General features: G+C 48.9%; 227 protein-coding genes and 2 tRNA genes (2 of these 229 running past the window's edge). 154 read left to right on the plus strand and 75 right to left on the minus strand.

Features of this window, described 5'->3' with window-relative positions; translation table 11 throughout:
- Positions 1-587, plus strand: partial view of a PepSY domain-containing protein gene (locus tag ASG24_RS07970; protein WP_055869914.1) — the 3' end only. It extends 754 nt beyond the left edge of the window; only the last 587 of its 1,341 coding nucleotides appear in the window; its start codon lies beyond the left edge, outside the window; its stop codon occupies positions 585-587.
- Here ASG24_RS07970 and ASG24_RS07975 read toward each other — a convergent pair.
- From ASG24_RS07975 to ASG24_RS08010, 8 genes are all read right to left on the minus strand, one after another.
- Positions 584-2,176: a sulfite reductase flavoprotein subunit alpha gene (locus ASG24_RS07975; protein ID WP_055869917.1), complete on the minus strand. Its 1,593-nt coding sequence runs from the start codon at positions 2,174-2,176 to the stop codon at positions 584-586. The two genes, ASG24_RS07970 and ASG24_RS07975, sit on opposite strands and share 4 nt — an antisense overlap.
- Positions 2,173-3,183 (minus strand): FAD:protein FMN transferase, encoded by a 1,011-nt coding sequence (locus ASG24_RS07980; protein WP_055869920.1) that lies wholly within the window; start codon positions 3,181-3,183, stop codon positions 2,173-2,175. Before ASG24_RS07980 ends, ASG24_RS07975 begins: the two co-directional genes overlap by 4 nt.
- A gap of 17 nt (positions 3,184-3,200) precedes the next feature.
- Positions 3,201-4,001 (minus strand): DUF4198 domain-containing protein, encoded by an 801-nt coding sequence (locus ASG24_RS07985; protein WP_055869924.1) that lies wholly within the window; start codon positions 3,999-4,001, stop codon positions 3,201-3,203.
- 29 nt (positions 4,002-4,030) lie between these two features.
- Positions 4,031-4,561 carry a DUF2271 domain-containing protein gene (locus tag ASG24_RS07990; protein WP_055869928.1) on the minus strand — a complete coding sequence of 177 codons (531 nt, stop codon included), beginning with the start codon at positions 4,559-4,561 and terminating at the stop codon, positions 4,031-4,033.
- Positions 4,562-4,581: 20 nt separating this feature from the next.
- A complete protein-coding gene (locus ASG24_RS07995) occupies positions 4,582-5,205 on the minus strand; it encodes a PepSY-associated TM helix domain-containing protein (protein ID WP_055869931.1) in 624 nt (207 codons plus the stop codon).
- Positions 5,206-5,391: 186 nt separating this feature from the next.
- Positions 5,392-6,489, minus strand: a complete 1,098-nt coding sequence (locus ASG24_RS08000) for an alpha-hydroxy acid oxidase (protein ID WP_055869936.1) — start codon at positions 6,487-6,489, stop codon at positions 5,392-5,394.
- Positions 6,489-7,166, minus strand: coding sequence for a Fe2+-dependent dioxygenase (locus ASG24_RS08005; RefSeq protein ID WP_055869938.1), 678 nt, complete (start codon positions 7,164-7,166; stop codon positions 6,489-6,491). Before ASG24_RS08005 ends, ASG24_RS08000 begins: the two co-directional genes overlap by 1 nt.
- Positions 7,167-7,232: 66 nt before the next feature.
- Positions 7,233-9,494, minus strand: a complete 2,262-nt coding sequence (locus tag ASG24_RS08010; RefSeq protein WP_055869941.1) for a catecholate siderophore receptor Fiu — start codon at positions 9,492-9,494, stop codon at positions 7,233-7,235.
- Positions 9,495-9,935: 441 nt separating this feature from the next.
- On the opposite strand from ASG24_RS08010, the gene ASG24_RS08015 reads away from it, so the two are divergent.
- From ASG24_RS08015 to ASG24_RS08030, 4 genes are all read left to right on the plus strand, one after another.
- Complete coding sequence (locus tag ASG24_RS08015) at positions 9,936-11,363, plus strand: TolC family protein (protein ID WP_055869944.1); 1,428 nt, start codon at positions 9,936-9,938, stop codon at positions 11,361-11,363.
- A 24-nt stretch (positions 11,364-11,387) separates the two neighbouring features.
- Positions 11,388-12,740 (plus strand): efflux RND transporter periplasmic adaptor subunit, encoded by a 1,353-nt coding sequence (locus ASG24_RS08020; RefSeq protein WP_055869947.1) that lies wholly within the window; start codon positions 11,388-11,390, stop codon positions 12,738-12,740.
- A gap of 11 nt (positions 12,741-12,751) precedes the next feature.
- The gene (locus ASG24_RS08025; RefSeq protein WP_055869949.1) at positions 12,752-13,477 is read left to right on the plus strand and encodes an ABC transporter ATP-binding protein; all 726 of its coding nucleotides are present in this window, start codon (positions 12,752-12,754) and stop codon (positions 13,475-13,477) included.
- A 107-nt stretch (positions 13,478-13,584) separates the two neighbouring features.
- Complete coding sequence (locus tag ASG24_RS08030) at positions 13,585-14,808, plus strand: ABC transporter permease (protein WP_055869952.1); 1,224 nt, start codon at positions 13,585-13,587, stop codon at positions 14,806-14,808.
- A 33-nt stretch (positions 14,809-14,841) separates the two neighbouring features.
- Here ASG24_RS08030 and ASG24_RS08035 read toward each other — a convergent pair whose 3' ends face one another.
- Positions 14,842-16,632 carry a GspE/PulE family protein gene (locus ASG24_RS08035; protein WP_055869955.1) on the minus strand — a complete coding sequence of 597 codons (1,791 nt, stop codon included), beginning with the start codon at positions 16,630-16,632 and terminating at the stop codon, positions 14,842-14,844.
- Between the two features lie 85 nt (positions 16,633-16,717).
- Positions 16,718-17,590: a carboxylating nicotinate-nucleotide diphosphorylase gene (gene nadC / locus ASG24_RS08040; RefSeq protein ID WP_055869958.1), complete on the minus strand. Its 873-nt coding sequence runs from the start codon at positions 17,588-17,590 to the stop codon at positions 16,718-16,720.
- Positions 17,591-17,733: 143 nt separating this feature from the next.
- Here nadC and ASG24_RS08045 point away from each other — a divergent pair, with 143 nt between their 5' ends.
- The 5 genes from ASG24_RS08045 (at position 17,734) to ASG24_RS08065 (ending at position 23,420) form a co-directional block, all read left to right on the plus strand.
- Positions 17,734-18,357, plus strand: a complete 624-nt coding sequence (locus tag ASG24_RS08045) for a glutathione S-transferase N-terminal domain-containing protein (protein WP_055869960.1) — start codon at positions 17,734-17,736, stop codon at positions 18,355-18,357.
- 248 nt (positions 18,358-18,605) lie between these two features.
- On the plus strand, positions 18,606-18,803 hold the full coding sequence (locus ASG24_RS08050; RefSeq protein ID WP_055869963.1) for a hypothetical protein: 198 nt from the start codon (positions 18,606-18,608) through the stop codon (positions 18,801-18,803).
- A gap of 375 nt (positions 18,804-19,178) precedes the next feature.
- Positions 19,179-20,108 (plus strand): PEP-CTERM sorting domain-containing protein, encoded by a 930-nt coding sequence (locus tag ASG24_RS14760; protein ID WP_235562355.1) that lies wholly within the window; start codon positions 19,179-19,181, stop codon positions 20,106-20,108.
- 241 nt (positions 20,109-20,349) lie between these two features.
- Positions 20,350-21,021 carry a PEP-CTERM sorting domain-containing protein gene (locus ASG24_RS08060; protein ID WP_055869968.1) on the plus strand — a complete coding sequence of 224 codons (672 nt, stop codon included), beginning with the start codon at positions 20,350-20,352 and terminating at the stop codon, positions 21,019-21,021.
- 77 nt (positions 21,022-21,098) lie between these two features.
- Complete coding sequence (locus ASG24_RS08065) at positions 21,099-23,420, plus strand: TonB-dependent receptor plug domain-containing protein (protein WP_235562356.1); 2,322 nt, start codon at positions 21,099-21,101, stop codon at positions 23,418-23,420.
- Between the two features lie 59 nt (positions 23,421-23,479).
- Here the strand turns inward: ASG24_RS08065 and ASG24_RS08070 are convergent, their stop codons facing one another.
- From ASG24_RS08070 to ASG24_RS08090, 5 genes are all read right to left on the minus strand, one after another.
- Complete coding sequence (locus ASG24_RS08070) at positions 23,480-23,812, minus strand: hypothetical protein (protein ID WP_055869971.1); 333 nt, start codon at positions 23,810-23,812, stop codon at positions 23,480-23,482.
- Positions 23,813-23,892: 80 nt separating this feature from the next.
- A complete protein-coding gene (mnmA, locus tag ASG24_RS08075) occupies positions 23,893-24,987 on the minus strand; it encodes a tRNA 2-thiouridine(34) synthase MnmA (protein WP_055827997.1) in 1,095 nt (364 codons plus the stop codon).
- Positions 24,984-25,415, minus strand: a complete 432-nt coding sequence (locus tag ASG24_RS08080; RefSeq protein WP_055869974.1) for an NUDIX hydrolase — start codon at positions 25,413-25,415, stop codon at positions 24,984-24,986. Before ASG24_RS08080 ends, mnmA begins: the two co-directional genes overlap by 4 nt.
- A 157-nt stretch (positions 25,416-25,572) precedes the next feature.
- Positions 25,573-26,208, minus strand: a complete 636-nt coding sequence (locus ASG24_RS08085; RefSeq protein ID WP_055869976.1) for a YchE family NAAT transporter — start codon at positions 26,206-26,208, stop codon at positions 25,573-25,575.
- A gap of 80 nt (positions 26,209-26,288) precedes the next feature.
- Entirely contained in the window at positions 26,289-28,223 is a 1,935-nt protein-coding gene (locus tag ASG24_RS08090) for a U32 family peptidase (RefSeq protein ID WP_055869979.1), read from the minus strand.
- Positions 28,224-28,309: 86 nt separating this feature from the next.
- Between ASG24_RS08090 and bioA the strand changes: the two genes are divergently transcribed.
- The 5 genes from bioA (at position 28,310) to ASG24_RS08115 (ending at position 32,558) form a co-directional block, all read left to right on the plus strand.
- On the plus strand, positions 28,310-29,635 hold the full coding sequence (bioA, locus tag ASG24_RS08095) for an adenosylmethionine--8-amino-7-oxononanoate transaminase (protein ID WP_082488033.1): 1,326 nt from the start codon (positions 28,310-28,312) through the stop codon (positions 29,633-29,635).
- Positions 29,626-31,047, plus strand: a complete 1,422-nt coding sequence (dacB, locus tag ASG24_RS08100; RefSeq protein ID WP_156376539.1) for a D-alanyl-D-alanine carboxypeptidase/D-alanyl-D-alanine-endopeptidase — start codon at positions 29,626-29,628, stop codon at positions 31,045-31,047. The genes bioA and dacB overlap by 10 nt, the downstream gene beginning before the upstream one ends.
- 78 nt (positions 31,048-31,125) lie before the next feature.
- Positions 31,126-31,578: an FKBP-type peptidyl-prolyl cis-trans isomerase gene (locus ASG24_RS08105; RefSeq protein ID WP_200936992.1), complete on the plus strand. Its 453-nt coding sequence runs from the start codon at positions 31,126-31,128 to the stop codon at positions 31,576-31,578.
- A gap of 137 nt (positions 31,579-31,715) precedes the next feature.
- The gene (locus ASG24_RS08110; RefSeq protein WP_055827981.1) at positions 31,716-32,141 is read left to right on the plus strand and encodes an OsmC family protein; all 426 of its coding nucleotides are present in this window, start codon (positions 31,716-31,718) and stop codon (positions 32,139-32,141) included.
- A gap of 3 nt (positions 32,142-32,144) precedes the next feature.
- On the plus strand, positions 32,145-32,558 hold the full coding sequence (locus ASG24_RS08115; protein WP_055829090.1) for a VOC family protein: 414 nt from the start codon (positions 32,145-32,147) through the stop codon (positions 32,556-32,558).
- A 73-nt stretch (positions 32,559-32,631) separates the two neighbouring features.
- Here ASG24_RS08115 and ASG24_RS08120 read toward each other — a convergent pair whose 3' ends face one another.
- The 3 genes from ASG24_RS08120 to ASG24_RS08130 form a co-directional block, all read right to left on the minus strand.
- A complete protein-coding gene (locus ASG24_RS08120) occupies positions 32,632-32,949 on the minus strand; it encodes a DUF2322 family protein (RefSeq protein ID WP_055869985.1) in 318 nt (105 codons plus the stop codon).
- A gap of 25 nt (positions 32,950-32,974) precedes the next feature.
- Complete coding sequence (gene coq7, locus ASG24_RS08125) at positions 32,975-33,616, minus strand: 2-polyprenyl-3-methyl-6-methoxy-1,4-benzoquinone monooxygenase (protein ID WP_055869988.1); 642 nt, start codon at positions 33,614-33,616, stop codon at positions 32,975-32,977.
- Between the two features lie 64 nt (positions 33,617-33,680).
- The gene (locus tag ASG24_RS08130) at positions 33,681-35,150 is read right to left on the minus strand and encodes a S41 family peptidase (protein ID WP_055869990.1); all 1,470 of its coding nucleotides are present in this window, start codon (positions 35,148-35,150) and stop codon (positions 33,681-33,683) included.
- Positions 35,151-35,337: 187 nt separating this feature from the next.
- On the opposite strand from ASG24_RS08130, the gene ASG24_RS08135 reads away from it, so the two are divergent.
- Positions 35,338-35,637, plus strand: a complete 300-nt coding sequence (locus tag ASG24_RS08135) for a SelT/SelW/SelH family protein (protein WP_055869993.1) — start codon at positions 35,338-35,340, stop codon at positions 35,635-35,637.
- A gap of 31 nt (positions 35,638-35,668) precedes the next feature.
- Here ASG24_RS08135 and ASG24_RS08140 read toward each other — a convergent pair whose 3' ends face one another.
- Positions 35,669-36,235, minus strand: coding sequence for a C40 family peptidase (locus ASG24_RS08140; protein ID WP_055827969.1), 567 nt, complete (start codon positions 36,233-36,235; stop codon positions 35,669-35,671).
- A gap of 172 nt (positions 36,236-36,407) precedes the next feature.
- Between ASG24_RS08140 and ASG24_RS08145 the strand changes: the two genes are divergently transcribed.
- A complete protein-coding gene (locus ASG24_RS08145) occupies positions 36,408-38,372 on the plus strand; it encodes an ATP-dependent DNA helicase (protein WP_055869995.1) in 1,965 nt (654 codons plus the stop codon).
- A gap of 5 nt (positions 38,373-38,377) precedes the next feature.
- Positions 38,378-38,779, plus strand: a complete 402-nt coding sequence (arfB, locus tag ASG24_RS08150; RefSeq protein WP_055869997.1) for an alternative ribosome rescue aminoacyl-tRNA hydrolase ArfB — start codon at positions 38,378-38,380, stop codon at positions 38,777-38,779.
- A 165-nt stretch (positions 38,780-38,944) separates the two neighbouring features.
- On the opposite strand, the gene argJ is transcribed toward arfB, so the two are convergent.
- Together argJ and cysS are read right to left on the minus strand one after the other, a co-directional pair.
- A complete protein-coding gene (gene argJ, locus ASG24_RS08155; RefSeq protein ID WP_055870001.1) occupies positions 38,945-40,171 on the minus strand; it encodes a bifunctional glutamate N-acetyltransferase/amino-acid acetyltransferase ArgJ in 1,227 nt (408 codons plus the stop codon).
- A gap of 38 nt (positions 40,172-40,209) precedes the next feature.
- Positions 40,210-41,571, minus strand: coding sequence for a cysteine--tRNA ligase (gene cysS, locus ASG24_RS08160; protein ID WP_082488034.1), 1,362 nt, complete (start codon positions 41,569-41,571; stop codon positions 40,210-40,212).
- Positions 41,572-41,830: 259 nt separating this feature from the next.
- Here cysS and ASG24_RS08165 point away from each other — a divergent pair, with 259 nt between their 5' ends.
- The 5 genes from ASG24_RS08165 to ASG24_RS08185 all read left to right on the plus strand — a co-directional run bounded on the left by ASG24_RS08165 (position 41,831) and on the right by ASG24_RS08185 (position 46,101).
- A complete protein-coding gene (locus ASG24_RS08165) occupies positions 41,831-42,919 on the plus strand; it encodes a tetratricopeptide repeat protein (RefSeq protein WP_055870007.1) in 1,089 nt (362 codons plus the stop codon).
- 83 nt (positions 42,920-43,002) lie between these two features.
- Complete coding sequence (locus ASG24_RS08170; protein WP_055870010.1) at positions 43,003-44,250, plus strand: murein L,D-transpeptidase family protein; 1,248 nt, start codon at positions 43,003-43,005, stop codon at positions 44,248-44,250.
- The gene (locus ASG24_RS08175; protein ID WP_055870012.1) at positions 44,250-44,819 is read left to right on the plus strand and encodes a peptidylprolyl isomerase; all 570 of its coding nucleotides are present in this window, start codon (positions 44,250-44,252) and stop codon (positions 44,817-44,819) included. The genes ASG24_RS08170 and ASG24_RS08175 overlap by 1 nt, the downstream gene beginning before the upstream one ends.
- 37 nt (positions 44,820-44,856) lie before the next feature.
- Positions 44,857-45,351: a peptidylprolyl isomerase gene (locus ASG24_RS08180; RefSeq protein WP_055827947.1), complete on the plus strand. Its 495-nt coding sequence runs from the start codon at positions 44,857-44,859 to the stop codon at positions 45,349-45,351.
- Positions 45,352-45,354: 3 nt separating this feature from the next.
- On the plus strand, positions 45,355-46,101 hold the full coding sequence (locus ASG24_RS08185; protein WP_055870014.1) for a UDP-2,3-diacylglucosamine diphosphatase: 747 nt from the start codon (positions 45,355-45,357) through the stop codon (positions 46,099-46,101).
- 95 nt (positions 46,102-46,196) lie between these two features.
- Here ASG24_RS08185 and nusB read toward each other — a convergent pair whose 3' ends face one another.
- From nusB to ASG24_RS08200, 3 genes are all read right to left on the minus strand, one after another.
- On the minus strand, positions 46,197-46,736 hold the full coding sequence (gene nusB, locus ASG24_RS08190) for a transcription antitermination factor NusB (RefSeq protein ID WP_055870032.1): 540 nt from the start codon (positions 46,734-46,736) through the stop codon (positions 46,197-46,199).
- Complete coding sequence (ribH, locus tag ASG24_RS08195) at positions 46,733-47,182, minus strand: 6,7-dimethyl-8-ribityllumazine synthase (protein ID WP_055870046.1); 450 nt, start codon at positions 47,180-47,182, stop codon at positions 46,733-46,735. Before ribH ends, nusB begins: the two co-directional genes overlap by 4 nt.
- A gap of 159 nt (positions 47,183-47,341) precedes the next feature.
- Positions 47,342-49,009, minus strand: a complete 1,668-nt coding sequence (locus ASG24_RS08200; protein WP_055870059.1) for an OFA family MFS transporter — start codon at positions 49,007-49,009, stop codon at positions 47,342-47,344.
- A 170-nt stretch (positions 49,010-49,179) separates the two neighbouring features.
- On the opposite strand from ASG24_RS08200, the gene phoB reads away from it, so the two are divergent.
- The 12 genes from phoB to ASG24_RS08260 all read left to right on the plus strand — a co-directional run bounded on the left by phoB (position 49,180) and on the right by ASG24_RS08260 (position 61,054).
- Complete coding sequence (gene phoB, locus ASG24_RS08205; protein ID WP_055827933.1) at positions 49,180-49,884, plus strand: phosphate regulon transcriptional regulator PhoB; 705 nt, start codon at positions 49,180-49,182, stop codon at positions 49,882-49,884.
- A 120-nt stretch (positions 49,885-50,004) separates the two neighbouring features.
- Positions 50,005-51,633, plus strand: a complete 1,629-nt coding sequence (locus ASG24_RS08210; protein ID WP_055870475.1) for a glycosyltransferase family 39 protein — start codon at positions 50,005-50,007, stop codon at positions 51,631-51,633.
- A 48-nt stretch (positions 51,634-51,681) separates the two neighbouring features.
- Positions 51,682-52,701 carry a glycosyltransferase family 2 protein gene (locus tag ASG24_RS08215; protein WP_055870062.1) on the plus strand — a complete coding sequence of 340 codons (1,020 nt, stop codon included), beginning with the start codon at positions 51,682-51,684 and terminating at the stop codon, positions 52,699-52,701.
- Between the two features lie 6 nt (positions 52,702-52,707).
- Positions 52,708-53,082 carry a GtrA family protein gene (locus ASG24_RS08220; RefSeq protein ID WP_055870065.1) on the plus strand — a complete coding sequence of 125 codons (375 nt, stop codon included), beginning with the start codon at positions 52,708-52,710 and terminating at the stop codon, positions 53,080-53,082.
- Complete coding sequence (locus ASG24_RS08225) at positions 53,075-53,914, plus strand: ChbG/HpnK family deacetylase (protein WP_055870068.1); 840 nt, start codon at positions 53,075-53,077, stop codon at positions 53,912-53,914. The genes ASG24_RS08220 and ASG24_RS08225 overlap by 8 nt, the downstream gene beginning before the upstream one ends.
- On the plus strand, positions 53,911-55,404 hold the full coding sequence (gene lnt / locus ASG24_RS08230; RefSeq protein ID WP_055870071.1) for an apolipoprotein N-acyltransferase: 1,494 nt from the start codon (positions 53,911-53,913) through the stop codon (positions 55,402-55,404). Before ASG24_RS08225 ends, lnt begins: the two co-directional genes overlap by 4 nt.
- Before the next feature lie 49 nt (positions 55,405-55,453).
- Positions 55,454-55,867 carry a hypothetical protein gene (locus tag ASG24_RS08235; protein ID WP_055870075.1) on the plus strand — a complete coding sequence of 138 codons (414 nt, stop codon included), beginning with the start codon at positions 55,454-55,456 and terminating at the stop codon, positions 55,865-55,867.
- A 125-nt stretch (positions 55,868-55,992) separates the two neighbouring features.
- Complete coding sequence (glyQ, locus tag ASG24_RS08240) at positions 55,993-56,934, plus strand: glycine--tRNA ligase subunit alpha (protein ID WP_200936999.1); 942 nt, start codon at positions 55,993-55,995, stop codon at positions 56,932-56,934.
- Positions 56,931-59,030, plus strand: a complete 2,100-nt coding sequence (gene glyS / locus ASG24_RS08245; protein ID WP_055870081.1) for a glycine--tRNA ligase subunit beta — start codon at positions 56,931-56,933, stop codon at positions 59,028-59,030. The genes glyQ and glyS overlap by 4 nt, the downstream gene beginning before the upstream one ends.
- 41 nt (positions 59,031-59,071) lie before the next feature.
- Entirely contained in the window at positions 59,072-59,614 is a 543-nt protein-coding gene (gmhB, locus tag ASG24_RS08250; protein ID WP_055827907.1) for a D-glycero-beta-D-manno-heptose 1,7-bisphosphate 7-phosphatase, read from the plus strand.
- Positions 59,614-60,330, plus strand: coding sequence for a 1-acyl-sn-glycerol-3-phosphate acyltransferase (locus ASG24_RS08255; protein WP_055870084.1), 717 nt, complete (start codon positions 59,614-59,616; stop codon positions 60,328-60,330). Before gmhB ends, ASG24_RS08255 begins: the two co-directional genes overlap by 1 nt.
- Positions 60,331-60,340: 10 nt before the next feature.
- Positions 60,341-61,054, plus strand: a complete 714-nt coding sequence (locus ASG24_RS08260; RefSeq protein ID WP_055870087.1) for a M48 family metallopeptidase — start codon at positions 60,341-60,343, stop codon at positions 61,052-61,054.
- Positions 61,055-61,079: 25 nt separating this feature from the next.
- Here the strand turns inward: ASG24_RS08260 and ASG24_RS08265 are convergent, their stop codons facing one another.
- From ASG24_RS08265 to ASG24_RS08290, 6 genes are all read right to left on the minus strand, one after another.
- Positions 61,080-61,586, minus strand: a complete 507-nt coding sequence (locus ASG24_RS08265) for an SRPBCC family protein (protein ID WP_055870091.1) — start codon at positions 61,584-61,586, stop codon at positions 61,080-61,082.
- 63 nt (positions 61,587-61,649) lie between these two features.
- Positions 61,650-62,510, minus strand: coding sequence for a DMT family transporter (locus tag ASG24_RS08270; RefSeq protein ID WP_235562357.1), 861 nt, complete (start codon positions 62,508-62,510; stop codon positions 61,650-61,652).
- 166 nt (positions 62,511-62,676) lie between these two features.
- The gene (locus ASG24_RS08275) at positions 62,677-62,904 is read right to left on the minus strand and encodes a bacterioferritin-associated ferredoxin (protein ID WP_055827890.1); all 228 of its coding nucleotides are present in this window, start codon (positions 62,902-62,904) and stop codon (positions 62,677-62,679) included.
- Between the two features lie 130 nt (positions 62,905-63,034).
- Positions 63,035-63,511, minus strand: coding sequence for a bacterioferritin (gene bfr, locus ASG24_RS08280; RefSeq protein WP_055827886.1), 477 nt, complete (start codon positions 63,509-63,511; stop codon positions 63,035-63,037).
- A gap of 9 nt (positions 63,512-63,520) precedes the next feature.
- Positions 63,521-64,012 carry a bacterioferritin gene (gene bfr / locus ASG24_RS08285; RefSeq protein ID WP_055870097.1) on the minus strand — a complete coding sequence of 164 codons (492 nt, stop codon included), beginning with the start codon at positions 64,010-64,012 and terminating at the stop codon, positions 63,521-63,523.
- A 171-nt stretch (positions 64,013-64,183) separates the two neighbouring features.
- On the minus strand, positions 64,184-64,774 hold the full coding sequence (locus ASG24_RS08290) for an SCO family protein (RefSeq protein WP_055870099.1): 591 nt from the start codon (positions 64,772-64,774) through the stop codon (positions 64,184-64,186).
- A 129-nt stretch (positions 64,775-64,903) separates the two neighbouring features.
- Between ASG24_RS08290 and ASG24_RS08295 the strand changes: the two genes are divergently transcribed.
- Complete coding sequence (locus ASG24_RS08295) at positions 64,904-65,821, plus strand: branched-chain amino acid transaminase (protein ID WP_055870102.1); 918 nt, start codon at positions 64,904-64,906, stop codon at positions 65,819-65,821.
- Positions 65,822-65,870: 49 nt separating this feature from the next.
- Positions 65,871-66,059, plus strand: coding sequence for a zinc-finger domain-containing protein (locus ASG24_RS08300; protein WP_055870107.1), 189 nt, complete (start codon positions 65,871-65,873; stop codon positions 66,057-66,059).
- A gap of 46 nt (positions 66,060-66,105) precedes the next feature.
- Here ASG24_RS08300 and murI read toward each other — a convergent pair whose 3' ends face one another.
- Positions 66,106-66,888 (minus strand): glutamate racemase, encoded by a 783-nt coding sequence (gene murI, locus ASG24_RS08305; RefSeq protein ID WP_055870110.1) that lies wholly within the window; start codon positions 66,886-66,888, stop codon positions 66,106-66,108.
- A gap of 62 nt (positions 66,889-66,950) precedes the next feature.
- Between murI and ASG24_RS08310 the strand changes: the two genes are divergently transcribed.
- The 14 genes from ASG24_RS08310 (at position 66,951) to ASG24_RS08375 (ending at position 78,108) form a co-directional block, all read left to right on the plus strand.
- A complete protein-coding gene (locus ASG24_RS08310; RefSeq protein ID WP_055827873.1) occupies positions 66,951-67,502 on the plus strand; it encodes a cob(I)yrinic acid a,c-diamide adenosyltransferase in 552 nt (183 codons plus the stop codon).
- A 30-nt stretch (positions 67,503-67,532) separates the two neighbouring features.
- Positions 67,533-68,915: a polynucleotide adenylyltransferase PcnB gene (gene pcnB, locus ASG24_RS08315; RefSeq protein WP_055870113.1), complete on the plus strand. Its 1,383-nt coding sequence runs from the start codon at positions 67,533-67,535 to the stop codon at positions 68,913-68,915.
- A complete protein-coding gene (gene folK, locus ASG24_RS08320; RefSeq protein WP_055870116.1) occupies positions 68,915-69,412 on the plus strand; it encodes a 2-amino-4-hydroxy-6-hydroxymethyldihydropteridine diphosphokinase in 498 nt (165 codons plus the stop codon). The genes pcnB and folK overlap by 1 nt, the downstream gene beginning before the upstream one ends.
- A 26-nt stretch (positions 69,413-69,438) precedes the next feature.
- Entirely contained in the window at positions 69,439-70,077 is a 639-nt protein-coding gene (locus ASG24_RS08325) for a deoxynucleoside kinase (protein WP_082488035.1), read from the plus strand.
- Positions 70,078-70,195: 118 nt separating this feature from the next.
- Positions 70,196-71,005 carry a 3-methyl-2-oxobutanoate hydroxymethyltransferase gene (panB, locus tag ASG24_RS08330; RefSeq protein ID WP_055870119.1) on the plus strand — a complete coding sequence of 270 codons (810 nt, stop codon included), beginning with the start codon at positions 70,196-70,198 and terminating at the stop codon, positions 71,003-71,005.
- Positions 71,006-71,062: 57 nt separating this feature from the next.
- Positions 71,063-71,764: a tRNA (adenosine(37)-N6)-threonylcarbamoyltransferase complex dimerization subunit type 1 TsaB gene (gene tsaB / locus ASG24_RS08335; RefSeq protein WP_055870122.1), complete on the plus strand. Its 702-nt coding sequence runs from the start codon at positions 71,063-71,065 to the stop codon at positions 71,762-71,764.
- A 9-nt stretch (positions 71,765-71,773) separates the two neighbouring features.
- Entirely contained in the window at positions 71,774-72,235 is a 462-nt protein-coding gene (rimI, locus tag ASG24_RS08340) for a ribosomal protein S18-alanine N-acetyltransferase (protein WP_229008457.1), read from the plus strand.
- 42 nt (positions 72,236-72,277) lie between these two features.
- The gene (locus ASG24_RS08345; RefSeq protein WP_055870129.1) at positions 72,278-72,898 is read left to right on the plus strand and encodes a hypothetical protein; all 621 of its coding nucleotides are present in this window, start codon (positions 72,278-72,280) and stop codon (positions 72,896-72,898) included.
- Positions 72,899-73,010: 112 nt separating this feature from the next.
- Complete coding sequence (locus ASG24_RS08350; RefSeq protein WP_156376540.1) at positions 73,011-73,604, plus strand: LemA family protein; 594 nt, start codon at positions 73,011-73,013, stop codon at positions 73,602-73,604.
- A gap of 6 nt (positions 73,605-73,610) precedes the next feature.
- Complete coding sequence (locus ASG24_RS08355; RefSeq protein WP_055870478.1) at positions 73,611-74,489, plus strand: YgcG family protein; 879 nt, start codon at positions 73,611-73,613, stop codon at positions 74,487-74,489.
- Positions 74,489-74,998 (plus strand): TPM domain-containing protein, encoded by a 510-nt coding sequence (locus ASG24_RS08360; RefSeq protein ID WP_055870135.1) that lies wholly within the window; start codon positions 74,489-74,491, stop codon positions 74,996-74,998. Before ASG24_RS08355 ends, ASG24_RS08360 begins: the two co-directional genes overlap by 1 nt.
- 4 nt (positions 74,999-75,002) lie before the next feature.
- Positions 75,003-75,608, plus strand: coding sequence for a hypothetical protein (locus tag ASG24_RS08365; RefSeq protein ID WP_235562358.1), 606 nt, complete (start codon positions 75,003-75,005; stop codon positions 75,606-75,608).
- A gap of 93 nt (positions 75,609-75,701) precedes the next feature.
- Complete coding sequence (locus ASG24_RS08370; protein WP_055870138.1) at positions 75,702-77,411, plus strand: proline--tRNA ligase; 1,710 nt, start codon at positions 75,702-75,704, stop codon at positions 77,409-77,411.
- A 94-nt stretch (positions 77,412-77,505) separates the two neighbouring features.
- Entirely contained in the window at positions 77,506-78,108 is a 603-nt protein-coding gene (locus tag ASG24_RS08375; RefSeq protein ID WP_235562368.1) for a lytic transglycosylase domain-containing protein, read from the plus strand.
- A gap of 59 nt (positions 78,109-78,167) precedes the next feature.
- On the opposite strand, the gene ASG24_RS08380 is transcribed toward ASG24_RS08375, so the two are convergent.
- Entirely contained in the window at positions 78,168-79,040 is an 873-nt protein-coding gene (locus tag ASG24_RS08380; protein WP_055870144.1) for a hypothetical protein, read from the minus strand.
- A gap of 69 nt (positions 79,041-79,109) precedes the next feature.
- Positions 79,110-80,156 carry a tRNA preQ1(34) S-adenosylmethionine ribosyltransferase-isomerase QueA gene (gene queA / locus ASG24_RS08385; RefSeq protein WP_055870147.1) on the minus strand — a complete coding sequence of 349 codons (1,047 nt, stop codon included), beginning with the start codon at positions 80,154-80,156 and terminating at the stop codon, positions 79,110-79,112.
- A gap of 53 nt (positions 80,157-80,209) precedes the next feature.
- Between queA and ASG24_RS08390 the strand changes: the two genes are divergently transcribed.
- Together ASG24_RS08390 and ASG24_RS14950 are read left to right on the plus strand one after the other, a co-directional pair.
- Positions 80,210-80,294: transfer RNA gene (locus tag ASG24_RS08390), tRNA-Leu, on the plus strand.
- Positions 80,295-80,416: 122 nt separating this feature from the next.
- Positions 80,417-80,659, plus strand: a complete 243-nt coding sequence (locus tag ASG24_RS14950; RefSeq protein ID WP_369814176.1) for an Arm DNA-binding domain-containing protein — start codon at positions 80,417-80,419, stop codon at positions 80,657-80,659.
- A 572-nt stretch (positions 80,660-81,231) separates the two neighbouring features.
- Here ASG24_RS14950 and ASG24_RS08400 read toward each other — a convergent pair.
- Both ASG24_RS08400 and ASG24_RS08405 read right to left on the minus strand, forming a co-directional pair.
- Positions 81,232-82,218, minus strand: coding sequence for a hypothetical protein (locus tag ASG24_RS08400; RefSeq protein WP_055870153.1), 987 nt, complete (start codon positions 82,216-82,218; stop codon positions 81,232-81,234).
- 75 nt (positions 82,219-82,293) lie between these two features.
- A complete protein-coding gene (locus tag ASG24_RS08405) occupies positions 82,294-83,808 on the minus strand; it encodes an MBOAT family protein (RefSeq protein WP_055870155.1) in 1,515 nt (504 codons plus the stop codon).
- 587 nt (positions 83,809-84,395) lie between these two features.
- On the opposite strand from ASG24_RS08405, the gene ASG24_RS08410 reads away from it, so the two are divergent.
- The 28 genes from ASG24_RS08410 to ASG24_RS08545 all read left to right on the plus strand — a co-directional run bounded on the left by ASG24_RS08410 (position 84,396) and on the right by ASG24_RS08545 (position 116,695).
- Complete coding sequence (locus ASG24_RS08410) at positions 84,396-84,899, plus strand: RNA polymerase sigma factor (RefSeq protein ID WP_055829076.1); 504 nt, start codon at positions 84,396-84,398, stop codon at positions 84,897-84,899.
- Between the two features lie 23 nt (positions 84,900-84,922).
- Positions 84,923-85,906: a FecR domain-containing protein gene (locus ASG24_RS08415; RefSeq protein ID WP_055870483.1), complete on the plus strand. Its 984-nt coding sequence runs from the start codon at positions 84,923-84,925 to the stop codon at positions 85,904-85,906.
- 312 nt (positions 85,907-86,218) lie between these two features.
- Positions 86,219-89,860 carry a TonB-dependent receptor domain-containing protein gene (locus ASG24_RS08420; protein ID WP_055870158.1) on the plus strand — a complete coding sequence of 1,214 codons (3,642 nt, stop codon included), beginning with the start codon at positions 86,219-86,221 and terminating at the stop codon, positions 89,858-89,860.
- A 229-nt stretch (positions 89,861-90,089) separates the two neighbouring features.
- Positions 90,090-91,094, plus strand: coding sequence for a hypothetical protein (locus ASG24_RS08425; RefSeq protein WP_055870161.1), 1,005 nt, complete (start codon positions 90,090-90,092; stop codon positions 91,092-91,094).
- A 62-nt stretch (positions 91,095-91,156) separates the two neighbouring features.
- Entirely contained in the window at positions 91,157-93,316 is a 2,160-nt protein-coding gene (locus ASG24_RS08430; RefSeq protein WP_055870163.1) for a calcium-binding protein, read from the plus strand.
- Positions 93,317-93,422: 106 nt separating this feature from the next.
- Positions 93,423-95,162 carry a type I secretion system permease/ATPase gene (locus ASG24_RS08435; RefSeq protein ID WP_235562359.1) on the plus strand — a complete coding sequence of 580 codons (1,740 nt, stop codon included), beginning with the start codon at positions 93,423-93,425 and terminating at the stop codon, positions 95,160-95,162.
- Positions 95,159-96,871, plus strand: a complete 1,713-nt coding sequence (locus ASG24_RS08440; RefSeq protein ID WP_055870169.1) for a type I secretion system permease/ATPase — start codon at positions 95,159-95,161, stop codon at positions 96,869-96,871. The genes ASG24_RS08435 and ASG24_RS08440 overlap by 4 nt, the downstream gene beginning before the upstream one ends.
- Before the next feature lie 60 nt (positions 96,872-96,931).
- Positions 96,932-98,281, plus strand: a complete 1,350-nt coding sequence (locus ASG24_RS08445) for an HlyD family type I secretion periplasmic adaptor subunit (RefSeq protein WP_229008437.1) — start codon at positions 96,932-96,934, stop codon at positions 98,279-98,281.
- A complete protein-coding gene (locus tag ASG24_RS08450) occupies positions 98,281-99,627 on the plus strand; it encodes a TolC family outer membrane protein (protein WP_082488037.1) in 1,347 nt (448 codons plus the stop codon). Before ASG24_RS08445 ends, ASG24_RS08450 begins: the two co-directional genes overlap by 1 nt.
- 21 nt (positions 99,628-99,648) lie before the next feature.
- Positions 99,649-100,065, plus strand: a complete 417-nt coding sequence (gene gspG, locus ASG24_RS08455) for a type II secretion system major pseudopilin GspG (RefSeq protein ID WP_055870172.1) — start codon at positions 99,649-99,651, stop codon at positions 100,063-100,065.
- A 102-nt stretch (positions 100,066-100,167) separates the two neighbouring features.
- Positions 100,168-101,361: a type II secretion system F family protein gene (locus ASG24_RS08460; RefSeq protein ID WP_055870176.1), complete on the plus strand. Its 1,194-nt coding sequence runs from the start codon at positions 100,168-100,170 to the stop codon at positions 101,359-101,361.
- A 61-nt stretch (positions 101,362-101,422) separates the two neighbouring features.
- Positions 101,423-103,141: a GspE/PulE family protein gene (locus ASG24_RS08465; protein WP_055870179.1), complete on the plus strand. Its 1,719-nt coding sequence runs from the start codon at positions 101,423-101,425 to the stop codon at positions 103,139-103,141.
- Complete coding sequence (locus ASG24_RS08470; protein ID WP_055870180.1) at positions 103,122-104,024, plus strand: hypothetical protein; 903 nt, start codon at positions 103,122-103,124, stop codon at positions 104,022-104,024. Before ASG24_RS08465 ends, ASG24_RS08470 begins: the two co-directional genes overlap by 20 nt.
- A complete protein-coding gene (locus tag ASG24_RS08475; RefSeq protein WP_055870184.1) occupies positions 104,024-104,545 on the plus strand; it encodes a hypothetical protein in 522 nt (173 codons plus the stop codon). Before ASG24_RS08470 ends, ASG24_RS08475 begins: the two co-directional genes overlap by 1 nt.
- Positions 104,533-105,096, plus strand: a complete 564-nt coding sequence (locus tag ASG24_RS08480) for a hypothetical protein (protein ID WP_055870187.1) — start codon at positions 104,533-104,535, stop codon at positions 105,094-105,096. Before ASG24_RS08475 ends, ASG24_RS08480 begins: the two co-directional genes overlap by 13 nt.
- Entirely contained in the window at positions 105,093-105,590 is a 498-nt protein-coding gene (locus tag ASG24_RS08485; protein WP_055870190.1) for a hypothetical protein, read from the plus strand. Before ASG24_RS08480 ends, ASG24_RS08485 begins: the two co-directional genes overlap by 4 nt.
- A 65-nt stretch (positions 105,591-105,655) precedes the next feature.
- Positions 105,656-107,566 carry a type II and III secretion system protein gene (locus tag ASG24_RS08490; protein ID WP_235562360.1) on the plus strand — a complete coding sequence of 637 codons (1,911 nt, stop codon included), beginning with the start codon at positions 105,656-105,658 and terminating at the stop codon, positions 107,564-107,566.
- Positions 107,567-107,582: 16 nt separating this feature from the next.
- Positions 107,583-108,062, plus strand: a complete 480-nt coding sequence (locus ASG24_RS08495) for a prepilin-type N-terminal cleavage/methylation domain-containing protein (protein WP_200934465.1) — start codon at positions 107,583-107,585, stop codon at positions 108,060-108,062.
- Between the two features lie 3 nt (positions 108,063-108,065).
- Positions 108,066-108,437 (plus strand): type II secretion system protein, encoded by a 372-nt coding sequence (locus tag ASG24_RS08500; RefSeq protein WP_055870193.1) that lies wholly within the window; start codon positions 108,066-108,068, stop codon positions 108,435-108,437.
- Positions 108,412-108,915: a type II secretion system protein gene (locus tag ASG24_RS08505; protein ID WP_235559673.1), complete on the plus strand. Its 504-nt coding sequence runs from the start codon at positions 108,412-108,414 to the stop codon at positions 108,913-108,915. The genes ASG24_RS08500 and ASG24_RS08505 overlap by 26 nt, the downstream gene beginning before the upstream one ends.
- Before the next feature lie 250 nt (positions 108,916-109,165).
- A complete protein-coding gene (locus tag ASG24_RS08510) occupies positions 109,166-109,804 on the plus strand; it encodes a MotA/TolQ/ExbB proton channel family protein (protein ID WP_156376541.1) in 639 nt (212 codons plus the stop codon).
- A gap of 3 nt (positions 109,805-109,807) precedes the next feature.
- The gene (locus tag ASG24_RS08515) at positions 109,808-110,230 is read left to right on the plus strand and encodes a biopolymer transporter ExbD (protein WP_055870198.1); all 423 of its coding nucleotides are present in this window, start codon (positions 109,808-109,810) and stop codon (positions 110,228-110,230) included.
- Position 110,231: 1 nt separating this feature from the next.
- A complete protein-coding gene (locus ASG24_RS08520) occupies positions 110,232-111,041 on the plus strand; it encodes an energy transducer TonB (RefSeq protein WP_055870202.1) in 810 nt (269 codons plus the stop codon).
- 624 nt (positions 111,042-111,665) lie between these two features.
- Complete coding sequence (locus ASG24_RS08525) at positions 111,666-112,124, plus strand: DUF2244 domain-containing protein (RefSeq protein ID WP_082488039.1); 459 nt, start codon at positions 111,666-111,668, stop codon at positions 112,122-112,124.
- A 25-nt stretch (positions 112,125-112,149) separates the two neighbouring features.
- The gene (gene coxB / locus ASG24_RS08530) at positions 112,150-113,316 is read left to right on the plus strand and encodes a cytochrome c oxidase subunit II (RefSeq protein ID WP_055870205.1); all 1,167 of its coding nucleotides are present in this window, start codon (positions 112,150-112,152) and stop codon (positions 113,314-113,316) included.
- 27 nt (positions 113,317-113,343) lie between these two features.
- Positions 113,344-114,936: a cytochrome c oxidase subunit I gene (ctaD, locus tag ASG24_RS08535; protein WP_055827726.1), complete on the plus strand. Its 1,593-nt coding sequence runs from the start codon at positions 113,344-113,346 to the stop codon at positions 114,934-114,936.
- 233 nt (positions 114,937-115,169) lie between these two features.
- A complete protein-coding gene (locus ASG24_RS08540; protein WP_055870208.1) occupies positions 115,170-115,703 on the plus strand; it encodes a cytochrome c oxidase assembly protein in 534 nt (177 codons plus the stop codon).
- 59 nt (positions 115,704-115,762) lie between these two features.
- Positions 115,763-116,695 (plus strand): cytochrome c oxidase subunit 3, encoded by a 933-nt coding sequence (locus ASG24_RS08545; protein ID WP_055870210.1) that lies wholly within the window; start codon positions 115,763-115,765, stop codon positions 116,693-116,695.
- A 46-nt stretch (positions 116,696-116,741) separates the two neighbouring features.
- On the opposite strand, the gene ASG24_RS08550 is transcribed toward ASG24_RS08545, so the two are convergent.
- A complete protein-coding gene (locus ASG24_RS08550) occupies positions 116,742-116,942 on the minus strand; it encodes a twin transmembrane helix small protein (protein WP_055827717.1) in 201 nt (66 codons plus the stop codon).
- Between the two features lie 129 nt (positions 116,943-117,071).
- On the opposite strand from ASG24_RS08550, the gene ASG24_RS08555 reads away from it, so the two are divergent.
- From ASG24_RS08555 to cyoE, 4 genes are read left to right on the plus strand one after another with little or no spacing between them, the layout of a single operon-like run.
- The gene (locus ASG24_RS08555) at positions 117,072-117,740 is read left to right on the plus strand and encodes an SURF1 family protein (protein ID WP_255352563.1); all 669 of its coding nucleotides are present in this window, start codon (positions 117,072-117,074) and stop codon (positions 117,738-117,740) included.
- 26 nt (positions 117,741-117,766) lie between these two features.
- Positions 117,767-118,384, plus strand: coding sequence for a hypothetical protein (locus tag ASG24_RS08560; RefSeq protein WP_055827712.1), 618 nt, complete (start codon positions 117,767-117,769; stop codon positions 118,382-118,384).
- Positions 118,385-118,386: 2 nt separating this feature from the next.
- On the plus strand, positions 118,387-119,361 hold the full coding sequence (locus ASG24_RS08565; protein ID WP_055870214.1) for a heme A synthase: 975 nt from the start codon (positions 118,387-118,389) through the stop codon (positions 119,359-119,361).
- Between the two features lie 19 nt (positions 119,362-119,380).
- A complete protein-coding gene (cyoE, locus tag ASG24_RS08570; RefSeq protein ID WP_055870217.1) occupies positions 119,381-120,277 on the plus strand; it encodes a heme o synthase in 897 nt (298 codons plus the stop codon).
- Positions 120,278-120,289: 12 nt separating this feature from the next.
- On the opposite strand, the gene ASG24_RS08575 is transcribed toward cyoE, so the two are convergent.
- From ASG24_RS08575 to ASG24_RS08585, 4 genes are all read right to left on the minus strand, one after another.
- Positions 120,290-121,555: a bifunctional diguanylate cyclase/phosphodiesterase gene (locus tag ASG24_RS08575; RefSeq protein ID WP_235562362.1), complete on the minus strand. Its 1,266-nt coding sequence runs from the start codon at positions 121,553-121,555 to the stop codon at positions 120,290-120,292.
- Positions 121,556-121,558: 3 nt separating this feature from the next.
- Positions 121,559-121,903 carry a GGDEF domain-containing protein gene (locus tag ASG24_RS14810; RefSeq protein ID WP_235562363.1) on the minus strand — a complete coding sequence of 115 codons (345 nt, stop codon included), beginning with the start codon at positions 121,901-121,903 and terminating at the stop codon, positions 121,559-121,561.
- 199 nt (positions 121,904-122,102) lie between these two features.
- On the minus strand, positions 122,103-122,390 hold the full coding sequence (locus tag ASG24_RS08580; RefSeq protein WP_055870220.1) for a PsiF family protein: 288 nt from the start codon (positions 122,388-122,390) through the stop codon (positions 122,103-122,105).
- A gap of 153 nt (positions 122,391-122,543) precedes the next feature.
- Positions 122,544-124,499: a PQQ-dependent sugar dehydrogenase gene (locus ASG24_RS08585; RefSeq protein WP_200936995.1), complete on the minus strand. Its 1,956-nt coding sequence runs from the start codon at positions 124,497-124,499 to the stop codon at positions 122,544-122,546.
- A 183-nt stretch (positions 124,500-124,682) separates the two neighbouring features.
- Here ASG24_RS08585 and ASG24_RS08590 point away from each other — a divergent pair, with 183 nt between their 5' ends.
- From ASG24_RS08590 to ASG24_RS08615, 6 genes are all read left to right on the plus strand, one after another.
- Complete coding sequence (locus ASG24_RS08590) at positions 124,683-125,636, plus strand: AraC family transcriptional regulator (RefSeq protein ID WP_055827703.1); 954 nt, start codon at positions 124,683-124,685, stop codon at positions 125,634-125,636.
- A 166-nt stretch (positions 125,637-125,802) separates the two neighbouring features.
- Complete coding sequence (locus tag ASG24_RS08595; RefSeq protein ID WP_055827700.1) at positions 125,803-126,870, plus strand: NAD(P)-dependent alcohol dehydrogenase; 1,068 nt, start codon at positions 125,803-125,805, stop codon at positions 126,868-126,870.
- 216 nt (positions 126,871-127,086) lie between these two features.
- On the plus strand, positions 127,087-128,181 hold the full coding sequence (locus ASG24_RS08600) for a calcium:proton antiporter (RefSeq protein ID WP_055827698.1): 1,095 nt from the start codon (positions 127,087-127,089) through the stop codon (positions 128,179-128,181).
- Between the two features lie 83 nt (positions 128,182-128,264).
- Entirely contained in the window at positions 128,265-129,212 is a 948-nt protein-coding gene (locus ASG24_RS08605) for a DedA family protein/thiosulfate sulfurtransferase GlpE (protein WP_055870228.1), read from the plus strand.
- A complete protein-coding gene (locus tag ASG24_RS08610; RefSeq protein WP_055870231.1) occupies positions 129,205-132,384 on the plus strand; it encodes an efflux RND transporter permease subunit in 3,180 nt (1,059 codons plus the stop codon). The genes ASG24_RS08605 and ASG24_RS08610 overlap by 8 nt, the downstream gene beginning before the upstream one ends.
- The gene (locus tag ASG24_RS08615; RefSeq protein WP_055870234.1) at positions 132,374-133,561 is read left to right on the plus strand and encodes an efflux RND transporter periplasmic adaptor subunit; all 1,188 of its coding nucleotides are present in this window, start codon (positions 132,374-132,376) and stop codon (positions 133,559-133,561) included. Before ASG24_RS08610 ends, ASG24_RS08615 begins: the two co-directional genes overlap by 11 nt.
- Positions 133,562-133,665: 104 nt before the next feature.
- Here the strand turns inward: ASG24_RS08615 and ASG24_RS08620 are convergent, their stop codons facing one another.
- The 3 genes from ASG24_RS08620 to ASG24_RS08625 form a co-directional block, all read right to left on the minus strand.
- Entirely contained in the window at positions 133,666-134,037 is a 372-nt protein-coding gene (locus ASG24_RS08620; RefSeq protein WP_055870237.1) for a YidH family protein, read from the minus strand.
- A gap of 131 nt (positions 134,038-134,168) precedes the next feature.
- Positions 134,169-134,342 (minus strand): DUF1328 domain-containing protein, encoded by a 174-nt coding sequence (locus tag ASG24_RS14420; protein WP_082488040.1) that lies wholly within the window; start codon positions 134,340-134,342, stop codon positions 134,169-134,171.
- A 785-nt stretch (positions 134,343-135,127) separates the two neighbouring features.
- Entirely contained in the window at positions 135,128-135,517 is a 390-nt protein-coding gene (locus tag ASG24_RS08625; RefSeq protein WP_055870240.1) for a hypothetical protein, read from the minus strand.
- Between the two features lie 274 nt (positions 135,518-135,791).
- Here ASG24_RS08625 and ASG24_RS08630 point away from each other — a divergent pair, with 274 nt between their 5' ends.
- The 4 genes from ASG24_RS08630 (at position 135,792) to ASG24_RS08645 (ending at position 140,761) form a co-directional block, all read left to right on the plus strand.
- Entirely contained in the window at positions 135,792-136,160 is a 369-nt protein-coding gene (locus ASG24_RS08630; RefSeq protein ID WP_055870243.1) for a DUF6232 family protein, read from the plus strand.
- 306 nt (positions 136,161-136,466) lie between these two features.
- Complete coding sequence (locus ASG24_RS08635; RefSeq protein ID WP_055870246.1) at positions 136,467-136,985, plus strand: response regulator; 519 nt, start codon at positions 136,467-136,469, stop codon at positions 136,983-136,985.
- Between the two features lie 321 nt (positions 136,986-137,306).
- Entirely contained in the window at positions 137,307-139,862 is a 2,556-nt protein-coding gene (locus ASG24_RS08640) for an EAL domain-containing protein (protein WP_055870249.1), read from the plus strand.
- 350 nt (positions 139,863-140,212) lie between these two features.
- Positions 140,213-140,761 carry a GAF domain-containing protein gene (locus tag ASG24_RS08645; RefSeq protein ID WP_055870252.1) on the plus strand — a complete coding sequence of 183 codons (549 nt, stop codon included), beginning with the start codon at positions 140,213-140,215 and terminating at the stop codon, positions 140,759-140,761.
- 59 nt (positions 140,762-140,820) lie between these two features.
- Here ASG24_RS08645 and pdeM read toward each other — a convergent pair whose 3' ends face one another.
- The 5 genes from pdeM to ASG24_RS08675 all read right to left on the minus strand — a co-directional run bounded on the left by pdeM (position 140,821) and on the right by ASG24_RS08675 (position 148,280).
- A complete protein-coding gene (pdeM, locus tag ASG24_RS08650) occupies positions 140,821-141,519 on the minus strand; it encodes a ligase-associated DNA damage response endonuclease PdeM (protein ID WP_235562364.1) in 699 nt (232 codons plus the stop codon).
- A 219-nt stretch (positions 141,520-141,738) separates the two neighbouring features.
- Positions 141,739-144,534, minus strand: coding sequence for a ligase-associated DNA damage response DEXH box helicase (locus ASG24_RS08660; protein ID WP_055870258.1), 2,796 nt, complete (start codon positions 144,532-144,534; stop codon positions 141,739-141,741).
- Positions 144,531-146,294, minus strand: coding sequence for an ATP-dependent DNA ligase (locus ASG24_RS08665; RefSeq protein ID WP_055870261.1), 1,764 nt, complete (start codon positions 146,292-146,294; stop codon positions 144,531-144,533). The genes ASG24_RS08660 and ASG24_RS08665 overlap by 4 nt, the downstream gene beginning before the upstream one ends.
- Positions 146,291-147,412: a ligase-associated DNA damage response exonuclease gene (locus ASG24_RS08670; protein WP_055870265.1), complete on the minus strand. Its 1,122-nt coding sequence runs from the start codon at positions 147,410-147,412 to the stop codon at positions 146,291-146,293. Before ASG24_RS08670 ends, ASG24_RS08665 begins: the two co-directional genes overlap by 4 nt.
- Positions 147,413-147,638: 226 nt before the next feature.
- Positions 147,639-148,280 carry a pyridoxamine 5'-phosphate oxidase family protein gene (locus tag ASG24_RS08675; protein WP_055870269.1) on the minus strand — a complete coding sequence of 214 codons (642 nt, stop codon included), beginning with the start codon at positions 148,278-148,280 and terminating at the stop codon, positions 147,639-147,641.
- Positions 148,281-148,459: 179 nt separating this feature from the next.
- On the opposite strand from ASG24_RS08675, the gene ASG24_RS08680 reads away from it, so the two are divergent.
- The 4 genes from ASG24_RS08680 (at position 148,460) to ASG24_RS08695 (ending at position 151,486) form a co-directional block, all read left to right on the plus strand.
- Entirely contained in the window at positions 148,460-149,344 is an 885-nt protein-coding gene (locus tag ASG24_RS08680; RefSeq protein ID WP_055870273.1) for a LysR family transcriptional regulator, read from the plus strand.
- A 114-nt stretch (positions 149,345-149,458) separates the two neighbouring features.
- A complete protein-coding gene (locus ASG24_RS08685) occupies positions 149,459-149,833 on the plus strand; it encodes a DsrE family protein (RefSeq protein ID WP_055870276.1) in 375 nt (124 codons plus the stop codon).
- A 151-nt stretch (positions 149,834-149,984) separates the two neighbouring features.
- Positions 149,985-150,605 carry a LexA family transcriptional regulator gene (locus tag ASG24_RS08690; RefSeq protein WP_055870279.1) on the plus strand — a complete coding sequence of 207 codons (621 nt, stop codon included), beginning with the start codon at positions 149,985-149,987 and terminating at the stop codon, positions 150,603-150,605.
- A 2-nt stretch (positions 150,606-150,607) separates the two neighbouring features.
- A complete protein-coding gene (locus tag ASG24_RS08695; protein ID WP_055870282.1) occupies positions 150,608-151,486 on the plus strand; it encodes an alpha/beta fold hydrolase in 879 nt (292 codons plus the stop codon).
- Between the two features lie 206 nt (positions 151,487-151,692).
- On the opposite strand, the gene ASG24_RS14425 is transcribed toward ASG24_RS08695, so the two are convergent.
- Positions 151,693-151,848, minus strand: coding sequence for a PEP-CTERM sorting domain-containing protein (locus tag ASG24_RS14425; RefSeq protein ID WP_156376542.1), 156 nt, complete (start codon positions 151,846-151,848; stop codon positions 151,693-151,695).
- A 170-nt stretch (positions 151,849-152,018) separates the two neighbouring features.
- Here ASG24_RS14425 and ASG24_RS08700 point away from each other — a divergent pair, with 170 nt between their 5' ends.
- The 5 genes from ASG24_RS08700 to ASG24_RS08720 all read left to right on the plus strand — a co-directional run bounded on the left by ASG24_RS08700 (position 152,019) and on the right by ASG24_RS08720 (position 156,477).
- Positions 152,019-152,402, plus strand: coding sequence for a DUF6232 family protein (locus ASG24_RS08700; RefSeq protein WP_055870284.1), 384 nt, complete (start codon positions 152,019-152,021; stop codon positions 152,400-152,402).
- Positions 152,403-152,637: 235 nt separating this feature from the next.
- Positions 152,638-153,654: a diacylglycerol kinase family protein gene (locus ASG24_RS08705; RefSeq protein WP_055870287.1), complete on the plus strand. Its 1,017-nt coding sequence runs from the start codon at positions 152,638-152,640 to the stop codon at positions 153,652-153,654.
- On the plus strand, positions 153,651-154,451 hold the full coding sequence (locus ASG24_RS08710) for a metallophosphoesterase (protein ID WP_055870291.1): 801 nt from the start codon (positions 153,651-153,653) through the stop codon (positions 154,449-154,451). Before ASG24_RS08705 ends, ASG24_RS08710 begins: the two co-directional genes overlap by 4 nt.
- Before the next feature lie 30 nt (positions 154,452-154,481).
- Complete coding sequence (locus ASG24_RS08715) at positions 154,482-155,228, plus strand: phosphatase PAP2 family protein (protein WP_082488042.1); 747 nt, start codon at positions 154,482-154,484, stop codon at positions 155,226-155,228.
- 148 nt (positions 155,229-155,376) lie between these two features.
- Positions 155,377-156,477 carry a mechanosensitive ion channel family protein gene (locus ASG24_RS08720; RefSeq protein WP_082488043.1) on the plus strand — a complete coding sequence of 367 codons (1,101 nt, stop codon included), beginning with the start codon at positions 155,377-155,379 and terminating at the stop codon, positions 156,475-156,477.
- Positions 156,478-156,507: 30 nt separating this feature from the next.
- Here ASG24_RS08720 and ASG24_RS08725 read toward each other — a convergent pair whose 3' ends face one another.
- The 4 genes from ASG24_RS08725 to ASG24_RS08740 all read right to left on the minus strand — a co-directional run bounded on the left by ASG24_RS08725 (position 156,508) and on the right by ASG24_RS08740 (position 159,983).
- Positions 156,508-157,815, minus strand: a complete 1,308-nt coding sequence (locus tag ASG24_RS08725; RefSeq protein ID WP_055870297.1) for a chloride channel protein — start codon at positions 157,813-157,815, stop codon at positions 156,508-156,510.
- A gap of 25 nt (positions 157,816-157,840) precedes the next feature.
- Positions 157,841-158,236, minus strand: a complete 396-nt coding sequence (locus tag ASG24_RS08730) for a YccF domain-containing protein (protein WP_055870301.1) — start codon at positions 158,234-158,236, stop codon at positions 157,841-157,843.
- A gap of 889 nt (positions 158,237-159,125) precedes the next feature.
- A complete protein-coding gene (locus ASG24_RS08735) occupies positions 159,126-159,701 on the minus strand; it encodes an MOSC domain-containing protein (protein ID WP_055870304.1) in 576 nt (191 codons plus the stop codon).
- A gap of 205 nt (positions 159,702-159,906) precedes the next feature.
- Positions 159,907-159,983, minus strand: a tRNA-Arg gene (locus tag ASG24_RS08740).
- 155 nt (positions 159,984-160,138) lie between these two features.
- Between ASG24_RS08740 and ASG24_RS08745 the strand changes: the two genes are divergently transcribed.
- From ASG24_RS08745 to ASG24_RS08765, 5 genes are all read left to right on the plus strand, one after another.
- Complete coding sequence (locus tag ASG24_RS08745; RefSeq protein WP_055870307.1) at positions 160,139-161,278, plus strand: sugar phosphate nucleotidyltransferase; 1,140 nt, start codon at positions 160,139-160,141, stop codon at positions 161,276-161,278.
- A 158-nt stretch (positions 161,279-161,436) separates the two neighbouring features.
- Entirely contained in the window at positions 161,437-162,921 is a 1,485-nt protein-coding gene (locus ASG24_RS08750; RefSeq protein WP_055870309.1) for a choice-of-anchor I family protein, read from the plus strand.
- 176 nt (positions 162,922-163,097) lie between these two features.
- Complete coding sequence (locus tag ASG24_RS08755; RefSeq protein ID WP_055827616.1) at positions 163,098-163,601, plus strand: cytochrome c5 family protein; 504 nt, start codon at positions 163,098-163,100, stop codon at positions 163,599-163,601.
- A gap of 118 nt (positions 163,602-163,719) precedes the next feature.
- Entirely contained in the window at positions 163,720-164,556 is an 837-nt protein-coding gene (locus ASG24_RS08760) for a symmetrical bis(5'-nucleosyl)-tetraphosphatase (protein ID WP_082488044.1), read from the plus strand.
- A 30-nt stretch (positions 164,557-164,586) separates the two neighbouring features.
- Positions 164,587-165,348: a TSUP family transporter gene (locus ASG24_RS08765; protein WP_235562365.1), complete on the plus strand. Its 762-nt coding sequence runs from the start codon at positions 164,587-164,589 to the stop codon at positions 165,346-165,348.
- Between the two features lie 17 nt (positions 165,349-165,365).
- Here the strand turns inward: ASG24_RS08765 and ASG24_RS08770 are convergent, their stop codons facing one another.
- The 8 genes from ASG24_RS08770 to ASG24_RS08805 all read right to left on the minus strand — a co-directional run bounded on the left by ASG24_RS08770 (position 165,366) and on the right by ASG24_RS08805 (position 171,019).
- A complete protein-coding gene (locus tag ASG24_RS08770; protein WP_235562366.1) occupies positions 165,366-166,070 on the minus strand; it encodes a 1-acyl-sn-glycerol-3-phosphate acyltransferase in 705 nt (234 codons plus the stop codon).
- 106 nt (positions 166,071-166,176) lie between these two features.
- A complete protein-coding gene (locus tag ASG24_RS08775; protein WP_055870312.1) occupies positions 166,177-166,962 on the minus strand; it encodes a GNAT family N-acetyltransferase in 786 nt (261 codons plus the stop codon).
- Between the two features lie 158 nt (positions 166,963-167,120).
- The gene (locus ASG24_RS08780) at positions 167,121-167,579 is read right to left on the minus strand and encodes a glycine zipper 2TM domain-containing protein (protein WP_055827609.1); all 459 of its coding nucleotides are present in this window, start codon (positions 167,577-167,579) and stop codon (positions 167,121-167,123) included.
- Positions 167,580-167,624: 45 nt separating this feature from the next.
- The gene (locus ASG24_RS08785) at positions 167,625-168,596 is read right to left on the minus strand and encodes a carbohydrate kinase family protein (RefSeq protein WP_055870314.1); all 972 of its coding nucleotides are present in this window, start codon (positions 168,594-168,596) and stop codon (positions 167,625-167,627) included.
- 115 nt (positions 168,597-168,711) lie between these two features.
- Positions 168,712-169,278 (minus strand): TetR/AcrR family transcriptional regulator, encoded by a 567-nt coding sequence (locus ASG24_RS08790; RefSeq protein ID WP_055827604.1) that lies wholly within the window; start codon positions 169,276-169,278, stop codon positions 168,712-168,714.
- 70 nt (positions 169,279-169,348) lie between these two features.
- The gene (locus ASG24_RS08795; protein WP_055870318.1) at positions 169,349-170,095 is read right to left on the minus strand and encodes a hypothetical protein; all 747 of its coding nucleotides are present in this window, start codon (positions 170,093-170,095) and stop codon (positions 169,349-169,351) included.
- A 3-nt stretch (positions 170,096-170,098) separates the two neighbouring features.
- Positions 170,099-170,509: a CopD family protein gene (locus ASG24_RS08800; RefSeq protein ID WP_055870320.1), complete on the minus strand. Its 411-nt coding sequence runs from the start codon at positions 170,507-170,509 to the stop codon at positions 170,099-170,101.
- 3 nt (positions 170,510-170,512) lie between these two features.
- Entirely contained in the window at positions 170,513-171,019 is a 507-nt protein-coding gene (locus ASG24_RS08805; protein WP_055827595.1) for a TlpA disulfide reductase family protein, read from the minus strand.
- A gap of 92 nt (positions 171,020-171,111) precedes the next feature.
- Between ASG24_RS08805 and ASG24_RS08810 the strand changes: the two genes are divergently transcribed.
- Complete coding sequence (locus ASG24_RS08810; protein ID WP_055870322.1) at positions 171,112-174,981, plus strand: DUF3683 domain-containing protein; 3,870 nt, start codon at positions 171,112-171,114, stop codon at positions 174,979-174,981.
- An 84-nt stretch (positions 174,982-175,065) separates the two neighbouring features.
- On the opposite strand, the gene ASG24_RS14430 is transcribed toward ASG24_RS08810, so the two are convergent.
- On the minus strand, positions 175,066-175,194 hold the full coding sequence (locus tag ASG24_RS14430) for a DUF3149 domain-containing protein (protein WP_082488045.1): 129 nt from the start codon (positions 175,192-175,194) through the stop codon (positions 175,066-175,068).
- A 149-nt stretch (positions 175,195-175,343) separates the two neighbouring features.
- Here ASG24_RS14430 and ASG24_RS08815 point away from each other — a divergent pair, with 149 nt between their 5' ends.
- Complete coding sequence (locus tag ASG24_RS08815) at positions 175,344-176,360, plus strand: quinone-dependent dihydroorotate dehydrogenase (RefSeq protein ID WP_055870324.1); 1,017 nt, start codon at positions 175,344-175,346, stop codon at positions 176,358-176,360.
- Complete coding sequence (locus ASG24_RS08820; RefSeq protein ID WP_082488046.1) at positions 176,360-176,974, plus strand: glutathione S-transferase; 615 nt, start codon at positions 176,360-176,362, stop codon at positions 176,972-176,974. The genes ASG24_RS08815 and ASG24_RS08820 overlap by 1 nt, the downstream gene beginning before the upstream one ends.
- Positions 176,975-177,263: 289 nt before the next feature.
- Here the strand turns inward: ASG24_RS08820 and ASG24_RS08825 are convergent, their stop codons facing one another.
- Together ASG24_RS08825 and miaB are read right to left on the minus strand one after the other, a co-directional pair.
- The gene (locus ASG24_RS08825) at positions 177,264-178,214 is read right to left on the minus strand and encodes a PhoH family protein (RefSeq protein ID WP_055870329.1); all 951 of its coding nucleotides are present in this window, start codon (positions 178,212-178,214) and stop codon (positions 177,264-177,266) included.
- 3 nt (positions 178,215-178,217) lie between these two features.
- Positions 178,218-179,555, minus strand: coding sequence for a tRNA (N6-isopentenyl adenosine(37)-C2)-methylthiotransferase MiaB (gene miaB, locus ASG24_RS08830; protein WP_055870331.1), 1,338 nt, complete (start codon positions 179,553-179,555; stop codon positions 178,218-178,220).
- A 119-nt stretch (positions 179,556-179,674) separates the two neighbouring features.
- Here miaB and cysG point away from each other — a divergent pair, with 119 nt between their 5' ends.
- Positions 179,675-181,063 (plus strand): siroheme synthase CysG, encoded by a 1,389-nt coding sequence (gene cysG / locus ASG24_RS08835; RefSeq protein WP_055870334.1) that lies wholly within the window; start codon positions 179,675-179,677, stop codon positions 181,061-181,063.
- Positions 181,064-181,076: 13 nt separating this feature from the next.
- On the opposite strand, the gene ASG24_RS08840 is transcribed toward cysG, so the two are convergent.
- Together ASG24_RS08840 and ompR are read right to left on the minus strand one after the other, a co-directional pair.
- A complete protein-coding gene (locus ASG24_RS08840; RefSeq protein WP_304437668.1) occupies positions 181,077-182,390 on the minus strand; it encodes an ATP-binding protein in 1,314 nt (437 codons plus the stop codon).
- A gap of 27 nt (positions 182,391-182,417) precedes the next feature.
- Positions 182,418-183,143, minus strand: coding sequence for a two-component system response regulator OmpR (gene ompR / locus ASG24_RS08845; protein ID WP_055827575.1), 726 nt, complete (start codon positions 183,141-183,143; stop codon positions 182,418-182,420).
- A 473-nt stretch (positions 183,144-183,616) separates the two neighbouring features.
- Between ompR and ASG24_RS08850 the strand changes: the two genes are divergently transcribed.
- Both ASG24_RS08850 and ASG24_RS08855 read left to right on the plus strand, forming a co-directional pair.
- On the plus strand, positions 183,617-184,183 hold the full coding sequence (locus ASG24_RS08850; RefSeq protein ID WP_229008825.1) for an EF-hand domain-containing protein: 567 nt from the start codon (positions 183,617-183,619) through the stop codon (positions 184,181-184,183).
- Positions 184,184-184,301: 118 nt separating this feature from the next.
- Positions 184,302-185,462 carry a GNAT family N-acetyltransferase gene (locus ASG24_RS08855; protein ID WP_055870344.1) on the plus strand — a complete coding sequence of 387 codons (1,161 nt, stop codon included), beginning with the start codon at positions 184,302-184,304 and terminating at the stop codon, positions 185,460-185,462.
- 25 nt (positions 185,463-185,487) lie between these two features.
- Here the strand turns inward: ASG24_RS08855 and ASG24_RS08860 are convergent, their stop codons facing one another.
- A complete protein-coding gene (locus tag ASG24_RS08860; RefSeq protein WP_055870347.1) occupies positions 185,488-186,183 on the minus strand; it encodes an SDR family oxidoreductase in 696 nt (231 codons plus the stop codon).
- 107 nt (positions 186,184-186,290) lie between these two features.
- Between ASG24_RS08860 and ASG24_RS08865 the strand changes: the two genes are divergently transcribed.
- From ASG24_RS08865 to ASG24_RS08885, 5 genes are all read left to right on the plus strand, one after another.
- Positions 186,291-187,379 carry a TIGR03790 family protein gene (locus ASG24_RS08865; RefSeq protein WP_055870509.1) on the plus strand — a complete coding sequence of 363 codons (1,089 nt, stop codon included), beginning with the start codon at positions 186,291-186,293 and terminating at the stop codon, positions 187,377-187,379.
- Between the two features lie 92 nt (positions 187,380-187,471).
- Positions 187,472-188,770 (plus strand): phosphate regulon sensor histidine kinase PhoR, encoded by a 1,299-nt coding sequence (gene phoR, locus ASG24_RS08870; RefSeq protein ID WP_082488063.1) that lies wholly within the window; start codon positions 187,472-187,474, stop codon positions 188,768-188,770.
- Positions 188,767-189,507 carry a hypothetical protein gene (locus ASG24_RS08875; RefSeq protein ID WP_055870349.1) on the plus strand — a complete coding sequence of 247 codons (741 nt, stop codon included), beginning with the start codon at positions 188,767-188,769 and terminating at the stop codon, positions 189,505-189,507. The genes phoR and ASG24_RS08875 overlap by 4 nt, the downstream gene beginning before the upstream one ends.
- Positions 189,508-189,522: 15 nt before the next feature.
- The gene (locus tag ASG24_RS08880; RefSeq protein ID WP_055870351.1) at positions 189,523-190,680 is read left to right on the plus strand and encodes a cupin domain-containing protein; all 1,158 of its coding nucleotides are present in this window, start codon (positions 189,523-189,525) and stop codon (positions 190,678-190,680) included.
- Between the two features lie 210 nt (positions 190,681-190,890).
- Positions 190,891-191,109, plus strand: a complete 219-nt coding sequence (locus ASG24_RS08885; protein ID WP_055827555.1) for a hypothetical protein — start codon at positions 190,891-190,893, stop codon at positions 191,107-191,109.
- An 83-nt stretch (positions 191,110-191,192) separates the two neighbouring features.
- Here the strand turns inward: ASG24_RS08885 and tpiA (ASG24_RS08890) are convergent, their stop codons facing one another.
- Entirely contained in the window at positions 191,193-191,975 is a 783-nt protein-coding gene (gene tpiA / locus ASG24_RS08890; RefSeq protein WP_055870354.1) for a triose-phosphate isomerase, read from the minus strand.
- Between the two features lie 63 nt (positions 191,976-192,038).
- Between tpiA (ASG24_RS08890) and ybeY the strand changes: the two genes are divergently transcribed.
- From ybeY to ASG24_RS08925, 7 genes are all read left to right on the plus strand, one after another.
- Positions 192,039-192,473, plus strand: coding sequence for an rRNA maturation RNase YbeY (gene ybeY / locus ASG24_RS08895; protein WP_055870356.1), 435 nt, complete (start codon positions 192,039-192,041; stop codon positions 192,471-192,473).
- A 37-nt stretch (positions 192,474-192,510) separates the two neighbouring features.
- Positions 192,511-193,296, plus strand: a complete 786-nt coding sequence (locus ASG24_RS08900) for a ScpA family protein (protein ID WP_055870357.1) — start codon at positions 192,511-192,513, stop codon at positions 193,294-193,296.
- 11 nt (positions 193,297-193,307) lie between these two features.
- Positions 193,308-193,856: an SMC-Scp complex subunit ScpB gene (scpB, locus tag ASG24_RS08905; protein ID WP_055870360.1), complete on the plus strand. Its 549-nt coding sequence runs from the start codon at positions 193,308-193,310 to the stop codon at positions 193,854-193,856.
- Between the two features lie 6 nt (positions 193,857-193,862).
- A complete protein-coding gene (locus ASG24_RS08910) occupies positions 193,863-194,210 on the plus strand; it encodes a winged helix-turn-helix domain-containing protein (RefSeq protein ID WP_055870362.1) in 348 nt (115 codons plus the stop codon).
- A 108-nt stretch (positions 194,211-194,318) separates the two neighbouring features.
- Complete coding sequence (gene modA, locus ASG24_RS08915) at positions 194,319-195,101, plus strand: molybdate ABC transporter substrate-binding protein (RefSeq protein WP_055870365.1); 783 nt, start codon at positions 194,319-194,321, stop codon at positions 195,099-195,101.
- An 18-nt stretch (positions 195,102-195,119) separates the two neighbouring features.
- Complete coding sequence (modB, locus tag ASG24_RS08920) at positions 195,120-195,809, plus strand: molybdate ABC transporter permease subunit (protein WP_055827534.1); 690 nt, start codon at positions 195,120-195,122, stop codon at positions 195,807-195,809.
- Positions 195,809-196,471 (plus strand): ATP-binding cassette domain-containing protein, encoded by a 663-nt coding sequence (locus ASG24_RS08925; protein ID WP_055870368.1) that lies wholly within the window; start codon positions 195,809-195,811, stop codon positions 196,469-196,471. Before modB ends, ASG24_RS08925 begins: the two co-directional genes overlap by 1 nt.
- Positions 196,472-196,482: 11 nt before the next feature.
- Here ASG24_RS08925 and ASG24_RS08930 read toward each other — a convergent pair whose 3' ends face one another.
- The 3 genes from ASG24_RS08930 to nadB all read right to left on the minus strand — a co-directional run bounded on the left by ASG24_RS08930 (position 196,483) and on the right by nadB (position 199,110).
- Positions 196,483-196,962: a peptidylprolyl isomerase gene (locus ASG24_RS08930; protein ID WP_055827529.1), complete on the minus strand. Its 480-nt coding sequence runs from the start codon at positions 196,960-196,962 to the stop codon at positions 196,483-196,485.
- Positions 196,963-197,024: 62 nt separating this feature from the next.
- Entirely contained in the window at positions 197,025-197,498 is a 474-nt protein-coding gene (locus ASG24_RS08935; protein ID WP_055870371.1) for a thermonuclease family protein, read from the minus strand.
- Position 197,499: 1 nt separating this feature from the next.
- On the minus strand, positions 197,500-199,110 hold the full coding sequence (nadB, locus tag ASG24_RS08940; protein WP_055870374.1) for an L-aspartate oxidase: 1,611 nt from the start codon (positions 199,108-199,110) through the stop codon (positions 197,500-197,502).
- A gap of 209 nt (positions 199,111-199,319) precedes the next feature.
- Between nadB and rpoE the strand changes: the two genes are divergently transcribed.
- The 20 genes from rpoE (at position 199,320) to ASG24_RS09035 (ending at position 218,440) form a co-directional block, all read left to right on the plus strand.
- Positions 199,320-199,949, plus strand: coding sequence for an RNA polymerase sigma factor RpoE (rpoE, locus tag ASG24_RS08945; protein WP_055827520.1), 630 nt, complete (start codon positions 199,320-199,322; stop codon positions 199,947-199,949).
- 112 nt (positions 199,950-200,061) lie between these two features.
- Positions 200,062-200,517: a sigma-E factor negative regulatory protein gene (locus ASG24_RS08950; protein WP_055870377.1), complete on the plus strand. Its 456-nt coding sequence runs from the start codon at positions 200,062-200,064 to the stop codon at positions 200,515-200,517.
- 17 nt (positions 200,518-200,534) lie between these two features.
- The gene (locus ASG24_RS08955) at positions 200,535-201,488 is read left to right on the plus strand and encodes a MucB/RseB C-terminal domain-containing protein (protein WP_055870381.1); all 954 of its coding nucleotides are present in this window, start codon (positions 200,535-200,537) and stop codon (positions 201,486-201,488) included.
- Between the two features lie 289 nt (positions 201,489-201,777).
- On the plus strand, positions 201,778-203,202 hold the full coding sequence (locus tag ASG24_RS08960; RefSeq protein ID WP_055870385.1) for a DegQ family serine endoprotease: 1,425 nt from the start codon (positions 201,778-201,780) through the stop codon (positions 203,200-203,202).
- A gap of 138 nt (positions 203,203-203,340) precedes the next feature.
- The gene (lepA, locus tag ASG24_RS08965) at positions 203,341-205,134 is read left to right on the plus strand and encodes a translation elongation factor 4 (RefSeq protein WP_055827510.1); all 1,794 of its coding nucleotides are present in this window, start codon (positions 203,341-203,343) and stop codon (positions 205,132-205,134) included.
- A gap of 32 nt (positions 205,135-205,166) precedes the next feature.
- Positions 205,167-205,982: a signal peptidase I gene (gene lepB / locus ASG24_RS08970; protein WP_055827507.1), complete on the plus strand. Its 816-nt coding sequence runs from the start codon at positions 205,167-205,169 to the stop codon at positions 205,980-205,982.
- A gap of 48 nt (positions 205,983-206,030) precedes the next feature.
- On the plus strand, positions 206,031-206,408 hold the full coding sequence (locus ASG24_RS08975) for a DUF4845 domain-containing protein (protein WP_055870387.1): 378 nt from the start codon (positions 206,031-206,033) through the stop codon (positions 206,406-206,408).
- A 5-nt stretch (positions 206,409-206,413) separates the two neighbouring features.
- Entirely contained in the window at positions 206,414-207,085 is a 672-nt protein-coding gene (rnc, locus tag ASG24_RS08980) for a ribonuclease III (protein WP_055870390.1), read from the plus strand.
- Positions 207,082-207,984, plus strand: coding sequence for a GTPase Era (gene era, locus ASG24_RS08985; protein ID WP_055870393.1), 903 nt, complete (start codon positions 207,082-207,084; stop codon positions 207,982-207,984). The genes rnc and era overlap by 4 nt, the downstream gene beginning before the upstream one ends.
- 23 nt (positions 207,985-208,007) lie before the next feature.
- The gene (gene recO, locus ASG24_RS08990) at positions 208,008-208,760 is read left to right on the plus strand and encodes a DNA repair protein RecO (protein ID WP_082488049.1); all 753 of its coding nucleotides are present in this window, start codon (positions 208,008-208,010) and stop codon (positions 208,758-208,760) included.
- Positions 208,761-208,874: 114 nt separating this feature from the next.
- A complete protein-coding gene (pdxJ, locus tag ASG24_RS08995; RefSeq protein ID WP_055827495.1) occupies positions 208,875-209,603 on the plus strand; it encodes a pyridoxine 5'-phosphate synthase in 729 nt (242 codons plus the stop codon).
- Between the two features lie 110 nt (positions 209,604-209,713).
- Positions 209,714-210,100 carry a holo-ACP synthase gene (gene acpS, locus ASG24_RS09000; RefSeq protein WP_055827493.1) on the plus strand — a complete coding sequence of 129 codons (387 nt, stop codon included), beginning with the start codon at positions 209,714-209,716 and terminating at the stop codon, positions 210,098-210,100.
- Positions 210,097-210,891: a ThiF family adenylyltransferase gene (locus ASG24_RS09005; RefSeq protein WP_055870396.1), complete on the plus strand. Its 795-nt coding sequence runs from the start codon at positions 210,097-210,099 to the stop codon at positions 210,889-210,891. The genes acpS and ASG24_RS09005 overlap by 4 nt, the downstream gene beginning before the upstream one ends.
- 266 nt (positions 210,892-211,157) lie before the next feature.
- Positions 211,158-212,135: a class 1 fructose-bisphosphatase gene (locus ASG24_RS09010; protein WP_055870399.1), complete on the plus strand. Its 978-nt coding sequence runs from the start codon at positions 211,158-211,160 to the stop codon at positions 212,133-212,135.
- Positions 212,136-212,146: 11 nt separating this feature from the next.
- Complete coding sequence (fba, locus tag ASG24_RS09015; protein ID WP_055827484.1) at positions 212,147-213,181, plus strand: class II fructose-bisphosphate aldolase; 1,035 nt, start codon at positions 212,147-212,149, stop codon at positions 213,179-213,181.
- Between the two features lie 141 nt (positions 213,182-213,322).
- Complete coding sequence (tpiA, locus tag ASG24_RS09020) at positions 213,323-214,153, plus strand: triose-phosphate isomerase (protein ID WP_055870402.1); 831 nt, start codon at positions 213,323-213,325, stop codon at positions 214,151-214,153.
- Positions 214,150-214,311, plus strand: coding sequence for a DUF2256 domain-containing protein (locus tag ASG24_RS14955; protein WP_082488050.1), 162 nt, complete (start codon positions 214,150-214,152; stop codon positions 214,309-214,311). The genes tpiA (ASG24_RS09020) and ASG24_RS14955 overlap by 4 nt, the downstream gene beginning before the upstream one ends.
- Entirely contained in the window at positions 214,308-215,846 is a 1,539-nt protein-coding gene (locus ASG24_RS09025; RefSeq protein ID WP_055870519.1) for a cryptochrome/photolyase family protein, read from the plus strand. Before ASG24_RS14955 ends, ASG24_RS09025 begins: the two co-directional genes overlap by 4 nt.
- 76 nt (positions 215,847-215,922) lie before the next feature.
- Positions 215,923-217,965 carry a polyphosphate kinase 1 gene (gene ppk1, locus ASG24_RS09030; RefSeq protein WP_055870405.1) on the plus strand — a complete coding sequence of 681 codons (2,043 nt, stop codon included), beginning with the start codon at positions 215,923-215,925 and terminating at the stop codon, positions 217,963-217,965.
- 10 nt (positions 217,966-217,975) lie between these two features.
- Positions 217,976-218,440 (plus strand): histidine phosphatase family protein, encoded by a 465-nt coding sequence (locus ASG24_RS09035; protein ID WP_055870408.1) that lies wholly within the window; start codon positions 217,976-217,978, stop codon positions 218,438-218,440.
- Positions 218,441-218,589: 149 nt separating this feature from the next.
- Here the strand turns inward: ASG24_RS09035 and ASG24_RS09040 are convergent, their stop codons facing one another.
- The gene (locus tag ASG24_RS09040) at positions 218,590-219,087 is read right to left on the minus strand and encodes a hypothetical protein (RefSeq protein WP_055870522.1); all 498 of its coding nucleotides are present in this window, start codon (positions 219,085-219,087) and stop codon (positions 218,590-218,592) included.
- 144 nt (positions 219,088-219,231) lie between these two features.
- Here ASG24_RS09040 and ASG24_RS09045 point away from each other — a divergent pair, with 144 nt between their 5' ends.
- Complete coding sequence (locus ASG24_RS09045) at positions 219,232-219,852, plus strand: ParA family protein (RefSeq protein WP_055827473.1); 621 nt, start codon at positions 219,232-219,234, stop codon at positions 219,850-219,852.
- A 74-nt stretch (positions 219,853-219,926) separates the two neighbouring features.
- Entirely contained in the window at positions 219,927-220,172 is a 246-nt protein-coding gene (locus ASG24_RS09050; RefSeq protein ID WP_055827457.1) for a hypothetical protein, read from the plus strand.
- A gap of 65 nt (positions 220,173-220,237) precedes the next feature.
- Here ASG24_RS09050 and ppx read toward each other — a convergent pair whose 3' ends face one another.
- Both ppx and ASG24_RS09060 read right to left on the minus strand, forming a co-directional pair.
- Positions 220,238-221,716 (minus strand): exopolyphosphatase, encoded by a 1,479-nt coding sequence (gene ppx / locus ASG24_RS09055; RefSeq protein ID WP_055870410.1) that lies wholly within the window; start codon positions 221,714-221,716, stop codon positions 220,238-220,240.
- An 18-nt stretch (positions 221,717-221,734) separates the two neighbouring features.
- Positions 221,735-222,022 carry a hypothetical protein gene (locus ASG24_RS09060; RefSeq protein WP_235561674.1) on the minus strand — a complete coding sequence of 96 codons (288 nt, stop codon included), beginning with the start codon at positions 222,020-222,022 and terminating at the stop codon, positions 221,735-221,737.
- A gap of 158 nt (positions 222,023-222,180) precedes the next feature.
- On the opposite strand from ASG24_RS09060, the gene ASG24_RS14820 reads away from it, so the two are divergent.
- The gene (locus tag ASG24_RS14820; protein ID WP_055870411.1) at positions 222,181-222,879 is read left to right on the plus strand and encodes a hypothetical protein; all 699 of its coding nucleotides are present in this window, start codon (positions 222,181-222,183) and stop codon (positions 222,877-222,879) included.
- Positions 222,880-223,073: 194 nt separating this feature from the next.
- Here the strand turns inward: ASG24_RS14820 and ASG24_RS09070 are convergent, their stop codons facing one another.
- On the minus strand, positions 223,074-223,706 hold the full coding sequence (locus tag ASG24_RS09070) for a hypothetical protein (RefSeq protein ID WP_055870413.1): 633 nt from the start codon (positions 223,704-223,706) through the stop codon (positions 223,074-223,076).
- A gap of 256 nt (positions 223,707-223,962) precedes the next feature.
- Between ASG24_RS09070 and htpG the strand changes: the two genes are divergently transcribed.
- From htpG to ASG24_RS09090, 4 genes are all read left to right on the plus strand, one after another.
- Positions 223,963-225,876 carry a molecular chaperone HtpG gene (gene htpG, locus ASG24_RS09075; protein ID WP_055870415.1) on the plus strand — a complete coding sequence of 638 codons (1,914 nt, stop codon included), beginning with the start codon at positions 223,963-223,965 and terminating at the stop codon, positions 225,874-225,876.
- Between the two features lie 153 nt (positions 225,877-226,029).
- A complete protein-coding gene (locus ASG24_RS09080; protein ID WP_055870418.1) occupies positions 226,030-227,292 on the plus strand; it encodes an OmpP1/FadL family transporter in 1,263 nt (420 codons plus the stop codon).
- 213 nt (positions 227,293-227,505) lie between these two features.
- A complete protein-coding gene (locus ASG24_RS09085) occupies positions 227,506-230,007 on the plus strand; it encodes a glycogen/starch/alpha-glucan phosphorylase (protein ID WP_055870421.1) in 2,502 nt (833 codons plus the stop codon).
- Between the two features lie 100 nt (positions 230,008-230,107).
- A protein-coding gene (locus ASG24_RS09090; RefSeq protein WP_055827425.1) for a DUF4197 domain-containing protein crosses the window boundary here: on the plus strand, positions 230,108-230,686 show its 5' portion. 168 nt of this gene lie beyond the right edge of the window; 579 of the gene's 747 nt are visible here — the first part of the coding sequence; it begins with the start codon at positions 230,108-230,110; the stop codon falls past the right edge of the window.

Below are 230,686 nucleotides of genomic sequence, written 5' to 3' on the forward strand. Positions count from 1 at the left end.
TGGCATTCTCTGCACTTGCATTAAATCTGCGTCGCGAAGTATTTATGCCGGTGATGAAGTCTGCATTCACATTAATGCCTACCCCTTCAGACTTGCGTCCGCGTTTACCGCCAGCGCAGCAACAACCGCCAAAAGTAGATTTTGAGCAGGTATTAGATTTGGCGCTAAAAGATGCACGTGCGCAAGGCTGGCAAGAGCCTGCGGGACGTATCTCATACAGTGCTGCTTATCAGTTATTTAACGTCGATTTTTATCGTCCGGATGCCGATCATGGCGTGGCCGGAGCTGGTCATAAGCGATTGTATTATGATGGGCTAGATGCACATTACGTCGGTAAACGTATTCCTTGGGAAGGTACTGCTGGAGACGTCATTGTGCAGGCGCAGTTTCCCTTACACTCAGGTCGCATTTTAGGTATTCCTGGCCGTATCTTGATCTCTGTAATGGGCCTGGTGGTAGCCATGCTTTCCGTTACCGGTGTGTACTTGTGGCTGAAAAAGCGCAAGGCACGTAAGGTGTCTGAGGTTATCGTACAAAATGGCAAGCCGCCGGTGAGATCATCCAGCAAGCTGGGGATGCCTGTTTAATAGACGTCGCGACGGTAGCGCCCGGATGCCGTCACATTTGCGATTATCTTTTCCCCCAGGATTTCCAGTAACTGGTTATGTACGGCAGGCGCCATGCCCGTGGCGCTTCCGCACACGTAAATAGCGGCACCATTCTGCACCCAGTTTTTAATCTCTTCTGCCAGGGATTTGACTACATCCTGGACATAGGTTTTTTCGGCTTGGTCACGCGAAAATGCGGTGGCTAACCTGGTTAGCAAACCTTGCTGAAGCCAGGTTTGTAATTCATTCTTGAAATAAAAATCATGCCCGGCATTGCGTTCGCCAAAAATCAGCATGTTTTGCTGATGACCGCTGGCAATACGGGCTTTCAGGTGCGCCCTCAAGCCTGCTATTCCTGTGCCATTGCCAATCAGGATTAATGGGATATTTTGCGCTGGTGGGTGGAATGCAGTGTTTTCCCGGATGCGTAATGCAATGTCACCGCCTAGAGCAGCATGCTGCGTTAACCAGCCGGAACCTATGCCTGGTCTGCCATCTGCATAGTGTGTTTGCCGGATCAGTAATTCAAGATGCTGATCCTGTGGAATAGAGGCAATTGAATACTCGCGATGCGGAAGGTTTTTCAGCGTGCGCAAAATAACTTCGGCATCCAGGCCTGATAATGTTTTCCAGCTGGCATCTTCATGAGGTAGCAATTTTTCCAGTAAGGCCTCTGCAAATGTGGTGCCTTCTGCACTAACCGATACAGTGCCATCCAGCGCAAGCCGGGTTAGAAACTGAGCGACAGCTTGTTGCGAGTTGCGCGGACCTATTTCGGCAATGTCACCTGCTTGCCATTGCATGTTTTTCTTTTCACTAGCGAGTTTTAAATGAAAGACCGGAGCACCTGCACTGCCATGATTCAGCTGTGACCGTGCAATGAGTGTCCATGGCTGGTAAACCGGCGTTTCCCAATCCTGCATTTCTGTATTGTGCGCCAACAGCCCAAGCTGGTACTGCCAGTGTCTGAGGGCTCCATCGTCCAAGTGGTCTACTGCTATCAAATCGAATAAGGGCAGGGCATGTGTGCGTTGTAACCAGGCATCCAGTGCATGACCGAAGCCGCAAAAGAATGTATAGCTTGAATCCCCTAAAGCCAATATCCCATATTGGAGATGAGACAAATTGATATTGCTCTGCATAAGGTTTTGCTGGAAGTCAGCGGCATTGTCAGGTGCATCACCTTCCCCGGTGGTGCTGACAACGAATAATGTCCGGCTAAAATCTTGCAGCGCGGTGGCATCAATCCCTGATAAAGGCAATGTTTCTACTGATAATCCAGCAGTTTTAAGAGATTCTGCCGTTTTCCTGGCGATCAATTCGGCATTGCCTGTCTGGCTGGCATAAGCCACCAATATGCTATGGGAATTGCGCAGGCTGCTATCAGCCTGATCTGCCAGACGATTGAGTGCGGTCTTTTTGCTGTGCCTCCAGATGATCCATCCACAGAAAAGCAGGTACAGCAAAATAACGCCAGTTGCTTTGGCGGTATAAGCACGTTCAAAGTCCGATGCAAAAGCAATGACTGGGTTAAACAGGGCACATAATGCGAAGGGAAAGTATTTCATTCCAGCATTGCCGTTAATTCATGGGAGAGATATTCTTTGAAGCCATCGGGTGTTTGCTCTATCAATAGCGTGGCAACGTGGTGTTTTTGCGCATAATCAAGCGCAGCCTGCACACCCATGACAGTAAGGGCAGTGGCTAAGGCATCGGCCTGCATGCATTCTTCATGAATGACAGTGACAGATACCAGTGCGTTGATACTGCGGTCAATCGGGTAACCGGTGCGGGGGTCTATGGTGTGTGAATAATGTTGATTGTCATGCTCGAAATAGCGGCGGTAATCACCGGAGGTCGCCACAGCCACACCGCATAACGCGGCAATCGATTCGGTGGTAGCCGATGCAATGCCGGGGGGTAATTCAAGCGCTACCCACCACGGCTGGCTATCCGGCTTGATACCTGCGCCATATAATTCACCACCGACTTCTATCAGGTAGTTATTTATCCCGGCGCGTTGTAAAGCTTGCGCAACCCTGTCTACGCCATAGCCTTTGGCAATCCCAGAAAAATCAATATAGGCATTGCCAGGTTGCCGCAACTGTCTGCCATGTGTATCTAATTGCAGGCGCTGCCAGCCACAGCTGGCTTTTAATCTGCTGATTTCATCTGGCTTTGGCGGAGAGCTACGGTCACCCTGTGGGCCAAATCCCCATAAGTTAACCAGAGGACCTATGGTGGGATCAAATGCGCCATTGGTATCAGCCGCTATTTTTAGTGCGCAATCAATCACAGTAAAAAAAGGATCGGGTAGCGGGTGCCAGGTGTCGGCTTCTGCCTGGTTGAACAGGCTAAGGTTTGAATCTTGTTGCCAGGTACTCATCTGCCTGACAACCAGATCCAGCTCATCCTGTATCAAGGAGCGTATAGCATGCTGTGAATGTTGCTGTGGGTAAATATAGCGGACAGTCCAGGTCGTTCCCATAGTCTGTCCGCTTAGTGTGAACTGCTCGCCCACCGATAATGCTTGAGGCAATGTTGCTAAATATTGTGGGATCAGGACACGTTGCATTACTTGGTGGGCATGATTTATTGCGGTAACACTTCCAGCGTCAGTACATAAGATAACGCGCGCTCTTTTGCCAGTTTGTTTGAAACACGGTTATCTTTGAAGTCAGCATCCAGCCAGTACATGCCTGCCTGGTCAAACGATACTTTGATCTTGCCGTTTTTATCGGTCTTGAAGTTTTTCTCTTCAGGATTATTCCTGTACTGAGTCTGCCCGCGAACGATAGCCACCTCTACATCGGCAGTCGGTTTACCGTCTACCAGGAATGTCAGCTCCACCGGTTCGCCCGAGACGACATCGTTAGGATGGCTGCCAACCACTAATTCCAGACCTTTGTTGTTTGGCTCGAGAGGGGTAGGTTTGCCTACAGTGATATAGTTTTCCAGGCGGCTTTCAGTTTCGTATACTTGCAGATCTTTCGCATCGGCGGGGACTTCTTTAGCCAATGCTTCAGCTGTACCCATGAAGCGTTTGGGTTTGTTTTCGCTATCTTTCCAGTTTGCGCGGAACCCGGAACGTACCAGTTCGACGCGGTAGGTGCCTTTTTTATCAAACTTCGCATCAAACACCGTGCGTAGTTCGCCCTTCAGGGTATTTACCGGTGTTACCTGGCTGCCATCAGGGGCAAGAATGACAAGTCCGTCGATTGCCAGAGGGCGGTGGTTGATTTGAAACGGGTCATTGGAAACGGCGGCATCAAACGTCACGAACTGCGATGCAGACAGCACGGTGCTGGATGGCAAAATCCAGAAGCCATGTGCCTGTGCTGTAGAGGCTGTCATGCCCAGTGTCAAAGAAACCAAAGCAACAATTTTTTTCATCTGTGTATTCCTCAGGATTATTCTTAGAATCAGGGTTTCAGATCGACAGTAATGTCGCCCAGTTCATGCTGACCTGCCACTTTGGCTTGTTCTGCTTTTTGCACCGGCCAGTTGAAAGGGACGCGAATGATTTCGCGGCCACCTTTTTCGCGCGCAGCTTCCACGGCAATATTGTATTGGCCGGCCGGCAAGGTGCCCAACGGCTCTTTGCCTTCAGTAAAACTGAGTGATTGCTCGCCAACCGGTCTGGTAGCGCCGGATACGCCATCAATCGGCAGCGATTGCTCACGGCCGCTTTTACGCCACCATTGACGCAAATCTTTCAGCCATTTGTTGCCTTCGTCACCGTTAGCAGCCTTCTTCTGGCTGTACCAGGCGGCCAGGTTTTTTTGTACGCTCTGGTCCGGCTTTTCAATCCACACTGCCACGTAAGGGCGATGGTATTCAGCAGTATTGATTTGAGGAATCGCCACTTTAATGTTGATTTCTCCAGCCGTTGAATGGTTGGCAAACAAGCCAGCAATCAGTGTGGGGATAAGCGCAGGAACCCATTTACGCATTGACGAACACTCCTAATAATCTAATGAATGAATAAAATAACCAGCACTAGCGGAATCACGACGCCAAGGCCAACCAGCGGCCATGTGGATGGCCTGTTGCCGGCGTGCATGCTCAACATGAACAGGCCAGTGATGGAAAATACCAGTGCAACCACTGAAAAAATATCCAGGAACCAGCTCCAGGCAACGCCTGTGTTCCGGCCTTTGTGCAGATCGTTAATATATGAAACCCAGCCGCGGTCAGTGAGCTCGTAGTTCACTTCGCCGCTCTCGCGGTCTATCACCAGCCATGCATCACCGCCTGGCCTGGGTAGCGATACATACACTTCAGCATCGGACCATTCGCCGGGTTGATTGGCAAGTTCGACACCAATGGCATTGCCTACCCAGTCGCCAGTCGCCTTGGGCAAAGCGGCCTTGTCATCGGCCGGGTCGGTTTGAATTTGCTTTAACAGCAGTGCGGGCACTGTGGCTGTTCTTTTAGACACTTCCGGTAATGACTCGATATGGCTGGCGTTGTTGAGTGTAATGCCGGTGAATGCAAACAGCAGCATGCACACCAGGCAGGCGGCCGAGCTGATCCAGTGCCAGCGGTAAAGATGTTTAAGCCAGAATGCCCGGTTAGAATTTAGTTGTATTTGCATGTCTGGCTAGTAAGGTAAGGTGTCATTCTCGGCGAAAATTTTACTCAATATTCTGTCCGCTTCAGCGGAAATGAGAACTAGTCTCATTATAGCAGAGGCGGCGTAAAGCTTGCCAGTCAGAGTAGTGCTGCAATGTATCTTTTTGTATCGGATGTCTCAGGTGTGAAGCTGGCTGGAACGCGTGCTTTAAAGAGATTCGCTGGCCAAAACGCCCGTATGAATATCATCCCATGTCCGGCAACCCGTCAATGCCATGGCGATTTCAAGCTCTTCACGTAACAGGCGGATCAAATGTGCCACACCCAGCGCGCCTGCCGTCGCCAGCGCATGTATATAAGGCCGACCTATCATGACCGCAGTAGCGCCGAGTGCACGTGCCTTGAGGATGTCGGTTCCTCGCCGGATACCGCCATCAATAATCACGGGAATCGCGCCATGCGTGGCGGAAATAACACCCGGCAGTGCCCACAGCGTGGTTGGTGCTGTGTCCAGTACCCGCCCGCCATGGTTGGAGACTATGATACCTCTCGCTCCGACGCTGACAGCTTTTGCAGCATCGTCAGGGTGCATAATCCCTTTGAGCAAAATCGGCAGATCCGTCTGGCTGGTCAGCCATGCGATATCTGCCCATGCAGGCGCTAGCGTCATCAAGCCATCAAATACCGGGCTCGCATTGTCTGCCAGTGCCGGAAGTGCGATTGAAGCTACATTGGTTTGTGCGACGGCTGGCGGCACAGAAAAGCCAGCACGTTGTTCGCGATTGCGTGCACCGGAAACCGGCGCATCTACTGTTAGTACCAGTGCACGATAGCCAGCGGACTCGGCACGTTTAACCAGTGCCAGGGTATCGTGCCGATTCGCCTGCCAGTAAAGCTGAAACCATAACGGGCCTTGTGCATGACTGGCGACATCCTCCAATTGGACAGATGCTTGTGTCGAAACTACGGCTAGTCCACCCATCACCCCGGCTGCCAAGGTTGTGGCCAGTTCTCCCTGGTCATGAAACAAACGTTGGGTAGCAACGGGCGCCAGGATGATAGGGTGAGTTAATTCTTCGCCAAACAATTGGCAGCGGGTGTGACCGCCAGCCACCTCGGCCAGTGCACGCGGCCACAATTTTAAGTCCGGCCAGGCATTGATATTGGCATTCAGTGTTAACTCATCCCCTGCACCACCTTGCAGGTATGCCCAGGCCGCATCTGAGATATGTTCGCGTGCATGCCGTTCGTAGTCAGCCGCAGAAACGATATCCTGGGGGATCGCGGTTAAGGCTGGCTTCACCATTAGCGGCTCCATTGCCTTAACAGGTTATGGTAGTGGCCGGTCAGTGCAACAATTTCTTCCGAGTTGCCGATCTGGCTGCGCAATTTGATCAATGTCATGTCCAGGTTAAACAGCATGCTACGCTGCCAGGCATCTGGCACCAGGCTTTGCACCCATGAAAAGGCCGCGATACGCTCACCGGCAGTCACCGGCTCTACCCGATGCAGGCTGGAAGAGGGGTAGATGATGGCATCGCCTGCTGGCAATTTCACTTCGTGGGCACCATAAGTATCTTCAATGATGAGGTCACCGCCTTCATAACTCTCAGGGTCAGACAAAAAGACAGTCACTGAAATATCGGTGCGCAAGCGTTGTCCGGTATGCCTGTCAGTCTGTATGGCATTGTCGATATGGTCACCATAATTGCCACCGCCGGTATAGCGGTTGAACATGAATGGCAGAATGAACTGCGGCAATGCCGCAGAAAGAAAAAGAGGGTGGCGTTCCAATGCTGCAGCAATGGTTTTGGCGAGCGATGGATATTCTGCTGCATCGGTAGAAAATTGCAGATTATGTTTTGCTTCAGCCGCCAATGGCCCGGCACTCGCAGCGCCATCAACCCACGGGCCACTCTGTAAAGCGTTGCGCAAAGTTTCAACTTGAGAAGGATTAAATATCTCGGGAATATGCAACAGCATGATCACTCTCGCCTACAAATAAAAAAGCCCGCCAGAATCCTCTGACGGGCATTCAGTTTAATGCATTTAGAACTTAATTTCTGCAGTTGCCATTGCAGAGCGTGCCAAACCTAACTGCACGCGTGCGCCACTGTTGTTCATCGTGTTGATATATTCTTTATCGAATAAGTTGTAAACATTCAGGCGGAGGTTAACGTTCTGGTTCACTGCATAAGCCACCATCGCGTCGAATACAGTGTAAGACGGGATCTCAGGCATGTTATTCAGGCTTGCTGGCGTATTGGTAGTCACCAAACGCTTTTGTTCACCCATATAACGTGCACCACCACCGATGCTGAAATCGTTCCAGGAGTACTGCGTCCACAAAGTCGCACTGTAATTAGGAACCCAGCGCACCGCATTTGTGTTAACGCCGACATTGCTCTGCTGTTCAAGTGCTTTGGCGTTTAACTTGGTGAAGCCTGTGCTGATTTGCCAGTTTTCTGTGATTTGGCCGACTGCAAACAACTCATAGCCTGACACACGTGTTTTGCCGGATTGCGCAGGATTGCCCAGGTCATCAAATGAAGTTTGCTTATCATTTTCAGTTCTGAACAATGCAGCGCTTACATTCAACTGTTTGTTGAGTAAGTCCCACTTTGTGCCTAATTCATAGTTATCCGTTTTTTGTGGATCTAATGCAGCGTTGTTTTGGTTATTAGCAGTACCTGACAAAGCAAAGTTGGCGCTGGCTGGCGGTGTATATGAGCTGCCATAGGCCAGATAAACACTGCCGTTTGTCGCGGGCTTGTACAATACGCCTGCCTTATAGCTTGCCAGGTTATCTGAATCGCTCAAATTGAAAGGCGTTAACGTTGTGATTGCAGGAACAGGGTTGCCGGTTGGCAGTACTGAAGCGCCAGTGGCCCTCGTGTCATAACGTTCAAAACGTACGCCACCATTCACCTGCCATTGGTCGTTCAAATCAATGGTATCGAATGCATATACAGCCATGGTCGAGGTGCGACCGTCTACATCAGCATGGTTGGCATAAGGCTTGCCCAGTGGATCACTGTCATTCGGGGTGTACAGGTTGGCATTCGGGTTCACCGTTGCGGTATAGACCACGCCGCTAGTAGTAGTGGCTGCCGTACCATAGCCTTTGCTTTTTTGTCTTTCGTAGATGAACTCGACACCGCCAGTGAAGGAGTTTTTGAAACCAGCCAGATCAAAAATGCTATTCAAGCTGGTTTGGTTGATCAAGATTTCGTCATCACGGTCTACGCGCTGGCGTGAACGTGCCAAAGTCCAAGTGTTGGGATTGGCTGGGTTTACGGCGGTGATCCCGTTGACACCGGTCAGCACGCGGTCTATGGATGATTGACCATAACGGGTGATATTGCGAATGGTGGTTTTATCAGAGAGGTCATACTCAAGTTTCGCAGTCAGCATGTCTGCGTCTATACGTTCATAGTCATTTTTACTGCCGTAGAAATTCTCTCGGTCAACTTTTGGCCCTGCATTAATAGCAGCATTTGCATTGTAAAAACCGCTCATTCCGATAGTAGAAATGCCACCATCTGGAGTGTTATCCTGGCGAATGTGCTGGCTGTAAAAATAGCCACGTGCATCTGTGCCTAAGCCAAAAGCGATAGAAGGTGCAATCGAGAAGTTCTGGTTATCCACTTCGTCGCGTTTAGGCACATTGCCTTCCGTGATCAAACCATTCAGGCGAACAGCAATGGTATCGCTAAGTGCCTGGTTTAGATCTACAGTTACGCGCTTTCTTTGGGCAGTGCCATAGCCAACTGTTGCGTAGTTGCTATTAGTCAGAGTTGGCAGCTTGGTGATTAAGTTGATATATCCTGAGGCAGCTCCGCGACCAATATCCGCGCCCGCCGGACCTTTAACGACTTCTACTTGCTCAGTGTTGAAAATGTCGCGTGATACGGCACCGAGATCACGAATGCCATCGACGAATAACTGGTTGGAAGCATTGAAGCCGCGCATCGAGAATGTGTCACCAGTCGATGAATTGCCGTTTTCACCTTGTTGAATAGTGATGCCTGGTGTATTGCGTAAAGCATCAACCAAAGTAAATACACCTTGTTCTGTCAGCAATTCTTTTTTGATGATTTGCACAGTTTGCGGGGTGTCAATCAATGGCTTGGTGAATTTGGTGTTAGCAGAAGTATCAGCCTTAAAAGGGGCAACTTCCTTTTTGGATTTAACAGCTACTTCAGGTAACTGGGCTGCTTCTTCTGCTGCAAAGGCAGTCATTGAAAAAGTGGCAGCAACTAAAGCTGCGATGCGCGCTGGATGATGCTTGCGGCTGCGAATATGACTCATCTTCTTTCCTCAAATAATGTTCTCGCTGGCTTTAGGGGAAACCTTAGGCTGGCACGATGGGGCTTTAATACAATATTTTTTAGAATTGACGCAGATACAAATCCTTACAAAACGTCTTTGCTTATTGCTATGCAAGCAGGTGTTTTTGAGAGATGATTCGCGCTTTATTTGCGAGCGTTGACTTTTGGGAGTCAATTAAGTAATTCGTGCGATTAACACAGAGAATTCACTGCTCGTTACAACTGATATTGATTAGCTTGACTCATTCAATAAGGTTCGCTTTTCAAAATGTATCAGAATGTATAAATATGTATCAAAGAGATAATGATAACGTTTCTCATTTATAATTGCAATATTTATGTATGGCATAAACTACTTGCAGCCGGCGTGTCTACGCTGGCTGTTTTGGTTATTAATAGAGTAAGTTGGTTTAAAAATTAAATGAATAAGCATCTGCTTTTAATTGCATTAGCAAGTCTGAGTATGTGTCTGCATGCCGATGAGTCCATTTGGTATAAAGATGGTGATCCGCTGAAAACTCAGATTGAAGCGATGCCAAGGATTCCCGAAGGTTACCGGGGGACTAGCTCGCCTTGTGCGCAGCTGGACTTGAATAAACCACTCACCTTGGCTGAAGTGGCAGATGCAAGTTTATGCAATAACCCGCAGACGAGTGAAATCTGGGCCAGTGTCCGGGTGCAGGCAGCGCAACTGGGTGTTGCCAAATCTGCTTACCTACCTACAGTGACGGATAATGTATCCAGCAATTTGAATGTTTTGAGCCCCGAATCTGCAACGCGTAGCAATCCATCACTTAATTTAAGCAATAGCCTGGTGGCAAGTTATCTTTTATATGATTTCGGCAATCGAAACGCCAACCTGGAAAATGCGCGCCAGTTATTACTATCCGCCAGTGCGAGTCAAAGTAGTGTGGTGCAGCAAATTCTGTTGCTTTCTACAGTGGCCTATTACCAGGTGCAGGCAAACATCGCTGCCCTGAATGCCGCGCGCGAGGCCGAGCGTGCCGGAGAAGAAAGTTATAAAGCGGCCAATGCGCGCTACCGGGCCGGAGTGGCGACGCCAGCGGATATGCTGCAGGCGCAGACAGCATTTGCACAATTTACACTGGCGCGTATTACCAACGAGGGAAATCTCCAGATCGCTTATGGCAACCTGGTGAATGTCATGGGCTTGCCAGCCCAGCAAAAGGTGGAGTTGATCAGTGCAACGAATGATGCACCTTCCACTATCCTGGAAGATGTGAATGCGTTGATTGAGCAGGCCGGCACGCGCAGGCCGGACCTAGTTGCCAGTGAAGCGCAGGTAAAAGCGGCACAGGCGAATATAGATGCCAGTAAAGCTGCTACCAAACCGACGATTTTTGTTTCGGTTTCCAACGGGTTGCAGGATGGTACCCAGCTGAGTTCAAGCAATAACTCAACCTTGGGGTTGACAGTGTCTATCCCCATTTTTGCGGGTTACGCCCCTACCTATCGCATCCGCGCCGCCGAAGCGACCGCCGACTTGCGTGCGGCACAACGTGACCGCTTGCGTTTGCAGATTTCGCTGGATGTCTGGAATGCCTACCAGAATCTGCGCACAGCCTTGCAATCGATTAATGCCACCAAGGTATTGCTGGAAAGCGCAGAGCAATCTTACCGGGTGGCTTTGGGGCGTTACAAGGCCGGTGTCGGCAATATCATCGATACGCTGAATGCACAAAGTGCGCTGGCAAACGCACGCCAGCAAAATATACAGGCCGGGCTGAATTCAAACATAGCACGCGCAACCCTGGCGCAAGCCATGGGTGCGCTGGATAATGCAATGATTCAATCGCTGCCTAATGCCACGCTCCCGGCCAACAATTAATCAGAACTTCACCTATTCAATATTATGAAATTACTCAAAAAAATTGTTGTGTTTGTTTTATTGGCAGTTGCTGCCGCTGGGGCTTATTACTATTACCAGAAAACGCATCAACCCAAGCCTGAAGACTTATATCGCCTCGATGAAGTCACTCGTGGTGATATTGAACAAACCGTGTCAGCGAACGGCACATTAAACCCAGTCAGCCTGATCAGTGTCGGTACCCAGGTTTCCGGAATTGTGCGTAAATTGTATGTGGATTTTAACGACCAGGTAAAAAAAGACCAGGTGTTGCTGGAGCTGGATAGTGCGTTGTTCAATGCCCAGATTGTCCAATCGCAAAACAGTGTGCGTAACAACCAGGCCAGCGTTGAGCTGGCGGTGGCAAATGAAAAGCGCATGCGCGAGTTGTATGAGCAAGATTTTGTATCCAAACAGGAGCTGGATACCGCAGTGCAAGTGATGAAATCAGCAAAAGCGCAATTAGAAAGTGCACGTGGCTTGTTGGCACGTGACCAGACCAATCTGAATTTTACGATTATCCGTTCACCGGTGTCAGGCGTGGTCATTAACCGTGTAGTAGATGTCGGCCAAACCGTAGCCGCCAGTTTCCAGACTCCAACCCTGATCCAGATTGCGCAGGACCTGGCAAAAATGCAGATCGATACCAGCTTTGCCGAGGCGGATATCGGCAAAATAAAAGTCGGGCAAAAGGTCAGCTTTAACGTGGATGCTTTCCCAAACCGTAATTTTGAAGGCGTAGTCAAACAGGTGCGCCTGAATTCAACCAACACTTCCAATGTGGTGACATACAACGTTGTCGTTTCTGTCGATAACCAGGATTTAACCTTGTTGCCCGGGATGACGGCCTACGTGAATATTGCCGTCGAGCATGTGAAACAAACAATGTTGGTGCCGAATGCAGCGTTAAGATATAAACCCAAACAGGATGCTGATGCCGGCAAAGACGACAAACAAAAAGAAAACGCTGGCGACAAGAAAGATGAGGCTGCCGGTGATAAAAACGGCCCTGGTGGCGAAAAGCGTGGTGAACGAGGTGCACGACGCGGGGAGAATGGCGGTGGCGAAGGCCGGTGGAGCCGGGGAGGTCTAGGCCGCGGCGATGGTGGCGGTGAAGGCAGAGGCGAACGCCGTGGCAAACGTCCAGGTGGCGGCAACATGGGTAAAGTCTATGTGTTAAGAGAAGGCAAGCCGACCATGGTCAGAGTGCGCGTCGGCATCACCGATGGCCGCTCAACAGAAATTCACAGCCGTGACCTGGCGGTGGGCGATAAGATTATTGTCAGCGAATTGCAGCCTGACAACCAGCAAAAACCGGGTGGAAATAACAATAATGCCCGTGGACCCAGAATGTTTTAACGGGTAACCAGATGAGTCAAAAAAATGTGATTGAGGTCAGCCATCTGTATAAAGAATACCAGACGGCTGCCGGACCATTCCCGGTACTGAAAGATGTCAATTTGCGTATTGCCGAGGGTGATTACGTCGCCATCATGGGACCGTCTGGCTCAGGTAAATCCACTTTCATGAATATTCTTGGCTGCCTGGATAAGCCTACGTCTGGCAAATATGTGCTGGATGGGCATGCGGTAGCAACCATGGAAGCGAATGCGGTGGCCGGCGTGCGCAACCAGACCATAGGCTTTGTGTTTCAGGGCTTTAACCTGCTGGCGCGTTCCAGCCTGCTCGATAATGTCGGCCTGCCGCTGGTGTATTCTGGTATTGAAAAGACCGAGCGGCATGCGCGGGCCAAAGTGCTGCTGGAAAAGGTGGGACTCAGCAAGCATATACATTCACGGCCGAACCAGATTTCCGGTGGTCAACAGCAACGGGTGGCCATTGCGCGTGCGCTGGTCAATACGCCCAGCCTGATTCTCGCCGATGAACCGACCGGCAACCTGGATAGCGTGACCAGCGAAGAAATCATGGCACTGTTTGGACAGCTGAATAAAGAAGGCATTACCATCGTGCTGGTTACCCATGAAAACGATATTGCCGAGCATGCCAAACGGCAAGTGCGTTTTCTGGATGGCGAAATCGTGCAGGATACCCTGACACAATCTCAGCCGGAGGGTGCTAGTGAACAGTCTGAATAAATGCACTGTCATGGATTTCGCCTGGCCACTATTAATGATTGAAATGAAATATTCAAAGCTTGATTCTTATCCAACCGGAACCTTCATCGTGATGCAAGGATGGCAGCATGTTTAGCGCCATGTTAGGGGAAGCGTGGCATGCCATGGGTGCCAACCGCTTGCGCACCTTTTTAACCATGTTGGGGATGGTGATTGGTGTAGGTGCTGTGGTATTGATGATGGCCATCGGACAAGGGGCAGAAGCCTCCGTCAAGCGTTCCATCAACGCTATGGGTAGTAACCTGTTTGTAGTGTTGTCAGGCCCTCCCCGTATGGGTGGAGTCCGTTCTGCTACCGGTAATGCGCCGTCACTGAATATAAAAGATGCCAATGCAATTGCTGAATTAAGCGATGTGGCGGGTGTCGCGCCGGTGACTATGGGTAAGTCACAAATTGTTTATGCCAGTAATAACTGGAATACCGACATCATTGGCACCACACCCAGTTATTTTGATGTGCGTTCCTGGAATATGTCTGCCGGCTATGCATTTTCTGATTCGGATGTGCGTTCCGCAACCCGCGTAGCTTTGATAGGCCAAACGGTAGTGCAGAACATTTTCGGGGACGATATTGACCCTGTTGGCCAGACCATCCGGATCAACCAGCGCCCGTTTGTTGTGCTGGGTGTGCTGGCCAGTAAAGGGCAAACGCTGGATGGTCGTGACCAGGATGACACCATCATCGTGCCGCTGACCACTGCACAACGTAAGTTATTCGGTAACCAGCTGCCAGGCAGCGTGCGCCAGATTATTGTGCAAGCCAATTCAGACAAAGTCATGAGCATGGTTGAAGAGTCCATGAATAGCCTGCTGAATCAGCGGCACAACATCCGCGAAGGCGCTGACAGTGATTTCTCTGTGCGCAACCTGACCGCCATCGCTAATTCCGCTGCTGAAACTGCACGTACCATGTCATTGCTTTTAGGCGCGATTGCCTCCGTATCATTGCTGGTGGGTGGCATCGGCATTATGAATATCATGCTGGTGTCGGTGACTGAACGTACGCGTGAGATTGGCATACGCATGGCGATTGGTGCCCGTGAGCGCGACATCCTGCTGCAATTCCTGCTGGAAGCGGTGATGATTTCTATCGTAGGTTGCTTGATCGGGATTGTGATTGGGATAGGCGGAGCAGTATTAGTCAGTTTGCTTACCCAGGCGGAAGTGATTGTGTCCAGTGACTCGGTGTTAATCGCCTTCAGTGTGGCTGCCACCATTGGTATTTTTTTCGGCTTTTATCCTGCAAGAAAAGCTGCCAAATTGAACCCGATAGAAGCATTGCGCTATCAGTAATACTTACGCCTTACACAAGTCGAAGCCGGGAAATTAATCCATTTCAATCGGCGGTGCGACTTTTAAAACCTCAGCTACCGTGGTCATGCCAGCGGCAACCTTTTCAGCGCCGTTCAGCATTAATGGCTGCAACCCGGCCTGCGTCGCTGCCTGGCGCAGTTGTAATAAATCAGTCTCTGGTGTAATCAGTTTGCGGATGGCTGGCGTGAGCGTGAGCATTTCATAAATGCCGGTGCGCCCGCGATAGCCAGTGTGACGACATTCCTGGCAACCGACCGCTTTCATGACCTTATTGGGCTTGGCTGCTTTAAACGGGCGCGTGATGCTGGCCCATTCGGCATTAGAAATCTCACCTTCGGTTTTGCAATGCGGACACAATGTGCGCACCAGGCGTTGTGCCATGATGCCGAGCACGCTGGAGTGGATCAGGTAAGCAGGCACACCCAAGTCAAGTAGACGTGTAATGGCAGACGGCGCGTCATTAGTGTGTAAGGTTGAAAGTACCAGGTGACCGGTCAGCGCCGCCTGAATCGCCATATCCGCTGTTTGCTGGTCGCGGATTTCGCCGACCATGATAATGTCCGGGTCCTGACGCATCAGCGTGCGTATACCTTCGGCAAACCCCAGTCCGATATTCTGTGTCACCTGCATCTGGTTAAATGCGGGTTCTATCATCTCGATCGGGTCTTCCACCGTACACACATTCACTTCATCGGTGGCCAGTTGCTTGAGTGTGGTGTACAGCGTGGTGGTTTTGCCGGAGCCGGTCGGACCTGTAACCAAAATAATCCCATTGGGATGGCTTGTCCATTGCGCCCATTGTTCACCCTGACGTTTGGAAAATCCCAACATCTGGAAATCCTGTACCAGAACATCCGGTTTGAAAATCCGCATCACCAGTTTTTCGCCGAAAGCGGTAGGCATGGTCGATAAACGTAATTCGATTTCCTTGCCATCGGTGTCCACGGTTTTAACGCGCCCATCCTGGGGGCGGCGTTTTTCTACCATGTCCATACGTCCCAGCAGTTTAATACGGCTGGTAATTGCGTTCATGATGTTGCTGGGCAACTGGTAAACCTGGTGCAATACGCCGTCGATACGTAAACGCATCAAGCCTAGATTTCGGCGCGGTTCAAGATGGATGTCACTGGCGCGCTGTTCAAACGCATATTTAAATAACCAGTCAACGATATTCACTACATGCTGTTCATTGGCATCCAGCTGGCGGTCTTTGCCTAGCTCGATCAGTTGCTCAAAATTCTGTACGCCGACAATCTGCCCGGCTTTAGCAACATTGGCCGATTGGATGGCGGAAGACAGCTTGTATAGTTCGGGCAAGTATCTCTGCAAATCCAGTGGGTTGACCATGACCACTTCAATCCGCAAATTGTGTATGCGTTCAAGGTCAAACACCCAATTCTGGTGGAAAGGATCGGCAGTCGCAATTTTAGCTACTCCGTCCTTGACCGAAATCGGCATAATGCGTAAACGCTCGGCGTAAGCCTGAGACACGATTTGGGTAGCCGAACTAAAGTCGAGTTTCAGGGGATCTATCTGATAGAAAGGTACTTTAGCCTTATAAGCAACATAGCGGCTAAGGTTATCCACAGTGAGCATTTGAGCGGGCTCCCGGTGGTCTTGCCACTTTTGTTCGGCAACGACGACAATCGGGTGGGTCTTTGAGCTATCGCGCTTGCGGTCTTGATGCAGTTTTTCTGCCATCACCTTCTCGATGCGTCCATCTGAGACCAGCATGCGCAGCAAATCACCCAGACGCAGACTTTCTAGGGATTTAGGTAATGAAAATGGGGCTGGAGTATTCATGACACTTCTAGGCTTAAGTATTAGCCTATGGTGCAAAAAGCATGCCACTGAAATATGGCAAGATTGGTCACTTTCCTGGGCTGACTCAGAGCTGCATCTGAATACGCATACTCAAATCAACAGCCTGAATATGCTTGGTCAGCCCGCCAATTGAAATCCGGTCAATACCAGTTTCTGCAATCGCGCGCACTGTAGTCAGATCCACATTGCCAGACGCTTCCAGCAAGGCACGTTTCTGCGTCGTTGTGACCGCTTTACGCAAATCATTCAGCGTAAAATTATCCAGAAGAATACTTTTCGCTCCGGCATCCAGTGCTTGTTGCAGTTCATCCAGTGTCTCGACCTCAATCTGGATATTCTCAGTCTCGCAGATATCAAATGCGGCTTTCAGCACAGACGCGATGGAGCCTGCGGCAGTAATATGATTTTCTTTGATTAATATGCCATCGTAGAGCGCGAGTCGCTGGTTGGCACCGCCGCCTGTGAGTACTGCATATTTTTGCGCCAGCCGCAGACCGGGCAAGGTCTTGCGCGTATCCAAAACCTTGGCAGGCAAATCCGCAATCCGTTCGGCATATTGCCGGGTGTGGGTAGCAACCGCAGATAATGTTTGCAGGAAGTTTAAAGCCGGGCGCTCGGCACTCAGCATGGCACGGGCATCGCCTTCTATGACTACCAGCGTCTGATTGGGCTGCACGAGATCGCCATCCTTAACGTGCCAATTTAAGGTGATTGTCGGGTCCAACTGCATGAAACATTGCTGTACCCAGGCACATCCACAAATTACAGCCTGTTCACGACTGATGATGGTCGCTGAAGCACGTGTGCCTGAAGGAATGAGGTCCGCAGTAAGATCACCTTTGCCTATGTCTTCCTGCAAAATCGCTTTAACCTGCTCGGCAATTAACACTGCATTCAGGTAAGGTGGCAAGGTTTGGTAGATCGAAGATTGTGTCATGAGGGTATCTACATGATTGAAAATTATGCATGGGACAATTTTAAGCCCATGCCAAAAGCTATTATAATAAATAGCGACCCGGGACATCAGTTTTTGTGACCGGCTTTTTTTCTTAAACAGCACCTTTCATTGGCAAACACACTATGCAGCTTTTATATACGGTTAACAGTCCTTATGCACGCAAGGTTCGCATCGTTGCCATCGAAAAACACATTGATCTCACATTAACTAGTGTCTTGCTGGCTGAGCCTGACTGTCCTGTCAGTCAATTCAACCCGCTGGGCAAAGTGCCGGTGCTGGTGCTGGATGATGGTGAAAGCCTTTATGACTCGCGTGTCATCGTCGAATACCTGGATCACCGTACGCCAGTGGCTCATTTGATTCCACAGGATCATCTGGCCAAAATCAAAGTGCGTCGCTGGGAGGCCTTGGCTGATGGTGTCTGTGATGCAGCGGTTGCGGTGATGCAGGAACAGCGTAAACCTGAAGCGCAGCAAACAAGCGCCTGGATAGAGAAGCAAATGGCTAAAGTAGTCGCCGGCCTGACGGCATTAGATAACGATCTCCTCAAGAAAAAGTGGTGTGTCAATGAAACATTCAGCCTCGCCGATATTGCCTTGGGTACCACGCTGGGTTATATCGATTTGCGTTTCAAGAGTACCCAATTAGAGGGTAAATACTGGCAGGAGAAGTTTCCTAACCTTGCCAAACATTATGGCGTGCTGGTCAAGCGCCCAAGCTTCAAACAGACCATGCCACAACCCTAGAAAAACAGCTTCCAATCAATAGCACTCTTTGAGCTGTTATCTTTTCTATTGCACTAAGACTGCAATCACATTTAGCTAAGTTGAATTGTCATTTCAATTTAGCCTCTAATTCCGCTAGCCATCGATCACGTTAAATGTTGTAAAAAGTTCCATTGATCACTATAAGTCATTAATTTGGCATTGATAATACAAATGATAATTGTTATCATTTGAGAATATAGTATTTAGTAACGGTTAAAAACTTCGTGATGGATGCCAGCGTGCCACTAAAAAAAAGATTGCTTGAATTAGTCGATGAGCTAATTGCGCATGATGGTTTTGGCAGCATCAAGGTAGATATTCGTCTTTTAAAGCGCGGTCAGAAGGAAGTGATTATTGATTGCGGAAAGCAATATCGATTTGTGGTGGATTTTCAGCCTGCTGCAGAACTAGCTGACAGCAAGTAGCTCGCTAGTTAGTTGAATTAAATCGGGGGATATTTCCCCAAAAGTTCCGACGGCATGGGGCCGTGGAAATGTTGAGTTGAGTAGTTCGCCCGCAAGCGCCTTCATGAGGAAGGGTCAACGGCATTATCCATGGCACCTTGTTTCTACTTGGGTTTCTACCTAGGTTTCTACGTGGTATTGCATGCTTATGTTCATAAGCATCATCTCGCCTCTGATTACATACTCAACAAGACATTAAAAGATTCGTTTATCTGCAGGACTTATGTCTTGTAGAGCAGCATATGCTGCAAACGAGCATGCTAGCTACCTCTAACTAGGAGAAGAGGGGTAGCTGGTTTAATGGGCTTGTGCCCGTATGACTATGGAGAAGAAAAAATGATGAATCAACTAAGTTTCAAACCCCTCTCAATCGTTGCATTGACTGCATTTAGCCTGAATATCGCCCCTGCATTCGCTGCGACACCCACCGGTATTCAGGATGCGATTCCTGTAGCTAAATCGCTGAATGGTATTAAAAAGGATGACGGCTGGTATAACCTGAGCTCTGCTTCCAAAACCAAAACAGTGGATGGTACTCCAGTCACGATTGCTGGTATCCCTGGTGGCGGCTTCCCAGGCATGGCTCCATTGCCAAACGTGATCTCGCAAGTCAGCTCTGATAATGATAGTTCAGCAACCTTCAGAAAAGTGAGTAATGGCGCAACAGGTGGGGCCTTTCCTTCGAGTGACAGCCTCTATGCAGGCTCTTTCAGCGGTGCTTTCAATGTTAACGGTGGCAAGCTGGGTGTGTTTGAAACTGCGCCAGTGGACAATCTGGCCAATGTGGTGTTCCAGGTCGAAATTGGCGGTGCCAATGGTTACGATTTCTACCAGCCTTCTGTGGGCAATACAACCACAATTGGTGACGCTTCAACGCATGCGGCAGGTGCTTTAGCCGTGACTAACTACTTCCCTACGCTGAACCTGACTTTCAGCAATAACACAACCACGCAGTTGACTGCCAACTGGGCTGAACTGAGCACCAAAGGCGAGAACGGTACAACAAGTGCTGGAGGTACAGAAGAACCGATCTACATCAATCTCTATGCATTCCAGTGGGATTTAAGTGGCTACAGCAATATTTCATCATTCAATGTGACTTTCGATGTCGTCGCACACAGCCAAACTTATGCAGCCCGCCTGACACAGAGCGACACTTTCAATCAAGTGGTTGCGGTACCAGTGCCTGAGCCAGAGTCATATGCCATGGTCCTTGCCGGATTAGGCTTGGTCGGTTTTGTGGCGCGCCGTCGCCGTCATGTTTAAACACTTAAGCCTATCTATGTAGTAGTGATAAAGGCCCTGTCAATACGTGCAGGTCTTTTGTCGCTTCAGGCAACCTCGGAAACCCGCCGGGCGCTCCGCTAAGTGTTAAAGGTGTTTGTCCATGTTTTTTACATGGAAATTGAATACTCAACGGTGTGAGTCCGTGAGGCTTATTTTGAGGTATATGGCGTATCACCTTCAAGAGGAAGGGACTTATGCGCTGTAAGAGGAGATTTATAAAATGAAATTATCAGCTTTGGTTTTGGCATTTGGTTTTGCCTTTAGTGGATCAGCATTTGCAACAGCAGGTGTTTGGGATACGGCAGCACCTTGGAGCACAACAACGCAATATGCCGAATGGAACACATTTGAAAGCACAGCACTTAGTACAGGTGATACCACCCCTGAAATAGCTTTATCAGCAGGAACGACAGCATCTCTAAAAGAAACAACTGGCGGCGCATTCTTAGTGGGCGGCAATGTATATAGTTTCGCTGTAGCTACACAATTTACTGCAACTTTAAGCGGCACAGCAGGTGGATTGTATGATGTTTATTTGCGTATAGGTACGGTAGGTAATACAGCATCTCAAGCATCTGCGTTCTTGAATGGCCAGGCAGCAAGTCAAGTGGTAGTGCAAAAGACTGAGTCGCAAGGTGACTTTGGCGGATTTGGTACATCTTATGAGCAAGAGTTGTACTGGAAATGGACTGGTGTAACAGGCTCAAACCTGTATACCTTTAATTTCGGAGCCTCTTCATCAAGCATGAGTTTGGATCAACTTGCTTTAGCCACTGTTTCTGTCCCAACAGTGACGCCAGTGCCTGAGCCAGAAACCTACGGCATGATGGCGCTCGGGCTTGGCCTGGTAGGTGTGATTGCAAGACGTCGCACTAGCACAAGCAATACCTGATTTCGATTTATGCAACTAAACAAAGGGGCTGATTCAGCCCCTTTGTTTCAATTAATACTTCTAGTAGTAAAGCGCTCATGATGGAATGCCTCGATCAACGGCAACGTAGAAATAAAATTAATAACCATTATTCTTCAATGATGGGTGCATTTCAGTTATTTATTTGCATTCTATTTATTTCATTCAGCCATATTAATTTTGCTGCAGATCAAATAAGCCGCGATGAGAACACCTCCAACCAGGAAAATACCCAGTCTAAAAATGATCAGGATGATCAGCCGATAAACAAATCGGAGAGTGTTGATACATTGCCCGAGGTGTCCGTCACTGATACCAGGGTTAAAGAGGAGTCTGGCATCAATCCTACATTGCCGATTACCACAATCACAAGTGAGCAGTTGCAACGCACGCAGCCGAGCAACATTTTTGAGGCTGTAAAATCTGCGCCAGGTGTATCAATTACAGGGGGGCCAAGACCAAGTGGTATGGCTTTTAGTATTCGGGGTTATACGGATAATGAAGATGTAATGGTGAAAGTTGATGGGGCGCCTAAAGGATTTGAAAAGTATCGAATGGGGGGTACTTTTGTAGAGCCCGAGTTATTAAAAAGTATTGAAATCCAACGCGGTCCACAAATTACCAGCGGTTCAGGTTCTTTAGGGGGCACGATTATCGCCCAAACAAAAAATGCGGCTGATTTGTTAAAGCCCGGCCAGAAATTTGGTGCCAAAGCCAAGTTCGGTTATGGCAATAACAATGATGAATACTCTCGTTCTTATATGATGTATGCCCGACCCGAGGAACGGGTAGATATTTTATTCAACTACTCTAATCGCCAGGCGAATAACATCACGCTTGCAAATGGAGATAAATTAGATAGTTCTGCAATCCAGTCTATCTCCCAATTGCTCAAAGTTTCCATTTTTCCACGGGAAGATTTGGAACTTAGCACTTCATTAGTCACCTTTGATGATAGCGGGTTGCAACCTTATGACGCAACTGGCGGGCAACCAGGTACCTTCGGCACTGTGATACGAAGTATTGATGATTTTAGCTGGACTCAAACCATGCTTTATACGCCTGATCATCCTTGGGTTAATCTGAAAGCTGTATTGGGCAGAGGGCATACAAAGTTACATGATCTGCTGCAGCCTGGCAAATCATCGATAAATCCGTGCAATGTCAGCACTTGCACAAACATGAATGATTATTATGATTACAAAACAAAGACTGTGGATTTAAGTAATATCTCCACGATTTTTAAAGCTGATTCAATGTTAATAGCCGTGTTAACCGGTTATCAATACAATGAAAGTGAAAGAGACGTAGAACGCTTTCTTGAAAATCCCGCCAGCCCTTTGGCAAGTGGTTATCCCAATGGCTTCAATCCTTCTGCACCTCCAGGCAAACGTTCTTACAATGCATTTTATATTCAGCCACATTTTCAGATTGGACAAGTAAGTATCAAACCAGGGTATCGAAGGGATGATTATAAGATTGAAGCAGACGGTGGCACTCTGGACTTGCTTGCTCCTTTTAAACAAGCCAGTAAAAATGAATTTACTGAAGAAACCTGGAGCTTGGGCTTAGCTTACGATTTCTTCCCTCGTGCCAGTCCCAAGCAATTGACAGTCTATAGCAATTACGGTCAAGGATTTCGTCCAGCATTAATAGATGAGTCGTTTACACAAGGCACATTCAGCAGATGCCGACGATTAGGCGCACTTTTGATTCCTGGAGTTTCAATGCCAGACGGCCCACCCTCTGGTATTTGTGGTGATCTTTATCAATCTCAGACTTCTGAGTCCACCGAAGTCGGCATGAGCTATCAAGATCCTCATCTAATGGGGACTGATATTGGCCTTACCAGCAAAATTAACTTTTATCACATCTATACTTCGCATTTACTTTCATCCTTGCGTGAGAACGATGACAGGAGCATCACACAAAAAGGTTGGGAAAGAAGAAATGGAATAGAGGTAGAAGGTTTTGTTCAATACCATGGTATATATATGCGCGGCGCATATTCACGAATAAATGGAAATCTTTTTGACGGAGGGCGTTTTGTTCCACTGTATACCATTCCTGGCAATACCTTGAATATTAATTTGGGGGCGTCGTTAACTAAGACTTTGGACTTTAATGTCACTTACAGGAAGATTTCAGATAGGAATATAATTGTCGGTGGCGGTAATACCACTGATTATGTTTTTGGCACGCAGGACGGCTATGAAATCTGGAATGCCGGGGTACATTGGCAAGCTACTCCACAATTGGGAATGCGACTGATAGGGGAAAATTTGACCAATAAAGAGTATCGTCTCGACGCTGCTATGGGTGGATTGGGAATTTTTGCTCCGGGGAAAAACGTTAAATTCTTTGTCGAGTTAATGTATTGAATGAAATTAAAAAGCCTCAGAATCTCTGAGGCTTTTCTATATTTAGATGATATATTTGTTTAAAGCGGTGCAACATCATCATCACCGAGCAGGGTATGCAGATTATTTTTATGGCGTAATGTCTGGCGTTCATTCAGGCGTTTTTGCGCTGCACTTGGGAAGTCAGTATAACTTATCAGGCTGCGCTCGATCAGAATGCCGATCAAGTCTTCAAGTACGCGCGCAAGCTGGATATCGCTTTCACGGAAGGTGTGGTGTTTCTTAAGTTCTTCATCCAGAAAATTCAAATAATCGGCATCTGAGTTTTCTACCTGTACCCAGTCAGCCGAAACCTGAGTATCCGGACTTGCGGCAATAATTGCACCTTCTTTATTTTTAAGTATGTAGGCCATCAGGTGTCATTCCTTGTCACTTTAGGTGTGAGTTATTGTTTATCAGGGAAGCAGAAGCAATAACCATGCCTTTTGATTGCTTAAATCGCGCCATTAATGATGCCACCACCCAGGCAAACATTGCTTTCATAAACGACCACACTTTGTCCTGGCGTAATCGCCCATTGATGCTGACCAAAGCGGATGGTCGCTTCCTCATCATTCACCGCATCGACTTCGCATGGCGCATCCGGCTGGCGATAGCGGGTTTTGGCCGCGTAAACCCAATTGGTGCGTGGCTGTTCGCCGCTGATCCAATGCAATTGCCCGGCGGTCAGGCCATCACTTTGCAGCAGTGGGTGATCGTGTCCTTGCACTACAATCAGTTCATTGCTGACCATGTCTTTGCCTGCTACAAACCAAGGTTCACCATTGCTGTCGCGGCTACCACCGATTTTTAAACCCTGACGCTGGCCTAATGTGTAATACATCAAACCTTCGTGCTCACCGACCACCTTACCTTCAGGGGTGCGCATGATGCCGGGCTGTCTTGGCAGGTAGCGTTGCAGGAATTCCTGGAACGGGCGTTCGCCGATAAAACAAATCCCGGTGGAGTCCTTTTTTTCGGCATTGATCAGCCCATGCTCGCGCGCGATCTCACGCACTTCACGCTTCAGATATTTACCCAACGGAAATAATGTTTTAGATAACTGTGCCTGGTTCAGGCGTGACAGGAAATAGCTTTGATCCTTGCTGCCGTCATCTGCTTTCAGCAACTGATAGTTACCTGGTTGAATCGGGTTCTCACGAACCTGGGCATAGTGACCAGTGGCAATCAAATCTGCTCCCAGGCTCATCGCATGGTCTAAAAATGCCTTGAATTTTATTTCTGCATTACACAGTATGTCAGGGTTAGGTGTACGGCCAGCCTGGTACTCTTCCAGGAAGTTAGTGAATACTCGCTCTTTGTATTCCTCACTAAAATTCACGGCTTCAATATCAATACCTATCTTGTCAGCGACAGACACGGCATCGATCAAATCCTGCTTCGAAGAACAGTATTCATCAGTGTCATCGTCTTCCCAGTTTTTCATGAACAAACCGGTGACATGATAGCCTTGTTGCTTTAGTAACAAAGCGGTTACAGAAGAATCAACGCCGCCGGACAGGCCGACGATCACATGTGGCTTACTCATAATGCCTGGCCCAAATGTTTCAAAATATCTAAAGAATAACGTTTGCCCGCCAGGTAATCCTGCACGCATAACAACACCTGCGGACTGCGCATCAACTTACCGTCGGCAGCGATCTCGGCTTCAGTTTTCCACACAGTGCGGAGTATGCCGTCGTCCAGCGCTAGTTCAGGATAATGTGTGCCCAGCTTGCCAGTGAAGGCGAAACGCAAATAGGTGATGCCATTGCCCGGATGCTGCCAGTGGTAAATGCCTACCAGTGCTTCTGGCGTAAAATCATACGCAGTTTCTTCCAGCGTTTCCCGAATCGTCGCTTCTATAATCGTTTCGTTTTCTTCGAGGTGACCGGCTGGCTGGTTAAAGCGATTGCCACGGTCAGTGGTTTCTTCAACCAGTAAAAACTTGCCGTGTTGTTCGATAATTGCCGCCACGGTGACGTTGGGTTTCCACTGCTGGGAGGACTTGGAAGAGGCAGGTGAATTCAAAATACGCGGGTTTCGTTAAAAGCGCTATTTTAACGCTAAGTGATTGATTAGGGTAATTATCTTAAAGCCTTGACTACTATCATGTGCTGTCGATATGTGGTCATCAACCCGCCAACTGCGGAAACAAACCAGTCAATCCATGCGCAATAAACTCTACTGACATGGCCGCTAAAATCAGTCCCATCAGGCGGGTCACGATATTAATCCCGATAGGGCCCAGGTAATCGGTGATGGCATCAGAAAGTAATAACAAGCCCCAGATAAACAGTGAAATCAAAGCCACGGGTATTATCAGGCTTAAATGCCCCCAAAAGCCAGGATGCTGTTGCGCAGTGATAATCATGCTGGAAATCGCGCCTGGTCCGGCAAGTAACGGAATACTCAATGGCACAATCGCAATCACTTCACGTTCTGCCAAGTCTTGCGCTTCCTCTGCTGTTTGGCGAGTGCCACTTTGCTTGCCATGCATCATTGAGATAGAAATCAGTAGCAGCAAAATACCGCCACCGACCTGGAATGAAGGAATGTCGATGCCGAAAAAGTCTAATACTCTGTCGCCGATAAAAGCCGAGACGCAAAGCACAATCATCACAGTCATACCGACCGTGCGAGCGGTACGGGCACGTTCCTTTTTGCTCCAGCCACTAGTGGCACTGATGAAGATTGGCAGGCTGCCGATGGGATTCACAATCGCCAGCAAGGCAATTGCGACTTTAAGCAGGTAGGTATATTCGTTCATTGCAGTCACTTTTTGGCATCAGTCTTGTCGCCAAGCTTGCCTAAAAAAATGGTCGGGACAAATTGCCAAGGCCATTTTATTTATGCCGGACGTTTGTCAAAAAACGCAATTGGCTGCGGTGGCGCCATTTGCAGGATATGTTTGCGCACTTTGCCCATCACATGCATTTCACAGGGCTTACAATCGAACTTGAGTGTGTACCTGTCATTGCCGCTGATCAGCGTCATAGGTTCGGCCGTCACCGTGCCTTGCACACCTATCACGCCTTTGGCTTCTTTCGGACACAAGCCGTGGCTGAAACGCAGGCAATGTTTGGTGATCATCACCGGCACTTCATCCAGCTCTTCATTGGATTCATAAGCGCTGGCAATCAGCTTCACGCCGTGCTTGTGATAGAAATCGCGAGCTTTCTGGTTATAGACATTTGCCAGGTAGCTCAAAGTATCTTCAGGATAAATAGCGGGTGGCTCGGCAGCCGCACGCAATGGCGGGCGATTATAGCCTAATGTTCTGATGGCAATTAATTCTTGCACGGCATCACGGCGTAGCTGGTTCACAACAGAAGCGGGCAGGAACCAAGGCTGGGTCAATTCCAGGCCGATATCTCTGGCAGAAAAATCGGTATTTCCCAGTTTTGCCAGATTCTCCCTCAACGATACCTCGGCTTTTTCTGTATCGTTCGCAGGCTGCTTTGCGGTAGTGCATTGGGTGGTGGCGCTAAAGCCTTGTTCATCCGTCAGTGTCAGTGCAAAGCCATCTGCCGTTTCGTAAAGTACAACATCGAGCGCTATTTTTCTTGTGGCTGAATCCTTTTCCAGCAAGCGCATAAAAGCGTGGTCGCGGTTGCGGTAGAGTTGGGTGTTGTTGCGGATATCCGCAGGCATTTCATTCGGGAACAGGCGTTGTGTATGGTTATCCAGCGCTTGCACCGTATTCACACGCAATCCGACCAACTCTTTATGCACATCAAAAAAGCACACGCCGTCACCATTGTGTAATACAACTTCTGTCGCCACATCGATAAAGTCCTTACCGACTTTACGCACTTTACCTAGTTCTTCACCTGAAAATTTGGGTGTATCAAACGCACCGATATCGGCCTGGCGGCCATTGGCAAAATAGTCGGTGGCACTGCGGTTAAAGGTTTTTTCAGGCTGTGGCGTAAATGTGTAGCTGGCATGCCCGGCTGAGGATTTAGCGTATTCCGGCATCTCTTCCAGAATCTCATCCAGCAGCTGACGGTAATGGGCGGTGGCGTTTTTCACATAAGGCAGGTCTTTGTAACGGCCTTCGATTTTAAAGCTGCTGACACCGGCAGCAATCAGCGCACGCAGGTTGGCACTCTGGTCGTTATCTTTCATCGATAAGTAATGTTTGTCTTTACCCAGGATGCGACCTTTCTGGTCTTCCAGCGTATAGGGCAAACGGCACTCTTGTGAGCACTCACCCCGGTTGGCACTGCGGCCTGTGTGTGCGTGGCTGATAAAACATTGCCCGCTAAAAGCAACACACAAGGCGCCATGTATAAAATATTCCAGGTTAGCCGTCGTGGCATCAGCAATCTTTTTCACCGTCGCGATATCCAGCTCGCGCGCCAGTACAATCTGGCTGAATCCCACTTGGTCAAGAAACTGGGCTTTTTGCACAGTGCGTATATCGGTTTGCGTACTGGCATGCAACTGTATCGGTGGTAAATCCAGTTCCAGCAAGCCCATGTCCTGCGCGATCAGTGCATCTACGCCTGAGTCATACAGCTGATGCACCAACTGGCGTACGCCTTCAAGCTCATTGTCATGAAAAATCGTATTCAGCGCGACAAACACTTCGGCATGAAACTTGTGCGCATGCTGCACCAGCCTGGCAATATCCTGTACGGTATTCGGCGCTTTGGCGCGCGCACCAAATGCCGGGCCACCAATATACACGGCATCAGCCCCGTGATTAATGGCTTCAATGCCAAAATCTGCGTTTTTGGCAGGTGAAAGCAGTTCCAGATGTTTGCGGGTTTTTTGCATGCGGGATGTATCTACAGTGTAACGACTTGATTTAAGACGCTATTTTAAACGAAGCATGCATTTTGCGCTTGGTTTAAAATAGCGTCATGAGTGGAAATCAGGATTTATTACAACGCAGCCACAATCACGTGTGGCATCCATGTACGCAGATGAAGCATCACGAACGCACACCGTTGGTTCCGATTGCCCGAGGTGAGGGCGCCTGGCTATTTGATACCGATGGCAAAGGCTACCTGGATGCCGTCAGTAGTTGGTGGGTCAATCTATTTGGGCACAACCGGACGGAGATTAAAGATGCGATTAAGGCCCAGTTAGACCAGCTTGAGCATGTAATGCTGGCCGGGTTTACCCATGCGCCGGTGGTGGAGCTATCAGAGAAACTTTCATCCTTAACTGGCCTGGGTCACGCTTTTTATGGTTCAGATGGTGCCAGTGCTACCGAGATCGCGCTTAAAATGAGTTTTCACTATTGGCGTAATCGCGGGCAAGCGCAAAAAACCAGATTTATCAGTTTGCAGAACAGTTATCACGGCGAAACCTTGGGCGCGCTGAGTGTGACCGATGTTGCCATTTTTAAAGACACTTATGCGCCGTTGATTTTACAGTCGGCACAAATGCCCAGTCCGGATAGTCGACTGGCTGCAGCCGGTGAATCTGAAGAAGCTTTTGCCTTACGCTGCGCTGAGGCGCTCGAGGTTTATGCAGCCGAGCATCACGCTGAATTGGCAGCCTTTATTATTGAGCCATTGGTGCAAGGTGCAGCTGGTATGGCGATGTACCATCCAGCCTATCTGCGCAGTGCACGCGAGATTTGCAGCCGTTATGATATCCACTTGATTGCAGATGAAATTGCTGTCGGTTTTGGCCGCACCGGCACCTTGTTTGCCTGTGAGCAGGCGGGTGGAACAGTCAGTGATATTGCTGATTTTGTGTGTCTTTCCAAAGGCATTACCGGCGGTTATTTGCCGTTATCTGTGGTACTCACGACCGATGATGTTTATCAGGCTTTTTACCATGACCAAGCTGCCAAGGGTTTTTTGCACAGCCATAGTTACACCGGCAACCCGTTAGCGTGTAGTGCGGCACTGGCAACGCTGAAATTGTTTGAAACCTCTGACGTGTTGGGCAATAACCAGAAGACCGCACAGCAACTTTGGACAGCAGTGCAGGCATATGACTTGCCGCTACAGCATGTCCGCCAGCGTGGCATGATCACTGCGTTTGAGGTTGATAACAAAAATCCACAATTTGCCCGCGATTGTTATGCGGCGGCGTTGCGGCATGGCTTATTGCTGCGCCCGATAGCTAATACAGTCTACTGGATGCCGCCATATTGTCTGAATGAGGCAGAGATTGATCATCTGGTACAGGCAACACAAACCACGATTCTCGAAAGTATGGCATGCAGCTAACTATACGCTGGTGCCTGTTCTTTTGTTGCTTGTGGACCGGCGCTGCGCAGGCGGTTTTGCCGGTTTCATTGCAAGAAGCGCTTACTAAAGCGAAATTACCGCTGGATAGCGTTGCGATTGTGGTGCAACCCCTCGATGGTGAGCCGCCGCTCATCAGCCATAACCAGACCAAGGCCATGAACCCGGCCAGTGTCATGAAAGTGGTGACCGCTTACGCCGTACTGGAAGCCCTTACGCCCGCTTATCGCTGGAAAACAGAAGTCTATAAAAACGGGTCAGTGAATCAGGGTGTACTTGATGGTGATCTCATTATCAAAGGCTACGGTGACCCGGCCCTGAACAATGCCGAGCTTTGGCGTTTGTTGCAGCAGATCCAGCAACAGGGGATTAAACATATCAAAGGTAACCTGGTGCTGGATGCTTCCATTTATACGCCGGAAGTCACTCAACGTCCGATACTGGATGACGAGCCATGGCGCGCTTATAACGTCAATCCGTATGCATTGCTGGTGAATGGCGGTCATACCAGTTTCAGGTTTGGCGTATCCAGAGAAGGCGGCAAGCCTGTGGTGAGTGTCACACAAGAGTTTGAGTTGCCACAGATTAAAGTGCTGAATGCCATGCAGGTCAGCAAAGGTGCTTGCGGGGATTGGCGTAGTAATCTGGGTTATGAAGTATCTGCGACACCAGAAGGCGCAACGGTGACGTTTAGCGGCACATTACCTGAACAATGCGAGGAGCGCTACCTTGAATTAAGCGCGCTTAGCCAGCATCAGTACGCGGTGAATACCTTCAAAAAATTATGGACACAATTGGGCGGGCGGCTGGATGGCCAGGCCGTCGCTGCCGTGTTGCCAGCCTCCGCAACATTGGTCACCACCTGGTGGTCTGCGCCGCTGGATGAGGTGATTCGTGATATAAACAAATGGAGCAATAATGTCATGGCGCGGCAGTTGATGCTGACCATAGGCGTGGAAGCAGGGCATGTCCCAGCTGACGAAAATAGCAGTGCGTTGGTGGTAAGGGAATTATTAAGCAAAAGCGGGCTGTCTTTTACTGAACTGGTGTTGGAAAATGGGTCCGGGCTGTCACGCAACGAGCGTATCAGTGCGGAACATCTTGCACAATTACTCGTCACAGCCTATCAGCGGCCGGTGATGCCTGTGCTGATGGCTTCCCTGCCGATTCTTGGGTTAGATGGTACGCTCAAAAAGCGCTTGCCCGAAGCTCCCAGCCGAGGCATGGCTTACTTGAAAACGGGGTCTCTGGAAGGTGTCAGCAGCATTGCCGGTTATGTGCAGGATGTTCAGGGTAAGCGCTATGTGCTGGTCATGCTGGTCAATCACAATAATGCTTCGGCAGCGCGTTCCATCCAGGATGGCCTGATTAAAGCGTTGATTGAAGGCCGCTAGCCAGCTGGCAACTGAGAATTTTTAATAAAAACCGCGTATGATAATGGTCGTTTTCAAGGAGCAAATGTGAAATCAGGAATGAAAAAATTAAGCTTGGGCATGGTGTTACTGTTATCAATAGCGGGTTGCCAGGCGCAATCCAACTCGCCCAATTCAAAGGAAAATACCCAAATGACTGCCAATGTGACTGAGCTGCAAAAAATTGATACCGTGGTAGGCGATGGCCGCGAAGCCGAAATCGGTTTCAACGTGACCGTGCATTACACCGGCTGGTTGTACGATGCCAATGCCAAAGACTTTAAAGGCAAAAAGTTTGATAGCAGCCTGGACCGTAATTCCCCGTTCAACTTTTTCCTGGGCGGTGGCCAGGTCATCCAGGGCTGGGACGAAGGTGTGCAAGGTATGAAAATTGGCGGCAAACGTACGCTGATTATCCCTTCTGAACTGGGTTACGGCGCACGCGGTGCCGGTGGCGTGATTCCGCCAAATGCGACACTGGTATTTGACGTTGAATTGCTCGGCGTCAAATAGAAAGTGATTGTTTGGGTGTATGGTGCTCTTAATTAAGCATCTTGGTGACGGAAGCTAGGTATTCTTGCAATCTGCCAGCTCCGCCCTCAAGTGATTGACGTTGGTCACAAATTAAAAAACGATTGGAAAAATCAGCAATGCAAGTCAAAGTGAAATGGATAGACGGCGTCAGTTTTGTTGGCGAGTCTGAAACCGGTCACGCAGTCGTACTGGATGGCGCGCCTGAGAATGGCGGCCGTAATATCGGCATGCGCCCAATGGAAATGCTGCTGATCGGCATGGGTTCATGCACGGCATTTGATGTAGTGACTATCCTCAAAAAAGCACGCCAGCCGATTGTGGATTGCGTGGCAGAAATTGCAGCTGAACGCGCCGACACTATCCCGAAAGTATTCACCAAGATTCACGTGCACTTTGTAGTGACCGGTGAAAACCTGAACGAGCAACAAGTCTCGCGTGCGATAAGCCTTTCTGCTGAAAAATATTGTTCAGCCAGTATCATGCTGCAAAAAGCTTGTGAAATTACGCATGATTTTGAAATCAGAACGCCAACTACCGAGTAAATGATGACAACTCCTGTCGGCATGTTAGGTATTCGCCACGTGGCACTCTTTATCAAAGAACTGGAGTCGGCGATAGACTTCTACACGCGCATTGTTGGCATGCAGATCGAATGGCAGCCAGACCCGGACAATGTTTACCTGACCAATCATGGCGATGTATTTGCCTTGCATCGGGTTGATTACAAGGCTGATCCGCTACAGCGTCTTGACCACATCGGGTTTGCATTGACGGATGAGGCGGCAGTAGATGGCTGGTATTCCCATATGGTGGAGCAAGGCGTACGCATTACCGAAGCGCCTAAAACACACAGGGATGGCTCACGGGGCTTTTATTGCCTGGACAGCGTCGGTCATTTGCTTGAGTTTATTTACCATCCGCCAATTAGCCGTCATGTTAAAGGCATGTCGGGTAACTAAATTTGGATACTTTTTTCAAAAGCATAAAGCCTCCTTGTTGGAGGCTTTATTTGTTAAGAGGATTTAAAGCTAGCTATTCGCTTACGACTTTGATCGACAATGTTTGCTCTTTATCCAGCACAGTCAGCAAACGGTCTATGTTCGGATGTTTGCCTGGGTGATTCTCGGCATCTTCTGTATGTTCTGCGTACAGCGCCAATCCCTCAACGGCAGCATCGCTGTTGATTTCACCATATATTTTGAATAAATGATGATAAACCTTAATCGAGCCCTGGGTGCCGGGTTTATTTTCAATCTGGCCGGCTGGCTGGCTTTGCTCATCGAAGAGCTCAATGCGTTTCACATGATCCGCATTATCCAGGGTGAGTAAGTTGTCACTAAATTTTTGCATGGTTGACTCTAGGTTAATACGAATACTATAAGTGATACGCGGTTCGCGTCATCAGTTTGGAAGCCAGGCGCATGGCCAGTTTCACCGGGGCGGGCAGTGCAGCACCGCCAAGATGCTCTGCAGTCTGCGCATGCTGTTCTTCATCTTGCTTCATTTGCGTCACTATCGCGCGTGAAGCGAGATCTTGCGCCGGTAATTGCTGCAGATGACTCCCTAAGTGAGATGACACCTGGTGCTCGGTTTCGGCCAAAAATCCAAGGTTCCATTTGTCACCAAGTAAACCTGCTGTGACACCCAGGCCAAAACTCGCACCAAACCATAATGGGTTAAGCAGGCTTTTGCGGCCACCAAGTTCGTCGATTCGTCGTTCACACCATGCAAGATGATCGACTTCTTCACGGGAGGCTTTTTTGAGTGCTTCAACATTGGCCGGATTACGTGATACTAACGCCTGGCCGCTGTATAAGGCCTGTGCACAAACTTCGCCCACATGATTGACGCGCATCAGGGCTGCGGCATGCTTGCGCTCTTTATCAGATAAAGAGTTATCGTTAGACGCTTCTGCTTTTGGATAAGGGCGGCTAGGACTGGGTTGGCTAAATACCGTACGTAAGCCCATGTCGATGACGGCAATAGCCTTGTCCAATGTCAATCTCGGCAGAGTCATTGATTACTCCCTGTAAAGCACCATTGCCTGCTGGCTGTGAGGCTTGCAGACAATGGCATGATCATTATTTCTTCACTGGTTTCTCAGCGCCGGCTGGTTTTTCAGTGCTGGCTGGCTTGTCTGTTGCAGCTTTCACCGCTTCAGGTGCTTTTTGCACTGGCAAGCCTTTAAGTTGATTCAACGCTTGTACAAACTGGAAGTCATCTTTGCTGGCGGGTTCAATAGGGCCGCGGGTTTCAGCAAATTTTTCATCCTTAGGTTTATCACCACCAACGCGGGCTTTCACTTCTTCAGCTTTTTCAGCGTTGGCTTTAGCAATATCGCTAGGGTTGGATAAATGGCGCTTCAAATCCGCCTCATGCAAGCTCAGGCTTGGGTCTGAACCATCATCCACAATCGTGTCCGGCACAATGCCTTTCGCCTGGATTGAGCGGCCATTAGGCGTGAAATAACGTGCAGTGGTCAATTTAATCGCACTACCGTTGTTCATAGGCAGGATTGTTTGTACTGAACCCTTACCAAAGCTCTGGATGCCCATGATGGTGGCACGTTTATGATCCTGCAATGCGCCGGCCACAATTTCTGAAGCAGATGCAGAACCTGCATTGATCAATACCACGATTGGCACTGTTTTATACTCTTCAGGCAAATCTTTCAGGTAGTCAGATTTACCACGGCGGGCATAATCCATGGGTGTCGCATTCAGGCGCATTTTAGAGTCCGCTACACGGCCTTCGGTATAAACCACCAAGTCATCTTTTGGCAGGAAAGCGGCAGAGACGCCAACCGCGGCATCCAGCAAGCCGCCTGGGTTGTTACGCAAATCCAACACCAAGCCTTTAAACGGGCCTTTGTTATCAGCACGTAAGGTTTTCAGCGCCTTGGCAAGGTCTTCACCAGTACGCTCCTGGAACTGTGTAATACGTACATAAGCATAGCCTGGCTCAATCAATTTGCTCTTAACGCTTTGCGCCTTGATGATGGCACGGGTCAGGGTAAAGGTAAGCGGTTTGTCTTCGCCTTTACGCACAACGGTTAGCGTGATTTTAGTATCCGGTACACCGCGCATGCGTTTCACGGCATCGTTCAGGGTCAAACCACGCACTTGCGTGTCATCGAGTTTCATAATCAAGTCACCGGATTTCAAGCCAGCTTTATAAGCAGGGCTGTCTTCAATCGGTGTCACTACTTTCACCAGGCCGTCTTCCATGGCGACTTCAATACCCAGCCCGCCAAATTCACCTTGGGTGCCAGCCTGCAACTCTTTGTAGGCATCTGCATCCATAAAGGTTGAGTGAGGGTCGAGGCCTTGCAACATGCCGGCCAATGCTTCATTGATCAGTTTTTTATCTTCAACCGGTTCGACATAGTCAGATTTGACTTTGGCGAATACTTCGGCAAAGACGCGCAGCTCGTCGATCGGCAGTTGCGAAACAGAGGTTCTATCCGCCCAGGCAGAAATATTGATACTTACCAGAATACCTACAAAAACGCCTGCACCAAGCAAGCTAAATTTTTCAAATTTGGAACGCATACCAGCCTTGTATGATCAATTAAGCGAAGAATACTATTGTATGAAGATTACTGTAATAAAAGATTCAAGTGACATCAGTGATGTCAGCCTGTTTTGAGAGAGTGGAAACAATCACGTTAAGTTCATTTTCCGCTATTTCAATAAAATTGACTATACTCTTCACGCAAATAGTTTATTAGAGTGCAATATGCAAAAGCCTATCGTAGAAATCGAGTTTTGTACACAGTGTCGTTGGCTATTACGCGCAGCCTGGTTAGCGCAAGAGCTGCTTACCACATTTGATACTGATCTGGGATCGGTCAATCTGGTGCCCGGCACCGGAGGTATTCTGGACATTAGCTGTGATGGAAAAGTGATTTTTTCACGTAAAGAAGCAGGGCGGTTTCCTGAAGCAAAAGAATTGAAACAGCTGATAAGGGATTTGATTGATCCGGAGCGCTCACTTGGACACAGTGATAGTCCGGTAAAAAGTGCGGGTGATAATTGAGTAGTAGGAAGCTTGTTTTTACGTCTAAGCTTTAATTCCCGGTTTCCACTTCTATGCGTTTGGCGCCGTTGTAACGGGTACGCCAGTAGCGCTCATCCATGTTTTCAACACGTACTTTAGCGCCCGCTCGCGGCGCATGTATAAACTGATTGTTGCCAACGTAAATGCCGACATGAGAGAAGGCTGACTTAAGTGTGTTGAAAAATACCAAATCTCCTGGCTGCAAATCATCGCGCTTAACAGTATCACCCAACTCACTGATGGTGCGGGCGGATGGCGGCAGGGAAATTTGTGCTGCGTGCTTGAACACGTATTGTACAAACCCGCTGCAATCAAAACCGGTTTCAGGAGAACGCCCACCGTATTTGTAACCTACACCGGTCAGGCTCAGCGCCCGAATCATGATCTCTTCAACTTTTTCTGACCACGAACCGGAAAGTCCGGTTTGGCTGTCTAACACCTCTTCTTGCGAATAGCTATAGGCATTCTGCCAACGCTTGTCCTCACCTGGGGCGGCGTGGCCTTGGGAGATGCAAAGGGTGCTGATCAGAGGCGCACTGATAAGTAGTGCAGCGAGTCGAAGAACTAAATTATTCATCACAATCAAAGCTTGGTTATCATTCTTGTTGTGTCAGAAATAAGTATAACGGCCTAAACCTTGCCATACTTCAATGGCAGATGCAAGTTTTCATGAAAATTTAAGCATGTAGCTCATATTGAAATCAGCAAAAAACTGCATCATTTTTAGTGGTCCGTGGGATAATTGACGGATGTCTTTAATGCAACAAGTCACGTCAGCATTTTCAGAAAGCGGTTGTCTGGTACAAACCATGCCCGGTTTCAGAAGCCGCCCGCAACAACAGGAAATGGCGAAGGCAATTGCCGATGCCATCGATAACCAGCAGCAATTGGTAGCCGAAGCGGGAACAGGCACTGGCAAAACTTACGCCTACCTGGTGCCGGCGCTTTTGTCTGGCGGAAAAGTCATTATTTCAACCGGCACCAAAACCCTGCAAGACCAGCTTTACCAGCGTGATTTACCTGCCGTGCGGGAAGCACTGAAAGTGCCTGTATCCGTAGCTATGCTCAAAGGCCGCGCAAACTACATTTGCCATTACCATTTGCAGCGTGCCAGCCAGGAAGGTCGTTTCCAGTCACGTGAAGACGCGCAATATATCCCCATCCTGCAAAGCTTTGCCGAAAACAGCCAAACCGGTGACAAGGCCGAACTCATAGAAGTACCAGAGCAGGCAACCGTCTGGCAGCAAGTCACTTCGACCCGAGATAACTGCGTCGGCCAGGATTGCCAGTATTACAAACAATGCTTTGTGATGGAAGCACGCAAGCAGGCGCTGGCGGCCGATGTAGTGGTTGTGAATCATCATCTTTTCTTTGCCGATGTGATGCTCCGAGACGAAGGTGTGGCTGAACTGTTGCCTAGCGCTAACACGATAGTGTTTGATGAAGCGCACCAGTTACCTGAAGTCGCCGGTCTGTTTTTTGGTGAAGATATTTCTACCTCGCAATTAATGGACCTGGCCAGAGATAGTCAAATGGCTTATCTCACAATAGCCAAAGACTGTGTCGCACTGGCTGAAGCCGTGACTCCACTGGAAAAGGCCTGCCGTGATTTCCGCCTGGTATTCCAGTATGAAGGCGCGCGCATGCCGGTGCAAAAGGCACAATCATTAAAGAATTTTGCTGATGCCTATCAACACATGCTGGAAACCCTGGCGGCACTGACCAAAGTGCTGGAGACACAGGCCACGCGCGATCCATTGCTGGAAAAATGCTGGCAACGCGGCGAGGCCTTACTCGCCTTGCTGGAAGCGTGGCAAAAAGGAAATCACGCAAACCTGGTGCGCTGGGTAGAAGTATTTACGCAAAGTGTCCAATTACATGCGACGCCGCTCAGTGTGGCCGATGGCTTCGGCAAACAGCTGAATGCACAGCCAAGGGCCTGGATTTTCACTTCCGCCACTTTGGCAGTGAAAAGTGACTTCAATCACTACCAGGGACAAATGGGCCTGCTGGCCGCACAAACCCGGCATTGGCAAAGCCCGTTCGATTATGACCAGCAAGCGTTGCTGTATGTGCCAGAAGGCATGCCAGAGCCGAATAGCATTGCTTATCCGGCAGCCGTAGCCGCCATCGCCTTGCCGGTACTGCAAGCCAGTAAGGGGCGGGCTTTTGTGCTGTGCACTTCACTGAGAGCTATGCGCGAAGTACATGCCTTGTTAAAGCAGGCATTTGAAGAGCAGGGCATGGAGTACCCATTGCTGATGCAAGGTGAAAGCAACCGTACGGAATTGCTGGATAGATTCCGCGCGCATGGCAATGCGGTGCTGGTAGGCTCGCAAAGTTTTTGGGAGGGCGTGGATGTGCGTGGAGAAGCGCTTTCCTGTGTGATTATTGACAAGCTACCATTTGCGCCACCGGATGATCCGGTACTTGCGGCGCGCATCGACAAAATGAATACCGAAGGCAAAAATGCCTTTATGGAATATCAGTTACCGTATGCCGTGATCACACTCAAGCAGGGTGCAGGTCGTTTGATCCGCGATGAGAGTGATTCAGGTGTATTGGTCATTTGTGATCCTCGATTAGTAGACAAACCTTATGGACGGCGCATCTGGCAAAGTTTGCCGCCATTTAAGCGCACACGGAAACTGGATGAAGTGCGGGCGTTTTTCGAGCGTGTGGATGAAAAGCCCGAGCCAGTCCAGGGTAGCTAATCAACATGGTAATTGTTCCTGCAAATGAATACACCTTGACCGCTATCCGCGCGCAAGGGGCTGGTGGGCAGAACGTGAATAAAGTCTCTTCTGCCATTCATCTGCGTTTCGATATCCAGGCCTCAAGCTTGAATGAAGCGGTGAAATCCCGATTGCTAAGTAGTAAAGACCAGCGCATTACTGCTGAGGGCGTACTCATTATTAAAGCGCAACAATATCGTACACAAGAAGCGAATAAAAGAGATGCAATTGTCAGATTGCAGGCAATTGTAGAAGAGGCTTGTCATGTGCATGCGACGCGATATGCGACAAGGCCGACCCGGGCTTCACAAAAGCGTAGGGTGGCTGGGAAGATGCAGCGGGGAGTGATTAAGCAGGGGCGGGGGAGAGTGGTTGAGGATCATTAGGATGAGGCTCTTAAATACAGCACTCGCTGTTTTTGAGTGAGCTGTATCCCCGTAGTTTGGTATGCAGATACTTAACTACCTGCAACTGACAGTCATTCTGGCGTAGGCCAGAATCTGGGCGAGGTAGATGTTTGGCTTTGTTACTTACGAAGATACTGGTTGATCCTAAGATCTATAATCCGCATTAATCTTCACATAATCATATGAAAAATCGCATGTCCATACCGTAGCGTCGGCCAATCCGCGATTAAGCACTACCCGCACTAAAATATCACTTTCCTTCATGACCGCTGCCCCTTGCTCTTCGACATAGCTAGCTGCTCGTCCACCTTTTTCCGCAACAAGCACATCGCCAAGATACAGCTGCATTGTGTTGACATCCAGGTCATCAATCCCCGCATATCCAATCGCTGCCAGAATACGTCCAAGGTTAGGGTCGGAAGCAAAAAATGCAGTTTTAATCAGCGGTGAATGCGCAATCGCGTAGGCAACCTTGCGGCACTCTTCCTCATCTTTTCCTGCTTCGACCTGGATAGTCATAAACTTGGTTGCGCCTTCACCATCGCGCACGATGGCTTGCGCCAGTTCTGTGGCCACATCTGTCAGTGCATCACGCAAGGTGATAAATTCAGCACTATCTTCAGTGACTGCAGCATTTCCGGCCTGGCCGGTCGCCATCAGAATCAGGCTGTCATTGGTGCTGGTGTCGCCATCCACAGTGATACAGTTAAACGATTTGTTCACTGCGTGTTGAATGATTTTATCTAACGCGCTTTGACTAATCGCGGCATCAGTTGCAATGTAGCCCAGCATGGTTGCCATATTAGGGTGAATCATACCGGAGCCTTTGCTGATGCCGGTAATCGTCACGGTTTTCCCTTCAATGCTTAGCGTGCGTGAAGTGCCTTTAGCAACAATATCTGTTGTCATAATCGCTTCTGCAGCATTGAGCCAGCTATCTGTTTGCAAGTTGGCGACTGCATTTGGAATGCCTGCCAGCAGTCTTTCCATCGGAAGTGTTTCCAGGATTACGCCAGTAGAGAATGGTAATACCTGCTCCGGGCTGATATTTAATTCCTGCGCGACGGCTATGCAACTGGCGCGCGCGTCATCTAATCCTTGCTGACCTGTACCAGCATTGGCACAGCCGGTATTTACCAACAGGGCGCGAATACCTTTGTTTTTCTCCAGGTGGTCTTTGCACACGGTCACTGGCGCAGCGCAAAAACGATTCAAGGTAAATACGCCGGCTACGCTGCTGCCTTCAGGCAAGGTCATCACCAGCACGTCTTTACGATTGGGTTTGCGGATATGCGCTTGAGCGAAGCCAAGTTGTACGCCGTTAACGGGCAATAAATCTTTGGCGAGAGGGGCGTTTAATTTAACGGGCATCCGTTTTCCTTGAGAATTTCAAAAGAATAGATTGGTGGTTAGGCACGACGCCAGGTTGTACCTTGTGCAGTATCTTCCAGCACAATGCCTGCATCAGACAATAGTTTGCGGATACGGTCAGCCTCAGCAAAATCTTTGCCTTTTTTCGCAGCGATACGGGCTGTGATAAGGTTGTCGATATCCAGTTCGGCGCCAAGGTCTTCGCCTTGCATAAAAGCTTCCGGGTCACGTTGCAACAGGCCGACAATACTTGCCAATTGTTTCAATAATGCGGCAGTTTGCTGGGATTTGTCTTTGTTCAAATCATTTGCCAGCTCAAACAGTATGGCTATCGCTTCGGGCGTATTGAAGTCATCGTCCATGGCTAATTTGAATTTAGCCGCTTGTGGCTGCTGCCAGTCAATGTCGCTGTCGGGCACATTTACACCACGCAATGCAGTGTATAAGCGCGTCAGGGAAGCTTTCGCATCATCCAGATGCTTGTCGGAATAATTGAGCGGGCTGCGGTGATGCGCGCGCAGGATAAAAAAGCGCACGACTTCGGGATCGTACTTTTCCAGCACTTCACGGATAGTGAAAAAGTTGCCCAACGATTTGGACATTTTCTCATCATCCACGCGTACAAATCCATTATGCATCCAGTAGTTCGCCATGGTGCAGCTATGTGTCGCTTCGGATTGTGCAATCTCGTTTTCATGGTGCGGAAACTGCAAATCCTGACCGCCGCCATGGATGTCAAAGTGTTCGCCAAGAAGCTCTGCGCTCATGGCTGAGCATTCAATATGCCAGCCAGGGCGGCCATTGCCCCATGGCGATTCCCAAAAAGGCTCGCCCTGCTTGGCTGACTTCCACAACACGAAATCCAGCGGGTCCTGTTTGTGACCATCGACGTCCACGCGTTCACCGGCGCGCAGGTCATCCAGGGTTTTGCCGGATAATTTGCCGTAATCGTTAAAGCTACGCACTTTATAAAATACGTCGCCATTGTTTGCCTGGTAGGCAAACCCTTTTTCAATCAGTTTGCTGATCATGTCCAGCATACCTTGTACATGCTCGGTGGCACGCGGCTCGATGTCCGGGCGAATAATGCCTAGTTTGGCCGAGTCTTCGTCCATTGCGGTAATAAAGCGCTGAGTAAGGCTTTGGATGGATTCGTTGTTTTCGTTTGCACGTTTGATGATTTTGTCATCAATATCGGTGATGTTGCGTACATATGTGACTTCGTAACCGCTGGCGCGGAGCCAGCGTGCGACCATATCAAATACCACCATCACACGGGCATGTCCCAGATGGCAAAAGTCATAGACTGTCATTCCGCAGACATACATGCGTACTTTATTAGGTTGGATTGGCTTGAAATCTTGTTTGCTGCGGGTAAGGGTGTTGTGTAGTTTTAACATGCTAACAAATGTAATGTGGATTAATGCGTGATAAAATTAGCAGCAGTAAGGGAATGCTCTAAAATGTTAAGGAGATAGCCTTAGTATAGGCCAGCTGAACATTGGTAATAATTCAAGTTGTTATCTTGTCAGGCAAATGATTAAAACGCGAATTGATCTGGAAATCATTGCGTATTATTCACCTATATTTGCACTGTCTCTTGTACAATTAAAGTATAACATACTGCTAAAAATCAACGATTGCTCAGGTAATTAACTCATGAATGCAACATTAAAAAAATATTTTCTGGTAGTAGGGATCATTTTCAGTCAGGCAGCACTATCCAATAGTGTGATGGCCGGTCAAACAAACGTAGAACTTCGCGAAATTAATCAGCTTTCAGAGCAGGGCAATCAGGCAGCGGCGCTGGATAAAGTGAACACTTATTTGTCGGCTAACCCAAAAAATGCCGAGGCGATGTTCATGCGTGGCGTCATTCTGGTTGAGCTCGGCAAGCGTGATGAGGCGATTAAAGCATTTACTGATTTGTCAGAAAAGTACCCAAACCTGCCTGAGCCATACAATAACCTTGCTGTGTTATATGCTGACCAGGGTCAGTATGATAAAGCCCGCAAAGCGCTGGAATCTGCGATTAAAACCCACCCAAGCTACGCCACAGCGCATGAAAACCTGGGTGATATTTATGCGCGTATGGCTTCCGAAGCTTATGACAAGGCACTGAAGCTGGATACTTCGAATAGCCGTGCACAAAATAAACTGGCGATGATCACCGATTTATTTGGTGGCAAGAGGGCAGTTGCGCGTCCTGCGACGACTGTACCGCCAACTGCACCTGCTTCTACAGTTATGCCTCCTAACAGCAATGCACCTACGGTGACGCCGCCAGCGACACCGGCGCCTACAACAGCAACACCGCCTGTCGCAGAAACCAAAAAACCGGTAGTGGTAGAAACTAAACCTGTTGAAGCCAAACCGGTAGAAACCAAGCCAGTGGTTGATAATCAGGAACAAGTGGTAATTGATGCAGTCAATGCCTGGGCGGATGCCTGGGCAGCGCAAAATGTTGATCGTTACCTCGATAGTTACGCAAAAGACTTTAAGACACCAGGTGGTGAAACACGCAAACAATGGGAAGCTACACGTCGTGATCGTGTCAGTCGTCCGGCAAAAATTTCCGTCAATCTGCAAAATATTGCTGTGAAAATGGAAAGCCAGACCTCTGCGAAAGTCACATTCAGGCAGATTTACAAGGCAACTGGCCTGGATGCTAACTCCAATAAAACCTTGAATCTGGTCAAAGAAGGTTCACGCTGGCTGATCAAGCAGGAGCGCGTAGGCAAGTTCTAATGGATGTATTGCGCTGAATTTGGTAGTAAACTCGTGAATAACGAGCAAATTCAGCGAGTTAGCGCGCAGTTTTGAATTAACGAATGTATAATATTGGCATGAGAAGTTTGAGAAAATATTGCTGTATCGCATTTGTGAGCGCAGCGCTACTGCCATGGAATGCCACAGCGGTGAATCACGAGGCGTTAACCGCACGCCTGTTTATACAAAATAAAAACACCGGTACTGTCGAACGCATGCTGGTGCAGACCTTGCAGTCTATCAAAGAAGGGCGCTTGCAACAGGCGCTGGACTATGTAGACCAGCTCCTCGCAATTTCCCCTAATTTCGCATTGGCTCATCTGATTCATGGTGACCTGCTATCTGCCAAGGCGCGTATCCTCAATGGTTTTGGCGATGTGAACCCCGCCAATTTAAACCGCATCCAGGATCTCAAAGATGAAGCTGAAATCCGTATCCGTAATTACTTTGATCGCAACCGTGGGTTGACCCAGCCAAATCTTCTGGTAGAGCTTTCAGAAAAACAAAGTCACGTGCTGTTTGTGGATACGGCGCGGTCCAGGCTTTACGTATATGAAAAAAGCCAGAATGACACGTTGAAGTATGTCGCAGACTATTATGTGACCATCGGAAAAAACGGCACTGGCAAAAAAGACCAGGGCGATAAACGCACGCCTATCGGTGTTTACTTTGCGTCGAAGAAACTAAATCGACCTCTGCCTGATCTATATGGTGACGCAGCCTACCCGCTGAATTATCCGAATGAGATGGATAGCTATGAACGCAAGACCGGTTCAGGCATCTGGATTCATGGCACTCCTCGCGATACTTATAGTCGTCCGCCGCGTGCCAGCGATGGTTGCGTAGTACTTTCTAACCCTGATGTAAAAGCGTTGCAGGACATACTGCAAGTAGGCAGTACACCAGTGGTGATCGGAGTTAACTTTGAGTGGATCAGCCCTGAATCTCTGAAACAGCAGGAGAAGACAAAATCTGCGTTAAAGGTTGCGCTGGAGGATTGGCGTAGAGACTGGGTATCGCAGAACACGGACGCCTATTTGGCGCATTACGCCGGCGATTTCTTTTATTCAGAAGGTGGCTTATCAAAATGGTCTGGTTACAAGCGTCAGATTCAGGCGTCTAAACCTAAAGTGAGTATTAATTTGTCAGAAGTCAGCATGTTTACCTATCCTAATTCAACCAAGAATATGGTGGTGGTGGATTTTGAGCAGGAATATATCAGCCCTGCACTTCGTGAAGTGATGAAGAAGCGCCAGTACTGGGTGCAAGAAAATGGGCAATGGAAAATTTTATATGAAGGATCAGCTTAATGCGTAAACTGTTAGCGCTCTCTTTGTTATGCATGATGACCGTCGTTTCGTCTGTAAATGCGGCCACACAAGTCACCTTTGAAACTAACCAGGGCAACTTTACCGTTGAAGTGTATGCCGATAAAGCCCCAAAAACGGTGGAAAATTTTCTGCAATACGTGAAAGATGGTTTTTACACCAATACTGTTTTTCACCGCGTGATTAGCCGCTTTATGATCCAGGGCGGCGGTTTTGATCGTGAATTAACCGAGAAACCGACACGCGCACCGATTATTAATGAATCCAATAATGGCCTGCTAAACCAGACCGGTACCATCGCCATGGCGCGTACCCAGGATCCTAATTCTGCGACGGCACAATTTTTTGTGAATGTGGCGGATAACCAGTTCCTCAATTACACCAGCCCGGAAGCAAGCATGATCGGCTATTGCGTGTTTGGTAAAGTGGTTTCCGGCATGGACGTAGTGTTCAAAATCAGTAATTTGCCTACCGGTAATCAACGCGGTTTTTCCGACGTTCCGATTCGTACTGTCATTATCAAGCGCGCGACCATCATCAGCGCCAAGTAATTTTTTTCAGCCTTTAAATCAATAAACGGAGAATGTTTTGGTAAAACTCACTACCAACTTTGGCGATATCACTATCGAACTTTATGCTGAAAAAGCACCTATCACAGTAGCTAATTTTATCAGCTATGTTGAAAAAGGTTTTTACGACGGGGTGATTTTTCACCGCGTAATTAAGGATTTTATGATTCAAGGTGGTGGCTTTGATGTCAACATGAAACAAAAAGCTACTGATGCCACCATCAAAAATGAAGCCGACAATGGTTTATCTAATGATAAATACACACTGGCAATGGCGCGCACCATGGTGCCTGACTCCGCATCAGCACAGTTCTTCATCAACGTAAAAGACAATGACTTTTTGAACTTCACTTCTGCGACAACACAGGGCTGGGGCTACTGTGTATTTGGTAAAGTAGTTGAAGGTACGGATGTTGTAGATAAAATCAAAGCGGTTGCCACTGGTAACCGCGCCGGTCACCAGGATGTGCCCGTAGAGCCAGTGATTATCGAAAAAGCAGTTGTAGTCGCTTAAGGCATGACCACCTGGATCATTTCTGATCTGCACTTGAGTGCGCAAAGGCCTGCGGTAACGCAGGCTTTTTTGCATTGGCTGAAAGCAGAAGTCGCTCACGCAGAAGCGCTCTACATTCTCGGTGATTTTTTTGAGGTGTGGGTCGGTGATGATGTTTTGAAAGACCCTCGGCAGGGTGCCGAATTTTTACCTGTTGTGCAGGCCTTGCGCCAATTGTCTGATAGCGGCGTCAAACTGTATTTCATGCATGGCAACCGTGATTTCTTAATCGGTGACGATTTTGCCAATGCATCAGGCTTGCAATTGCTTGCAGATCCCACACTAATCAAGATGGGAAACAAACGCATTCTTTTGTCGCATGGCGATGCGTTATGCACGGATGATACGGCTTATCAGCAATTCCGTAGCCAGGTGCGCAGCCCGCAGTGGCAACACGCCTTTCTGGCACAGCCGTTAGCCGAGCGGATCGTCTTTGCCGAACAAGCGCGTAGCCAAAGCGCACAGAACAAAGTTATGCAGTCCATAGATATCATGGATGTTAACCAGTCCGCGGTTGAGCAACTTTTAAATGAATTTGAATATCCAGAGGTTTTATTGCATGGGCACACACACAGGCCGGGTATTCACACCATATTGTTTGATGGCCATAAGTGTGAACGATGGGTGCTAGGGGATTGGCATGACACAGCTGTCGTCTGTCGAATGGATGACGACAGGATTGAACTAGTCACATTGCAATTAAATCCCTGAATTTAGTTTCTGTAATATCAATAAAAAAAAGCGCTCATTTAAATTGAGCGCTTTTTTTGGGAGCGGCTTTGTAAGCCTCAAAATGATCCATTGGATTACTTTTTGATCTGATTTCCGAACTCTTGCGGCCTGACTTGCGCTGCAATTTTATCCAGGACGCCATTGATGTATTTGTGCCCATCAATGCCACCGTACGATTTGGCCAGTTCCACGCCTTCATTGATTGCTACGCGGTATGGAATGCTCATGTCAAACATTAATTCGTAACCGGAAATACGCAATACTGCATGTTCGATCGGGCTAAGTTCTTCCAGTTGACGGTCAATAAACTGGCTGATCATGGCATCAATATCAGCCGTATGCTCAAGCACGCCTGTCAGTAATTGTTTGAAGTAGCCTTCGTCCGCTTTGGTGTAATCCGGGTCATCCAGACTATCAAACCGTAACTGTTTTACATCGCCGGCATTCATGCGGTTGCGATACAGCGCTTTTAATGCCAGTTCGCGTGATTTACGACGATTTTTAGTGCCTCTGCTTCTTGCTGAAGAGCCCTGCGGCTTATCAGATGACTTGCTTGACGGGTCTTGATTGCCTGAGGCGTTCTCCCGACTCCCTGGGGTCTTTTCCTGACTCATAGTGCGTTTACCAGGTTGGCCATTTCGATGGCTACCTGCGCTGCTTCGGCGCCTTTAACCGCAACGCGTTCTTCTGCCTGCTCATCGTTTTCAGTAGTGAGAATCGCATTCGCTACTGGCACGCCGGTATCACGTTGCACTTCAGAGATGCCTCGTGCGGATTCATTGGAAACCACTTCGAAGTGGTAGGTTTCACCTCGGATAATGGCGCCTAGCGCTATCAATGCATCATAGGTTTCAGTCAATGCCATATGCTGCAGCACCAGCGGGCTTTCCAGGGCGCCAGGTACGGTTGCCAGGGTGATGTCTTCGGCTTTAACGCCCAGTTTCAACAACTCCTGTTCGCAAGCGTGCAGCAGGCCTGTACCGATGTTTTCATTAAAACGTGAAAGAACGATACCGATTTTTTTGCCGGTACCGTCCAGATTTGGGGAGATTTTATTCACTTGGGAATCCGTAGGCTAATACTTAAAACGTGTATTTTAACCCAAACCGCAGGTATCGCGATTGATTGAATAGTGAGCAGGCTAAAAAGTGTTTGCTGATGCTACTTTTTAGCCTGTTTCTAGTCTTGCCTTATGAGGGTTTATCGCCGGCGAATTAGCCTAGGCAAACAGCGCCCAAGCCTTTTGTACCGTCATCGAGATGCCATAGGTGATTGGAATTAAAACTGCCAGCCAGGCCAGTCTGACCAGCCATGGCGAGCTAGGCTTGCCATCATTGATAGGCTTAACGTTTGTTGCGCCAGTTTCTTTGGATTTACCCAGGGATTGTTCAACAGCAAGTTCGGCATCGGTCATGAAGTATTTACTATCCACCGGCCTCACCAGCAGATTGGCAACGAAGCCAATGCCTAATAGCGCTGCAAGTGTCAGGAAAATCGGTGCATAGATGTCTGCAAACGGTACTTTCGCTTCCAGACGCACATCATGCATGTAGTTGACGATGACAGGCCCAACGATGCCTGCTGTGGACCATGCCGTGAGCAAACGGCCGTGAATTGCCCCTACAAACTGGGTGCCAAACAGATCAGCAAGATAGGCGGGAATGGTAGCAAAACCGCCACCATACATGGAAGCAATCACGCAGAATGCGATCAAAAACAGTGCGAGCTGGTGATGGTTGGCAGCATAGGTGGCGGTGATATACATGAATGCGCCGAGTACAAAAAAGATGAAATAGGTATTACGCCGTCCCAGTTTGTCTGAGGATGTCGCCCAGCCAATCCGGCCGAAGATATTAAATACCGAAATCAATCCGACAAAACCGGCACCTACAGCGGCTGCCGCAGCAGTCAATGACTCATCCGCTTTGATATCGGCAAAAGTCAGCGATGGTTGTGCGATCAGTTTGCCGCCAAAGGTTTCCTGGAGCATAGGTGCCGCGGCGCCAATAATACCAATCGCTGCTGACACGTTCATGCACAAGATCAGCCACAGTAGCCAGAATTGCGGCGTTTTATGTGCATTTTTCAGGTGTACATGTTTGTTCACCACCATACGTTTATGCTGCTGGTCTGGTGGTGTCCATCCTTCCGGTTTCCAGTTGGCGGCCGGGATACGATAGCCTAAAGAACCACAGGTCATGAAGATAAAATAAACAATGGCCAGAACGACAAAGGTTTGCCAGACACCAGGTTCAGTAGGCGTTGCAAACAGGCTCATCAGCTTGGTTGCGAGGGGTGAGCCTATCATGGCGCCGCCACCAAAGCCCATAATCGCCATGCCGGTCGCCATGCCTCTGCGGTCAGGAAACCATTTGATCAGCGTCGACACGGGAGATATGTAGCCAAGGCCAAGACCTATGCCGCCTATCACGCCACTACCCAGCCACATCATCCATAACTGATGGTGATAGACACCACAAGCCGAGATCAACAAGCCACCGCACCAGCAGAGTGTCGCCACCAGACCAGCCTTGCGCGGTCCTGCACGTTCCAGCCAGCCACCCCATAAAGCAGCAGAGCAACCAAGCAGTACAAAAAACAGGGTGTACATCCAGCCCAGGTCGAACTGTGTCCAGTTGCAATCAGTCGCAAATAAGGCCTCAGCCGTGCCTGCAAGCTTGTCTGAAAAAGTGCTTGCGCCAGCTGCACATGCAGCCAGTGGTGCGCCATCTGGCCCGGTCAAAGCTGTGCCAAGTGGTTTCCAGAACACACTGAACCCATAAGCCATGCCAATCGATAAATGTACTGCTAGTGCGGCTGGTGGAACCAGCCAGCGGTTAAAGCCTTTGCCTGCCGTAATATGTTCTTTTGACAGATTGAACAACATGTAATACCCCTTAAATTTCTCCCGGTAACATCTTGTTACAATTTCACCTAAAAGGCAATCCGCGCAAATTTAAAATTATGTGAGGTTGTCATTAAAATGTCACAATACATTCATAAACTGGCGAGCAATTAAAGAAGTACATTTTGTTGGAAATCCTAAAAGGGAGCGTCATGGCAGCAGCTAATATTTTGGTCGTAGAAGATGAGCCGGCAATCCAGGAATTGCTTGCATTGAATATCAAACAAGCCGGACATCATGCGATTCGCGCTACCAGTGTAGAACATGCGCAGATGCTATTACGTGAAACCATGCCTGACCTGATTCTGCTGGATTGGATGCTGCCTGGTATGAGCGGTATCGAGTTTGCCCGTCGCCTGAAGTCAGATGGTTTAACCAAAGAAGTACCGATTATTATGCTGACCGCGCGTGGCGATGAATTTGATAAAGTGCGTGGACTTGAAGTTGGTGCCGATGACTACGTGACCAAGCCGTTTAGCCCTCGCGAATTAAATGCACGTATCAAGGCAGTCTTGCGTCGCCGTGCGCCCCAGATGACAGATGACCCCATTGAAATCGCGGGCCTGCATCTAGACCCTACCACCCACCGCGTCACCGGTCATAATGTGCATATTCCACTAGGCCCAACCGAATTCAAGTTGCTGCACTTTTTCATGACTAATCCTGAGCGTGTGCACAGCCGCACACAGTTGCTGGATAAAGTCTGGGGTGACCGTGTATTTGTTGAGGACAGAACCGTGGATGTGCATATTCGCCGTTTACGCAATGCACTGGTGGCATCTAACCATCAGGATATGATTCAAACCGTACGTGGTTCCGGCTACCGTTTTTCGGTACATACTGATCCCGGTCAATAGTTATTTTGCCTAAAGCCTGCATGCCTGCAGGCTTTTTTGTGTGCGGGGCGGGGGGCACACTATCATAAGCGTTTGCGGCATGATACGCTTGCGAGTTCGTTTTTCATGTTCGTAATGCCTATGAAACCTGCGCCTGCCCACTTGTCGTCTGCTTCAACGCTGACCTGGTTAACACGTCTATTCTGGTTAGGGTTAATTGTCTGGGTCGCCTTGACTTTCAGGCAGCATGGCATCAGCAATGACGAGTATGTACAACATACATACGGCCAGATGTTGCTGGATTGGTACAGTTCAGGTTTTACCGACCAGGATGCTTTTCACTACCGCAACCTTTACCTGTATGGCGGTTTGTTCGACATTATTGCGGCTGCGCTAGACCCCTATGTGCCCATTATGATTTGGGACATCCGCCACTTACTCTCCGCCTTGTTCGGCCTGCTGGGTTTTTACGGTGTTTCGCGTTTTGCCTATTTATTAGGCGGCCAGCGCCTGGCCTTAGTCTCCATGCTGATGCTGCTACTGACCGTATCTTGGTCAGGTGCCATGTTTACCCATACAAAAGACATTCCATTCGCTGCTTGTATGCTGTGGGCGTTATACGCTACGGCACTGGTGGTGCGTGATATGGAAAATGTCAGTGGCAAAGCCATCGTATTGTTGGGCTTTGCCGTCGGTGGTGCGCTAGGCTTGCGCGTAGGCGGTGCGTTCGCTGTGATCTATCTTATCTTGCTGGTAATCTGGCGTGCATGGCTGGATCATAAAGCGAATGGCTCACCCGTGCTGTCACGCTTGTTACGCATGGTGCTGGTGTTGTTGCCTGCTGCTGTATTGGCGTTTGTATTTATGGCCATCTGCTGGCCATGGAGCGTGATCGATGTCGATAACATTCTCGAAGCCGCTGAATCATTCTCACATTTTGATTTCAATATGCAGACCATGGCAAATGGGGTTATGTACAACATCAGTGATGTGCCGCGCAGTTACCTGTTCCAGTATCTGGCGGTGAAATTGCCGGAAGCCGCATTGCTCGGGTTAGCCACAATTCCGCTGCTATGGCTGGCATGCAGAAACGCTGTACAGGCCGCCGACATGAATACGCGGATTACTATGCATACGCTGCTGGCCGCTATTCTATTACCTTTAATGTTTGTGCTAAACGACAAGCCGGCACTTTATAACGGTGTCCGCCACTTCACTTTCTTGCTGCCATTGCTGGCGATTGTTGGTGCATGGGCGGTAATGACCGTGTATGACGCTTTTGCAAACAGCCGCTGGTCCGGCCGCGTAGTTTATCAATCACTCTGGGCTGGGGTCGTGGCTGGGTTAATGCTGGTTACATTTATCGATATTGTGCAGTTACATCCATTTGAATATGTACGACTTAACCGGCTGGTTGGTGATCAAAAGCAGGCGCAATTCAATTGGGAAGGTGATTACTGGTCTAGTGCTTTGCGAGAGGCCACGGATCAGTTGCAGGCGATGAAGCTGCCTGAGCGCTCGCAACCATATTGGATCGGTGCTTGTGTAGATACACCGCAAATTGAACCTTATCTTGATCACCGCTTTAAGGTGACACGCAGATGGGAAGAAGCTGACTTTTATATTTCAACCACCAATATGCATTGCCACGAAGTAATGAAGGGCAAAGTTATCGTTAATATTGAGCGCCAGGGTATGTCACTAGCGGTAGTGAAAGACAGGCGTAATCTGCAGGCGAATGATCGTTCAGCAACACCTGCCAAAAACTAGACTGAATCCGCTACAATCCCAATCAGTTCATTACCAGAATGTAATGCCATGACAATCACAGATTCTGCCCGCCCGACTGCCCAGCCGCATATTACGGTCATGGTGCCGGCTTACAATGAAGAAAAAAACATCGCCAGTACCCTGCAAAATATCAGCAGCGTCTTGCAGCAAATGTCGCCGTATTGGGACATTGTCGTGGTGGATGACGGCAGTCGCGACCAAACGGCGCAGGTCGTGCAAAGCCTGATAGATGTTCATCATGTCACCCTGGTCAGATTCTCGCGTAACTTTGGTAAGGAAAACGCCATCAGTGCTGGCTTAGGTTTTGCCAAAGGCGAGCTGGTGATTTGTATGGATGCTGATGGCCAGCACGCTTCAGACCTGATGTTTACCATGCTGGAAAAATGGCGCGAAGGCTACGACATGGTCTATGCCGTCCGCCAGGACCGCGAACAGGAGTCCTCGTTCAAGCAATGGGGTTCGCGCCTGTTTTACCGCATGATGAGTTCCAGCAGCCATATCGATATTCCGCGTGATGCCGGTGATTTTCGCCTGATGGATAGGAAAGTGGTGGATGCCCTGTGTGCGCTGCCAGAGCGCAATCGGTTTATGAAGGGCATTTATGCCTGGGTTGGCTACAAGTCGATAGGTATCCCCTATACACCTTTACCAAGGTTACATGGCGAAAGTGCTTATTCAAAACTCAAATTGATTGCACTGGCGTGGACAGGCATTACCAGTTTTTCCGTATTACCTTTACGGTTGGCCAGTTTGACCGGTGTGGTACTGGCGTTGATAGCGTTTGCCTATGGCGCAGTGGTCGTGATTGATGCTTTATTCTTTCATGAATCCATTCCAGGGTGGCCAACGGTGGTCGCCAGCATGATGTTTTTTGCAGGTGTGCAATTGTTGTTTATTGGCGTGCTCGGTGAATACCTAGCGCGGGTGTATGACGAAGTTAAAGGCCGTCCACCCTATATTGTTGCCGAAGTGGTGGAACCGCTAACGTTTAAACCGGAAGCAGCAGTAAAACCTTCGCGTCGTCGAAAACCTAAGGTTGATGCTTAGTTACTCATGCGCGCTTCAGTATTAGGCTTTGTCAGTGTCGGTGCAGTGGCTGCAGCGGTGCATTATGTAGTCTCACTGCTGGCACATGCGCTAGGTTGGTTGCCATCTGACGCGAACTGGCTGGGGTTTCTTGCCGCATTCCCGGTCAGTTACATCGGTCACCGCTGGTGGTCTTTTCGCGGCACACAAGCCAGGCACCAGCAAGCATTTCCCAAATTTTTAGCGGTCTCATTAACAGGATTTTTAGGCAATCAGGCCTTGGTTTGGTTGGCACTTACTTACACGCCATTGCCGTTCTGGTTTGTGTTGGGTGTGGTAATGGTGGTTATTGCGATGAGCACCTGGTTGCTTAGCCGCTTCTGGGCTTTTAAGCATGGCTAAAGTTAAAGTCATTGTCTGTGCGGATGATTTTGCACAATCTGCAGCGATTGATGCCGCTATTCTTGATTTGATTCAACGCGGCGTACTCACGGCCACTTCGTGTATGACCCTCAGCCCGACCTGGGCTAAAAGCGCTACTCAGTTAAGCCCGGAAATTCGCGCGAAAGCTGATATTGGCTTGCATCTGGATTTTACCCAGTTTTCGCGGACGTTGCGCTTATCTCACCCTGTGCTAGTGTTACGCAGCCTGCTTGGTTTGCTGGATCAACATGCAGTGCGCGCCAATATCCAGCAGCAGTTAAATGCCTTTGAACAGGCAACCGGCACCGCGCCAGATTATGTAGATGGCCATTTGCATGTGCATCAATTGCCCGTTATCCGTGATGAGTTGCTAGCGGAAATGCAACAGCGTTATGGCAAATTATCAGCCTCTGCACGGCCATGGTTAAGGATCTCCAGCCCGCCAGCGGACAGTGGTTTGAAGGCGCGGATGATTCATTGGCTGGGTGCAAAATCATTGCAAACCGCTTCTTTACAAGCTGGTTTTAGAGTGTCGCCTTGCTTGCTCGGGGTTTATGATTTTGAGGGCGATGCCGCGGATTACCAGGCGCATTGGTTAACCTGGGCCAGGCAACTCAAGCAATACATAGCGCCAACCCCACATAATCTTCCGCCAGTATTAATGTGTCATCCGGCCATGCCATTCGATAAAGCTGACGAAAGCGACCCGATTGCACTGGCGCGTATTATTGAATGGCAAGTCATGCAGTCACCTGATTTTTCTACCTGGCTTTCTAAAGCCGATATCAAACCTGTGAAAGGGTCGCATTGAGTAGGTTCAAGCATTGGGCGCAGCAAGCGCCACTCTGGCAACGCGCATTATTGGCATTAGCTTTGGGCGCTGTCACCGTATTAGGTTTCGCACCGTATTACCTGTTCTGGTTGCCCTGGTTGTCTTTAGCTATTTTGTTATTCCTCTGGCAGCAAGCCAGTAGCGCAGGTCAGGTATTTAAACTGGGCCTCGCGTTCGGCATCGGTTTATATTGCGTTGGCATTTACTGGATTTATATCAGCCTGCATGACTTTGGCGGTATGCCCTGGTGGTTTGCCGGATTCAGTACGTTTTGCCTGTGTGCATTTATGGCATTGTTCCCGGCACTTTCTGGTTATCTTGCGAAAAGATCTGGCAACCTGTTGTGGATGGCGCCACTTTTATGGGCACTTTCAGACTGGGTTCGCAGCTGGATTTTTACCGGTTTCCCATGGCTCACTTTAGGTTATTCACAAGCGCCATCCAGTCCGTTGGTGGGATATTTGCCGGTCATCGGCGTATATGGTGTTTCGGCATTGACTGCAGGGATCGCTGCCAGTCTGACTTATGCATGGCTGAATAACGCAAATCGTTTACGTGCATGCATATTAACGGTTGCACTTTTAGCAGTTGGCAGTGTGTTGGCAGTAATCCCGTGGAGCCATCCTGTCGGGCAACCTGTCACCGTCGCCCTTTTGCAGGGCAATATCAGCCAGACCATTAAATGGTCACCCGAGCAGGCGCAGCGTACCTTGCGGCAATATCTGGATATGGTACGCATGGCGGAAGCGAAACTGATAGTTTTGCCGGAAACCGCATTACCCATGCTGGCCGAACAGATTGATCCATCGTATCTTGCCGCACTCAAACAGCATGCCGTCAGCCAGCAAGGCGATATCCTGCTCGGCGTGGTTGAAGCAAAAAATAATAATTATTACAACAGCGCCATCAGTGTGGGCACTTCGCCTGCGCAATCCTATGCCAAAAGTCATTTGGTACCATTCGGCGAATACATCCCATTAAAAGGCGTATTCGGCTGGATATATGAGGACTTGTTGCATATGCCGCTCAGTGATTTGTCACGTGGTACTTCCAGAAAACCACTGCACATTGCCGGGCAAAAAATAGGCGTGAATATTTGCTATGAAGATGTGTTCGGTGAAGAGATTGCACAACAACTGCCGGAAGCAGAATTGCTGGTGAATATCAGTAATGACGCCTGGTATGGCCGGTCGTTTGCGGCAGAACAGCATATGCAATTTAGCCAGGTGAGGGCAATTGAAACCGGGCGTATGGTGTTACGCAGTACCAATACCGGCGCCACTGCCATTATTGGTCACGATGGACAAATCAGGCAGCATGCACCGCATGACGAGGGTCTGATTCTGGTAGGCAAGGCGCAAAGCTATCAAGGTAGCACCCCATATGTCTGGTGGGGAAATTACTTGTTTATTATATTGAGTGCGCTGGGTTTGCTGATAAGTCATCGATGCACTCGACGTTCAGCCTGAGCAATAACGAACTCACTGAATCAATGCTTAGTGATTGAGGAATAAAACCATGCAAGACTTTACTAAAGACGATGTTAAAAGTAACGATTCAGCATTCGTTAATACCTCTGGTATGGGTAAAGATGCAGTCATCCCTGATGGCGTGAAAGGCTGGAGCTGGGGCGCGTTTTTCCTGAACTGGATTTGGGCAATCCGCAACAGAACCTGGATAGGCTTGTTATGCCTGATCCCTTACCTGGGATTTGTCATGTCTTTCTTTCTCGGCGCCAAAGGCCGCGAATGGGCCTGGCGGAATAAACGCTGGAACAGTGTTGCCCATTTTAATGAAGTGCAGAAAAAGTGGTCATTCTGGGGTGTGGTGCTTGTTGTCGGTATTGCCGGATTAGGCATTGTGGCTGCAATTGCTCTCCCTGCGTATGTGGATTACCAGCATCATGTTCAGCCTGTCACTGTGACTACCTGACTGATCTTTCCTGTATAGAGTCATTCCGTAGCATTCTGCAAGTCTTTTTAGTAGGCGAATCATTTCGTGGCTACCTGTAATTCAGGTAAAATCTGCCTTTTGCATTCATCGGATCAGGCAAAATGGTGCTGACCTTTCAACAAATCATTTTAAAACTACAAGAATACTGGGATAAACAAGGCTGTACCTTGCTGCAGCCCTATGACATGGAAGTCGGCGCAGGCACCAGCCACACAGCCACATTCCTGCGCGCATTAGGTCCTGAACCGTGGAAAGCCGCCTATGTACAACCCAGTCGTCGCCCCAAAGATGGCCGTTATGGCGAAAACCCCAATCGTTTGCAACATTACTACCAGTACCAGGTAGTGCTGAAACCGGCACCGGCTAATATTCTCGAACTGTATCTGGGTTCACTTGAAGCCCTGGGTTTCAACCTGAAAGAAAACGATATCCGCTTTGTGGAAGATGACTGGGAAAACCCGACCCTGGGTGCCTGGGGCCTGGGCTGGGAAGTGTGGCTGAATGGCATGGAAGTCACGCAATTTACTTACTTCCAACAGGTCGGCGGCATCAATTGCAAACCGATCACCGGTGAAATCACCTACGGCCTGGAACGCCTGGCGATGTATCTGCAAGGCGTGGAAAACGTCTATGACCTTGAGTACTCACCGGGTGTGAAATACGGCGACGTGTTCCACCAGAATGAAGTTGAGCAATCTACCTATAACTTTGAACATTCCGATGTTGATTTCCTGTTCACCGCCTTCAATGCACACGAAAAACAGGCCAAGCATTTGATGGAAGTACAACTGGCCTTGCCTGCATACGAGCAGGTGCTCAAGGCCGGGCATACTTTTAATTTGCTGGATGCACGTGGCGCCATTTCAGTCACCGAGCGTGCAGCCTACATTGGCCGTATTCGCAACCTGGCCCGTGCAGTCGCTGCCAGCTATCTCGATAGCCGCGCGCGTATGGGTTTCCCGATGGCACCTAAAGAATGGGCCGACGAAGTCATCGCCAAACTGGAAAGCGATAAAGCAGAACAAAATAAGAAAGCCGCCGCATGAGTACCCGCAATCTGTTAGTTGAATTGTTTGTAGAAGAACTGCCGCCTAAAGCGCTAAATAAATTAGGTGAGGCATTCAGTGGTGTATTGGCCGAAAGCCTGAAAGCTTCCGGTTTGCTGGCCGATAGCAGTGCTGTGACTACGTTTGCTTCCCCTCGCCGCTTGGCCGCGCATATTACGGATGTGGCTGCCAAAGCTGCCGACAAACAAGTCGCGCAAAAACTGATGCCAGCGACTGTAGGTCTGGATGCCAGCGGCAATGCAACACCTGCGTTACTGAAGAAACTGCAGGCGCTGGGTGAAAACGAATCTGCGGTTGCCAGATTGCGCAAAGAAAATGATGGCAAAGCGGATATCCTGTTCCTGGATGCGACGCAATCAGGGGCCAATTTGCAGGAAGGCCTGCAAAAAGCCCTTGATGAAACACTGGCCAAGTTGCCTATCCCTAAAGTGATGACTTACCAGATCAATGACGGCTGGCAAAGTGTCAACTTTGTGCGTCCGGCGCATGGCCTGGTTGCATTGCATGGCGATGAGATTATCCCTGTTTCCACTTTGGGTTTGACCGCAAGCAATACCACGCTAGGCCACCGTTTTGAAGCGAAGAATCCAGTGGTGACACTCAGCTCTGCTGACACTTATGCGCAACAATTAGCCGACGAAGGTGCTGTGATTGCCAGTTTTGCAGACCGTCGTGCTGAAATTGTAAAGCAACTGCAAGCCGCTGCTGCTAAAGAAAATCTCAAGCCGATTGAAGATGATGCCTTGCTGGATGAAGTGACTGCGCTGGTGGAGCGTCCCAATGTGTTGCTCGGCCAGTTTGAAGAAGAATTTCTGGCTGTACCGCAAGAATGCCTGATACTGACCATGAAGGCGAACCAGAAATACTTTCCATTGTTGAACGCCAACGGGAAACTGACCAACAAGTTTTTAATCGTTTCCAATATCAACCCGGCTGATGCCAGCAAAGTGATTGGTGGTAATGAGCGTGTGGTGCGTCCGCGCCTGGCAGATGCCAAGTTCTTTTTTGACCAGGACAGGAAAAAGACACTGGACAGCCGTTTGCCTGGCTTGAGCAAAGTGGTTTACCACAACAAGCTGGGATCACAGGGCGAGCGTAATGAACGGGTGGTGGCGATTGCCTCTGTGATTGCCCAGCAAATCGGAGGTGATGGATTTGTGGCAAAAGTCGCGCAAGCGGCACGTTTATCCAAGGTCGATTTGCTGACAGATATGGTCGGTGAATTCCCTGAGCTGCAAGGTATCATGGGCCGCTACTATGCGCAGCATGAAGGGCTGGCCGATGATGTCGCCTATGCGATTGAAGACCATTACCGTCCACGCTTTGCCGGTGATGATCTGCCGCGCAGCCAGGTCGGTGTAGTGGTTGCCCTGGCAGATAAACTGGAAACCTTAGTCGGCTTATTCAGCATAGGTGAAAAACCAACCGGCGACAAAGATCCATTTGCCTTGCGTCGTCAGGCGCTGGGCATTTTGCGCATGCTGATGGAAACAGAGTTGCCATTGGCATTCGACAAGCTGATTGCGCAAACATTAACTGTATTTAACGGCAATGCTGATGTGGCGGAAGCGATCCAGGCATTCTGTTTTGACCGTCTGGCCGTTAACCTGCGCGATCAGGGAGCCAGCGCGCTGGAAGTGGATGCCGTACTGTCGTTGTCACCCAACCAGCTGGCAGAAGTGCCGCGTCGTTTAGCTGCGGTACAGGCTTTCGCTAACTTGCCGGAAGCGCCAGCGTTGGCAGCCGCTAACAAGCGCGTCAGCAATATCCTGAAAAAAGTCGAAGGCGAAGTCACGGCGGAAGTGAACTCCAGCTTGCTGCAGGAGCCGGCCGAGAAAGCGTTGCACCAGGCGCTGGCAAATACCAAACCAAAGGCTGACCAGCTGTTTGAAACCGGTGATTATGCCGCTTCATTGCAAGCCTTGGCTGCGCTTAAAGCACCAGTGGATAGGTTTTTTGAGGATGTTATGGTCAATGCTGAAGACCCTGCATTGAAGGCGAACCGTTTAGGCCTGCTGGCAACGTTGCACCAGGCTATGAACCGCGTAGCAGATTTATCGAAATTAGCCAGTTAATGTAAGACATTCCTGTTGTTCAGGAATGCCGGAGAAAGTTGATGAAACTCGTTATATTAGATCGTGATGGTGTCATTAACCAGGACAGCGCGACCTTTATTAAAAATCCTAACGAGTGGATCCCGATTCCCGGTAGCCTGGAAGCGATTGCTTTGCTGAACCAGCGGGGTTACCGCGTCGCTGTCGCGACCAACCAGTCAGGAATAGCGCGCGGTTATTTTGATATGGCGACCTTGAATGCCATACATGAGAAAATGCATAAAGCCGTCGCGCAAGCAGGTGGCAGGATAGATGCGGTGTTTTATTGCCCGCATGCTGCCGGTGACAATTGCGCGTGCCGCAAACCAAAAACTGGCATGATAAAAGAAATCGGGCTGCGTTTTAATCTGGAACTTAGTAAAGTCTATGGCGTTGGTGATGCCTTGCGCGATCTGCAGGCCTTTGCCGATGCCGGTTGCCAGCCTTATCTGGTGAGAACCGGCAAAGGCGAAGAAACCTACAACCTGGCCGAAGTGCCTGCAAATACCATTGTGGTGGCTGACCTGGCCGCTGCCGTGCAAGACATTATTGCAGGGGATAGATAATGGGTAATGCCGTGTTGTATGTGCGGGCGCTGTTGTTTTATGTAGGGCTGTTTGCATTAACCATTCCTTTTTCAATATTTGCATTGATATTGATCCCCATGCCATCAGCGGTCACGCGCTCCCGCTGGGTAAGTCGATGGGCGGACTGCGTATTGTGGTGGCTGAAAATCACCTGCAACTTAAGCTATGAAGTGAAAGGCCGTGAACATATTCCTGATTCGGCTTCAGTGATTTTGTGCAAGCATCAATCCGCCTGGGAAACCATCGCTTTACAATCTATCTTTCCACCACAGGTGTGGGTGCTTAAAAGAGAGTTACTGATGCTGCCATTTCTTGGCTGGGCACTGTGGGCGGTAGGTTCTATTCCCATTGATCGCAGTTCCGGCCGTGAGGCTTTGAAGAAACTGGTCAATCATGGCAAAGACCGTCTCAAGCGTGGGTTATGGGTGGTGATTTTCCCTGAAGGCACGCGTACTGCGCCGGGTGCACGTGGCAAATACCATATCGGTGGCGCCTGGCTGGCGTCGCACAGTAACAGCACCGTTGTTCCGGTCGCACACAATGCCGGCCGATTCTGGCGCAAGAGTTCTATCCTTAAATATCCTGGTGTCATTCAGGTAGTGATTGGTCAGCCGATTGATACTACTGGCCTGAAGCCGGATGCGGTGAATAAACTGGTGGAAGACTGGATAGAAACGGAAATGCAGTCTTTGTGATCGCCGCCATATGATAGACCAGGTGTTGCAGTTGCCTGACGGGCAAACGATTTCTTACCAGCTCGATCTGCGTGTGCGCAGAACCATAGGCCTCAAAATTACTGCTGAAGGCCTCGTCGTTCATGCGCCAAAGCGCATCAATGCTACCCAGTTACAGCAAGTGTTATTGCAAAAAGCCAGCTGGATCCAGCAAAAACTCGCATTGCGTGAAAATAACCATGTGAGCCCGATGCAGTGGGTTGATGGCGAGCCGCTGATGTTTATGGGGCAGGATATCGTGCTGTCGCTGCAGCATCACGCGACGAATAAAGCGGTTGTGCTGCAAGGCAACCAGTTACTGGTGAGGTCGCCACAAATAGATCAGCAGGCGTTTGTTGCCCGCAAAGTATTGCAATGGTTTGCACAGCAGGCGTTGCCGGACTTTAAACGGCGGGTAGAACTGCTAGCCGCCCAGATGGGTGAAAAGGTGACTGGCGTAGCACTTTCAAATGCCCGCTCACGCTGGGGGAGTTGTAATAGCCGCAGGCAGATACGCCTCAACTGGCGGTTGATACAAGCGCCGCCGCATATTATCCAATATGTGATTTGCCATGAGATGGCGCATCTGAAAGAGATGAACCATTCGGCAAGGTTTTATGCGGTGCAGGCTAGTCTGTTTCCCAATCATGTACAAGCCGAAAAAGAACTGAAAGCCTTGTCTGCCATTTTGCATCGCATGGCCTGATCAAACTTGGTGAGCACTAAACCCACTAGCGCGACTGTTTGATGACTGCCACCAACTGATCAAGTACCGCGCTCCAGCCTTCCTGAAAACCCATCGCCTCATGCCGCTGTTTAGAAGCTGCGTCGGCATGCAAGGCATATGCGGTATAGCGGGTTCCATTAGTGATTGCTTCCAGTACGATACTGGCCGTCATCATGAGTTCTGCGCATTCATGGCCGGGAGACTGTTCAGGGCTTTTGGCTGGCCTGAATCCGGGTTCCAGCGCATTGGTCCATGTCAGTTTCTTGCCGGGGATAACTTCAAGGTAACAGCCACTATTGGGAAACTGCTGGCCTTCTGGTGATTGCATGATGGTGCGGAAAAGGCCGCCTGGTTTCAGGTCAATTTCACAATCTATCGTTTTCCATGGCAGTGGACAGAACCATTGTTTGAGATGTTCCGGCGTCGTCCATGCATGCCAAATTTCTTCCGGTAATACATCGACTTCTTTTTCCAGTACCAAATCCAGTTCCGGGTTGATTGCTATTGCCATACGCACTCTCCTTTAATTTGGCAATTGGGCATAACGGTTACTTCTTGGTCGCCCTGATGCTGATTAGTTTATTCTATTCGCAAGCCATATCCCTGTGAAGATGGTGAGCATCCCCAGAAATTGGTACAAGTGAAAAGCTTCGTGCAACAGCAGCGTGGAAAGCACTGAACCAAAAATCGGCATGGCATGGATAAAGACACTCGCGCGTACCGAGCCCACCAGCGTCACCGCTTTTGAATATGCCAGCAGCGCAATCACAGACGGAAAAATGCCGATATAGGCCAGTATCCACAACGTTTGCGGGTTTTGCAGGTGTATGGTTGTGGTCTGCAGTTCCCAAACGCAAAGTGGTAACAGGAAAATTAAGGCAATCATCACCTGGCATAACATCAGCCCGGTTCGGTTGATAGATGCCGGAATGTCTTTCAGCCACAGGGTATATAAGGCCCAGAACACCATCGCCAGGAAGATAATCACATCTCCTTCTGCAAAAGCCAGTGTCAGCAGTATTTGCAAATCGCCGTGTGAGACGACAATCAATACCCCAGTCAGCGACACCAGTAAGCCGATTAACTGGCTGGCTGGTAATGTTTTCCGGTAAAACACAAAGCCGAAGATAGCGACCAGGAATGGAATAAACGAATTGAGGATAATGCCGTTGGTAGCACTGGTCGTATGCAAACCCCAATACACCAGTAAGTTAAAGGCTGCCACGCCCGTGATCGCGGTACCAAAAATAGGCCAGCGGTAAGCGTAATAATAGATGCGGTCACGCAAAAATGGCCGCAGGGCAAAAGGCAACAAGCAGGCGAAAGCAATGCTCCAGCGGATAAGTGACAAAGTCACTGGCGGCACTGAAGTGTTAATAGCGCGCCCGGCGATAAAGTTACCTGCCCATAATAAAGGCGGCAATAGTAGCAACAATAGAATGCGCCAGTTTAAGGTTGGTGACTGGTTGTCTGACAATGAGTAAATAAGCTAGATTAAGATACTGGAATTGTATGGAGGATTGGGATACCTGCAAAGCCTGAAGCATACATGCAAAAAGGGGCCGAAAGCCCCTTTTTTTAATATCATACGCCGGTATTAATTAAGCCGCGCCTAATTGCACCGGTGTCAACTGAATCAGTTTTTTGACCAGGCCCGGATGTTGTTCAGCATGTGCCTCTTTCAGGCAGGCTTTTGCGCAACTGACACATTTTCCACAGTCGGCACCGACGCCGAGCTGCTCTTTCAAATGCTTAACGGTTTTAGCGCCGTCCCTGACTGCCTGATGAACCTGGCGCTCGGTCACTGCATTACAAACGCAAACGTACATATGTTCTCTATTAGGTTACTAATGATAATTATTATCATTTATTGAGAGTTTGTCAAGCGTAGTTTGGTTCCGGCAAGGCGTGAAAAAAGCCGCAAAAGCGGCTTAATTCAGGAGATCTGAAAATCAGTGATTATTCAGATTCTATTTGTGTTTGCAGATAGTTAGGCAAAGTGACATCGACAATCAGGCGTTGCTGGGTTTCCAGCCAGTCAATGGCTTCTTCGCAGGCTTCCAGTAACTCAGTCAGTAAATCACGCGTCACATAGTCTTGCAATTTTTCAGCTTCGGCAATCGCTTCAATCAACTGCGGGCGCTGTACGTCCTTCTCAAAACTCAGGTCACCTTGCAGGCATTCCACCACCTCTTCACCAATCAGCAATTTACCAAGGTTTTGCAGGTTAGGCAGGCCGTCCAGAAACAGGATGCGCTCAATCACTTCATCCGCTTCTTTCATCACACGGATGGATTGTTTGTATTGGTAGTCGTTGAGTCTTTCCAGGCCCCATTTCCTGAACATGCGCGCATGCAGGAAATACTGGTTAATAGAAGTCAGCTGGTTTTTAAGCACTTTGTTCAACGTGCTGATAATGTGTTTTTCGCCTTTCATGCGGGCTCCTTAAACTGCAACAGCAGGGCCGTCGCCCATCTGGCTTTGGCAATAGTTTTCAATGCCGATCAGTTTGATCAGGCTTAACTGTTTTTCCAGCCAGTAAGCATGATCCATTTCGGTATCTTCCAGTTGCACCAGCAACATTTCACGCGTCACAAAATCCTGAGTTTCTTCACAGGCTTGCATGGCTTTTTTCAGGTGCTTGACTACGGCATATTCCAGGTCCAGGTCAGATTCCAGCATGGATTTCACATCTTTCCCAATATGGATTGGGTCACGCTTGGTCAGGTTAGGGGTGCCTTCAAGAAACAGGATACGCTGAATCAGCGCGCGGGCATGTTCACGTTCATGCAGTGATTCGTGGAGGATGCGTTGGGAAATCACACCCAGACCCATGTCGGCATACATTTCGCCGTGAATCAAATACTGGTCGGTAGCAGTAAGCTCTCCTGCCAGTAAATCATTCAGAATATCAATAATTTTTTTATCGCCTTTCATGACCGGCTCCTGTATGCATTTTCAATGAAATGCATGATACAGGAAAATGAAAAGTATGCAATAAAAAATATGATGTAACTTATTGATTTAAAATGAGTTTTTAAACACTAATATAAATGAAAATCGTTCTTGATCCAGTATTTCTCAGAATTATCGAAAGTCTGCTCAATACTAGATTAGCAGCTGCAAGTCATGCGCGATATTGGCCGGTTTTTCCCCATACCCCAGGTAAATGCGCGGTGCGCCTGTTTTATCAAATACATATAACCCTGCACTATGGTCCATGGTGTAGCCGTTCTGGCCTGCCTCACTCACTTTAGCAGCATAGACTTTATATTCGGCCAGGTTGGCGGCGACTTCCTCGGGTGTGCCCCGCAGGCCAATAAAACGTGCATCAAAGCCGGGTACAAATTGCGCCAGCACTTCCTGTGTGTCGCGCTCAGGGTCTACAGTCACAAACAGCACCTGCACATCATTAGCCTTGTCTCCCAGCAATTTCATGGTTTGCTTGAGGTCGCTCATGGTGGTCGGGCACACATCCGGACAGTGGGTATAGCCGAAAAACAGTACCACTATCTTGCCTTTAAAATCATTGATACTGCGTAACTTGCCGGTATGATCAGTCAAGCTTAAAGGTTTGCCAAACTGGGTGCCGGTGAGGTCAGTGCCGATAAAGTTGGCAGTTTTGTCAGGTTGGCACCCGGCGAGCAGGCCAGTCACTAATGCTGCGATTAACCAAAGCCACGTGAAACGAGTGCGCATACAAAAATCCTTGTAAATCATCATTGAAATGGATTTTAGCATAGGCGAAAAGCGCGCAGATTGGTTTACAATACTGGTTTTTGACGATAGACGGATTAAGGGCGAGTTTAAATGGCAATACCGAGTTCGATGGCAGACCGTGACGGCGTTATCTGGTACGACGGCAAAATGGTCAACTGGCGTGATGCCACTACCCATGTATTAACCCACACTTTGCATTACGGCATGGGCGTGTTTGAAGGCGTGCGCGCTTACAAAACAGATAAAGGCACGGCTATTTTCCGTTTGAAAGAGCATACCGACCGTTTATTCCGCAGTGCGCATATTCTGGGCATGAAAATGCCGTTTGATAAAGCGACCCTGATTGAAGCGCAGCGAGCAGCCGTGCGCGAAAACAATCTTGAATCTGCTTATATGCGCCCGATGGCATTTTATGGTGCCGAGGCGATGGGTATTTCTGCCAAAACCTTATCGACCCACGTGATTGTCGGTGCCTGGAGCTGGGGTGCATATATGGGTGAAGAAGCAATTACCAAAGGTATCCGCGTGAAGACTTCTTCTTTTGCACGTCACCACGTGAATATCACGATGTGTAAGGCTAAAGCGAACGGCAACTATATGAACAGCATCCTGGCACATCAGGAAGCCGCACAAGATGGTTACCAGGAAGCGTTACTGCTGGACGTGGATGGTTTTGTAGCTGAAGGTTCCGGCGAGAACATTTTCATTATCCGTAATGGCAAGCTGTACACCCCAGATTTAACCTCTGCACTGGAAGGCATCACCCGCGACACCATCATCGCATTGGCTAAAGATGAGCTTGGCCTGGAAGTGATTGAAAAACGTATTACCCGCGATGAGGTTTATAGTGCTGATGAAGCATTCTTTACCGGTACGGCAGCTGAAGTGACGCCTATCCGTGAACTGGATAACCGCGCCATTGGTGAAGGCACACGTGGCCCGATCACCGAAAAACTGCAAAGCCTGTACTTTGATGTGGTTAAAGGTAAAAATGCCAAATATGAACATTGGCTGACCTTGGTTTAAGTTCTTAAAGGTTTCAAGTCACTAAATGGCTTTGTGCGGGAGAAGCTGAATGTCTGATGTAAAAGAGTTTGAAGTAGACGGTAACGATTTGCCACTGCATTGCCCAACCAAGGAAGTGGCTTTGTGGGCTTCCCACCCGCGCGTGTTTCTGGATGTGGCGAAGACAGGTCAAGTAGCCTGCCCTTATTGCGGCACCAGATTCAAGCTTAAACCTGGCACACAAGTGCACCACCACTGAGTCTTTACTTAAATAAAACCCACGCAATGCGTGGGTTTTATTTATTTCACTTAAGCATTTGCCAGAGCTGCCGCATGATAGCTTGCGTCTCTTCTTTACCACTGGTTAAAAATTGCATTTGGCCTTGATCACTGGTTGTTTTCAGTAAATCTTGTTGGGCCAATACCTGTTGTAAACGCTTGGCAACCGCCGCACCGGTATCAATCAATGTCACATCAGGGCCGACAATTTTTTGAATGTGGGTACGCACAAAGGGATAGTGGGTACAGCCCAGTACGATGGTATCGGCACCGGCATTGATCAGAGGCTGGCAATAAGTGTTTAACAGGGCGATTGTTTCAGGCTGGTCGAGTAAACCTTGTTCTATGCGTTCAACCAGGCCGACACACGCTTGAGTTACCACTTGCACACCATGTCCGTAATGCTCGAGCAAAGCCGCAAACTGTGCGCTCTGTAAAGTGCCCGTGGTGGCGAGTACGCCGATGACATTGTTTTTACTGGCCGCCGCCGCCGGCTTGACCGCGGGTTCCATGCCGATAATCGGTAAGGGAAAATGCTCACGCATCGGGGTGATGGCTGCGGCGGTGGCAGTATTGCAGGCGACAACGAGGGCTTTGGCACCTTGAGCAATCAAGGTTTCGGCGATGGTAAAGCACCGTTGTTGAATTTTTACCGCAGATTGGTTGCCATAAGGCGCATAGGCACTATCGGCAAAATAGATGAAATGCTCGTGCGGAAGCTGGCGTGTCAGGTGCTTGAGGACGGTAAGTCCGCCCACGCCTGAATCCATTACGCCAACCGGGGCACTGACTGCAATCGCTGGGCACATCGAAATGGCACGGGTTGATTTATAATGAGCGGATTATATAGGATTTTAGTCAGGTTTCAGGAATGGCCAATCGGCTGAGCAAGATTTACACACGTACCGGAGACAGTGGCACCACTGGCCTTGGCGATGGCTCGCGGGTTGCCAAGTTTGACCTGCGCGTGCAGGCGATGGGTGAAGTCGATGAGCTGAATGCCGTGCTGGGAATGTTGCTGGTGGAGGAGTTGCACGCCGACGTCCGCGAGCAGCTGGAAGCGATCCAGCATGATTTGTTTGATATGGGTGGCGAGCTCAGTATGCCTGGACATACCTTTATGCAGGCCGGGCGCGTTGCTATCCTGGAACAGGTTCTGGATCGCTGGAATGCCGAGTTGAGCCCACTGAAAGAGTTTATATTGCCGGGCGGTAGCCGTGCTTCGGCAGTGTGTCATCTGGCACGTACTGTGTGCCGCCGTGCCGAGCGCGTGTTGCATGCCTTGCATGCGCAATCACCAGTCACGGCAGTCAATCTGCAATACCTGAATCGCTTGTCGGACCTGTTGTTTGTATTATGTCGTACCTTGAATCGGCATGCCGGTGTGCCGGATGTGCTTTGGAATAACCAACATAAACTTTAATGCGCATGATGCGCTGATGTTCACTGAGTAATGATTAAACAATTTCTGCAAAAAGTATTTGGCAAACGCGGTCTGCCACCAGGTCAAACCTCCGAGCCTGGCCAAACTTCAAAAAAAGGTAAATCATCTGCGGTGCAGGTGATTTCGGCCAGCAAACACAAGATCAATCCCAAGCTGATTAGCCAGGCCGCACTGAAAACTTGTGACGGCCTGCAAAAAGCCGGATTTGAGGCCTATATCGTTGGTGGTGCTGTACGCGATTTGCTGCTTAACCACCCGCCAAAAGACTTTGATATTGCCACCAATGCCACGCCGGAGCAGGTGCATAAGACATTCCGCCGTTCGCGTATTATTGGCCGCCGTTTTCGCCTTGTGCACGTGTTATGGGGGCAGGAAACGATAGAAGTATCCACTTTCCGCGGCCACCACCAAAGCGAGGGCGATGGAGAGACCAATGACAGTGGCCGCATTATCCGTGACAATATTTTTGGCTCGATTGAAGAAGATGCCGTCAGGCGCGATTTTACCGCCAACGCGCTTTACTACGATCCCAAACGCCATGAAGTGCTGGACTTCCACAATGGTGTGGCGGATATCCGTGCCAAAACCTTGCGTATTATTGGCGACCCGGTCAAGCGCTATCAGGAAGATCCGGTGCGTATGTTACGTGCCGTTCGTCTGTCGGCCAAGCTGGGGTTAAAACTCGAGCAGACCACCGAAGCCCCGATACGAAAACTGGCAGACTTGCTGGAAGATGTACCGCCTAGCCGCCTGTTTGATGAAATGCTGAAGCTGTTTTTATCCGGGCATGCAATTGAGAGCATCGGTGCGCTACGGGCTCAGCATTTGCATCATGGATTATTGCCTTTGCTGGACGTGGTGCTGGAACAACCGCTAGGCGAAAAATTCGTCATGCTGGCCCTGAAAAATACCGATGATCGCATTCTGGCTGGCAAGTCTTCCAATCCGAGTTTCTTGTTTGCGACCTTGCTATGGCATGAAGTGTTGCAAGCCTGGCTGGAAAATCAGAAACGCGGCGAGCCTTTGATTCCGGCCTTGCACCTGGCAATGAATGAAATCATTGATAAACAGGGTGAGAAAATGGCGATCCATAATCGCTACACTGCCACCATGAAAGAAATCTGGGCCATGCAGCCACGCTTTGAACAGCGCTCCGGCAAACGTCCATATGCCTTGCTGACCAACCCGAAATATCGGGCAGGTTACGACTTCCTGTTATTGCGCTGTGCCTCTGGCGAGTTGCCTGAAGAGCTTGGTGAATGGTGGACGAGATTTGCTGACGCCGGCACCGAAGAGCGCACCAGTATGCTGTTACCTGACAGCGGCTTGCAAAAACGCCGTCGCCGTCCACGCAAGAAAAAACCGGCAGCTACGAATGGTGAGTCGGCGTAATGGCCCTGGCCTTGATTGCGCTCGGCAGCAATTTGCAGCAGCCGCAGGTGCAGGTAGCCAACGCCATCCAGGTGTTATCACAAACGCCAGGTTTGAGCTTAGTGAAAGCTTCCAGCCTGTATGCCACGGCGCCGGTGGGCTACGATAACCAGCCTGACTTTATCAATGCAGTCATTCAGGTGGCTACCGAAATCCCAGCGCCAGAACTGATGCAGTTACTGCTAACGATTGAACAAACATTCGGGCGTGAGCGGCCTTTCCCCAATGCACCGCGGATTCTAGACCTCGATCTGCTCGATTATGCCGGTATGCGCATGCAGACTTTCCTTCTCACATTGCCACATCCACGCATGCACGAACGTGGCTTTGTTATTTTGCCGCTGGCTGAAATTGTGCCCGACTTTGTACTGCCAGACGGGCAGTCTGTTGTAGAATGGGCAGCAGAGTTCCCGCATGATGAGGTGCGAAAACTGGACGCGCAAAAACTGGATCACTGATTAATTTAGCTGAACGAGCAATAACAATGTTTACCCGTTTTCCTTATGTTGTAATCGAAGGCCCGATAGGCAGTGGCAAGACTACGCTGGCACGCATGCTGGCAGACAAGTTCTCGGTAGAACTGCTATCCGAAAAAGCTGAGTCCAATCCTTTCCTGACCCGCTTTTACCAGGATGCCCAGCGTTACGCCTTACCGACGCAGCTGTTTTTCCTGTTCCAGCGTTCACGCCAGATTGAAGACATGGCACAACGCGACATGTTTGGCCAGCCAACCGTATCTGATTTCTTCCTCGAAAAAGACCCGCTGTTTGCACGCCTGAATCTGGATGATGAAGAGTACTCTCTGTATCACCAGATTTACCAGCACCTGCAACTCAAAGCGCCCAAGCCTGATCTCGTGGTGTATTTGCAAACACCTATCGATGCGCTGGTTGACCGGATAGAAGAGCGCAACATCAGTTACGAACAGGATATGCCGCGCGAATATATTGCCCGGCTGGCCGAAGCCTACAGTGAGTTTTTTCATACCTATGACGCATCGCCCTTGCTGATCGTCAACAATGAAAAGCTCAATATCATTAAAGACGCGGAAGCTTTCAATTTGCTGATTGAGCGGATCAACCAGATCAAGAGCAGCCGCGAATACTTTAATCCTAACTTTTAATTAAATGCATCTGCGTGCAAACTCCTGTATTGCGCGGTGCTCAACATCCTCATGTAATACATGTTCCGCTGGTTCTGGATTTTATCCGGTACAAGCAATTTAAAAGTCTCTTCCAATTATGCTAAACGCTCTCTTATCACGTGCAATGTCCGGCGAGAAAATCGCCATGTTGACATGTTATGACGCTACTTTTGCCAAGTTGATGCATTTGGCCGGTGTGGACATGCTGCTGGTAGGTGACTCATTAGGAATGGTCATACAAGGAGGTGACAGTACTTTGGGCGTCACCATGCAAGATATGCTGTATCACACCCGTATTGTGGCTAAGGGAGCGCCTGGTGCCGTGATCATGAGCGATATGCCGGTTGATAGTTACGAGCATGACCTCGCAGATGCCCTGCAAAATGCACAGGCCTTGATTGAGGCTGGCGCACATATCGTCAAGATTGAAGGTGGTGGTCACATGGTGGAAACTGCCCGCTACCTGGTTGAAAATGGTGTGCCTGTGTGTGCGCACCTGGGATTCACACCGCAATCGGTAGAAAAACTCGGTGGGTATAAAATCCAGGGAAAAACTGAAGCAGCAGGCCAGGTGATATTAAAAGATGCGCAAGAGATGGCGACGGCTGGAGCAAGCATGGTGCTGTTTGAAATGGTGCCGGCAGCATTGGCAACCCACATTACAGAGACTATTTCCGTCCCTACCATTGGCATTGGCGCTGGTGCAGGCTGTAGTGGCCAAGTGCTGGTGTTGCAGGATTTATTGGGTATTTATACAGGGCCGGCAGAAAAAAATCCTCAAGATTATAAAGCGCCCAGGTTTGCACAAAATTTCCTGGGCCAGACTGGTAACATAGAGAAAGCGATCATAAATTACGTTCAAGCTGTGAAATGCGGTGAGTTTCCGGCCGCGCAGCATAGCTATTAAAAGAATTCATTGATTCTACCGATGATGTCAAATCGTGTTTGATCAACAATCATTATCATGAAATTACTCGCCATCGAATCTTCTACCGAATTCCTCTCACTGGCCTTGCAAACCGAAGCTGGCCTTACTTCTTTCCATGAAGCGACAGGGCCTGCAGCTTCACAACGTATCCTGCCCGAAATTCAGCGTTTGCTGGCAAAAGCCGGTGCAAAACTGGCCGAACTGGATGGTATTGTCTATGGCACCGGTCCGGGCGCTTTCACAGGCGTACGGGTAGCGGTAGGCGTCACCCAGGGTCTGGCTTTCGGGGCTGACCTGCCTGTGTTTGGGGTGAGCTCTGTGCAGGCGGTGGCGCAAGCAGCCTGGCTGGAAACCGGGGCTGAAAAAGTGCTGGTGTGTTTGGATGCCCGGATGGGCGAGGTATACCATGCCGCGTTAATCAAACAACAGCATGGCTGGCTAGAGGTTTCGCCGCCAGTGGTGTGCAAGCCGCAGGAGGTGCCAGCGATTGCGGGTGATGGCTGGTTGGCGGCAGGTTCTGGCTGGGCTGTATTTGGTGAAGTGCTCTCAGCACAATATACTCAGCAGATAAGCCACATTCACGCGGAAATCATGCCTACAGCCAAGGCCATGCTAATGATTGCAACCCCCGGATTTATTGCGGGAGATACCCAGTCTGCGCAACAGGCCGCACCGCTTTATATACGTAACCGCGTCGCATTAACCGCTGATGAGCGCGCACAAGGGCAAACACTGTAGGGTAGATCAATGAGTGCATTACCTCAATACCAGCCACAATTCCGGCTCATGTCTTACGAAGACCTGATCGCGGTTTGCCGCATAGAGCCGACAATTTACAGTCACCCGTGGACCTACGGTAATTTCAAGGACTCTCTGGACTCAGGCTATTGCGCATGGGTAATGGAGATGTCCGGGGAAATCATAGGTTATGCATTGGTGATGATGGTGCTGGATGAAGCGCACCTGTTAAATATCAGTGTCGGACAAACGCATCAGGGGCAGGGGTTGGGGAGAGCATTGCTTGCGCATATGATAGAAATTTCCAGGCATCGGCTTGCGGCTAATATGTTTCTTGAAGTGCGTGAAAGCAATACCAAAGCGATTGCTTTATACGAGACGATGGGTTTTTGTGAAATGGGCATTCGGCGTAATTATTACCCGACCAAGTCAGGGCGTGAAGATGCCGTGCTGATGGGGCTCGCCTTATAAGGGCTTAAGATTGACGAGAGATATTCAAAACAGGAGCATGCCGTGAGTCTGGGGCGCGAAGATATATTGCGGGAATTGGAGTTGTTGCCTGTCTGGCGGTTGCGCACGCCAGTAGCGGAAAGCACATTGCCGGCAATTACAGTTAGAGCTTCCCCTGAAGTTTCTATAGAATCGCTCACTGAACAAAGCAGTCAGGTTTTGATTGAAACCATAGGCGCTGATCCAGTCATTGAACTGAGGGCTGACAGTGAGCCTGCGCCGATAGCGGAGATTCCTGAAAACAAGCAACCGGAAATTGCGCCTGCGCCACTGATTCAATCCCCCTGGTGTTTAATGTGCCCAAAAGTTGATGACGCTGCTGCGCAAGCTTTACTGCAAAATATCGTGCGTGCCTTGAAGCTGGCTCCTGAAGAATTACACGTTTCTCACCAGCCGTTTAAAGTTGCGCAAGTACAAAGCCGGTTTGCTGTTTTGTTTGGCCTGGAAGCCGCCAATGCCTTTTTGGGAACCAATCACTTGGATCTCGTTTCTATACGTGGCCAGTTATTCACGCACGATGATATGCGCTACGTCATTACGCATCATCCGGATGCCATGCTAGCCAATCCTTTGCTAAAAAAAGAAGTCTGGCATGATTTGTGTCTGCTACTGGCCGAAAAGTAAGCTGGTTGCGAAGCAAGCACAATCAATCCCGCAGAAAAAATAAAACTCAGCTAGTTGTAGCCAGGGATCTGGCCCCCATATAAATCAAAACTATTCAATGAGGAAAATTACGATGCGTCAAATATTTAAGGTTGTGTTGTTAGCTGGAGTGTTAATGCTTTCTGGCTGTGGTTATAACCAGTTTCAATCGCTGGATGAAGAAACCAAGGCAAGCTGGTCTGAAGTATTGAACCAATACCAGCGCCGTGCCGATCTGGTGCCTAACCTGGTGTCTACCGTGAAAGGTTATGCCAGTCATGAAGAAAAAGTGCTGACTGAAGTTACTGAAGCGCGCGCCAAAGTAGGCAGCATGCAGGTGACACCTGAATTGTTGAATGACCCGGAAGCGTTTGCCAAATTCCAGGCCGCACAAGGCCAGTTGACCAGTGCGTTATCGCGCCTGATGGTGGTGTCTGAAAACTACCCTAACCTGAAAGCGGATGCCAGCTTCCGTGATTTGCAGGCGCAACTGGAAGGTACAGAAAACCGTGTGAGTGTGGCGCGTAACCGTTATATTGAGGCGGTGAAGCAATACAATGTCACGGTGCGTAGTTTCCCCAACAACCTGACCGCGATGATGTTTGGCTACCAGCCTAAACCATCGTTTACGGTAGAGAATGAAAAAGCGATTTCATCTGCACCAAAAGTAGATTTTGGCGATAAGTAATTGTTGATGGCTTTGAAGTTGATGCTGTCGGTTTGGTTGCGTGTGCTGCTGCTTTGCAGCCTGTTGCTGACTGGTGCCAGTGTACATGCCGCCAAAGGTCTGGTCGACATTCCGCCGTTAAGCGCCGCTGTCACTGATTTGACGCAGACGCTATCGGCAGAGGAGCAGACAGCGCTCAACGAAAAACTGTCGCAGTTTTCGCAACAGAGCGGTTCGCAAATTGCCGTGCTGATATTGCCGACTACACAACCGGAAGATATCGCGCAATTTGGCATCCGCCTGGCTGATGCCTGGAAAATCGGCCGCGAAAAACAGGATGATGGCGTCATCGTCATTGTCGCCAAACAAGACCGTAAAATGCGGATTGAGGTCGGTTATGGGCTTGAAGGCGCTATCCCGGATGCGGTCGCCAAGCGCATTGTCGCTGAACAGCTCAGCCCTGCATTCAAACAAGGCCAATTTTACCAGGGCCTGCATGTGGCGACAGATACCCTGATCAAACTAATCCAGGGCGAACAATTGCCGTCCCCTGCCAAAGCGCAAGCGGCGGCAGGGCAACAGGGCTTGATGCACTGGCTGCCTATCCTGATGTTTGCCGCCATTTTTCTTGGCGCTATTTTGCGCGGCATGCTTGGCTCGTTTTTTGGTAGTGCCCTCACTGGTGGTGCTTTAGCTGTACTCGCTGGTTTCCTGGGCGCAACGCTTTTGGTCATGGGGCTGGTTGGCCTTGCCGCATTTATCTTCACGCTGGCCATGGGCGGCGGTCAGGGTGGTTTGCCGATAGGCGGATTCCCGGGCGGCTTCGGCGGTGGAGGCGGCGGCCGCGATATATTCAGCGGCGGTGGTGGCGGTTTTGGTGGCGGTGGCGCATCAGGAGATTGGTAATGAAACCCGTACATCCATTCAGACGTTTCTTCCGTCATCTCACCAGCCATCCATGGCAGGTCAAACGCCATTTCTCTGAGGCTGCGTTGCAACATATCGAACACGCAATTGCAGCGAATGAGCATTTGCATGCTGGTGAAATCCGTGTCGTGATCGAGTCCGGCCTGCCGCTTTCTGCCATCATGCAAGGCGTGTCGCCACGGCAACGGGCGATACAACTGTTCGGTCAACTGAATATCTGGGATACTGAACAGAACAACGGCGTGCTGATTTACCTGATGCTGGCGGACAAGGATGTAGAGATTATCGCTGACCGTGGCATACACAAGCACGTGCAAGCGCAGGGTTGGCAGCATATTTGCCAGCAAATGGAAGGGATGTTTAGAAGTGGGCAGTTTGAACAAGGCGTTACACACGGCATTACCGCAATTGGCGATCATCTTGCAGAATACTTCCCGCCTCAAGCGACTCCGCGCAACGAGCTTTGCAATCACGTATTGGTGCTCTAGTGTTTTGTCGGGCGGTTTATTACTGATTGCGGCAGGCACAGCGCAGGCTGATTTAAAAGATATTTATCGCATCTACCACAACCAGCCCAGCCTGGCAGCATTTGAAATCTGCCAGGGGGGTGGCTGCACCCATTCAGATACGTTACAACTGGCTGAATCCGAGTGGGATCATGTACTACGAATCTTCTCTCCCCTCCCCGAAACCGCTGAACAAGAACGCATCCAGATAGCCGAAGCCATCGGCATGCTGGAAGATATCGTAGGCACCAAAACCGGCACTGCTGCTGATCGCGCCGGTACCTTTGGCAATAGCGATTACCAGCACCAGCAAGACTGTAACGATGAGGCCATTAATAGCACTACCTATATGCGCTTGATGCAGCAGGCGGGCTTGATACGCTTTCACACCATTCAGGATACCCGCACCCGCAAATTCTTCTTTACCGGCTGGCCACATAGCACTGCGGTTATTCGCGAGAATGATACCCAGGCTGAGTTTGCGGTCGACAGCTGGTTTTACGATAATGGTCATGCCGCGACCATCGTGCCGATGGCGCAATGGAAAGATGGCTATATTCCTGAAGACAGCCCGATTCACTATCGAGAATAACCCCGGCTTATTTGCTGACTTGTTTACTTGCTGACTAGCGCCGCATTTAAGGCTAGAATTCGGCCTTTAGAATTCTGTTAGAACTCCATTCTTATGCGCGCATCACAATTTTTCATTGCTACCCAAAAAGAAGCCCCTTCAGATGCCGAACTGATCAGCCATAAACTGATGGTCAGGGCCGGACTTATCAAAAAGTTAGGCAGCGGTCTCTATAGCTGGATGCCACTGGGTTTGCGCGTGTTACGTAAAGTAGAAAATGTCGTGCGTGACGAAATGAATAAGGCAGGCGCACTGGAATTGCTGATGCCAGCCGTGCAACCTAAAGAATTATGGGAAGAGACCGGTCGCTGGGCAGTGTTTGGCCCGCAGATGCTCAAAATCCAGGACAGGCACGAACGTGACTTCTGTTTTGGCCCGACACACGAAGAAGTGATTACTGACATCGCGCGTAAGGAAATCAGCAGCTACAAACAATTACCGCTGAATTTCTACCAGATCCAGACCAAATTCCGTGACGAGATCCGTCCGCGGTTCGGCGTGATGCGTGCCCGTGAATTCCTGATGAAAGATGCTTACTCTTTCCATACCAGCGTTGATTGCCTGGTGGAAACTTACAACAGCATGCACACCGCTTACAGCAATGTGTTTACCCGTTTAGGACTCAAGTTCCGCGCAGTAAAAGCCGACTCCGGCGCGATTGGTGGTGATGGTTCGCAAGAGTTTCATGTGCTGGCCGACAGCGGCGAAGATGCCCTGGCTTACTGTGAAGACTCTGATTATGCGGCTAACGTCGAGATGGCTGAAGCAATATCGAATACCAGCCGCCCGGCCGCCACTGAAGCCATGCGTGAAGTCGATACCCCTAAGCAAACCACCTGTGAAGACGTGGCTAAACTGCTGGAAGTACCAGTGGCTAAAACGGTCAAGTCTGTCGCTTTAATGGTTGATGAAGTATTCACACTGGCTTTACTGCGTGGCGACCACCAGTTGAACGAAGTGAAATTCGGCAAAGTGGAGGGCGTACAAAATTTCCGCCTGGCGACTGAAGAAGAAATTCGCGCTAATTTAAGCTGCCCGCCAGGCTTTATCGGCCCGGTCGGCGTCAATGGCAATGTGCGCGTGATTGCCGACAGGGCAGTGGCAGTGTTAAGCGATTTTGTCTGCGGCGCAAACAAGCCTAAATTCCATTTGGCGGGAGTCAATTTTGGCCGCGATTTGCCAGAGCCTGTCATCGTGGCCGATATCCGCAATGTGGTAGAAGGTGATGCCAGCCCGGATGGCAAAGGCACGCTGAGTTTGTGTCGCGGCATTGAAGTCGGGCATATTTTTCAGTTACGTACTAAGTATTCCGAGGCCATGCAGGCGACTTACCTGGACGAAAACGGGCAATCGCAAGTGATGGAAATGGGCTGTTACGGTATTGGTGTGTCACGGATTGTCGGCGCAGCGATTGAACAGGGCCATGATGACAAAGGCATTATTTTTCCTCGCAGCATGGCGCCGTTTGATGTGGTGATCTGCCCGATTGGCCTGGATAAAAGTGATGTAGTGAAACAAACAGCGTTTGATTTGTACAAGCAGTTGCAGCAGGCAGGTGTGGATGTGTTGCTGGATGACCGCGGTGAGCGTCCGGGCGTGATGTTTGCTGAAAGTGACCTGATGGGCGTCCCGCATCGTATTGTGATTGGTGACCGTGGCCTGGCCGAAGGTAAAGTGGAATACAAAGGCCGTACCGATGCCGAGGCACAAAACTTGCAAGTGGCTGACAGTGTTGCGTTTTTACGTGACAAACTTGGGCATTAACTAGAAGGCTTTATTGCTTCTGTTCTGCGCCTGGATCGCTTCTCTATTGCATAGAATAGGCAAGATGAATAAACCACGCTTTTTACCTGCTGCCATGATATTGACCGGCCTGTTGTTCTGGTCGTCAATCACCCTGGCCGGTAACCAGAAAGAAGAGCCGTTAGCCAATAGCGTCAAGTCTGTGATGCAAAAGTCAGTCAGCGATGTGGCAGCACCTCGCTTGCTGTTCGATACCGAGCAAACCGCACAGCAATGGTTGCAGGAAATGTCAGTGCGGTTAACAAAACGCATGCCGGATACACAATACCGCGAAGACTTTTTAAAGTCAGTGCATTATGAAGCGACGCGCGCGGGCCTGGATCCGCAGCTGGTGCTGGGCTTGATCCAGGTTGAAAGCGGTTTCAAGAAATATGCTGTTTCCAGCGTAGGGGCCCGTGGCTATATGCAGGTGATGCCGTTCTGGGTAAAAAGCATAGGCGCCAACGAACATAACCTCTTTGATATGCGCTTGAACCTGCGTTACGGCTGTACGATTTTGCGTCACTACCTGGATATAGAGCGCGGTGATTATTACCGTGCACTAGGCCGCTACAACGGCAGCCTAGGCAAGCCGGAATACCCTAACCTGGTGGTGGGTGCCTGGCGCAATCACTGGCATTATGACTCTCCGCTAAAAATGAATATTGCCAGCCAATAAGGCATGATTGATTGAATAGAAAACCGCGCTGCTGCGCGGTTTTTTATTCATTAAAACGGCTACTTCACTACTTTGAATCCGTAATAAGTGCCAAACTCGCCTTCGTTCTCGTGATACACAAACAGCATGCCATTGCTGTAACCGGCGCCATTGAAATGGTTGTGTGAGCGCAGCTTCATGGTTTTAGGCAACGCACTTTTACCGACATACTGACCATTCAGGTCAAAAATCAGCACTGCTTTGTGGTCAACATCAAGCAATGCCAGTTCGTTACCCGCAACACCGGTAAACGCAATAAAATGGTCGCTGACGTCATCGTAAACCACTTGCGCTTTGCTATAGTCCAGCTTGATTTCTTTAAGCTTTTCGCGCTGCTTCGCATCTACCACAAACACCAGGTTGCCATGTTCCTGTTTAGCATAATAGTGATTGGTTGCCGGGTCGTAGCTCGGCATCGTGCCCGCATCACCAAACGCAGGATTGAACTGGTAAAGCTCATTAGAGCTCGTGAGCACTTCACCCTTGTCGTCCACGTCGAGGCTAAAGATACCGGTGTTAGGTGAAAAACCAGCGGCTGTAGAAATGTTGTAAGTGATGGTTTCAAGCTTGTTTGAGTTGGCGTTGTAATACAGTGAGCGATTATCAAACCCCGGCTTGGCTGAATTCACGTATTGGCCATTAGCGGTATAAGCATGCACTTCTGATTTTGAAATGGGCGCTTCAAACTCGCTACCCATAGGCGCCAGGCCACCATCCGCAATGTAGTAGTGTTGGTTGCCGGGCAGATAAGCGACAGTCATCGGGCGTGTGGTTGGTTTTTTGCTGAGCGGGATTTTAATACCGACTTCTGCTTCCGGCAGAATTTCCGCCTGGCTGGTAAGCGACAGGCATAGCAGTGCCAAACCGCTGAGTAATTTTTTATTCAATTGCATATCTCCGTGATCCTGTTTATGGGTGTTAGGTAGACGCTATTTTAAGCGGCAAGTTTAATGCAGCTTTGATTAACGCTTCTTTTTATTATGTGGTGCACGCGTAATCAGCATGGCATCGCCATAACTGAAAAACCGGTAAGATTCCTGAATGGCATGCGCATAAGCGCGACGCAGTAAGTCATAACCGCCAAAGGCAGAAACCAGCATCATTAATGTGCTTTTCGGCAGGTGAAAGTTAGTGATCAAGCGGTCGACCAACTGAAACTCAAATCCAGGTGTGATGAAAATATCGGTTTCGCCATGGTGGGCAAAAAGTTTATCCGCACGCGCCGCACTTTCCAGCGTGCGTAATGAAGTCGTGCCAACTGCAGTCACGCGCTTGCCGGCTTCACGTGCATGCAGAATCGCAGCGATGGTTTCTTCAGGCAGGTGATACACCTCGCTATGCATGTGATGCTCGGCAATATTATCTACCTTCACCGGCTGGAAAGTGCCTGCGCCTACATGCAAGGTGACATAGCATACATGCACACCTTTGTTGCTCAGTGCACTCAACATCTCGTCATCGAAATGCAGGCCTGCTGTTGGCGCAGCTACTGCGCCTTCATGTTTGGCAAATACCGTCTGGTAGCGAGTGTCATCAGCCGTGTCGGCTGCATGTTCAATGTAAGGCGGTAATGGCAGTTGACCATGCTGCTCCAGAAAGTCATACCACGATTCATCGCCAAGCAGCCGGATATGAAACATATCGGCATGACGCCCCAATACCTCTGCCTGGTAGCTGTTAGCCAAATGCAACAGGCTGCCCGCTTTTGGTGAGCGGGAGGCTTTGATTTGCGCGTAAGCTTCCTGGGTATTGAAAACGCGATCTATCATCACCTCGATATTTCCGCCGGTGGCTTTTTGTCCAAACAACCGCGCTTTTATCACTTTGGTATCGTTAAGCACCAACACATCGCCAGCTTCAAAATAATCGCTGATCTGGCGAAAAAAATTGTCCCGGATGGTGTTTGCAATTGCGTCTACTTCCAGCAGGCGGCTTTGTGTACGATTGGGTAAAGGATGTTGTGCAATCAGGTGCTGCGGGAGATGAAAATCGAAATCTAGAGTTCTCATAAATCAAAAATATGGTTATAATAGCTTCTTTGTTGTCCAACATTATATCCCATGCCGGGATGGCGGAACTGGTAGACGCACTGGACTCAAAATCCAGCGCCGCAAGGCGTGCCGGTTCGATTCCGGCTCCCGGCACCATAATATAGTCTCAAGCAGTATCAAAAGACGAAAAACGAATAAAAATCAAAGGCTTAGATGAAAATCTAGGCCTTTTTTCATATCATAACGTCGCTTGACATATACATTTTTCATGTATAATTTTGTGTCTAACAAACTTATACAGCCGAAAGTTATACATATGGCACTCACTGATACACAGCTCCGCAACGCTAAACCAGCTGAGAGATTATTCGATCACAGACGGTCAAGGCCTATCCATACTGATGACGAGTAAGGGTGCTAAAGGCTGGCGTTTTCGGTACCGCCATCAAGGCAAACCTAAACTGATGTCTTTTGGTACATATCCAGAAGTTACACTGCAGCAAGCGAGAGCAAAAACGTGATGAAGCACGTGCGCTGGTGGCGAAAGATATCGACCCTGGGCAAGATCGAAAAGAGCAAAAGCAGAAAGCTTAGCTCGAATCTTCAAATGCATTTCAAGTAGTGGCCACTGAATGGCACGCACTCCACAATAAAAGTAAATCAGAACGTCACCAGCAGTGCGTTAAACGCTGGTTAAAACTCTAAAATTCAGCTTTCTTGGACAAAGGACGAACTATTGTTTAGAAAAGGTGATCCGGAAGAAAGTGTTTCCCATGGAGAAACCGAAACTCTCACATATGGAAACAACAGACTTTCTCTCAAAAATAATCAAATAAAATAGATAAATATCATGTATGTACTAAAGATGAGTATTTATACGAAATGTTTGGGGGGATAACTTGTAAAAGTACAGTCAATGAAATTGAGAGCACATTTGGAAGTGCAGCCAACATCAAAACCAGTGAAGATAAGCTCAGGCGTATTTACAATTATCCTAAATATAATATTAGTTTTGGTCTATCTGAGGCTAAAGTGAAAGCAATTTTTATCTTTGATAAATCGAAGTATCCAACTGCATTGCAGTTCGAGTAGATTAATTAGGCAGATTACATAGGTTATAGTTTTTCTTTTCGGCGTAGTTAGTGATCTCTGGCGCTTTGTTTCGGAGTGAAATTATCAATAACTCCGTTCTTAAGGAACGCCCTTGAGTATTTAAATGTAAGTTTGTATCAAAGAAGAAAGACCTTCCAAATGTTAAATCTTCTCTCTTATCGATAAAGAAACCAATCTTTTCAAAATCCTTCGAGAAAAGAGCTTCGCTAGCTCTTAATTCATCAAGATTGTACTCAGAAACTAAATATGGAGCATTAGCAAAATAAACTTTAATTTTTTTAAGCTTCATTTCTTTCACAAATGCTGTTAATTGCTTTGAAGTGAAATCGGATAGACTACTTGGATTATGAATGTCTCCCTCTATTCCCTGATAAAGACTACCTTCTGCTTTTGTCATGTCACCATAATTATTAAGGTTGTAGGCTGAATATTCAAAGCTAGAGGGAGGTGGACGGTTATTGAACTTGGATATGACATACTCTGCATCAAGGGCATTTAGACGCTTTCTAATGATTGATGGAAAAATTTCTTTCGCTACAGTTGCCATAACCATTTCACCAAAAGTGCTGAGGGGAATTGATGTCAGAAACTGTTTTTTTTCATGATAAGACATCGTTTCCCAAAAAGAATGATCCCACGCAATGACATTTTCAATTTGCCAAGTATCAAGTTTCTGAATGCGATTGTAATACCCAGGTTCTAATTGCAAGACTATTGAGTCATTGGTTTTTGCTATTTTGCTTACTTCCTTAAGAATCTTTTCTAATGGTAATGCTGCGTGTAAACCAAAGTTAATAACTGGCATTTTTAGTTGTTGACTTAGGTATTCTGCATCAATTCCAAAAAGGGGACTTGAACCTCCCGCAATGATTAATTTGGGTTCGCCTTCAAGCTGTTTAACTAAGTGCTTTTTTATTATGAGCATTTCATTTACCCAATACTCGGATCGAATAGGTGCGCCGATCATTATCAAAGCTGCTACAAAAAAAATAATTGCAGATGATAGAGTAGAGATAAAAAATAGATGATGAAATTTCATTACTTAAAATTGGAAATACAAAAATTCTGATTCAGTATTGTGTTGCATAGAATGAATTAATATAAAAAAAGCACACCCGTAAAATATAGCTTGTACTTTCGTATGCCGCCACCTTATCCATTCTAGAATCTTTGATGATGTATTCGACGGTTTAATTGTTGTTGATTCCTTTAATTCATCACAAGTAGGATGTAACTCCTTAAATATTTCTAAAACATTCGGTAGTAAAAACACACTGACTAAACAAGGAATAACAAGCGATAGCTGTTTTATTACAGGAATCCAGTTGTCTATCAGGCCATGCACTCCGGCCATGCCTTGTAGTAAAGTAAAGGCCGAAGATAGGGTGTCGGCTCGGAAAAATACCCAAGCTACTGCTACCGCTGTAAAAGTAAGGGATACTTCTAAAAAATAACTAGTTTTCCCGACATATTTTAAATTTTTACTTTCTTTATAGCCTCTCCATAGGTGATTAACAATCAGATAAATACCATGAAGCCCGCCCCATATAATGAAAGTCCAGCCCGCGCCATGCCACAAGCCGCCAATTACCATTGTAATTAGCATAAATAGATATTTTTTAGTTTGTCCCTTTCGATTCCCCCCTAGCGGAATATAAAGATAGTCACGTAAAAAGCGTGAAAGTGTCATATGCCAACGTCGCCAAAAATCTATTATGCTTCTAGCCTTGTAAGGAGAGTTGAAGTTTATGGGTAAGCGTATATTTAGCATCAACGAGATACCAATTGCCATTTCCGAATAAGCTGAAAAATCAAAATATAACTGTAACGAGTAAGCAATTACTCCTAGCCATGACTCAACTAACATAGGTTCAGATCCAGATGCCACAGAAGTAAAAATTGGCGTAGCAATATTTGCTAATGAATCAGCAACAAGAATTTTCTTTGCAAGCCCAACTACAAAAATACTTAAACCTGCTGAAATATTATCGGAGTTAATTTTATTTGCATCTGGCTTAGAAAACTGAGGCATCATTTCATTATGGTGTAACACTGGACCAGCTATTAAATGAGGAAAATAAGTAACAAATAATGTGTAGTTAATAAAGTTGAATTCCTTAATTTTTCTTTGATATGTATCGACTAAAAAGGCGATTTGCGTGAACGTAAAAAATGAAATTCCTAAGGGAAGAATGATGTCAAGTTTTGGCAAGATTGATCCAGAAATTTGATTAATAGAAAGGGCGAAAAATCCAGCGTACTTGTAGTACCCGAGCAATAGTAGGTTTAAGATAATTGCAACGATTAATAAAAGTTTTGCATAACTCTTCTTCCGTATAGCATTGAAAAAATGTATGGAATAACCCGCGGAAAAGTTAAATAAGATTGATCCTAAAAGCAAAGCCAAATATCGCTCATCCCACCAGCCGTAAAAAAACAGTGACATACCTGCAAGCCATAAATTTGCAACTGATTGACCATACTTTCCTAAATAGAAAAACCCGATGAAAGCTATTGGGAAAAAGGCGAAAATGAAAATATATGAGTTGAATAGCATTTTTTGATTTTGTTAAATTTTCAGCTAACAAAATTGTAACATTGAGTGAGCTTTTAGATGTTTAATCGATTCATGTAGGTAATTTGAAAGTCACGTTGTTAATAAGATTACTAATCAATCGATTAAATCAGCTGGTGAGTTAGTTATTTTGGATGTAAGTAAATTGCAAAATGTATAGTTTTATGTATAACTATGTTTTCTTAAATGAGAACAATCTCATTCGTATTGGCTTGTAGCGCAACATTCGGTTCAGGCTCCCGCACCATAAGATGTATAAGCAACACTGAAAATGCCTTAAATCATTGATTTAAGGCATTTTTTTTTACGTTTGTAGCAACTACAATGTAAAGCTTAATTGGTGTTGGCGGAGTCTGTTGATCGTTTTTACCGCGCAACCACTTTTGCCTTTTTGTGGTTATAAATAGCCAATTTCCACAAATATGGTTGTATTCAGCCTGAATTTAATCGGGAAAAATTCCCTAGCAATAATTTTTCTAATTGAGAATCAGTCTCTTATTGCAAATGAATGTAATGGCACGTGTTTTGCACCTAATTCACTGAAATAAAAATTTGTGGTGGGTGGAAATATGAGCGATACGTTGGCATGGTCTGGGATTGATTTGCAATGGGCATATACGGATGTGCTGCGACGCATCGGCAGGCGTACAGCTTGTGTACAGCGTGCAAAAGATATATTGCATGATGCTTTAGTATATTTTGCCGTTTCGAGCCATCCGGCAAGGGATGAGTCGCCACAGGCTTACCTGAATGGCATTGTTAACCATTTGATGGTTGATGAATACCGTTACAGGACCCGGTTTGTTGAAGAAGACCAGATAGATGAAACTGCGCTGATCCTGGAGTGTTCGCCAGAGCATATTTATGAAACACGGCAGATGCTTTACAACCTGCAACGCATTGTGGATTTGCTGCCAAAGAAATGCCGCCAGGTGTTCTGGCTTTACCATGTGGATGAAATGAAACAAAGCGACATTTCTACCCACCTGGGGATCAGCACTAGCATGGTAGAAAAACATCTTATTCGTGCTATGCTCGACATCCGGGCGTTTCAACAAAAAATGGCACATTAAATACTCACCTAATGCTTAAACAAATGACAGTCAGCGAAGTTGCAGCACAATGGTACTTGCGGATGCGCGAGCATTCACAAGGCGCACCAGAGCGTGAAGACTTTGAGCGCTGGCTGGCCGATGATCCTCGGCATGCTTCCGAGTATGAAAGTATCACGCGTGCCATGCAGAGAATGAGTTCGCCAGACTCATTGTCCTCACTTGCAGATGAAGCAGAGCAGCATGCCTTCCTAGCGCAGGAAGCGAAACGGAAAAACAAGCAGCGCCGTGTCGGCCAGTTGTTTATGGTTGCTTTGCTGTGCATCATGAGCTTTGTCTTCCACCAACAATACCTTGATTGGCAAGCCACACCTGTCATGCAGCTAGCTGCACAAAACCCGGTCGGGCAGATCGCCCATAAAACACTGGATGACGGTACCCGCGTCACACTGAGCGCCAAAAGTGATATGGAAGTCACATACTATCGACATGAACGCCATGTGTTACTCAGGGAGGGCGAAGCCATCTTTGAAGTCACTAAAGACCCTGATCGCCCATTTATTGTAGAAACAGACACTGCAAAAGTTACCGTATTAGGAACTCGCTTCGCTGTGAATCGCCTGGATCAATTGGTGCGTGTGAGTGTTGATCACGGCACTGTGAAAGTAGAACCAAAAGTAGAAGAAGGTGAGCAAGAGGTTGTCAGCGAAACCCGCATCATCACCAATGGTCAAGTGGTAGAAGTTTATCCCAATCGTGCAACAGTGCTGGTGAACCGCCCGGCATCTGATGCCTTTGCCTTCCTCGATGGCAGGCTGGTATTTGATCGTGCCGATATCGATGAAATCGCGACGACAGTCTCACGCTACCGACAAAAACCTGTGCGTGCAGTCGGCAAGGATATTCGTAATATTTCAGCCGATATTAATATCCGGGATATTGAGCAGTTCCTGCGTGGATTACCCAATATTGCAAAAGTGTCTATCAAAGAAACGCCACAATACACATTGATTAGCAGTAAACATTAATTCAGCTCAGGTGCCTTTTCGGGCACTTCTCCGCAACACCTCTACATTCACCTGTATTACTGCCGTCTTTCATTAATTTGCGCAAGTAAGTTAGGTTGCTTTTATTTGCAATACACCTCTCGGTTGCATCCCTCACATCTTCATCCAATTCTTGATTAAATCTTAATTTAATCAATTCTCTATCTCAATAAATTTGGAATGTATATTCGCGTTCAAGATGATCCTTAATTACCCAAAAATGTAAAGATAGGTAAACGACGTCAGGTTTTTATCTCTCCCAAAGATGAGTCTATACAGAGGGAGATTTAGGTCATGCGAATCAACAAATTTGAACAGTGTGCAATGTACACACTGTTTGCAGTCTGGGGGGTAATGTCAGTGCAGTTTGCCTGCGCTGAAGCATTGAATACACAAGTGCCTAAACAGCAAGAGGAGACATTCAGTGTACCGGTCAATATTGATATTCCACAGCAGCCATTGGCTAATTCATTGCATGCTTTAGGCAAGGCAACCGGGATGAGCATCTCTTTCCCTAATGATCTGGTTTCTGGCAAAACTGCGCCAGAAGTGCGTGGACGCATGACGCGCCAGGAAGCTTTGCGTCGCATGCTGACTGACACTGGTTTAGCTCCAAAAATAGAAGCGGACAGTGTCTATATTCAAAAGGCTCCCCAAAAAAAAGAAGATAAAACCGTACAGCTCGACAAGGTCGAGGTTCGGGCTAAGCGATTTTATGAAGTCGGACCACTCCCTGGATTGGGCTTAACGAAAGAAGAAATTCCCGGCAATGTCCAAAGTATTTCAGCCAAAGAGATTAAAGAAGCGCATTCGTTAAGTCTGACTGATTTAATGAATCGCAAGCTGCAATCAGTAACGGTGAATGATTACCAGGGCAACCCATTTCAGATGGATGTGCAATACCGTGGTTTTACTGCGGGCCCTCAGATTGGGACGCCACAAGGCTTGAGTGTGTTTATTGATGGCATCCGAGTAAACGAGCCATTCGGGGATATTGTGAACTGGGACATGATTCCCATGAATGCGCTTGCTAGCGTCGATGTTTTCCCTGGTTCAAATCCAATTTTTGGTTTGAATACTTTAGGCGGAGCATTTTCACTAAAAACCAAAGATGGTTTTAATAATCCGGGTGTTGATGCAGATATTTTGACTGGGTCATTTGGCCGAAAACAATTACAGCTTGAAGGCGGCTGGAACAACGGAACTATAGGCTTATTTGGTGCTGGCAACTTTTTTTTGGAGGATGGGTGGCGGAAGAATTCACCTAGTAGAGTCAATCAGTTTTTTAGTAAAGCCAGCTACAGAGGCGACAAGTTAGATCTGAATTTAAGCACGCTTCTCGTACAAACAAATTTAGTTGGTAATGGCGTCTTACCACTTGAGATGTATGCGCAAGATAGGGACGGTGTATTTACCGCTCCTGATAGAACCAAAAACAAGCTGGACCAATATCAACTTTCTGGTAGTTTTTTTGCCACTGAAACCTTTACGGTAACTGGTCAAATTTATCGAAGAAACAGTAAGCGGCATCAGATTGGAGCAGACGTATATACGGAATATGGAAACTCAACAGCCATTAGAAACCTAACTGCTGGTGCTCAATATACTTGCTTATATGAATCAACTAAGTACGGTCTGCCAAACTACTATGTTCTGCAACTTCCAGGAAATATAGATCCTGATCGAATTGGTACTGCAGCCATAATGATGACATTTGATCCCGCAAATGCTTCAGCTCAGGATCAGCAGTTATATAACCAATATTATCTTGGGGACAATCAGGTCAAACTTTATGTTGATGCAATTTATTTTGGTCAACCTGCAGATTTAAGTGTACTGCCAGCCAGTGCAAGAAATGCAGATTTACCTGATGATTTTGTTCAATACGCAAAATATAACTTTGATTATTATAAGAATTTGAGAGCGTCACAATTATACACTCCTCAGGCAGCGGGTGCCCAAAACACATACAATCCACCGAATAGGCCGGGACAAATAATAGTTGATGGGACCAGTTTTTTTGAGTATGGCTATATAGAAACTGCTCAAAAGCCAGCTATTCCACAACTTCCTGGCCCTGTGGATGTGATTTCGGGTATTAATCATTATTACTACGGCAGTGATGGTAACGGAGGGTTGGTAAGAAATGTTATTTTGACAGAGAGAGCTACCAATGCTCAGGAATGCTCGGATGGACAAGCAGCTAATCCACTGGCCCAAACAGGCGGCGTAAATGATACCAATCCAGATGGCACTGCAAAGCAATATGACGGCGCTCAATTTAACGGTACTGGGTTAGTTGAGGGTGTGCCAACTGCAGTCATTACCAACACACGTATCGACCAAAAAATCGATGGTGGTTCACTACAGTTTAATTGGAACCTTGATCATCATAAATTCATGATCGGTGCTTCGATTGATGCGGCAGATACTACTTATGTGGGTGGTCAGCAATTGGGTTTTTTTGATGCGCAAAGAAAAGCTTATCTGGCGCCAGATCAGGCATTAGATGGGTTGCTAGCTGCTGATATGGAAATTTTCAACAATAATTTTCAGGGCACCTCTACTACAAAAAGTATTTATGCAAGTGAGACATGGTCGCCAATAGATAACCTACATTTTTCTACAGCCCTGAGATATAACATGACCAGTGTAAAGAATGTTCTGGCGTCGCGTTCTTATGGGTTTAGTGTTGCAAATCTACATCAAATTATCGGCAATCCTGATGAGTATAATATTTGCAATCCTGGACAAAGCTGCCCAACTGGATACCGTGTTCCGGAAATTTTTAATCTGTTAAATCCGGCTGAAACTGAGAAGTTTAATTACTACTCTTTAAATCCTTCTTTAGGCGTTAGCTGGCAAGCCAATGAAAATCTTAACTTTTACAGCAATTGGGCTAAAGGATCTCGAGTTCCAAGTGTTATTGAACTAGGTTGCGCATTAGATAGAACACCCGTTCAAATAGGCTCTAATCCCGACGGTACTCCAAGAGAAGTTTTTAAAAGTATTGCTGAAAATCGTTCTTGTTCGCTGCCTAGTGCACTATCTGGCGATCCGCATCTGCCACAAATTATTGCCACTACTTACGATGTAGGTTTCAGAGGCAAATGGGGTAATAACATTGAATGGAATATTGGAGCCTACCGTACCGATCTCAAGGATGATATTTATTTAGTTACTTTTCCAGGTAATAGAAACTTTTTCGACACTATTGGTGAAACTCGTCGTCAAGGAATCGAGATGGGTATAGGCGGTAAAGTGGACCGATTAGGTTTTAAAGTCAATTACGCCATGACTGACGCAACATTTCAAGATACTTTCCAAATGGCTAGTAACGATAACAGTAGTGGTGTCCCGAATGAGTTGTTTGGTACAGGTCAAGCTGGTGAAGCAACTCCACGCGTGATAACAGTAAGGCCGGGTAATAAAATGCCAGGAGTGGGATTGCATAATTTAAATGCAAACCTAACTTACGATGTCACTGATAAATGGACAGTTGGCCTCTCCGCGGTAGCGCATTCAGAGAGTTTTGTGCGCGGCAATGAAAATAATGAGCATCGCAAAGGTGTAACTCAGTTCATTTCTTATGAAGTGCCGGACCCAATCAATGGAGGCACTCAAACGTTGCAAGTAGCTCGACAGCCTACATCGAATCCCGGCAAAGTTGCAGGCTACGCAACGCTTAATTTTCAAACCAGCTATAAATTAGCCAAAGAGTGGACAGCTACTTTGTTGGTTACCAACTTGCTAGATAAAGAGTACTTCAGTGCAGGGCGCTTAGGACGTAATCCTTTCTCCCCAAGTATTAACGGTGCAATCGGGCCGGATGGATATAACCATAACTCAGGAGACTGGCTGAGTACCAACTTCATCGCACCAGGTGCGCCACGCGGAATTTGGTTTAGTTTGAATTGGCATTTCGTGCCAGATTAATTTTGAATCAATATCAGGAAAAAATCCCAGTGGTATAGGTGGAAGAATTGGGTAACTTATCGATGTTTAACAGTAATGAACATCGTTGAATGGGAGGCATTTGTGAACTGCCTTTCAAAGAATTCAGCTACAACCGGTTTAGAACTCACGAGGAACTAATTTCGTTGTGGTGAATTGGTGATTCAGGCAGCCACAAATGCCTGCGTATTGTAACTCTTTGGAGATTAAAATGAAAAATACGCTTCTTAACGCTGTTGTTGTTAGCTCTTTAGCAACTGCACCACTTTTGGCTTTAGCTTTGGGATTTGAAAGTGTTCCTGCCACTGGATTTTCTGTAACTGGTACAGGTGCCGGTACCCATCAGCCAACCGGAGGTACTACCCCATATAAAATTTGTAATGGTACTGGTAATTATGGCTCTCTTTCTACTGGTGCAGTTGCTCCAACCACAACGTCTAACAATACCTGCGCAATAGTTCCAGCACCCTCCTCAATATTGATTTCACCTGTATCTGGGTTTTCACTGGTGGCTTCCGCAAACCGTCCAGTTAATATGAACAATACATTGACTGGTGGTACCTCAATTCAAATAGGTACATTGCAAGACGTTGTGTTTCGTAATGCTGCAGGTACAGAGTGCATTTATGGGGCACAGGTTTCTTTAACTAACACAGATTACAATGTTTCTGCCCCTGGTACCCAGACATTTGAAGCAAATGGTATCGCTCGTGCTGGGTTTTCATCAGCAGGGAATGTAAGTGTTGCATATGCTCGAATTTTGGCTGGATCTGACGTGGTGTATCGTGCTGGTAGGACATTTACTTCAGTACAGCATAGGGCTGTTAGTTTAGGGTCAGGTACATTTGCGCCTGGATATTACAATTTACCACTAACGCCAGGTTCAACAGCTTCGATTAACGGTCAAAATGTATCTGCATTAGGTGTGCCAGCTGCTGCTGAACAAACTGCAAATCTTGATACCAACTGGCTTGAATTTACAACTGATGCAAATAGTGTAGATGACGACGGCAGCACCAGCCCAGCGTCACCAGCTGTATATGTTAGAGCAGCCTGCACAACTGCTGCACCTGTTGCCACAGCTAACGCGATTCGTTTGCGCTCCACTTGGCAAGAGCAAGGCACTGGTCAGCAGTTTATCGAAGTGCGCGTTGATGGTTTCCTACCTTCCGGTACGAACGCTAATCCTGCGCCAGTTGCTGGTAGCACATTCTAAATCTCACTAAGGCAATGGCTAAATACCATTGCCTTTTTAAATATAATTTAAGGAGTTTTCACATGGCAACGAAGATTTTTAATTCAACAGAAACTTCATATACAGGAACCTCAAGTGCTGATTACGTAGTAGGTAATAATTTAGGTAACTTTATTGATGTTGCTGAAGGAAATGATGTTGTTATTGGTGGTGCGGGTTCAGACGCGATTTTGGCAGGAGATGGAAATGATGTTGTTTATGGTGGTGCTGGGGACGATTTAATTGACCTTGGCAGTGGTAATGATGTTGCTGATGGTGGGGATGGAAGCGACTTCATTGCAGGAGGTGAGGGAAATGACGTTATCTCTGGAGGTAACGGCAATGACACTATTGATGGTGGTCAAGGAGATGATGTTTTAATCGGTGGTAATGGTCAAGACAATCTTTTTGGTGGCGGTAGCACCTTGGGTGATGAAACAGTAAATGGGGATATCTTTATTGTAACTGATAACGATATTATGCTGGGTGGAGAAGGAAACGATACTTTCATCATTAATGGCGAATTTGAGGGAGTTTCTGTAATCGCTGCAGGCGTGTCTGGATTAGATAATTCCGGCGACGAAGCAAGATACATCGAGGTAAGTGAGAATGAAGAAAACGAAGAGGTTGAAGTTTATGACACCGTTACAGGCGAAACAATTGAACTTGAAGATTTAGATGTAGCTTTAGAGACAGAAACTGATGTTCGTTTGAATATTGTTACTCGACCAGGTTCTTCTGCTATTAGTACATTCGCTACTACTATTGCTGGCTACAATGCTGTGGATACTCTGGCCTTTACAGCTTCTGGAGAGTATGAGAACTTACAATTTAGTGGTATTGAGCGTATTGAGCTTTCCAGTGGTGTGAGCATTACTCTAGAGGCTGAGCAATTAGAAGAAAATGGAGAGTCACTAGGTTTAGGTGAAGTATTAAATCCAGGCACCCACATCTATGGAGTTGCCGGTGGGGATGTTGAAAACGTCACTCTTGAACTTGAGTTCGAAGAGGAAGAGTTTGAACCAGCAGCTTCCATCGTGGGTGCCACTCCGGTCACATACGATAAAGCGGTATTCGAAGTGGATGATTACTCCGTTGCTCACTTATACCACAACGTAGATGTTACTTACGACGCATCTGAAGGCGTAGCAGGTAGCTTCACCCGCATTGACGGTGCTAACGAAGGCAGCGATGCACACGAGATCGTATTGGGTAGCGAAGGTGTTGATTACGCAACCATGCGCCTGGGTGATGACACTGTTTACGGTAACGGCGGCAATGACCTGTTGATCGGTCATGGCGGTGCTGATTACCTCGATGGCGGTACAGGCGATGACATTTTTGTGATCGGCGGTTTTGGTAGCGGTGTGCAAGGCACGACTTCCAAAGCAGATGACGGTAACAAAGAGTGGATCGCTACTGGCGCTAAACACGATGTGATCGTTGGTGGTGATGGCGTGGATACATTGCGCATCACGACTGGTATCGGTGCCAACACCAAAGCCAATGGTACTGTTGTGCTCAACAACGACAACTTCAAATCAATGGAAGTCGTACAAGTGGGCGGTACAGTGGGTCGCTTGAATGTAGAAAATGCAGACCTTCAACTGCTGAATGATCACTACTACTTTAAAGCTAATGGCACTGTATCTGACCTTTCCAACACCCTGGGTAACAACGGCGGCACGATCAACAATGTAGTGGTTGATGCTTCTGGCGTGACAACCAATGGCCTGCGTTTTGAAGGCAATGCTAACCAGCAAACCTTTATCGGTACCACTAAAGCTGACGTGTTTGTTGGCAATGGCGGTAACGATACGCTGACTGGCGGCGCCGGCGCTGACAAGTTTGTATTCGGTAAGGTGTATGAGCAAGTGGTGACGGGTTCTTCAACCACTGTGCAGACTTACACCAACACTGCGTTCAACCTGACCGGTGTGGATACCATCACTGACTTCACCCGTGGTACTGACAAGCTGGAATTGCACCTTGACCAGTACAGCAACCTGGCTGGTTTTAACGCTAGCATGCTGCGTGTGAATTCAACGGGTACTGCGCAAGACTCCAATGACTACCTGGTTTACAACACGACTACTAAAACACTCAGCTATGACGCTGATGGTAATGGTAGCGGTGCGAAGGTAGATATTGCTGTCCTCACAGGCGTAAACACATTGTCTACTTCAGATTTTGTGATCGTTTAATACGATAGCTGCGGATGGTGTGTCCATCCGCAGTTTTTCTTTAAGTCATAGCCTAAGAAATACCCTGGTGAACATGTTGTCGCAATCCGAAACCATGAAACAAGTCATGTCTGAACTTTGGCCCATCTGGCGCAGAGTGTGGCTGTTTGGCGTGGTGACAAACCTGCTTATTTTAGTCCCCTCCTGGTATATGCTGGAGGTGTATGACCGTGTCATCAACAGCCGTAATGTGTCTACATTATTGATGCTGACCTTAATGGCAGCCTTTGCCTATCTGGTGATGGAGGCGCTGGAATGGCAACGCCGCCGCCTTCTGCAATCCGCCTCTCAGCATTTTGAAAAATCACTGCAACAGCGTTTATTTGAGCGTGTGTTTACCGCCAAACTTTCCATGCCGGAGTTTCCGGCGCAGCAAGTGTTTTCCGATTTTTCTACCCTCAAAAGTACATTGCATTCTTCTGCCTTGCTTGGTCTGGTGGATGCGCCTTTCTGCCTGATTTTCCTGATGGCGGTGTTCCTGATTCATCCTGCATTGGGCGTGCTGACGCTGCTGGGACTGGCTATCCAGTTAGTGCTGACCCTGCAAAACCAGGCCCGTGTCGCGCCGATGATGAAGCAGGCGAATCAGCATGCGCTGGAGTCCCACCGCTACTTTGCCAGTATCAGCCGCCATACGGATGTGATGCAGTCCATGCAAATGATGGCGCCGGTGGAGCAACGGTGGTTAAAAAGCCAGCACGGCTTTTTATGGCAACAGGCGCAGGCCTCCGAGCTGGCAGGCAAAAATTCGGCGGCTTCTCGCTGGTTGCAGACCATGCAAACAAGCCTGATCCTTGGCCTGGCCTGCTACCTGTTTATTGAAGGCGAATTGTTCAATGGCGGCGCCATGATGATTGTGGCCTCCATTCTCGCAGCGCGGGTGCTGTCGCCACTGGTGCAATGCGTGGGTCACTGGAAAACCTATGAGCAGGCGTGGACTGCATTTCAGCGTATAGAAAGCCTGTTTGCAGGTGCAGCACAAAAAGCCGAAGGGCTGGTGCTGCCTCCGCCTACCGGTGCTATTTCCGTTGACCAACTGGCTTATGCCCAGCCGCAAGCGGGTAAAGCCCAGGCAGAAGTGTTTATCCGTCAGGTGCAATTTAACCTGCCCGCCGGAAACGTGCTGGTGGTCGCGGGTGCTTCGGCATCCGGCAAAACCACCCTGGCAAAATTACTGGTGGGGTTGGTCGCGCCAACCAGTGGCCGCGTGCGTTATGACGGCGTCGATGTGCACGGCTGGGACAAAAACAGGTTAGGGCCGTATGTGGGATACCTGGCACAGGAGGTAGACCTGTTTGATGGCCGGGTAATCGACAATATCTGTCGCTTCCAGAGCCCGGACAAACAGGCATTATCCGAAGTGATAGCCCTGCTGGGATTGGCTGACTGGATCAACCAGTTACCGGAAGGATTGAATACGCTGATCGGTCAATCCGGTATGCCTTTGTCCGGCGGTGAGCGGCAATTGCTTGGCCTGGCGCGTGCGCTGTATGGCAACCCGCGTATCGTGGTGCTGGATGAACCGAATGCCAACCTCGACACCGCTGCCGAGCGTACCTTTCAGCAGGCGATTGCGCGCCTGAAACAGCAGGGTACGACCTTTATTATTATCAGCCACTTGCAGCATATCCTGAATATCGCGGATTTCATGCTGGTGATGTGCCAGGGGCAAATGATCCGCTACGGCAAGCCGCATGATGTGATGGCGAGTTTTCAACCGGATGCTGCAAAAGCGGAAGCAGCTAAAGCAAAAGCGGTTAAACCGCAAATTGCCAAGCCGCAAGTAGTGAAAGCAGCACAACCATGAAACTGGCAATTAAAAACTCAGTATGGGCGCTGGTCAAACCGTTCCGTGCGCAATTTATCCAGATGGCATGGCTTAGTTTGCTGACCAATGTGCTGATGCTGGTGCCTACGCTTTATATGCTGCAGTTGTACGACCGCGTGATGCAGAGCCGGAATACCTTGACGCTGGTGGCGGTGACTGCGCTGACCGCCGGTTTGCTGATATTGATGGCAGGCGCCGACTGGTTGCGTAACCTGTATGCGATTAAGACTGGCGTGCAGTTTGACCTCACCTACGGCAAGCAAATTTTCTCTGCCATTTTTGATACCCGCACCACACAAACACAGTCCCCGGTGCAGTCTTTGCAGCAGCTCACCACCGTCAGGCAGTTTATGACCGGGCAGGGCTTGTTTGCCATGCTGGATATGCCGTGGAGCGTGGTATATATCTCGGTGTTATTTGTGCTGCATCCGGTGCTTGGGGCGACAGCGATTGTGTTTTGCCTGGTCCAGTGCCTGGTAGCATTCTGGAACCAGAAGGTGATCGCCGGTCCGGCACAGCAAGCGCAGCAGGCCAAACAGCTGACCGAGAACTTTATCCAGCAGAAAATCCGCCATCTGCAAACCAGCCATGTGCTGGGCATGTCGCAAACTTTGCGTGAGCGCTGGCAGGCGCTGCTGGCCGAACAATCACAAGCCGAAAGCGTATGGCTGGCTGCCAGTGACCGCAGCCAGTTTGTGAATAAATGGATGCGTTACACCATGCAATCGCTGATGCTGGCGATTGCCGCCTGGTTGACCATTAAAGGCCAGATCAGTGTCGGTTCCATGATTGCCTCGAATGTACTGATCGCACGCGCCTTGCAGCCGTTTGATGTGATTGTGCATAGCTGGCGCCAGTGGTTGCAGGCCAATACTGCGGCGAGCGATCTGCATTTGATCCTAGAAAGCCGCCAAGAAAACCTGCGAGCACTCCCAGCCACACAGCCGTTACAGCGCCCTTATCATTTACAGCTGGATTCGGTGACGGTAGAGCTCCAGTCACGGCGCATATTAAATAGCCTGAACCTGAGTATTTTGCCAGGAAGATTATTGTGCATCATGGGCCCGTCAGGTTCCGGTAAAAGCACCTTGGCGCGGCTGCTGGTAGGGGTCGTTTCAGCGCATGCCGGAAAGTATCAAATCAACCATTCAGCCATACAGGCGAATAATGCTCGCACCCTGCTGACTGGCATAGGCTATTTACCGCAGCAAGTCTCCCTGCTGGAAGGCACGATTGCCGAAAACGTCGCCCGTTTTGGTGCGCTTGAAAGCCAGCACATACTCCTGGCTTGCCAGCGCGTTGGCCTGCATGAAGCCATTTTACGCCTGCCGCAGGGTTACGATACCCGGCTCGATGAGCAGGGCTTGCCGCTATCCGGTGGTCAACGCCAATTGCTGGGACTGGCCCGTGCCATTTATAAAGAGCCGCCTTTATTAGTACTGGATGAGCCGAATGCCAGCCTGGATGAGTTTGGTGAAGCGCGGCTGATGGAATTGCTGCAAGTTTTAAAAACGATCAATACCACCATTGTGGTGGTGACCCATCGTTCGGGCGTACTCAAAGTCACTGACGATCTGCTGATCCTCAAGCGCGGCGAAGTGGTTCATCATGGCCCGCGCGATGCCGGCATTGTCTACCTGAATCAACTGCAATCTGCTGCTACGAATATTGCGACGGAATCCGCCTGAGTTTAGCGCTATGCATGTACACCACATATCTTTAAATCCTAATTACCTGCCGGAAACCCTATGTCTGTAACCATGGCCACCGTTGTTCCCGATAATGTGCATGCGATTGAAAGCTATGCTCAACATACAGGCCACACCCGGAAAGGGGCGCTGATATTGCTTGCTGGCATCATTGGTTTCGTGGCCTGGGCAGCATATGCGCCGCTCGATGAAGGGGTGCCGACTGAAGGGCAAATCAGCATCGAGAGCAACCACAAAGTGGTGCAGCATTTTACCGGCGGTATCGTCAGCGCCTTGCTGGTGCACGAAGGCCAGGAAGTGAAAGCCGGCGACCTGTTATTCAAGCTGGATGATATGGCCAGCAAAGCGAGGTACGAAGAAGTGCGCCAACGCTACGCGGGCTTGCGTGCGCAGGAAGACCGTCTGCGTGCCGAGCAACTGCATCACAGTGTGATTGAATTCCATCCTGATTTGCTGAAGCAACAGAACGATCCATTGATACAGCAACAAATGCGTAACCAGTCCCAATTGCTGGCAGCGCGTACGTCTGCTTTAGCCGCTGATATTGCCGGTAAACGGGAATCTATTGCTGGTTACGAAGCCATGGTGCAGGGATATAAAGGCATGCTTTCCAGCCACGAATCACAACTCACTTTGCTTGAAGACCAGTTGCAGGGTGTGCGCGGGCTGACGGCCGAAGGCTATGCGCCACGCAATCAGCAGAATGACCTTGAACAACGCGTAGCAGCTTTGCACGGTGAACGCGCCAATACGCAAGCGAATATTATCCGCGCGCAACGGGCGATCATGGAATTGCAACAGCAGATCAACCAGCGCAACCAGTTAGAGCGCAAAGAGATGGATGCCGAGATGGCGCAGGTGAAATTGCAGGTAGAAGCCGATGCGCAAAAGGTACTGGCGTTGCGCGATGAGTTGGGTCGTACCGAAATCCGTTCGCCGGCATCGGGTCAGGTGGTGGGTTTGCAGGTGCATACCTTGGGCGCCATCATTCAGCCAGGGCAGAAGCTCATGGATATTGTGCCGTCCGGTGAATCGCTGATTGTCGATGCGCAGATTCCCCCGCATTTAATCGACAAGATCCATACCGGACAGGCAGCGGATGTGCGCTTCTCCACCTTTGCCAATAGCCCGCAATTACTGGCGGAAGGCAAGTTGAAATCAGTATCGAAAGATTTACTGAGCAAACCTGCGGCGACGGCTGAAGGCAGCCAAAGCTATTACCTGGCCCGGATAGTCTTGACAGAAAAAGGCACCAAAGCCTTGCAAGGTCGCCAGTTACAACCGGGTATGCCGGTACAGGTCGTCATTAAAACTGGTGAACGTACGTTGTGGGACTACTGGATGCATCCGTTGAGCAAGCGGTTGGCTGCTTCGATGAAGGAAGAATAATGCCTAAGAAGTATGCATTAAAAGCTTTAGCTATCTGGAGTTTGTATCTGGGTTGTCTGCCTGCACATTCGCAAGATGACCTCAATGGTTTGTATCAATTGGCTGCGATGCATAATGCGGATTTCCGTGCAGCACTCGCCAATACCGAAGCCGAACGTGAAGAACTGACTAAGGCAAAAGCGCTGTTTTATCCCAAAGTGCAACTGGGGTTGATGCGCGGCCGCGGCAATACCGACCGCACCACGCAGACCAGTATAGGCGCGTTGAATTCGGAGCTGAATTATGAGCTGGAAAACTACAGCCTGACCGTCCGCCAGCCTTTGTACAACAAGGAAACCTTTGCCATTTATGGCGGCGCCAAGTCTTATGTCAGCGCGCAGGAATCATTACTTGAACAGGAAAATGCCAAGCTGATCCTCAAACTGGTGTCGGTATACCTGGAAACGCTGTATGCACAGGACCGCGTGAATTTGCAGCAAAACAAACTGGATGCGGTTGGCCAGCAACTGCGTCAGGCGGAGCAGCGCTATCAGCGTGGCAGCGGCACCATTGTGGAAGTCAACGAAGCGCAATCCAATCTGGATATTGCCAAGGTCGAGAAAATACAGGCGGCCAACGATTTACTTTCCAATCAGCAAAGTATGCAGATACTGACAGGGGCAACGCATGCACTGTCTGCTGAGTTGCTGGTAGGTGGTTTGAATACCTTGACTGCTTCTGAATACAGTGTGGAACACTGGATAGACACCGCGCGCCAGCATCATCCGGAATTGTTAGCGGCGACGCTGGATATAGATGTCGCCAGGAAAGATGTTGAAAAGAAACAGGCGGGCCATTACCCGACGCTGGACCTGGTTGGCGTGCGCTCTTACAGCCAGAACGATAGCAACAATACGCTGGGTTCCCGCTTTGATACTTCCACTATCGCCCTGCAGATGAATGTGCCGCTGTTTGCCGGCGGTTATGTCAATGCCAATGTGCGCCAGAGTGCCAGCCGCCTCACCGCCAGTGAAGAAACCATGACTGCCAAGTCGCGCGAGATCGAATTCAATGTACGCAAATATTACCAGAACCTGATCGCGCAACAGCAATCCATCACCGCTTACCAGCAGGCGGTGCAATCTGCGAAAGTAGCTTTGGATGGCACGCAGAAAGGTTTCCAGGCCGGATTTAAAACCAACCATGAAGTGCTGGATGCGCAGCAAAAATTATTTACTAACCAGTTGTCGCTGACCAAGGCTTATTACAGCCTGATCAGTGACTGGGTGAACCTGCAATTTAGCAGTGGTTTGTTGACGCTGGATGCATTAAGCCGGGTCAGCCAGTTATTTGTCGCTAAGAAATAATGCACTAAAAGAAGGGGAAATATGTTGAAAACAATTAAACAATCAGGCTTTACCTTGCTGGAGTTGCTGGTAGTGATGGTGATTATCGGTTTGCTGGCCGGCTATGTCGGGCCAAAGTATTTTGCGCAGATCGGCAAGTCGGAAACCAAAACAGCCAAGGCACAAATTGAAGCGCTGTCTCGCGCGCTGGATACCTATCGCCTGGATGTCGGGCATTACCCCACCAGCGAGCAAGGCTTGGCAGCGCTGAATCGTAACCCTGACAACGAGCCCAAATGGCAGGGCCCTTATCTTGCCAAAGGCGTGCCGGCCGATCCTTGGGGCAGGCAATATCAATACCGCTATCCTGGTGAGCATGGTGACTATGACGTATGGAGCCTGGGCAGTGATGGCGTCACCGGCGGCCAGGATGCAGATAGTGATGTCGGCAACTGGTAAGCATTCAGGTCTGGCATAAGCGTTTGGGTCATCGGTGATCCTCCCGGAATTATTGTGCAGCGATAGCGAATCTTAGGGTGTGGTTGAGGGAATTAAACAGGCATGAAATTTGAGCTAAAAGTCATGCAAGGGACACAGGTCAGCTGGCTGTCGCTGGACGCGCCGGACCAGCAGTCTGCACGTCAGCAGGCCCAGTCACAGGGCTACGGCATTTTGCAGGTTCGCCAGGCGGATGCTGCTGGCTGGTTACCGAAATGGCCATTCAACAAGCAGAGTTTTAACCTGAGCTTGTTCAGCCAGGAGTTGCTGGCTTTGCTTGAGTCTGGCCTCAGCCTGATAGAAGCAATCGAAGGCCTGGCCGAGAAAGAACAGCATGACCAGTCACGCTATGTGCTGACCCGTCTCAGTACTTCTTTATATGAGGGCCTGCCGTTGTCGCAGGCGCTGGCGTTACAGCCGGAAGTGTTCAGTGCGCTGTACGTGGCGTTGATCCGTGCAAGTGAGCGCACCGGCGATATGGCGCAGGCGTTGCGACGGCATGTGGCTTACCAGGCGCAAGTAGAAGCCATTCGTAAAAAAATCATTTCTGCCTCTATCTACCCGGTATTGCTGATTGTGGTTGGCGGAATGGTGGTGCTGTTTTTGCTCGGCTATGTGGTGCCGCGTTTCAGCACCATTTATGAAAGTGGCGGCGATAACCTGCCTTGGGCCAGCCGCATACTATTGCGCTGGGGGCAATTGCTGCAAGGTCATGGTGAACTGGTATTCATGGGCACCATAGGCATCAGCGTGTTGCTATGGCTGATATTTTCACGTCCGGCCAGCAAAATCTGGATCATGCAGCGTGTGTGGAGTATTCCCAGCCTCGGCGAAGCATTACGCATATACCAGCTGGCGCGTTTTTACCGCACGCTGGGGATGCTGTTACAGGGAGGAATTCCCTTGCTCACGGCACTGGGAATGGTGCAGTCTCTGCTACCGCAAGAGTTGCAGCAAGTGCTGCAGAAGGTCATCAGCGAAGTGCGTGAAGGCAAACAATTATCCTCATCAATGGAAACGCACGGCCTGACCACTTCTATCGCAAACCGTATGCTGCGTGTCGGCGAACGTACCGGGCAGCTGGATGAAATGCTGGGGCGCATAGGCATATTTTATGACGAAGATACGGCAAGGCGCGTCGAATGGCTGAGCAAGTTGCTGGAGCCGGCGCTGATGGTGTTGATTGGCCTGATTGTCGGGCTGGTGGTGGTATTGATGTATATGCCGATTTTTGAGCTGGCGGGAGCGATTGAATGATGACTCTCCTGACCCAAAGGCGCCATCGAGTGAGGCTAGCTAACACCAAAGGAGCCATTGAATGAATATGCAGGATTTACCTTTGGCCGGAACAGAGGCGCAACCCCTTTCAGCCGAGAGGTTGTCTGAAGCCAGGACGCTGGCTGCGCAGAGCGGGCGCCCTGTGATCGAGTTGCTGGAAGAGTTGGCTGAATTATCGCCGGATGCGTTTGTGCAGGCACTCGCGCGCTTGATGCATTACCCCTCAGTGAGCGCACTTGACCTGAATGCCATGCAGCCATTGTTTGACCGCTTGAGTTTTAACGAGGCGGTTGCCATGCAGGCAGTGTTGATGCGCGATCAACGTCAGGATGACAATGAAGGCCAGCAGGTCAAGCTGGTGATTGCAGATCCTTTTGATCACAGCTTGCAACTACGTTTGCAGAATAGTGTGCGCTTACCAGTGCAATGGTGTCTGGCGCATCGCAATGATATAGCTACCTGTTTGCAGTTTCACGAATCGCAGATGCGTGCGCTGGACCAGATGCATACCGAAGATGGGCTGGCTAACGAAGACGAGGTGCCGATTGAACAGCTTTCCCTCAAATCCATCAGCGAAGATAGCAGCCCGGTGGTGCGTTTTGTGCGCTCCACTTTATATGATGCTTTAAAAGCAGGTGCCAGCGATATTCACCTTGAATCCACCGTACATGGCTTGCGCGTGAAATACCGGATTGATGGCGTGCTGAATGAAGTCGGCGGCCTGAGTGGCATCATGCAGGCAGAGCAGGCGATCTCCAGGATCAAAGTGATGTCGGAACTGGATATTGCCGAGCGCAGAATCCCGCAGGATGGCCGTTGCAAAGTGCATGCGCTGGGGCGCGAAATTGATCTGCGGGTATCCATCATGCCAAGCGTGATTGGCGAAGATGCAGTATTAAGGGTGCTGGACCGCAAAGCGCTCAGTGAAGCGCAGGGCATCAGCCTGGAAGTACTCGGGTTTGCACCTGCCATGCTAAGCCAGATACGCACACAGGCAGAAGCTCCTTATGGCATGTTCCTGGTGACCGGCCCCACCGGTAGCGGGAAAACCACCACTTTATACGGCATTATCTCCGAGATTAATACCGGCCAGGACAAGATTGTCACCATTGAAGACCCGGTGGAATATCAACTGCCAGGCGTATTGCAGATTCCGGTCAACGAGAAAAAAGGCCTCACCTTTGCCCGCGGCCTGCGCTCAATTTTGCGCCATGATCCGGACAAGATTATGGTTGGTGAAATCCGTGATGGCGAGACCGCGCAAATCGCCGTACAGTCGGCCCTGACCGGGCATCTGGTGCTCACTACCGTGCATGCCAATAACGTGTTTGACGTGATTGGCCGTTTTACCAATATGGGGGTAGACGCCTACAGTTTTGTGTCGGCAGTGAACGTTATTCTTGCGCAGCGACTGATACGGGTGATCTGCCCGTTTTGCAAAGTAGATGATCAGCCGGATCAGGAATTGCTATCAAAGTCGGGCTTGGATGCAAAGGCTAGTACTCACTACCAATTTAAAAAAGGCCAGGGCTGTGGCCAATGTCATGGCACTGGCTATAAAGGGCGTAAAGGCATTGCGGAATTGCTGTTGTTTGATGATGGTATGCGCGAGTTGATCGTGGCCAAAGCACCCATCAGTCAGATCAAGGCACTGGCGGCCAAATCCGGCACCCGTTCCATGCGTGAAGCGGGCATGGCTTTGGTACAGGCTGGCGAAACCACCTTGCAGGAGATTAACCGTGTTACAGCATTATCCTGACCCCGGTTCCGATTGCCGCTATACCGATAGCCGCCGCTGGTGGCAGGCACTGACAGCGCCAGAGTTGCGGGTAGTCGTGACTTGTGATGCGCTGGAACTGTTCACGTTTGAACGCCAATGGTGGCCGGGCAGGTCGCGCGTATTAATCAGCCATCAGCAGTTTCCTCTGCCGGGACAACCTCAGGATACTTTACCTCCCGAGCCCTTATGGCAAACCCTACGCGACAACCTTGCACCGTTTAAGGGGCAACGCTGGCATGTGGTGATTGTGCTTTCCAACCAGTTTACGCGCTGGCTGGTGCTGCCGTGGCAAGCCGAAATTCGCAGCGAGGCTGAAAAACAAGCTTATTACAGCCATGGCCTGCAGCAGGCATTTGGCCTGGAAATGCAGGGTTGGCAACTGCGCTCACAGGCTGGCGGTTATGGGCAGAATACATTGGTCAATGCCGTGCTGCCGGGGCTCACGGAAAAGTTAGAGGCAGTGTTTGCAGAATTCAATTTGACGCCGGGCGTGATTGCACCGGCCTGGATGCTGTCTGCTAACCAGGCGCTACATACCATACGTCAGCAAAAGCTTGCTGAGGATGGTTGGTTCATCAGTCGCGAATCCAACAGCCTGACAATCGGCTGCCTGATGCAGGGGGAATGGCAACAGATAAGTTACTTGCCGGTGGATGCGCATTGGTGCGAAAGCCTGAGCCAGTTTTTGCTGCGCGAACAGATAATTCATTCCGAACGCGCTGCGCTGCCGGTATTTTTATCCCAGGCACAACTAAGCGGCGTCACCGCCAAATCCCTGGCGCCATTTTCACTGATTGATGTTGCGCCAGTGCATTGGTTAGGTGAAGCTTTTCACCAGCAATTACGCAGGAGGTTGGCGTAATGCGGCGGTTGGTATTGAATCATGCGCACGGCAAGGCGCCTGGGCCAGGCCCACTCTTGCTGGGAGTGGCATTGCTGGTGCTGTCAGGCCTGCTGTTGGCTTTCTACATCCGGCTGGCCGATGAGAATGCTGCTTTAAAGCTTGCGTTGGCAGCGCGTCAGGCCGTTACGTCGCCAGTGGCAAAAACTATAACCGCGCAATCTTTAGCCACTCATCAGGCGCTCGCCGCAGAATTGGCCGAAGCTCAACTGAAAATCCAGACACCATGGATTCCGCTGTTGAATACACTGGAGAAAGTACAGCAGCCGCAGCTGTACTGGATGCAGTTGGCACCGGATGCCAAGCGAAAACATATACGCATGACGGTGCTGGCACCGCATCGTCAGCAAGGCTGGGCGCTGGTCGAGCGTCTCAAGCGGCAGGCAGGCCTGGCTGATGTCAAATTGAATGCCAGTGAATCAACCGATGTGAACGGATTAATCATGACAACCTTGCACCTGGAGGCGGGATGGCAGTTTTGAACCATCCTGTACAACGCCTGCTTTTCCACTGGCAGCAAGGTCCCTTGGGTCACCGTTGGGTCACGGCTTTGCTGGTCGTGGTGTTGATATTTTCCGTGCTGATCGCGCATGCATTTTTCAGGCAACACCAGCTTCAAAAAGCACTGCAACAACTGCCTGTAGCTTCAATACCGGCCAATGTGCCTGCAACCTCTGCAACCGCTGATGCATTATCAACCTCTATCCAGTCGCTGCAGCAGTGGCCATCTGAAGATGAAGCTGAACGTATCAGTGGCGAGATCCTGGCCCAGGCGGATGCCATGGGCATGATTTTCGAGCGGGCTGAGTTTCAGTCTCTGCCGATTGAACATTCCAGCTTGCAGATACAGCGTATCAAACTGCCGCTGAAAGGTGATTATCCACAAGTGCGGCAATTCCTGAACAATGTATTACAGACTTACCCCAGCCTGGCTTTGAGCCAATTCAAACTGCAGCGTAGTGATGTGATGCAAAGCGGAATAGAAGCTTATGTTGAATTCAGTTTGTATACCCGCAAGCGGAGCCCGGCATGATGCGGCGTTGGCTAATGCTGGGCGCGCTGGGACTTACCTTGCTGGCTTGCTGGTGGGTAGAGCAAGCTGAACAGCCTGCAGATACAGTAACTGCCGCCTCTCCGCGCGTGCAACGTCGTCTGCCTTTGGCGCAAGTGATGCCGGTGCTGCTCGCTGATGAGCCTGCGGTCGTGCCACCTGATGTGGTGGTTGCCGATGATGCGAGCGGAGTGAATTTATTCAGTGCAATGGTGATGCCGCCTGCGGATACGGCCGTCGAAGCCGTTTCGGTACCGGTGAGCCCTTATACCTATGCCGGCCGTTTGCAGGAAGATGGGCGCTGGACGGTGTTTTTGACCGACGGCCAGCAACAGTATGTTTTACATGAAGGCGACCATTTTGCCGAAGGCTGGAAAGTGGCAATTCTCGATCAACAGAAAGTCATTTTGCAACATGCGGCTGAGCGTTTCGAGATCAGGCTGGATGATAAGGTGGATAACGGAGTGGTGTTTTGAATAAGCAAATAAGAAGCAGAAAAAATCTTTGGCAACGGGTTTTTGCAACGAGCAGGCCTTTCCTGTTGTTGAGTCCCGTGCTGTTGGTCAGTTGTAGCAATGTATTCCCCACCGCTACACCCGGCGATGCCACCCTCGAGCAAGCGCGCATTTATGCCGCGCGTGGCCAGGATGATGAAGCGATCAAATTGTTACAACCGCTGGTAGAAGCGAATCCGCGACAGCCGCAGTACAAGAACTGGCTGGCTTTGTTGCAAGAGAAAAAGCTGCAAAAACAGCTGCAACAGGCCGACAGTTTGCTGGATGCACAACAGTACGAAGCGGCCTCTGTGATCTACCAGCAGGTGTTGCAGGTTTCACCCACCAATCGTGCTGCCAGCGATGGTTTGCATAAGGTGGCAGTGATGCAAAAACATGCGGCACAAATAGAATTGGTCAAAACCGCCATTGCGGCAGAAGACTTTGCCGGTGGTGAATTCTTGTTACGTAATGTGCTGGCCGAGCAGCCTGCGCACGTGGAAGGCCGCAAACTGTTCGAGCAACTGGAACAGAAAAAAAGTGAGCGTGTCGGTGTCGTGCGGCCTGTGCAATCGTCGCTGAAAAAGAAAGTGACGCTGGAGCTGAAAAATACGCCGATTAAAAATGCATTCGAATACCTGGGCAAAGCCGGGAACCTGAATTTTTCGTTTGACCAGGAGTTAAACGAAGGTATACGTGTCAGCGTATTTTTGCGCGATACGCCGATCGAACAGGCGCTGGACGTCATCCTTAGCAGTCACCAGCTGGGCAAGAAAGTACTGAATGACAACACCCTGCTGATTTACCCGATTTCACGCGCAGCGCAATATGAGGAGCTGTTTGTGCGCAGTTTCTATTTGACGCATATGGATGCCAAGCGCGCACTGAATATGATGAAAACCGTATTGCGGGCCAGCGATATCTATATCGATGAAAAACTGAATACACTGGTGATCCGCGACACCATGGACAGGATCAAGGTCGCCGAGAAACTGATTTCCTCTCAGGACCTCAATGAGCCGGAAGTGATGCTAGAAGTGGAAGTGATGGAAATCAACCGCCGCAACCTGGAGAATCTGGGGATACAGTACCCTAGCCAGATCGGTGTTGGCGTACAGGGCAATGCGCGTGGGAATGGCGGCACCCAGCCACAAGGCGGCGAACTGACGCTTTCAGAGTTGCGTAACTTTAACGGCAACCTTGGTGTATTTACTATCAGTGATCCCGCTATCGTATTAAACCTGCTGCACCAGGATACCGACACCAACCTGCTGGCCAGCCCCAAGATACGTGTGAAAAACCGTGATCGCGCCAAGATTCATGTCGGCGATAAAATACCGGTATTGACCAGTGTCGCCAGCGCCCAGGGCTTTGTCAGCCAGAATGTGAACTACATTGAGGTGGGTATCAAACTCGATGTAGAGCCGGTGATCCAGATGCAGGACCAGGTCAGTATCAAGGTCGCCATGGAAGTCAGCAACATTACCGACCAGGTCACGACCAGTACCGGCGTGCTTGCGTATACCATCGGTAGCCGCAACGCCAATACCACCTTGCAGTTACGCAATAACGAAACGCAGATCCTGGCAGGGCTGTTCCGCGATGATGAGCAGAAAACACAACGCCGGGTGCCAGGCCTTGGTAACCTGCCGTTTATAGGCAAGCTGTTCAGCAACAGCAACCAGGACAAGCGCAAAAATGAAATCGTGCTTTTGATTACGCCGCGCATCATGCATAACATCAGCCCGGCCAATGCGGTATATAGCCTGATTCCATCCGGGGTGGCGGCGACTGCCAATCCGGTGGGTGCAGGTGGTGCCCGTGCGGTGCAAGCGGCAGAGCCTGTCACACCACAAGCGGTGACGCCGCAATCCACGCAAAGCAGTAATGCACGCAGTGATGGCGGCTTTGGTGCACAAATTATGAACAGCACTGATACTGGCACTGTGCAGCCATAATCGTGTGCAAAGCATGATGATGTTGGTGCCACATCGAAGAAATGGATTTACGCTGGTGGAATTGCTGGTGACGCTAGCGCTGCTTGCGTTGCTGGTGACCTCCGCCAGCCCTGTGGTGCAGTTGAACAGCAAGCGCGAAAAAGAGCGCGAGCTTAAGCGCGCATTATGGCAAATCCGTGATGCACTAGATGCTTATAAAGATGCGGTGGATCAAGGGTTGATCAAGAAAACTGCCGATGGCAGTGGCTATCCGCCAAACCTGAGAATCTTGGTCAGCGGAGTGGAAAATGCACAGGATCCGAAAAAGAAAAAGCTGTTTTTCCTGCGGCGGATTCCGCGTGATCCATTTGCCGCGGATGTAACGCTCAGTAATATGCAGACCTGGCGCATACGTGCATATGACGGCGAGGTAGATGAAATGGCCAAGGATGTGTACGACGTTTCATCCCGCTCCGGTGCCCTTGGCATCAACCAGCAACCTTATAGTGAGTGGTAGCAGATGAAACGCGGATTTACCCTGATTGAAATGCTGGTGGTACTGGCTATCCTGGCGATGTTGCTGACCATCGTCTCACCAAAATTCATGCATATGTTACAGCGGTCTAAAGAGACCACATTGCGGCATGATTTGCTGACCATGCGGGATGCCATCGACAAATTCTACAGCGATAAAAACCGTTATCCGGAGGTACTCGAAGAGCTGGTTGAGCGGCAATACCTGAAAGCGATTCCGCCTGACCCGATGACAGAGCGTAGTGATACCTGGGTCATCACTTTACCGCCGAATATAGACGAGCAGGGCAGCGTATTTGATGTGCATAGCGGATCCAACCAGGTTTCCGGTGATGGTACGCCTTATGCCATTTGGTAAACGCCTATGCACAGGTTTCGTGCTGATCGGCATGTTTATGCTGGTGATGCTGAGCGGGCTGGTGATGGCCCAGGCCGCCATGCGCTGGCAAACACAAGTCTTGCGCGAAAGAGAACAGGAGTTGATCCACGTGGGGCTGGCATACAGAGATGCCATTGGCCGCTATTACAACCAGACGCCGGGTGTAGTGAAAACTTTTCCGCGTACGTTTGAGGCCTTGCTCAGTGATGAGCGCTTTCCAACGCCGCGTCGGCATTTGCGAAAACCCTATCTGGACCCGATCACCCAGCGCGAAGGCTGGGGCATTGTCGAGGCGCCGAGTGGCGGCATCATGGGCATTTACAGTCTGTCGGATAAACCGCCGTTTAAAATCAAAGGCTACCGCGGAGAGCTACAGCACCTGAACAACAAGCGTTATTACGGTGAATGGTATTTTGTCTATGTGCCGCCAACTATTTCCGGCAGAAACCCGCTATAAGTCTTTAATGATTACTTTAATCTAAGTTTCCCCCAAGACTTTAAAAGTCAGTTAATGCGTAAAAATATGACATGAATATATTATTTCCCAGCTAAAATGTAAAAATAAGTTAAAAACATGAGGTTTTTTCCGCTCCCAGCGATGTATATATGTAGGGACGTGAAGAGGAAATATTCCCGATATTGGTGGGGGTTTTTTCCTGACATGTTGTTTTATGTTGATGCATTGATTTTTCTTGGGGAGTGTTTTCGTGGACCTGGTACCTGACATCGTAGATTTAGTGCTGTATTTGCTGGGCGTGCTCTCGGTAGTGGTGTGGGCCATCATCATCATCAAAAGCTGGGCCTGGTACAAATCCCAAAGTGAGTCGACGGATTTCCTCTCCGAATGGCAACAGATGCGCAGCATCTATGAATTGCCTAAATTGATATCGCAAAGCGAAAGCAGCTTTGCCCGCCTGTGTAATGCCGGCATGAATGCCATGAACGAAGTCATGGCCAATTCAGTGTTACGCCGCAATGAACGCCAGGAAGTGATCCTGCTCTCGCTCAAGCAACAAGCCTACCTCGAACATAAGCGCATGGATGGTGGTGTTGCGGTACTGGCCAGCATCGGCTCGACTGCGCCCTTCATCGGCCTGTTCGGCACCGTCTGGGGCATCATGAACGCCCTCAAGACCATCACTGCCACAGGCTCTGCCGGACTGGATGTGGTTGCCGGCCCCATCGGCGAAGCGCTGATCGCCACCGCGATTGGCATTGCCACTGCTGTACCAGCAGTACTCGCTTACAACTACTTTATGCGCAGGCAAAAAGTACACCGTGCCGATATGGAACAAGTCGCCAGCCGCTTCCAGTCTTTACTCACCCAGTCCGGTGTAGAAGGCTAAATCATGGCAATCCTTGGCGATGCAGAGCAGGAAGACCTGGTAAGCGAGATCAACGTCACGCCACTGGTGGATGTCATGCTGGTATTACTGACCGTGTTTATCGTCACTGCACCTTTACTGATGAACGCAGTGAAAGTAAAGCTACCGAAAGCCAGCGCTGAAGTCGCCATTACCGTACCCAAGACCGCGCATATCAGCATTACCGATGCGGGTGATGTTTTCCTCGACCAGCAGAAACTGGCTTTGGAAACCCTGACCAGCAACCTGGGCACGCTAAAAGCACAACAAGACCCGGCTGTTGAGATTTATGCGGATGAGCATGCGGAATATGGCATTGTCGCCAAAGTGCTGGCGGCGATACAGCGTGCTGGTATCAGCAAGTTCAGTTTTGTGATGTCACCGGATTCTGCAAAGCAAAGTAGCTAACATGACGGCCCTGGTATACATGGATGATGATAGTCAGGCCAAGGTCTGGCGGGCAGTTATCCTGTCACTGGGTTTGCATGCGCTAGTCATCGCGATTTATCCTACATTAAAGCATATTGAATTACCCAGGATTCCGGATCGGCTCGAAATCGAATTCTTCACCATGAAAATGCCAGCTTCAAAGCCTAGTGAGCAACAGGTTGCGCCTGCAGTGGTTGCTTCGGTTCCGCCTGAGCCACAAAAAACGCCGGCGACTGTCAAGCCGCAAACAGCATCGCCAGTGGAAAACCAAAAATCGGTTATCGCGGCACCTGCCAGCAATGATGCGAGTTACCAGGTACCTGAGCAGGCTTTACCTGCACGAGCAGAGCCGGCGCCCACTTTGAGTCCGCCAGCATCAGTGAGTACAAGTGATGCTCCCAGCCATGTACCTGCTGAGTCACCTGCGAAGGAATCGCGTGCTGCACCCGCAGTCAGTGCACCAGTCAGCAATGAGTCGGATGAGTTAACACCTGGTGACAATGATGCCTGGGGTGATTACGGCGATCAGTTGCGCTCGCTGGTGAACAAGAGCAAACAGTATCCAACAATCGCGATACGCAGGCATCTCGAGGGTGAAGTGACTATCCTGGCGCAGTTTGTGCGCGGCGAACTGGTGCAAGTATCGCTGGCGGATAGTAGCAAGCATGCGCCACTGGATGAAGAAGCATTGCGTATGGTGAAAAAAGCCATCGGCCAGCTAGGTGTGAAAGATAGCCTCAGGAAGAAGACTTTCAAGATCACTATCCCAGTGTCTTTTAAATTGGAATAAAAACAATGACAACAGTGTCATGCGGCAGGATTATCGGAAAGGCTATCCCTCACTTTCATTAACGATAGTTCTGCTCTCCAACCCCTGTGCTTGCCATATTCCTCCGGTAAGTACAGGGGATTTTTTTGTACAAAATAAAAGCGATAAAAATTCGCTATTCACCTGTTTTTATATTCGCAGATCTCTTGATGAGATGTTTTAAGTAATGTTTACTGTTTGCTGGAGTTGTAACGCTAGCAAACATATTTACATGGTCCAGATTTGCGCATCAGGGTGTGACCGCAGTTTTATATTAAGATTTTCAATGAAATCATCTCGCGATATTGATTAAATTTTGTATATTTTAGCTATGGTGAATGTCATTGAAAAGCTACGTTGAATAAATGAAATACTCATGACACATCTCATTGATTTATTTTAATTTTTCAGGCCTCCCTACTGGCTCGCAAGCCTTTGTTTACGTCATCCCTTAATTTAGCCTTGTTCATAAAAAACTGCATTTAAATCCTCAGAAAAATTCTTTTTTCTTGTCACTGAGGTCGTCTTATGCTACCGTTCAATGTGTAACAAATTTGTAACTAAACGTAATTTAGTTGCTACAGATTCAGTTCTGGGTTGGCAAACATGTTATCCATATACGAAACGCAATGCATTGCAAAGCCAAACGCTTCCGCTTCCGCTGAAAGTGTCTGCAGATTGTTGCTGAGTTTGGGCATTTTGACTGGACTGATCGCCCTGGCTTTTGTGCATATCGGTGCCTGGATGGTATTGCCATTTGCTGGTTTGGAATTAGTGTTAGTGGTTCTGGCTTTTGTGTGGGTGTTAAAGCACAGTGATGATTACGAAAAAATCACAATCGTCGAGGATCATGTTGAAATTGAGCAAAGTGTCTTAGGCAAAATAAAACACGTCCGCTTTCAACGCTATTGGACCCGGATAACGCTCAGGGAAAGTGAGAATGGCAAAACATCACTTTGGATCGGGTCCCGTAATCAAGAAGTTGAGTTTGGTCGCGACACCATGAACAACGCGCAACGCGCTGAACTGGTATCGCATCTGAAACGAACACTTCTAAAAAACTAAATAACTAGATTTTGGAGCAGATTAGATGCAAGGAATGAAGAAGCTTGGGGCTAGTGCGTTTGCACTGTTTTATTCATTAAGCGCACGCGCTGACTACACTTTCAATTTCCCAGACCCGGTCACACCGATGGCGCTGGATACACTGCATGTGCACAATAAATTCATGCTGATTACCGCCGTGATTTTTGTGGTGGTACTGGCAATCATGATTTATTCCATCGTCAAACATCGTCACGATAAGGGTTACAAAGCCGTTGTTGATAAACCACCATCTACCACGATGGAGATTTTCTGGACGCTGATCCCGTTTGCGATCCTGCTGTTGATTGACTTTGTGATCATGGGTATTCCGGCTTATCACAGCGTGGTGATGATGGAGGATACGCGTGACCAGTCCACCATGGTGATCAAAATCACAGGTTCACAATGGCGCTGGCAATATGAGTATCTCGATGGCGATGCCCAGGGAATCAAGTTCGTCAGCAACCTGGCGACTTCTGACGGTCAGCTGCATAACAAGGAAGATAAAGGCGAAAACTATCTGCTCGAAGTGGACAATCCGCTGGTGCTGCCTGTCGGTGAAAAAGTCCGTATTCTGATGACTGCTTCTGACGTGTTGCATAACTGGTGGGTGCCGCAATTCGGTTCTTCACGTGTGGCCGTTCCTGGGTTTATCCGTGAAACATGGGTACAGGTCGAAAAAGCCGGTGTCTATCGTGGTCAATGTAAAGAGCTATGCGGCAAGGGCCATGGCTACATGCCTGTTGTCGTCAATGCAGTCTCCAAAGAAGAGTTTGCTGCCTGGGCGGGTAAAAAACAGGCGGAGCAAAAAGCCGCTGGTGATGTCAAAGAGCTAACCAAAGAAGAGTTGCTGGCACAAGGTAAAACTGTTTACGAGAAAAACTGTGCGGTTTGCCACCAGGTGAGTGGTGCAGGTTTGCCGCCAGCCTTCCCGGCGTTGACAGGCAGTAAGATTGCGACAGGCCCGATTTTCGGTGCCGATGGTAAATACCAAAAAGACAGTCATCTGGATCGCGTACTGAACGGCAAAGGTGTTATGCCGGCATGGAAAGCGACCCTGAATGACACTGAAATTGCTGCTGTGATTACTTATGAGCGTAATGCCCTGGGTAATACAGCGTCGGTGGATGCCCTGGTGCAGCCACCACAAGTCAAAGCAGCACGCGAATAACTTTGTAAGATTTTTAGGAGAGCAACGATGAGTACCACCTCCGTAGCACATCACGACGAGCATGAGGAACATCCAACCGGCATTATGCGTTGGTTGACGACCACCAACCATAAAGATATCGGTACCATGTACCTGACATTTTCACTGGTCATGTTTTTGGTCGGTGGCTGTATGATTCTTGGCATCCGTGCCGAGCTGTTCAAGCCGGGTTTGCAATTGATGAATCCGGAATTCTTTAACCAGCTGATTGGCGTGCATGCGCTGATCATGATTTTCGCGGCGCTGATGCCTGCTGCTACCGGCTTCGCCAACTGGATGTTGCCGTTACAACTGGGCGCGCCGGATATGGCATTACCGCGGTTAAATAACTGGGGTTTCTGGATTCTGCCACCTTCAGCCATCCTGCTGACACTGCCATTTACCTTGGCATTATTCGGTATTGGTGATGGCGCATTGGCAACCGGCTGGACCTTCTACCCACCACTCTCGGTGCAAGGTGGTATCGGCGTAGACTTCGCCATTTTCGCGGTTCACTTACTGGGTATTTCTTCAGTATTGGGTTCTATCAACATCATCGTCACCATTTTCAACATGCGTGCACCAGGCATGACCCTGATGAAAATGCCATTGTTTGCATGGGGATGGTTAATTACTGCTTTCCTGCTGATTGCGACGATTCCTGTATTGGCTGGTGCAGTCACCATGTTGCTGACAGACCGCCATTTCGGTACCCATTTCTTTGATGCTGCCGGTGGTGGTGACCCGATCATGTTCCAGCATTTATTCTGGTTCTTTGGTCACCCTGAAGTGTATATTTTGCTGTTGCCTGTTTGGGGTTTCATACCACAAATTTTGCAGACATTCAGCCGTAAACCGATGTATGGCTATAAAGCACAAGTTTATTCATTGTGGTCTATCGGTGCTCTGTCTGTCGTTGTGTGGGCGCACCATTTCTTTACAGCTGGTATGCCAGTGCCTGCCTTGCTGTACTTTATGTATAGCACCATGGCGATTTCTCTGCCGCTTGCCGTTTTATTCTATTGCTGGATCCGCACGATGTGGAAAGGCGCAATGACGTTTGAAACGCCTATGCTGTTTAGCGTAGGCTGGATTATCCTGTTTGGTGTAGGTGGTTTGACTGGTTTGGTACTGGCCGATGTGGCAGCCGATGCGCAATACCACAACAGCTATTTTGTGGTTGCACACTTCCACTACACACTGTTTGCTGGTGGCATTATGGGCATCATGGCGGGCGTCTATTACTGGCTGCCAAAAATGACTGGCCATATGTATAACGAGAAATTGGGTAAATTGCACTTCTGGTTAACGGCCATTTCATTCAATGTCACCTTTATTCCACAGTTTTTTGTCGGTCTGGCAGGTATGCCACGTCGTATCCCTGACTATGCACTGCAATTTGCGGAATTCAACATGATTTCTACCATTGGTGCGTTCGTCCTTGGTTTGTCACAATTGCTGCTGGTTTACAACATCATTAGTTGTGCCAGAGGCGGCCAAAAAGCGACAGACAAGGTATGGGAAGGCGCGATTGGTCTTGAGTGGACATTGCCTTCTCCACCGCCATATCACAGTTTCACTGAGCAACCTGTAGTGAAATAAACATGTCGTGAAGTAATCGTTATCATCGGCCATCCATTTTAACTATGGATGGTCAGTGATAAACCTCATGCAGGCATGAAAGTGACAGGAAAAAGATTTTGAGCAAACCGAAGCAGAGTAACAATAAAAAGATTGCCTGGATTTTGGCTGGACTGGCAATCGCATGGTACGTAATCTCAATGTTCACCATGTGGAAATAGTTTTTTGAAGGTATCTAGTGTTGAACCCAGGTCATGGTGAACCAGGATAAATCAGAAGCCAACAAAAAGTTGGCATTCAAGTTGGCGTGGATTCTTGCAGGTGCGCTGGTATTTGCATTTGCACTGGTGCCTCTGTATGACGTGATTTGTTCTGTGACTGGCCTGAATGGCAAAACAAGCAATGTTGCGCAAACCGCGGCAAAGCAGAAAGTAGATTTATCGCGTGAAGTGACTGTGCAGTTCGTTTCTTCCGTGATGCCTGGGCTAGGTTGGAATTTTTATGCCAAACAAAGTAGCATCAAGGTCCATCCCGGCCAGGTAACCGTAGTGATGTTTGAAGCAAAGAATACAACGAGTGAAGTAGTTGCCGGGCAGGCTATTCCAAGTGTGACACCAGGTAAGGCGTCTGCTCACTTGAAAAAGATTGAGTGTTTTTGTTTTGTAAAACAATCGCTTAATCCCGGCCAGGTAAAACAGCTGCCGCTCAGGTTTTTTATTAGTACTGATCTACCGCCAGAAGTGAATGAGCTCACCTTATCCTACTCATTCTTTCCGGCAAGCAAATGATTCAAATTAATGATTGATTGTGATTTAAATTATAAAAATCAAATGATTGGGAGTTAGGCATGGCAAGTCATTCAGATAACCATTATTTCGTACCACACGGCAGTATTTATCCTGCACTGATTTCTGTTGGTCTGCTATCTATGGCCAGCGGGTTTGTATTTAATGTCACCGGCTCTGATTTACGTGGTGATGGCTCACTCAAAAATCCTTCCCTGGATTTTCTGGCGACACCCGGCAAATACATGATGTATCTAGGCCTGGCGATCATTCTGTTCATGATGTTCAAATGGTTGAGCGATGTAGTCACTGAAAGTCTGACAGGCCAGTATAAAAAGTGGGAAGACAAATCTTTCCGTATTGGCATGATTGTGTTTATCTGCTCAGAGGTCGCTTTTTTTGCAGCATTCTTTGGCGCCTTGTTCTATATGCGGGTACTGTCAGTGCCTGACCTTGCTTCCTATGCGCCGGATATCACGCCCTACAAAGATTTCCTGAATACCTGGCCGACACAAGGCCCGGGCGGGGTGGTGCTGGGTGAGACTTTCAAACCTAATCCAGACTTCCACCCGATGACCTGGAGTGGCTTGCCGTTAATCAACACGCTGCTGTTACTGAGTTCAGGCGCAACCATTACCTGGGCGCACTGGGGATTGATTAAAAACAATCGCAAGCAACTGATTGTGGGGTTGGCATTAACAGTGGCTTTAGGTATTACTTTCCTGATCTGTCAGGCAGCTGAGTATCATCACGCCTACACAGAAATGGGCTTAACGCTGAAATCCGGTGCTTATGGCGCTACCTTTTTCATGTTGACCGGCTTTCACGGTTTCCATGTGACGATTGGTACATTGATGCTGATTGTGATTTTACTGCGCAGTATGAAAGGTCATTTCACACCGGAACATCATTTTGGTTTTGAAGGCGTTGCCTGGTACTGGCACTTTGTGGATGTGGTGTGGTTGGGTTTGTATATTTTCGTCTACATGCTCTAGCATTAAAAAAGGGCGCCAAGAGCGCCCTTTTTAACAGTCGGATTTATTACAGCGTATGGCCGATATAACCGAAGTGTGCAGCAAGAATCAACAGCAGAAACAGGACGATAGACAGGCCAATACGCATGGTTAATGCCTTTACCGTACGATCTGAACCACGCTTGTCTTTCAATAAAAAAACCAGGGCAGAAAACAAACTGCCGATGATGACTAGCAGTACAAGAACAGTAGCAATTTTTATAAGCATGGTGTGATCCTGCGCTAAGTGTAAGTAAATAGTGAAGGCACATTATGGGCTGTAAGTAAGAAAATGCAAATACCTTTGGGATCTTATGTTTTGAGGCTGCGGCCAGTGGTAATGATGGTGGTGGCGCTCATGGTTTTTGGCTGTTTGAAATTAGGCATGTGGCAGTGGCACAAAGCCGAACAAAAGCAGGCGATTACCCTTGCCCTGGCTGAGGGCAAACTCAATGTGGTTGAGCTAGTAACTGATGGCAAGCTGGATGAGAACGGCATAGAAGCTTTACATACCCGAGCTGTAAAACTCACCGGACATTACCTGCCAGCATACTTTTTCTTTCTGGATAATCAGGTGGAGCAGGGGCAGGCTGGATTTCACGTGTTAACGCCATTTTTACTCAGTGATCAGCGGACAGTAATTTTGGTGAATCGAGGGTGGGTAGTAGGATTTTCTGATCACCAGCAATTGCCAGTGATAAAGACGACTGTAGGGGAGCAAACTGTGGCAGGGATGCTATGGCATCAAAAGAAAACCGGCTTTCAATTGGGCCATACAGATGAGCACTGGAATAAAGTACAGCAAGTGATAGATTTTGAATATTTACAAAAACATTTGCCTTACCCACTGGTGCCGCATGCTATCCTCAAACTGGACCCTGACGTAGCGCAAGATGGATTTATGCGCCATTGGGATGTCCCGGCCGGGCAGGTCGAAAAACACTTAAGTTATGCCTATCAATGGTTTGGATTTGCTTTGGCAAGCATACTGATTGGTGTGTATCAAATGCTGGAAAAACGGCAGTAAACGGTCAGGAAAAAGGTAACCCGGTAGTGCAAGAAAATTCACAGTCAAAAGTTTCAGTAAATGCCGCCCAACAGCGCAAAGGGCGCATGATTTTTTTACTGTTGGCAGTATTTTTTACCGTGCCATTGGTGGTAGTCGTGGCGATGATCAAATTTGACTGGCGACCTAGCGGTAAAAGTTATGGCCAGTTGATTCAACCGCCAGTGTCGCTGGCTTCCAGCACGCATTGGGTAAATGATCAACAGCAGGCCATGCCAACCTTCTGGCAAGATAAATGGAATATTGTCCTCATCGCAGGCGAATGCGATACACGTTGTATGCAGCGGTTGCATGACTTAAGACAAGTGTATGTATCGCTGTATAAAGACATGATCCGTGTGCAGCGCGTGCTTATCACACAACAGGCTGATACCAGCAAGATTCGTGAACGGTACCCTGATCTGTTGATTATCAATGGCGAGTCTGCACAGGTAACCGCCTTGGGTCGCATGCTGAGTGGTGGCGGGCAGAACACACTGGATGCGCAGCGGGTATATTTCATTGATCCGCTAGGCAATATCATGATGCAGTATCCGCTTGAGCAGGAAGCCAAATGGATACGCAAAGACTTGACGAAGCTGCTGAAGGCTTCGTGGGCGGGTTGAGTATGTTCAGGTCTTTAAGTGTTGTGGCTGTGCTGCTGGCGTTTTGTGTCGTGGTATTAGGGTCATATGTACGATTATCTGATGCAGGATTGGGTTGCCCAGACTGGCCTGGCTGTTATGGCGCCTTATCCGTGCCGCAAAGTGAATCCGCAATCCACTCTGCGCAGCAGGCATTTCCGGATAAGCCGCTAGAACACGCGAAAGCCTGGAAAGAAATGGCCCATCGTTATCTGGCCGGAAGTCTGGGCCTGGTTATTTTAGGTCTGGCCTGGCTAGCGTATGTGAACAGGCTAAAAATAAAAACTTCATGGCAGTTATCGGTTGCCCTGGTCGTGCTGGTTTTTTTACAGGCACTGCTGGGTATGTGGACTGTGACACTGTTACTTAAGCCGGTAATTGTGACCTTACATTTACTGGGCGGGATGACGACCCTGGCGCTACTATGCTGGATCGCCGTACGCAATAATGCGCAACCATCCATCGCTTTGCCAACAGCACAGCAATGGTGGTTACGCCTGGCGCTGGTGGTATGGTTTTTACAGGTGATGCTGGGTGGCTGGACCAGCAGTAATTATGCGGCGCTCGCTTGTACCGACTTTCCCACCTGCCATGGCTTGTGGTGGCCCGATATGGATTTGCACGATGCATTCCACCTGACGCGGGCACTGGGAGAAAGCCGGGATGGCGGGCAATTGCACCTGAATGCTTTGACCGCTATTCAATGGATACACAGACTGGGTGCGCTGGTCGTGCTGGGTTGGGGCATCGTCAGCGTCAAGATTTTGTTACAGCGTCAAAACGCCAGAACCTTGGCGTGGACACTACTGCTGGTTTTGCTTTTACAAATCGGTGTCGGTATCGGCAATCTGTTACTGCAACTGCCATTAGTGCTGGCTGTATTGCATAACGCCGGCGCAGCGTTGCTGGGCATCTGCCTGGTGACAGTCAATGCGAGATTAATGAATACGTCTTATTAGAAAAGTTGGGGGATTAGTCATGCAAAGTATTTGGGTTACACAACTGACATCGGCCAAAATGAGCTTGCGCAATTTTTATGCGCTGTGCAAACCGCGCGTCACGGCATTAATTGTTTTTACCGCAATCATCGGCATGTTTATGGCCACGCCTGGCATGGTGCCCTTACAGATATTATTAGCGGCAACTGTGGGCATTGCGTTTGCCTCAGGTGCTGCAGCGGCGTTTAACTGTTTAATCGAACACAAGATTGATGCCATGATGGCCCGCACGCGTGCGCGTCCGATTCCTACCGGCCAGTTATCGCAGATGGAAACCCTGTTATTCGCCAGTGTGCTTGGTGGCATAGGCCTGAGTATTTTGTATTACTGGGTGAACCCGCTGACCATGTGGCTTACACTGGGGACGTTTGTCGGTTATGCCGTTATTTACACGGTGTTTCTGAAACCGGCAACGCCTATGAATATTGTCATTGGTGGCGCATCAGGTGCAATGCCTCCAATACTTGGCTGGGCAGCAGTGAATAACACCGTGTCGCCAGAAGCTTTGGTCATGTTCCTGATTATTTTTGCATGGACGCCACCACACTTCTGGGCACTGGCTTTATATCGCCGAGAAGAATATGCCAAAGTGGGCATGCCTATGTTACCGGTAACCCATGGTGAGAAATTTACGCTGCTGCATATTTTGCTATATACCGTGATCCTGATTGTCGTGTCTTTAATGCCTTATGGCTTAGGCATGAGTGGCTGGCTGTATCTGGCGTCGGCAGCAGGTCTGAATGCGGTATTTCTTTACTATGTAGTCAGCCTCTATCGTCGCTATTCTGACGATCTGGCCAAAACCACTTTCAAATATTCTATTCTTTACCTGAGCCTGATATTTGCGGCGCTATTGCTGGATCACTATTTGATTTAGATCGTAAAGTACTTAATTAGCTTTGGTGGCAGCATGTTGCAATGCTGCCATTTTTGTTTCAGCGCCCAGCATAGGATATGCCTTTTCTTGCAGCATCTGCAAATCCAGCTGCTCGAGTAATGAGCTGAATATGGCCGGTTTTCCATGCAGAAAACCCTGTATAAAATCGCAATTGATAACCTTGAGTATGCTCTCCTGCTGCGCATTTTCCACGCCTTCGGCAATCAGTTGCATATTCAGCTCATGTGCCATCTGGATGATGGAGCGGCACAGGATAAAGTCATAGTTATCCACGCCCAGATTATTGATAAAGGACTTATCGATCTTAACGTAATCAATATGGTATTTTTTAAGGTAACCCAGTGCAGAATAACCGGTGCCGAAGTCATCAATCGATAATTTAATGCCCGCCTGTTTAAGCGTTTTTAAAGTGTCCTGAATCACTTTTGAAGGCTCGAGCAACAACCCTTCAGTAATTTCAAAACAGAACAGTTCGCAAGGAATATTCGAGCGCTCAAGGCGTTTGATAAACGCCATTAAATGCTGTGGATGCGCAAACTGTATCGGTGAAATGTTGAGGCTGATCTGGATACCCTGCAAACGCATTGGGTCTATGGTCGACAAGTCATGCAGCACTTCATTAAATATCCATTTGCCGATCTCGATAATAATGCCCGATTCTTCCGCAATTGGAATAAACACACTTGGCGGAATATTGCCACGTGTTGGATGTTGCCAGCGGATTAGCGCCTCCGCTTTAATCAGCGAAATATCCTGCAGGCGATAAATAGGCTGGTACACCAGATGCAACTCGTTATTTTCAATGGCTGAGCGCAGGTCATGCGTCAGGGAAATGCGTTCCCTGATTTCCTGCTGCATGGTTTGGGTAAAGAACTGGTACTGGTTTTTACCGGCACGCTTGGCCGCGTACAAAGCCTGGTCGGCGTACATCATCAGGGTTTCGGCAGAGTCACTATGGTCAGGGAACACCGCAATACCAATACTGGCGGTGACAAAATACTGGTTATCGTCGATATGAAAAGGCGAGCGCACAGTCTCTACAATTTTGGCGCCGATGTCGTGCAATACCTTGATATTTTTGAGTTTGGGAATTACCACTACAAACTCATCGCCACCCAATTTGGCGGTGGTGTCGCCATCTCGTACGCAGGATTGAATGCGTAACGCTGCATTCTGCAACAGACGGTCACCCACTGCATGTCCGGCAATATCATTCACATCCTTGAATCCGTCCAGGTCAATCAGCAGTAAGCCCAATTGCTATTGTGATTGCTGGCATTCCTGAATCGATTTCTCCAGGCAATCCTGTAGTAAATAACGATTAGGTAATTGTGTCAGGTAATCATAATTGGCTTGCCGCCAGATCTGTTGACGTACCTCGGCTTCACGCCGTTGCGCGCGCTGGTAGAAACGCCAGAGCTGATGCACCAGCAGCATGCATGCCAGGGCAAGTATTGTTATGCCAGCTTCAACTGCCAACTGACTAAACAACCCCGGGTTGGTGGCTGACGTTTCTGGTGCAAGGGTTGCTGCTGTCGCCTGACCGGTGAATGGCATGGCGGTGAGCAACATTGTTTGAATGATTTTCTTGAGTGGGTTATCCATACCAATCAATCTGTATTTGCAAATGATGGCCTGGTAAACCCTTATCGGCACTGAATCTCAGGCCATGCTAAAAAAGACACACCAGGAGTTAACTTGATTAACGGCAGGTTGGCTTAAAACTTTAGGTGGAGGTAAAAGTTTTTTATCAGACGCCTGCAGCGTGGCTGCAGGCGTGATTGAGACGGGATACTTGCTGGAATTATTTACCGGATAAGCAGGTTTTCATAAACGCTTTACGTTCGTCACCTTTTAAAGCTTTGGTTTTTGCATCTGCGTTACACGTCTTCATTTTATTCTGCTGTGCAGTCAGGCCGGAGTCTGCACTATCAGCAGATAAACAGGTTTTCATAAACGCTTTGCGGTCATCCCCTTTTAACGCTTTGGTGCTGGCATCTGCATTGCAGGTTTTCATTTTTTCCTGTTGCGGGCCTGCTGAAACTGAAAGACAGAATGAGGAAAGCAGTAGCGCAAGAACCAGTTTTTTCATGAAATTCTCCTAACAAATTATGAATTATGATGATAAATGATTCAGGCTGCCAGAATGCGAGCCTGACCACGCCATTCTGACACAGAGCAGGATCATCGGGGTGGAATAAAAAAGCCCGGTCATTAACCGGGCTTAAACGTACGCAATGAATGCTTATTGAACAGGTACGCTATGCAATGTGCCTGCTTTCATATCAGGGATCAATAAGGATTGGCCATCTGCTGACAAGCTGATATCTGCCGCGGACTGGTAGCCCTGGATGATGCGTTGCGGTGTAGCTTTAGGCTCAGTGAGCTGCCAGACATTGCCGCCCGCCCAGTCGCTCACATACAGGTGACCATGCGTATCACGAACCAAACCATCAGCGCCACCAAAGCCCTGGTTAAGCAAGGTCACGGAAGCTTTTTTGCCGCCTAACTGTACCCTGAACAATTTGCCTGTGCCAAAGTCAGCCACCAGTAAACTGTCGGCACCATCCATCAGCAAGCCATTTGGACGTTTGATACCGGCATTCGCTTTAAGCACTTCAGTCACTTTACCAGCGGGTGTGATTTTGAAGATGCCAGCACTTTTGCCATTGTCATCGCCACTGTCCGAGACATATACATTGCCCAGGCCATCGATTTCAATGTCATTTAAGAACACTGGTTTGCGCGGAAAAGCTGAAGTAGCAGCAGTCACCGTTTGCTTGCCAGTTTGCGCGTCAACACTCACCACTCTATCTACATCTGCAACATACAGCTGGCCATTGAGCATATCCAGGCCTTTAGGATCATTCAGGCCTTCTGCCAGTGTTTTGCGGGTGCCATCAGCTTCGATCTGGGTGATTTTCCCATCACCAGCTTTACCGAATTCACCAATCTCCGAGATATAGACGACGCCATTCGGTGCGGCAAATACAGATTCCGGCATGGCGAATCCGGTCAAAGTCGTCTCGCCTGTATGAGTGCTGGGCGCGGCGGCCGCGGCAGATTTACCCTGTGTTTTGCCATCATAGCTCACACGGTAAATCACGCCATTGTAGTCATCCGAAACCAGCAATGAGCCATCCGGCAATTGCAGTACGTCATTCGGGCGGCCCCATACTTCACCTTCGGCACTTAGCCAGCCATCAATAAATACTTTGGTTTCCTTAACCTGCTTCTGCTCGTCGAAAGTCACGCGGACCAGCTGGTAACCGACAGGCTCTTTACGGTTCCATGAACCGTGCTGTGCGATGACGGCATTGCCCTGGTATTCGCTTGGAAATTGCTTGCCGGTATAAAATTTGAAGCCGAGGTTGGCACTGTGTGCCTGGAATTCAGCCACTGGTTTCGTCACTGCTGCAGGTGGCGTTTTGCTTTTCCAGTTAGGGTCACGCGCATCGCCGCCGGCAAAGTAAGGAAAACCAAAATGCAGGCCGGCTTTAGGTGCCGCATTTAACTCATCATGCGGGATATCTGCGCCAAGCAAGTCGACACCGTTATCGGTAAAGAACAAGGTATTCGTGCCAGACTGAAAATCCAAACCGACGGAGTTTCTTACCCCTTTGGCAAATGTTTCCACCTGGCTGCCATCTGGATTCATGCGAATAATGGAAGCTTCAATGCCGGTCGGATCGCAAATATTGCAAGGCGCACCGATAGTGACGTACAACTTGTTATCCGGGCCGGTCGCGATATAACGCCAGCCGTGATGCGCTTTATTCGGTAATTTGTCATAGACCACTTCGCGCATGGCCTTAAATGGCAAGGTCAGATCAAAGTCTGGTGCAGCATAACGTGTGATGCGGTGCTGTTCGGCCACATACAAATGTCCATCTACCATGGCGACACCATTACCAACATTCAGGTCATCCAGAATCGCTACTACCTGATCGGCTTTGTGATCTTTGTTTTTATCGACCACTGCATACACTTTATTACCACGGGTGCCTACATAGACGTTGCCGTTGGTACCCAGTGTCATCTGGCGTGCACCGGGCACTTCAGCGTAGACATCGACTTTGAAACCGTCAGGCACGCGCAATTTGCTCAGGTTGTCCCGCACATCCTGAATATCCGCCCAGGCTGACATTGACAGGGTTGCGAATATGGAACCGATCAGGCCTTTTATCAGCTGATTTTTCATCACGTTTTCCTCTTCTCCAAAAATATTGCATTCAATACAAGTGTGGTATGAGTAGTCTACTCAGGCTGAGGCTCGCTGGTAAGTTTAAAAATATGAAATCGTTGCCTATTTCTATGTCTTATTAGGTGAATAAAGTCATTTAGGGGTATTATTTATGCCTAATCAATCACATAGTATAAATATATGAGCAATGCTGACTGTTGGTATGCCCACGACCGCGATAAAACCATTGCGCTGTTATCCAGCCAGACCCGCAGTGAAGGGTTTACGCTGACTGCGCTGGATGGCGTCAAACTCATGCGCTGGAATCGGTCGATTCCGCGTAGCCCGGTTTTTTACGAGCCGAGTATTGTATTCGTTTGTCAGGGCCGCAAAATCGGCTACCTCGGCGGAGAGGTTTATCAATACAATCCGCAACAGTTCCTGATTTTATCGGTGCCGCTGCCATTCGAGAGTGAAACCATCGCTTCATTGGAAGAGCCCTTGCTGGCGATTTCCATCCGTATCAATCTGGCCATGATCTCTGAGCTTCTATTGAGTGTTGAGCATGACACGCCGATGAAAATTAATGGCAAGAGTGGCATCACATCTACACCACTGGACGCACGTTTATCAAATGCGGTGGTCAGACTGCTAGAATGTCTGCAATCGAAAACCGAAGCAACGGTATTGGGCCAGGCGATTATTCGCGAGATTCATTACCGAATCTTGCAGACATCGCAGGCCTCGGCCATTTTGGCGGCGCATAGCACGCACAATAATATAGGTAAGATCAGCAAGGCGTTGCGGCTGATCCATTCTGAGTATGACAAAGAGCTGAATGTGGACAAGCTGGCCTCGGAGTCGACCATGAGCGTACCTTCGTTTCATGCGGCGTTCAGGGATGTGACGGCTACTTCACCTATCCAGTACCTGAAAATGACCCGCTTGCATAAAGCACGGTTGCTAATGGTGCAAGACGGTTTAAGTGCCACCCTGGCGGCCAGCAAGGTGGGTTACGAAAGTGCCTCGCAGTTTAGCCGCGAGTTCAAGCGTATGTTTGGCAAAAGCCCGATGGAAGAGGTCAGTGCAGTACGTAGTGCCCTGATTACTACCCCGAGTGATGTGGATGCCAGATATGTCACGGTGCAACAGTAGACCTTGAGTTAGTGACAGGAAAACTCATAGCTTTAGGCAATCATTCAAGAAGAGCTGGCAATTATTATTGCAGTGATTCTTTTAGACTTTAATGGTTATTGTCGGCAAGCTTGAGCTTGATTCCGGCGGTGATTCCAAGTTTCAATAAAAATATGGAGAACGCGACATGGCACTCACTTTTAAAACAGCCGCCTATGGTGTACAAAACGCAACCACCCCGGTTGCGCCTATGAGCATAGACCGCCGTGAACCTGGTCCGCACGATGTCCTGATAGATATTGAATATTGCGGTATCTGCCACTCCGACATTCATCAGGCCAGAAATGAATGGGGTGGTGGCTCTTTGTACCCTATGGTGCCGGGCCATGAAATCGTGGGTCGCGTCAGCAAAGTCGGCGACCATGTGAATAAATTCAAGCTGGGGCAATTGGTTGGAGTCGGCTGTCTGGTCGACTCCTGCCGCCACTGCGAAGACTGTGGTGCCGGTGAAGAGCAATATTGCAATGAGTCCGTATTTACCTACAATTCAAAAGATACCCGCCATGGTGGCCTGACGTTTGGCGGTTATGCCGAACGCATTACCGTGGATGAAAATTTCGTGGTCAGCGTACCGGAAAACCTGGATACCAAAGCAGTCGCGCCATTATTGTGCGCGGGCATTACCCTGTACTCTCCACTGAAACACTGGAATGTGCAGCCGGGCCAGAAAGTCGGCATCATCGGCCTTGGTGGTTTGGGTCATATGGGCGTGAAACTGGCGGCAGCCATGGGCGCGCATGTTGTCATGATCACCACCTCGGCCAGTAAAGCAGCGGATGCCACTAAACTGGGTGCGCATGAAGTGCTGATTTCAAAAGATGCCGATGACATGGCTAAACATACTGCCAGCTTTGATCTGATCATAGACACGGTACCGGTGGCGCATGACCTGAACCCTTATATCGGCTTGCTCAAACGCGACAAAACTATCGTCCTGGTTGGTCCGCTGGATCCGGTGGAAGTGCATGGCGCCAACCTGATTACCAAACGCCGCCAGGTCGCTGGCTCATTGATCGGCGGTATTGCAGAGACGCAAGAAATGCTGGATTTCTGTGGCAAGCACAACATCGTCAGTGATGTTGAAATCATTGATGCCAATTACATCAACGAAGCTTACGAACGCATGCTAAAGAGCGACGTGAAATACCGTTTTGTGATTGATATTGCTTCGTTCAATGCTGCTGCAAAAGCATAGATTAAAGACGGTATAGTAATTTAGAGCGCGATTGAATTTGCGGTCTAGATTTTGCCATATTTAGATAGTTTAAGATTTTGGCAGCGCATTAAGAATTGCACAGGCCAGTCAAGAAGCAAAAAGGTTTGCATGGAATGCAATACAAATTGGGCCGTTTGAAGGCATAAACTAAAGGTCGGTGTTAAGATGGTTATCTGTTCATTTTCCATTTAGCGCATGCTTGCAGAAAAACCTCCTCAGGGCCTGATATCACTCGTGATATCGATTCTTGCCTACATCTCCCTCACTCAAATTGACAAGGTGATGCACATTGGCCAGCAAGAGTCGCTGGTGGTTTCAATTATCTTTGTAGTGTTGATTATCAACCTCGCATTCCAGCTGTCGTTCCAGGTCGAGTATGTTGCGGAACGACTGAAAGAGCCTTATGGCACCATGATTCTGACCATCAGCGCGGTCATTATTGAAGTGGTGATCATCGTCATGATGTTAAGCCATACCTCTTCTACCACGCTGGCCAGGGATGCGATTTATTCGGCAGTGATGCTGGATATCAATGGCATTCTCGGGTTATGTGCGATCGTTGGTGGTATCAAGTATGGCGAGGTGGAATACAACGTTAACTCGGGCAATACTTATATTGTCATGATCATGACGGCGCTGGGGATTTCGATGGTATTGCCGGCGTTTTTGCCGCCTGAACACTGGCGTATATATTCGATGTTTACGATCATCACCATGAGTGTGTTTTATGCGCTGTTCCTGAAAATGCAGACAGGCCGTCACCGTAACTATTTCAGCTACCGTGACCAGCATAATAAAGACGGGCTGGGCGAGATGGCATCCCGCAAAACCATCGTAGATGTCAGGCTGGCGATTGTGTATATTCTGGTCGGTATCATCACCATAGGCCTGCTGTCAGAAGAGATGAGCATGCACATGGATTCCGGGCTAAACGGGAGTGGTGTGCCGCCGATTGTGGCTGCAATTGTCGTGGCGGTTATTGCTGCCAGCCCTGAGGTATTGACTGCGCTGAAAGCAGCGGTGAATGACCGCATGCAAACGGTCGTGAATATTGCGCTGGGGGCAACGCTTTCAACTGTCATTCTGACGGTGCCGGTGATTGAGGCGATCGCCCTGATCCAGAATAAACCACTGATCGTTGGCCTGTCTCCAACGCAGATGGTCATGACGTTTTTAACTTTGGTGGTCGCGACCATCAACTTGCACGATGGCGAAACCAATGCCATTGAAGGCATGACGCATTTTGTATTATTTATGGCGTTTGCCATGCTGGCAACGCTAGGCATGTAGAAAAAAATGCTACAAGAATGAAGTTCTACAAGAAAGTTTTGTAAAATTAAGCGCCATTCAAATGGCGTTCGCATGAGTGAATGATGAGTACCCTCCTGGAATTACTTCAACAATACGGCCTGCTGATTATATTCGCCAATGTGCTGCTAGAGCAGCTAGGTTTGCCGCTGCCCGCTTACCCTACACTGTTGCTGTCGGGCGTGCTGATTGCCAATGGCCAATACAGTCTGGGCACTTTGCTGGCAGTGGCCGTGATCGCCGCCCTGATTGCGGATTCCATCTGGTATATGGCTGGCCGCAAATACGGTAAAAAAGTGATGGGGAAGTTATGCAAGATTTCGCTTTCACCAGATACCTGTGTCAGGCAAACCGAATCGCTGTACCTGAAACTCGGTCCACCAGCCTTGCTGGTGTGTAAATTTATTCCGGGCTTTGCTTCTATTTCCAGCGCGCTGGCTGGCTCTTCCGGCACGCGTTACCTGGTCTTCGTCATCATGGATGGTTTGGGCGCTGCATTGTGGGCAGGGACAGCGCTGTGGCTAGGTAACCTGTTCAGCTCTGCCATTGACGAACTGATGTCTACACTGGTGCAGATGGGTAAGTGGGGCACATTGCTGGTACTGGCGTTACTCGCCGCATTTATCGCATACAAGTGGTGGGACAGGCAGCGGTTTATCAAAAGCCTGCGGATGGCGCGTATCAGTATTGAAGAGCTCAACGAAATGCTGGATAAAGGCGCGGCGCCCGTGATCCTGGATACGCGTGCTCCCCACCTGGTAGATGACGGCTGGATTCCAGGCGCGCAGTTTATTACCCTGGAAGATGTGGATAACCTGGTGCTGGATATTGATGCAGATGCCCCGGTGGTCCTGTATTGCTCCTGCCCGAATGAAGTCACGGCGGCCAAAGTCGCCAAGAAACTGATCAACCGTGGTTACCGCAATATCCGGCCATTAAGCGGCGGGATCGATGCCTGGCGGGATGCCGGTTATATTATCAGCCTGCCGCCGGCAAAGGACGTCAATGTTTAATGTAGTTGGTATTGCCCTCAAGCGGCCATATACCTTTGTGGTGATGGCGCTGCTGATCCTGATCGTCGGCACACTGTCAGCGGTGCGCAGCCCGGTTGATATTTTTCCTGAAATCCGTATTCCTATTGTCGCGGTGGCCTGGCAATACAGCGGTTTGCCGCCTGATGATATGGCCGGACGTATCACCACGCTGTACCAGCGCAGCTTGACCACCACCGTCAACGATATTGAGCATATCGAGGCGAATTCGTTTAACGGCTTTGCCATCGTCAAAATCTTTTTCCATCCCGGCGTCAATATTGCGACTGCCAATGCGCAGGTATCGGCGATTTCACAAACCGTCACCCGGCAAATGCCGACCGGCACCACGCCACCGTTGATCCTTAATTACAATGCTTCCACGGTGCCTATTTTGCAGATTGCACTGTCCGGCAAAGGCCTCACCGAGCAAAACCTGGCTGACCTGGGTTTAAATGCAGTGCGCATCCGCCTGGTCACTGTGCCCGGGGCCGGTGTGCCATTTCCGTATGGGGGTAAAAGCAGGCAGATCCAGATTGACCTGAATCCGCCTGCACTACAGGCACGTGGATTATCAGCGCAGGACGTGTCAAATGCCCTGGCTGCGCACAACCTGGTCGTGCCGGTGGGTACGCAAAAAATTGGTAGCATTGAATACACACTTAACCTGAACAATGCCGCTTCAGATGTTGATGAGCTGGCCAATATCCCGGTTAAGGTCGTCAATGGGACTACCATTTACATGCGCGACATTGCGCAAGTACGCGATGGCAGTCCGCCACAGACCAATATCGTACACGTGGATGGCAACCGTTCGGTATTGATGACCATCCTCAAGAATGGCGCGATTTCTACACTGGCGATTGTGGAAGGTATCAAAGACAAGCTGGAAGAAATCAAGCCCAGCTTGCCAGATAGCCTGGTTGCGACGCCGATCAACGACCAGTCACTGTTTGTGCGCGCCGCTATTCACGGCGTGGTGTTTGAGGGCGTGCTGGCGGCCATTTTAACCAGCTTGATGATATTGCTTTTTCTTGGTAGCTGGCGGTCTTCGCTGATTATTGCGACATCGATTCCGCTTTCGATCCTGGGTGCCATTATCGGTTTATCGATTGCCGGTGAAACCTTAAATATCATGACGCTTGGCGGCCTGGCATTGGCGGTTGGTATCCTGGTTGATGAAGCCACGGTTACCATAGAAAATATTAACTGGCACCTGGAGCAGGGCAAGCCGGTAGAGCAATCTATCCTTGATGGCGCGGCGCAAATTGTGACGCCTGCATTTGTCTCGCTACTATGCATCTGCATTGTGTTTGTCCCAATGTTTTTCCTCGAAGGCGTGTCGCGTTACCTGTTTGTGCCTATGGCCGAGGCGGTGATGTTTGCGATGGTGAGTTCGTTTATCCTGTCGCGTACGCTGGTGCCTACCATGGCAAATTACATGTTGAAACCGCATGTCCATGGTGATGAGCATGGGCCAGTCAGCCGCAACCCGTTGGTGCGTTTCCAGCGCAGTTTTGAAGCAGTTTTTGAACGCATGCGCCTGTCTTACAAAGGTCTGCTGGAGCTGGCGATTGATCATAGCCGATTGTTCATGGGCGGCTTTATGTTGATTGTACTGCTATCTTTTTTGCTGACCCCGATGCTGGGCAGTAACTTCTTCCCGGCGGTGGATAGCGGACAAATCCTGATGCATGCGCGCGTGCCTGTTGGTACCCGCATTGAAGAGACGGCCAACCGTTTTGCCAATATCCAGGCAGCTATTAAAAAAGTCATTCCTGCGGATGAAATCCTGACCATCGTCGACAACATCGGCATGCCTATCAGCAGCATCAATATGACCTATAACAACACCGGCGTCATCGGTACGCAGGATGGCGATATCCAGATTGCGCTGAAACCGGAGCATGCCCCAACAGCTGAATATATTCGCACCTTGCGCGAAACATTGCCCAAGCAATTTCCAGATACGACATTTTCGTTCCCGCCAGCTGATATCGTCAGCCAGATCCTGAACTTTGGGTCACCGGCACCGATCGATATCCAGATACGTGGCGGCAAGCTGGCGGATAATTTTGAATATGCCAATCAGTTACTGGCGAAAATACGCACCGTGCCTGGCGTGGTCGATGCACGTATCCAGCAATCGCGCAGCCGTCCCGCATTTGATATCAATCTCGATAAAACCCGCGCACAGGAAATCGGCATCAGCACCCGGGATGTCACCAATAGCATGGTGATCAATATGGCAGGCAGCTCACAGGTATCACCGACATACTGGCTAAACCCTGCCAACGGCGTGACTTATCCCATCGTGTTGCAAACCCCGCAATATCAGCTTGATAGTCTGAATACGCTTGCGAACCTGCCTGTCAGTGGCAATAACGGACAAACCCAAACCTTAGGCGGCCTGGCGATATTCAAGCGCAATGTAGGTAACGCGGTTGTCAGCCAGTACGATATCCAGCCCATGGTGCAGATACACGCCAGTACCCAGGATAGAGACTTGGGCGCAGTCGCCGCCGACATTCGCGAGATTCTCGAGAACAGCAAAGACAAAGTACCCAAGGCTACCAGTGTCGTGATGCTTGGTCAGGCATACACCATGGACCATGCCTTTACCAGTTTATTTTTCGGCTTATTGGGCGCCATCGTGCTGATTTACCTGTTGATTGTGGTTAACCTGCAATCCTGGAGTGATCCGTTCGTGATCATTACCGCATTACCGGCTGCGCTAGCCGGCATCGTCTGGATGCTATTTATGACTTACACGCCGCTTTCCGTACCTGCGCTGACTGGCGCGATTATGTGTATGGGCGTGGCGACTGCCAACAGTGTGCTGGTCATCAGTTTTGCGCGCGAACGGCTGGATGAGCTTAAAGATGCTACCGCAGCTGCTATTGATGCCGGCTTTGTACGTTTCCGCCCGGTGCTAATGACTGCGCTGGCAATGGTGATCGGTATGACGCCGATGGCATTAGGCCTCGGTGAAGGCGGGGAGCAAAATGCGCCACTCGGACGCGCGGTCATCGGCGGTTTGATTTTTGCTACCGTCGCTACCTTATTATTTGTGCCGGTGGTCTTTAGCGCCATACACAGGAAAACACACTTTACCCCTGTCAGCACCTCTACAGGAGAGACTCATGACCACTAACTCCCACCACGCTTCGCGCCGGTTGAAAATGGGCGGCTTGCTGCTGGCCTTGATTGCCGCAGGCATTGTCATTATTGGCATGTCTACCCGTGCCAGCCATGATGACAAACTTAAAGACTGGACTGACAAGCAGGCGGTGCCTACCGTAAGTGTCAGCCATCCAGGTGGAGCGGTTGACGGTAGTCAGCTGATTTTGCCGGGGCGCTTTGAGGCATTTTCACGTGCACCGATTTATGCCCGCGTTAGCGGTTACCTCAAAAACTGGAAAGTCGATATCGGCGGTTCAGTCAAAGCCGGGCAATTATTAGGCGAGGTGGAAACGCCAGACCTTGACCAGGAACTATTGCAGGCGAAGGCTGATCTGGCGAGTGCGCAGGCAAACGTTAGCCTTGCAGAGACTACTGCCAAACGCTGGCAGGATATGCTGAAAACCCAATCAATAGCGCGGCAGGAAGTCGATGAGAAACAGGGCGATTATTTAAGTAAACAGGCGCTGGTAAAAGCGGCTGAGGCCAATGTGCAGCGCTTGCAGGCACTTAAAGGTTTTGCCAGCATCGTGGCGCCGTTCGATGGTTCAGTGACTGCACGTAATACGGATACGGGTGCTTTGATCAATGCTGGTAGTAGCGGCAGTACAGCATTGCCATTATTTGAAGTGTCCAACACACGCAAACTGCGTTTATATATCAATGTGCCGCAGAATTACGTCAGCCATATCAAACCTGGCGGTAAAGCGACTTTCAGTGTGCCAGAGTATCCCGAGAGCAGTTTTGAAGCCACCATCCAATCTACCTCCGGCGCCATTAATACTTCGTCAGGTACAACGCTGGTGCAATTGCTGGTTGATAATGCAGCAGGCAAGTTTTTGCCGGGCGGTTTTGCCAATGTGAACCTGCAAATGAAGGATGCCGCTGGCATTTTAAGCATTCCTGCCAGTGCATTGATTTTTGACCAGAATGGCTTGAAAGTCGCCACCGTTGGCGCCGACCAGAAAGTGTCTCTGAAAACCATCACCATTGCACGTGATTTGGGTAAAACGCTGGAAATACAGACCGGCCTTACGGCTAATGACCGGGTGATTGAAAACCCGCCGGATGGCGTTACTGACGGCACATTGGTGAATGTAGCCACCGCAGCTGATCAGCCATCAAAAGAGCAGGCCCAGCCAGCGAAGTAATTTAAGCCAGTCAAAGTATTTAAGTTGAATGACATTGGCTATTAGATTGATCGTTTAATGGATTAGTCAGGAGTAGCTAGTCTGTGCAAGTCACATTGCCAGATTTAGCGCGCCAGAATTAACCAGATACTTAATGCAGTAGCAGATAAGCTTAAAAAAACATTCACCGCCGGTGGTAACCAGAACAGGTGACCGCGCGGTTTTTCCTGTTGACCAAGGGACTTACAGAATACGACAAACTGCATCGCAGATAATAAAGCGGTCAATGCGCCAATCAGGATAAAGCCAACGCCGATGAACAATGAGACGGTGCTTTGTGACTCTGCAAGCCGGGCATCAATATTCATTAGCTTGATGAACAGGCCAAATCGTTCAATCACAAATCCTAGTCCCATCAAGGCAATGGATGTGCGTTGCCAGGCAAGTAAAGTGCGCTCGGCAGCAAAATAAACGCGTGGGTCATCAAGGTAAGACATGAAAAGTATTCTCGCAATCACTGATTAATCGTGCCATTTTACGACTTATCCAGGCCGCATGCCTGGATAAGTTTCTCGCAGTGACGCGATTGCGGACGCTAAACTAGCTTGATGGAAACAAAGTTAAGCTGCTATACAAACAGGCTTATACCGAGGACAGCCAGAATAGCAACACCGATAGCAAGAATCAGGAAAATAAAGAAAAATACTTTTGAAATTTTTGCTGCACCAGACTCAACGCTGCGAAAACCCAGCGCACCTGCAATCAGGGAAATAACTAAAAATATCAGCGCATAGTAAAGCATGTTCCGGCTCCTTTATAGTGTATTAATATTTATATAATTTATATAATATGATGGTAAATGTTTTAAAGCTGTTGTCATCATAAGAGCTGAATCTAGTGTTGAGTATAGGACTTTGCTGGATTAAAGGTAAGAATCAGCCTACGGCAATACGCTACCTACCAGCCCAGTTCGCTAGTAATAAAAAACATGTGAAAATCACCAGAGTCTATATTTAATGCGGTGATTGGCTGGGTTCTGAGTTGAAGATATGAAGCGGTCCAGGATTGAGATTATCTGACACAGCTTATTTAATTTTTATCCATCATTCATTGATAATTGCGGGCTATTGAGCTAAATCAGCATGCCAGAACTTGCTTGAAAACAAAACTTGAGACATAACCGTTTCATGGTAAAAGCATGGCCAAGCCAGTTTTTCTACAAAACAAACTTACCCGAATATCCGGCAATGAACAGGGTATTTAGACCGTATTTCCAAGACGCTGTCATTAATTTGGGACGATATAATTCGCCTCTTGTTTTATAAAGATTGCCTGCAACAAGCTTGATTGCAAGAACCTGGTGACGGGAAAGCAGATTCGCTAGAGCCAGCTTGCTAGAAATATAACAACACTACAAGAAATATAACAATGTCTGATTATAAAAATCTGGTAATTAAAATATTGTATTGGTCAGGTGTTTCGCTGCTACTCAGGCTGGTGTGGATCTCATACGTACTAATCAAATTATTTCCGATAGTCTCTTTGGTATTAGTCAGTTTGTTCAGTGTGATTTTTTTTATTAAATAATCACTCGTCTTCGCTGAATGCATTGTGAAAGTCTTCTGCTTCAATCACTTCTTTGGCGCGCATTTTCTGTATAAAAACAATGCCTTCCCTGGTCATCTGGCCCTTGCTTGATCGCCTGCCTTCGCCTATGTCGCCATTGGCGGTAAGGGGTAAGCGGAATACCTCCTGATGGTACCTAAGGCTCGCTTCGCCCAATCCTATTCTTTTGCATTTTTCCAGGTCTAAAACTGTGATCAGGTAATAGTTGGAACCTCTGGGATTGATTACGCGTTTCAAGTCTATCACCCCTATCAGCTCAGTCCCTTTTAAGACCGAAATCTCTTCACCCGTTGCATCGAGCTTTATCGTATAAGTTAGGCCATCCTTGGCGACAAATTCTTTTTGGTGCATACAAAACATCCTTAGTGGGCTATTCGTCTTAAACACATCTGCTCTCAAACTTCATCATACATCAGGCTAAACTTTTTTCATCTGGTCTTTCACCTAGTCTGCAGCATCACTTGAAGTGAAGTTCTTATTAATACATGGGCATAAATGCAACTTTGAGAATTAAGCTTTAAAAATGAGGTTACTCTTGATGTGAATATTTGTTAATAGATAGTAAACTATGTTGCAAGGAATGTTTAAATTCAATTTGGATGCAGCTTGATAAGCTCAAACGTCGATGGCAGAAACCGTATTTTTCAGTCTTGAAGGGATTAAAGTCAGTGATACACAGTTTATCGCTGATGGGCAAACCTATGCGATTGATACAGTCACTGCTGTACAGCATGGATTGATAGAGCCAAAGCGCACATTCTCAACCATCTGCGTGCTATCAGGATCATTCCTGATGATTTTTGAAGATATCTTCATGTTTGTCGGTGGCTTTTCGATAGCGCTCGGCTTGGTGGCCTGGTTCACTGCACAGACCCTGTATGCTGTGGTTATTCATACCGAGGAAGGTGAGAAGCAGGCGTTAACCAGCACTAATAGCACTGATGTGGATCGAGTGATTCGCGCACTGAATACTGCGATTATTAATAGAGGCTAACATCAAAATAATTTTAGAAACCAACCGGTGTGAGTCATTGTTTTAATTCTTCGTCTGTATAAGGGCTACCTGTTCTCCTTCCCTTGTTATTCGAGTTTCTTTTAAAATATTGCCGCACTTGGTAAGTCGCAATACATGAATGCAGCCTGCAAAGCAGCTTTGTATTGCACCATCGTGCCGACATTATCTTGTAATATCAATCCTGAATTTGATGGGAGCGTAATTAATAACAAGAGCTGTTATGTAAACAACCACTTCTGAAGCTTCTCAGGGTGGACTTGGCATAGATTTGGCGCTAGTGAAAGTATGCTGAAATTATATGACGGCACCGTCAGTTGTTTCAGTAAAGGGCGCAATAAGGGAAGCCAGTTTACGATCACGTTGCCTTTGTGGAAGGACAAGGTTTTGCACGAAAACAATACCGACATAGTTGAATTAAAACAGCAAAAGAAAATATCCGTGCTGGTAGTTGATGACAATGTAGATGCGGCTACTACACTAGCTTCATTTATAGAGTTGTATGGTCATGAAGTAATGGTTGAGCACGACTCTTTAAAAGCGCTCGAGTTGATTGAAGCCACTTTGCCGATGGTCTGCGTGCTGGATATAGGCTTGCCGAAAATGGATGGCTATGAGCTTGCACAACGTATTAAAGCCAATAAAGCCATGTCACATGCCACTTTGATCGCCGTCACCGGCTATGGCACGGAGGATGATAAAAAGGCTGCATTTCTGGCAGGCTTTGATCACCACCTAGTCAAACCAGTAGATTTTGAAATGCTGATTCAGCGCATTGATGAGGCTGGCGAGAAGACTACTGCGTAGCTGGAATCAGGATGACAAAGTATTTTTAATATTATTCGCTGCCTTGATCCCGCTAGAAAATCGTATTGGGATATCTCTTAAAGACAGCCAACGCTAAGGCATTCAAATAGATCGCCTTGCCGCAAATGTTAAAAGCTTTTTAGTTTTAATTGGACAAACCTCACTTTTACTCAGCTGCCCAGCAGCTTAGCCTTGTCATTGCAGGTTTAACTTCACACAACTATATTGGAATAAATATTGTCTAGTGGTTATGGCTGAGTAAATGTTGCTCATATATACAGATCTGTAGCCAGCAGATTTTGCACTTTGGGAGGATTTGCCATGCCAGTTGCCGACCATGGAGACTTTCTGGACTTTGCTTTATTTTCGCGGTTTGCATTGAGTAAAATTCAAGACTGGATTACCTGTATCAATAGCGCAGGCGACATTATTTATGTGAACGAGGCGGCGTATACAGCGCTTGGTTATACCAAAGAAGAAATTTATAAACTCAAAATTTTTGATATCGATTTGAGTTACACACCTGAGGTTTGGGCTGCACATTTAGAGCGGCTAAAAGCGCTGGGTTCGCGGACATTTGAAACGCAACATCGAAAAAAAGATGGTCAATTCTTACCGGTTGAAATCAACTCCAACTACATTGAGTATCAAGGCCAGGAGTATAACTGTGCGGTAGTGCGGCCTATCTTTGATCGTAAGCGTGCCGAAACGCGCGAGCATATCAAAAATCATGTGCTGGATCTGGTGGCGCACAATGCCCCTTTGAAAAGCATACTTGCGTATCTTGTGCGCGGGGTAGAAGAAGAAAATCCTGAACGTTTTTGCTCTATCCATTTGCTGGATAAGAATAAGCAACTCCTGAAAAATTATGTCGCTCCAAGCTTGCCGCCAGGCTATTCCGCAGCGATAGAGAATTTACAGGTTGGTCCTGATATAGGTTCGTGTGGCACTGCTGCATTTGAAGGCAGGCCGGTGTATGTCGAAAATATACAGACCGATCCGCGCTGGGAAGGTTACAAAGAACTTGCTGCCAAGTATGGGCTGGCCTCTTGCTGGTCGGTGCCGATAATTGTGGACGACAACGATGTGGCGGGCACTTTCGCGATTTATCACAAAGCGCCGAAAACGCCTTTGGCGGCGGATATTGAGCAACTGGAATATCTTTCCAACCTGGCCCGTATCGCTATCGAGCGTCATCGTACTGCAGAAGAGTTACGGCTGTCAGATTCTATCTTTAAAAATACCAGTGAAGCCATGCTGGTGCTGGATATTAATGGCATCATCATTGCGACCAATCCGGCTTTCACCAAGATATCCGGCTATGACTCATCTGAAGTCATCGGTCACCATCCTGTCACGTTTGGCTCGCCCAGGCATGACCGGGATTTTTATGAGGCCATTCGCAAAGACCTGCAGGATAACGGTTCATGGCGTGGAGAAATATGCGGCATTAAAAAAACCGGTGAAGAATATATCAACTGGGTAACTGTCAACACCACTAACGATGACAAAGGGCGGCCGTTCAGGCGCGTGGTACTGTTTTCGGATATTACCGAGAAAAAGAAACATGAAGAGCGCATCTGGTATGAAGCGAATTACGATGCGCTAACCCATTTGCCAAACCGCCGTTTATTCCAGGAACGCCTGCAACAAGAGGTGTTCCGTGCCAATCGCCTGGGCACCAAAGTCATCTTGCTTTACCTGGATCTGGATGGTTTCAAGGAAGTAAACGATGCCATGGGCCATCAAGGCGGCGACCAGTTATTGATTGAAGTCGCGCGGCGGCTTAACCAAGTGATACGCGTGACGGATTGCACTTCGCGGTTGGGTGGCGACGAATTCACGGTAACTCTGGTCGATGTGCACGAATATCAAACCGCGATCAAGGTCGCCACCTCTATTCTTGAGTTGTTGCAGGCGCCGATTATGGTCGATACGCACGCCACTTATATCTCGGCCAGTATCGGTGTCACTGTCTACCCCGACGATGCAGCCGATGCCTCCAGCCTGATTAAAAATGCCGACCAGGCAATGTACGAAGCCAAAAAGCTGGGTCGCAACCAGTATTCTTTTTACACCCGGGAAATGCAATATGTGGCAACCCGTCGCTCTGAGCAAAAGCGTGAGTTACGCAGCGCATTGCTGAATAACGAATTCGAAATTTATTATCAACCGGTGGTCGATCTTAAAACCGGCAATGTGACAAAAGCCGAAGCCCTAATCCGCTGGCAGCACAGTACCATGGGCATGGTCAGTCCGGCAGAGTTTATCCCTCTGGCGGAAGAGACTGGGCTGATCCATGAAATAGGCAGCTGGGTACTCATAGAGAGTTTGGCGCAGGCGCTGAAATGGCGTACCCAATTTCACCCGGATTTCCAGATCAGCGTCAACCTCTCACCGACGCAATTCAAAAACACTACTTATTTCGACAGATGGTTCACCCTGCTTGCTTCAGCGGCCAATACCAATAACTGCCTGTGCGTAGAAATTACCGAGGGCGTGTTGCTGGATGCCTCCCAGAAAACAGCCAAACAACTGATGCGTTTCCGCGAAGCGGGGATAGAAGTTGCAATTGATGACTTTGGCACCGGTTATTCTTCGCTGGCTTATATCAAGCGCATTGATGTCGATTACCTGAAAATTGACCGTACATTCATTACTAATATAGCCGCTGAATCTACTGATTTCCCCCTGGTTGAAGCCATCATCATGATGGCGCATAAATTAGGATTGAAAGTCATTGCAGAGGGTGTAGAAACTGAAGCGCAATTGGAACTGTTAAACAGCATGGGCTGCGATTTTATCCAGGGATATTTCTATTCAAAACCCTTGCCGCAGGCTGTTTTTGAAACCTGGCTTTTGGCGAGGAAAAGGTAATGGGTTGCAGTTTGGTTTTAACATTGACTTGTAGAAAAGTGCTAACAAAATCTTGATCATGAATAAGCCCGCTTATAAAAATAACCCTATATTTATCGCAAGAATAGTTACAGCAAGAAATATTCAAATTTTTACTCATGGAAAGATGCATGTCTTTAGCAATGAAATATGGGGTATTTTTGCAATACATTGATATTAATGAATATTTTCCTGTCTTTCCTGGTAGTTTGTTCACCATAAAAAAATAACTAAATACTCTCCTTTGTGTAGTTTTCACATCCATTATTTGTATGAAACTGTGGTAAACAATAGTACACTCTGATGTTTATAATTCGATAATAAAGGTTGTTATGGTCAGTCACTATGAAGAGCAGTTTAGCGAACCTGATCGTATTTCGGCCTTACGTAAACTGCTTATCTTAGACTCCCCTTACGAGGCTGTTTTTGATGCCATTGCATTGCTGGCTTCCCAGGTTTGCGGGATGCCAATCGCCCTGATCAGCCTGGTAGATAGTGAGCGACAATGGTTTAAGGCACAGGTTGGTTTAGAGGGTGTGAGGGAAACTAGTCGTGAACTGGCGTTTTGTGCGCATACCATCCGTGAAAATAGCTTGATGGAGATCAAGGATGCAACCAAAGATAGCCGTTTTCTGGATAATCCACTGGTAACAGGCCATCCTAATATTGTTTTTTATGCTGGTGCGCCGATTGCCCTGCCTCTAGGGGAAAAGATTGGTACTGTGTGTGTGATTGATACTAAACCAAATGCACTGAATGATATGCAGAAACAGGTGTTGACTGGCCTCGCAAACATCACAACAAAAGCCTTGCTTGCGAGAAGAATTTCCCTGCAAGAGTTGAATAAAGTAGCGACTCAGCACACTAATCAGCCTGTATAGGTGCTTATTTAAGCTCGGCCGATCATCTCCTCTTACTTTTCCTCTGGCTTGCTTCATCGTTAGATATTGAACGCTTCGTTATTTATTCGCTGCTGATTGTGCGGAACTGACCAGACACATTCACCATCTGTCACGCAAATAAAGTCACCTGCTTTATTCTCCATCACAAACCCGCCGGTAAAGTCACCAAAAGAGGGCAGCAAAGTCATGCCTTCCTGGTGGTGAAAGCACGGCAAAATCAGGCGCTGCCGACCCTTGCCCAGCAAACGGAAAGTAGGGTGGATATGGCCAGCAATCACATGATGTGTAGGGTGGGGTGCGGGAATATGTTGCAACGCAAAATCGCCCATCAGGTAAGGCTCACCCACTGTTTCAATATTCAAATCCGCTGGCGGGTCACCGGCATTTTTATCGTGATTGCCGCGTACCAGGATACATTTCATCGATTTATGTTGCGCACGCCAGTGTCTTAACGCTGCCAAAGTGGCCGGTGCATGCGACTTGGGCGCATGCAGGAAATCTCCCAGGAAAATCAGTTGCTCGGTCGGGTAAGCAGATAGCAGTGCGTTCAGTCGTTGAAGGTTTTGGCTAGTGGTGCCTTGTGGCACAGGTTGACCCAAGGCACGGTATGCCGCGGCCTTGCCGAAGTGCGCATCTGCGATCAACAGCGCTTTCTGCTGCGGCCAGTAAATGGCTTTGTCGGCGAGTAACAGAAAAGTGGTTGAGCCTATGTTTAAAGGGTATTCATTTTTCATCATTAACTTCGACTATTCTTAATCGTCATACTGGCGACGGCCAGTATCCGACAACTCATATACCTAGCGTTGTAATAATTAGCCATCACTCTATATGCCATCTCGCCTAGATTCTCCCTTGCAGGGCGCGCTGGCTTTTGCATAAGCCAGCCGTTCCGCAGGCATAGAGCATGCTCTATGAAACCCCTGATACACCCTGCGAAAGAATGACGAACGAATAAATCAAAACCCATGTCGCGCTTTTGGCGGAATGATTCTGCTACGACGTCGTTTTGGATTCGTTGCATGTTCACTATCTGGTTCCATGGGCAAACCGGTTTTGCGCACGCGTTCACGTTTTTTATACACCTTCTCCTGCACGTTGAATTTTGCCTGCGCGTCCACGCTCTCTTCCGGGATGTAAGCGCCAGCGCCAGCGGCTTTTTCCAGGTCGGCCACCATACGGGCAATACGGTCAGCCAGTTTTTCCGAGCTGCTGCTTTCACGGAAACGTTCTACCAGTAAAGGAAACGCAAACGGCGTCGGTCTTTTGATATGCATTAATTGTATTTGTTTGCTTTGCAGATGTTGCAGGGTGGCAGACAGGCGCGCTATCTCCAATTCCTGTTGCAGCACTTCTTCCTGCGCTTGCGTCAGCAATAAGTTATTGGGATCGTATTTGCGGAATACATCAAAAAACAGGCTGGATGAAGCCTGTACCTGCCTGGCGCTTTTATGCGCACCGGGAAAACCGGCAAACACCAGTCCGGAAATACGCGCGATTTCGCGGAAACGTCTTTGTGCCAGTTCGCCTGCATTCAGGCTGCCAATCACGTCCTGGAGCAGGTTATCGGTTGAAAAAATATCTTTTGTTAATAACGCATCCCAATCCACCGCTGTGGCGGAAAGCAGTTCGATACCATAATCATTCACCGCAATGGAAAACGTATTCGGCTGATGCTTGCCGGCCCGCCAGGCCAGTAAACTGGCTAGCCCGACGTGGACGCTGCGCCCGGCGTAAGGGTATAGAAACAAATGCCAGCCTTCACGCGAGTGCATGGATTCGGCTAACAAATTCAGGTTGGTCGGCAATGCGGACCAGTTGCTCTGCACTTGTAGCAAAGGTTTGATCAACTGCATTTCCGGGCCATCGAAATGGCCGTGCGCCGCCGCATCCATACGCGTTACCATCGCATTGGCAAGCTCGGTAGAAAGCGGCAAGCGCCCGCCATTCCAGCGCGGCACAGCGGCTTTTTTGCCTGTAGCTTTGCTCACAAAAGCAGTCATTTCATGCACGCGTACCAGTTCAAGCAGGCGTCCCCCAAACAGGAAATGGTCACCGGGTTTGAGCCGCGCGATAAAGTTTTCTTCCACCGATCCCAAGCTCTTGCCAGACGCGCCTTTACTCCAGAATTTAACCACCATGCTGGAATCACTGACGATGGTGCCTATGCTCATGCGGTGCCGTCGGGCCAGAATTGCATCCGGCACATGCCAGACGCCGTTTTCGTCTGGAATTGCGCGGCGATAATCCGGGTAGGCAGTCAGCGACTCGCCACCGTGTTGCACAAACGCCAGCGCCCAGCGCCATTCTTCATCGGTTAAATGGCGGTAGGCGTAACAGCTGCGCACTTCTGCCAGCAAGTCATCTGCAGTAAAACCACCACCCAGCGCAATCGTCACCAGGTGTTGCACCAATACGTCTAAAGGTTTTTGCGGGGATTCACGTGGCTCCACATTACGTGCCGCAATCGCATCCTGGGCGGCCACCGATTCGATCAGCTCCAGGCTATGCGTAGGCACTACGGTCAGGCGCGAAGCGCGGCCGGGCGCATGGCCAGAGCGGCCTGCACGTTGCATCAGGCGTGCGACGCCTTTGGGCGAGCCTATCTGCAATACGCGCTCCACCGGCAGAAAGTCCACGCCCAGATCCAGGCTGGAGGTACAGACCACGGCTTTTAGCGTGCCTTCTTTAAGGCCATTTTCTACCCATTCACGTACATTCCTGTCCAGTGAGCCGTGGTGCAGTGCAATCAAACCCGCCCAGTCCGGACGCGCTTCCAGCAAAGCCTGGTACCAGATTTCGCATTGCGAGCGGGTGTTGGTAAAAATCAGGCTATTGGGGCTGGATTCAATCTGCTCCACTACTTGCGGCAGCATGCGTAAACCCAAATGCCCGGCCCAGGGGAAACGTTTAATGCCGGGCGGCAATAAAGTATCTATCACCAGGTGTTTCGCCAGCTTGCCTTGCACCAGCACCGGTTTGAATTGTTTTGTATTGGATGCGTCTGGACCAGAGGGGCTTCTATCGGATACGCCGGGAATCAGGACATCCATGGCATGTTGCAAATTCCCCAATGTTGCCGATAATCCCCAAGTGATTAATGCTGGCTGCCAGCGTCGCAGGCGCGCCAGGGCCAGTTGCAACTGCACACCACGTTTGTTGCCGATCAACTCATGCCATTCATCCACGACTACCATTTTCAGGCTGGCAAAAGTGTCGGCGGCATCCGGACGCGTCAGTAACAGGGTCAGACTTTCCGGTGTGGTGATCAGCACGGTCGGCAGGCGCTTGGATTGCCGCGAGCGCTCAGCACTGTTGGTGTCGCCTGTTCGTAAACCAATGCTCCAATCAAGGTTTAATTCATTCACTGGCGTCATTAATGCACGCTCGGTATCTGCGGCCAGCGCACGCATGGGCGTGATCCATAATACGGTCAGCGGCTGCATCACTACTTTTCGTTTGGCAAGTTTCTCAGCAGCCGTCTTTAAATGTTTAGCGGATGCCTTCGGTTTTGTGAGAGCGAAACGCTCAATTGCCGCCATCCATACTGCATAGGTTTTACCGGCGCCGGTGGTCGCGTGCAGCATACCGGATTGACCATTTGCCACTGCCTGCCAAACATCCTTCTGAAACTGAAATGGCTGCCACTGATGTGTAGCAAACCATTGCCGGCTTAACTGAAAAGCACTCCGTTTGGGCTTTTCACTAGCCTCAGCAGGCGGCAGCGTCAACTCTTTGATGGCTTCCAGGGTCATGGCAGAGCCGCTTCTTCTTTAGGTTCAGGGCGTGAAACCTGCGGCAACAATGCCTGCAAAGTCTGTAAGGTATCGGCTTCTGCCACCGGCTTATCCTGCCGCCAGCGCAGCATGCGCGGGAAGCGCACGGCGATGCCGCTTTTATGGCGTCCGCTTAAAGAAATACCTTCAAATCCTAGCTCGAATACCAGGGTCGGTTTTACGCTGCGCACGGGGCCAAATTTTTCAACCGTGGTTTTACGGATAATCGCATCCACTTCCCGCATTTCGGCATCGGTGAGGCCGGAATACGCTTTGGCAAATGGCACCAATTTCCGATCCGGATTACCCTGGGCACTGTCCCACACCGCAAATGTGTAATCGGTATACAGGCTGGCGCGGCGGCCATGCCCGGTCTGCGCGTAGATAAGCACCGCATCTGCGGTGTAAGGCTCTATCTTCCACTTCCACCACACGCCGACATCTTTGGTTCTGCCTATGCCGTATTGCGCATCCTTGCGCTTGAGCATAAAGCCTTCCACACCCAGGCTGCGCGAGGCTTCCCGCTGGCGATCAAGGTCTTGCCAGCTATTGCCTGTGACTAAAGGCGATAGCTGCAATTGTGGCCGGTTGCAGGTCAGAACAACCTTTTCCAGTTGATCACGGCGGGCAGACTGCGGTTGTTCGCGCCAGTCCTCACCCTGCCATTCGAGTAGGTCATAAGCCAGGATCACCACCGGCAGGTTTTCCAGGATTTTAGCGGTTAACGTTTTACGGCCTATGCGTTGTTGTAGTAAGGCAAACGGTTGAACCTGCCCTTGTGTCCTTTGGGGCGCAGGCTGGTCGGCGATTTGATCTTTTATCTTCTCAGGGTCAACTTCAACATCAGGCGCAGGCGCATGTTTCCAGACCACCAACTCGCCATCAATTACCGTACCATCCGGCAGGGCTTCCGCCAGCACATTCAATTCGGGGAAACGGTCAGTCACCAGTTCCTCACCGCGCGACCATACCCATAGCTGGCCGTCGCGTTTGACCAGCTGCGCGCGTATACCATCCCATTTCCACTCCACTAGCCAGTCTTGCGGGCTGCCAATCGCAGTTTCAAACTCGTCAGTCGGCAACTGTAAAGGATGGGCGAGGAAAAATGGGTAAGGCTGGCCTTCGCTACGCTCGTCACCCTCTTCATTCAGCGGCGCAATCAGTCTTAAATAATGCTCGGCAGTCGGACGTGCCGAAAGGTCGGTATAGCCAACCAGACGTTGGGCGATACGCTTGGCATCTATTTCAGCCACCGCAGACAGGGCACGCGTGACCAGCAGTTTCGAAACACCAACGCGGAAACTGCCGGTAATCAGTTTGATGCAGACCAGCTTGCTGCGCTGATCCAGTTGTTGCAATAACGGTGTCAATTGCAGGGTCAACACGTCTGGTGCCAGGCCGCGCAGCGGGAGTAGTTTGTTTTCTATCCAGGTGGCCAAACCTTCTTCTGACGTATGCGCGGATTCTGGTAACAGCAACGCCATGGTTTCCGCCAGGTCGCCCACCGAGTGGTAGCTTTCCTCAAATAGCCATTCCGGCAGGCTGGCTACAGTGAGTGTCAGTTCACGTAAAAGTTTGGTGGGAACCAGTTGGCGCGGACGGCCACCAGCCAGGAAATAGACGGCCCAGGCGGCGTCGGCAGGAGAGGCTAGCAGGAAATAATCACGCAACGCAGCCAGTTTGGCATTGCTGCTGGTGGTTGCATCCAGCCTGCTATATAAATCGGCAAATGCTTTCAAACGGTCGCCTTTGCTATGTTCATTTGCTCGCTGCCCTCAGTCTCCGCTGGCAGCCCGGCTTCGGGTGGCAAAGCAGTCTCCGTCATTTGGCTGCTTTCTGAAGATTCAGGTGACAGGTCTGTTTCTGCTTCAGCTGCTTCTTCACCGTACTCGGTGACAAAGCCTTGCGCATCCAGACCTTGCTCGCATAACCAGCGCACCATGGGGTGTACTTGCCCGTGCGTGACAAACACGCGTTCGGCACCAGTGGCTTGAATGGCAGTTTGCAAACCAGGCCAGTCTGCATGGTCAGACATAATAAAACCGCGGTCTACACCACGACGTCGGCGAGTGCCACGTAACTGCATCCAGCCACTGGCAAACGCATCCGAATAATCACCAAAACGTTTGATCCAAGGTGTACCCTGCGCTGAGGGCGGAGCCAGCACGATGCTTTTGCCTATCTGAGATTTATCCTGCATGTCGCTGACATATTGGGTGGCTGGCAGGTTGACGCCCGCTTCCCGATAGACTTTATTCAAGGGTTCGACCGCGCCATGGACCAGGATCGGCCCAATGTGCGGGTTTAGCCCGGACAGCAACCGTTGCGCTTTACCGAAAGAATAGCAAAACAGCACGCTGGCACGATTGTTATCGGCATTGCTTTGCCACCACTGGTTGATGTCAGCAAAAATCTCGTCCTGCGACTGCCATTTGTAAATCGGCAGGCCAAAGGTGGATTCGGTAATAAAGGTATGGCAGCGTACACTTTCAAACGGCGCGCAGGTGCCGTCGGGCTCTACTTTGTAATCGCCTGAAGCTACCCATACTTCACCTTTGTATTCCAGCCTCACCTGGGCAGAACCCAGTACATGCCCGGCGGGATGCAGGCTCAGCTTCACACCATGGTGATTGATTACTTCGCCATATTCCAGCGTCAGCAGATTAATATCCTCACCCAGGCGCTTGCGCAGAATACCTTCACCAGCGGCCGCAGCCAGGTAATGCGAGTGACCAGTGCGCGCGTGGTCGCCATGCCCGTGCGTGATGACGGCACGTTCTACCTGCCGCCAGGGGTCAATGTAAAAGTCGCCAGGTGGGCAATACAAGCCTTCGGGACGGGCTACCACTAGTTCCATGAGGTTAAATCCAACATTTATCCGGATGATTAAATATGGGGATATGACAGCACTAATACAATTTCATTCTGCATGCCTGCATAAAAAAGCAAGCGGGTATGTTGTAGAGCGCAGGCTGAAAGTGCATGCAAATTTCCAAAACCATTTCAACAGACAAGATTGATGTTTTTAATATGCCAAGGGCCTGACTTCAGCTTAAAGTCAGGCCCTTTCCGCACACTTTCGTTTAGTTTGCGGCGGAGAGTTTGCTCTCCAGTTCTTTCAGTCGCAATTCCAGGGCGGCAATCTTCTGGTCACGTTCCTGAATTGCCGGTATCACATCCTCTACTTTTAAGAGTTTCGGAATATGTTTAGGGCAATTCGCATCCCAGGCCTTGATGGTAAACACGATCACGCGCTCAACCTTGGCCGGATAATCGGGTGAAGAAACGCGTGCGATTAACGCCTGATCGCCGGTCACAATCTTCGCCTCGCCCCAGATTTTGACGCGTTGTGTATTGGCGTAATCCATCAGGAAAAGCTGCGCCTTTGGGTTTTCATCCAGATTGCCCGCCGTAATGTATTGCTTGTTACCCGCATAATCGGCAAAGGCCAGCGTTTGCTCATCCAGCACATGCAGGAAACCTAGCGGACCGCCGCGATGCTGCATATAAGGTTGTCCCTCTGCATTGGCCGTGGCAATGTACATACTGGTCTGCGCTGCAATAAATTCGGCCAGCACTGGTGTCACGCGGGATTCCCAACCGCGGGTGCTTTCGAATTTTGCATAGCCCGATCTCGACCCCATTTCTTCCTGTCTGGCTTTCACTGCTGCTGTGAATACGACGTCACTGGGGGATACCAATGTTGAAGCGAATGATTCAGTCATGATCTTCTCCTCTGCTTGTTTACTGATGGACGAATTTTAGTAAATAATGCGAAGGAGAGAATCAGGGCTAGCCGCAATACATTATTTCGCCCACAGAAATATTGCAGGTGACCTTGTCGTTAATGAATGTATAAGAGAAACGTAATAATGGGAGAAATACTATCGACCAGTTTCATTTAATGCGCGTGTTTGCCAGCGTCGCTGAAGAGGGCGGCTTTGCGGCTGCTTCTCGCAAGCTGGATATTTCCCCTGCGGCAGTCACGCGTGCGGTAGTGGCGCTCGAAGAGCAATTGGGCGCCAGGCTATTGCAAAGAACCACACGGAATGTGCGCTTCACCGATGCCGGCCGTCAGTATTACGAAAATGTGCGGGCTATCCTGGTCAGCATTGCCGAGGCGAATGAAGCGGTTGCTGAAAGTAATGCCACACCGCGTGGCACGCTTTCAATCACCGCACCGGTGATGTTCGGGCGCCTGTTTGTCATGCCTTGCCTGATCGATTACATGCAACGTTATCCGCAGGTCAATATGGTGGCAAACCTGGTAGACCGCGTTACCAACCTGGTGGATGAAGGGATGGATGTCGCGATCCGTATCGGGCATTTGCCTGACTCCGGGCTGCGTGCGATCAAAGTAGGGGAGGTCCGGCGGGTACTCTGTGCATCGCCCGCATATCTGGAAAAATCCGGCACGCCCAGGCAGCCCGCTGATTTGACTAAGCATTCCATTATTTCATCCAGCGCCGTATCACCGCATACCGAATGGCATTTTAAAGCCGGTCATGAGCCGTTACAGGTACGTATGGATCCGCGCCTGACCGTTACCAGCAATGATGCGGCACTCGCGGCTGCCATCGGCGACTTGGGTATTGCGCGTCTGCTTTCATACCAGGTGTGGAACGAGATTGAAACAAACGCCGTACATGTGATCCTCGAAGACTATGAAGAAGAGCCCTGGCCTGTGCATGTGGTGCACAGGGAAGATAAACTAGGCTCATCCAAAGTACGCAGCTTCATCGACTACATTGTCGAAAACTTGCGTGCCAACCGAAAATTGAATCCTTGACGATATTGCGCCTGGCGAAACAATCCATTTCACCATAAGTAGTTTTTCCCACTGCCTTCAATCTCTAACATTCGGGCTGTCAATCAAGACATCACCCGAACAAAGGAGAGCAACATGAAAGCAGCCATCATCATTTTTTCCGATCCCACCCACGGCGGTGAAGAAGCGTTGGGACGCGCCTTCAATGGCCTGGCAGCCGCCTATGATTTCAAGCAGAAAAACATAGACGTTGCAGTTTATTTTCAGGGCGCCGGCACACGCTGGGTTAGTCACCTGAACAAAGTAGGTCATCCTTTATATCAATTGTATTCCGCAGTGTCTGATGTGGTCGCCGGTGTTTCATGTGGCTGCGCGGATGTGTTTGGTGCCAGGGACGAGGCAGAAAAACATGGTTTCGATCTGATAACGGATAACAGTGTGCCGGGTACGTCAGGCTTGACCAGCATCGCCCAGTTATCCAGCGACGGTTACACGATCTTCAATTTCTGATTGCCATTCTGTCACTAGCGCCTGAAATATAGGTGCTAGCGACCAGTTAAAAAGAGCTGTGATTTATCCGCATCATCACACTTCAACTATTTACATAAAATTAATCTGATTATTGTTACAATAAAAACTGATTGTTGTTACAATAAAATCCATGAGTAAAGAAGACAAGAAAAATGGTGGCAAAAGACCTGGTTCAGGCCGCAAGCATGGCACCGGTACTTACATGGAAGCCACCAGCGTTATCCGAGTGCCAGACAGTCAAAAGCCGGTCATTGCCAGCTTTCTGGAGGCGTATGCCAAGAAGCAACGGCTGCGCCAGATGGAAGGCAATCTGGATAGTGTGGGTGAGTTTGCACAGTTAGCCGAAACGCTGGATAGTTTAAGTTTGCCGCTCTACCAGTCCAAAGTGCCCGCCGGTTTGCCATCTCCGGCTGATAGCGATGAAGAGTCGCGTATGGACCCGAATGGTTATTTGATCCAGGACCCGGCCAATACTTTTTTTGTCACTATCCAGGGCGAATCCATGATTGAAGCCGGGTTGTTGCCCGGTGATAAAGCAATTGTGAATAAAAGAAAACAGGCTTCGATAGGCGATATCGTGCTGGCGATGATTGATGGCGAATTCACCATCAAAACCTTAGCCAAACAAAAGAACGGCGACCCCAAGTTATTGCCGGCCAACTCTTCAGGTAAATATGAACCTATCCTCATCCAGGGCAAAATGCAATTCGCAATCTGGGGTGTGGTGACCGGTTCTTTCAGGAAGTTTTAATCATGACACGCAAAAACATTATTTCTGCAAACTGGATGGATACGATGTGCCGCGCAAACGGCATCAATATTCACTATTTAAGAACGGGTGGCTCAGACAAGCCTACACTAATCGCGCTGCATGGCTTGACCGGTAGTGGTGCGTGCTGGTCGCAATTGGCGCGTGAGCTAGAAGAGCACTTCGACATCATCATGCCTGATGCACGCGGCCATGGTTATTCCAGTGCGCCACAGCATGGCTACACCTATCAAGACCATGCCAATGATGTGATCGAGCTGATCAGGACGCTGGATATTAAATCACCCTACCTGCTTGGTCACTCGATGGGCGGCATGACGGCGGCAATGGTTGCCAGCCGGTTGGGTTTCGCTGTCAGCGGCATTATCCTGGCCGACCCTACGTTTGTCAGCCCTGAATTTCAAAACCGCGTGTACGAGAGTGATATGGTTGAGCAACACCGGCAGATGCTGAAGTCGACCAAAGAGGAGTTATTCAGGGAAGCCAAAGCCAGGTACCGCTATCGCTCATCCGAGGTCATCGAATACATTGTGCAGGCAAGGTTACGCACCAGCGAGAACGCATTTGATGTGCTGATTCCGCCTAACCCCGAATTTGACGAACTGATCCGCAATATTTATGTACCGACGTTATTGGTGCTTGGCAGCGAAGGTATTGTGTCTGCCGAGACAGCGCGCGAATTGCATGCACTCAATCCGGATCTGCAGTACAAGCTGATTCCTGATGTCGGGCATGGGTTACCGTACGATGAACCTGCGCGCCTGGCTGCGGCAATTGATACATTTCTAAAACCAAAAGTAACGTCCACAAATCATATCAAGAAACCAGGCAGGTTCTCTCTGCAGACTGCAGGTGCGTATTAAGGTAAATTCATTTTATAAGTGAATCTTGGGGTTCACTTATAAACAGTGCAGCAAAAACGGATTTTTGATAGCTAGCTGGTGGCGAATCAGCCTTTGAGCTCTCAAAATCCTGTATTTCGGAATCCGTCAGTGCTCTCAGTAAGAGTCACAGGTAGCGTACCAGGCAAGGTTAAAACGATACTGGCAACTACTATTCAAACACTCGTCTATTTCTGACGAAACACAATCACACCAATCAGTCCCACGCCAAACAGCATCAGGCTAATGCTTTCTGGTTCAGGCACTGGAGAGTTAGTAGATGAAGCGGCATTAGTTGCTGCTGTAGTGAGCAAGCCTGTAGTAAAAATCAATTTCTGAAACATATTTTTCTTTATTGTTGTTAGTGGTGACACTGAGAATTCTATGAGGGGCATTGTGTTACAACAATGGCCCACATTGGCTAAGACTAAAGGACTAAAATATATTGTTATTTATTGTATATTTATAGTAATATAATGTTAACACATTTTATCACTTAGATGGAGGTAAATTTATGGAAGAGTCCATTTACTTCAGTCATCACGGCATAAGTGTCAGTAATAGCCGGTTTATTGTTAATGGTAAACCGATCCCCATCAAACATGTCACAACGGTCGAATCGAAGAAGCTTAGCCCAAACTTGGGTATGGCTAAAGTTTGCCTGATTGGCGGTCTGCTAATGCTCTTTGGTAATGGTAACTTACCTTTGATCGGCACCTTTTCATTGGTCTATGGTGCGGTCATGTGGCTGCTTGCCACCCCACAATACGCAGTGGTAATCCATACTTTGGCTGGCAATATCCAGGCAGTCATAGGCGATAACATTTTAGATGTTGAAAACGTGCTGACAGCTTTGAATGTCGCACTTGCCTTGCGTGGCAGCTCAGCGCAAGTGTAAGTAATTTCGAGTTAGATTCCTCTGCCTCTCGTGATCCTTAGCTTGATTAAGGATGCGAGAGATTTTTTTGCCCACGATCTGCCGCTTCAATCCGAGATTGCATACATGCATTTTCCTAAAAGATTTTATGTTCAGATGATTAATTATTTCGTTAATGATTAACACAATTATTTTTTGTATGGATTAAATCTGCAAAAGGTGTGAAACTTCATGAACATCTTTATGTATTAAACATATGAACAACTCACTCCCGCAACCACCGCCGCATTCTGCAGAGAATCCATCCAATCATTTTCCTCCACTATTTATCGTCTTAAACGCCGGTTCCGGCGCAAAAGATGCAGCGACGGTCGCCAATGAATTGGCAACAATATTTCACGAGGCTGAGCAGCCCTATGAGCTATTTTTATGCCAGCGCGGCTCAGACCTGCCAGAAATGACCAACAAGGCATTGGAACAGGCAAGTCATCGTCATGGGGTGGTCGCTGCAGCGGGCGGGGATGGCACCATACGTTTTGTCGCGCAGAAGGTGCTGGCTGCCGGATTGCCGTTTGGCATAGTGCCACTAGGCACCTTCAATTACTTTGCGCGTGACAATGGAATACCGCAGGATGTGGCGTTAGCCGCTAAAGCGTTGATTGATGGCATGCGTATTGGTAGTGAGCGGCAAATACAGGTGGGGCTACTCAATGATGAGGTTTTTCTGGTGAATGCCAGCCTGGGGCTCTATCCGCAACTACTTGCAGACCGGGAGGAGTTTAAACAGCAGCATGGCCGTAACCGCGCGGTCGCCAAAGTGGCGGCTTTTCTTACCTTGTTAAAGCGCGATATCAAAATGCTGCTACGCATTGAGCATAGTGGCGGGCAACAGGAAAGCGGGGAGGAAGTCCTGCCTGCTTCAACAATCTTTGTAGGCAACAACGCGATACAGCTAGAGGCTATCGGCCTCCAGCCTGAATCTGAACAGGTCCAAAATGGACAGCTTGCCATTATTGCACTCCCGCCTATGACAGCAACTGAACGGGTGGCGGTGGCATTTCACGGCATGCTAGGCGTGCTGAGCAAATCGCAGAATGTCACCCACTTTGCCTGTCGTCAGCTGGTGGTTGAACCCTTATTGCGCCGCCACAAGCGTTCTGTAAAGGTGGCGATGGATGGTGAAGTTTCCCGCATGCAGCCGCCTTTAACATTCCGAGTCGGGCCCAAGCCCTTGCGACTGGTTGCCCATATTTCGTCAGGAAACGAAGTATGAGTGTGATCCTACATCTTTCCGACACCCATTTCGGAACCGAGCAACCACCAGTAATGGCTGCTTTATTGCAGCTAGCGCAAGAAATACGCCCTGATATCGCCATCCTGTCCGGAGATGTCACGCAGCGTGCACGTGCCGCACAATTTGATAGCGCCCGCAGCTTTCTGGATCAATTGGCTGCGTCGGTTAAGCTGGTGATTCCTGGCAATCACGATATTCCCCTGTTTAATATTTTCGCGCGTATTTTTAATCCCTATGGCAATTACCGACGCGTTTTTGGTCAGGTGCTTGCGCCACAATTTTCCAATCAGGATGTACAGGTGATTGGTGTGAATACCACTCGGCCCTGGCGTCATGCGGATGGTGAAGTTTCCAGGCAACAAATTGAAAGTGTCTCTCAAAAATTGCAGAGCGCATCACCAAATCAGTTGCGTATCGTCGTTGTGCACCAGCCGGTATACGTTGAGCGCGAAAGCGATAAAGAGAATTTGCTGCATGGGCACCAAAAGGCGATAGCGGCCTGGGCAGCGGCGGGGGCAGACCTGATTTTAAGTGGGCATATTCATCTAGCCTACATCCGCAATCTGCAAGAAAAGTTTCAGGATGTCACACGCCCATTCTGGATAGTGTCCGCGGGTACTGCCGTATCGAAGCGGGTACGCGAAAAAAAGCCAAATTCAGTGAATCTTATCCGCTATGACTCAGCACTGCGTTCTTGCATAGTGGAGCGGATGGATTTTGATGCAGCATCCTCCCGGTTTATCATTGCAGAAAACAAGCTATTGAAGCTTTCTTAGGGATATGCAAACTAGGGTTAAACGCTGACCATGTCGTGGATTTTACTTGGCAGTATCCTGTCCGTCGCTCTCGTTATTATGCTGGTGGTTTGGGGTTGTCGAGTGATGGATAGCCCTCAATCACTGCGGATCCATATAACGCTCGGCGGCATAATGGTGATGCTCACAGGGTCACTATTTGGCTTTATTGCCAACAATGTTGTCAGCGGTGGTACGCTGACAGTCGTCGATATCGAAATTGCCCAATGGTTGCATGAGCATGGCTCTCCAATGTTAACTCAATGCCTGCTTATCATTACCAACTTGCATGATCCTTGGGTGATTAGCCCTATAGCCGCTTTAATAACGTTAACGCTCGCCTGGAAAAAACGGTTGTATGCAGCTTTGGCGATTTTGTTAATTGTGCAAGGAGGCATGCTGCTCAATCTGCTTGCCAAGCAAATTTTTCACCGGGCGCGCCCATCATTTGAAAATCCACTTATCACGCTGACTACCTACAGTTTCCCCAGCGGGCATGTCGTTGCCAGTACGGTTTTTTATGGCGTATTGGCTGCACTGCTGATTACAAAAACGCATTCGCGGAGTGGAGCCGCAGTTATTCTGCTGATCGCTTCTGCGATGATTGTACTGGTTGCGTTTAGCCGACTGTATCTAGGCGCGCATTATCTAAGTGATGTACTGGCAGCATTTCTGGAAGCCATTGCCTGGCTGGTATTGTGTTTAACCGCCATCCATAGCCATCGTATTTATTACCAACAACGTTCAATTTTTTATTGAACTATCAAACCTCATTTTTATCCTACTTTCTCTGTGTTGGGTAATGGTTAGTGTTTCTGTTTGTGAAATTCTCAAAACCTCGTTTGCTTCTTCTGTAAGTTCAAATAAACATCCTGACTAATCATTAACCTTTCATATAAGGAAAGAAATGAATAGCTGGCTTCAATATAAATTTCTAAGTTTCACCATCAATGAGTGGCTCTATACCTTGCTGATTTTCGCGATCACCTATGTGGGATTGCTGCTGATCCGGAAATTTACCATTAAGAAAATCTCTAAATTTACTTTAACAAACCCGACAAAACTGGGTGATTTGGTTATCGAGGTAATGCGCAGTACCAATCAATTAACGTTTGCATTATTTTCATTGCTGTTTGCCATGCACTTCCTGGAGTTGAACGCCAAGTGGGTGACTCGCCTGGATTATCTGTCTTTCTTTGTAATTGGTATTCAGGTAGCGATATGGTTTAGCAAAGGAATCAGCCTATGGGCTAAAGCTAAAGTGGTCGCCACCGATGGCTCAGCGGAAAATGCAGTGCTGACCACGATGCTTTCCTGGATTTTCAAAACGGTTGTCTGGTCAATTGCGCTGCTAAGTATCCTGGCAAACATGGGTGTGAATATCACCGCTTTTGTCGCCAGTCTGGGCGTGGGCGGGGTGGCAGTTGCTTTAGCCGTGCAGAATATACTCAGTGATTTATTTGCATCGCTAGCGATCGGCTTGGATAAACCATTTGTGATCGGCGATTTTATTATTTTCGGTGATGTGCTCGGCACGGTAGAGCGCGTTGGTTTAAAGACCACACATATTCGTAGCCTGAGTGGCGAACAGATTGTCTGTGGCAATACTGAGTTACTTAAAAACACCATTCATAACTACAAACGCATGGCAGAAAGACGAGTGGTTTTTGAGTTTCGCGTTACATACGGGACCAAAGCAGATGTGGTTGAACAAATACCGGAGATCGTTAAGCAAGCAATTACATCACAATCCCAAACCAGATTCGACCGCGCCCACTTTAAGGGATTTGGGCTTAGCTCATTGGATTTTGAAGTGGTTTATTACGTGCTGGATAGCAGTTACAACATATATATGGATATACAACAAGCCATCAATTTATACCTGATGCGCGAACTGGAATCCATGAACGTCAGCTTTGCTTTCCCGACCATGACGTTGAATCTGTCTAAAAATGCTGAGCTGAAAATGCGACTTCCTGAAGGTGCATTGAGCCCTTCATTACAGTGACAAGCGCTATAAAATACTGCTTAGCACCTACTAGGTTTGCACACCTTTTGCAAACTTGGTAGAAAGCACTGCATATAGCGGGCGACTATATACACGCGAAGTCGCGGTGGCGATCAGTGAAACCGCCATCAGGCTGATGACCATCTCGTGCCCGTCTATCATTTCCATCACGATAATAAATGAGGTAATGGGTGCCTGTGTAACCCCAGCCAGAAAGCCAGCCATACATAAAGCGGTCATCGCAATCACCATTCCATCATAATGAAAGATACTCGCGAGGTCGTAGCCTATGCCTGCCCCGATCGAAAGCGCTGGCGCAAAGATCCCTCCGGGAATGCCACTTAAATACGTGAAAATAGTGGCTAGATACTTGACCACTGGATAGTACCAAGTTTCATCGATTGAGCCATGCAGCATCGCTTTAGTCAGCGAATATCCTGAGCCATTCGCCGCTCCGTGACTCACAATGCCAAGCCCTGCCACCAACAAAGCGCAAAACCCTGTCCAGTAATAGGGATGATTCGTGCGAAAGGTCGTGACTTTACCGGGCAGATTATCTGAAAACTCGATCAGAACCTTACTGAAAATACCGCCGGTTACCCCACAAACCAGCCCGCAGATCAGTACCGGCAGCAAAATATCCTTATTGATGATGCCCACATTCAGATGACCAAAGTAAGTGTAATTACCTTGAATAGAAATAGAAACCAGCCCGGCCAGCACAATCGCTGTAATCATGACGCCATTGGTTTTTTGTTCGAATTTACGGCTTAACTCTTCAATGGCAAAAATAATCCCTGCCAATGGCGTATTAAAAGCGGCTGAAATGCCCGCTGCACCGCCAGCAAGTATCAGGTGTTTAGGGTCTATGGTGAAACTTGCCGGCAAGAATCTTCGAAAGCTGTGCATGATACTTGCACCAACCTGCACAGATGGCCCCTCTCTCCCTGCCGAAAACCCCGCGGCAAGCCCCAATGTGACAAGGAAGAATTTAGCAATGGCTATCTTTATGGATATCAAATGACTGATAGGCTGGTGTTCATCATGATTTAAAGCCGCCATCGTTTGCGGGATGCCACTACCGGAAGCTCCTTTAAACCAGGTCGTGGTAACCCATATAATGAAAATGCCTGCCACAGGCATCATCAAAATAGATACCCACCAAATCTCGGATTGAATCCCCTCAAAAAATGAGATCGCTTTCTCGGTAGCCTTTGCAAAAAGAACGATCACAAGACCTGTGGCAGCAGCGGCCGACCAGATAATGAATCTGCCCAGCCAGGCATGAACATCACTTAGTTGAATCGATGACACTATTTTTTTTAATTGGCTGAACATTATTGTTTTTCTTCGTTAAGGCAAACTACTTAGCCACTATGGTTTTACCAATCGGGGCCAGTGCAAGCACTGCAAGCTTCAGGTGCTGAATACCAAAAGGGATACCGATAATTGTAATGAAGCAGGCAAGCGCAGAAGCAACATGACCAATCGCCAGCCATGCACCAGCAAAGATAAACCAAATGACGTTTCCTACAAATCCAAGTGTACCTGTGCCAATGTCATCCTTGTGATTTAACTCTCTCCGACTCACCGCTTCTCGACCAAATGGCAAGAAAGTAAATTGGCCAATAACGAAGCAGGCCTTACCCCAAGGAATACCGATGATTGTTAAGAAGGCCAACATGCCAAAAAACCACCAGGCCAGGCCCATGAAAAAACCACCAAAAATAAACCAGAGAAAATTACCGATACTACGCATTTTTGTTCCCCTTTTGCATGCGGAAGAGATGATTGACTAAACATAACGTAAAAAAGACTCAACTAACAGCATTCGAGTCTTTTCTATCAATATTTTTCTAAATGCATCAATAAATAGATGTTTCAGAGTTTAGTTATCCAGTTTTCTTGGGGCACCAATTGTTCAATTCAAATAAAACGCCAACATCGCCAATGTTCCAAACCACTTCCTCCAAACCCCAGTGGATGATATGTGTCGTGCTCCCAAACACATTCGGTGTAGAAATGTCATCCCCTTTTTCAGTATGCAAGTGAATAATATCGCCTTCCTTGACCTCTTTAGGATAGAACTAATACACCTGGCATAGCTTGTTTGAGAATGAAGTGTCATAGTCCGCATCTGCAACCATATAATTTTGGAGTTGGCATGCTGCTTTGGCTTTAAGCTCAACAAATTCATCCCTTAGATTTCCGTGGTTGTGAATAGCTACGATCTCTAAATTCATATTACTTCTCCATAAGTTTTTATCAAGCAACTCTAAGGAAGTTAATTCTTGTGTAGATGAACCACCTTTGAGTTTTTCACTGTCGTCGCGAATTATCCAAAACTGCTATTAGCGATGGATAAACAAGTGAACTTCTTTTTTTGGTACGATAAATTGATTATCGCAGTGGTATTTAACGCTGCATGTAATATTCAATACATCAGCATTTATCTCATTTAATTGTAGGATGAGGCTTACCGGCTATAAGTTGAATTTAGAAGTAACCTGATATCATCGAGAAAGGATTAGTGATGCAATACTCTGGGGAACATTACTTGTTGTTAACTGGATAATAAGTTTTGGATATACATTCAACCCACAGTGAGAAGATTCAAATTGGATTACACAGTTTTAAAACGTTTGCTGCTAGTCATTGCCAAACAGGGGTAGGGAGGATTGCTGAGGTTTCTCAATGTCAGTCCCTACAACTATCTTTACCGAATCTCCAATACGTAACAGACCACCTCGTATAATCCGTGCCGTTATCCCGCCATGGCCGCGCATGGCGTTGTAACCACCTTTTCCAAGCACTTGTTCCATTTTTGAGCATGGCTCACAAGGGCCACTTACCTCCAGTACCACATCACCTATCAATAAATGCAACGGCTGATCTTTGAATAGCGATTTTGTCGCCAACAGATTGATGCCGGAAACAACCAGATTGCGCCTGAGCAAAGCCGGATCAATCTGTGAATGACCAGTGAGCGCTGCTATGACGGGTAAATGCTCTGCCTGCAGTAATGTCACTTGTCGCTTACTACCATTCAGAGCCGATGACTGGCGCAAACTTATGCGATCTCCCTGTAATCCAAGGTTAGCAATTGCTTGTACTTGATCTTGTTGCAAACAAGGCTGACCACGGCCAGGACGCAGGTAAATGGCATCCAGTCGTCCGTGATGGCTAAAATGTTGAGTCAACTGACGCAGGTTGAAGGTTTGCATGACAGATGATGATGTTCAAATAAATCAGAAGTATTTTAATACATCGATGTTTTTAGATTTGGCTTAAAGCTATCGGTAAGAGCCGGTAAGGTTAATTTCTACCAAACCTATTACCATCTAAGTAGCAGAGTTTGGAAAGATTCACGAATCTTTTGTAGCTTTGTAGAGGTGCAGAGTGAGGAGGTTTTGTACCACTATTGAAAACTGGTGCGCCCGGCGAGATTCGAACTCACGACCCTTGGCTTCGGAAACCAATACTCTATCCAGCTGAGCTACGGGCGCAATCCTGCCATTATAGCAAATAAGTCTCCTTGTCTCGGCGCGCTAGCCGCCTTTTTCTAAGGCTGTGCTGGCATAAGTAGCCTGAAATAATCTTGTCATAGTGCCTGACTATGCTTGTCCGTTGAAACGTTAAAGTTATTTAAGGACAGTGCATTATGAAAGCGATGATTTTGGCAGCGGGAAAGGGTACGCGTGTTCGCCCACTTACTTATGAATTGCCCAAGCCTATGATTCCGGTTTTGGGCAAGCCAGTGATGGCTTACCTGATTGAGCATCTCGCTCTGCATGGGGTGGCGGATATTATGATCAACGTCAGTTACCTGCACAAAAAAATCCAGGATTATTTTGAGGACGGCCATAGGTTCGGCGTGAATATCGGCTACTCGTTTGAGGGCGATATTATTGATGGGCAGGTGGTGCCTCATGCGGTTGGGTCTGCGGGAGGTATGCGCAAAATCCAGGATTTCAGTTGTTTTTTTGATGAAACGACGATTGTGTTGTGCGGCGATGCGGTGATTGACCTGGATATCACGCGGGCAGTAAGGGAGCATAAAGAGAAGGGTGCGATGGCGAGCCTGGTGACCATGCAGGTGCCTATGGATAAGGTTTCCGGTTATGGCGTGGTAGTGACCAATCAAGAAGGGCGCATTATTTCTTTCCAGGAAAAACCCAGCCAGTTGGAGGCGCGTTCTAACTGGGCGAGCACCGGTATCTATATTTTTGAGCCGGAAGTGCTGGACCTGATTCCTTCCGGCAGTGAGTTTGATATTGGTTCGGATTTGTTCCCGTTGCTGGTCCAGCGCGGGCTGCCTTTTTATGCAATCCAGCATCCCTTTAACTGGATAGATATTGGCGTAGTGGCGGATTACTGGCTGGTGATGCAACAGATGATGCAGGGCTTTTTTCCTTCGATGCCGATTCCCGGCAAGCAAATCAAACCGGGTGTGTGGGTCGGGTTGAATGTGCATATCGATTGGGAACATACGCATATTGAAGGGCCGGTATATATCGGTTCCGGTTCGAGGGTGGACAAGAACGCACGCATTATCGGCCCGACCTGGATCAGCAACGGATGCCATATCCAGCGCGACAGTACGGTGATCCGTTCTATCCTGTTTGATTACACGCGTATCGCCCAGGATTACAAAGTGGAAGAGCGTATCGTCTGCGGTGAGTATTGTGTGGACCGCAATGGACGCATGGTGCATTTTGACGATGAGAATTGTGACATTATCTGGACCGATGCCCGCGAAAAAGTGGTGTATCCGCAGAATTATGCTTATGCCCGGCTGTGATGTGAGAGTGTGTGCTCACAAATCTATTGTTTTTAGGCTGATGAAAAATTGTTGTTAGCGGTTTTATATAGTCCGTTGACTTCTGTTTGACATGTGAGTTTAAAGGATTTGTCATATTCGCTACGTATCCTCTAAGGTCTTTGAGAGAGGACACCAAAATGAAAAAAATCACTGTAATGCTGGCATTAGCGTTAAGCACCATGAGTGCTGCGCAGGCCGCGACAACTTATCAAATCAGCAAGGAATGGTCTTTTGCCCATAGTGGTAGCGGCTATCTGGCGGAAATTCCAGCCTATGATGCTATTACCAACACCATCTGGGTAGCAGGTGTGAAAGGTGTGGATGTATTGAACGCCAGCACAGGTAGCCTGGTGCAGCGTATTGATACCAGCGCTTTCGGCAGTATCAACAGCGTCAGTATCAAAAATGGCCTGGCCGCATTTGCGATTGAAAATAATACCCGGACCAACGCCGGTATCGTTCAACTGTATGACACTTCAAGCAGAAGCCTGGCCGCTGGCACCAACAGCTTTACTGTTGGCGCGTTGCCAGACATGCTGACATTTACGCATGACGGTTCAAAAATTCTGGTGGCTAACGAAGGTACACCAGATACTTATGGCAAACGTATCGGTACAGATGTGCCACGTAACTATGGCGCCGCAGCGAATGATCCTGTTGGCAGTGTCACCGTGATTGATGTGGCTTCACGGACTGTGGCTGCGACTGCGACATTGAATGGCGTGCCCACTTCAGGTTCGCATATCCGCACCAATACCGGCATGAATTTTGAGCCGGAATATATTGCGGTGAGCCAAGATGGCAGCAAGGCTTATGTAACATTACAGGAAGCCAATGCGATTGGTATTCTGGACCTGCACACCAACACCTTTACCAATGTGGTTGGCCTGGGCGCTAAAGATTTCAGCCAGCCGGGCAATACGCTGGACCCTTCGAACAATGGTACTGTCAGCTTTGTGAATGCCAACGTCAAAGGCCTTTACATGCCAGATGGCATTGATACCTACTCTGCTGGTGGCAAAACCTACCTGGTGATGGCGAATGAAGGTGATTTCCGTGAAGATGACGGTGACCGTTCAGCAGCCAGTTCATTAGGTGCGACCGGCGAGCTGGCGAATATCCGTGTATCCAATACTGATTCTTCACCCGGCGATTTGTATGCGGCAGGTGCTCGTTCATTCAGCATCCGTGATGCCAATGGTGCCCTGGTGTATGACAGTGGCGATATCCTTGATAAAGAAGCCGCAGCCCGTGGCATTTACGATGATGGCCGCAGCCGCGACAAAGGCGTAGAGCCAGAAGGTGTTGAGCTGTTTACATTAGATGGCCGCACCATTGCTGCGGTTGGCCTGGAAAGAACCACCACTGGTGCGATTGCTTTGTTTGATATTACTGACCCAACCAAAGTCAGCTTTATCGACATGATAGTGTCTACGGGTGATCTGGCACCGGAAGGATTGACCGCGTTTACATTTGGCGGTAAATCTTACCTGGCATTTGCGAACGAGGGTTCTAACACCACTTCGCTTTACAGCATCAGCGCAGTGCCAGAGCCAACGTCAGCCGCAATGCTGGGCCTGGGCCTGTTAGCAGTGAGCGCGATGCGTCGCCGTCAGAAATAAGCTAAATCACAATAACATTTGCAGTAAGACTCATGCAGCCGGGCACTGATTGCCTGGCTGTTTTGTTTTCAAGGCCTTTAAAGGTGTGCGGGCGGCCTCAAGCCATGTTACATTTCATGACACTGGGTTCTGCGTTATAATCGCGCAGGTCATTTAAAAATCAATGGGGCGCAGATATGTCGGGGTACAAGGAAGGTTCAAGCATCAAAGAGTTAATCATTGTGATACCAGGCACAATTATTGGATTCACTCTGTTAGTGTCATTATTGGCTTATCTTTTTGGCGTGATTGGCAGTGAAAAACCTGCTCCCGCTAAGGAAGTTACAGAAGCGGCAGAACAAAAAATAGCCGCAAACATTCAGCCGGTTGCTACTGTGGAAGTGGCTGCAGACGCTGGTGAGCATGTAGAAAAAAGCGGTGAAGAGATTGTTAAAGTCACTTGCTCTGCCTGTCATGCTGCAGGGGCGTTAGGTGCACCAAAAATCGGTAATGCCGGTGATTGGGGCCCACGTATTTCACAAGGTTACGAAACACTGGTTAAACATGCGATTGAAGGTATCCGTAGCATGCCACCACGTGGAGGCGGCGCTGACCTGACTGATCATGAGGTAGCCGATGCCGTGGCTTACATGGCGAATCAGGCCGGAGCAAAATTTGATGCTGCAAGTTTAAAGAAATAAATACTACGAGTTTCAAAAGCCGCTTTCACAAGCGGCTTTTTTGTTTTCAAGCACCTCTTTGTTTATAGTGCAGGTTAGAGGCGAACTTTTTAAGTATATACAGGCGTAGGTGACAGGCATGGCAAGATTTGCAATTGGTGATATTCAGGGCTGTTATTACTCACTGATGGATTTATTGGCCGAAATCAACTTTCAGCCCGCGCAGGACCAGTTGTGGCTGGTAGGGGATATTATCAATCGTGGCAATGGCTCGCTGGAGGTTTTACGTTGGGCTTACAAGCATAAAGACCAGATCAAACTGGTATTGGGTAATCACGAACTGCATGCGATTGCAGTAGCGCATGGCGTGCGTCCGCCACACCGGTTTGATACCCTGGCCGACATTTTTGCTGCCGACGATGGTGGCGAATTATTACATTGGTTACGCCAGCAACCATTGATGGTGCTGGAAGACGACTATGCGATGGTGCATGCCGGTCTGTATCCGCAATGGACTTTAAGCAAAGCCAAACGATTGGCCGAAGAAGTGGAAGCCGTTTTATGTAGTGCTGATTACGGGACATTCCTGTTTGCAATGTATGGCAATACGCCAGCGAAATGGAACGATGCGCTGGTGGGCATGGACAGGTTGAGGGCGATTGTAAATGCGTTTACCCGTATGCGTTTGTGCGATGCAGAAGGCGAGATGGAGTTCACCTTTAAAGGCGAAGTGGCTGATATGCCTGCCGATTATTATCCTTGGTTCCAGATTCCTGAACGGCGCTCGGCCGGCATGCAAACGATTCTGTTCGGGCATTGGTCAGCGCTCGGGTTGCATCAAGGCGATGGCGTCGTAGCACTCGATACAGGATGTTTATGGGGGCGCCAGCTGACGGCATACAATATGGATGACAAAAGTATCCGGCAAGTGGGGCTGGATGCACGAGACCGGCCAGCGGCAGGTGGCAGTGATTAACGGATTTTTCAGTGTGAACGTACCGTCAGTATGATGGACTTATGGCTGGTGGTTGCGGCATCGTTCTTGGCCGGTGTGATGGATGCCATGGTTGGCGGGGGAGGGTTGGTGACCGTGCCTGCGCTGTTATCAACTTATCCCTCATTGCCACCTTCTTTATTGCTAGGCACCAATAAATGTTCAAGTGTGTTTGGCACTGCAGTGGCCGCTACACGTTATGCCAGGCGCGTAAAACTGGACTGGGCGTGGCTAATACCTGCTGCGCTGGTGGCATTTGCCGGTTCATGGTTAGGTGCGTGGACATTAACTAAAACCGATCCGGAATTCTTGCGTAAGCTACTACCGCTGATCTTACTTTTTGTGTTGTTGTATACCTTAAAGCACCGTCAGTTCGGGATGTTGCATAGCCCCATGCGTACAGACCGCAATCGCCTGTTATTAGCCATGGGCATAGGCGGGATAATAGGCTGGTATGACGGATTCTTTGGCCCTGGTACTGGGAGTTTCTTTATCTTTTTGCTGATCCGCTGGCTGGGTGTGGATTTCCTACATGCCTCTGCCTCCTCAAAAGTATTGAATGCTTCAACTAACTTGGCCGCACTGATATTGTTAGCGGCCACCGGTCACGTCTGGTGGCAAGCAGGTCTGGCGATGGCAGCAGCCAATATTGCCGGGAGTGTGCTGGGTACCTCGCTCGCCCTCAAGCATGGTGCATTGCTGGTGCGAAGGGTGTTTATTGTGATAGTGACGCTATTAGTGTTAAAGGCTGGCTGGCAAGCTTATGTGGCCTAGCTAATTATATTTGTAAGCTAGGCTACAGCTTGCTGGTATTGCGCAGGTGACTTGTAAAGCACACTTGTGATTTCGGCATGGGCCAGTTCCGCCAGTGCCTGACGGCTCAACTCCCTGGCGATAATCGGTTGGCAAAAATGTAGATGCACGGTTGGCGCACGCATATGAATAAACGCCAGCATCGATTCAATCATGGTGGTTTCACCGGCATAGGCCGCCGCGTGGTTAATGCTGCCATCAGGTTGTGCATAACAAATGGCCACCGGAATCACGATAGTGTTGGCATCAATAGCCGCTTGTATCAGGCTGCTTTTGAAAGGTAAAACCTGGTCACCTTCTGTGGTGGTCCCTTCCGGGAAAACACATAAATTATCCCTCAGCTTTAAGGCATTGCTGGCTAACTGCACAACGCGCGCAGCATCCCTTTGACGTGTACGGTTAATAAAAATAGTGCCGGATTTTCTCACCAGATAACCAAATACCGGCCAGTTTCTCACCTCCAGTTTGGCAACAAAACGCACCGGCAACAAGCTGTTGATGGAATGAATGTCTACCCAGGAAATATGGTTGGCGACAAATAGTACGCCATGTGTGTCTTTACCTGGCACTGTGCCACTGGTGGTCAGGGTGATGTTAAAGCAACGTAATAAACGGCGGCACCACCATTGAATGATTGCCATGCGCACGCTGCGATTGGCTACTGGCAACACCAGTGTCGCCAAGGTTAAGCCTATCAGTACATGCAAGCTGATAAGGGCGATGCGCCACCCGCGGATTAGAAAAGGCGCTTCGCGTCGCTGTAAGTTGGTTATATGATTCTTAGGCAAATTATTTCAGGAAATGCGCTGCATATCTGGGATTGATGCGGGAGAGAGGTAACAATACCAGCATATCTGCAGTATTAAAAGCTGGATCCCAGGCTGGTTCGCCACAAATGTAGGCGCCCAGGCGCAGATAACCCCTGATCAACGGCGGGCAGGTGACCGGCAATGATTGATCCAGTGCTTCAATCGGTAATGGGTTGTGCGGAAACACGCGGTATTCAGCCGGTGAAAGATACTCTTCACGCAAATTGCTGAACAATGAAGCGGCCATATGACCACCATCATGCATGGAAATGCTGGCGCAACCGATCATGTATTCATATTGGCGCGCCATCATGTATTTGGCCAGTCCCGCCCATAACATGGTAATCGTGCCACCGGTGCGGTAATCTGCGTGTACGCATGCGCGCCCCACTTCGACGGTACGGTCACTCAATGGCGACAGTCTGCTTAAATCAAATTCACCGGCTGAATAATAGCCGCCAGCCAGCATGGCCTGCATCGGGTTGAGGATGCGGTAAGTGCCTACCACTTGTTGTGTGGCATCGTCACGTACCAGTAAATGGTCACAAAAGGCATCGAAGCCGTCTACATCCAATCCGTTCTGGCTTTTGATATGCGCGCCCATTTCTTCGGAAAATACCTGGAAGCGCAGACGCTGAGCTTCGGTGATTTCTTCTGCACTGGTGGCTAGTGCAACGCTCAGTGAGGTCGCCGGTTTGCGCGCGCTATGGATGCTGCTTTGAATATCAGACTGATGTATGCCAGGTTGCAAATCTTGTTCAAACATCCCGCTTCTCCTTGGTGATTTAGCGAGATGATAGGATTGGCATGTGAACGATTGGTGACGAAGTCGTGACAGTTGTGTGACGAAAATAGCTTTGTACGGCAATAAAAAAGAGCGACCAGGTCGCTCTTTTATTTGCTAAATTACTTGTGATTAAGGACTTAATGGCTTACACGTGAGGTTGAGCCATTTTCAACGATACGTACACGGTCACCCGGCGCGAATTGTTCATCCGCTTCCTGCACGATAGAAACCAGGTTACCGCCATCCAGCTTAACAGTGATTTCGTAGGCATTTTTACGGGTAACACCTTCTTCAATCGCTGAACCAGCCAAACCACCAGCGACTGCACCAATTACCGCTGCAATAATGCTGCCTCTGCCACCACCAATACTGCTGCCCGCGATACCACCCACAGCACCACCGGCGACGGTACCTACCGGAGATTTGGTACCTTCCAGTTTTACGCTACGTACGCTTTCTACCACACCGGTTTTCACTGTCTGTGTTTTACGTGCTTCGTCTCGCGAATACACACTACCGGAATTAGAACTGGCACATGCGCCTAAAAATCCTACCATTACCGCTACAGCAACCCACTTTAATGCACGCACTTTCATGTGTTTTCTCCTGTACTATTTTCTCTTTGTTAGCTCAATATTGGCCTAGCTTGATGCGGGACGGCTTAATGACGGGTCTTCCTTAATTGCATCCTGTACCAGCGCATGGCTATAAATACTTTCAATCTCTTCGCGACTGGCTTTGTGATTCTGACCACCACGATGTGCAATTTTAATCGCGCCCAGCGTTGCTGCCAGGCGACCACACGTTTTCCAGTCCCAGCCACGTGCAATCCCGTACAACAAACCAGCGCGGTAAGCATCACCACAGCCAGTCGGATCTATCACTGCTTCAGCTTTAACGCACGGTATTTCATGACGTTGACCATCAGCATAAATATGTGATCCTTCACCACCCAGCGTTACAATCAGTGCTTTCACTTTGCCTGCAAGTTGCTCAAGTGTAAGCCCTGTTTTATCTTGGATGACCTGAGACTCATAATCGTTCACTGCCAGGTAGTCTGCCAGCTCAATAAAATAGAGTAATTCTTCGCCATTAAACATTGGCAGGCCCTGACCGGGATCAAACATCATAGGAATACCAGCTTCATGGCACTCTTTGGCATGCTGGAACATAGCATCACGCCCGTCCGGCGCGATAATCGCCAGTACCGCATCTTTTACATCCTTGGCGCTGTTGGCGTGGGCGTTTTGCATGGCACCAGGGTGGAATGCCGTGATCTGGTTATCATCGATATCGGTAGTGATAAATGCCTGCGCGGTAAAAGCGCCATTGATGGTTTTGATATGTGTGCGATCAATTTTATGTTGATCAAGCCAGCTTTGGTAAGGCGCAAAGTCATCACCTACGGTCGCCATAATCTGCGGCTGGCCTTCCAGTAACTGCAGATTATAGGCAATATTGCCCGCTGTGCCGCCAAACTCGCGGCGCATTTCCGGTACCAGGAAAGCCACGCTGAGCTTGTGAATTTTGTCCGCCAGGATATGGTTTTTAAACTGGTCGGGGAACACCATGATGGTGTCATAGGCCAAAGAGCCGCAAATTAAAATCTTCATTTAGTGTGGTCAAAAAGGGGTTGTGATAATAGCGGCTATTATTGCCGCCAGCCTTTAAGCTGGCAAGTCTTACTTAAACTTTGACAAGACTGAGTGCCCGATGAGGCTGATTATTTCAGGATTGCTTGATGGCTATATCAATCAAGGTTTTGGCTGCTTTTTTAGCGGACTTGATGGCGCCGGAACCGCGCTTGATTTGCTCTGCTTGTACCGCACCTTCAAACAGGATGGAAAGCTGCAGGGCTAAACCTTCGGCATCTTTAATATTTGCTTCTTGTGCAAGCTTGCTGATGAACAGACGGAACTCGCGTGATTGCTGTGATGAAAGCTGGTGAATACGGTTTTCTTCACTGGGGAATTCAGCAGAAGCTTTAATAAAAGCCACACCAACAAAGGAAGGCGAAGTTACCCACTCTTCAATAAAATCAAACAGTTGCTGAATTTTCTCGTCAGGCTTGTCGCTCAAACCACCCAGTTTATCGTTCATCCAGGTTTGAAAATCCTGGTGGCTTTGCTGCAACACTGCCAGGATGAGTTCTTCTTTGGTTTCGAAGTATTTATAGAGCGTCATCTTGGTGGTGCCCGCGACCGCTACAATAGTATCTACTCCGGTAGAGTTGATGCCACGGGTCTGGAATAAGTCCGTTGATACTTGCAGGATTTTTTGTTTGAGTACGCTCATATGCCTGATTATAGCACCCTATACTAAACAGTATAGTCACAGTCATTTAGCAATGAAAATATGGCTGGCGTTAGCTTTTAGAGTTAGCCATCAGTTTTGGGGTGTAATTGCATTGCACCTGGTCCAGCAACTGGTTGACCAGCACCTGCTCATCACGGTTGGTGGTGACATGGCCGTTAATGACATTTTCGATATACACGCTTTTTAGTTTTTCCGGCAGTTGCAGTGCTTCAAGCAGGCGGCATTCGCCATGTTTCATGGTTTCCAGGCGGCCATAAATGGCAGCAGTTTCTGACGGACTGGCTTCAAGCGAAAATGGGTTAGGCGCTGGCTCAGGTTGCTCAGCAGCATGTGCAATACTGATTTCGATACTCTTCGTTGATGGCCAGAAGTGGCCTGCAAGGATGCCGGTACATAATGCTGTGGCGACGATGCCGTAATTACGAACTGCCAGCCAGTTAATTTCACGGGTGGTTTGCTCTTTAATCAATGCCTGTGCTGCTTGCCGGGCATGCTGCAAGGCAGTGGAATCCGGATGTAGAAGTTTTTCCTGACAGGCGCTGATCGCCATAAAATATAACTGGTTTGCCAACATCTCCGGCAGGCGTGCGCCGGCTTTTTGAGATTGTGTCGTGAGGAATTTCTGTAAGCGGTCAGCTGTTGAAGCGGATGGGGCGGGTTGATTTTTCGCAGTCAACGGGCTGGAAAGTAAATCATCAAGCACAGAAAACAATGCCAGCAATTTTTGCACTGGCTGCTGGCCGGATTTATCCAGCATGCGAATCAACCACTCTGATTGCAGTAGTGAGTCCAGCATGGATTAAAAAGGTTTGACTACCACTAAAACGACAATGGCAAATAACAGGATTACTGGAATTTCGTTAAACCAGCGAAACCAGACATGGCTCCGCTGGTTGCTGTGTGCCGCAAATTGTTTAAGCAGTTTGCCGCAATAATGATGGTAGCCAAGCAGAAAAAATACCAGTAGGAGTTTGGCATGCAGCCAGCCGCCCTTAAAGCTGTAGCCTAGCCATAGCCATATGCCAAAAGCCAATGCAAGGATAGAAAGTGGCTGCATAAAACGGTAAAGCTTTTGAGCCATTAACAACAGGCGCGCATAGGCTTGCGTATTTGTTTCCATCGCCATATTCACATAAATACGCGGCAGGTAAAAAAGCCCGGCAAACCAGCTGGTGATGAAAATAAGGTGTAGCGCTTTAATCCATAACATGAGTTAGCGTGCCTGCTGTTCTATAAGTGCGTGCAATTTGGGAAAGTCCAGTTCGCCTATTACTTTTTGCAGGCGGCGGCCTTGTGGGTCGTATACGAACGCAGTCGGCGTGAGGTTAACGTTGCCAAAGGCTTTTACCATTTCGCCAAAACCATCGTGCATTACAGCAAAGGGTAACGCTTTTTCCTGACTGTAATTAAGTACTTGGGCTGGAGGATCATAAGGCATGGCCACCGCAATGACTTCAAAATTTTTATCTTTATATCTCTTGTAAGTTTCAATCAGCGTCGGCATCTCTTTGATACAGCCTGGGCAGTCGGTGGCCCAGAAATTGACCAGCACGGTTTTGCCGCGCAGCGATGCCATGCTGATTTTTTTGCCGTCCAGGGTAGTAAAGGTCACTTCTGGCGCTTGCGGTTTTTGCATCACTGCTATCGCCAGGCCGATGAATAACGCCAGCGCCACTAAAGGCATGATCCATTTTTTATAGGAAGAGAAGTATTTCGACATAATGTTTCTTGAGATTAAAAACCCTAAAGCGCCTACGTGTTTGAGCCGACCTCCGCATGATATAATTCACTTTTGCTTTTGATAAATTATCAATGAACGCACCAGTGACCGCAGAATTGCTCAATTCGGATTCTACTCCTCTTACGCGTTTGCGCGAAATTCCGTACAACTATACCTCCTTCTCTGACCGTGAGATCGTGATTCGGTTTCTTGGTGAAGAGATTTGGGAAATACTGAATGTCTTGCGCACCGAGCGCAAAACCGGCCGCAGCGCACGCATGTTGTTCGAAGTGCTTGGCGATTTATGGGTGGTGTCACGCAACCCCTATCTGCAAGATGACTTGCTGGAAAATCCAAAACGCCGCAAAGCACTGATTGATGCCTTGTATCACCGCATCTCTGCTATCCGTGAGCGTAGCGGTAGCAACGACAAGGTTGAAAAGCTAATTGCAGCCGCGACCAAAGCGGTCGAAAAGTTTGCGGATGACTTTAAGCAAACTGCCGACCTGCGCAAAAAAGCGCTGGCAAAACTGACCAAATTTACCCGCAAAGACAACGTCCAGTTTGACGGCCTGGCGCGTGTTTCGCATGTGACAGACGCCACTGACTGGCGTGTCGAGTATCCGTTTGTGGTGATCAACCCGGATACTGAAGCTGAAATTTCCTACCTGGTCCGCACGTGTATTGAGCTTGGCCTGACCGTGATTCCACGTGGAGGCGGTACCGGTTACACCGGTGGCGCGATTCCGCTGACGCCATTGTCAGCAGTGATTAATACCGAAAAGCTGGACAAACACACAGGCGTGCAAATGCGCACCTTACCGGGTGTTGCCCGCCAGGTAGCCACCATTGAGTGTGGCGCCGGTGTAGTGACCCGCCGTGCGATGGATGCAGCTACCGAAGCCGGGTTAGAGTTTGCGTGTGACCCAACTTCTGCTGATGCGTGTTGTATCGGCGGTAACGTTGCCATGAATGCAGGTGGTAAAAAAGCAGTGCTCTGGGGTACGGCGTTGGATAACCTCGCTTCATGGAGGATGGTGACGCCGGATGCGACTTGGTTGGAAGTTGAACGTCTAGACCATAACCTGGGCAAGATTCACGATATCCCACTGGCGCGCTTTAAAATCAGCCGTTATGACATCGGCTTCAAGAATCTGCTGGCCGAGCCGGAAATTCTTGAAATTCCCGGGCCTAGCTTCCGTAAAGTTGGCCTCGGTAAAGACGTGACCGACAAATTCCTGTCTGGCCTGCCTGGTGTGCAAAAAGAAGGTTGTGATGGCCTGATTACTTCAGCCACATTCATTTTGCACCGCATGCCTAAACACGTGCGGACCATCGCGCTGGAATTTTTCGGCAATGTTTCCCACGCCGTGCCTGCGATTGTGGAAATCAAGGATTACCTGGACGCGACTGCCAAGCAGGAGCCAGCCGTGATCATGGCTGGCTTGGAGCATATGGATGAGCGTTATGTAAAAGCGGTTGGCTATGCGACCAAGGCTGCGCGCCAGCAACGCCCGAAAATGGTGTTGTTATGCGACATTGCTTCTGACGACGAGAATGCAGTTGGTGAAGTCGCTTCAGCCGTGGTGCGTATGTGCAACGCACGCAATGGCGAAGGCTTTATTGCCGTGTCGGCCGAAGCACGCAAGAAATTCTGGCTGGATCGTTCACGCACCGCAGCAATTGCGCGTCATACCAACGCATTCAAAATTAACGAAGACGTGGTGATTCCATTGCCACGCCTAGGTGAATATTCTGATGGTATTGAGCGCATCAATATAGAATTATCTATCCAGAACAAATTGCGGCTGGTGGATGCGCTAGAAACCTTTATGCAGGGCGACCTGCCACTGCAGCCCGATGAAGATGGTAATGCTGATCCGGAAGGTGTGAAATCCAAGCGGGATATTGCGTTGCAAATGCTGCGTGAACTGCGTGCAAAATGGCGTTTGATTTTAAATACGCTGGATGAACCTGTGAGCGTGCTTGGGGAAATGGGAAAACCATTTGCTCAATATGAAAATGTATTCCGTGCGGTGCAGTCATATGATTTACGCGTATCTTGGAAGCGCGAACTCAAGCGGCCTATGGCGGATGTTTTTGTTGGCCGTGAGTTTCAGCGCATCCTTGAGAAACTGGACGAAATCCAGAAAACAGTATTGAAGAGCCGCGTATTTATTGCGCTGCACATGCACGCCGGTGACGGTAACGTTCACACCAATATCCCGGTCAATTCAGACGACTATGGCATGATGCAGGATGCGCATGCAGCCGTGGCACGCGTTATGGATCTGGCGCGTGGGCTGAATGGCGTGATTTCTGGCGAACACGGCATTGGTATTACTAAAATGGAGTTCCTGGATCAGGCGACCATTGATACTTTTACCGCCTATAAGAATAAGGTTGACCCGAAAGGCCACTTCAACAAAGGCAAGCTGTTGATGGGTTCAGGCCTGGAAAACGCTTATACACCAAGCTTCGGCCTGCTCGAGCAGGAATCCATCATAATGGAGCAATCTGCCATTGGCGAGATTGCCGATGATATTTCTGACTGCCTGCGTTGCGGCAAGTGTAAGCCGGTATGTTCTACCCATGTGCCACGTGCCAACTTGTTGTATTCACCGCGTAACAAAATCCTGGGTACGTCACTGCTGATTGAGGCTTTCCTCTACGAAGAGCAAACCCGACGCGGTATCTCACTCAAGCACTTCGACGAGTTCAACGATGTAGCCGACCATTGTACGGTCTGCCATCGTTGCGAGAAGCCGTGCCCGGTCAATATCGACTTTGGCGATGTATCAATCAAAATGCGTAATTTCCTGCGCGAACAGGGTAAGAAGAATTTCAACCCTGGTACCGCAGCGGGCATGCTGTTCCTGAACGCCAAGGATCCGGCTACCATCAAGCTGGTGCGCGCCGGCATGATACAGATGGGTTATAAGGCGATTAATATCGCCAACAGCCTGGCGAAGAAGTTTGGCCTGCTGAAAGATAAAAAGGCACCGCCAGCTACCGTTGGTAAAGCAGATATCAAGGCGCAGGTGATTCATTTCATCAATCGCCCGATGCCGAAGAAAATGCAATCCAAAACCTCACGCGCGATGCTAGGTGTGGAAGATGACACCATGATTCCGGTGATCCGCAATCCGCAAAAGGTGAGCGAAGATTCGGAAGCCGTGTTCTATTTCCCCGGTTGCGGTTCAGAGCGTCTGTTCTCGAATGTCGGTTTGGCGACCCAAGCCATGCTGTACGAGGTGGGCGCGATTACCGTGTTGCCCCCAGGCTACTTGTGCTGCGGCTATCCACAAACGTCAGCGGGTAACCACGACAAAGGCCAGGAAATCACGGCAGATAACCGTGTGCTGTTCCACCGCGTGGCCAATACGCTGAATTACCTGGATATCAAGACGGTAATCGTATCTTGCGGTACGTGTATGGATCAGTTGCAGAAATACGAGTTCGAGAAGATTTTCCCGGGCTGCCGCCTGCTGGATATCCACGAGTACCTGATGGAAAAAGACATGCGCCTGCAAGGCGTCACGGGGACGCGTTACATGTATCACGACCCATGTCACTCACCGATGAAGACCTATAAGCCGTTGGAAGTCACCAACAAGCTGATGGGGACGGATGTGGCGCTGAATGATCGTTGTTGCGGTGAGTCCGGTACGTTTGCTGCAGCGCGACCTGACATTGCCACGCAAGTGAAATTCCGCAAGCAGGAAGAGCTTGAGAAAGGCATGGAGAAAATGGGCCTGACTGTCGGAGCACCCGAGCAGCAGGTGAAAATTCTCACATCTTGCCCAAGCTGCCTGCAAGGTCTGTCACGTTATGGCGATGACACCGGTATTGAGGCTGATTATATTGTGGTCGAAATGGCCAAGCATATTCTTGGCGAAAACTGGATGGAAGACTACATACATAAAGCCAATAACGGCGGTATCGAGAAGGTACTTCTGTAACTTCGATAAAACCCCGCAAATGCGGGGTTTTATTAAATCAGCGACTAAATCAGTTTATTAAAAAGTGATGGTACATCACTTAAATTATGATGACTTTCGCGATTGGACGTAAACGTATATGCCGGCCCAGGTCATCACGATAGCTATGATGGCAATCACGACCAGGCTCATCAAACCGTAGTCGGTAGAGAGTAAATCAATCAGAATTTTCATATGTCCTCCTGTGAGTAGTAATACTTGCAACAATGACTCTGATGATTATTTTGGCCTCTTATGCCGATAGCGTTTTTGATATAACGCAAACCTGATGCATGCTGAATAGTGTGAAATCACTTTCAAGCGCCAATAACCGGAAATAATTGATGAACGTGTACCCCTTATTAAAACCGTTATTATTCAAACTGGATGCCGAAAAAGCGCATGACCTGACCTTGAACTCGCTTAAACGCGCAGAGCAGTTAGGATTGTTGGCGTTGGCAGGCCGTCATCTGGCTGATCAACCGAAAAAAGTGATGGGTCTGAATTTTCCTAATCCGGTAGGTTTGGCGGCTGGCCTGGATAAAAATGCCATGGTGATCGACGGTATGGCCGCGCTTGGATTTGGGTTTGTCGAAGTAGGCACGGTGACACCGCGCGCGCAGCCGGGTAATCCGCAACCGCGCTTATTCCGCTTACCAGAAGCGCATGCCATCATCAATCGCTTTGGCTTCAATAACAAAGGTGTGGATCACCTGATCCAGAATGTAAAAGCGGCGAAATTTAAAGGTATTTTGGGTATCAATATCGGCAAGAATTTTGATACGCCTAATGAGCGCGCAGCTGAAGATTACCTGACCTGCATGCGTAAGGTATATGCACATGCCAGCTACATCACTGTGAATATCTCATCACCCAACACTAAAAATCTGCGCGCATTGCAGGAAAAGGATGCGCTGAGCCAGTTGCTGGCGACCTTGAAGGCTGAACAAAATATCCTGTCGCAAGTGCATGGTAAATACGTCCCCGTCGCATTGAAAATTGCACCTGATTTAACTACAGAGCAGGTAGAGGAAATTGCCGGTTTGTTGATGCAACATAGAATCGATGGCGTGATTGCCACTAACACCACGCTGGCCAGAGATGCAGTCGCCGGTTTGCAGCACGCAGAAGAGGCCGGTGGTTTATCGGGTGCGCCAGTAAGGGATAGCGCTACACAGGTCATCCGTACATTGGCAGCCTCTTTGCAAAACAGCCTGCCGATTATTGGCGTGGGCGGTATTTTGAGTGGCGAGGATGCCAAAGAGAAAATCGAAGCAGGTGCCAGCCTTGTGCAGTTATATAGCGGGTTGATCTATAAAGGGCCGCAGTTGATCAAAGATTGCCGCCGCGCGTTATTTTAATGTCGCTGCCAATACTCTATTCCTACCGCCGTTGTCCCTATGCGATGCGAGCCCGGATGGCGATATGGTCAGCACACATTCAAGTGGAATTGCGTGAGATTTCGCTGCGTGAGAAGCCGCAGCACTTGTTGCAGATATCGCCCAAAGCTACCGTGCCGGTATTACAGTTGGCTGATGGAGCAGTGTTGGAACAGAGCCTGGATATTATGTACTGGGCATTACAGCAAAATGATCCGAGTGGATGGCTTAAATGCAATATGGTGATGGCTGATTCGCTGATAAGTGTTAATGATGGCGAGTTTAAGAAGTCATTGGACAGGTATAAATATCCTGAGCGTTATCCGGAGCAATCAGTGTTGTTTTATCGTGAGCAGGGGGAGCAGTTTTTGCAAAGGCTGGAAACTTTGCTGGCTGAGCATCGTTTTCTGTTGGGGGATTCCGCCAGTATTGCGGATGTAGCGATTTTTCCGTTTATCCGGCAGTTTGCGGCGGTGGATGCGGAGTGGTTTGGTCGGAGTTCGTATTCCAGATTGCGGGAGTGGCTGGCGGGATGGATGGAAGGAGAGTTGTTTGCTGAGGTTATGCAGAAATTCCCGGCTTATATTGAGAGTTAGTTTTGGCGCGTGATTGTGCGGTCGAATAAATCGTCATTTCAGTGGAGGATTTAGCAGGGGTTCACAGAGCATTGTTCTGTACACCCGCGGAAAGGCTGGCTTATGCAGAAGCCAGTGCGCCCTGCAAGGGGAAAGCTAGGCAAGGACATGCTTAGCTTAGTAGCAATAGAGAACTAGTGTCGCATTTTCTGGAAGGTCTAAAAGCTATTTCTTTGGATGATTCAGCGTTCCAATTCGACATTACTTTTCGCCGAGTGGCGAAAAGCAGTCTCTCACTAATGCCAAGAAATTAATTCTTCTCACTGTTCTGCTCAAACTTCTCATAAGCATTAATAATCTTTTGCACCAACGGGTGGCGGACCACATCCTGCGACATAAACTGCGTAAACGCGATGCCTTTAACTTCCTTAAGGATTTTCTGCGCTTCCACCAGGCCGCTCTTTTGATGACGTTGTAAATCGATCTGTGTCACATCACCCGTAATCACCGCTTTGGTACCGAAGCCAATACGGGTCAAAAACATCTTCATCTGCTCAGGCGTGGTGTTCTGCGCTTCATCGAGAATAATGAAACTCTGGTTCAAGGTACGGCCGCGCATATAAGCCAGTGGCGCCACTTCAATCGCACCGCGCTCAAACATTTTGTTGACCGTGTCGTAACCCGCCAGGTCATATAGCGCGTCATACAAGGGGCGCAGGTAAGGGTCCACTTTCTGGTTCAGATCCCCCGGCAGAAAGCCCAGGCGCTCACCTGCCTCTACCGCAGGACGGACGAGCACAATACGTTTGACACGATCACGCGTCATCGCATCGACGGCGCTGGCAACTGCCAGGTAAGTTTTACCAGTACCGGCGGGGCCAATGCCAAAAGTGATATCGTGATCCTGGATCTGCTGCAGATAGCTGACCTGACGCGGGGTGCGGCCATGCAAGTCTCCACGGCGTGTCATGAGTGTCGGCATGCTGGTCGATGCGACCTCTTCAGGCTTTAGCTTGTCGATCTCTACCAGGCCTAATTGAATATCTTCCAGTTCTATGGGTTTTTTTGAGCGCGCATAAAAGTTTTCCAGCATCTGCGCACCCAGTCGGGTATTGGTATCTGTGCCGGTCAAATGAAAGGTGCTGCCGCGACGGTTAATATCAATATCCAGGCCATTAGCCAGCTGCCGGATATTTTCATCAAGCGGGCCGCACAAATTGGCTAGCATCAGGTTGTCTTCAGGTTTTAGGGTGATTTCCATTACTTAATTCACTATTTCGCCTACGAGGCGATGTGGGTTGTAGACATCGGTAATTTTTACTTGGACCATCTGGTGGATAAAACGTGCATCGGCAGCAATATCCACCACGCGCCCATTATCTGTTTTACCGGCCAGCAAGCTGGGGTCTTTCCATGATGGCCCATCAATCAGCACCCGTTGCACAGTCCCCAGCATGGCACGGCTGATAGCATCGCCGTTTGCTTCGTTCTCGGTTTGCAATTGTTTTAACCAGTCAGCTTTGACCGCTTGTGGAGTTTCATCCGGCAAATAGCTAGCCGGGGTACCGGGGCGAGAGCTGTAGAGGAAGCTGAAGCTGTAATCAAAACCGACGTCTTTCATCAACTTGAGCGTAGCCTGAAAGTCCTTTTCCGTTTCGCCTGGAAAGCCGACAATGATGTCGCTGGTAATTGTCAATTGCGGATTTGCCATCTTCAGTTTGCGGATCAGGCCTTTGTATTGCAGGGCAGTGTAGTTGCGTTTCATAGCCATCAATATACGGTCACTACCCGCTTGCACCGGCAGGTGCAATTGATTGGCCAGTTTCGACACATTGGCATGGCAGGCAATCAGCCGTTCGTTCATCTCATTCGGGTGGCTGGTGGTGTAGCGGATACGTTCGATTTGCGGTATTTCTGCTACCGTTTCAATCAACATCGCCAGGTCCGCTTCTATGCCCTCATATTGCACGCGGTAAGCGTTAACGTTTTGTCCAAGCAGGGTGATTTCTTTCACGCCTTGTTCCGCCAGTTGAATGGCTTCGGTCAGTACATCTTCAAACGGGCGTGAAAACTCTTCACCACGTGTGTAAGGTACTACACAAAAACTGCAATATTTGCTGCAGCCTTCCATAATGCTTAAAAATGCGGTGGCGCCTTCTATTCGTGGCGGTGGTAAATGGTCAAACTTTTCAATTTCGGGGAAGGTAATGTCGACCTGGGGTTTATTTTCTAAGCGTTTGGCTTTGATCAGTTCAGGCAAGCGGTGCAAGGTTTGCGGACCAAATACCACATCAACATACGGTGCGCGTTTGATAATCGCATCGCCTTCCTGGCTGGCAACACAACCACCGACACCGATCACCAGGTTGGGATTTTTTTCTTTAAGCGGAATCATGCGGCCTAGGTGACTGAATACCTTTTCTTCAGCTTTTTCACGTACCGAGCAAGTATTCAGCAAGATGACATCGGCCTCTTCCATATTGTCGGTTTGGGTCATGCCGTCGTGTTCATGCATCAGGTCAACCATGCGTGAAGCATCGTATTCGTTCATCTGGCAACCAAACGATTTAATGAATATTTTTTTACCGCTGTCCTGCTTCATCTAGCATTTTTTCAAATCAAAACAGTATTTTAGCTTATTTGACTGTGGCTGGCATGATAATCGGCAGCGCAATACGCGGACTGCGGTAAAATGGTTACATCTAAAAAAATCTTATTTGCATGCAAGCCTTACCGATTTTCTTCAATATTGCCCAACGTCGCTGCCTGGTGATAGGTGGCGGCGACGTGGCGACGCGCAAAGTCACCATGTTGCTAAAAGCGCAGGGTAATGTGGTTGTTATCTCGCCCGAGTTAACGTCTGAATTACAGCAGATGCTGGAAAAAAATGAGATTGAATATGTGCGGGACTCATTTTCGCCTGAACAGCTGACTGGTGCCTGCCTGGTGATTGCAGCAACAGATGATGAGCTGGTGAATGATGCGGTCTCAGTGGCTGCCAAACGGATGAATATCCCGGTCAATGTGGTGGATGCACCAGCCTTATGTACCTTTACCATGGGATCGATTATTGACCGCAGCCCGGTGGTCATTGCGGTTTCCAGCGAAGGTAATGCACCGGTACTGGCCCGCCATATTCGTAGCAAAATTGAAACCATGCTGCCCGCTGCTTATGGCAGGATTGCGACCATCGCTGGCGAATTCCGTGACCAGGTTAAAGCCAGATTTTCTACCACGCAGAGCCGTCGGCGGTTCTGGGAAAATGTATTGAATGGCCCATTGGTGGAACGGGTATTGTCCGGACAGGAGCAGGCGGCGAGGGAATTGCTCGGTGAATTATTAACGCAAAGTGACGATGCCCCCGCAAGCGGAGAAGTCTATCTGGTTGGTGGTGGGCCCGGTGATCCCGATTTGCTGACTTTCCGCGCGCTGCGCTTGATGCAGCAATGCGATGTCTGCGTTTATGACAAGCTGGTTAGTAAGGAAGTGATGGAACTGGTGCGGCGCGATGCCGAGCTGGTGTATGTCGGCAAGTCGCGTGACCAGCACACCCTGCCGCAGGAAGAGATCAATGCCTTGCTGGCCAGGCTGGCCTTGGGAGGTAAACGGGTGTTGCGTTTAAAAGGCGGCGACCCGTTTATTTTCGGCCGCGGTGGTGAAGAGATCGAGACGCTGATGCAACATGGGGTACCATTCCAGGTAGTTCCAGGTATCACTGCTGCAAATGGTGTGTCCAGTTATGCCGGAATTCCGTTAACGCACAGGGATTATGCGCAGGCTTGCCTGTTTATTACCGGCCACCTGAAAGATGGGACGGTAGACCTGGATTGGCAAGCGATGGCGCGCCCAAGACAAACTGTGGTGATTTACATGGGCTTAGTCGGACTGGAGCAAATTTGTACAAAGTTGATAGCGCAAGGCGTGTCGTCTGATATGCCGGCCGCGGTGATACAGCAAGGTACTACCCAGAAACAGCGCGTAGTTGAATCTACACTGGCTAACTTGGCTAATGATGTGGCAGAGGCAGGATTAAAACCACCTAGCCTGACGATTATCGGCGAAGTGGTCAAACTCAGGGCACGCTTGAACTGGTTTACGCCAGAGGCTTAACAGCTAAAAGTAACTAAGTATTTGGCAAAATAGGCAGCGACAACCTGGCTTCCAGCCCGCCTTCTGGCCGGTTGAGCAGGAATAGTTGGCCGCCATGCAATTTAGCAATACGGTTGCAAATGGCCAGTCCCAACCCACTACCGCCTTCATATTTATTGCGTGCGCTATCCATACGCTCAAACGGACGTAACAAACGCTCTGCGTGCTCCTGCGGAATCCCAGGGCCGTTGTCCAGCACGCTCACCACGATTTTATCTGCCATCACCTGGCTGCGCACTTCTACCTTACCTTTGCCATAGTTATAGGCATTACCGACCAGGTTATCGAGCAAGCGTTGCATGGCGAGTGGCCGGATAGGGATAAAGTACTTTGGGCCTAGAGATATTTTTAACTCACGCCCTGCGCGCAATTGTCTTTCCGACAATGCACGTAACAGATCATTGATATCCATCATACGTGTGGGTTCGCCTTCCACACCGCGCACAAAATCCAGAAACTGGTGAATGATATTGTCCATATCGGAAATATCTTCAATCATGCCGTGTTTCATATAGTCGGCTTCCTGGGGCAGCATTTCTACCGCCAGCCGCAATCTCGCCAGTGGCGTGCGGATATCATGCGAAACCCCAGCCAGCAGCAAGGTGCGCTCTGCATCCAGCCTGGCCAGTGACTCGGCCATTTCGTTAAAGGTATGCGTTACTTCTCGCAGTTCTTCCACACTATCTTCAGGCAGTTTCGGGGCAGGTTCGCCATTACGTAAACGTTCTGCGGCATGTACCAACATGGTCAGTGGCCGGTTGATTCGGGCCGTAAGCAAGTAACCACCAACTAACGACAACAGCCCAACTACCGCCGCCCAGCCCAGCCAGTGCCAAGGGAAAGGCCTGTCAACCTGGATTTTGGGGATCACTACCCAGAAGTCATCCTGGCCGACATTGAAACTGATCCAAAGACCGGGAATATCATAGTGATTGACGGTGATGATGGTTTCTTCACCGAGCCTGTCACGGATTTTTTGCGCCATCAGGGCGATGAAAGGATCAGCAGGTAATGGCTCAATATCTTCCAGGAAATCTGCTGCATAGACACGCACACCTTCTCGCCCAGATAGTTCTGAAAGCAGGGCAAGGCGGCGGTTTTCGTGTGAGGCGATCAGCGAAGCGCGTGTGTAATTGACAATCGTGACTGCCTGTAATGCGGCTGCAGTTGCACGCGGTTCGCGATCGAAATAATCAAAAATCTTGAGCGACGCATAGATGCTGACTGCCAGTAAAATGGCAATCAGCAACATGATGCGGGAGAGGAGTCTGCGGGGCAGTAAGCGCACGAGGGCTATGGCGAGTGATGCAGTAAATTACTGCGGCGATTCGCCATCAGGAATAAATACATAACCAAAGCCCCACATGGTTTGCAGATAGCGTGGATGTGCCGGGTCCGGTTCAATAATGCGGCGCAAGCGTGAGACCTGCACGTCAATGCTGCGGTCAAACACATCCAGTTCGCGGCCGCGCGCAAGCTGCATGAGCCTGTCGCGTGAAAGTGGTTGCCTAGGGTGCTCGGTAAATACCTTCAATAAAGTGAACTCTCCGCTGGTGATGGTAATGGCCGTGCCATTTTTACTCAGGCTGCGGGTGTTGACGTCAAACACAAATTCACCAAACTGAAATGCTGAGCTTTTATCTTCAGTCGCCAGTTTGGGCGTGATTTCGTGGCGGCGGAGCACGGCATTGATCCTTGCCAGCAACTCGCGTGGATTAAAAGGTTTCGGCAGGTAATCATCCGCACCCATTTCCAGGCCAACAATACGGTCTACCTCATCGCCGCGGGCAGTCAGCATGATGATCGGTGTCACATGGTTAGCGCCGCGTAAACGACGGCAGATGGCTAGGCCATCTTCGCCCGGCAACATCAAGTCCAGTATCAATAGATCAAAGCTTTCGGCTGCCATGGCTTTATCCAGCTCTTTGCCATCAGACACAGACTTGATATTGAACCCTTGTTCAGTCAGGTAACGCTGCAAAAGTTCGCGCATGCGCAAGTCGTCATCGACCATCAATATTTTTTTAAACTGTTCTGCCATACGAACCTTTTACACAAAAACTGGCGTCTCAATTAACGCGTTAAGCCGAAATAACGGTTACAGGAGACTGGATGATAAAACGGCTGAAGTGATTAAACTTATCGACCGCTATTATACTCCAAGCTGCATGGAGCATGAAATGGGGCGGTTACAAATTGGTTACAAATAGCGGTGGCAATGAAATATTGCATTTACAATCGTAATGCATGATAAATGCCCGTTTATTAACAGTAGTGGCTTGAAAAGCGCTATTTTGTGTTAAATCTGTTGATGAACGGACTTTAGTTGCGTTATGGTATGCAGCCTGACTTTTTAAGTCATCCGGCATTTTTCCAACTTATCTTTAGTGAATTTTAAGTCTAGCGTTTGCGGCTTTAAAATATCTCGAAAAGGTAAAGATACGATCTTATGTATAGGTGTGGATGTTTAGAGCGATAAAACATTTCAATGAGGTTTTTTTGCTAACAACGACCATGTTGCTAGCACTACCTGCCTTTGCCGATCTCAAGTTGCCAATCCGGTTAAGTGATAACCGGGTGATAGACAATGAAGATACCGGACTTACCAAAACATTAGAACACAACTTCAGCCCCGAAGACCGTGCGCGACTGCGCAAAGCGCTGAGTGAATATGCGCGTAATACCGACCCGGACCATCAATTGATGTTACAGAAACGTAAAGCGATGCATGACAGCATTTCCCAGCGCTTTAATGAATGTAACCGTGACAATGATGATACGCTGGATCGTGAAGAAGCGACTTTGTGTCTGCCTCAGGTAGCACGACATTTCTCTTATGTAGATCTTGATGGTGATGGTGTGATTACGCTCGATGAGCTGGAAAATGCTTACGCTAAAATGGTCGAGCGTCAACGTGAAGCTGAATCTAAAACCGAAGCACAGCAATCCGCATCTACCGATGCCGATCTCGATAGCAAAGCCAAAAACAAGTCAAAATCTAACTCTGCAGTGATTCCTGCAAGTAGTTCTGTGAATTCCTCTGGCAAAGACGGCTCAAGCCAGCGTAAACGCCCCAGTTAATATTGACTCAGCTTGCATGTGCCATGTGAGTTGTTCTGGCTTGCCTATAATCTTCTGACAACCTTGGTTATAAGGGTATACTTTCCTTCACTGGAAATTACATCTACCGCCACTGATCATGTCTCTAAGCCGTTTATCTTTTACCTGGTCTCGTGGATTGCAGGATATTTTACCTGCGGCCTGGCAGGCATTGGCCGGACAGCATCCGATGCTAGATTACAGGTTTCTGCACGCCTTTGAATCTTCTGCATCAGTAGACCATGAGAGCGGATGGATTCCCTACCACCTGACCGTGCTTGACGGTGAACAATTGGTAGCCGCCGCACCTTGCTACATTAAAACCCATTCGTATGGCGAATATGTATTTGACTGGTCGTGGGCAGATGCCTACCAGCAAGCCGGTGGCACTTATTATCCCAAGCTGATCTCTGCCATTCCTTTTTCACCTGTCGCTGGCCCCCGCTTATTAGTGCATCCGGATATTACAGAGCCTGAACCGCTGGCAGCAGAAATGTTGAGGCACATGCGCAAACTCTGTGAAGAGCATGGGTTGTCTGGAACGCATATTCTTTTTCCGGATAAATTGTCGGCAACGCATTGTGCAACGCAAGGCCTTCTGCGACGCGAAGGTGTGCAATTCCGCTGGGAAAACCAAAACTACAAAGATTGGGAAAGTTTTTTGGCAGTACTCAGCCATGACAAGCGTAAAAAAATCCGCCAGGAACGTAATAAGGTAGCCCAGCAAGGTGTGACATGCCGTGTGCTCAACGGCCATCAGTTGTCTGAAGCGGATTTAGTATTGTTTTATCAATGTTATAGCAACACTTATCATCGACATGGCAGCCAGCCTTATCTTACCTTTGCTTTTTTTGAACAGATTACGCGCGATATGCCTGACAATGTGTTGCTATTTATTGCGGCGCAATCAGATGAAGATATCGCCGTTAGCCTGTGTATACAGGGCGATAGCACGCTGTATGGCCGCTATTGGGGCAGCCTGCGAGATATTTCGTGCCTGCATTTTGAGTTGTGCTATTACCAGCCACAAGCTTTTTGCATCGCGCATGGGATACGTTATTTTGAGGGTGGCGCACAAGGCGTGCATAAATTAGCACGTGGATTCCTGCCATATACTACCTGCTCTTATCACTGGCTAGCACATGAAGAATTTCACCAGAGTGTGGCGCGCTTTTTATCCAGAGAAGAAACTGCCATGCAGCATTATGTGGATGAGCTTGAAGAACGCAGCCCATATAAAGCATTGCCTGAGGCAACATAATGAAGAAGTCTGCGCCACTTTATGATTACCAAGGCACCAGTTTGCCATCGTAAGCAATAAATTCACCGGATTGTGCCCGGTCCAACCCGGCAATCACTTTCCGTAAGCCTGCCACGCTGGTTTTAGTATCGATCAAACCATTCGGGCCACCCATATCAGTACGCACCCAGCCCGGATGTAGCGCCGCGACGGTAATGTTGAATGGTTGCAAATCCAGCGACAGGCTTTTTACCACCATATTGAGTGCCGTTTTTGTACTGCGGTATATGTATTCGCCACCACTGCTATTGTCCGTCATGCTGCCCATTTTGCTGGTCATGGCAATTAATTTGGCCTGACCGGAACGTTGCAAATGCGGCAGAAAAGCTTCCGCCAGATAATAAGTGGTCAGTGTGTTTATCTGAAAGGTTTGCAGCCAGGTCTGTGGGTCGGTTTTACCAAAGCGGCTTGGTGGGTAAGCACCGGCATTGCTGATCAGGATGTCAATAGATACATCCGACAGTTCGCGAGCCAGTGCTTGAATGGCGCTGATATCTGCAATATCTAATGCCAGCAAATGAATCCGGGCATAGTTGGCGGCGAGTGACTGTAATTCAACAGCTTGAGCCATATCGCGAACGGTGGCATAAACCGTATTGCCCTCTTGCGCATATTGCCTGACGTACTCAAGCCCGATACCACGGTTAGCGCCGGTAATCAAAACAGTTTGCGAAGTCGTCATTGATTTCATCTCCTGAAATTAAGCTAATCTGGGATATGATTGAATTTTACTTGGTTAGTTTTGCCTGAGTTGTATATTTATAAGCATACATGGAGTGGTTGGTATTGATGCGTTTCAACAGAAGAATGGGTGCCCATGCTTTTGGGCTGTGTCTATTAGGCATGTTGATGGTTGTAGAGGCTATTGCAGGTGCAGCGGATATCAGTCGTCAGTTGCGATCCCGTCCGTCCCTCTTGAAGCCCGAAGATGTGGCCGTTATTTACAATATCAATGATGCGCAAAGTGAAGAAGTTGCCAGATATTACTTGCAGGCACGCCAGGTGCCAGTCGCTAACCTGATAGGCATAGAGCTGCCTAAACGAGCCAAAGACTCCCTGACTGTGGCCGAATTTGAATCTTTAAAAAGCCAGATTGAAGGTAAACTTCAAGATCAGCAAGTGCTTTTATTAGTCTGGAAAACCCCGTTTGCTGTGCAGTGTAATAGCCTCACTGGTGCACTGACCCTTGGCCTGGATCTGGAACAATGTAAGAAAACCTGCGATCCGGGGCGTGACAGTCCTTATTTCAACAGTTCATCCTTGCGCCCCTGGGCAGATCATCATATTCGTTTATCCATGCTACTGCCGATTACCAGTGTGGATGCAGCCAAAGCATTGATTGACCGCGGCACCTTAAGTGAATTCAGCTTGAATGAAGCGAACGGCTATTTCCTCAAAACCAAGGATGCAGCTCGCTCAAAGCCGCGGGAACCGTTTTTCCCCCCGGATGGTATGACGATCAAATCCAAGCGTCTTACTTTGCACACAGTCAGCCAGGAAGCGCTGGAAAAAGAAAAAGACGTGATGTTCTACTTTACCGGTCAGGCCAATGTGGATTACATGCTGACCAATAGCTACCTGCCTGGAGCGATTGCGGATCATTTAACCTCGACCGGCGGCATGTTGACCAGCACTTACCAAATGCCTGCCACCCGTTGGCTGGATGCTGGCGTGACCGGTAGTTATGGCACGGTTTCAGAGCCGTGTAATTACTGGCAGAAATTTCCTAATCCCCAGGTGGTCATGGCACATTACCTGGCAGGTGAAACATTGATAGAGGCTTACTGGAAAAGCGTGAAATGGCCTATGCAGGGCGTGTTTGTAGGCGAGCCATTAGCCAAACCTTATGCCAAAGTTGCGCCGATGACGCTGGAGTAAAAAACAGACGTTGCTCAAGCCAATGATGCACGTCACAATCCTGTCGCGTATGTGTCGTATAATCCCAGCCATCTGTATTCTGGGTGTTGCCTGTGCAAGATATTCGTTGGAAAGCGTTCTGGCTGCTGTTCTTCTGGTCTTTCTGCTGCCTGATCCTGGGTTGGGCCACTAGCGCCGATACTGCGTGGCTAGTATTTACAGCAGGTATTATTGCTTATCAGGCGGGACATCTTTACTGGATGCACCGGCTATATCAATGGTCACTAAAACCCGGTCTCAACTTCATGCCCAATGGCAAAGGTATATGGGAAGACATCTTTGCCAACCTTTACCAGGAAATGCGCCGTCATTCGCGTAGCCAAAGCCAGCTCAGCAGTACCTTGGAAAGATTACGCCACGCAACAAGTGCCTTGCCCGATGGCGTGGTGGTGCTTAATCACCGCAATGAAATCGAGTGGTTTAACGAGCCAGCTGTACAACGCCTGGGCTTGAAGCGCCAGCATGATGAAAATCAGCCTATCTATTATTTATTACGTCAGGCTGAGTTCGTGCAGTATTTGCAGAGCGAAGATTACAGCGAGCCGCTGAAACTCAAATCCTGGCGCAGCCCGGATGTGTCGCTAGAATTACAAATTATCCCTTTTGCCAGCAAGCAGCGGTTGCTGATTTGCCGCGATATCTCAGCCTTGGAAAGAACGGAAATCATGCGCCGCGATTTTGTTGCGAATGTGTCGCATGAGTTACGCACACCTTTAACCGTGGTGGGTGGTTTCCTGGAAACCATCGGCGATATGCAAGGTGAGATTACCGCCGATATACAACCTTATTTTGAGATGATGCAGGCGCAAACCACCCGCATGCGGCGCATCATTGAAGACTTGCTGACATTGTCCAGTCTGGAGAATAATGTCACGCTCAAGGATGAAATCGATATTGCGATGGAACCTATGCTCAATCAGTTATTGAAAGACGCAAAGGCGTTAAGTCATGGCCAGCATAAAGTGACGTTACATAATGATGCCAATGTGAATATCCGCGGCAGCTACAGTGAGTTGTTCAGCGCCATGAGCAACCTGGCCAGCAACGCGGTGCGTTACACGCCGGAGCACGGCAATATTGATATTTTCTGGCAGATGCAGGATGAGCAAGTGGTATTTAGTGTGCAGGATACCGGCATCGGCATCGAATCCCAGCATTTACCCAGATTAACCGAGCGTTTTTACCGCGTAGATAGCGGGCGCAGCCGTGATACCGGCGGCACAGGCCTTGGCTTGTCGATCGTAAAACACATATTGCATCATCACCAGGCGATTTTGAAAGTGGAAAGTGAACCGGGGCACGGCAGCCGTTTCAGCATTATATTCCCGGCCCAAAGGGTGCTTGTGGCATGAAATGGGTGGGCTGCAGCTGGATGAGCATATTGTTGCTTGCCGCCTGCAGTACCAATCCTGGCGGTGGTTATGTCGACTCCCCAAATGGTAAACCGCTACCCATCCGGCAGGACCGCAACACCCTGCATCAGTTAATTAAGAATGACACTGATCGGCTGGCGGATATTGAATATAGCGAAAATGTAGCCAGCATGCGCCTGTTAATGCTGAAGCTCTACAAACGCAACCCTGCAGAAGCGCACAAATCTGGCCTAGGCACCCCGGACCAGATTGCCACACAGGTATTTGATCAGGTAAGTACACACCAATGGCGGTTTGAAGCCTTAGGTGGTGCACAAGACACAGCAGCAATCAAGCTGGCTTTGAATCCACAATTCAGTGGCGACCGTGTGCTGGCACTGATCGTGGGCATGCAATCCATGTTATACCGAGCGCACGGCAATAAATCCGCTTTTTTCCTGATCGATAGTATTGAGCCGCAAAACTTGTACAATGCAGCGCGCAATATTGAAATTGCTGTATGGAAACTAGGCACCGCCAAAAATGCGCGCGGCGAACTATTGTTATTGACCAACAGCATGCAAACGGATGGCCAGAACCTGAGTTTTGAGCGTGAATTCAGCAAGCTGATAGCCCGCACCGATTTGCTGGCTTTCATGCTGGCGGAAAAATCGCAACGCTTTATTTCAAGGCTGACCCAAAGTATTAGCACTATGCCTTTCCTCCCTTTTAGATAAGTATTAGATACTGCCATGCAAGAAGCACTGACCCTACTTAACGGCTTGACTCCGACGCAATTTATGACGGAATACTGGCAAAAAAAGCCGTTACTGATCCGTGGCGCAATCCCCGGTTTTAAAGGCTTACTTACGCCGGATGAACTGGCTGGTTTGGCTTGTGAAACAGAAGTACCATCAAGGCTGATTCAGTTTAATCCAGAACATGCGGATGCAGGAGCAGGTTGGCAGGTGGCGCAAGGCCCGTTTGAAGAAGATGATTTCGCGGCGCTGCCCTCGCAGCATTGGACATTATTGGTTCAAGGCATGAATCACATCCTGCCCGAAGCGCAAGCTTTACTGGCACATTTTAATTTTATACCAACAGCCAGGCTGGATGATGTCATGGTCAGCTATGCACCGACTGGTGGAGGCGTGGGTCCGCACATCGACAGTTATGATGTTTTTCTCCTGCAAGGTGCGGGTAAGCGACGCTGGTCTATCAGTCAGCAGAATGATTTGCGCCTGATTCCGGATGCGCCCTTACGTATCCTTTCACATTTTGTCAGCGAGCAGGAATGGGTGCTGGAACCTGGCGATATGCTGTATCTGCCGCCAAATATAGCCCATTGGGGTGTGGCTGAAGATGATGATTGCATGACCTATTCGATTGGGTTTCGTGCACCGGCAGCAAGAGAACTGGCAGTGGAATTCCTGGATGCCTGCCGCCAGGAAGGATTGTCGGATGAGCTGTACCGGGATCCCGAATTGCAACCAGTTTTAGATGCTGCGGCAATTGACCAGGCAATGGTGAAGCGGGTAAGTGGCATGCTGCAACGGCTGACCTGGCAGCCGGAAGCGCTGGGGCCATTTCTGGCCCGCTATTTCACTGAGCCGAAAGCCTATGTGGTTTTTACGCCAAACCGCAAACTGAGCCTGGCAAAGTTTACTGACCAAGTACGCGAGTCAGGTGTTACACTGGACCTGCAAACACAGATGTTGCATTGGCAAGGCCAGTATTTTATCAATGGTGAGGTTGTTGAGTTGGCTGATGAATGTGGGCATTTACTCAATTCACTGGCTAATCAACGACAACTGGGCGCACGGCTTTTTGAGTCAGAGAATGCCAAGATGTTGCTTGCCTGGCTGCGTGATATGTACCTGCTGGGCTATCTGCATTTGGGCGAAATATGATCCTCGCAGCGCTAATTTGAACCAATTGCGACATATTTTTGTCAAAAAATGCAGAGTTGTTGTTCTTATGCAAAAAAATCCTCTGTTTTTGATTGTACTTACATTCTTTTTTTAATAAATTACTGATACAATTTTTCTACTCGGCGAGTTCTTGCATATCAGAATTGTGCCGTACACAAAATTTTGCTCATACATACTAAGGAAATAAAGATGACACGTTCTGCATTGTTGGCTGCATTGTTGGCTTTGGCTTTGACCGCTTGTGGTGAAAAACCAGCTGAAGAGGCTCCTGCTGTTGAGGCTCCTGCTGCTGAAGCTCCAGCTGCTGAAACACCAGCTGCTGAAACTCCAGTTGAAGCTGCTCCTGCTGAGGCTGCACCAGCTGAAGCTGCTCCTGCTGAAGCTGCTCCTGCTGAAGAAGCTAAGTAATTCAGACAGTAATCTGAATTACCTGATGATAGAGAAGCCGACGCAAGTCGGCTTTTTTATTTTTTGCCACGTCAGTTAAACATTTAAGCTGCCGTTTTCAATTCGGTTAACTCGTTAGCAATCTGACAAATGCGAATAAAGTCGTCTGCAACCAGAGAAGCGCCGCCAATCAAGCCGCCATCTACATCCGGCATACTCAGTAATTGTGCTGCATTACTCGGGTTTACACTGCCGCCATAAAGCAGATCCATTTTTTCTGCTACCTGTTCATCCAGCAATCCAATATGCCCACGGATAAATGACAGGATAGCTTGCACGTGTTGTGGTGTAGCGGCTTTGCCAGAACCGATCGCCCATACCGGTTCATAAGCAATCACGCCTTTGGATAATGCCTGAATCCCTACATGCGCAATCACCGGATTTAATTGACGTACGACCACCAGGTCGGTTTCACCTTGTTCATACTCTTCCAGCGTTTCACCTATGCACAATATGGGTGTCAGTCCGGCTTTGAGCGCCGCTTCAAAACGTTCACCACAGCTTTCATCACTGTCATGCCCCCGCTGCCTGCGTTCTGAGTGGCCGATAATCACATAGGTGCAACCAAACTCTTTCAGCATCACCGGAGAAACCGAGCCTGTATAAGCACCTTTCTCAAAACGGCTCATATTTTGTCCGCCCCAGGCAATATGGCTGTTTTGCAGGATATGTTGTGCCTGATACAGATACGGGTGCGGCGGGCAAACCGCATAGCGGGCATGATGCTGCTGGGTGTGCAGCAGCAGGCTCTGCATGAATTGTTGATTATCGGGCAAGCTGCCGTGCATTTTGCGATTGGCAACCACCAGTTTCGGGCGATTCGACATCACACGGTTCCTATAAGGGTTTTCTTCTTATAATGACGGATATTTTTCGGAAAACTTGACCCTATGCCGCAACTTGATTTTTCCTTGCAACTCGCCTCACAAGAAAACAACCTGCCTACCGAGGCAGAATTCAGGCGCTGGGTGCGCGCGGCTCTACGTGTAGATACCAGCGTGACTATCCGGATTGTGGATGCAGAAGAAGGGCGTGTATTAAATGCGACTTATCGCGGCAAGGATTATGCGACCAACGTGCTGACGTTTCCGCTCTCCGAACATCCGCACTTGATGGGCGATATCGTTATTTGTGCGCCAGTGGTTGCAAGAGAGGCTATCGAGCAGGGCAAAACGTTGCTGGCGCATTATGCGCATATGACTGTGCATGGCGTTTTGCATTTGCATGGCTATGACCATGAAGTAGATGCGCAAGCAGCGCTGATGGAATCGATGGAAATGGCCGCCATGCAGAAGCTGGGCTTTGCCAACCCCTATGTTGAATAGTCTTTAATCTGCGTACTTAAATCGTTACAATCTCCATATGGACATCTTGGAAAACAGCCAGGTAAAAATCAAAGGTGAAACGCTCTCCGAGCTGCCGCAGGATTTGTATATACCGCCGGATGCGCTGGAAGTTTACCTGGACACGTTTGAAGGACCACTGGATTTATTGCTTTACCTGATCCGCAAGCATAACCTGGATATCCTGGATATCCAGATGGCGCAGCTGACCGCCCAATACATGGCTTACGTCGAAAAAATGAAAGCCATTAAACTCGAGCTGGCCGCAGATTATTTGCTGATGGCAGCCATGCTGATTGAAATCAAATCACGCATGCTGTTGCCTAAACCAACTGAAGTGGAAGAAGAGGATGATCCACGCGCGGAGCTGGTCAGGCGCCTGATGGAGTACGAAGCCATCAAGCTGGCTGCACAACGGCTGGATGCATTGCCCAAAGTGGGTGAAGAGATTGATGTCGCCGCCGCGTATTACCAGCATATCAGCCAGGTTAAACCTCCCGAGGTCAGCCTGGATGACCTGGTGGAGGCCTGGCGCAATGTTCTCAAACGCGCCAAGCTAAACCAGCACCACAAACTTGGCAGGGCAGAACTTTCGGTGCGTGAGCATATGAGTTTGTTATTGCGCCGTTTAAGCACGGCAACGGTGTTACGGTTTGATGAGTTGTTTGACCTTGAAGCGGATGGCGTGCCTAAATTGGTAGTGAGTTTCCTGGCGATGCTGGAACTGGCAAAAGAAGGCCTGATCCGTATCACGCAACAAGAAGCATTCGGGACCATTTATGTGCAGGCGAATGCGCATGATTGAGGAGGAATATATTGCGTGATCCGGATAATATCCAGGAGATGAAGCAGATTCTGGAAGCGGCGTTGCTGACATCGCCGCAGCCGTTGGCGCTAGATGATTTGCTTAAATTGTTTGCCGGACGCATGGAACGCGCTACACTGCGCATGCTGCTGGACGAACTAAAAGCAGACTGGCTGGATAAAACACTGGATTTAGTGCAAGTGGCCAGCGGCTACCGCTTTCAGGCCAAGCCGGAATACAGCGAGTATATCTCGCGTCTAAACCCCGAACGACAACCAAAATATTCACGCGCAGTGATGGAAACCCTGGCTATTATTGCCTATCGCCAGCCCGTAACGCGTGGCGATATTGAGCAGATCCGCGGTGTGGCGGTAAACCCGAATGTGATTCGCCAGTTGCAGGAACGCGACTGGATAGACGTGGTTGGCCAACGTGAAGTGCCCGGCAGGCCATCATTATATGCAACTACTAAACATTTTCTGGATGACCTGGATTTGCGTTCGCTGGCAGAATTGCCGCCCTTTGAAGCGTTTGCACAAGCAGAAATTCCGCTGGAATAACTTGTGATGCGGGGCTCATTACTTAAAATCCGTATTAGTCATGAAGGTAATACAGCGCTCGGCCCCGGCAAAATAGAATTGTTACTGATGATAGAACAACATGGCTCCATCTCCGCCGCGGCCAAGCAAATGCATATGTCTTACCGCAGGGCCTGGGAACTGGTGGATGTCATGAATCGCTGCTTTGACCAGGTTGTTGTGCTGAGCTCTACGGGAGGTACGCATGGTGGTGGTGCGCAAGTAACTGAATTCGGCAAATCGCTTATTGGTGCATATCAACAGATTCTAAAAAAATCGGCAGAGGCAGCCGCAGATGAACTTGACCTGATTACACGGCACCTGAGAAAAGCGTAATTTTTTTGAGTGTCGTAATGCATGTATGGATATAACGATGGTAGCATTACTGAATGTTGACGATTGTTGCGCAAGAGCATTTTCTTAATGATTAAACGGGATAGAAATATGAAAAAATGCGGTTGGCTGCACTTGTCTTATGTGAGCGCTTTGGTAAGTCTTTGCCTGGTCAATGCATTGGCGCACGCAGAAGAGGGGAAAATTAAAGTATTTGCCGCAGCCAGCTTGACCGATGTGATGAATGTATTGGTCAAGCATTACAGCCAGCAAGCTGGCGTGCAAGTCGTGCCAGTCTATGGTGGATCGGGTACTCTTGCCAAGCAACTGGAACAGGGTGCACCTGGTGATATGTTTATTTCTGCCGATGAAAAATGGATGCAATACCTGAAAGACAAGCAATTGCTACAAAATGCGACTATCAAACCATGGCTGAGTAATCGCCTGGTGCTGATCACGCCACTAGCCAAGCCATTGAACATAAAAGCCGAGGCATCTGTAGATGTGAACCAGCAGGCGCCTGGCTACTGGTGCACCGGCGATACATTGTCTGTGCCGGTCGGGATTTATGCCAAGCGGTCACTGACTAGTCTGGGTTGGTGGGAAAAAGTAAAAAACAGGTTGGTCAGTACACAAGATGTACGTGCCACATTGAACCTGGTCGAGCGTGATGAGTGCGATGTGGGTATCGTATATGCCAGCGATGCACAATCTTCAAACAAGGTAAAATTGGCTGGTGAATTCCCTGAAAACAGCCATGTGCCTATTGTGTATCCGATGGCATTATTGCCGCAGGCATCCGCCGCAACCACCTCGTTTTATAAGTATCTACAATCAGTCGAGGCTAAAAAATTACTTGCTTCTTATGGCTTCAAGCCACTCGTTGCTGAGTAAGCCATTGTTCTAATTACCATGTGGACACTGTCTCCTGCAGAACTTTCCATCGTGCTGCTTTCGCTGAAAGTGGCGGCCTGGTGCGTGGTTATTTTGCTTTTACCGGCAATGGCAATGGCGTGGCTATTAGCCAAAAAACGTTTTTGGGGACAGTCGCTGCTGGATGCGCTGGTGCATTTACCTATGGTATTACCACCTGTTGTATTGGGCTATATGTTGCTGGTATTGCTTGGCCGCAGAGGCTGGATCGGTGCCTGGCTATATGAACAGTTTCATATTCAATTCACTTTTCATTGGTGGGGAGCCGTGATTGCCTCGGCGGTGATGGCGTTTCCCTTAATGGTGCGCTCAATCCGGCAGGCATTGCTCCAGGTAAATCCGCTTCTGGAGCAGGCTGCCCAAACATTGGGTGCATCTCCAATCAGGGTATTCCTGACTATCACTTTGCCATTGTCTTACCATGGACTGCTCACGGGCAGCATATTGGCATTTAGCCGCAGTCTGGGTGAGTTTGGCGCGACTATTACCTTTGCCGGCAATCTGGAAGGCGAAACCCGCACCTTACCATTGGCGATTTACAGTTTGACGCAAACTCCCGAGGGAGATGCCGCTGCGCTCAGGTTAGTAATTTTGAGTGTATTGGTATCTATTTTCGCGTTGCTCGCCAGTCAATGGCTGGAAAGACGGCTGATCAGGAGCCAACGCTGATGCTGCATGTAGATATTCAGATCAACCAGCCTTATGCTGTCGCGGCGACACAGCCTGTGTTTACCGTTGAAGCCAGGTTTGATTTGAAGCCTGGCGACTGCCTCGGCATTATGGGCGCCTCCGGCTGCGGAAAAACTACTTTGTTGCATAACATCGCTGGCTTGTTAATGCCTGCCTCCGGCATCATTCAAAGTGATCAGCAGGTATGGTTTGATTCAAAAAAAGCGATCAAACGTCCCCCATGGCAGCGGCAGGTAGGTATCGTATTTCAGGATGGGCGTTTATTTCCGCATCTGGATGTGCAGCAGAATCTAATGTATAGCATGCCGAAACGAAAAATTTCCATTTCAATGGAAGAAGTCATACATGTGCTGGATATCGGCACGCTCACCAAACGCAAACCTGGCCAGTTATCCGGCGGTGAAAAACAGCGCGTTGCGATTGGCCGCGCTTTGCTAAGCCAGCCTGCTGTACTGCTTATGGATGAACCGTTAAGTGGCCTGGATGATGCATTGAAACAGCAGGTACTGCCTTACATCAGAAAAGTAATCACTACTTTTGGATTGCCGACTGTATATGTCAGCCATGTGCGGGAGGAAGTGACAGAGATTGCCAACGAAGTATTAGTGCTGGCGCAAGGGCAATTGCGCCAGCCGGGTTAAAACTTTAAAGCTTAGTGATGATGACCACCGGCACCGTGTACGTGCTGATGCTCGATTTCTTCTTTGTTCGCCGAACGCACATCTTTAATCGTCGCGGTAAACAGCAGGCGCTGACCCGCCCAAGGATGATTGCCGTCAACGACGACTTTGCCATCCGCAATATCGGTAATGGTATACAAAATCACATCGCCTGTTTCGTCTTCACCTTCAAACTGCATACCGACTTTTAACTCTTCAGCCGGGAAAGCGCTGGCTTGCTCGATTTGTACCAGGCCGTCATCGTATTCACCGAAGCCATCTTCAGGATCCAGGCTCACTTCAATCACATCGCCTACATTTTTACCGTGCATGGCTTCTTCAACTTTAGGGAAAATATTGTCGTAACCGCCGTGCAGATAGGCCACCGGTTGCTGGCTTTCTTCCAGTGTCTCGCCATCAGTGTTCTGTAGTTTGTAAGTCATACTGACTACGGTGTTCATTGCTACTTGCATGTGAAATGTCCTAAGTTATCCGGTAATAAAACATTATTCTAAAGGATATTGCCGGGATGGTGTCACTCTCGCTGTTGATAATGTTGACCAAAATGCTTGCGCCAGAGCCATGGAGGAGTCGGGTTGGTTTGTTGCCATAAACCCAATGCTTGTTGCTGCGCTTGTTGTTGCAATGATGCTAATTCTGCTCGAGATGAGTAGCGGCTGTTAAACCAGGCCATCCCTTGTGCAACTTGATATTGGCTGGCGTCTGTGTGATTACAGTATAAATGGCCTAGGGTGCGTCCGTAAGGATCTGTGCCGATGGCCTGTACTGTAATCTTGCTATTGCAAAGTGCCATCAGGGTACGTTTCGATTGTTTGCCGAAGCTTTGCTGGGATTCAGGCGCGTCAATATCCAGCAACCGCAGGTGGTAAGTTCTACCCTGGTCCAGAATGATAACGGTATCGCCATCAATGACTTTTTTTAAAACGGGTTCAGCTTGCGCGTGAATGCTAAGCACAAAAGGCAGTAATAACAGCCAGATATTTGGCATGTTAATCCAGCAGGCTGGTGTAGTTTTCTGGCGTTAATACCGTGGGGATCGCCTCGGGCAGCAGCTCCGGATAATCTTTACTGTAATGCAGTCCACGGCTCTCCTGGCGCTCAATTGCGCAGCGGACGATGAGTTCTGCTACCTGTAACAAATTACGCAGTTCAATCAGGTCGTGGCTTACTTTAAAGTTACTGTAAAACTCGTGTACTTCGTCGCGCAACATGTGAATGCGATGTAAAGCCCGGCTTAACCTTTTGGTGGTGCGCACAATGCCGACGTAATTCCACATGAATCGACGCAGTTCATCCCAGGTGTGCGTAATCAGTACTTCTTCATCGGCATCAGTGACGCGGCTTTCATCCCAGTCCGGTAGCGAAATGGTAGGCTGCTGACCAGAGGCTTGAATGTCTTGCGCGCAACTTTCGCTGAATGCCAGGCACTCAAGCAGCGAGTTGCTTGCCAGGCGGTTCGCGCCATGCAAGCCAGTGCAGGCGGTTTCGCCAATTGCATACAGGCAATCAATATCGGTGCGCCCATGCATGTCAGTCATGACGCCACCACAGGTGTAGTGCGCAGCGGGCACGACTGGGATCGGCTGTTTGCTGATATCTATCCCAAGTTGCAAACAGCGTTTGTAAATGTTGGGGAAGTGCGACTGGATAAACTCCAGCGGCTTATGGCTGATATCCAGATAAACACAGTCCAGTCCGCGTTTTTTCATTTCAAAGTCAATCGCACGCGCGACCACATCGCGTGGCGCCAGTTCTGCCCGCTCATCATGCAAATGCATAAAGCGTGTGCCATCTGGCAAGGTCAGCAATCCGCCCTCTCCGCGCAATACCTCCGAGATCAGAAAAGATTTGGCGTGCGGGTGGTACAAGCAGGTCGGATGAAACTGCACAAACTCCATATTTGCGACGCGGCAACCAGCCCGCCATGCCATGGCAATACCGTCACCGGTACTGATATCGGGGTTGGTCGTATAAAGATAAACTTTGCCTGCGCCACCCGTTGCAGTCACTGTGTATTGCGCCGATAGCGTAGTCACATGCCCGGTCTGGCTATTGAGCACATACGCACCCAGGCAACGGTTAGGGCCATCAGTGGCCGTTTGCTGGAACAGCTTGTGCGTGGTGATCAAGTCGACTGCAATATGGTGTTCGAGAACGGTGATGTTCGGGTGTTCACGTACGCGGTCGGTTAACGTGGTTTGTACCGCCTGGCCGGTGGCATCTGCCACATGCACGACCCGGCGGTGACTATGGCCGCCTTCGCGCGTCAGGTGCAGGCGGTCATCTTCAGGCTCGCGGGTAAAGTTAACCCCTTGCTGCAATAACCATTCAATACTGGCACGGCCATTGTTGACTACCATACGGGTGACTTCGCTATCACACAGTCCGGCACCGGCATCTAAAGTATCTTGAATATGCGCTTCGATTGAGTCTTCACTATTGTGTACCGCTGCAATGCCACCTTGCGCCCAGTTGCTGGCGCTCATAGAAAGCTCGCGTTTACTCAATATGCAAATACGATAATTATCAGCCAGCCGCAGGGCCAGAGATTGACCAGCCAATCCGCTGCCAATGATCAGGACATCAAATACTTTATTCATATTGTTGTAAAGGCAGAGGAACTTTTGTAGAAAAAGCCGTGTCAGAAATTTGTCTGTATTGCATGTTGCAATCGCAGGCAAAAATAAGGGATGAGACGATGTTACACACAACAAAATTAGAGGCGTTAACGCGCACCGGGTTCGTCGAAAGCAATACAAAAGCGTATACTACTCCCAATCATAAAATTACCCAAGGGAGTCATCGCGATATGACTGTTCAGGCGGCAAACGCCAAACAGCTTGAGAATAGAGAGTTCGACCAACTGTTGGTTGAACGTGCCCAGCAGGGCGATAAACGTGCATTTGGCCTGTTGGTCGAAAAGTACAATCGTAAGCTCGGAAGACTATTGTCGCGTATGATCCGCGACCAGGCTGAAGTAGAGGATGTGGTACAGGAATCCTTTATTAAAGCGTATCGCGCATTGCATAGTTTTCGCGGTGATAGTGCCTTTTATACGTGGTTATACCGTATTGGCATCAACACTGCCAAAAATTATCTGGTGTCCATGGGACGCAAGCCACAGGTGATGCAGGACGTTGAAATTGAAGACGTAGAAAATTTCGATGAGGGTCAGGACATGCGTACGATGGAGACGCCTGAAACCTCTCTCATGACTAAAGAAATCGCGCAAACCGTGAATGATGCGATTGCCGCGTTGCCAGAAGAGTTGCGCACAGCTATCACGTTGCGCGAGCTTGAAGGCTTAAGCTATGAAGATATTGCGACAGTAATGCAATGTCCGATTGGCACTGTCCGCTCACGTATTTTTCGTGCACGTGAGACTATTGCTGCAAAATTAAGACCATTGCTGGACACACCAAACCACAAACGTTGGTAATCCGGTAACACTATTAGTGCAGCCATTTGATGTAAACTTTTTAAATAATGGGTGTTATGACAAACAATTTGTTAAATGCTAACATAAAAACATTGATTGACTTGGGGTTATTATGAAGCAGCAATTATCCGCTTTAATCGACGGCGAAGCCGATATTGAACGCTGTGAACATATATTTCTTGCGGCCAAATCTACTGGCGAAGTAGCGCAAGCCTGGCAGGAGTATCATGTGATTCGCGATGTGATGCGTGAAGAGTATTGGGTGCAACCCGATATGACCAGCCGCATCATGGCAGAACTGAGTGATGAGCCTGTGGTATTGGCACCAAGAGCTGCTGCACAGCCAGTGGTTCCAATAAAGTCACGACCCAATAAATACGTTTGGTCTATTGCAGCGTCTGTAGCAGCTGCTTTTTTTGTTGGTATGTTTGTGCTCAACCAGCCTGCAACTGTTGATTCGGTGCAAATTGCTGACAGTGAAACTGATCAATATGTCATGGCGCATCACAATTACTCACCTAATAGTGCGACGTACTATATTCATAATGTAACTTACGCTGGCGAATAGCTTTAACTGTGATTGGTATGTCTGTGCAGTTTGTAATTCGTGCGGTATTTGCGTTAGTGCTCTGCCAACAGGCAGTCGCAGATGAAGATTTATGGGTCACTATGCAGAAAACAGCTTCTGCAGCCAGAGAGCTTAACTACCAGGGATTATTTATCTATCATAACGGAGCGATTATTCGCTCCGTTCAAATTACCCATATCAATGAAGCCGGCCGGGAATTTACCCGCAATGTCGTCCTTGATGGCCGTCCGCGTGAAGTGTTTAGCGAAGGTGACGATATTGTTATTTTTAATGCAAAAAATGACAAGGTAGTGATCGAAAAGCGCCGTGGTCAGAACCTCTTCCCGGCCATGTTGCCGACCCAGCTTCAACCTCTCAAGCAAAACTACAAGTTAAAATTTGTTGGCCAGGAGCGGATTGCTGGGCGTCTGGCTCAAGTAATCGATATGATCCCCAATGACAACCTGCGTTATCAATACCGCGTCTGGTCTGATAGCGAATATGGCTTGTTGTTGAAGATGAGCATGCTGGATGTGCAAGGTCATACCCTGGAACAAATCGGTTTCAATCAGGTATCCATGTTGCAAACCAAAGACCTGGATTGGTTCCAACCCAAGATCGACGCTTCCAAACCTTATGTGATGGATGACACCACCGATTTGACCCATGTGGAAAATAATCTGGTAATCGCAAACCTGCCTGCCGGGTATAAAAAAGTAGACCAGATCCGCTTGCGGGTCCCGGGTCGTACGGTGCCAGTCCAGCAATTAATTTTTTCTGATGGCCTTGCTTCAGTGTCGCTGTTTGTTGAGCCTGTAATCAAAGGCATGCAACCTCGCATTGGCAAAAAAACCATGGGTTCGACCAATGTATACGCCCATGTCTTAAACGGCTATCAATTGGTGGTTGTAGGTGAAGTACCGGCGCAAACCGTTGAGCAAATTGCGCAGCAGGTGACTTTTAAGAAGTAATCAAACTCGATGATTTCTACCTGTCCTCCTTGCTGCATGCACTCCCAGAATTATTTTCATCCCTGATATTTCCTCATTCATGACAAATTCCTCTAATCAATCAATATTGGATGAGCTGGTAGCGTCTGGCGTATTGTTGTGGAGTGATTGTCAAATGAAAGCTCTTTGTTTTTGTGCGTGTAATCACCATATGTAGAAAGCGTTTTAACAGTGACCAGGTTTTCTTGTTGGCTGCTATGAATAAGTATTTGAAAATATTGAATTAATTGATTAAATAATAGGAAAAATCATCATGAAGCAATGGATTTCTGCAGTGTTTCTGACATGCACTATGTCAGTGAGTATGTTTGTCATGCCGGCGCAGGCCAAGGATTTGCCTGACTTTACTGAGCTAGCAGAAAAACAAGGACCCACAGTGGTTAATATCAGTATTACTTCTGTAGTTCACGGTGGCGGTGGCATGGGTTTCCCTGGCATGCCTAATGATGAAAATCTGCAAGAATTGCTGCGCCGGTTCGGTATTCCGGGTATGCCTGGTATGCCGGGCCAGGAAGGCGGGCAGGACTACAAAACCCAGTCATTGGGTTCAGGGTTTATCATCAGCAGTGATGGGTATATTTTGACCAATGCGCACGTGGTGAGTGAAGCTGATGAAGTACTGGTAAAACTGTCTGACAAGCGCGAATTCAAGGCAAAAATCATTGGTGCCGACAAACGTACCGATGTTGCCCTGATTAAAATTGAAGCAACTGGCTTACCTAAAGTAGTCGTGGGTGATCCAAGTGCATTGAAAGTCGGCGAATGGGTAGCAGCGATTGGTTCTCCTTTCGGCCTTGAAAACACCATGACAGCCGGTATTGTCAGTGCCAAAGGTCGTGCCCTGCCACAAGAAAATTATGTTCCATTTATCCAGACCGATGTTGCGATTAATCCTGGTAACTCAGGCGGTCCGCTATTTAACCTGCGCGGTGAAGTGGTTGGTGTGAACTCCCAGATTTATAGCAAAAGTGGTGGCTCCATGGGGCTGTCATTCAGCATCCCGATTGATGTGGCTATTGATATTTCCAATCAGTTGAAGGCGACTGGCCGTATTTCACGTGGCTGGTTAGGGATTGGTATTCAGGAGGTGACTAAAGATTTGGCGGATTCTTTTGGCCTGAAACAAACCAGTGGCGCACTAATTGCCGGCGTTGAAAAAAATAGTCCCGCAGACAAAGGTGGTCTGGAAGTTGGCGATATTATCCTTAAGTTTGACGGTAAACCAATTGTAACTTCCGGTGATCTGCCGCGTGTTGTCGCTTCTATCAAACCTGGTAAAGTCGTGCCAGTGGAAATTGTGCGTAAAGGCACCAGCAAGACACTGCAGTTAGGCGTTGGTGAAATGCCAAACGAGCAAGCTGAAGCCCCTGCTTCGAGCAAAGAGCCTTCTAAATCAGAATCTAACAAGATCGGCCTTACCTTGCGTGAATTAACACCACAGCAAAAGAAAAAGCTGAATGGAAAAAATGGCTTGCTGGTGATTGAAAGCGTGGGCGCAGCGGCGCAAGCAGGTATCCGCCGTGGTGATGTGATTCTTGGCCTGAACAACAATGAAAGCCTAAGTGTAGATTTGTTCAATAAGCAGATCAACGCTGTGCCTTCCGGAAAAACGGTGGCAGTGCTGGTGCTGAGAGGCGAAAATACTTTGTATGTTCCTATCAAGGTAAGCAAATAAATATGGGTTTTAAAGCGCAGCAAACATTCAGTGATTTAAAATAAATCCCTGATAAATAGGCGTTTGCTGTAAAATGCCAGCAAATTTGGAAAGGCGCGTAAAGCGCCTTTCTTGCTTGTAATCAACCTATAGCAGAACATGAAGAATATTCGTAATTTCTCGATTATTGCCCACATCGACCATGGCAAATCGACACTGGCTGATCGCATCATTCAAATGTGCGGTGGGCTGGAGGCGCGCGAAATGGAAGCGCAAGTGCTGGATAGTATGGATATCGAGCGTGAGCGCGGTATTACGATTAAAGCGCAAACCGCCGCCCTGCAATACAAAGCCAACAACGGTGAAACGTATTTCCTCAACCTGATTGATACGCCAGGGCATGTGGATTTCAGCTATGAAGTCAGCCGTTCGCTCTCTGCCTGTGAAGGTGCTTTGCTGGTCGTAGATGCCTCACAAGGTGTTGAGGCGCAAAGTGTAGCTAACTGTTACACCGCGATTGAACTGGGCGTTGAAGTTACCCCTGTCCTGAATAAAATTGATTTGCCTTCTGCCGACCCGGCACGCGTTTCCCAAGAGATTGAAGATGTGATTGGCGTAGATGCCACCGATGCTGTGCGTTGTTCCGCCAAAACCGGCGAAGGCGTACGCGATGTGCTCGAAGAAGTGGTTGCCAAAGTGCCGCCGCCAAAAGGTGATGTCGATGGTCCGTTGAAAGCGTTAGTGATTGATGCATGGTTTGATAACTATGTAGGCGTAGTGATGCTGGTGCGCGTGGTTGATGGCGTATTGCGCGCCAAGGATAAAATCCGACTGATGGCAACCGGCGCTGAATACTTGTGTGAGCAAGTCGGTGTGTTCACGCCAAAGTCGCTGCAACGTCCGCAATTAAGCGCAGGTGAAGTAGGGTTTATTATTGCAGGTATTAAAGAGCTTGCAGCCGCTAAAGTCGGCGATACGGTCACTTTAGCCGGTAGAAAGGCTTCTGAGCCTCTGCCCGGTTTTAAAGAAGTTAAGCCGCAAGTGTTTGCCGGTTTATATCCTGTTGAGTCCAACCAGTTTGAAGGTCTGCGCACCGCACTGGAAAAGCTGAGCTTGAATGACTCAAGCCTGCAGTTTGAGCCGGAAAACTCGACTGCACTGGGCTTTGGCTTCCGTTGTGGCTTCTTAGGCTTGCTGCATATGGAGATCGTACAAGAGCGCCTGGAGCGCGAGTACGATATGGACCTGATCACTACTGCACCTACCGTGATTTACGAGTTGTTGCTCAAAACCGGTGAAGTGGTGCAGATTGAAAATCCGTCCCGCCTGCCTGAGCCTTCCCGGGTGGAAGAGATTCGCGAGCCTATGATTGTGGTCAATCTGTTGATGCCGCAAGATTATGTCGGGCCGGTGATGACCTTGTGTAATAACAAACGCGGCATCCAGCGCAATATGCAGTATATGGGCCGCCAGGTGATGCTGAGTTACGAAATGCCGCTGAACGAAGTGGTGCTGGATTTCTTTGATAAATTGAAGTCTGTTTCACGCGGTTATGCATCGATGGACTATGAATTCCTGGAGTTCCGTGCCGCCGATCTGGTGAAGCTGGATATCATGGTCAACGGAGAGCGCGTCGACGCTTTAAGCCTGATTGTGCATCGTGCAAACAGTCTTTATCGTGGCCGTGAACTGGTCTCCAAAATGCGCGAACTGATTCCTCGCCAGATGTTTGATATTGCCATCCAGGCATCAATTGGGGCTAACATCATTGCCCGTGAAACCGTGAAGGCCATGCGTAAAAACGTGATTGCCAAGTGCTACGGTGGCGATATTACGCGTAAGCGCAAATTGCTGGATAAACAAAAAGAAGGTAAAAAACGCATGAAGCAGGTTGGCAATGTGGAAATTCCACAAGAAGCCTTCCTGGCGATTCTGCGCGTTGAAGATAAATAAACGGGAAACCCCGCTTTCTACAGGGAACGAGCATGTATTTTGCAATTTTTATGTTGGTGATTTTGCTGGTATCCGGCGCTATCTGGTTGCTGGATATCCTGGTCCTGCGCAAAAAACGCCAGGCAAGTGCCTTGGGTGATGTGCCTGATCCATGGTATGTGGAATACAGCAAAAGCTTTTTCCCGGTCATCCTGCTGGTGTTCACGGTGCGCTCATTTATCGTTGAACCGTTCAAAATTCCTTCCGGTTCCATGATGCCGACATTGCTGGCTGGCGACTATATACTGGTCAACAAATTCACTTATGGCTTACGTGTGCCTATCCTGAACAATGTGTTTTATCCGGTGGATAAACCTAAGCGTGGCGACGTATTCGTGTTTCATTACCCGCCAGACCCATCGATTGATTACATTAAACGGGTGGTGGGTTTGCCGGGCGATAAAATTCAATACCGTGACAAACAGCTGACTATCAATGACAAAGTCATTAACCTTGATTTCATTGAGCCCTACAAATATGCATTGAATGTGAACGATGAAAGTGGCAGCTCACGCGCGGTGGATGTGACCGCTTCACGCCTGACGGAGCAGTTGGGCGATGTCAAACACGATGTACTGATCCATGACATCATGAATCAGTATAGCCCTGGCAGCCTGGGTGACCGCTTAATGCAAGGCGAAGCGATCACTGTGCCTGAAGGCCAGTACTATGCCATGGGCGATAACCGCGACAATAGTTCTGATAGCCGTGTCTGGGGCTTTGTTTCTGAGAAATATCTGGTTGGTCGGGCGTTTTTTATCTGGTTTAACTTTGACCAGTGGCGTCGTATCGGGCAAAGTATCGGTTAATGTCGGTCGTCATCGTTTAGGCAATCACCATTTGTGGAGAGATGGCATATGAAACGTTCTCATATTTCAACGCAGACTTCAGCAAAGCCGCAACGCGGGTTAGGCTTGATCGGTTTTCTGCTGGTGTTAACTGCAGTGGGTATTCTGGGCATGGTGGCACTTAAAGCGTTGCCATCCTATATGGAATATTTCTCGATTCAATCGACTGTCAACCGCCTGGCGCATGACCCTATGCTGCAAAGTGATGCCGATATCCGTGCCGCGTTTGACCGCCAGATGCATGTGGATATGATCAAGACCGTGCAAGGCCGCGATTTGACTATCGCCAGCGGTGCTGTAGCTGTGCGTTACCAAAAAACGATTCCCCTCACAGACACTATCAGTTTGCTGATCGATTTTGATGCGGCCAGCAAAGCATCACAGTAGGTGAGATGAGCGCGCTTCCAGTCTTACAGACCCGCATCGGTTACAGCTTCACGCAGCCTGAGTTGCTGCAGCAAGCGCTCACACATCGCAGTTTTTCGGCCAGCAATAACGAACGCCTGGAATTTTTAGGCGATAGCGTGCTCAACTTTATTATTGCGCATCAGTTATTTAATTTATTCCCTGATATACCAGAGGGAGACCTCAGCCGCTTGCGCGCCAAGCTGGTAAAAGAAGCCAGCCTCGCCGAGATCGCTATTACACTGAATCTTGGCGATGCACTCAAACTCGGTGAAGGTGAATTGAAGAGCGCAGGCTGGCGCAGGCCTTCTATCCTGGCGGATGCGCTGGAAGCCATTGTCGGTGCAGTCTACCTGGATGGCGGCTTTGCAGCCGCTGAACAAGTGGTGGCGTTGCTATACCGCGAAACACTCACTACTATCAACCCGAAGGTGATTGATAAAGACGCCAAGTCACAATTGCAGGAATACCTGCAAAGTAAAAAGATGGACCTGCCCGAGTATCAGGTAGCATCTATCGAAGGCGAGGCACACGCACAGACCTTTACCGTGCAATGCTTTATCAAGAAACTAAATATCACTACTACTGGTGCCGGCACTAGCCGCCGCGTGGCAGAACAGCAGGCGGCCAAGCTCGCCATGGAAAAAATTCAATCATGACAGAACATATAGAACCTACTGAAGATTTCCGTTGCGGCACCGTTGCTATCGTTGGCCGGCCAAACGTTGGTAAATCTACCTTACTGAATCATATCCTGGGCCTGAAGTTAGCCATTACTTCACGCAAGGCGCAGACCACACGCCATCGTTTACTCGGCATCCATACCACTGAGGATACCCAGTTCCTGTTTGTGGATACGCCGGGTTTCCAGCAGAAACATATCAATGCTTTAAACAAAACCCTGAACAAAACAGTGACCCAGGTATTGTCTGAAGTCGATGTGGTGCTGTTCGTGATCGAGCCGATGAAGCTGGGCGAAGCAGATGAGCTGGTCCTGAAACTGTTACCTAAGAACAAGCCGGTCTTGCTGGTAGTGAATAAAGCAGATTTGATGGGGGATAAAGGTAATTTATTGCCATTGATCCAGGACTTTGATCTGCTGTTTGAGTTTGCCGGTATCATCCCGGTCAGTGCAAAAAAGAACCAGAATCTGGATGGCTTGCTGGACGCGGTGCGTGAGCATTTGCCGGAACAGCCAGCGATATATGGTGAAGATGAACTCACCGATAAGAATGAACGCTTTTTAGCCGCCGAGTTAATTCGCGAAAAAATATTCAGGTTGGCAGGCGATGAGTTGCCTTACTCAATGACGGTAGAAATTGAAAAGTTTGAAACCGTCAAAAAACTTCGCCGCATTTTTGCCGTGATTATTGTCGATAAAGACAGCCAGAAACCCATGATCATTGGCAAGGGTGGCGAGAAACTCAAACAAATCTCCACCGAAGCGCGCCAGGATATGGAAAAGCTGTTCGGCTCCAAAGTTTACCTGGAAACCTGGGTCAAGGTTAAAGGTGGCTGGGCAGATGACGAGCGTGCATTAAAAAGCCTAGGGTTTTAGTCGCCTGCACTGGCGGTCGCATCATGGCTGTGAGCATCCCTAATGTTGCTGCACTCAAGCAATCACAACAGCCAGTCTTTATTCTCCACACGTATCCTTTCAAAGAAACCAGCCTGGTGGTTGAAATGTTCAGCCGCGATTTTGGACGGATTGCTGGTGTAGCAAAAGGCGCCCGTCGTCCGCTTTCAGCCATGCGTGGTATGTTGCAATCCTTTCAGCAACTGGCTGGCACCTGGTCAGGTAAAAATGAACTCAAAACTTTGCACGGCCTGGAATGGCTAACTGGCCTGACCTTACTTAAAGGCGACGCGCTGATGTGCGGTTTTTACATGAATGAGCTGCTGTTGCGCCTGCTGCCGCGCGACGATGCGCATGTGCAACTGTTTGAGTATTATGCCGAAACCGTACAAATACTTTCTACGCTTACCCACGAAACCGGCAGTGGCCAACTGGCAGAAATCATGCGCCGGTTTGAATTGAAAATGTTGCAAGAGCTGGGTTATGCCGTGCCACTGACGCATGATGAAAATGGCGAGATTATTCATGCCGAAGAAACCTATCGATTCGAAGCCGACTATGGCGCTTCTGCCTTAAACGTTACCAAGAATGGTGTGCTGATTCAGGGCCGGTCCTTGCTCGATATGGCCCGTGGAAGTTACAGCAACACAACCACACAGGTGCAAAGCAAGCAATTGATGCGCTATTTGTTACAGCATTACCTTGGTGAAAAGCCCTTGCATACCCGCCAGTTGCTGGTCGATCTGCAAGACTTCTAAGCTTATCTAGCGTGAAATAAAAAAGCCTTAAACAGCCAGATTGTTGAGAGCATGCGCTGGCTAAGTTTATAATTAAAAAAACGTGGCAGCCAGCCAAAGCAATCGAAAGAACATATGTTGAAATTAGGTGTGAATATTGACCATGTCGCCACAATTCGCCAGGCACGTGGTACCAGGTACCCCAGTGTAGTTCAGGCAGCATTGCGTGCTGAACAGTCTGGTGCGGACAGTATTACGTTGCATTTGCGTGAAGATAGACGCCATATGCAGGATGCGGATATTTTTGCTTTGCGGCCTTTGCTCCAGACCAAGATGAATCTTGAATGTGCGGTGACCGATGAAATGCTGGATATCGCGATTCAGGTGAAACCGCAGGATGTCTGCCTGGTGCCGGAACGTCGCGAAGAGCGCACCACCGAGGGTGGTTTAGACGTGCTCACGCACTACGCCAAAGTGGAACATGCGGTCAAGAAACTGTCTGACCAGGGCATACGCGTGTCATTGTTTATCGCGCCAGATCTGGCGCAGATCGATGCCGCAGTAAAAATCGGTGCGCCGGTGATCGAAATACATACCGGTACATTTGCCGATGCCGACACTGAAAAAACGCAAACTGAAGAGTTACGCAGAGTAGAGGCAGCCCTGCATCATGCGAAAGCCAGTGGCCTGGTAGTCAATGCCGGGCACGGCCTGCATTATCACAACGTACACCGCATCGCACGTTTGCCGGGGTTTGAAGAGCTGAATATCGGCCATGCCATTGTCGCGCATGCCTTGTTTGTCGGTTGGGATAATGCGGTGCGTGAGATGAAATCCCTGATGAAAGAGTTTTCAGCCAGGTAATGCAGCCCATCCAGTTTTATAATTGCAGTGAGTCATTCATACGAATGCGTCTGTTAAAAGTATTTGGCGATGCCTAATATCAATGCAAAATTGTTTTGCGAGGTGGTCAAATGATCTTTGGAATAGGGACTGATATTGTTGAAGTCGAGCGCATTCAAGCCTCGCTGGACCAGTTTGGTGAGCCATTTGCCAAACGCATTCTGGCCGAGTCTGAATGGGCGGATTACCAGGCCAGCCAGTTAAAAGCGCGCTTTCTTGCCAAGCGGTTTGCCGCCAAGGAGGCCTTTGCCAAAGCGATTGGCACCGGCATTCGCGGCGATGTCAGCTTTCATAATATTGCTGTCACCCACGATGCGTTGGGTCGGCCACTGCTGCAATTGGCCGCGACATTACAAGGCTTCCTCAAACAACATCATATCCACCAGTCACATATCAGTATCAGCGACGAGAAAAATCTGGCGCTGGCTTATGTCGTACTGGAAACCGTAAGCAAGTGACATTAGCAAATACAGTCGTGGCAGAAGATAATGAACGCCGCTTTTCCGGCGTGCGTCGGTTATATGGCGAGCAAGGCTTGCAGCAACTGCAAGCGGCGCATGTATTGGTGATAGGCCTGGGCGGTGTTGGCTCATGGACAGTAGAAGCACTGGCGCGCAATGCCGTGGGCAAGCTGACCCTGGTCGACCTGGATAATATTTCGGTATCCAATATCAATCGGCAAATCCATGCGCTGGATGAAAGTGTAGGTAAAGCCAAAGTCACTGCCATGCATGAGCGGATTGCGCAGATTAATCCGGCCTGTGACGTGGTCGAGATTGAAGACTTTATTTCAGCAGAAAATATGGCAGCGGTGCTAGCAATGCGGCCAGATATCGTAGTCGATTGCATGGATGATACCAAAGCGAAAATTGCACTGGCCAATTATTGCCATCAGCAGCAATTGCCGCTGATTGTGGTGGGTAGTGCTGGCGGCAAGCTCGATGCGACGCGTATCCGGCTGGCGGATCTGGCACATGTGCATGGCGACCGTATGCTGGCAAAAATCCGTAACCAGTTGCGTCGTGATCATGGTTTCCCCCAAGCCAGTGATAGCAAAAAATCAGCCAAATTCGGTATCACTGCGGTGTATTCCGATGAGCCGGTGGAAAAACCAGCCGAAGCCTGTGATACCCAGGCAGGATTGACCGGCCTCAATTGCGCCGGTTATGGTTCCAGTATTTGTGTCACTGCCAGTTTCGGCTTTATCGCTGCGCAGCATGCCCTGCAAGAATTAGTGTTTTCGCGCTAATCCCTTTTTCAATTCAATTTGCGCTTCGCAGTGAGTTTGGCGTAAATTGACACACTACTGTTATAAGATTGTTGAACAATCTTTAAGATGTAACGTCTACCCAATAGAAAACAGCGAATAGAAAACAGGCATAGACATTGCATAGTTAAACTTCTGATTGAGGTTAGTGCAGGGCTTTCCAGTCTGTCTTCTTTATTTAGGGCCGCATGAAGGTGGGTTAAAGTTTCGCTGCAAGTATCGCTAAAACCATAATAAAGGTATCTGCCATGCAATTGGATGTATTTCTGAAACAGGTTTCACTGAATCATGCATTGAACGTGCTGATATGGCACGCAGCCCAGGCTGGCATTGAGATTGCTGACCTGGTCAAGCAAGGCGCATTACAAGGGGTGACCGAGAAAACCACCAGCACGAATGTGCAGGGTGAAACCCAGATGCAACTGGATATCCGTAGTCATGAAGTCGCTCTTGAACAATTTCGTGCTTCTGCCGTGGTAGCCGGTGTAGTCTCTGAAGAAACAGAAGAAGCGATTGTTTTTGAAACCGTGGATGCACCGTTTCTGGTCTGCATGGACCCGCTGGATGGTTCTTCCAACTTATCTATTAATGGCGTGGTCGGCAGTATTTTCTCTATATTACCGAATACCGGTGTTGCAACCCAGGGCGAGCAGGCTTTTCTACAACCAGGACAGGCACAACGGGCAGCGCTATACATTATGTATGGGCCAGCGACGTTAATGGTACTGACGCTAGGCCAGGGTACACATGTGTTTACGCTTGACCATGAAAATGACAGCTTTGTGCTTACCCAACAAACGGTCGAAATTCCGGCAGAGACTTCTGAATTCGCCATCAACGCCAGCAATCAACGTTACTGGCAGCCAGCAGTGAAGCGTTACATAGATGAATGTTTACAAGGCGCAGAAGGTGAACGCGGCCGTGATTTCAATATGCGCTGGTGCGCCAGTATGGTGATGGATGTGCATCGCATCCTGGCGCGTGGTGGTGTGTTCTTATATCCAAGCGACAATAAACAGCCGATCAAGGCCGGGCGTTTAAGATTATTGTATGAAGCCAACCCGATGAGCCTGCTAGTGGCACAGGCGGGCGGTGAAAGCATCACTGGCCTGGAAGATGTCCTCGCAATACAACCCAAATCCTGCCACCAACGGGTCCCGGTTTTACTGGGGTCCAAAAAAGAAATCCAGCGCTTGCGTGAATATCACCAGCAAGCCACAGAATAAAGGAGTTTTGCATGGCATTGATTTCCCTCAGGCAGTTACTCGATCACGCCGCCGAAAATAGTTACGGCTATCCCGCTTTCAATATCAACAATATGGAGCAGATCATCTCCATTATGAAAGCTGCTGACGAAGTAAACAGTGCGGTTATTTTGCAGGCTTCGGCTGGGGCACGTGGCTATGCTGGCGAGTCCTTTCTGCGCAAGATGGTAGAAGCAGCCATCGAGCAGTTTCCACATATTCCGGTGTGTATGCACCAGGACCACGGCACTTCTCCCAAAATTTGCCAGATGGCGATCCGTAGTGGCTTCTCCAGCGTGATGATGGATGGATCGTTAAAAGAAGATCACAAAACCCCGGCCAGTTATGAATACAACATGGATGTGACGCGGCGCGTGGTAGAGTTTGCTCATGCAGTGGGTGTTTCTGTAGAAGGCGAATTAGGTGTACTGGGATCACTTGAAACCGGCATGGCTGGAGAAGAGGATGGTGTTGGCGCCGAAGGAAAGCTGGATGAATCCCAGCTATTGACCGACCCGGACGAAGCGGCTGCGTTTGTTGAAGCGACCAAAGTAGATGCGCTGGCTATAGCGATTGGCACCAGTCACGGTGCTTATAAATTCACACGTCCGCCGTCAGCGGATACCTTATCCATCAAGCGTATCCAGGAAATTCACGCCAAGATTCCTAATACGCATCTGGTCATGCATGGTTCTTCAAGTGTGCCGCAAGAATTCCTGGAAAGAATCCGCCATTATGGCGGTAACATCAAGGAAACCTATGGGGTTCCGGTTTCCCAGATTGTAGAAGGCATCAAGAGCGGTGTGCGCAAAGTCAATATTGATACCGATATCCGCCTCGCAATGACTGCAGCCATTCGCGAATATTTCGTAGAACATCCGGAAGAGTTCGATCCACGGGGTTACTTTAAAGAGGCAACCAACGCAGCGCAACAGCTTTGTAAGGAGCGCTTTGAAGCATTTGGCAGTGCAGGGCAGGCGGGTAAAATAAAAGTGGTTTCCCTGGAAAAAATGGCCGCCATTTATTAAATGATTGAACGGTTGTTTGGTAAAGCTGCCATAGATAATAACGTTGCCAGCTAACTGGTACTAGAAACACATCATCCAACTTAAACGCTTGCTCTTAAAAAATAATCCTAACCAAGGGGGCATGATAGAAAGGTTTACATCATGCGCAAAAAATTAGTTGTCGGTAACTGGAAGCTGCATGGCAGCTTGCTGGAAAATCAGGGCCTGCTGAATCGGCTCAAACAAGAACTCCATCATCTTGAAGGTGTGGATGCGGCTGTGTGCCTGCCCTATGTATACTTATATCAGGCGCAGTCTGCTTTACAAGGCTCCGCGATTGCCTGGGGCGCACAAAATGTCAGTCAATTTACTGAGGGCGCTTTTACCTCATGTATCTCGGCAAAAATGGTCGCCGAATTTGGCTGCACTTACACTATCGTCGGTCACTCGGAACGTCGCGCCCTCAAATTGGAAAGTAACCAGGTAGCGACCAAACGCTTGCTGAATGCTTTGCATGCCGGGCTTACACCCATTTTTTGTGTAGGCGAAACCCTGGATGAACGCGATGGCGGCATGGCCGAATTAATTGTGCGTAACCAGATGCTGAATGTAGTGTATGGCCTGGACGACAAGGCGTTTGCGCTGGCAAAAAAACTGAATATGGTGATTGCCTATGAACCGGTATGGGCGATTGGTACCGGCGAACATGCTACGCCTGAACATGCTCAACGTATGCATGCGTTTATCCGCATGATGATTGCCGAGCGTGACCGCGAGTTTGCTGATGAGATCCGCATCCTGTATGGCGGCAGTATGGCACCTAAAAATGCTGAAAGTCTGTTAGTGATGCCGGATATCGATGGTGGCCTGCTGGGGCGTGCGGCGCTGGTTGCTGAAGATTTCGTGGATATTTGCAAAACCGCCAGCCGTTGCTACCAGCAAAAACAGGCTTTAAAGGAATCCAGCAGGGCTGCACCAGTCTATGTTGCATGATCTCTTCGTTTAAAGGCAACAAAAGTCACTTACCCAGCAAACCCTGCCAGCAATGCGGCAGGGAGATGAGTTGGCGAAAATCCTGGGCGAATAACTGGGAAGCAGTCAAATACTGTTCCGAACGTTGCCGGCGGCAAGCGAAATTAGCAGCAGCATGAAAAACCTGGTCATCATTTTGGGTGACCAGCTCACGCTGGATAACCCCGCCCTGCAAGCATTTGATCCATCTCAGGATCATATTGTGATGGCAGAAGTCATGCAGGAGAGTACGCATGTCTGGTCACACCGGCAGCGGATTACCTTGTTTTTATCCGCCATGCGCCACTTTGCCGAGGCTTTGCAAGCCAGGCATTTTCCGCTTACCTATTTCAAACTCGAATCACATGATTACCCGGACCTGGTTGCGGTGTGGCGAGCCATGTTGCAGCAACATCAGCCTCAAGCTATGCGAGTGTGCGAGCCTGGCGATTGGCGGGTATTGCAGGCATTACAGGCCACAGCCAAGGAACATCATGTAGCGCTGGATGTTCTGCAGGACACGCATTATATGTGCAGTATCCCGCAGTTCCAGCGTTGGGCAGAGCAGCAAAAAGGTAGTTCTTTGCGAATGGAAAATTTTTACCGCGGCATGCGCAAAAAATACAAGTTGCTGATGAAAGGCGACGCGCCAGCCGGCGGTGAATGGAACTTTGACAAGCAGAACCGGGAACACTTAGGTAAAGAAGGTCCGCAAAATTTAAAGCCATCGCCAAGGTTTGCACCCGATGCGCTTACTCAAGCGGTCATCGCCTTTGTCAAACAACGGTTTCCCGATCATCCCGGCAAACTGGATGAGTTTCCATGGCCGGTGAAACGTGCACAGGCTCTTAAATTACTCTCGCATTTTATACAAGAAAAATTACCGCAGTTTGGCACGTACCAGGACGCCATGTGGCAAGACAGCCCTTATTTATGGCATTCTCTGCTGGCCTCGGCGCTCAATCTTAAATTGTTGAATCCGCGGGAAGTCATTGCCGCTGCCGAGCAGGCCTACCAGCAAGGCCAGGCGCCGCTTGCCAGTGTTGAGGGGTTTATACGACAGATACTGGGTTGGCGCGAATTTGTCCGTGGCGTTTACTGGTTCGAAATGCCGGCATTAAAATCAGCCAACTATTTCAAGCATGAACGTGATTTGCCAGCCTGGTTCTGGACCGGACAAACGCAGATGCAATGCCTGTCGCAATGTATAGGCCAAACCCTGGAAACCGGATATGCACACCATATCCAGCGCCTGATGGTCATAGGCCTGTTTTCAACTTTGGCTGAATTGTCGCCCCAGCAGGTCGCAGACTGGTTTTTGGCTGTCTATGTCGACGCCGTCGAGTGGGTGGAATTACCAAATGTGGCGGGCATGGCCTTGTATGCCAACGGTGGCAGATTCACCAGCAAGCCTTATGTCGCCAGTGGTGCCTATATCAAACGCATGAGTAATTATTGTGCAAACTGCCGCTATGACCCGACACTGAAAACAGGTGAGGCTGCCTGTCCATTCACTACCTTGTATTGGGCATTTTTAATCAAGCATGAAACATTGCTGGCTGGTAATCAACGCACCCGCCTGATGGTGCAACATGTGGGCAAAATGACGGCCAGCGAACAATCTGCGATCAAGGCATTTGCCAGTCAGCGACTGAAACAAATACAGCAGTTATAAACGAGGAATTTTTTGATTCATACGATTTCATAAAACTGTCATAAATGGCTGGCCGCCAAGCGCTACAATAGTCGACATGAAAAATAACCCCTCTGTTTTATTAGACCGAGACCTCAGTATCCTCAGTTTTAATGCGCGCGTATTATCCCTGGCGCAACGCGAAGATTACCCCCTGCTGGAGCGACTGCGATTTTTATGCATTGTCTCCAATAATCTGGATGAATTTTTTGAAGTGCGCATGCCTTTGCAAATGGAAGCGCATCAGCAAGGCGTGACGCATGGCCCGGTCACCGCTACTGGTTGCGAACAAATTGCCAGCATGGCACATGCGCTGGTAGCAAAACAATATGAGTTGTTTAATGATGCGCTAATGCCAGCGCTTGCCGAGCAAGCGATACACCTGGTTTCCGGTACCGTGCGTACGCCAGAACAAATCAGTTGGGTAGCCAATTACTTCAAGCGTGAAGTGTTGCCATTTCTGATGCCGGTATCGCTCGATCCATCGCATCCTTTCCCTCAGGTCGCTAATAAGTCGCTTAATTTTATTGTCCGCATTGAGATTGATAAAGAAGAAAAAATCGCCATCGTACGCGTGCCGCGCGTAGTGCCGCGTTTGTTGCAATTGCCGAGTAACATTAGTAAAGGCCAGCAATGTTTTGTATCGCTGACCAGTATTATTCGCTCAAACCTGCATGTGCTGTTTGCAGGTGCAAAAATCCTGCACTTCTCGCAGTTCCGCGTCACACGTAACAGTGACCTTGAAGTCGATGAGGATGACGTAAGTAATTTGCGCATGGCTTTGCGTGAAGAGCTTGCCCATCGCCAATACGGTAAAGCAGTGCGCCTGGAAGTCACGCATGAGTGTGATGATGCGCTGGCTGAATTCCTGCTCAAACAGTTCAACCTGCCTGCATTGGCGCTTTACCGCGTGAATGGCCCGGTGAATTTGGGCCGCCTGATCCAGCTGCCGGATATGGCAAAAGGCGATCATCTCAAGTTCACCTCTTTTCAGCCACAGTGGCCTAAACACATCAATAAAAACATTCTTTTGCTGGCGCAGATGCGTGAGCGTGATTTATTGATACATCAACCTTATGAAAGCTTTGATGTAGTGATCCAGTTGCTGGAAGAAGCGGTCAAGGATGAGCATGTGCTGGCTATCCGCATGACCATTTACCGCACCGGCGCTGATCCGCGCATGCTGTCATTGCTGCAGGAAGCGGTACGTCGTGGTAAAGAAGTGCTGGTAGTGGTTGAGCTCAAAGCCCGTTTTGATGAAGAAGCCAATATCAACTGGGCAGAGGCGCTGGAATCCGTAGGCGCGCAGGTGGTGTATGGTGTGGTCGGCCTGAAAACCCATGCCAAGATGTTATTGATCATGCGTCGCGAAGGGAAAAGCATCCATCGCTACGGGCATTTGTCGACCGGGAACTACAATCCGAAAACGACACGTTTATATACCGACTGGAGCATGCTCACGGCAAATCCTGACCTGACCAGGGAAATGGAAGCCCTGTTCCGTCATTTGACCAGCGAGCTGCCCTTGCCGCGCATGCGGCATTTGCTGGTGGCACCGTTCACGCTACACGCTGGCATGATCAAGCAATTGGGTAAAGCGCAACGCCTGGCCAGGCAAGGCAAACCGGCGCGCGTGATCGCCAAGATGAATGCGCTGACAGATATCCCATTAACCGAAGCCTTGATCAAAGCTGCCGCAGCCGGTGTCGAGATTGACCTGATCATCCGTGGCGCCTGCATCTTGCCGGTAGATTTGCCCGCGCTGAAAGGCCGCATCCGTGTCCGGTCAATTGTGGGCCGCTTGCTGGAGCATTCGCGCGTGTTCTATTTCAATCTGGATGGGCAGGTCCAAATGTGGCTTTCTAGCGCCGACTGGATGAGCCGCAATATGATACGGCGTGTCGAGCTGGCGTGGCCGATCACTGACCCTAAAATGCAATTGCGCATTATGCAGGAGGGGTTGCAGTTATACCTCGATGACAACCTGGATGCCTGGCAGTTGACTGAGCAGGGTGTGTATAAAGCCGTGCGCGAATCGGCAGGCGATGCCCCATTTCAGTCTTGCCAGCAGATATTGCTAAAACAGTATCATTCATTATAGGGTCTGCGAGATGGCGGTACGTAACCTGATTTTATGGCGGCATGCAGAAGCAGAAGACTTGCTGCATGGTCATTCTGACCTCGAGCGAGCCTTGACTAAAAAAGGCCACAAGCAGGCAAAGCAAATGGCGGCCTGGCTGAAGAAATACCTGCCTAAACAAACCTACGCCATGGTCAGCCCGGCATTGCGGACCCGGGAAACGGCCGCTTATTGGGCGGAGGGCTGGCAGGAAGAAAACCGCCTCGCGCCTGAACGGCCTTTGCAGCCGATTTTGCAATTACTTGAGCAGAGCCCGTTTGAACACATTATGCTGGTCGGGCATCAGCCCTGGATAGGCGAACTGGCTGCCCAATGCCTGGGTATGGAAGATACGCAACTGAGTATTAAAAAAGGCGCCGTCTGGTGGTTACGGTTGCCAAAGTCCGGCCCGCCTTACAAACTCTACAGCGTGCAGTCGCCAGACCTGGTGGAATAGCATGTCGTTATCGATCAGTTTAAGCGACTGCTCGAGGTGGTTATTTTTCGGAAACGTAAAAACTGAAAGAGCTAGCTCAACAGATAAGTGAGCTAGCTCTTCAATCCAGGCTGTCTGATTCGAATTTTTACAATCGAATACCCTGGAAATTACTTCTTTGGTCTGCCGGTTTTAATGGTTGGTACTGTTGCCAATGCCGCTTTCAGTTTTGTGTCATCAAGGCCAGACAGCAGTTTTAAACCGGCGCGTAGTAGTTCGCTTTTCTTAACCGCTTTGCCAGCGGCTTCCAGACGTTTCTTCAATGCAGCAATTTGTGCATATTCGTCTTTTGGCATGGTAAAGCTATCGCGTTCCATTTTGACTTTAGGTGTTTTTGATTTATCAGCTGTCACAGGTTTGCTGCTGTTCACAGCAGGTTTGCCTACTACTTTTGCCACTGGTTTTTGAGCAGCGGGCGTCGCTTTTTTAGGTGCAACAGTTGCCGGTTTTGCCGCAATTTTGGCCACCGGTTTTGCCACTGGCTTAGCTGTAGAAGCTGCCGTCGCTGGTTTGGCGATTCCTGGTTTTACTGCTTTGCTTGATGCAGGGGTTTTAGCGGCTACTGGTTTGCTTGTTGCCGTAGGTTTGGCTGCCGGTTTAGTGGCCATGTGGATCTCCTGTTTATTTTTGCGTGAAAACAGTTTATACCGTTTTTGTTTTGCGTCAATTGTCATAAAAATTTCATATTGATATGGTGTCATAGAGGCTGTTTTCCATGACAGAATTCAACACCATCACACAGGGAGCATGAGATGCGCAGGGTATTGGTGGCAAACACCAAAGGCGGTAGCGGTAAAACGACTCTCGCCTCCAATCTTGCTGGGTATCTGGCGCAATTGGGACATAAGGTTGTACTGGAAGATATTGATCGCCAGCAATCGTCAGCTTCTTGGCTGGCGCGCCGTCCACAGCATGTAGCGACTGTATTCAATGCTGAAGACCTGGGTAAATCCGCTTTGCAAAAAGCTGACTGGGTCATTACCGATTCCCCCGGTGGTTTACGCGACAAAAAAATTTCTGATGCAGTGACCGAGACCGATTTAATCCTGGTACCAATTGCACCTTCTGCTTTTGATATTGGCGCTACCCAGGACTTCCTGAGCTTGCTGGCCGAAGAAAAAGCCGTGCGCAAGCACAAGACTTTTGTCGGGCTGGTGGGCATGCGTGTGATGCCGCGTACTAAATCTGCCGAGCGCCTGCTAGCGTTTATGGATGAGACCGGCTTTGCGGTTTTGTCGATGCTGCGTTCTTCGCAGATCTATGTCACTGCGGCAGAAGAGGGGTTAAGTATTTTTGAATTGTCGGGCTCTCTAAAGGAGATCGATATTGCGCAGTGGAATCCGGTCACCGACTGGATTTTGCAGAACAGTTAGAGAGGCCTGTCGTTTCAGGCGATGAGTAAAAAGCTGTCGACGCCGGCAGCTAGCATCAAATTAAAGGGAGTCATATGAAAGATAAGTCAAATCCAGTGTACCTGGAAAAAGTGAAACAACTCAGCCCTGATGAAGCTGAACGCGTGCTGTCACGCATGGGTGGCAAGTTGCCTAAACGATTTATCAAGGAAAAACTGACCCAGGAAGAAGCGCTTGCGTTGCAGTTGGAGATTGAAGATGAGCAACTGCAAGAGTGGCGTGAGAAAGTAGCAAAACTGCGCGAAGAAGATGAAAAGCAATCGAAGAAGAAAAAGGATTAGTCTGTATATTTTCAGTAGATGCGTACAATGCCGCATTAGCAAAACGGGCCTTTCGGACCGTTTTTTTAACTGTATTCCGCTTCCAGTTGCCAGCCGAGTTTTTGCCAAAGCTGGCATTCTTCTTCCAGCAGGTAATGCGTTTGAGGGTGCTGGCTGACCCACTGTGCCGGCAGCGCTAGCGTAAACTGCTGTTTGTCGTGTATCAGCTGTAAATGTTTCATCACAGGCAACCGGCGTGAGTGGCAGAAAATCACTGCCAGGCGTAATGCCATCAACTGGCACACCAGGTCCTGGTTGTCGAAATCCGCAGGTAGTTTGCGCAATTTGCCTTGATGACCCAATACCAGAAGACTGATGGTGTGCAGCTCGCTTTGGGCAAACCCCATCAGCTCGGTGTTATCCAGTATATAAGCGCCATGCTTGTTACAGTCAGTATGTGAAATGGCCCAGCCGATTTCATGGCACAGTGCGGCCCATTGCAACAGAGGTTTTTGTGTATCACAGGCTTGCATCGCATCATAAAAATGCAGGGCTACTTTGCTGACATTCTGCGCATGCTCCAGCTCTACGCCAAACTGTTTACACAGGCGGGCGATGGAGGCCGAACGCAAATCTTCAGTGGCATCGGCCGGACTTAAAATGTCATACAGCACACCGTGTCGCAGTGCACCATTAGCTACGTTCATGGTGTCTATATTCAGCGTGTCGAATACCGCGGTCAGGATGGCCAGGCCACCACCGATTACCGCACGCCTGTCATCCTTCAGCCCTTCCATATTCAGGCGGTCAGGTGTTTTGGCTTTAATCAGCGTTTGCTTCAGCCATTCCAACTGGCTACGTTCGATTTTTTCGGCAGAAAATCCTGAGCCAGCCAATACATCTGCTACGGCACCGACCGTGCCCGAAGCACCATACGCGACATCCCAGTGGCCGTTATATCGGCTGGCAATCATATCGATAATCGATTCGGCGGCGATTTCAGCCCGTTCAAAGTTACGCTCACTTAACTGGCCATCAGCAAAGTATTTTTGTGACCAGCCAACTGAGCCTAACCTGAGGGATTCTGTAACGTTGGCTTTGAAATGCTGACCAAGGATAAACTCGGTCGAGCGTCCGCCGATATCAATGACCAGGCGTTTTTCATCCGACTGCGGCAGCATGCGGCTGACACCCTGGTAGATCAGGCGTGCTTCTTCCACCCCTGAAATAATCTCAATCGGGTAACCCAACACTTTCTGCGCTTGCTTGATGAATTCAGCACTGTTAGTTGCTTCCCTCAGGGTTTGTGTCGCTACAGCGCGCACCTGTTCAGCAGGAAAGCCCTTTAAACGCTCACCAAACCGGGCCAGGCATTTCAGTCCGCGCTCTATGCCTTCAGGCTTGAGGTTACGATCTTCATCAAGATCACCTCCCTGGCGAACGGCCTCTTTTAAATAATCCACGCGCAGAATCTGCCCGTCGACCACCCGGCCAATTTCAAGCCGGAAACTGTTGGAGCCCAGGTCTACAGCTGCGAGTTGGGTGTCTTGGGTAATGTTTAGCATGCGATACCACTGAAGAAATTACTTTAGATAACGGGAAATGACCTTGGGATACTCAGGAAAATAACGTTCAATCACACTTAAATCAAAACTTCTCAGAATACTGGTATTCGATTCGCGGTCGAGTAAAAAATTGAACGAAGCCGCTACCAGTTCGGTGATAGTATTCGGCGTGCTTAATAGCTGTTTTGCATAATCGGGTTTAACGCTGACTTGATGTGTAGTGACTTGTGCCCCATGAACGGTCACTGAAAAAGAGTGTGGACTGGTTTCGGTCACCTCAATATTCGCCATCATTGCCTCCGTCATGATTTGTCTCGGTAGACAAGTCTTGCAAACAGTATAAATTGTTATATTGGCATAGGCCAGTGAAACTAATGTGACGCATAACGAATATGAAAACACATGCATGAAAAAAGGCGGTTTCATCAAACTGTCACGGCTTGAAAATAAAATAAAAACAAAAAATGCATAAATCTTTCCTCCTCTATATAAGCCTGATATTAGCGCTGTGTTTGCCGCACAGTGGTTATGCTGCACGCCCGCTAGTCACCGATGACGCGCGCCTGACCAATGCCCATAGCTGCCAACTTGAAACCTGGATGCGTTCCTATGAAGGAGGGCGTGAAGCGTGGGCGTTACCAGCATGTAACCTGGGCGAAAACTTAGAAATCACTTTTGGTGGCGGCGTTTATCGTAATCAGGATGAAAACTACCGCACCGAAGACTGGATAATACAATTCAAAACCTTATTCAAACCACTAGAGACTAATGGCTGGGGTGCAGGATTTGCGGCAGGCCATGTCAAGCACACAGATATCCAGCCTGGCCCCAATCAACTGGGTAATACTTATTTTTATGTGCCGGTATCTTTTTCGCTGCACGATGATGATGTGATCGTGCACCTGAATATGGGGATGTTGCGGGACAAGCAGGCTTCGGAACTTAAAGCCAGCATGGGCTTGGGGGCAGAGTTTAAGCTGGGTGGCGCATTTAAAGGCATTGCGGAAGTGTTTGGTGACAATTCGCAGAATCCGTTTTATCAGTTGGGGGTAAGGTATTCGCTGGTGCCGGAGGTGTTCCAGATTGATGGAACGATTGGGCAGCAGGTGAATGGAAATAGTGAGAGTCAGTGGTTGTCGATTGGGTTGAGATGGACACCATAGGCATTTATTTTTAGGTTGTCATTCTGGCAGAGGTCAGAATCCAGGCAAGAGTTATGTTTAGTTTGGAAATAGTCGCTTTACTCTGAAATTCAAGTCAGTATTTCTTCAGATAATCACCATTCCTTTTCGCTGAGAGGCGAAATAAAATGCCACATAAGTTCACAATCCTTTTTTTCGACACTATCTCAATAAAACTATTTCAAAAGAATAATCCGATTAATCTGCCCTAGCCTAAAAGCAGTCCTGCTCATCTTCCCACCCTTCAACGCCAATGGTCTGATCGGGCACGGCGGAATCCTGCTGCCATCTTCCAGCAATGTGTCATCCTCTGCCGTCGATTGCCAAACCCCACCATTCACCGGCCTGAACTGCCATCGGATATACCCAACTTTGGCACCAAGTTGCAACATTTCATCGCGATCTGGCGCTTCACTTATCAGTAAATCTTCTTCAAGTTCTTCATCATATTTGCCAAATGCCTGCTTGCAGGCCAAAGCTTCCTGGTCACTTGCACCAATATAAGTGCATGCACGGTGTTCTTCGCGCTGCACATCCCATGCGCCCAATTGCCATGCAGCATCCAGCACCGCTTCTTCTACCACTTCCGGCTGACGCCAGCGATCATTGATCTGCAAGGCCGAGCCTGGCACCGGTTGCAGCATTGGTTTGAGCAGGGGCAAAGCCTCCATCGGCTGTTTGCGGAAGCCGTGCCAATGTAACATCAGCAACAGCGGGGTATCCGCACGCGGCACCGCAGTGAGTGTGACTGCGGTTAAGGGCAATTGCATGACCTGCATTTGCTCGATTAAAGTGTGAAAAATATTCATGATCCACTCCTTCTATTTACAAAGCCTTTTCAATAAAAAGCTAGCAAGAAGCGTGCTGAGAAAAACGCTTTAAATAGGCAAGCAACATCATGAACTGCCGTTTTAGCCACTGAATGGTGAGAGTAAATCTATGTTGTAATCGTGGGTTGGATCTCTGATTTAATTCATCCGTCATTATCCCCTCTTGAAAAACGGTTTTCTTTTCCCCATCTAATCACAAAATTTTCGTGTAACCCTGTTATTTGGAGAAATCGTTATGACGACAGCGACAGCAGAATCGCCATCTAAACAAACCATGGGCTTTCAGGCCGAGGTCAAACAATTACTGCAGTTGATGATTCATTCACTGTATAGCAACAAAGAAATCGTATTGCGTGAATTAATTTCTAATGCCTCTGATGCAGCAGATAAATTGCGCTTTGAGGCAATCTCGAATGGCAGCCTGTACGAAAATGACAGTGAGTTGAAGATCAATGTCTCTTTTGATAAAGACGCACGCACCCTGACCATTTCTGACAATGGTATTGGTATGCGCCGCGAAGAAGTGATTAATAACATTGGTACCATTGCCAAATCCGGCACCAAGGAATTCTTCCAGAACCTGACCGGCGACCAGGCCAAGGACGCCAACCTGATTGGCCAGTTTGGTGTCGGTTTCTATTCCAGTTTTATCATTGCAGACAAAGTCACACTGATTACACGCCGCGCCGGCGAGACGGAAGCCATCAAATGGGAATCAGGCGGTGAAGGCGATTTCACGATTGAAACAACGGAAAAAGCCGGGCGCGGTACCGAGGTCATCCTGCACCTGCGTGAAGGCGAAGACGAGTTCCTGAATGACTGGAAACTGAAAACCATCATCCGCAAATATTCTGACCATATCACCTTGCCTATCGTGATGAAAAAATCCGAATGGAAAGATGGCGAGAATGGCGAAGGCGGTCAGATGGTGACAACTGATGAGGATGAAACGATTAACAAGGCATCTGCTTTGTGGGCGCGCAGCAAGAGTGACATCACTGAGGAGGAATATAACGAGTTTTACAAACACGTTTCTCATGATTATGAGAGCCCGCTGGCCTATACCCACAGCCGTGTAGAAGGCAAGCAGGAATATATATCTCTGTTGTACGTTCCGGGCAAGGCGCCGTTTGATTTGTATGACCGCGAGCGTCGCCAAGGCATCAAGCTGTATGTGAAACGCGTATTCATCATGGAAGATGCAGAAAAACTGATGCCGCAATACCTGCGGTTTGTGCGCGGTGTGATTGACTCTGCCGATCTGCCATTAAATGTATCGCGTGAAATCCTGCAGGACAGCCGTGATGTGGAAGCGATTAAAAATGGCTCAGTGAAAAAAGTGTTGAGCTTGCTGGAAGACCTGGCGGAAAACAAGCCTGAAGATTACAGCAAGTTCTGGAGTGAGTTTGGCCGCGTATTGAAAGAAGGTCCTGGCGAAGATTTTGCCAATAAAGAAAAAATTGCCGGTCTGCTGCGTTTTGCTTCCACGCATACCGATAACGAAATACAGAATGTATCACTGAAAGATTACATCGGCCGTATGAAGCCTGAGCAGGAAGCGATTTATTACATCACAGCCGATACTTTTGCTGCCGCGAAGAATTCGCCTCATTTGGAAATCTTCCGCAAGAAAGGCATTGAAGTATTACTGATGTCAGACAAGGTAGATGAATGGTTGCTTGGTAGCCTGACAGAGTTTGAAGGCAAAAAACTGCAATCGATTGCCAAAGGTGATCTGGACCTCGGCAAGCTGGAAGATGAGGCAGACAAGGAAGCGCAGAAACAGGTGGAGGAAAATGCCAAAGACCTGGTGGAGCGCATCAAGACCGCGCTTGGTGAGGCAGTCAAAGAAGTTAAGGTGACGCATCGCCTTACAGATTCACCAGCATGCCTGGTTGCAGGCGAGCATGATCTTTCGGGTAACCTTGCACGTATCTTGAAAGCAGCCGGCCAGCAGGCGCCTGAAAGCAAGCCTATCCTGGAAGTGAACCCCGCGCATCGGTTGGTGGAAAAACTGAAAGCAGAAACCGATGATGCCCGTTTTGCCGATTACGCACATGTGTTGTTTGATCAGGCATTGCTGGCAGAAGGTGGTCAGCTGGAAGACCCTGCCAGTTTTGTGAAACGTATGAACAGCCTGATTCTGTAATCATTCGGTCAGTCCGAATCAGCGTCAGATATAAAGCCCGCAGATGCGGGCTTTATATTTTTTAAAGTTATAACAATATAATTCAAAATTATTTTTAGCTATTTAATAAGATTGGTAGATTAATAAGCCTCAACTATCGCTAAGGGGCTGAAAATGCGTAACACCGTTAAATTATTACCATGGCTACTTTCCATTATGGCAGGGCATGTATATGCGACTGATGGTTATTTTGCCCATGGCTATGGGGTAAAGGGCCTGGGATTGGGTGGTGTCGGTATTGCGCTGCCGCAAGATGCGCTGGCAGCGGCAACAAACCCTGCAGGCTTAGGCATCGTCGGTGACCGTATTGATTTTGGCGTTACCTGGTTTAAACCTGACCGCGATGTCCGTCTGTCCAACACCGCCGGTGGTAGCGGCGCGCTGGATGGACGTTACGATGGTAACGATACCGAGCATTTTTTTATCCCGGAGTTTGGTTATAACCGGGTGATTAATGACCGCACCACGCTGGGCGTGAGCGTTTATGGTAATGGCGGCATGAATACCGACTATAAAGATGGTATCCCTTATTTCAATAACACAGGTAGCCGCACCGGGATTGATTACCTGCAAGTGGTCGTTGCACCAACCGCGACCTGGCGCATCAATAAGCAACATGTATTAGGCTTGTCCCTGAATCTGGCTTACCAGCGGTTTGAGGCGAAGGGCTTACAGAACTTTGATAATGCGCTTTCAAGCACCTCGCCGAGCAATGTCACCAATAACGGACATGACAACTCTTACGGCGCCGGCTTGCGGTTCGGCTGGGTTGGGCAAGTAAGTGATGCGGTGACTTTAGGTGCCACTTATCAAACAAAAACCTATGCCAGCAAGTTTGACAAATATAAAGGCTTGTTTGCGGAAGGTGGTGATATTGATATCCCTGCAAACTACGGTATCGGGATTGCCATCAAAACCACGCCTGCACTGACACTGGCAGCAGATGCGCAGCGAATCTTATATTCTGATGTGAATGCGATCGGTAATTTGTCACTAAGTAACCTTGCTTCCCGATTAGGCTCATCCAGCGGCCCTGGTTTTGGCTGGCGGGATGTGACAGTTCTTAAGGTAGGTGCGCAGTATGCCTACAGTGACTCGTTGACATTACGCGCAGGCTACAACCACAGTTCACAACCGGTGCGCAGTAGCGAAACCTTGTTTAATATTCTTGCGCCAGCCGTGGTTCAGGATCACCTTACTTTAGGAGCCACCTATACCTTGCCGAATAAGTCCGAGCTTTCTTTCTTTTTCGCGCATGCCTTTGAAAATAAAGTGCGCGGCAATAACTCTATCCCTGCCGTGCCATTTGGCGGTGGAGAAGCGGACGTCCGCATGAACCAGAACTCTCTAGGGGTTGCTTACGGTTGGTCGCTTTAGGAGTGAGTCTTTGATTTTTGTATGACAAAACTAGCGTAAGCACGATAGTCATCAAAATTACATTTATCGTAATTTATAATAAAAGCCATGGCACCTTTCGCCGTGGCTTTTTGTCATATAGCGTAACAGCCGCTGACAGGCTTGTTTTTTGCTTTTTAAATGTAGACAATCTTCACAGTCACATCCGTTATTGAATATTCTAGGGGAAGATGCATGGCCACCAATGCCAAATCCACACGTAGCAAGACCGATAAAAAAGAAACTATCCATAACGCTGAACAATTTTTGAATGAACAATTACCGATTCCACAGGCATTACGCAACCACCTGACCTTTTCCCTGGGTAAATCTGACTCCTGGGCTACGACCCGTGACTGGTATCAAACTGCCGCCTTTACTGTACGTGATCACCTGATGAGCCGCTGGGTGACAACCCGCGATGCCTACAGAGATGCGAATACCAAACGTGTTTATTATCTTTCTCTAGAGTTTCTGATCGGCCGCATGCTCTCGAATGCGGCACTGAATCTGGGCGTTGCACCGAAATTAAGCGAAGGTTTGCAGGAAATCGGCCAGCAAATGGAAGGCGTGGCCGAAATGGAACCGGATGCTGCACTGGGTAATGGCGGCTTGGGCAGGCTGGCTGCTTGTTTTGTCGATTCAATGGCAACCATGGATATCCCCGCCACCGGTTACGGCATCCGTTATGACTATGGCATGTTCAGGCAAAGTATCGAAGGCGGCCAGCAGGTAGAAAACCCTGACAACTGGTTGCGCTACCAGAATATCTGGGAGGTTCAGCGTCCTGAGCACACTTGCGAAGTGAAATTTTATGGCCGTGTAGTGCAGGTGCATACAGAGCGGGGTAATGAGCGCCACTGGATAGACACTGCCAGCGTAGTGGCCATGCCTTATGATGTCCCAGTACCGGGTTATGGCACGCAAACGGTCAATAACCTGCGCTTGTGGTCTGCCAAAGCCGCTAAAGAGTTTGACCTGACATCGTTTAATCAGGGTAACTACGATAAATCTGTCGAAGGCCGTCATGGGGCGGAGACCATTTCCCAGGTTCTATATCCGAATGATGCGTCTGAATCTGGTAAAGAATTACGTTTAAAACAGCAATACTTTTTTGTATCGGCCTCTACGCAAGATATCCTGCACCGGTTTATCACGCACAATCCCGATTGGGAAACCTTGCCGCAAAAGGTCGCTATCCAGTTAAACGATACACATCCTGCGATTGCCGTCGCTGAAATGATGTATCAACTGATAGATCTTTATCATCTGCCATGGGAAAAAGCATGGAATCTGGTCACTCAGATCTTCGCCTACACCAACCATACCCTGATGCCGGAAGCACTGGAAACCTGGTCAGTGGATTTGTTTTCATCCCTGTTGCCACGACACCTGGAAATCATTTACGAAATCAACCATCGCTTCCTGCAAATGGTGAACCAGCATTTCCCTGGCGACAGTGATTTGCTGAGCCGTGTTTCTATTATTGATGAGGGTAATGGCCGCCGTGTACGCATGGCGCATTTGGCCGTGGTCGGCAGTCATACTGTAAACGGGGTCGCTGCGTTACATAGCGAGTTATTGAAAACCACCTTGTTTGCCGATTTCAATAGAATCTATCCTGGCAAATTTACCAATGTGACCAACGGCATTACACCGCGCCGCTGGCTCAACCAATGTAATCCTTTGCTGACTGAGCTGTTAATCAAGCATATAGGTACCGGTTTCCAGAAAGACCTTAGCCTGATTAAAAAAATTGAGCCTTTGGCCGATGATGCCGCTTTCAGAAAAGCTTTCCGCGAAGTCAAAGCCGCCAATAAGCAAAGGCTGGCATACAAAATATTGCAGAAAACCGGCGTTGCCATTAATCCGCAGGCGATATTTGACGTGCAGATCAAGCGTATTCATGAATACAAACGTCAGTTATTGAACGTGCTGCATGTCATCACTTTGTATAACCGCATCCGCAATGGCCAGGCACACAACCAGACGCCGCGCGTGGTGATTTTTGCCGGTAAAGCCGCGCCTGGCTACTGGCTAGCCAAGCAGATCATCCGGTTGATTAATGATGTGGCGACAATTATTAATAATGACCCGGCAGTGGGCGATCAGCTAAAAGTCGTCTTCTATCCTAACTATGAAGTAAGTGCTGCTGAAATCCTATTCCCTGGCGCGGACTTATCCGAACAGATTTCCACCGCAGGTACTGAAGCTAGCGGCACCGGTAATATGAAAATGGCACTGAACGGCGCGCTGACCATAGGTACGCTGGATGGAGCTAATGTCGAAATCAAGGAAGAAGTGGGTGACGAGAATATCTTCATCTTTGGGCTGACCACACCCGAGGTGGCGCAGATTAAAGCCAGTGGTTATAACCCATGGGATTATTACAACGGCAACCCTGAACTCAAGCAGGTCATTGACATGATAGGAAACGGATTCTTTTCATTTGGCGAACGCGGTCGCTACCAGGCAATCGTGGAAACCCTGCTGCAAAAAGGTGACCATTACTTATTACTTGCAGATTATTCAGCTTATGTTGAGGCGCAAGACAAAGTGGCTGCCTTATATCAAGATGAGTATGCCTGGTCACGCGTGGCTATTTTGAATGTGGCACGGATGGCGAAATTTTCCAGTGACCGTACCATAGGCGAATATGCGAGTCGTATCTGGAAAGTGGAACAGTTCAAAGCCTGATTCAGCTTTATAAAAGTAGCTTTTAAGCAAAGCAAGTCCTTATGGACTTGCTTTGTGCTTTGTGGGTACACTAGAGCAGCCTTTTGGACGGAGAAGCATAATGAAAAAAACAGCCTATTTACTTGTTTTGGGTTTGATAATTACCAATGCTCAGGCACTTGACCTCAAAGGTTTGGGCGATGTTGTCAATAAAGTGAGGGGTGATTCCACAGCTGGCAATGATGCGGCTGTCAGCAATTTAACTGACAAGGAAACAAACGATGGTCTCAAGCTGGCTCTTAACCAGGGAGTGACTAAAGCCGTTGATGTGCTTGGTGCGACAGATGGCTTTCTGGGTAATAAAGAAGTGAAAATTCCGTTGCCTGATTCACTAAAGAAAATAGAGAAAGGCATGCGAATGGTTGGCATGGGGGATCAGGCCGATGATCTTGTGTTGAAAATGAACCGGGCCGCAGAGCAAGCGGTGCCAGAAGCCAAGGCCTTATTGGTTAACTCCATCAAGCAAATGAGTCTTGCGGATGTCAAAGGCATACTGACCGGTCCGCAAGATGCGGCAACGCAATATTTCAAAAAAACCACTTCAACTGACATGGCGGCAAAATTTCTGCCTATCGTACAAAAGGCAACTGCAAATGTGCAGTTGGCTGATACCTATAATAAGTATGCGGAAATGGGCAGC

The sequence above is a fragment of the Methylophilus sp. Leaf414 genome (assembly GCF_001425425.1).
GTDB lineage: Bacteria > Pseudomonadota > Gammaproteobacteria > Burkholderiales > Methylophilaceae > Methylophilus.

Bases quoted from the DNA above. Each gene is read 5' to 3' on its own strand.
- ASG24_RS07975 (WP_055869917.1), bottom strand. From the start codon at position 2,176: ATGAAATACTTTCCCTTCGCATTATGTGCCCTGTTTAACCCAGTCATT.
- ASG24_RS07980 (WP_055869920.1), bottom strand. From the start codon at position 3,183: ATGCAACGTGTCCTGATCCCACAATATTTAGCAACATTGCCTCAAGCA.
- ASG24_RS07985 (WP_055869924.1), bottom strand. From the start codon at position 4,001: ATGAAAAAAATTGTTGCTTTGGTTTCTTTGACACTGGGCATGACAGCC.
- ASG24_RS07990 (WP_055869928.1), bottom strand. From the start codon at position 4,561: ATGCGTAAATGGGTTCCTGCGCTTATCCCCACACTGATTGCTGGCTTG.
- ASG24_RS07995 (WP_055869931.1), bottom strand. From the start codon at position 5,205: ATGCAAATACAACTAAATTCTAACCGGGCATTCTGGCTTAAACATCTT.
- ASG24_RS08000 (WP_055869936.1), bottom strand. From the start codon at position 6,489: ATGGTGAAGCCAGCCTTAACCGCGATCCCCCAGGATATCGTTTCTGCG.
- ASG24_RS08005 (WP_055869938.1), bottom strand. From the start codon at position 7,166: ATGCTGTTGCATATTCCCGAGATATTTAATCCTTCTCAAGTTGAAACT.
- ASG24_RS08010 (WP_055869941.1), bottom strand. From the start codon at position 9,494: ATGAGTCATATTCGCAGCCGCAAGCATCATCCAGCGCGCATCGCAGCT.
- ASG24_RS08015 (WP_055869944.1), top strand. From the start codon at position 9,936: ATGAATAAGCATCTGCTTTTAATTGCATTAGCAAGTCTGAGTATGTGT.
- ASG24_RS08020 (WP_055869947.1), top strand. From the start codon at position 11,388: ATGAAATTACTCAAAAAAATTGTTGTGTTTGTTTTATTGGCAGTTGCT.
- ASG24_RS08025 (WP_055869949.1), top strand. From the start codon at position 12,752: ATGAGTCAAAAAAATGTGATTGAGGTCAGCCATCTGTATAAAGAATAC.
- ASG24_RS08030 (WP_055869952.1), top strand. From the start codon at position 13,585: ATGTTTAGCGCCATGTTAGGGGAAGCGTGGCATGCCATGGGTGCCAAC.
- ASG24_RS08035 (WP_055869955.1), bottom strand. From the start codon at position 16,632: ATGAATACTCCAGCCCCATTTTCATTACCTAAATCCCTAGAAAGTCTG.
- nadC (WP_055869958.1), bottom strand. From the start codon at position 17,590: ATGACACAATCTTCGATCTACCAAACCTTGCCACCTTACCTGAATGCA.
- ASG24_RS08045 (WP_055869960.1), top strand. From the start codon at position 17,734: ATGCAGCTTTTATATACGGTTAACAGTCCTTATGCACGCAAGGTTCGC.
- ASG24_RS08050 (WP_055869963.1), top strand. From the start codon at position 18,606: ATGGATGCCAGCGTGCCACTAAAAAAAAGATTGCTTGAATTAGTCGAT.
- ASG24_RS14760 (WP_235562355.1), top strand. From the start codon at position 19,179: ATGATGAATCAACTAAGTTTCAAACCCCTCTCAATCGTTGCATTGACT.
- ASG24_RS08060 (WP_055869968.1), top strand. From the start codon at position 20,350: ATGAAATTATCAGCTTTGGTTTTGGCATTTGGTTTTGCCTTTAGTGGA.
- ASG24_RS08065 (WP_235562356.1), top strand. From the start codon at position 21,099: ATGATGGAATGCCTCGATCAACGGCAACGTAGAAATAAAATTAATAAC.
- ASG24_RS08070 (WP_055869971.1), bottom strand. From the start codon at position 23,812: ATGGCCTACATACTTAAAAATAAAGAAGGTGCAATTATTGCCGCAAGT.
- mnmA (WP_055827997.1), bottom strand. From the start codon at position 24,987: ATGAGTAAGCCACATGTGATCGTCGGCCTGTCCGGCGGCGTTGATTCT.
- ASG24_RS08085 (WP_055869976.1), bottom strand. From the start codon at position 26,208: ATGAACGAATATACCTACCTGCTTAAAGTCGCAATTGCCTTGCTGGCG.
- ASG24_RS08090 (WP_055869979.1), bottom strand. From the start codon at position 28,223: ATGCAAAAAACCCGCAAACATCTGGAACTGCTTTCACCTGCCAAAAAC.
- bioA (WP_082488033.1), top strand. From the start codon at position 28,310: ATGAGTGGAAATCAGGATTTATTACAACGCAGCCACAATCACGTGTGG.
- dacB (WP_156376539.1), top strand. From the start codon at position 29,626: ATGCAGCTAACTATACGCTGGTGCCTGTTCTTTTGTTGCTTGTGGACC.
- ASG24_RS08105 (WP_200936992.1), top strand. From the start codon at position 31,126: ATGAAAAAATTAAGCTTGGGCATGGTGTTACTGTTATCAATAGCGGGT.
- ASG24_RS08110 (WP_055827981.1), top strand. From the start codon at position 31,716: ATGCAAGTCAAAGTGAAATGGATAGACGGCGTCAGTTTTGTTGGCGAG.
- ASG24_RS08115 (WP_055829090.1), top strand. From the start codon at position 32,145: ATGACAACTCCTGTCGGCATGTTAGGTATTCGCCACGTGGCACTCTTT.
- ASG24_RS08120 (WP_055869985.1), bottom strand. From the start codon at position 32,949: ATGCAAAAATTTAGTGACAACTTACTCACCCTGGATAATGCGGATCAT.
- coq7 (WP_055869988.1), bottom strand. From the start codon at position 33,616: ATGACTCTGCCGAGATTGACATTGGACAAGGCTATTGCCGTCATCGAC.
- ASG24_RS08130 (WP_055869990.1), bottom strand. From the start codon at position 35,150: ATGCGTTCCAAATTTGAAAAATTTAGCTTGCTTGGTGCAGGCGTTTTT.
- ASG24_RS08135 (WP_055869993.1), top strand. From the start codon at position 35,338: ATGCAAAAGCCTATCGTAGAAATCGAGTTTTGTACACAGTGTCGTTGG.
- ASG24_RS08140 (WP_055827969.1), bottom strand. From the start codon at position 36,235: ATGAATAATTTAGTTCTTCGACTCGCTGCACTACTTATCAGTGCGCCT.
- ASG24_RS08145 (WP_055869995.1), top strand. From the start codon at position 36,408: ATGTCTTTAATGCAACAAGTCACGTCAGCATTTTCAGAAAGCGGTTGT.
- arfB (WP_055869997.1), top strand. From the start codon at position 38,378: ATGGTAATTGTTCCTGCAAATGAATACACCTTGACCGCTATCCGCGCG.
- argJ (WP_055870001.1), bottom strand. From the start codon at position 40,171: ATGCCCGTTAAATTAAACGCCCCTCTCGCCAAAGATTTATTGCCCGTT.
- cysS (WP_082488034.1), bottom strand. From the start codon at position 41,571: ATGTTAAAACTACACAACACCCTTACCCGCAGCAAACAAGATTTCAAG.
- ASG24_RS08165 (WP_055870007.1), top strand. From the start codon at position 41,831: ATGAATGCAACATTAAAAAAATATTTTCTGGTAGTAGGGATCATTTTC.
- ASG24_RS08170 (WP_055870010.1), top strand. From the start codon at position 43,003: ATGTATAATATTGGCATGAGAAGTTTGAGAAAATATTGCTGTATCGCA.
- ASG24_RS08175 (WP_055870012.1), top strand. From the start codon at position 44,250: ATGCGTAAACTGTTAGCGCTCTCTTTGTTATGCATGATGACCGTCGTT.
- ASG24_RS08185 (WP_055870014.1), top strand. From the start codon at position 45,355: ATGACCACCTGGATCATTTCTGATCTGCACTTGAGTGCGCAAAGGCCT.
- nusB (WP_055870032.1), bottom strand. From the start codon at position 46,736: ATGAGTCAGGAAAAGACCCCAGGGAGTCGGGAGAACGCCTCAGGCAAT.
- ASG24_RS08200 (WP_055870059.1), bottom strand. From the start codon at position 49,009: ATGTTGTTCAATCTGTCAAAAGAACATATTACGGCAGGCAAAGGCTTT.
- phoB (WP_055827933.1), top strand. From the start codon at position 49,180: ATGGCAGCAGCTAATATTTTGGTCGTAGAAGATGAGCCGGCAATCCAG.
- ASG24_RS08210 (WP_055870475.1), top strand. From the start codon at position 50,005: ATGAAACCTGCGCCTGCCCACTTGTCGTCTGCTTCAACGCTGACCTGG.
- ASG24_RS08215 (WP_055870062.1), top strand. From the start codon at position 51,682: ATGACAATCACAGATTCTGCCCGCCCGACTGCCCAGCCGCATATTACG.
- ASG24_RS08220 (WP_055870065.1), top strand. From the start codon at position 52,708: ATGCGCGCTTCAGTATTAGGCTTTGTCAGTGTCGGTGCAGTGGCTGCA.
- ASG24_RS08225 (WP_055870068.1), top strand. From the start codon at position 53,075: ATGGCTAAAGTTAAAGTCATTGTCTGTGCGGATGATTTTGCACAATCT.
- ASG24_RS08235 (WP_055870075.1), top strand. From the start codon at position 55,454: ATGCAAGACTTTACTAAAGACGATGTTAAAAGTAACGATTCAGCATTC.
- glyS (WP_055870081.1), top strand. From the start codon at position 56,931: ATGAGTACCCGCAATCTGTTAGTTGAATTGTTTGTAGAAGAACTGCCG.
- gmhB (WP_055827907.1), top strand. From the start codon at position 59,072: ATGAAACTCGTTATATTAGATCGTGATGGTGTCATTAACCAGGACAGC.
- ASG24_RS08255 (WP_055870084.1), top strand. From the start codon at position 59,614: ATGGGTAATGCCGTGTTGTATGTGCGGGCGCTGTTGTTTTATGTAGGG.
- ASG24_RS08260 (WP_055870087.1), top strand. From the start codon at position 60,341: ATGATAGACCAGGTGTTGCAGTTGCCTGACGGGCAAACGATTTCTTAC.
- ASG24_RS08265 (WP_055870091.1), bottom strand. From the start codon at position 61,586: ATGGCAATAGCAATCAACCCGGAACTGGATTTGGTACTGGAAAAAGAA.
- ASG24_RS08275 (WP_055827890.1), bottom strand. From the start codon at position 62,904: ATGTACGTTTGCGTTTGTAATGCAGTGACCGAGCGCCAGGTTCATCAG.
- bfr (WP_055827886.1), bottom strand. From the start codon at position 63,511: ATGAAAGGCGAAAAACACATTATCAGCACGTTGAACAAAGTGCTTAAA.
- bfr (WP_055870097.1), bottom strand. From the start codon at position 64,012: ATGAAAGGCGATAAAAAAATTATTGATATTCTGAATGATTTACTGGCA.
- ASG24_RS08290 (WP_055870099.1), bottom strand. From the start codon at position 64,774: ATGCGCACTCGTTTCACGTGGCTTTGGTTAATCGCAGCATTAGTGACT.
- ASG24_RS08295 (WP_055870102.1), top strand. From the start codon at position 64,904: ATGGCAGACCGTGACGGCGTTATCTGGTACGACGGCAAAATGGTCAAC.
- ASG24_RS08300 (WP_055870107.1), top strand. From the start codon at position 65,871: ATGTCTGATGTAAAAGAGTTTGAAGTAGACGGTAACGATTTGCCACTG.
- murI (WP_055870110.1), bottom strand. From the start codon at position 66,888: ATGTGCCCAGCGATTGCAGTCAGTGCCCCGGTTGGCGTAATGGATTCA.
- ASG24_RS08310 (WP_055827873.1), top strand. From the start codon at position 66,951: ATGGCCAATCGGCTGAGCAAGATTTACACACGTACCGGAGACAGTGGC.
- pcnB (WP_055870113.1), top strand. From the start codon at position 67,533: ATGATTAAACAATTTCTGCAAAAAGTATTTGGCAAACGCGGTCTGCCA.
- folK (WP_055870116.1), top strand. From the start codon at position 68,915: ATGGCCCTGGCCTTGATTGCGCTCGGCAGCAATTTGCAGCAGCCGCAG.
- ASG24_RS08325 (WP_082488035.1), top strand. From the start codon at position 69,439: ATGTTTACCCGTTTTCCTTATGTTGTAATCGAAGGCCCGATAGGCAGT.
- panB (WP_055870119.1), top strand. From the start codon at position 70,196: ATGCTAAACGCTCTCTTATCACGTGCAATGTCCGGCGAGAAAATCGCC.
- tsaB (WP_055870122.1), top strand. From the start codon at position 71,063: ATGAAATTACTCGCCATCGAATCTTCTACCGAATTCCTCTCACTGGCC.
- rimI (WP_229008457.1), top strand. From the start codon at position 71,774: ATGAGTGCATTACCTCAATACCAGCCACAATTCCGGCTCATGTCTTAC.
- ASG24_RS08350 (WP_156376540.1), top strand. From the start codon at position 73,011: ATGCGTCAAATATTTAAGGTTGTGTTGTTAGCTGGAGTGTTAATGCTT.
- ASG24_RS08355 (WP_055870478.1), top strand. From the start codon at position 73,611: ATGGCTTTGAAGTTGATGCTGTCGGTTTGGTTGCGTGTGCTGCTGCTT.
- ASG24_RS08360 (WP_055870135.1), top strand. From the start codon at position 74,489: ATGAAACCCGTACATCCATTCAGACGTTTCTTCCGTCATCTCACCAGC.
- ASG24_RS08370 (WP_055870138.1), top strand. From the start codon at position 75,702: ATGCGCGCATCACAATTTTTCATTGCTACCCAAAAAGAAGCCCCTTCA.
- ASG24_RS08375 (WP_235562368.1), top strand. From the start codon at position 77,506: ATGATATTGACCGGCCTGTTGTTCTGGTCGTCAATCACCCTGGCCGGT.
- ASG24_RS08380 (WP_055870144.1), bottom strand. From the start codon at position 79,040: ATGCAATTGAATAAAAAATTACTCAGCGGTTTGGCACTGCTATGCCTG.
- queA (WP_055870147.1), bottom strand. From the start codon at position 80,156: ATGAGAACTCTAGATTTCGATTTTCATCTCCCGCAGCACCTGATTGCA.
- ASG24_RS08400 (WP_055870153.1), bottom strand. From the start codon at position 82,218: ATGATCGGCGCACCTATTCGATCCGAGTATTGGGTAAATGAAATGCTC.
- ASG24_RS08405 (WP_055870155.1), bottom strand. From the start codon at position 83,808: ATGCTATTCAACTCATATATTTTCATTTTCGCCTTTTTCCCAATAGCT.
- ASG24_RS08410 (WP_055829076.1), top strand. From the start codon at position 84,396: ATGAGCGATACGTTGGCATGGTCTGGGATTGATTTGCAATGGGCATAT.
- ASG24_RS08415 (WP_055870483.1), top strand. From the start codon at position 84,923: ATGACAGTCAGCGAAGTTGCAGCACAATGGTACTTGCGGATGCGCGAG.
- ASG24_RS08420 (WP_055870158.1), top strand. From the start codon at position 86,219: ATGCGAATCAACAAATTTGAACAGTGTGCAATGTACACACTGTTTGCA.
- ASG24_RS08425 (WP_055870161.1), top strand. From the start codon at position 90,090: ATGAAAAATACGCTTCTTAACGCTGTTGTTGTTAGCTCTTTAGCAACT.
- ASG24_RS08430 (WP_055870163.1), top strand. From the start codon at position 91,157: ATGGCAACGAAGATTTTTAATTCAACAGAAACTTCATATACAGGAACC.
- ASG24_RS08435 (WP_235562359.1), top strand. From the start codon at position 93,423: ATGTCTGAACTTTGGCCCATCTGGCGCAGAGTGTGGCTGTTTGGCGTG.
- ASG24_RS08440 (WP_055870169.1), top strand. From the start codon at position 95,159: ATGAAACTGGCAATTAAAAACTCAGTATGGGCGCTGGTCAAACCGTTC.
- ASG24_RS08445 (WP_229008437.1), top strand. From the start codon at position 96,932: ATGTCTGTAACCATGGCCACCGTTGTTCCCGATAATGTGCATGCGATT.
- ASG24_RS08450 (WP_082488037.1), top strand. From the start codon at position 98,281: ATGCCTAAGAAGTATGCATTAAAAGCTTTAGCTATCTGGAGTTTGTAT.
- gspG (WP_055870172.1), top strand. From the start codon at position 99,649: ATGTTGAAAACAATTAAACAATCAGGCTTTACCTTGCTGGAGTTGCTG.
- ASG24_RS08460 (WP_055870176.1), top strand. From the start codon at position 100,168: ATGAAATTTGAGCTAAAAGTCATGCAAGGGACACAGGTCAGCTGGCTG.
- ASG24_RS08465 (WP_055870179.1), top strand. From the start codon at position 101,423: ATGAATATGCAGGATTTACCTTTGGCCGGAACAGAGGCGCAACCCCTT.
- ASG24_RS08475 (WP_055870184.1), top strand. From the start codon at position 104,024: ATGCGGCGGTTGGTATTGAATCATGCGCACGGCAAGGCGCCTGGGCCA.
- ASG24_RS08480 (WP_055870187.1), top strand. From the start codon at position 104,533: ATGGCAGTTTTGAACCATCCTGTACAACGCCTGCTTTTCCACTGGCAG.
- ASG24_RS08485 (WP_055870190.1), top strand. From the start codon at position 105,093: ATGATGCGGCGTTGGCTAATGCTGGGCGCGCTGGGACTTACCTTGCTG.
- ASG24_RS08495 (WP_200934465.1), top strand. From the start codon at position 107,583: ATGATGTTGGTGCCACATCGAAGAAATGGATTTACGCTGGTGGAATTG.
- ASG24_RS08500 (WP_055870193.1), top strand. From the start codon at position 108,066: ATGAAACGCGGATTTACCCTGATTGAAATGCTGGTGGTACTGGCTATC.
- ASG24_RS08505 (WP_235559673.1), top strand. From the start codon at position 108,412: ATGGTACGCCTTATGCCATTTGGTAAACGCCTATGCACAGGTTTCGTG.
- ASG24_RS08515 (WP_055870198.1), top strand. From the start codon at position 109,808: ATGGCAATCCTTGGCGATGCAGAGCAGGAAGACCTGGTAAGCGAGATC.
- ASG24_RS08520 (WP_055870202.1), top strand. From the start codon at position 110,232: ATGACGGCCCTGGTATACATGGATGATGATAGTCAGGCCAAGGTCTGG.
- ASG24_RS08525 (WP_082488039.1), top strand. From the start codon at position 111,666: ATGTTATCCATATACGAAACGCAATGCATTGCAAAGCCAAACGCTTCC.
- coxB (WP_055870205.1), top strand. From the start codon at position 112,150: ATGCAAGGAATGAAGAAGCTTGGGGCTAGTGCGTTTGCACTGTTTTAT.
- ctaD (WP_055827726.1), top strand. From the start codon at position 113,344: ATGAGTACCACCTCCGTAGCACATCACGACGAGCATGAGGAACATCCA.
- ASG24_RS08540 (WP_055870208.1), top strand. From the start codon at position 115,170: ATGGTGAACCAGGATAAATCAGAAGCCAACAAAAAGTTGGCATTCAAG.
- ASG24_RS08545 (WP_055870210.1), top strand. From the start codon at position 115,763: ATGGCAAGTCATTCAGATAACCATTATTTCGTACCACACGGCAGTATT.
- ASG24_RS08550 (WP_055827717.1), bottom strand. From the start codon at position 116,942: ATGCTTATAAAAATTGCTACTGTTCTTGTACTGCTAGTCATCATCGGC.
- ASG24_RS08555 (WP_255352563.1), top strand. From the start codon at position 117,072: ATGGTTTTTGGCTGTTTGAAATTAGGCATGTGGCAGTGGCACAAAGCC.
- ASG24_RS08565 (WP_055870214.1), top strand. From the start codon at position 118,387: ATGTTCAGGTCTTTAAGTGTTGTGGCTGTGCTGCTGGCGTTTTGTGTC.
- cyoE (WP_055870217.1), top strand. From the start codon at position 119,381: ATGCAAAGTATTTGGGTTACACAACTGACATCGGCCAAAATGAGCTTG.
- ASG24_RS14810 (WP_235562363.1), bottom strand. From the start codon at position 121,903: ATGGATAACCCACTCAAGAAAATCATTCAAACAATGTTGCTCACCGCC.
- ASG24_RS08580 (WP_055870220.1), bottom strand. From the start codon at position 122,390: ATGAAAAAACTGGTTCTTGCGCTACTGCTTTCCTCATTCTGTCTTTCA.
- ASG24_RS08585 (WP_200936995.1), bottom strand. From the start codon at position 124,499: ATGAAAAATCAGCTGATAAAAGGCCTGATCGGTTCCATATTCGCAACC.
- ASG24_RS08590 (WP_055827703.1), top strand. From the start codon at position 124,683: ATGAGCAATGCTGACTGTTGGTATGCCCACGACCGCGATAAAACCATT.
- ASG24_RS08595 (WP_055827700.1), top strand. From the start codon at position 125,803: ATGGCACTCACTTTTAAAACAGCCGCCTATGGTGTACAAAACGCAACC.
- ASG24_RS08600 (WP_055827698.1), top strand. From the start codon at position 127,087: ATGCTTGCAGAAAAACCTCCTCAGGGCCTGATATCACTCGTGATATCG.
- ASG24_RS08605 (WP_055870228.1), top strand. From the start codon at position 128,265: ATGAGTACCCTCCTGGAATTACTTCAACAATACGGCCTGCTGATTATA.
- ASG24_RS08610 (WP_055870231.1), top strand. From the start codon at position 129,205: ATGTTTAATGTAGTTGGTATTGCCCTCAAGCGGCCATATACCTTTGTG.
- ASG24_RS08615 (WP_055870234.1), top strand. From the start codon at position 132,374: ATGACCACTAACTCCCACCACGCTTCGCGCCGGTTGAAAATGGGCGGC.
- ASG24_RS08620 (WP_055870237.1), bottom strand. From the start codon at position 134,037: ATGTCTTACCTTGATGACCCACGCGTTTATTTTGCTGCCGAGCGCACT.
- ASG24_RS14420 (WP_082488040.1), bottom strand. From the start codon at position 134,342: ATGCTTTACTATGCGCTGATATTTTTAGTTATTTCCCTGATTGCAGGT.
- ASG24_RS08625 (WP_055870240.1), bottom strand. From the start codon at position 135,517: ATGCACCAAAAAGAATTTGTCGCCAAGGATGGCCTAACTTATACGATA.
- ASG24_RS08630 (WP_055870243.1), top strand. From the start codon at position 135,792: ATGGCAGAAACCGTATTTTTCAGTCTTGAAGGGATTAAAGTCAGTGAT.
- ASG24_RS08635 (WP_055870246.1), top strand. From the start codon at position 136,467: ATGCTGAAATTATATGACGGCACCGTCAGTTGTTTCAGTAAAGGGCGC.
- ASG24_RS08640 (WP_055870249.1), top strand. From the start codon at position 137,307: ATGCCAGTTGCCGACCATGGAGACTTTCTGGACTTTGCTTTATTTTCG.
- ASG24_RS08645 (WP_055870252.1), top strand. From the start codon at position 140,213: ATGGTCAGTCACTATGAAGAGCAGTTTAGCGAACCTGATCGTATTTCG.
- pdeM (WP_235562364.1), bottom strand. From the start codon at position 141,519: ATGATGAAAAATGAATACCCTTTAAACATAGGCTCAACCACTTTTCTG.
- ASG24_RS08660 (WP_055870258.1), bottom strand. From the start codon at position 144,534: ATGACCCTGGAAGCCATCAAAGAGTTGACGCTGCCGCCTGCTGAGGCT.
- ASG24_RS08670 (WP_055870265.1), bottom strand. From the start codon at position 147,412: ATGGAACTAGTGGTAGCCCGTCCCGAAGGCTTGTATTGCCCACCTGGC.
- ASG24_RS08675 (WP_055870269.1), bottom strand. From the start codon at position 148,280: ATGACTGAATCATTCGCTTCAACATTGGTATCCCCCAGTGACGTCGTA.
- ASG24_RS08680 (WP_055870273.1), top strand. From the start codon at position 148,460: ATGCGCGTGTTTGCCAGCGTCGCTGAAGAGGGCGGCTTTGCGGCTGCT.
- ASG24_RS08685 (WP_055870276.1), top strand. From the start codon at position 149,459: ATGAAAGCAGCCATCATCATTTTTTCCGATCCCACCCACGGCGGTGAA.
- ASG24_RS08690 (WP_055870279.1), top strand. From the start codon at position 149,985: ATGAGTAAAGAAGACAAGAAAAATGGTGGCAAAAGACCTGGTTCAGGC.
- ASG24_RS08695 (WP_055870282.1), top strand. From the start codon at position 150,608: ATGACACGCAAAAACATTATTTCTGCAAACTGGATGGATACGATGTGC.
- ASG24_RS14425 (WP_156376542.1), bottom strand. From the start codon at position 151,848: ATGTTTCAGAAATTGATTTTTACTACAGGCTTGCTCACTACAGCAGCA.
- ASG24_RS08700 (WP_055870284.1), top strand. From the start codon at position 152,019: ATGGAAGAGTCCATTTACTTCAGTCATCACGGCATAAGTGTCAGTAAT.
- ASG24_RS08705 (WP_055870287.1), top strand. From the start codon at position 152,638: ATGAACAACTCACTCCCGCAACCACCGCCGCATTCTGCAGAGAATCCA.
- ASG24_RS08710 (WP_055870291.1), top strand. From the start codon at position 153,651: ATGAGTGTGATCCTACATCTTTCCGACACCCATTTCGGAACCGAGCAA.
- ASG24_RS08715 (WP_082488042.1), top strand. From the start codon at position 154,482: ATGTCGTGGATTTTACTTGGCAGTATCCTGTCCGTCGCTCTCGTTATT.
- ASG24_RS08720 (WP_082488043.1), top strand. From the start codon at position 155,377: ATGAATAGCTGGCTTCAATATAAATTTCTAAGTTTCACCATCAATGAG.
- ASG24_RS08725 (WP_055870297.1), bottom strand. From the start codon at position 157,815: ATGTTCAGCCAATTAAAAAAAATAGTGTCATCGATTCAACTAAGTGAT.
- ASG24_RS08730 (WP_055870301.1), bottom strand. From the start codon at position 158,236: ATGCGTAGTATCGGTAATTTTCTCTGGTTTATTTTTGGTGGTTTTTTC.
- ASG24_RS08735 (WP_055870304.1), bottom strand. From the start codon at position 159,701: ATGCAAACCTTCAACCTGCGTCAGTTGACTCAACATTTTAGCCATCAC.
- ASG24_RS08745 (WP_055870307.1), top strand. From the start codon at position 160,139: ATGAAAGCGATGATTTTGGCAGCGGGAAAGGGTACGCGTGTTCGCCCA.
- ASG24_RS08750 (WP_055870309.1), top strand. From the start codon at position 161,437: ATGAAAAAAATCACTGTAATGCTGGCATTAGCGTTAAGCACCATGAGT.
- ASG24_RS08755 (WP_055827616.1), top strand. From the start codon at position 163,098: ATGTCGGGGTACAAGGAAGGTTCAAGCATCAAAGAGTTAATCATTGTG.
- ASG24_RS08760 (WP_082488044.1), top strand. From the start codon at position 163,720: ATGGCAAGATTTGCAATTGGTGATATTCAGGGCTGTTATTACTCACTG.
- ASG24_RS08765 (WP_235562365.1), top strand. From the start codon at position 164,587: ATGATGGACTTATGGCTGGTGGTTGCGGCATCGTTCTTGGCCGGTGTG.
- ASG24_RS08775 (WP_055870312.1), bottom strand. From the start codon at position 166,962: ATGTTTGAACAAGATTTGCAACCTGGCATACATCAGTCTGATATTCAA.
- ASG24_RS08780 (WP_055827609.1), bottom strand. From the start codon at position 167,579: ATGAAAGTGCGTGCATTAAAGTGGGTTGCTGTAGCGGTAATGGTAGGA.
- ASG24_RS08785 (WP_055870314.1), bottom strand. From the start codon at position 168,596: ATGAAGATTTTAATTTGCGGCTCTTTGGCCTATGACACCATCATGGTG.
- ASG24_RS08790 (WP_055827604.1), bottom strand. From the start codon at position 169,278: ATGAGCGTACTCAAACAAAAAATCCTGCAAGTATCAACGGACTTATTC.
- ASG24_RS08795 (WP_055870318.1), bottom strand. From the start codon at position 170,095: ATGCTGGACTCACTACTGCAATCAGAGTGGTTGATTCGCATGCTGGAT.
- ASG24_RS08800 (WP_055870320.1), bottom strand. From the start codon at position 170,509: ATGTTATGGATTAAAGCGCTACACCTTATTTTCATCACCAGCTGGTTT.
- ASG24_RS08805 (WP_055827595.1), bottom strand. From the start codon at position 171,019: ATGTCGAAATACTTCTCTTCCTATAAAAAATGGATCATGCCTTTAGTG.
- ASG24_RS08810 (WP_055870322.1), top strand. From the start codon at position 171,112: ATGAACGCACCAGTGACCGCAGAATTGCTCAATTCGGATTCTACTCCT.
- ASG24_RS14430 (WP_082488045.1), bottom strand. From the start codon at position 175,194: ATGAAAATTCTGATTGATTTACTCTCTACCGACTACGGTTTGATGAGC.
- ASG24_RS08815 (WP_055870324.1), top strand. From the start codon at position 175,344: ATGAACGTGTACCCCTTATTAAAACCGTTATTATTCAAACTGGATGCC.
- ASG24_RS08820 (WP_082488046.1), top strand. From the start codon at position 176,360: ATGTCGCTGCCAATACTCTATTCCTACCGCCGTTGTCCCTATGCGATG.
- ASG24_RS08825 (WP_055870329.1), bottom strand. From the start codon at position 178,214: ATGGAAATCACCCTAAAACCTGAAGACAACCTGATGCTAGCCAATTTG.
- miaB (WP_055870331.1), bottom strand. From the start codon at position 179,555: ATGAAGCAGGACAGCGGTAAAAAAATATTCATTAAATCGTTTGGTTGC.
- cysG (WP_055870334.1), top strand. From the start codon at position 179,675: ATGCAAGCCTTACCGATTTTCTTCAATATTGCCCAACGTCGCTGCCTG.
- ompR (WP_055827575.1), bottom strand. From the start codon at position 183,143: ATGGCAGAACAGTTTAAAAAAATATTGATGGTCGATGACGACTTGCGC.
- ASG24_RS08850 (WP_229008825.1), top strand. From the start codon at position 183,617: ATGTTGCTAGCACTACCTGCCTTTGCCGATCTCAAGTTGCCAATCCGG.
- ASG24_RS08855 (WP_055870344.1), top strand. From the start codon at position 184,302: ATGTCTCTAAGCCGTTTATCTTTTACCTGGTCTCGTGGATTGCAGGAT.
- ASG24_RS08860 (WP_055870347.1), bottom strand. From the start codon at position 186,183: ATGACGACTTCGCAAACTGTTTTGATTACCGGCGCTAACCGTGGTATC.
- ASG24_RS08865 (WP_055870509.1), top strand. From the start codon at position 186,291: ATGCGTTTCAACAGAAGAATGGGTGCCCATGCTTTTGGGCTGTGTCTA.
- ASG24_RS08875 (WP_055870349.1), top strand. From the start codon at position 188,767: ATGAAATGGGTGGGCTGCAGCTGGATGAGCATATTGTTGCTTGCCGCC.
- ASG24_RS08880 (WP_055870351.1), top strand. From the start codon at position 189,523: ATGCAAGAAGCACTGACCCTACTTAACGGCTTGACTCCGACGCAATTT.
- ASG24_RS08885 (WP_055827555.1), top strand. From the start codon at position 190,891: ATGACACGTTCTGCATTGTTGGCTGCATTGTTGGCTTTGGCTTTGACC.
- tpiA (WP_055870354.1), bottom strand. From the start codon at position 191,975: ATGTCGAATCGCCCGAAACTGGTGGTTGCCAATCGCAAAATGCACGGC.
- ybeY (WP_055870356.1), top strand. From the start codon at position 192,039: ATGCCGCAACTTGATTTTTCCTTGCAACTCGCCTCACAAGAAAACAAC.
- ASG24_RS08900 (WP_055870357.1), top strand. From the start codon at position 192,511: ATGGACATCTTGGAAAACAGCCAGGTAAAAATCAAAGGTGAAACGCTC.
- ASG24_RS08910 (WP_055870362.1), top strand. From the start codon at position 193,863: ATGCGGGGCTCATTACTTAAAATCCGTATTAGTCATGAAGGTAATACA.
- modA (WP_055870365.1), top strand. From the start codon at position 194,319: ATGAAAAAATGCGGTTGGCTGCACTTGTCTTATGTGAGCGCTTTGGTA.
- modB (WP_055827534.1), top strand. From the start codon at position 195,120: ATGTGGACACTGTCTCCTGCAGAACTTTCCATCGTGCTGCTTTCGCTG.
- ASG24_RS08925 (WP_055870368.1), top strand. From the start codon at position 195,809: ATGCTGCATGTAGATATTCAGATCAACCAGCCTTATGCTGTCGCGGCG.
- ASG24_RS08930 (WP_055827529.1), bottom strand. From the start codon at position 196,962: ATGCAAGTAGCAATGAACACCGTAGTCAGTATGACTTACAAACTACAG.
- ASG24_RS08935 (WP_055870371.1), bottom strand. From the start codon at position 197,498: ATGCCAAATATCTGGCTGTTATTACTGCCTTTTGTGCTTAGCATTCAC.
- nadB (WP_055870374.1), bottom strand. From the start codon at position 199,110: ATGAATAAAGTATTTGATGTCCTGATCATTGGCAGCGGATTGGCTGGT.
- rpoE (WP_055827520.1), top strand. From the start codon at position 199,320: ATGACTGTTCAGGCGGCAAACGCCAAACAGCTTGAGAATAGAGAGTTC.
- ASG24_RS08950 (WP_055870377.1), top strand. From the start codon at position 200,062: ATGAAGCAGCAATTATCCGCTTTAATCGACGGCGAAGCCGATATTGAA.
- ASG24_RS08955 (WP_055870381.1), top strand. From the start codon at position 200,535: ATGTCTGTGCAGTTTGTAATTCGTGCGGTATTTGCGTTAGTGCTCTGC.
- lepA (WP_055827510.1), top strand. From the start codon at position 203,341: ATGAAGAATATTCGTAATTTCTCGATTATTGCCCACATCGACCATGGC.
- lepB (WP_055827507.1), top strand. From the start codon at position 205,167: ATGTATTTTGCAATTTTTATGTTGGTGATTTTGCTGGTATCCGGCGCT.
- ASG24_RS08975 (WP_055870387.1), top strand. From the start codon at position 206,031: ATGAAACGTTCTCATATTTCAACGCAGACTTCAGCAAAGCCGCAACGC.
- rnc (WP_055870390.1), top strand. From the start codon at position 206,414: ATGAGCGCGCTTCCAGTCTTACAGACCCGCATCGGTTACAGCTTCACG.
- era (WP_055870393.1), top strand. From the start codon at position 207,082: ATGACAGAACATATAGAACCTACTGAAGATTTCCGTTGCGGCACCGTT.
- recO (WP_082488049.1), top strand. From the start codon at position 208,008: ATGGCTGTGAGCATCCCTAATGTTGCTGCACTCAAGCAATCACAACAG.
- pdxJ (WP_055827495.1), top strand. From the start codon at position 208,875: ATGTTGAAATTAGGTGTGAATATTGACCATGTCGCCACAATTCGCCAG.
- acpS (WP_055827493.1), top strand. From the start codon at position 209,714: ATGATCTTTGGAATAGGGACTGATATTGTTGAAGTCGAGCGCATTCAA.
- ASG24_RS09010 (WP_055870399.1), top strand. From the start codon at position 211,158: ATGCAATTGGATGTATTTCTGAAACAGGTTTCACTGAATCATGCATTG.
- fba (WP_055827484.1), top strand. From the start codon at position 212,147: ATGGCATTGATTTCCCTCAGGCAGTTACTCGATCACGCCGCCGAAAAT.
- tpiA (WP_055870402.1), top strand. From the start codon at position 213,323: ATGCGCAAAAAATTAGTTGTCGGTAACTGGAAGCTGCATGGCAGCTTG.
- ASG24_RS14955 (WP_082488050.1), top strand. From the start codon at position 214,150: ATGATCTCTTCGTTTAAAGGCAACAAAAGTCACTTACCCAGCAAACCC.
- ASG24_RS09025 (WP_055870519.1), top strand. From the start codon at position 214,308: ATGAAAAACCTGGTCATCATTTTGGGTGACCAGCTCACGCTGGATAAC.
- ppk1 (WP_055870405.1), top strand. From the start codon at position 215,923: ATGAAAAATAACCCCTCTGTTTTATTAGACCGAGACCTCAGTATCCTC.
- ASG24_RS09035 (WP_055870408.1), top strand. From the start codon at position 217,976: ATGGCGGTACGTAACCTGATTTTATGGCGGCATGCAGAAGCAGAAGAC.
- ASG24_RS09040 (WP_055870522.1), bottom strand. From the start codon at position 219,087: ATGGCCACTAAACCGGCAGCCAAACCTACGGCAACAAGCAAACCAGTA.
- ASG24_RS09045 (WP_055827473.1), top strand. From the start codon at position 219,232: ATGCGCAGGGTATTGGTGGCAAACACCAAAGGCGGTAGCGGTAAAACG.
- ASG24_RS09050 (WP_055827457.1), top strand. From the start codon at position 219,927: ATGAAAGATAAGTCAAATCCAGTGTACCTGGAAAAAGTGAAACAACTC.
- ppx (WP_055870410.1), bottom strand. From the start codon at position 221,716: ATGCTAAACATTACCCAAGACACCCAACTCGCAGCTGTAGACCTGGGC.
- ASG24_RS09060 (WP_235561674.1), bottom strand. From the start codon at position 222,022: ATGACGGAGGCAATGATGGCGAATATTGAGGTGACCGAAACCAGTCCA.
- ASG24_RS14820 (WP_055870411.1), top strand. From the start codon at position 222,181: ATGCATAAATCTTTCCTCCTCTATATAAGCCTGATATTAGCGCTGTGT.
- ASG24_RS09070 (WP_055870413.1), bottom strand. From the start codon at position 223,706: ATGAATATTTTTCACACTTTAATCGAGCAAATGCAGGTCATGCAATTG.
- htpG (WP_055870415.1), top strand. From the start codon at position 223,963: ATGACGACAGCGACAGCAGAATCGCCATCTAAACAAACCATGGGCTTT.
- ASG24_RS09080 (WP_055870418.1), top strand. From the start codon at position 226,030: ATGCGTAACACCGTTAAATTATTACCATGGCTACTTTCCATTATGGCA.
- ASG24_RS09085 (WP_055870421.1), top strand. From the start codon at position 227,506: ATGGCCACCAATGCCAAATCCACACGTAGCAAGACCGATAAAAAAGAA.